Origin of the sequence: Rhodococcus sp. D-6, from assembly GCF_040256695.1 — a bacterium.
Lineage (GTDB): Bacteria > Actinomycetota > Actinomycetes > Mycobacteriales > Mycobacteriaceae > Rhodococcus > Rhodococcus pyridinivorans.
This window is the reverse complement of sequence record NZ_CP132970.1, coordinates 743446-974131: the sequence shown is the minus strand read 5'-3', so window position 1 is coordinate 974131 and position 230686 is coordinate 743446. Positions and strand designations below refer to the sequence as shown.

Here is a 230686-nt window from a genome sequence, read left to right as displayed (position 1 = left end):
GAGGTTCTCGGGGTTGTAGCAGATCTGCGCCTCGAGACCGCCTTCGAGACCTTCGGGCAGATCGCCGGCGCCGTGGGCCCGCATCGCGATGTCCTGGATCGTGACCGCCGCCGACGGGTCGCCCTTGACTCGGAAGGTGCCCTTCTCCCATTCGAGATCGGCGACGGAGACCTCGAGCATGCCCGATGCGATTATCTTCGCCTTGTCGCGCACCTTGCGGGCTACCAGCGCGGCGGCCGCGCCGGACACCGGTGTCGAGCGGCTTCCGTAGGTGCCGAGCCCGAAGGGGGTGTTGTCGGTGTCTCCGTGGACGACGTCGATGTCGTCGGGCGGGATGCCGATCTCCTCCGCGACGATCTGCGCGAAAGTCGTCTCGTGTCCTTGCCCCTGGGACTGCACCGACAATCTCACCACGGCCTTGCCGGTGGGATGGACACGCAGTTCGCAGCCGTCGGCCATGCCGAGACCGAGGATGTCCATGTCCTTGCGCGGACCGGCGCCGACGGCCTCGGTGAAGAACGACATGCCGATACCCATCAGCTCACCCCGTGCGCGGCGTTCGGCCTGCTCGCGGCGCAGCTCGTCGTAGCCGACGATGTCCATGGCCTTGCGCATGGTGGTCTCGTAGTCGCCCGAGTCGTACTTCCAGCCGGTCTTGCTCGTGTAGGGGAACTGATCAGGGCGCAGGAGGTTTTTCAGGCGCAGTTCCGCAGGGTCCATGTCGAGGTCGTAGGCGAGGCAGTCGACGAGCCGTTCGACGAAGTACACGGCCTCGGTGATGCGGAACGAGCAGGCGTAGGCGACGCCGCCGGGTGCCTTGTTGGTGTAGACCGCGGTCATGTGGGAGTAGGCGGCCTCGATGTCGTAACTGCCGGTGAACACACCGAAGAAGCCGGCCGGATATTTCACCGGGGCCGCGGTGGCGTTGAAGGCGCCGTGGTCGGCGAGGACACGGGACCTGATCGCGAGGATACGACCTTCCTTGGTCGCCGCGATCTCCCCGACCATGATGTAGTCGCGTGCGAAGCCGGTGCTCATGAGGTTCTCGCTGCGGTCCTCCATCCACTTCACCGGATGACCGGTGACCAGCGACGCGACGATCGCTCCGACGTAGCCGGGGTAGATGGGGACCTTATTGCCGAATCCCCCGCCGATGTCGGGTGAGATGACGCGGATCTTGTGCTCGGGCAGACCCGCCACCAGCGCGTACAGCGTGCGATGGGCGTGGGGGGCCTGTGTGGTGGACCAGAGCGTCAGCTTCCCGGAGATCCGGTCGTAATCGGCGACCGCACCGCAGGTCTCCATCGGCGCGGGATGCACGCGTGGATAGACGATCTCCTGCCGGGTGACGACGTCGGCCTTCGCGAAGACCGCGTCGGTGGCCGCGGCATCGCCGGTTTCCCAGTCAAAGCAGTGGTTGTCGGTCTTGCCGTCGAGATCGGTCCGGATCACCGGTGCCTCGGGCGACAGGGCCGTGCGCACGTCGACGACCGGGTCGAGCATCTCGTAGTCGACGTCGATCAGTTCGAGGGCGTCGCGCGCCGAGTAGTGGTCGTCGGCGACGACGAAGGCGACCTCCTGACCGTGGAAGCGCACCTTGTCGGTGGCCAGCACGGCCTGTACGTCGTTCGACAGCGTCGGCATCCAGGCGAGCCCCTTCTCTGCCAGATCGGCGCCCGTGATCACCGCCCGCACCTCCGGGTGCGCGAGGGCGGCGGACGTATCGATGCCGTTGATGCGCGCATGCGCAACCGGCGATCGGAGCACCGCGAGATGCAGCATGCCGGGCAGCCGGACGTCGTCGACGTAGTTGCCGCGGCCCCGCACGAACCGCGGGTCCTCCTTGCGCAGCATCCGGCCGTGTCCGCACGGCTTGCCATCGTTGTCCTGTTCCTCCGGGCGTGTGTCCGGTTCGACCGCGGTCATCACGACACCTCCGTGGGTTGCGCCTTCGAGGAGTGTTCGGCGGCCCACCGGACCGACCGGACGATGGTGGTGTAGCCGGTGCAGCGGCAGATCTGCCCGGAGATCGCCTCGCGGATCGTCGCCTCGTCGGGGTCGGGATCGCGGTCGAGCAGGGACCGCGCGGTGATCATCATTCCCGGGGTGCAGAAGCCGCACTGCAGTCCGTGGCAGCGCACGAAGCCTTCCTGCACGGGGTCGAGGACACCGTCGCGTTCGAGTCCCTCGACGGTGAGCACCTCGTGGCCGGCGGCCATGACCGCCAGCGTGGTGCACGACTTCACCGGCTCGCCGTCCACGGCGACGACACACGTACCGCAGTTGCTCGTGTCGCAACCCCAGTGGGTTCCGGTCAGACCGAGGTGGTCGCGCAGGAAGTGCACGAGCAGCGTCCGGGGTTCGACGTCGGCGGTGACACTCTCGCCGTTGACCGTCATCGAGATCTGCATCGGTTCACACCCTTTCGGTGACGCCGAGACGTTCGGCGGATTGGCGCAGGACCCGCACCGTCAACTCCGATGCGAGGTGACGCTTGTAGGCGGCGGTGCCGCGCTGATCGGTCTCGGGATCGCATGCCGACGCGGCCGCCGCTCCCGCCTCGCGGAAGAGTTCCTCCGAGGCCGGCGAGCCGCGCAACAGCTCGGACACCCTCGACAGCGCCGCCTCGTCGGCGCGCACCGCCGTCAGCCCGACACGCGCGTCGGTGATGCGTCCGTCGTCCGACATCCACAGCGCGGCGCCCGCGGCGGCCACCGCCCAGTCGCCGGTGCGACGCTCGACCTTCTCGTACGCACTGGCCCCGGTGCCCTTCCTCGGCAGCCGCACCTCGACGAGCAGTTCGTTCGGGGCGACCGCCGTCTCGTAGGGACCGAGATGGAAGTCGTGGAAATCGAGCTCGCGCACCCCGCCCGGTCCGCGTACGACACAGGTCGCGCCGAGCACTGCACACACGGTGGACAGATCCTCGGCAGGATCTGCCTGACACAACGACCCACCGAGCGTTCCACGATTGCGGACGACAGGATCGGCGATCACGCGCTCGGCATCGCGGAAGATCGGGAAGATCTCGGCGAGTTCGTCGGATTCGAGAAGCCGGCGGTGCCGGACCAGGGCACCGAGGCGCACGGACCCGGGTTCGAACACGATGTGATCGAGTTCGTCCGCGAGATCGTTGATGTCGATCAAATACTCCGGATTCGCGAGCCGAAGTTTCATCATCGGCAGCAGACTGTGCCCGCCGGCGACGACCCGGGCCCCCTCTCCGTGCCGGTCGAGCAACTCGACGGCGTGATCCACTCCGGTGGCACGCTCGTACTCGAATGGGCCAGGAACCTGCATGAAGAACTCCCGCCATCAGGTGGCGCGGACCGGTTTCCCCCACCAGCCGCCCACGATTCCCCCTTGGTGCGCTCATAGTAGACCCGGCTCGAGATCGATGCGACGAAACGGGCGAATCGGAATCGAATCGTTCCCTTGCGGTCGACGGTGTGTGCCGTAACGCCGCCGTCGTCCGGAGTCCTCGGCGGCGCGAGCGGATAGCGTGGAAGGAGCCGACCGGCGGACCCGACGGGAGCACCACACAGATCCATGGACGTGATCAACGAATTCATCATCGGCCAGGCCGCAGCCCTGTGGGTCTACCCGTTGCTCTTCGCCGTGTGCATCCTCGACGGCTTCTTCCCACCGGTGCCCAGCGAGACCGTCCTGGTGACCCTGTCGTCCCTCTCCGGCTCGACCGGGCGTCCTTACCTGTGGATCGTCATCGTGCTCGCGGCGCTCGGCGCGATCATCGGTGACAACATCGCGTACGCGATCGGACGGAAGGTCGGTACCGAACGGTTCCGGTGGATGCGCCGCCCGAAGGCACGAGCCGCTTTCGCGTGGGCGCGGCGCGGACTCGACAAGCGCGGCGCCGCAGTGATCCTCACGGCGCGATACATCCCGATCGGCCGGATCGCTGTGAACATGACGGCCGGAGCGACCCGCTACCCGCGGCAGAAGTTCGTGCCGCTCACGATCCTCGGTGGCACGACCTGGGCGCTGTACTCGGCGTTCGTGGGGCGCCTCGTCGGCGGTTGGTTCGAATCGCAGCCGCTGTTCGGCGCCGCGGTCGCCATCTGCGTCGCGGTGGTCCTGGGTGTCGGAATCGACCATCTCATCCAACGGTTCAAGACCGGTCGAGTGGACGTTCCGCGGGGCGAATCGAGCCCCGACGACGAACGGGGCAGCACGCTCGAGCGCTGACCCCGGCGGGTACGAGGGTGTGTGCGGCGACCTCGGGGAGCACCCGCTAAGATTCTGGCCGCGCCTCCGTAGCTCAGCTGGATAGAGCAAGAGCCTTCTAATCTCTAGGTCGCAGGTTCGAGTCCTGCCGGGGGCACCTCGACCGCCGGCGGACCACCCGTCGCGGGGCGGCACATCATACCGGTGAACTGGGCATTTCGCCCGGTAGACAGGCCGTTCGGATCGTGTGTTTCTCATCCCACCTTGCCGCAGGGTTAACACATGCTAAGGGCCACGTCCTATAGTTCTCGTCGTAAATCCCGTGTTACAGAATCCTCACAGAGTCAGGTAGGTGGGCGTGTCGACATCGGACCGCATCGAAGAGATCTACGAGCAGGTCAAGGCCCGCAACGCAGGTGAACCCGAATTCCACCAGGCTGCGGCCGAAGTGTTCGAGTCTCTGCATGTCGTGCTCGAGCGGCACCCCGGATACTTCGAATCCGGTCTGATCGAGCGCCTGTGCGAGCCGGAGCGGCAGATCATCTTCCGCGTCCCGTGGATCGATGATCAGGGTAACGTCCACGTCAACCGTGGCTTCCGCGTGCAGTACAACAGCGTTCTCGGCCCCTACAAGGGCGGGCTGCGCTTCCACCCGAGCGTCAACCTCGGCATCGTCAAGTTCCTCGGCTTCGAGCAGATCTTCAAGAACGCCCTCACCGGCCTGCCCATCGGCGGCGGCAAGGGCGGCTCGGACTTCGACCCCAAGGGTCGCTCCGAGCAGGAGATCATGCGCTTCTGCCAGTCGTTCATGACCGAGCTGCACCGCCACATCGGTGAGTACACCGACGTCCCGGCCGGTGACATCGGCGTCGGCGGCCGCGAGATCGGGTACCTGTTCGGCCAGTACAAGCGCCTCACCAACTCCTACGAGTCCGGCGTCCTTACCGGCAAGGGCCTGACCTGGGGTGGTTCGCAGGTGCGCAAGGAGGCCACCGGTTACGGCGCGGCCTACTTCGTCAACGAGATGGCCAAGACCGCCGGCACCTCGCTCGACGGCCGCACCGCCGTCGTCTCGGGTTCGGGCAACGTCGCGATCTACGCCATCGAGAAGATCCACCAGCTCGGCGGCACCGCGATCGCGTGCTCCGACTCCTCCGGCTACATCGTCGACCGCAAGGGCCTCGACGTCGCTCTCCTCAAGGAGATCAAGGAGGTCCGCCGCGGACGCATCTCCGAGTACGTCGACGAGCGCGGCGACGCCGAGTTCTTCCCCGGCGGCAACATCTGGAACGTGCCGTGCGACGTCGCACTGCCGTGCGCCACGCAGAACGAACTCGACGAGGACTCGGCGAAGACCCTCGTCAACAACGGCGTGAAGATCGTCGCCGAGGGCGCCAACATGCCCACCACCCCGGGCGGCATCAGTGTCTTCCGCGACGCCGGAGTCGCCTTCGCGCCCGGCAAGGCCGCCAACGCCGGTGGTGTGGCGACCTCGGCGCTGGAGATGCAGCAGAACGCCTCGCGCGACTCGTGGCACTTCGACTACACCGACGAGCGTCTCGCCGGGATCATGGCCGACATCCACGGCCGCTGCGTCGAGACCGCCGCCGAGTACGGCAAGCCGGGCGACTACATCCACGGCGCCAACATCGCCGGCTTCGTGAAGGTCGCCGACGCCATGTTCGCACTGGGCGTCATCTGACGACCGATTCTTCATGCGAAGTGCGGGTACCGACGAGTTCGGTACCTGCACTTCGCGTTTCGGGTGAAGGGTCGTCCCGCCGGAGAGTGCGGGGACGGCGACTCTAGCGGACGATCTCGCGGCGGTCGTCGGGGAGCCGGCGTGTGCGACCCGCCTTGTCGAGCCGGTCGAGCAACGGCAGGACCACCCGCCGTGTCGTTCCCAGGCGTTCGCGCGCGGCACTGGTCGTGAAGGGCTGGTCCAATTCGCCCAGCAGCTCCACGGCCGTGTCGGCGGCGTCGGGGAACAGGACGATGCCCGGGCCCGCCCGCCACAACCGTCCGCTGCGTTCGGCCGCGCCGAGGGCCCGGTCGTCGAGGCCGAGCTCGCGTAGGCGATCGGCGGTCGGGGCCGCGAACGGGGCGGCCGACAGGTCGCGGCGCACCTGCTCGACGGCTTTGCGGATCTTCGGCGGTAGACCGTCGGCGCCGGGAGCGATCACCCGCCCCCCGACCACTTCGAGCGGAGGTCGCACCAGCGCCCGGACGAGGTCCGGTGTGGGAAGACGCAGCTGCGACGCCAGCACCGTCAACGGCGCCGCCGGATCCAGTGGATGGGTGCGGGCATGGGCCTGCACGAGTGTGGGCAGCCGGTCGGCGACGGTCCTCGCGAGACCGGGTGCGACGAGCCACGGCCCGACCGTCAGGTGCTCTCCCCGTGCGAGTGGGATGCCCAACTGTCGCAACCGTTGCCGGTGCAGGAGTCCGCGGCGGGCGAGTTCGTCGGCCAGGTGCGGCGTCCCGTCGGCCCCTGCCAGTTGCAGCGCGCGGCGTGCCGCCGCGCCGCGACGCCGGAATCGGGGTGGATCGGGGTCGAGAACGTCGGCTCGCCAGATCATCCGGCGGCCCGGGTCGCGCAGCAACGCGCGGTCGCCGATCCGCAGGGGCAGCGGGCGGTCGAGGGTGAGCCGGACGAGATCGTCTGCCAGCGGACGGCACCGGACACCGACGTCCGCGGCTCCGATGTGCAGCACCGGAGCGACGGGCGGCCGGTCGTCGCCGCTGATCCGAACGTCGACGACGGTGGTGTGGTGCCACGCGCCGGGCGTGACGAGCACACTGCCCCGTCCCAGATCGTCGACCCGGCCGGTGAGATTGAGGGCGACCCTGGCCACGCCGCTCACCGCGCTCCGGTCGCGACCGAGTGCCTGCACGCTGCGGACCCGCAGCGGCGTGTCCCCCAGCACGAGGGTGTCCCCCACGCGCACCGTGCCCGCGGGAAGGGTTCCGGTGACGACGGTTCCGGATCCACGCACGGTGAACCGGCGGTCCACCCAGAGCCGGACGTCGGCCTGCGGATCGGGGTCCGGAAGCGAGGCGACCATCGTCGTCAGTGCGCTCCGGAGGTCGTCGAGGCCCATCCCGGTGCGCCCGCTCACGGCGACGACGGGCGCCCCCGCCAGACTCGTGCGGGCGACCTCCGCCGCGGCCCGCGCGGCCGCGGGTCCCGGATCGGCGAGATCGGCCCGGGTAACGGCGACGACCGCGTGGCGCACGCGGAGCGCGTCGAGTGCTGCGAGGTGTTCGGCCGCCTGCGGCATCCACGGATCGTCGGCGGCCACCACGAACAGCGCGGCCGGGACCGATCCCACTCCGGAGAGCATCGTCGTCAGGAATCGCTCGTGCCCGGGGACGTCGACGAAGGCGACCTCCCCCACCTCTGGCCAGGACGTCCAGCAGTAGCCGAGCTCGATGGTCAGTCCTCGTCGCCGTTCCTCGGCGAGCCGATCCGGGTTCGCACCGGTGAGCGCCTCGACCAGCGTCGACTTGCCGTGATCGACGTGACCGGCGGTCGCGACGACCTGCATCAGGATCCTTCGCGAGCGGCCACGCGCGTCACGGCGTCGATCAGCTCGCCGTCCTCGGCGGGGTCGACCGCGAGCAGGTCGAGCAGCAACCGGCCGCGTTCGACGCGGCCGACGACGGGGTGCTCACCGAGCCGCAACGGGAGTGCGAGATGTTCGGGCAGGGCGATCGCGACGCTCGGCAGGACGACGTCCGGGGCGCCACCGCCCCCGACGACGCCGTCGGAGTCGACCACCTCGGGTTGGCACTCCGAGGGCAGCGCCACGCAGATCGCCTGTGCGCGGGCGCGGAGATCTTCCGGGCGGGAGGCCAGCGCCGACGCCACGGGTGGCATCGGTCCCGTCAGGGTCGCTTCGAGAGCGGCCAGGGTGAGCTTGTCGACGCGCAGCGCCCGCGCGAACGGGTCGCGCCGCAGGCGTTCCACGAGTTCGGCCCGTCCGAGCAGCAGGCCGGCCTGCGGACCGCCGAGGAGCTTGTCGCCCGAGGCGGTCACCAGGTCGGCGCCGGCACGCAGCGCGGTGGTGGCGTCGGGTTCGTTCGACAGCCGCGGATGCGGCGCGAGCAGACCCGATCCGATGTCGACCACGACGGGCGGTCCGAGTCCGGAGAGTTCCCGGACCGACACCGACGACGTGAAGCCGCTGACGGTGAAGTTCGAGGGATGCACCTTGAGGACGAAGGCGGTGTCGTCGTCGACGGCCGCGGCGTAGTCGCTCAGGCGCACGCGGTTGGTGGTGCCGACCTCACGCAGCGTCGCGCCCACGGATTCCAGCAGTTCCGGGATCCGGAAGCCGTCACCGATCTCGACCAGTTCGCCCCGTGCGATCACGATCGAGCGACCACCGCGTGTGAGCACCCGGGTGACCAGGGCGAGAGCCGCGGCACCGTTGTTGACGACGTGGATGCCGCCGGCGTCGGGTACCTGTTCGGCGAGTGCTTCGAGGGCGCCGCGTCCTCGCCGTCCGCGCCGACCGGTGGCCAGGTCGAGTTCGACGTCGGTGGCGCCCGCCGCGGTGGACACCGCCTCGACCGCCGCTCGGGACAGCGGGGCGCGACCGAGATTGGTGTGCACCACCACGCCGGTCGCGTTGACGACGCGGCGCAGGGTGGTCGCCTGCTGCGGCAGCGACGCGACCGCGACGTCGGCGACGGCATCGGGCCCGATCTCGCCGTCGCGGCACCGTTGCTGGGCCGCGACGACGGTCTGCTTGACCAGTCGGGCGCCGAGCCGGTCGACGGCCTCGCGCAGGCGCGGATCGGCCAGGACCTGGTCGGTGCGGGGAACGTCCCGCCTCGGATCCGGCACGCGCTCCTCATCCCACGGTCGACGAAAACTTTTGGCGGAGGCGGACGGGAATCGAACCCGCCCAGCCCAGATACTGGGCCACAACGGTTTTGAAGACCGCGACCGTCACCAGACGAGAACCACCTCCGCGCTCACCCTAACCGAAGTCGGGCCCTCGGTTACGACTCGCCCGTATGTTTGGGTTCATGACCGCACACGTCGACTTTCCCGAGGGCGCCATCCGACTCACCCAGTACGCCGCCGGCGGCGGGTGCGCATGCAAGGTTCCGCCGGGTGAACTCGAGCGGGTGCTCGGCGGTCTGCAGGGTGGACGGGCCTCCGGCGAACTGTTGGTGGGTGTGGAGAACGGCGACGACGGAGCCGCGGTCCGGATCGATCCGGCGCCCGACGGGAGCGGCCGGGCCGTCATCGTGACGGCCGACTTCTTCACCCCGGTAGTCGACGACGCCTACGACTGGGGACGGATCGCCGCCACCAACGCCATGTCCGACGTCTACGCGATGGGTGGCACGCCGATCATCGCGGTCAACCTCCTGGGCTGGCCGCGCGAGCTCATCCCGTTCGAACTCGCCGCCGAAGTCATGCGCGGCGGCGCCGACGCGTGCGCCGAGGCGGGTGCCCATCTCGCCGGCGGGCACAGCATCGACGACCGGGAGCCGAAGTACGGACTGGCGGTCACCGGTCTGGGCGATCCGGATCGCCTGCTGCGCAACGACGCTGCCACGCCCGGCCTGCCGCTGACTCTCACCAAGCCGCTCGGTCTCGGCATCCTGAACAACCGTCACAAGGCCACCGGCGAGCGTTTCGAGGAAGCGGTCGCGGTGATGACGACACTCAACCGCGAGGCGGCACAACTTGCGCACGAGGCCGGTGTCCGCGCCGCCACCGACGTCACCGGTTTCGGTCTGCTCGGCCATCTGATGAAGATGATGCGGGCCAGCGGCACGACCGCCGTGATCGACTCCGCGGCCGTGCCGTACGTCGCGGGAGCGCGCGAGTCGCTCGCGGAGGGATTCGTGCCCGGCGGGAGCCGTCGCAATCTCGATTGGGTCCGCGAGCAGGTCGACTCCGAGGTGGACGACGACGAACTACTCCTGCTCGCCGACGCTCAGACGTCCGGCGGTCTCCTGGTCGTCGGGGAGCTCCCCGGCCATCCGGTCATCGGGGAGGTGGTCCCCGCGGGCGAACACGCGATCCGGGTGCGCTGACCCCGACGACCGCCGGACATGCCGGCACACCTGCACGGGATCCGGATTAACCGGCACGAAGCGCGGGCAGACGGTAACTTCGGAACGAGAGCGCAGGAAAGGAGCACCGATGGCGGAGAAGGACACGTCCCTCCCCTGGCCCGTCCTGCGCCAGTTCCTCGGTAAGGACCTGCTCGGACGCGGCAAGGCCGCACGGTCCCGTCGTACCGAGGAGATCGAACCGCGCACCTCCACCGCCGATCGTGTCGCCCGCAGCGTGTGCCCCTACTGCGCTGTCGGATGCGGACAGAAGATCTTCGTCAAGGACGAAAAGGTCGTCCAGATCGAAGGCGATTCCGACAGCCCCGTGAACCGCGGGCGCCTGTGCCCCAAGGGCTCGGCGAGCAAGAACCTCGTCACCAGCGAGCTACGCGAGACCCTGGTCCGCTACCGCCGGCCCTACGGCACCGAATGGGAAGACCTCGATCTCGACACGGCCATGGAGATGGTCGTCGACCGCGTGCTGAAGACCCGCCGCGAGACCTGGCAGGAATTCGACGACAAGGGCCACCGTGTCCGGCGCACGATGGGTATCGCCAGCCTCGGCGGTGCCACGCTGGACAACGAAGAGAACTACCTCATCAAGAAGCTGTTCACAGCGATGGGGGCGGTCCAGATCGAGAACCAGGCCCGCATATGACACTCCGCCACCGTCCCCGGTCTGGGGACCAGCTTCGGGCGCGGCGGCGCCACCGGCTACACAGCCGACCTGGCCAACGCTGACTGCATCATCATCCAGGGTTCCAACATGGCCGAAGCCCACCCGGTGGGCTTCCAGTGGGTCGTGGAGGCCCAGAAACGCGGTGCCCGCGTCATCCACATCGACCCGCGCTTCACCCGTACCAGCGCGGTGGCGGACAAGCACGTCCCGATCCGGGTCGGCAGCGACATCGCCTTCCTCGGCGGCATCGTCAACTACATCCTGAGCAACGGGCTGGACTTCCGCGAGTACGTCGTCAACTACACGAACGCCGCGGTGCTCGTCAGCGACAAGTTCGAGGACACCGACGATCTCGACGGGCTCTTCTCGGGCTTCGACCCCGAGAAGCGGACCTACGATCCGACGAGCTGGCAGTACGACGTGGAGGACGAATCCGGCGACCTGCACAAGTCGCAGGCCAACGGCTCCGACGAGCACGCCGAGCATCGGGACACGGCCGCGGGCCTGCAGAACGAGTCGCACGGCATGCAGACGGCGAGCCACCCGAGGCGCGACGAGACCCTACAGCACCCGCGGTGCGTCTACCAGGTGCTCAAGCGGCACTTCGCCCGCTACACCCCCGAGGTGGTCGAGCAGGTGTGCGGCGTCTCGCAGGAGGACTTCCTCGATGTCTGCCGCGCGTGGACCGAGAACTCCGGTCGGGAGCGGACGACGGCGCTCGTCTACAGCGTGGGCTGGACCCAGCACAGTGTCGGTGTGCAGTACATCCGCACCGGCGCGATCCTGCAGCTGCTGCTCGGCAACATGGGCCGCCCCGGCGGAGGCATCATGGCGCTGCGCGGTCATGCCAGCATCCAGGGCTCGACCGACATCCCGACGCTGTTCAACCTGTTGCCCGGCTACCTGCCGATGCCCGACGCGAACAAGCACCACTCGTTCACGGACTGGGTCGACAGCGTGCGCAACCCGGGCAGCAAGGGTTTCTGGTCGAAGGCCGACGCCTACGCGGTGAACCTGCTCAAGGCATACTGGGGCGACGCGGCGACCGCCGACAACGACTACTGCTTCGACTACATGCCGAAGATCACCGGCGACCACGGCACCTACCGTTCGGTGCTCGACATGATCGATGGAAAGGTCAAGGGCTACTTCCTCCTCGGGCAGAACCCGGCCGTCGGCTCAGCCCACGGGCGCGCGCAGCGGCTCGGGATGGCGAACCTCGACTGGCTCGTGGTGCGCGACCTGTTCGAGATCGAGAGCGCCAACTTCTGGAAGGACTCCCCGGAGATCGAGACCGGTGAGATCGTGACCGAGGAGTGCGCCACCGAGGTGTTCCTCTTCCCGGCGGCCTCCTACGCCGAGAAGGAAGGCACCTTCACGCAGACCCAGCGGATGCTGCAGTGGCGGGAGAAGGCCGTAGAGCCGCCCGAGGACTGCCGCTCGGAACTGTGGTTCTTCTACCACCTCGGCCGCATGATGCGGGAGCGTCTGGCCGAGTCGACCGACGAGCGCGACCGTCCGCTGCTCGACCTGGCATGGGACTACCCCGTGCACGGCGAGTACGACGAGCCGAGTGCCGACGCAGTGCTCATGGAGATCAACGGCTACGACGTCGCGACCCGTCTGCCACTGTCGTCGTTCACCGAGATGAAGAACGACGGCTCCACCCTCGGTGGCTGCTGGATCTACACCGGGGTCTACGCCGACGGCGTCAACCAGGCCAACCGGCGTAAGTCCCGGCACGAGCAGTCGTTCGTGGCTCCCGAGTGGGGCTGGGCGTGGCCGATGAACCGCCGCATCCTGTACAACCGGGCATCCGCCGACCCCGAGGGCAGGCCGTGGAGCGAACGCAAGGCCTACGTGTGGTGGGACGAGGACGCACAGCAGTGGACGGGTGCGGACGTGCCGGACTTCGAGAAGACGAAGCCGCCGAGCTACCGCTCCCCCGACGGCGCCGACGGTGTCGAGGCGCTCGAAGGGATCGATCCGTTCATCATGCAGGGCGACGGCAAGGGTGCCCTCTACGCCCCCCAGGGGCTCGTCGACGGTCCGATGCCGACGCACTACGAACCGGTGGAGTCGCCGTTCCGCAATCCGCTCTACGCGCAGCAGGCCAACCCGACGCGCATGGAGTACCGGCGTGACGACAATCCGATGAACCCCTCACCGCCGGAAGAACACAGCGACGTGTTCCCCTTCGTGTTCACGACGAGTCGTCTCACCGAGCACCACACCGCCGGCGGCATGAGCCGCTATCTCGAACATCTCGCCGAACTGCAACCGGAGATGTTCGTGGAGGTCTCCCCCGCCCTGGCGGCCGAACGCGGACTCGAGCACATGGGCTGGTGCCACGTCGTCACCGCCCGCTCTGCGATCGAGGGCCGGGTCCTGGTGACCGAGCGGTTGCGTCCGCTGAAGGTGGAGGGACGGACCGTCCACCAGGTGTGGATGCCCTATCACTGGGGCAGCGGCGGCATGGTGACCGGCGACTCGACCAACGATCTGTTCGGAATCACGTTGGACCCCAACGTGCTCATCCAGGAGACCAAGGTCGGTACGTGCGACGTCCGGGCAGGACGCCGACCGTCCGGAGCGGCACTGCGGGAGTACGTCGAGGGATATGCGCGGCGGGCCGGGGTAACCGATCACGTGTACCCACCCATCGTGACGGTCCCGGACGGCGATACGGCCTCGGACGACCCACGTGCCCCGGAGACCTCGGACGACCCACGTGCCCCGGAGGCCTCGGACGACCCACGTGCCCCGGAGACCTCGGACGACCCACGTGCCCCGGAGGAGGACGAGTGACGGGTCCCAACAGCTTCTTCGGACCGATCGACCCGGCACCCGATGCCGGGTACGAGGATCCGCCGGCTCGCAAGGGCTTCTTCACCGACACCAGTGTGTGCATCGGGTGCAAGGCCTGCGAGGTGGCCTGCAAGGAGTGGAACGATGTCCCCGAGAACGCCTTCGCGATGCTCGGCACCTCGTACGACAACAGTCATTCGCTCAACGCCAATCAGTGGCGGCACGTCGCCTTCATCGAGCGCCCTGCGGAGTCGAAACCGCCGGTCTCGCTGGGGATGCCGACCGTCGGCGCGACCCCGACGGAGCTTCCGGAGGAGGAGAAGCCGGACTTCCGCTGGTTGATGTCCTCGGACGTGTGCAAGCACTGCACCCACGCGGCGTGCCTCGACGTGTGCCCGACCGGGTCGCTGTTCCGCAGCGAGTTCGGCACGGTGGTCGTGCAGGACGACATCTGCAACGGCTGCGGATACTGCGTCGCTGCGTGCCCGTACGGCGTCATCGACCGTCGCAAGGGTCCAGAGGGCGACCCGAAGGTCGGTATCGCCCAGAAGTGCACGCTCTGTTACGACCGGCTCACCGACGGCCAGACCCCGTCCTGCGCGCAGGCGTGCCCCACGGAGTCGATCCAGTACGGCGACGTCGAGGAACTGCGCGCTCGCGCCGAGGAACGACTGGCCGCCCTGCACGAGCGCGGCGTGAGCGAGGCACGACTCTACGGCAACGATCCCGAGGACGGGGTCGGCGGGACCGGCGCCTTCTTCCTGCTCCTCGACGAACCGGAGGTCTACGGCCTGCCGCCGGATCCGGTGGTGACGACCAAGGATCTGCCGGAGATGTGGACCCGCGCCGCAGTGGCAGCGGTCGCGATGCTGGCGGGCGCCGCCGCGTCGTTCCTGAGGAGGCGCTGATGACCCAGGTGCAGCACGGCGGCAGCCCGGGCAACCCCCGCCGGTCCGGAGGTGGTCGCGGCGGCGACCGGGTGATGGTGCCGGAGGCCGACTTCGAGTCCTATTACGGACGCCAGATCGTGAAGCCGGCCCCGTGGGAACACGACATCGCGATCTATCTGTTCACCGGCGGCGTGGCCGCGGGCAGCTCGCTGCTCGCCGCGGGTGCCGATCTCACGGGGCGGCCCGCCCTGCGTCGCGTCGCCCGATTCGGTTCGCTCACATCGCTGCTCGTCAGTGTCGGTGCGCTGGTTCACGATCTCGGCAAACCGAGCCGCTTCCTCAACATGCTGCGAGTCGCCAAACCGACCTCCCCGATGTCGGTCGGTACGTGGATCCTGTCGCTGCACGGTCCGTTCGCGGGCGTCGCGGCGGTCGCGGAGATCGCCGCGATGCTCCCCGCCCGGTGGAAGCGCGGGCCGGTGCGCCTGCTGCTCGCCCTCGGCCGGCCCGCCGGGATCGTGGGTGCACTGACGGCACCGCCGGTCGCCGCCTATACCGGAGTCCTGTTGTCCGACACCGCAACCCCAGCCTGGCACTCCGCCTTCAAGGAAATCCCCTTCGTGTTCTGTGGGTCGGCAGCGGCCGCATCGGGTGGTCTCGGACTGCTGGGTGCGCCGGTCGCCGAGGCCGGGCCGGCACGCGCCTTCGCCGTCGGCGGTGCGCTCGTCGAACTCGCGACCGAGCAGCAGATGGAGAAGTCGATGGGCCTGTCGGCCGAGACGCTCCACCAGGGCCGCCCCGGGCGACTGATGAGGGCCAGCAAGGCATTGACGGTGGCCGGCGCGCTCGGCGCACTCGCCGGCCGCCGCAATCGCGTGGTATCGGCAGTGTCCGGTGCCGCTCTCATGGCCGGTTCGCTGTGCACGCGACTCGGCGTCTACGAGGCCGGCATCGCGTCGGCGAAGGATCCCAAGTACACCGTCGTTCCCCAGCGTGAACGAGTCGATCGCGGGGAACCCGTTCGTTACCGCAGCTGAGATCCGGCTCGCGGGCAGGACGAAGGAGAACGCATGGACTCCGGCAAGCCTACGCGCGAACCACACGGCGACGCCGCGACGGCTCAGCCTCCGGGCAGCTTCCGCTGGCTCCTCGTGGCCGGGGGTCTGTTGCTGCAGTTCTCGATCGGCGCGGTCTACGCGTGGTCGGTCTTCGGCGGAGCCCTCGAGAACGCCGACTCCTGGCAACTGAGCACGGTCCGGGCCTCACTGCCGTTCACCGTGACCATCGGCATGATCTTCATCGGCACCTATCTCGGTGGCCGACTGCAGGATCTGAAAGGTCCCCGAGTCGTCGCGTTGATCGGCGGCATCATCTATGCGCTCGGCATCCTCCTCGCCTCCTTCACCGACGGAGCCGAGGACTACTGGCTGCTCATCCTCGGGTACGGCATCATCAGCGGTTTCGGGCTGGGCTTCGCGTACATCGTCCCGATCGCCATGCTGCAGAAGTGGTTCCCCGACAAGACCGGTCTCATCACCGGACTCGCTGTGGGCGGTTTCGGGTTCGGCGCCGTGCTCACCTCGCCGGTCGCGCAGTGGCTCATCGACCGGAATCCGGACGACCCCACGAGCGCCTTCCTGCCTTTGGGTATCGCCTACCTCGTGATGTCGCTGGCCGGTGCGGCACTCTTCCGCAACCCGCCCGAGGGGTACACCGTGCCGGGCTTCGACCCCGTCGGCCGCGACGGCAGCGGAGCGGACCGCGGCAAGGAGTACACCCAGAACGAGGCCCTCCGCACGCCCCAGTGGTACCTCCTGACCGCCATCCTCACCCTGTGCGTGACCGCCGGCATCTCCCTGATCTCGCAGGCGAAGCCGAGTGCGTCCGACATCGCCGGTTTCAGCACCTCCGGCGCGGCGGCACTCGTGGGCGTGCTCGCGATCTTCAACGGCGCCGGCCGGATCGTGTGGGCGGCGATCTCCGACCATATCGGCCGGATGAAGACCTTCACCGCACTGCTCGTGCTGCAGGGCGTGTGCCTGATCGTGCTGCCGCATGCCACCGGCGTGGTGCTGTTCTCGGTCCTGGCCGCGATCATCTATCTCTGCTACGGCGGCGCATTCGGCACCATGCCCGCCACCGCCGGCGACTTCTTCGGGGTCCGCAACGCCGGCGCCATCTACGGCCTGATGCTCATCGGGTGGAGCATCGGCGGCATCATCGGCCCGATCATCGCGTCTACGCTCCTCGGCGACGACAAGGCGTACACCCTCGCCTACACCACCATCGGCATCATCGCGCTCGGATCGGTCGTGCTCACGATGATCACGAAGGTACCCGCGGCACGCCGGGAGTCGGCCTCGGCCCGGTCCTGATCCGGAGCGCCGCCCTGCTCAGGTGGGCGGCGTGGTGGCCGTGCGCACGATGCACCTGGGCCGCACGGAGGTAGAGGCCGATCGCCTCGGCCGTCGCCCCGCAGAACAGTGCGTGCAGAGCGCTCCAGTGCGCGACGAGGTGGCCGGGTTCGTCACCCCGCACCACCTCGAGCGTCCCCGCGCGGTAGGAACTCGATCCGCCCTTCCGATCCGCTACTCCGCGGGAGGGGCCGAGCGACGATCCGACGTCGCCGGCCCTTCTCCGCGTTCCTCGTCGTCGCGCGCGGCGCGGGCGGCCTCGCGCATCTCGATCGCGTCGGTGATCAACTCACCGATCTCGCGGGTGACGTCGCGGACCGCTCCGGTGATGATCCCCGCGATCGCGCCGACGTGGGTGGCCGCCGACTCGGTGACCTCCTGGATCGTGTCCTTGTTACGCTCGAATCTTCCCACCATGTTCGACCCCCTCGATCGTGTCGTCCGCGAGGGTACCCGCATCGTCGAGCGGGCGATCGGTGGAGCGGTGACGTTCGATGATCACCCGCGACTCGGGTTCGGGCGCGAACCAGCCGGGAGGGAGAGCAAGCGTGAAGATCTTCTTCCACACCGATGTCACCTGGGCGGTGAAGCCACCGGTGTTGTACGGAAGTCCGTGCTTCTCGCACAGTTCCCTGACCTTCGGCGCGAGTTCCGGATAGCGGTGCGCCGGCAGGTCGGGGAACAGGTGGTGCTCGATCTGGTGCGACAGGTTGCCCGACATGACGTGGAACAACGGCGACCCCGTGATGTTCGCGCTGCCCAGCATCTGCCGAACGTACCACTCACCACGGGTCTCCTCGGCGGTCTCCTCCTCCGTGAAGGACTGCACGCCGGACGGGAAGTGGCCGCAGAAGATGATCGAGTACGCCCACACGTTGCGCACCAGATTGGCGGTCGCGTTGCCGAGCAGCGTCGGGAAGAACATCGGTCCGCTCAGCAGCGGGAAGGCGATGTAGTCCTTGATCACCTGACGGCGCGCCTTGCGCCACCAGCCTTTCGCGATCGGGATCACGTCGCGCCACGAGCGTTTCCCGGCGACGATCCGGTCGACCTCCGCGTCGTGCATCATCACGCCCCACTCGAACAGCAGCATGAGGGCGGTCGCGTAGACCGGGTTGCCGAGATAGTAGGGATGCCACTTCTGGGCCGGGTCCATGCGCAGGATCCCGTATCCTATGTCGCGGTCCTGGCCGAGGATGTTGGTGTAGGTGTGGTGCACGTAGTTGTGCGAGTGCCGCCACTGGTCCGACGGGCACACCGTGTCCCATTCGAAGACACGGGAATTCAGCGACGGCTCGCGCATCCAGTCGTATTGACCGTGCATGACGTTGTGCCCGATCTCCATGTTGTCGAGGATCTTCGACACGCTCAGCGCCGCGACACCGGCGACCCATGCGGGCGGGAGGAATCCGACGAAGAGCAGACCGCGACCGGCGATCTCGAATCCGCGCTGCGCCCTGATGATCCGGTAGAGATACTCACGGTCCTCGTCACCGAGGGATGCGAGCGTCTGCTCCCGCAGTGCGTCGAGTTCGCGGCCGATCTCCTCGACACTGTCGTGGTCGAGGACGAGCGGTTCGTTCTCGACCGAAGAGCTGCGGCCGGACAGGAAGGGCAGGAAGGGAACGGTGGGTAGGGACAATCCGAACATGATGTCCTCCAATGATTTCGGTGGTGTCGCCGGACGGCCGGTTCAGAGTTCGACGGCGACGTCGCCGACCGGGGCGTTGACACAGATCTGGATTCGGCGGCCCGGTTCCGAATCGACGTCGCCGGTACGCACGTCGCGCGTGCACCCCGACAGCCGGACGGCGGTGCAGCTGTGGCAGATGCCCATGCGGCATCCGTGTTCGGGTGTGAGACCGGCCGCTTCGGCCTGTTCGAGCAGCGTCGACCCGGTGTTCTGGGCAACCACCCCGGATTCGGCGAAGGAGATCTCGCCGCCGGCATCGTCCGTCGACACGACCGGTGGTGCGAGGACGAATTCCTCGGTGTTCACCATCGTCTCGGCGCCCTGTTCGGCGTAGACCGCGCGGATGCCCGCGACCATCTCCGCCGGACCACACACGAAGGTGGGCGTGTCGGCGTACCAGGGTGCGACGGCCGCGAGGTGGCTGCGGTCGAACCGACCCTGCAGCAGCCCGTCGTCGGAGCGGGTGTGCGCGTGGACGATCTCGATGTTGGGTCGGTCGGCAAGAGCGTCGAGTTCGGCGCGGCGCGGAACATGCCCGGGGGTGCGGGTGTAGTAGAGCAGCACCGCGCACCCGTCGTACCCCTCGGTGACGAGACCGGACAGCATCGACAGCACGGGAGTCAGCCCGGAGCCCGCGGCGACGAACAGCAGACGTCGGGGGCGTGGGCTCGGCAGCACGAACTCGCCTGCGGGAGAACCGAGTTCGATGACGTCTCCGACCTGCGCTCGGTCGTGGAGGTGGCGTGAGACGGTACCCTCGGGATGCCTGCCGATGGTGAACCGCAGGTCGGGCCGGCGCTTCGACTCCGCTTCGACGAGCGTCGGCGAGTAGCAGCGCGTATGCCGCACACCGTCGACACGCACCGACACGGTCACGTACTGCCCGGGTAGGGGTCGGCACGGCCGCGCGGGGCGCACCGTGATCGTGAGCGAGTCGGTGGCGCTTCGGTCCACATCTGTAATCCGGGCATAGTTCGCCGACGTGACGAGAAGCGGGTCGGCGAGTTCCAGGTAGCGGTCCGGGTGATGCGGGTAGGACAGCACTCCAAGTGCCTCTACCAGCAATTTTCGCAACGAACCCGAGCGCCGGACGGGCGTCGGACGGGCGCGCACGATCATGTCTGTCCGCCTTTCGGTAGACCTCTGCGTGCTCAGTGAACGAATGTGCACTGAAATCAGTGTGGCAGCCGGCCACACCCGCCTGTCAACCCCGATGTGACTGCTGACACAGATGTACGGACTCCGCTGGGAACGTCATGCCTAGACTCAGGGGGTGTCCACCGCTTCCGCACCTCCGCCGACCACACGCGCCGAACGCAAGGAACGCACACGTCAGGCGCTTCTCGACGCCGCCCTCGACCTGTCCGCCGACCGGGGACTCGGCGGGCTGAGTCTGAGGGAGGTGGCCCGTCACGCGGGCATCGTGCCCACCGCGTTCTACCGGCACTTCTCGTCCATGGACGAGCTCGGCGTCACCCTTGCGGCGGACACGATGCGGGTACTTCGGCGCCTGCTGCGCGACGCGCGTCGCACGCCCGGTCCGGCAGGTGCGCGGCAATCGCTCGACGTGCTGGTCCAACAGGTACGGGCACACAAGGCGGCTTTCCGGTTCCTGGCACGCGAACGCCACGGCGGCGTTCCCGAGGTCGCCGCCGCGATCTCCGTCGAACTGCGCCTGCTGACCAGCGAGCTCGCCGCCGACCTGGGCCGCTCCCCGGGCCTCGAGGACTGGGAGTTCGACGATCTCGAGATGGCCGCCGATCTGCTGGTCACCGCGATGCTCGATTTCGTCCTCGACCTGCTCGCCGTCGAACGTCCCGGCAGTGCGCAGGAATCGGAGGTGGTCACGCGCGCGGAGAAACAGATGCGTCTGATCCTGCTGGGCGCGGCGGCGTGGCGGCCGCGACGGACGTCGAACGACCGGTGACGGGTCGGCGCGACGCCGGTTCGTCGAGGTGGCCAGGAAATCCTGTCGCAGACACTCCTCTTCCGTAACGTGGTTCCCATGGCATCGACCGAACCCGCCACCTACGACGACCTGACCTTCGACGTGCGCGTGGCGGGTCCGAGGGACGGCCCACCCGTCGTGCTCCTGCACGGCTTCCCCGAGACATCACGCAGCTGGACGCCGGTGGCGCGCCTGCTCGTCGAGCGCGGTTTCCGCGTGATCGCCCCCGACCAGCGCGGGTACTCCCCCGGTGCCCGGCCGAACGGCGTCGAGCACTACGCGGTGCCGGCGCTCGCCGGTGATGTCCTCGGCCTGCTCGACGAGTTCGGGCTCGATCGCGTCCACCTCGTCGGACACGACTGGGGCGCCGCTGTGGCGTGGTACTTCGCCGCCCACAATCCCGACCGCGTCTCGGCGTTGACCGCGGTCTCGGTCCCCCACCTCGCCGCCTACGGCTGGGCGTTGCGGGAGGACGCCGACCAGCGCGAACGCTCCTCCTACATCGGTCTCTTCCGCGAGGAAGGCAAGGCGGAGACCCTGCTCCTCGCCGACGACGCGCGGCGCCTGCGGGCGATGTTCACCTCCGCAGTCGACCACGACTCGGTCGACCACTACGTCTCCGCCCTGTCCGCGCCGGGCGCTCTCACCGCCGCCCTGAACTGGTATCGCGCCATGACGCGGGATCTCGATTCGACTCCCCCGGTCCGCGTCCCGACGACCTACATCTGGAGCACCGCCGACATCGCGATCGGCCGCGCCGGCGCCGAACGCTGCGGCGAATTCGTCGACGCCGAGTACGACTTCGTGGTCCTGCCCGACGTCTCGCACTGGATTCCGGAGGAAGCGCCGGCCGAGATCGCGAACGCAATCTCGCGGCGACGGAACGGCTGAGAGTCCACCGACCGTGGCTTCCGGCCGCCGGGAAAGTGGTGGTAGATCGAGCCGCGCGGCGCCCCGCTGTTCTCGAGCACGTCCCGGAACGACGTGGCCGCGACACCTCGTTCGCTCATCAGCGCGATCGCGCCGGCGATCATCGCCGCGCGCGGTCCGTCCCGCCGTTCTGCAGCGATCACCCGTTCCTCCGGCAGTGGTGGTTGTCCCCCATACTCTGTGTATGTTGTCGTACGGATCCGATCCTGCGCGACACCATCTTCCGAGGAGACCCTGCCATGACCGACGTCTCGGTGACCACTCACGTCTTCGACGCTGCCGTCGACCTGTTCGAGGTCCGGGACGATCGCACCGAAGGGCACACGCACCCCGCCTACGCGAACATGGTCGGCCCGTTCGGCGGTATCACCGCCGCGACTCTCCTCCGCGCGGTCGAACGACACCCGGACGTCCTCGGCATGCCGCTGTCCCTGACGATCAACTACGCCGGCCCCATCGCCGACGGACCGTTCGACATCGCGGTGCGCCCGGTGCGCACGAACCGGACCACCCAGCACTGGTCGATCGAACTGTCGCAGGGCGGCGAGGTCGCCACCACCGCAACGGCCGTCTTCGGACTCCGTCGCCCCACCTGGTCGTCGACCGAACTGCAGGCGCCGGCCGCCCCGGCACCCGACTCGCTCGAGCCGACACCGCTGCCCGACTTCATCGCGTGGGCACGCAACTACGAGATGCGGTACACCGCAGGAGTCGTTCCCGAGGAGGGCAGCGCGGAGGTCGCCGACTCCACGTCGACGCTGTGGGTCCGCGACGTCCCGTCGCGCCCGCTCGACTTCGCCTCGCTCACCGCGATGTGCGACATCTTCTACCCCCGGGCATTCCTGCGTCTGGGTCGGGTGCTGCCGGCCGGCACGGTCTCGATGACCGTCTACTTCCACGCGGACCCGGAGACCGTTGCCGCGCAATCCGACAGCCCCGTGCTCGCGACCGCACGTGCGAATCGGTTCGAACAGGGCTTCTTCGACCAGAGCGCACAACTGTGGGGTCGCGACGGCGTTCTGCTCGCGACCTCGCACCAGATCGTCTACTTCAAGGCATGAGCGGGACGGTCGGTATTCGATCGACCCGACCGGTCGGCGTTCGATCGACCCGACCGGTCGGCGTTCGGCGCCCGCTCCGGTCACCGGCACACCTGTAGCCTCGGAAACATCCACCCACCGGATTGCGAGGTCCACTGTGACGATGCCGAGACTTCTCCGACGATCGGGGGTCATCGCCTGCGCCGCAATCGCGTTCACGACCGTGGGCACGGTCGCCTGCGCCGACACGCAGGACATGCCCCCGGCTGCGGACTACGCGTCGTACGTCGCCCTGGGAGACTCGTTCACCTCCGGGCCCGGCATCCCGCCGCAGACCGACGGCGATCCGTGCGGGCGGTCGGCGAGCAACTACCCCACCCTCGTCGCGACCGATCTCGATATCGAGGACTTCGTCGACGCGTCATGCGGCGCCGCCACCTCACTCGACTTCGCGATGCCGCAGACCACCTTCCGCGGCGCGACGGTGCCACCGCAGTACGACGCGCTGCGCCCCGACACCGAACTCGTCACTGTGGGTATCGGCGGCAACGACATCGGTCTCGTCCAACTGGCGCTGGGATGCGTCAATCTCTCGGCGCCACCCGATGGCGCGTCGTGCGCGATCACGAACACCCCGGACGGCACCGACCGTGTCGACGCCGCCATCGACGCCTTCGCGCCCGTCTACACCACGGTGATCGACGAGATCCGCCGGCGTTCCCCGGAGGCACGCATCGTGCTCGTCGGCTATCCCACCGGAATCCGCGACGGCGGGTGCTTCCCCGAGCAGCGGATCTGGCCCGACGACGCGACCTACCTGCAGGAGAAGATCGACCGGTTGAACACCGTCATGCGCGAGCAGGCCGAGGCCGCGGACGTGGACTACGTCGATCTGCGCGATTCGAGCCGCGACCACGACGTGTGCGCCGATCCGGAGACCCGGTGGATGGCCGGCCTGCAGCCGGCCGCCGGATCGATCCCGCTGCATCCGAACGCGGCCGGACACCGCAACGCCGCCGACCAAGTGCTCGCCACGATCACCGACTGAGCCGGTTCACGCCTGCTCCGGCGTCTCGGGAGCCCGCACGGCGAGCAACGACACCAGGCCCGCGCCGAGCACGATCAGCAACCCCACGATCCCCGCTCGGTCGGTGCCGAACCACCACACGAAGAACCCGAACAGCGTCGGTGCCAGAAACGACACCGCACGTCCCGTCGTCGCGTAGAGACCGAACATCTGCCCCTCCCGTCCCGGCGGGGTCAGGCGCGCCAGGAAGGTCCGCGCCGACGACTGGGCCGGACCGACGAACAGACACAGCACCAGACCGAAGATCCAGAACATCGTCGGACCCGACACCACGAGCAGGACGATGCTGGTCGCGATCATCGCGGCCAGCGAGCCCACGATGACCGCCTTGGGCCCGACCCGGTCGTCGACGCGTCCGGCCACCAGTGCGCCCACCGCGGAGACGACGTTCGCGGCGACACCGAAGATCAGCACGTCGCCCGCTCCGATCCCGTAGACCGTGACGGCGAGGACCGCCCCGAAGGTGAAGACGCCGGCGAGACCGTCCCGGAACAACGCCGACGCCCCGAGGTACCAGATGGTGCGACGATCCGCCCGCCACAACTCCGTCAGGTCGCGCCACAGCACGCGGTAGGACTCGACGAAACCGGCGCGGCGGGCGACGTCGCCACGCGCGACCGGCTTCTCCGGGACGGCGAGCAGCACGGGCACAGCGAACACCGCGAACCACACGGCCGCGAACAGCGCGACGAGCCGGATGTTGGTGCCGCCCTCGGTGGGCACACCGAGGAAACCGCGGGTGTCGCCGTCGCCGGCGATGAACCCGGTGTAGCACAACAGCAGGAGCACGATGCCACCGAAATAGCCCATCGCCCAACCGAAGCCCGACACCCGTCCGATGTCGTCCGGCGTCGACACCTGGCGCAGCATCGAGTTGTACGGGACCTGCGCGAGCTCGGCCATCACGGATGCCACGCCGAGCAGGACCAGCCCGAGCCACAGATAGTGGTAGTCGTCGCGCACGAGGTACATCGCCGCCATCGCCGCGACGGTGACCCCGGTGAGGATGCCCAGCGACCATTTCCGTCGCCCGACTGCGTCGTACCGCTGGCCCGACACCGGCGCGGTCACGGCGATGACGAACCCGGCGATGCCGAGCGACCATCCGAGCCAGGTGCTCGCCGAGATCCCACCCGGCAGGTCGTCGCCGACCGCGTCGGTGAGATAGACGGAGAATACGAACGTCAGGATCACGGCGTTGAACGCCGCGGAACCCCAGTCCCACAGACCCCACGAGACGACCTGACGACGTGTCGTGGCCTCCCCGGCCCCGCTCGCCGTGTCCGTGAACGCATTCATGCCCCGGAGCCTAGGCTTCCGGAGCTGCGGTGGCATGGAACGACTCCGTCGCGCGGCACCGAACGACTCGGCCCCATGGCCGGGGCGGGCCCGGTCGCCGCTCCCGAGCCTGCCGCTACGCTGACCCACTGTGACTCTGCCGAATCCCCATCCCGATGCCCGTGCCGTCGTCACCGGAGCGTCCTCCGGCATCGGCGAGGCCCTCGCAACCGAACTCGCCACCCGCGGCCATTCGCTGATCCTGGTCGCCCGTCGCGGAGAGGTGATGGAGGTCCTCGCCGAGACCCTGCGCGCGAAGCACGGCGTGACCGTCGAGGTGCGCGCCTGCGATCTGTCGGACCGCGACGCACGGACACCACTCGCCGACGAACTCGGACGTAGGCGCATCAGCATCCTGTGCAACAACGCCGGTATCGCCACCTTCGGCGCGGTCGCCGAGCTCGACGCGGCCTACGAGCGGGCACAGGTCGAGCTCAACGCCGTCGCCGTCCACGACCTCACCCTCGCGGTGCTGCCGCAGATGGTCGAGCGGAACTCCGGCGCGATCCTCATGGTGGGTTCGGCCGCAGGCAACATGCCGATCCCGAACAACGCCACCTACGCCGCGACCAAGGCGTTCGTCAACACCTTCTCCGAGTCCCTGCGCGGTGAGCTCAAGGGCACCGGCGTGCATGTCACGCTGCTCGCCCCCGGCCCGGTGCGCACCGAGGAACCCGACCCGGCCGAGGCGTCGATCGTCGACAAGCTGGTCCCGGACTTCCTGTGGATCTCGAGCGAACACACCGCGAAGGTGTCGCTCGACGCGCTCGCCGCGAACCGGATGCGCATCGTGCCCGGTGTGATCAGCAAGGCCATGTCGGCTGCCGGTCAGTTCTCGCCGCGGTCCATCTCGGCCCCGATCGCCGGCGCGTTCTACAAGAAGCTCGGCGGCAGCTGACGGGCCACCGCCCAACGAATCGTTCCTTCACCGCCTTCGGCGGCGTCCTGTGCCGAATAGGCTCCGGCCGATCTCCCGGCCGGCTGCGGACGCCGCCGAGCGGATGAAGCTGCGCACGGCTGCGCTGCCGAGCACCTGCTCCACGACCGACGCCCCGGCATCGTCCGGCGCCTGCGACGGCATGTCCGGGATCGGTTCGATGTCGGTGGCCCCGACCACCGATGCGGTGAGCTTCTCGTAGGCCGATTCCCGGTCGATGGTGCGGCCGTACTTCCCGTAGAGCGGGTTCGCTTGCGCCGACGCACGCATCGCGCTCTCCCCCACTGTGCCCATCAGCGAGCGCGGCGGTCGCAGACGCGTCCAGGCGACGGGCGTGGGCGTGCCCAGTTCGGACAGGACCGTCACGATCGCCTCCCCGGTCGCCAGACCGGTCAGAGCGTCGGCGAGATCGTAGGCGTCGGTCTTCGGGAAGGTACGCACCACCTTCGCGAGCGCGGCCTCGTCCTCGGGGGTGAAGGCGCGCAACGCGTGCTGGATCCGCGCTCCCAGTTGTGAGAGCACGCTCCGGGAGATATCGGTGGGCGACTGCGTACAGAAGACCACACCGACGCCCTTGGACCGGATGAGCTTCACGGTCTGTTCGATCTGCTGCAGGAACGCCTTCGACGCATCGGTGAAGAGCAGATGCGCCTCGTCGAAGAAGAACACGAGCCGCGGCGTGTCGACGTCGCCGACCTCCGGTAGCGACTGGAACAGGTCGGCGAGCAACCACATCAGGAATGTCGAGAACAGCGCGGGTCGAGTGGCCTCGTCGCCGAACTCGAACAGGTTGATCGTGCCCTGACCGTCGATCACCCGCAGCAGGTCCTCGACCTCCAGTTCGGGTTCGCCGAAGAATCCGTCCCCACCCGCGTTCTCGAGGTTGACGACCGCGCGGAGGATGACGCCGGCGGTCGCGGGCGACACGGCACCGAGATCGTCGAGTGCACCGCGCCCTTCGTCGCTCGTCAGGTGGCGGATCACCTGCCGCAGGTCGGCGAGATCGAGCAGCGGCAGGCCGTTGCGGTCGGCCCAGTGGAAGATCAACCCGAGAGTGGACTCCTGAATGGCGTTGAGCCCCAGAACCTTCGAGAGCAGGATCGGCCCGAACGAGGTGACGGTGGCGCGGACGGGGATACCGACCCCGTCGGTACCGAGCGAGTAGAAGGCCACAGGGTGCCCCGTGGGCGTCCAGTCCTCGTCGCCGGTGTCGCCCGCGCGGTTGAGCACCGCATCGTCGGGCTCGCCGGCGGCCGACAGGCCCGACAGATCGGACTTCACGTCGGCCATCACCACCGGCACCCCCGCCGCCGACAGTTGTTCGGCCATGACCTGCAGCGTCTTGGTCTTGCCCGTGCCGGTCGCACCGGCGACCAGCGCGTGACGATTCAGAGTGGCGAGCGGGATGCGCACCGGCGCGTCGGGATCGGCGACGCCGTCGAGCACGACGGTGCCCAGTTCCAGCGCCTCGCCGATCACCTCGTACCCGGCCGCGATGGTCGCGGCGGTGATCTCCGGCTTGTCGGTCATGCTCGCCCCCTCCGGCCTCGACCTCGCCCACTGCGACGGTACCGGGCCGTCGAACCCACGGAAGAACCATTCCTATCGGATGCCGGAATTGTCGCATTACAGTGATTCCGATCACAACCGCAGCGGCACGGTTTCCCAGCTAGTACACCGCGTTGACCTGCACTTTCTCTACGAGAATCCGTTCCGTCGACGACGTGAGGATCGTTCGCAAAAACAACGACGTGTGCTAGCAACGAACTACGCGACATATTCCACGAACACAGGAGAAACACATTGACGCCCAAGATCGCCATTCTCGGAGCAGGTCCCAGTGGACTCGCACAGCTGCGCGCTTTCGAAGCAGCCCGAAAGGCCGGTCTGGAGCAGATCCCCGACATCGTCTGCTACGAGAAGCAGCCCGACTGGGGAGGAATGTGGAACTACACCTGGCGCACGGGACTCGACGAGCACGGTGAGCCCGTCCACGGGAGCATGTACCGCTACCTGTGGTCCAACGGCCCGAAGGAATGCCTCGAGTTCGCCGACTACTCCTTCGAGGAGCACTTCGGACGCCCCATCCCGTCGTACCCGCCGCGCGCCGTCCTGCTCGACTACATCATGGGTCGCGTCGAGAAGAGCGACGTGCGCAAGTACATCCGGTTCAACACTGCGGTGCGGTGGGTCGAGTGGTCCGACGAGACGCAGAAATTCACCGTGACGGTGATGAACCACGACCGGGGCGCGCTGGAGTCCGACGAGTTCGACCACGTCGTCGTCGCCACCGGACACTTCTCCACCCCGCAGGTCCCCCACTTCGACGGTCTCGACCGGTTCCCGGGACGTGTGCTGCACGCCCACGACTTCCGCGACGCCCGCGAGTTCACCGGCAAGCGACTGCTGCTCGTCGGCAGCAGCTACTCGGCCGAGGACATCGGAACGCAATGCATCAAGTACGGCGCCGAACAGGTCACCTTCAGCTACCGCAGCGCACCGATGGGTCACCACTGGCCCGAGCAGTTCTCCGAGGTGCCGTTGCTCACCCATGTCGACGGCAAGGTCGCCCACTTCCGTGACGGCAGCACCCGCGTGGTCGACGCCATCGTGCTGTGCACGGGGTACAAACACCACTACCCGTTCCTGCCCGACGAACTCGCACTGCGCACCGACAACCGGCTCTACCCGCGCGACATCTACAAGGGCATCTTCTTCCAGCGCAACCCGAAGCTGATGTACCTCGGCGCACAGGACCAGTACTTCACGTTCAACATGTTCGACGCCCAAGCCTGGTACGCACGCGACTTCATGCTCGGCCGCGTCGACCTGCCCGACTTCGACACCCGCGAGCAGGACATCGACCACTGGCGGGCACGCGAGGAGAAGCTGTCGTCGCCGGTGGAGGAAATCGACTTCCAGGCCGCGTACATCCGCGATCTCGTCGACCGCACCGACTACCCCGAGTTCCACGTCGAACGCCAGGGGGAGGTGTTCAAGCAGTGGAAACAGGACAAGAAGCGCGACATCATGGGCTACCGCAACAACAGCTACCCCTCGACGCTCACCGGCACCGTCGCTCCGCCGCTGCCGGCACCGTGGATGGAGATCCTCGACGACTCCCCCGAGTCCTTCCTTCGGCACGACTTCACCGCCCCGGAAGTGAGCACAGTGGGCCGGACCCTCGACCGGCAGTACACCCCGGCGGCACGTCGTTCCACCCGTCCGGCGGCGCCGCGCACGGCCTCCGTGAAGGCGTGAGGGTGCCCGTTTCCTACCGGACCGTCGACGCCGCGCCTCATGGGTGCGGCGTCGGTGGATAGTCTGTCTGTCGTGCAGGACAAACTGGTATGGATCGACTGTGAGATGACGGGGCTGCGTCTCGGCAGCGACAAACTGATCGAGATCGCGGCTCTGGTCACCGACAGTGATCTCAACGTGCTCGGCGAGGGCGTGGACATCGTGATCCACGCCGATGACGACGCCCTCGCCGACATGCCGGAAGTCGTGCAGCAGATGCACGAGCGGTCCGGCCTCACCGAAGAGGTGCGCCGCTCGACGGTCAGCCTCGCCGAAGCGGAGAAGCAGGTCCTCGCGTACATCCGGGAGCACGTCACCGAGGCGGGCACGGCGCCGCTGGCCGGCAACTCCATCGCGACCGACCGCGCGTTCATCACCCGCGACATGCCCGAGCTCGACAACTACCTGCACTACCGCATGGTGGACGTCAGCTCGATCAAGGAGCTGTGCCGGCGCTGGTATCCGCGCATCTACTTCGGTCAGCCGGAGAAGGGCCTGTCGCACCGGGCACTAGCGGACATCAAGGAGTCGATCCGCGAACTGCGCTACTACCGGCGCACGGCCTTCGTGGCGCCTCCCGGCCCCACTCCGGCCGATCTTGCAGCCGTCGTGAAGGACCTGGGACCGGCCTGACCAGCCGATTCGTCTTTTTCGTCTTCGTCAGGCTAGTATCTGTACCGCAGGCGCAAGCCACCGAAAGGTTGCCGGCGAATGCAATGGTGAGTGTAGTTCAGTTGGTAGAGCACCAGGTTGTGATCCTGGCTGTCGCGGGTTCGAGTCCCGTCACTCACCCCGAAGAGAACCCCCGATCGGATTTCCGATCGGGGGTTTTCTCGTTCCCGGAAGAATCCTCACGCACAGCGGTTCCTCACGCGCAGGCCGGTCTATTCGAACGAGCGCGTCACGAAGGCGTCGACGTCGGCCCGGGAGCGCTCCACCGTCGTGTAGTGCCCGGCCATATAGACGCGGTAGTCGACGTCCGCCCCTGCGACCTTCATATCGGCGGCGAGCGCCGCGGACAGCGGCAACGGGACCATCACGTCGTGGATGCCGTGCGCGAGGAAGACCGGCCGGTCGTAGCCGTCCACCGGGGCGGCGAGATAATCGGCCAGCAGCGACGGCATCGGACCCTCGGCCAGCGGGCGCGCGAGCAGATCCCCGACCGGGATGTCGCGCACCGACTCCTCGAGATCGTCGTAGCAGAGCTCTTCGGCGCGATCGACGACCTCACGGCCGATCGGGGTCAGGTAGCCCTCGACGTCGGCCTCGGGGTAGGCGTCGCGCAGCCCAGCGAAGATGTACCCGCTGAAGCTGACGAGGCCCCACAGTCCCGGATCGGGGAAGCCCGGGACGCCGATCGTGAAGGCCCGTTCGAGGTTCGCCGGAGCACCCGTCGCGACCGTTCCGCGGAAGTCGAGTTCGGGAGCGCGGGAGGTCGCGATCGCAGCGGTGTGCAGCGCCGCGTGTCCTCCCTGCGACTGCCCCATCACGATCCAGCGCTCCGACAGCGGCGCCCCACCGTCGCGGGCGGCCCGGACGATGTCGACGATGCTGTTCGCGGCGCTGGGGCCGTCGAGATAACGGTGGAGACCCTCGGAGCCCAGACCCGGGAAGTCGGCCGAGACGACCGCGTACCCGGAATCGAGCCAATGGTGCAGATAGGTCCGCTCGAGATCGGAACGCGGCGTGCGGGTCGTGAGCGCGCAGTCGTCGCCCACACCGGTCGTGCCGTGTGCCCACGCGATGACGGGCCAGCCACCCTCGGGGGCATCCCCCCCGGGCAGGAACAACGCGCCCGTGGCGACGGTCGGCTCCCCCGACCGCCACTCGGTGGCGTACTCGAGCTTGATGGCCGTCGCGGCACCGGGCACCGACAGTTCGTCGGGCAGCGGCTGTTGCGAGACCACCGAACCCGGTGCCGGAGCGGTCGACGACGCGACCGGCGAGGCCGCCGCCCCTGCCGGTGTCAGCGCCGCGAGCAGCACGGCACCGCAGCAGGCAGCGCTCCACCATCTCCCCCGAACGGCCATCGATCCCCCTTCACCCGTCACGCCGCAGCGTTGCCGGCTTTCCATGTCGACCACGGGATGTTCCAGTCACCGAGTCCGTCCGTTCCGGGGAGAGTGCCGCCCACGGTGTTGCGGACCACGACGATGTCGCCGCGCTTGGTGTTGTCGAAGATCCACTTGGCGTTGGCGGGGCTGAGGTTCAGGCAGCCGTGACTGACGTTGCGCACACCCTGGTCGCCGAGCGACCACGGGGCGGAGTGGAAGAAGATGCCGCTGTAGGACATCCGCGTCGCCCACTCGACCGGCGTGCGGTAACCCTGCGCCGAGTCGGAGGGGACGCCGTAGGTGGACGAGTCCATGATCATGGACTCGAACCGGTCGCCGATGATGTAGACGCCGTTGGGCGTGGGCGTGGAGTCCTTGCCGAAGGAGGTCGGCATCGTGATGACGTCGACGCCGTTGCGCGTGACAGTGACCTGCTTGGTCGCGTCGTCCGCCGTGATGACCACCGCATCGCCGATGGTGAAGGACGAGTGGACGTCGGACTGACCGAAGAGGCCGTCGCCGAGATCCTTGCCGTAGACGTTCACATCGACGGTGATGGCGGTGCCGGGCACCCAGTAGTTCTCCGGCCGCCACCGCACCTCGCGGTTGTTGACCCAGTAGAAGGCGCCCTCGACGGGCGGGTTCGTGGTGACGGTGATGGCCGCCTCGGCCGCGAGCCGATCCGGGATGTTCTCGTCGAACTGCACGGCGATCGGCTGGCCGATACCCACGATCGAACCCTCACCGGGCAACACGTAGGGCTGGGTGAGATTGGCCGGCGACGAGGTGGTGAAGGCCGCCGTCGACGTGGTCGCGCCGCCGAGTCCGTACGCGACGGTCTCGAGCGTGTAGGAGCGGTTGTAGCCGAGCGGTGCGGTGTTCACCCAGGTGAGTCCGTCGTCGGCGAGTTCGCCCTGCACCGGCTCCCCTGCAGGGTTGAGCAGGGTCACCGAGTCGAGCTTGCCGTTGACCACCGAGACCGTCACCGGGTCGATCGGCGAGAAGCCGACCGATCCGTCGGCGACACTCGACGACACCGTCGGCTTGATCAGCGCCGCCACGGGATTGGAATCGATGGGCACTTCTTCGGCGCCCGTTCCCGAACCGCCGGCGCATCCCGTGACGAACGCAACAACGCCGACGACGACCACTCCGAGGATTCCCCGTACCCGACGACCCCGGGGGTTCCCCGATCTCGACTCCGTCACTTCCATACTCCGATCCCGCCTCCCCCAAGGCACCGAAAACGCACGTCACAACACCGAACACGATGATGCCAGCTTCTCTTGCGGCCGACCCGACGCGACTCCCCCGTACGTCGGTAACGTTCGAATGACAATCGCTCCGACCGTCCGATCCGTTACCTCCACAACCTTACAGAAACATTCTGACCAGCCGATTTGGCGCGTCGCGCGACGGTGTGTAATGTTCTTCTCGTTGCTGGGACGGCATCCCGGGAACACATCGTCAAGCGCCATTAGCTCAATTGGCAGAGCAGCTGACTCTTAATCAGCGGGTTCGGGGTTCGAGTCCCTGATGGCGCACAACACGAAGGCCGGACACCCAGTGTCCGGCCTTCGTTCTGGCGGTGACACCGTCCTCCGCGTCGCCCGGCGACGACCGGGAGACACATCGCCACGCGCCATTAGCTCAATTGGCAGAGCAGCTGACTCTTAATCAGCGGGTTCGGGGTTCGAGTCCCTGATGGCGCACAACACGAAGGCCGGACACCGGAAACGGTGTCCGGCCTTCGTCGTTCGCGGCGGTTCGGCCCCGGAACGAGGAACACCCACGCCGGGTCGGCGTGGGTGTTCCTGTGTGCAGCCGGGGATCAGCGCAGGATTCTGCGCAGTACCAGCAATCCGACGACCGTGCCGGCCGCGATCGCCGCGTACTTCTTCACCTGCGGCTGGTTCACCTTCGCGAGGATGGTCTGCTTCGTGCTTGCCACCAGATTCTTCGGGTTGGCGCGGACGCTCAGTTCGTCGAGTGTGCTCGCGAGCTGATTGCGGGCCTTCTCGATCTCCCGCTCGATGTCCTCGGTGTCCCTAGCCACGTGTCCTCCAGAAGGTCGCTGCAGTGTGCTGCGACCACGGTAATGGACGCGCGCCGGGAATGGCTGCACGGTCCACTACTGTCGCCTCCATGACCGAGAACAGCAGACTCGCCCCCGGTGATCCCGCACCCGATTTCACCCTTCCCGATGCCGACGGCAACGAGGTGTCGCTGTCGGATTATCGCGGACGCAAGGTCATCGTGTACTTCTACCCCGCCGCGAGCACCCCGGGATGCACGAAGCAGGCGTGCGACTTCCGCGACAGTCTCGCCGAGCTGAACGAGGCGGGCCTCGAGGTGATCGGCATCTCGCCCGACAAGCCTGCCAAGCTCGCGAAGTTCCGCGACGCCGAACAGCTGACCTTCCCGCTGCTGTCGGATCCCGAGAAGATCACCCTCCAGGCATGGGGTGCCTTCGGCGAGAAGAAGATGTACGGCAAGACCGTCACCGGCGTCATCCGCTCGACCTTCCTCGTCGACGAGGACGGGAAGATCGAGGTCGCGCAGTACAACGTCCGCGCGACCGGGCACGTGGCGAAGCTGCGCCGCGACCTGTCCGTCTGACGCCCGGGTGCCCGGCCGGCAGCGTTACCGCGGCGCCAGCGAGGTCAGCAGCAGCGCCTCGGCTACGGCGAGATTCTCGATCTCGGTGGGGTCGACGCTCTCGTTCGGCGCGTGGATGACGCAGCGCGGTTCCTCGACGCCGATCAGGGCGATCTCGGCCCGCGGCACGGCGCGGTGCAGCGCGGTGCACAGCGGGATCGATCCGCCCTGCCCGGCGGTCCCGACCTCCCGGCCGTAGGCGGCCTCGAGCGCCGCGCGCAGTGCGGCGTAACCCGGACCGTCCGTCGCCGCCCGGAAGGGTTCGCCGAGGACGTCGCGGTCGATGCGCAGATGCGCTCCCCACGGCACGTGGGCCTCGAGATGGGCAACGAGCGCGTCCTGGGCGGTGCGGGCGTCGATGCCGGGCGGCACGCGCAGGTTCAGGCGTGCGGACGCGCGTGGCACGACCGCGGCGGCCGATCCGACCATCGGCGGAGCGTCGATCCCGAGGACGGTCAGTGCCGGTCGCGCCCACACCGCGTCGGCGACGGTTCCGGAGGTCGGGAGCGAGACACCGTCGAGCACGCCCGCGTCGGCGCGGAAACGGTCTTTGGGATAGGGCACACCGTCCCAGGTCGCGGTGCAGTCCAGTCCGTCGACGACGGTGTTGCCGTGCTCGTCGCGCAGGGTGCCGAGCAGATGGATCAGCGCGGCCAGCGCGTCGGGGGCCGCTCCCCCGTACATCCCGGAGTGGATCTCGCCCTTCAGCGTCTCGATGTGGACGTCGACGTTCGCGATGCCCCGCAGCGTCGTGGTGAGGGTGGGCCGGCCCACCTCGGCGTTGCCGCTGTCGCCGATGACGATGAGATCGGCGTCGAACATCTCGGGTCGTTCGGCGACGAGGTGGTCGAGGCCGGCGCCGCCCATCTCCTCCGAGCCCTCGACGACGATGCGGACACCGACGGGCAGTGGGCCGTCCGCACACAGCGCCCGCAGTGCGAGCAGGTGCATGACGACGTTGCCCTTGCAGTCGGCGGCGCCGCGGCCGTACCAGCGGCCGTCCCGTTCGGTGAGCGTGAAGGGCTCGCTGCGCCAGAGTGATTCGTCGCCGGGCGGCTGAACGTCGTAGTGGCTGTAGAGCAGAACCGTCGGGGCGCCGTCGGGGGCGGGCGTGTGTCCGAGTACGGCGAGCGAGCCGTCGGCGGTTTCGATCGTCTCGACGCTCTCGATTCCCGCCTCGCTGAAGGCATCCCGCACCCAGTTCGCTGCACCGACGCATTCCTCCACCGGGAACTGGCGCGGATCCGCGACGGAACGGAACGCGACGAGCCGCGCGAGATCGTCGCGCGCAGCCGGCATCGCCTCCCGGATCCGCTCGCGGATGCGCTGCGTCGCGTCGGTGTCTGTCGCTGTCATGATCCGTCCTCCGCACGTCGGATGAGTACGTCGATTCCGTCCAGCAATCGTTCGAGACCGAAACGGAAGTCCTGCTCGTGCCATACTGCCTCGTCGTCGGCGTCGCTCCCGTCGGGGTCGAACGCGCCGCCCTCGACCGCCGCCAGCACCGAGGGGTACTTCTCGGGATCGAGGATGCGCCGCAACATCGCCGGGGTGTCGGACGGGTCGTCCGCGACATCGGTTCCGAGTTCCCACGAGAAGCGTGCGCGACCGATGGCGTAGAGCGAGATCATCATCACCACCTGCACCTTCGCAGGTTCGTCGAGTGGGGTGGCGGACAGCGCGCCGAGTCCCGCGTCGAGCCAGAGCAGGTTGTTGGGATAGTACGGCGCCGTGCGGATCGGGTACTGCGTCAGCCACTTGTGCGCGCGCAGACTCCGGTACTCGGCCATCGCCCATGCCTCGAGCCGTTCCCGCCAGTCGCCTCCGACCGGTAGCTCGGGGGGCGACCCGATGGCGCGGTCCCACGCGAGTTCGACGAGCTGGTCCTTGTTGCTCACGTAGCGGTACAGCGACATGGTGGTGAAACCCAGTTGCTTGGCCACCCGGCTCATCGAGAGCGCTTCGAGCCCTTCGGCGCCCGCCACCTCGATCGCCGCATCGAGGACTTGTTCGAGCGTGAGTCCCCGTCGCGGACCCCGGGTGCCGGTATCGCTCAATCCCCATGCCAGCTGCACACTCTGCGGCAGCGGATCGTCGGGCTCGGGACTGCTCATGCTCCTCCAGAGTTCGGGTCTTGCCGCCATCCTAAAACTGCGTACGCTATACACATCGGTATATTGCATACACAGTTAGTGAGATGTCATGACTCGTTCCGTTCCCGCCATCGACGTCCGGGGCCTACGCAAGTCGTTCGGCCCGACCACCGTTCTCGACGGCGTCGACCTCCGGGTCGACACCGGATCCGTCTTCGCACTGCTCGGCGCGAACGGCGCCGGCAAGTCCACCACCGTCCGCATCCTGACCACCCTGTTGCGCCCCGACGCGGGCACCGTCACCGTGGCCGGCCTGCCCCTCCCCGGCCGCGCCCACGCCGTGCGCGAGAACATCGCACTCACCGGCCAGTACGCCGCGATCGACGACGTCCTCACCGGCACGGAGAACCTCCGTCTCGCAGCGCGCCTCGCGCACCTGCCGTCGGCCGCGATTCCCGGTCGCGTCCGTGACCTGATCGAACGTTTCGACTTCGCGCACGTCGCCGACCGGCGCGCCGGCACGTACTCCGGCGGCACGATGCGACGCCTCGACATCGCCATGAGTCTCGTCGCGTCCCCGCAGGTGTTGTTCCTCGACGAACCCACGACCGGGCTCGACCCGCGCAGCCGCCTCGTGATGTGGGAGGCGATCCGCGAACTCGCCGACGACGGCGTCACCATCTTCCTGACCACCCAATACCTCGAGGAGGCCGACCGACTCGCCGACCGCATCGCCGTCCTCGACGGCGGGCGGATCGTCGCCGAGGGCACACCCGACGAACTCAAGTCGCTTGTGCGCGGCGGCTATCTCGAACTGCGCTTCTCCACCGACGCCGACCTCACCCATGCCGCGTCGGTGCTCGACGGCGAGATCGACCGGGCAGCACTGACACTGCAGGTCCACACCAAGGGCGATCTGCCCCACGTCGCCGCCCTGCTCGACCGCCTCGCCGCCGAGGCGGTCCCCGTCGAGAAGTTCGGGCTGCACTCCCCCACCCTCGACGACGTCTTCCTCACCCTCACCGGCTCCACCGACGAAACAAAGGTCGTCCGATGACACTCCTCGCGCACCCCACCCCGCTCCGCTTCGCCGCGCGCGACCACGCCGCCGTGACCGGCAGGAACCTGCGGCGGATGCTTCGCAGCCCCGACGCGCTGCTGATGGGTCTCGCGCTGCCGGTCCTGCTGCTCGTGTTGTTCGTCTACGTCTTCGGTGGCGCGATCGACACCGGCACCGACTATCTCAACTACGTCGTGCCCGGCATCGTGCTGTTGTCGGCGTCCTTCGGGGCGGCACAGACGGCCGTCGCGGTCGCCTCCGACATGCACCGCGGCATCGTCGACCGGTTCAGGTCCATGCCCATCGCCCGCTCCGCCGTGCTCACCGCGCACGTCGTCGCGAGTCTGGTCCGCAATCTCGCCAGCACCGTCGTGGTGTTCGTGGTGGCCGCACTCATGGGATTCCGGCCCGACGCCCACCTCGTCGAATGGGTGGCCGCCACCGGTGTCATCGCGTTGTTCGTCCTGGCGATCTCCGCCGTCTCGGCCGCGCTCGGGATGCTCGCGGGCAATGACGAGGCCGCGAGCGGGTTCACCTTCCTCCTGCTCTTCCTCCCCTACGTGAGCAGCGCGTTCGTCCCGCCCGAGACGATGCCCGGATGGCTGCGCGGTTTCGCCGAACACCAGCCGGTCACCCCGGTGATCGAGACCGTCCGGGGACTGCTCACCGGCACCGGGATCGGGTCGTCCGCGATCGTCGCGATCGGGTGGTGCGCGGCGTTCACCGCAATCGGCCTGGTCGCCGCCACAGCACTGTTCCGACAGCGGACCGCACGCTGACCTGTTGCTGCCCGGTTTGTGACACTCTGACTCACAACAAGTATTCGGGAAAGCACGGACGTCCGGCTAGCCTGGGCGCGTGGAGTCAGCAACGAACGGCCGCCGCGCCCCGCGCCGGATCGATCCGGCGCTCGAGGTTCAGGCCGAGCCCCAGGAGCTCGTGCCGCGTCGGCGGCCCACCCAGGAACGGAGCCGCCGCAAGTTCGACGCCCTGTTGGCCGCCTCGCGTGAACTGCTCACCGAGGTCGGCTTCGAGTCGTTCACCTGTGAGGAGGTCGCGTCCCGCGCCGACGTCCCCATCGGCACGCTCTACCAGTTCTTCGCCAACAAGTACGTGATCGTGTGCGAGCTCAACCGGCAGGACCTCGTCGGCGTCCAGAGCGAACTCGCCCAGTTCAACGGCAAGATCCCGTCCGTCGACTGGTTGCGCTTCCTCAACAGCTTCGTCGACCACCTCGCCGGACTGTGGACCACCGATCCGTCCCGCCGCGAGGTGTGGCTCGCGATGCAGTCCACCCCGTCCACCCGGGCCACCGGCGCCATCCACGAACGCGAGTTCGCCGAGCAGGTCGCGCGGATGCTGGCACCGCTCACCCCGGACACCCCGCGACCGCGCCGGAAGCTCATGGCCGAGGTGCTCGTCCACATCGTGTACTCGATGCTCAACTTCTCGGTGCAGGACGACCAGACCCACGCCGACGCCGTCGTCGAACTCAAGCGCATCATGGTCGCCTACCTGCAGATCGCCGAACAGGACTCACGCGCTCAGGCCAAGCGACGCCAACGCCGCGAGGAACGCGAGGAATCCGCACGCGGACAGGCCGGCCGGCAGGACACCGAAACGGATCAGGCCGAGGAAGCCAGCGCTCACTCGGCCTGAGTCCCCACATCTACGTACGCCGGCCGTCGACCTCGTCGAGGACGACGAACGCGCCGGCCATGTCACCGTCGTGGGTCAACGACACATGGATCCGGACGCCGGTCAGCTTCTCGGCGACCTGCCGGTGCAGCCGGATGCTCGGGCGACCCCACGCGTCCGAGACCACTTCGATCTGCTGATGGATCGTCTCCGGTAGCACCGGTGGGCTGCCGAACAGCGACGCCGACCACGCCTTGATCACCGCCTCCTTCGCCGCCCACCGGGCGGCGAAGTGCCGGGCGGGATCGGAGCTGCGGGTGTTCGCGTCGCGACGCTCACCCGGTGTGAAGTTCGCCAGCATCGTCGTTCCCGTCCGACTCAGCTGTTCCGCGAACTCCGGCACCGACACGAGGTCGAACCCGACACCCGCAACTCCCATCCCGAGACCCGTGCCTACTTGCAGCCGGGCAGACCGGAGCGGTACACGTCGTCCTCACCGAGGCGAGCCTCCGGCGAGAGCAGCATGTCCGCCTCGAGCTGACGCGTGGCCGAAGCCGGCACGTGATCGTCACCGAGACGACGATCCGCGGGCCGCTGGTAGAGCGACGCTCCACCGGTCATCGCGTCCACCAGGCGACGCTTGCCGGCGACGGTGCGCTCGGCCGCCTTCGTCAGGTAGACCTCCCGGCGCTCCGCCGGGATCGCCTCGACGAACGCCTGCGGATGGACCACCGCGATCAGACCCGACACGTGCCCGAAGCCGAGGCTCGTGAGCAGACCCGCCTTGAGCGGGAGCTGCTCGCCGAACCGGATCGGCGTGCGCGGCCACACCAGGTGCTCGAACTCCGCCATCTTCTCGTCGACACAGTCGAGGCTGCGGTTCGGCGGAACCACACCCTGCGCGAGGACCTGGCACAGGCCGATCAGCTGGAAGGCGGCGGCGCCACCCTTGGCGTGACCGGTCAGCGACTTCTGCGAGACCACGAACATCGGGTTGCCCTCGCTGCGGCCCAGCGCACCGGCCAGACGCTCGTGCAGCTCGGCCTCGTTCGGGTCGTTCGCGGCGGTCGAGGTGTCGTGCTTGGAGATCACCGCGATGTCGTCGGCCGTGAGACCGAGCTTGCGCAGTTCCTTCGCGAGACCCGACTCGCGTCCACCGCGACCCGCACCGAGCGCACCGATGCCGGGCGCCGGGATCGAGGTGTGCACACCGTCGGCGAACGATCCGGCCCAGGCGACCACACCGAGCACCGGCAGGCCCATCTCGAGCGCGACATCGCCGCGGGCGAGCAGGATCGTGCCGCCACCGGCCGACTCGACGAATCCACCGCGACGACGGTCGTTGGCGCGGGAGAAGCGACGATCGCTGATGCCCTTGGCCTGCATGTCCTCCGACTTGGCGGTCGCGGACATGTCACCGAAGCCGACGATGCCCTCGATACCGAGATCGTCGAAGCCACCGGCGACGACCAGGTCGGCCTTGCCGAGCTTGATCTTGTCCACGCCCTCCTCGACGGAGACCGCAGCCGTGGCGCACGCCGCGACCGGGTGCACCATCGCGCCGTAGCCACCGACGTACGACTGGACGACGTGCGCGGCGATGACGTTCGGCAGGGCCTCCTGCAGGATGTCGTTCGCCCGCGACTCGCCGAGCAACGTGTCGATGTACAGCGACCGCATCGAGGACATGCCACCCATGCCGGTGCCCTGCGTGTTGGCGACCATCGACGGGTGTACCCAGCGCAGCAGCTCGGACGGGGTGAAGCCACCGGTGAGGAAGGCATCGACCGTGGTGACGATGTTCCACAGACCCACCCGGTCCACCGAGTCCGCCATGTCGGCGGGGATGCCCCACTTGGTGACGTCGAAGCCGGTCGGGATCTGGCCACCGACCGTGCGGGTCAGCTTCGCCTTGCGCGGCACGCGGATCTCGGTGCCGGCCTTGCGGGTGACCGTCCAGTCGCCCGACTCGGCGTCGACCGACGCGACCGTGTTCTCCGGATCGGAGTCGACGAACGCGCGGGCCTCGGCCTCGGAACCGACGACGAAGGACAGGTCCTTGTCGAGGAAGACCGAGGTCAGCAGCGGAGCCGTGTTGTCGATCATCGCACCGTCGTCGCCGTAGCGGCGGATGCCGCAACGCTCGACCACCGCGTCGTGGTAGCGGTCGGCAATCTCCGCCTCGGGCACCAGCTCACCGGTCTCGGTGTCGTAGAAGCCCGGCTTGGGATCGTTCTCCCAGCCGATCAGGCCCGTGACCCACGCCAGCTCGAGCACACCGGCGGCCGACAGTTCCTCGTCGACCTCCATCTCGAAGCGGGTGCGAGCGGAGCCGTAGGGGCCGAGCTCGCCGGCACCGACGATGACGACCGTGTCGGCGAGGTCGGCGGTGACCGTGCCCCACTCGGGGGTCGGCAGCTCCTCGGCGCGCGGAGGCTCGGGCAGCGCCGCGATGGTCGCGGTGCCGTCCTCGTCGGCCTCGACGGCGTCGGCCGCCTCCTGCGCCTGCTTCGCGAGCGCAGGCAGGTCGACGTCCACCTCGGACAGTCCACCGGTCAGGTCCGCGACGAGCGGAGCCTCGGCAGCGAGACGCGTGGCCTCCGGTCCGACCAGCTTCAGCAGCTCGTCGGCCATCTCGTCCGTCGACCAGGTGCGGACACCGGCAGCCTCGACAGCCTCGACCAGCGGGTCGTTGCCGCCCATCAGGCCCGTGCCGCGCACCCAGCCGATGAGGGCGTGGGCGAGGGTGACGCGCTCGGCCCAGGTGCGCTCGGCGCTCCAGCGGTTGATGACCGCGTCGAGTGCGGCCTTGGCCTCACCGTAGGCACCGTCGCCACCGAACTTGCCGCGGTTCGGCGAACCGGGCAGCACGACGTGCAGGTGGGTGTCGACGTCGCGGTCGTACCCGATCTTCGACAGTCCGGCGATCAGTCGCTCGACCGACCACAGCAGCACCCGCATCTCCATCTCGGCCCGCGCACCGGCGTCGGCGAGCGAGCCCGCCACGCGCGGCGCGGCGAACGGGAAGAGCAGCGTCGGGGTGAGCGCGTCCTTGATGAGCTTCTTCGCACCACCGGCGACCTCGACGGTCTCGGTGCCGATCCACTCGATCAGGGCGTCGACGTCGCTGTAGGACGCCATGTTCGCGGGAACCACCCACAGCGCGGCGCCGGCACGAGCGTTGCGTGCGTACAGCTCCTTGTAGAAGCCCAGGCGGCTGTCGTTCAGCGAGGACGTGGTGACGACGACCGTCGCACCGCCGGCGAGCAGCTTCGCGGCGACGGCTGCGCCGATACCGCCCTTGCTGGCGCCGGTGACCACGGCGACCTCGTCCGCGTACTCGGCACCCTCGGTGACGACGGCGATCTCGGCGATCGCGGCGTAGGTCTGCGCGAGCTCCGTACGGCCGGCCTCGGTGGCCTTGCGGCCCCAGAACTCGGCGTGCGCAGCCACGGTCCGACCCGCACCGATGAAGCGTTCGACGTCGAAGCTGTTCGAATCCCCCGTCGCTCCGCTCGCCCCTTCCCCGAGCCAGACGCGGGCCAGGTCCTCACGGGCGGTGGCCCAGCGGTCGTCGATCAGGACGGCCTTGCGCTCGTCGAAGGCCGGAGCGACCAGACGCGGCCAGTCGGAGCCGAGCTCCGCGGAGACCAGGTCGACGAGTTCGTCGTCGGCCTTGTCGGCCAGGCCCGAGACCTGCTCGGTGTGGCCGAGCTGCTCGAGCACGAGACGTGCGGCACTGGCGAGAACCCCGTCGCGGCCGGTGATCTGCTCGGCGAACTCGCCGAGGGCAGCGGCGTCGACCGTCGCTCCCCCGCCGCCACCGGCGGACGGCATCGACACGGCGATTCCGCGACGCGAGGCCACCGACTGCACGGCGGCGTCGATCAGCTTGTCGACCGAAGCGGCATCCGCGAGGGCACCATCGGTCAGGCCCCCCAGGTCGCCGCCGCGGACGGACGAACCGTCGCGGCTGCCGAGAGCAGCTTCGGCGGTGACGTGCGACGCCCAGCCCTCGCCCAGACCCCACACCTTGGCGACGCGGTCGGCGACGTAGGCGGGACGCTTGCCCGACGGACCGAACACCTTGCGCAGGTGATCGTTGATCGAGTCCGACAGCACCGGGCCGAAGGGGCGGTAGGTGCGGGCGAGACGGTCGACCGTGCCGGCGAGGGCACCCATGTCGGCGTCGGCGGCACCGTCGATCGCGCCGAGCGAGAGCTCGGAACCGAGGTCGACGAGCAGCTGGTTGCGACGCGAGGACACGCCGTCGCACAGCGCCTCGATCGTGTCGGCGGGGCCGATCTGATCCGGGCGCAGCTTCGTCCACAGGGCGATGAGCACCTTGGTGGCGTCGGCGGCCTTGAACGCGATGTCGTCCGGGGTCGGGCCACCGGCCGGCGCAGCGGGAGCCGCGGCGGGTGTCGGGGCCGCAGCAGCGGCGGGAGCGGACTCGGCAGCCGGTGCGACCGGCTCGTCGTCCTCGACCGGAGCGGGATCGGTGTCGGTCGAGTACACGATCGACGCCTCGCGCTCGATGTTGAGCACCTCGACGGGCTGACCGAAACGACCGGGCAGCTTCAGCGTCTGCGACGCGAGGTTCGCGACGGTGGGCGCGCCACCGAGGCCTACCTCAACGAACCGCTCGACACCGAGACCACCGTCGGTCTCGTCGGCGAACAGCAGATCCTGGGTCTCGATCCAGCGCACCGGCGACGCGAACTGCCAGGCCAGCAACTCGGCGAGCACCACGCGGGTGAGCTCGACCGGCTTGGCCGACCAGCTGTCGAAATCCGCGAGGACGTCGGCGAGCGGCTGCGACGGCACCAGGTCGGCGATCTCCTGGATGAACTCGCGACCCAGGTTGAACGGCTTGGGCACGAGGTTCGGGATGTACCGGCCGATGAGGATGTTCGGGTCGATCTCCTGCGGCAGCAGGGCGAGCAGACGTTCACGGAAGTCGTCGACACCGCCGCGCAGCACGGTCGAGTGGAACGGCACATCGATGCCCGGGACGAGGATGAACGCGCGCTTGCCACCGAACTCGGCGACCTTGCGCTCGATCACGGACTCGAGGGCTTCGAGGCCGGCGACCGTACCGGCGATCGCGTACTGCGAACCGCGCAGGTTGAGGTTGACGATCTCCAGGAATTCCCCGGTCTCCTCGGCGACACCGGCGACGAAGGCCTGCAAATCCGCGTCGTCCACACCGAACTGCGACGGCCGGATCGCGGCCATGCGGTAGTTCGAGCGGCCCTGCTCGTCGCGCGGCACGAGAGCGTGCATCGCGGAGCCACGCTGGAAGACGACCTCGAGGACGGCCTCGAGCGGCAGCACACCGGCGACGGCGGCGAGCGCGTTGTACTCGCCCACCGAGTGACCGGCCAGGAAGGCGTCGTCGACGAACGCGCCGGCCTCCTTCAGCTCGGCGATCTGCGCGACACCGAGGGTCGCCATCGCGACCTGCGTGAACTGGGTCAGGTGCAGCACGCCGTCGGGATGCTTGTGGGTGACACCGCGGGCCTTGAGGACCGTCGGGTTGTCGCGGACCACGGCCAGGATCGAGAAGCCGAGCGCCTCGCGGGTGTGCTTGTCGGCGCGCTCCCAGATCTCGCGGGCGGCCTTCGAGCGGGCACGGGCGTCGAGGCCCATGCCGGGACGCTGGATGCCCTGGCCCGGGAAGGCGTAGACGGTCTTCGGCGCGGCGATACGGCCGGTCGCGACCATCACCAGATCACCGTCGACGCGGCAGCCGACCTCGACGACCTCGGCACCACCGTCGGTGGCGATGCGGTCGACGCGCACGTCGATCTTCGCGCCCGGACGGACCATGCCCAGGAAGCGGGTGGTCCATGCCGTCAGGCGACGGACCGGCAGCTTCGCGTCCTGCTCGATCGCGGTGACGACCTGCTGGGCCGCGGCCGACAGCCACATGCCGTGGACGATCGGGCTTCCGAGACCGGCGAGCAGCGCGGCGTTGTCGGAGGTGTGGATCGGGTTGTGATCGCCGGAGACCTTCGCGAAGGCGCTCATGTCGGTCGGCGCGACGATCACGGCGTCGCGGCGGCGACGACGCGGCGTGTCGGTGACGGCCTCGGTGAGAGCACCACCGGCGCGAACCGGATCGGCGAGATCGGCGGTGCCGGTGCGGCCGCGGATCGCGAACCGCTCGGCCAGGGTGGCGACCACCCGGTCGCCCGAGCCGTCACCGCTGTCGGCGGTGATGACCACGTCGACCTCGACGACGCGACCCAGGTCGGTGTCGGAGACACCGGTGACCTCGGCCTTGACGCCCAGGAAGGCGGGATCGGTGGGCAGACCGTTCTTGACGTCGATCGCGTGGTCCAGGTGGACCAGGTCGAGCATGCCCTCGATGACCGACAGGTCGGTCTCGGTGCGGGCGGCGCCCAGCGCGGCGAAGACGGCCGGCCAGCAGGCACCCACGAGCACATCGGGCACACCGTTGCCGCTCGGCGTCAGGGTGGCGGGCAGACCCGAACCGGTGACACCGGCGTGGTCGGCGATCTTCTCCGGCAGCCAGCCGAGAGTGATACGGGCAGCTCCCTTCCTGACCTCGGGCAGTTCCTGACCGGCGGCGACACCGAGCAGAGCGGACATCGACGCATCGGCGTCGGCCTCGGTGACGACAGGCGCGCCACCGGAGACGACCGAGGCGGGCACGGTCAGGCGGATCTCGACGGCCTTGTCGCACACCAGCGGAACCCGCAGGCCGACGTGCTCGTCGTCGAGGATCGTCAGGGTCGCACCCGTCGGGGCGTGCGAGGCAGCGGTCTCCGACTCGACGGTCCACTCGTCCAGATCACCGAGACGGTGGATCGGGTTGCGGGTCTGGCGACCCGCCCACGAGACGTCCGGCGAGGACAGCACGGCGTCGAGCAGACCCGGCGCGATGTCGCGGTGACGACGCGCGGCGAGCTCCACCGGCTCCGCGCCCTCGGCGACGAGCTCGTCGGCCGTGGCCTTCTCGAAACGGTCGAGGAGTTCACCGACCGGCTCGTCGACACGGGTGATGCCGGCAACGGCGACGGTGCCGGGGATCACGCACACCTGGTCGGCGGAGTAACGCGGATCGTGGGCCTGCCACAGCGAATCCGAACGCCACCAGCGACGCACGTCCTGGTCGACGACCGGAACGAAGTTGACGGGCTTGCCGGGGGTACGGCACAGCGACACGAAGAACGGCACGTCGGCGGGATGCAGCACGACGTCACCCGCGTCGGGATACTGCGCGAGCAGCGACTTGATCGCGGCGTACGGGCGCTCGAGCACCGCGTCGTCGTCGAACAACGTCGGGATCGGGCCCCGGCAGACGGGATGCAGGCGGGCCTCGGCGCGCTGCAGCATGTCGCGGAAACGCTCACGCCACGACACGTCCAGCCACGGGCTGGTGTGCGCCTCGGCGAGGACGTCCGCCAGATCGGTGCCGCAATCGAACTCGGCACCGTTGTCCGCGCCGACGGCCAGCTCGAGGTAGCGCTCGAGCCACTGCAGGTAGGTCATGGTGTCGAGGTCACCGAAGTACGGCTTGGCCGTTCCGTTCAGGGCCTCGATGATCTCGTCGCGGCGCGCGGCCACGGCGTCGGCGTCACCGGCGACCTCGTCGAGCAGGCGACCCGTGCGCGAGGCGGCGTTGTCGATCTCGTGGATGTCGGCGCCGAGCTGGCTGCGGCCGGAAGCCATACCGCCGGTCGCGGTGCCGGCAGCGACCCAGTCGGGGGTGCCGGGGGTATCGACGAGCAGCTGCTTGACCTCGGGAGCCGTGGTGGCCTCGAGGGTCGCCATCGCGGCGGTGCCGACGAGGATGCCGTCGAGCGGCATCGCGGGGAAGCCGTAGACGGTCGACCAGCGACCGGTCAGGTACTCGGCGGCCTTCTCCGGCGTGCCGATGCCACCGCCGACGCACAGCACCAGGTTCGGGCGCGTGCGCAGCTCGGCGTAGGTGTCGAGGAGCAGGTCGTCGAGGTCCTCCCACGAGTGGTGACCACCGGCGCGGCCGCCCTCGATGTGGGCGATGACCGGATAGTCCGGGACCTCGTTGGCGATACGGATGACCGAGCGGATCTGCGCGACCGTGCCCGGCTTGAAGGCGACGTGCTCGATGCCGGCCTCACGCAGGTCGGAGATGATCTGCACGGCCTCGTCGAGCTCCGGGATACCGGCGGTGACGACGACACCGTCGAAGGGCGCACCGGCCGCGCGGGCCTTGGGCACGAGGCGCTTGCCACCGACGTGCAGCTTCCACAGGTAGGGGTCCAGGAACATCGAGTTGAACTGGACGGCGCGACCCGGCTCGAGCAGCTCGGTGAGCTCGGCGACGTGGTCGGCGAAGATCTGCTCGGTGACCTGGCCGCCACCGGCGAGCTCGGCCCAGTGGCCGGCGTTCGCGGCGGCGGCGACGATCTTCGGATCGACGGTCGTAGGGGTCATGCCCGCGAGCAGGATCGGCGAACGGCCCGTCAGGCGGGTGAAGGCCGTCTCGACGGCGACGCGGCCGTCGGGCAGCGCGACCGGCTTCGGAGCGAATTCCGACCAGGCACGCGGAACCTCGGGCTCGGCGCCCGGGGTGAGGAGGTTGCGCTGACCGCCGCGGGTCGCGGCGGCGATGATGCCGACGCCCTGACCGCGCAGGCCCGAGCTGGTCATGCGGGTGAGGAGCTCACCCGGACCGAGGTCGAGGATCCACGAGGCACCGGACGCGACGGCGGAGTCGACCTGCTCGACCCAGTCGATCGGGGCGACGAGGATGGCCTGCGCGAGGCTGCGCGCGAGCTCGGAGTCGAGCTCGCAGCGGGCGGCCCAGTCGGCGACCTGCTCCACGGCATCCGCGAAGGCGGGGTGATGGAAGCCGACCTCGGCCGCGACGGGCTCGAAGGTCGGGGAGAACACGGCGCCACCGCGCTTCTTGGCCTCGCGCTCACGGGTCTCCGCGGCGGAGATCTGCTCGCAGCGTTGCTGCACGCGCTCGAGAGCGGCGGGCGGGCCCGACAGCACGACGCGACGACGGGCGTTGCGGATCGCGACGACGGCGCTGCGCTCGGGGTCCTGGCCCTCGAAGACCTCGGCGACGATCGCGCGCAGGCGCTCGGGGTCGACGTTGGCGACGGCGAGCATCGGGTACTTGCCGGCGCCGGAGATCAGGCCGCGGCGGCGACCGACGAGGGTCGCGGCGGCACCGATGAGCTGGGCGATCGCGAGGATTTCGGCGTCCTTGCGGCCGGCGGCGGCGACGGACTCGACGGCGAGGACGCCCTGCGAGTGGCCGATGACCGCGCTCGGTGCGACGGAGTCGACGTCGAGGCCCTGGTTCGCGAGCGCGCGCAGCGCGGCGACCTGGGTGAGGAAGACGCCGGGCAGCGACACGGCGGCAGAGGTGAGAGCTGCTTCGGAGGGGCCGGCGGGCGCGTCGTCCTCGTCGGCGAGTTCGGCCTCGAGGATCCACGCGACGGGGTCGAAGCCCGTCGGGCGGACCACGACGAGGTCGCTCGCGACCGGGGCGAGGTGCGCGGTGGCGCGGTTGACCAGGTCGGTGAGGACCGGTTCGAGTCCGTTGTCGCGGCTGAGCTCCTCGAGCGAGGTGAGCCAGGGGGCACCCTGGCCGCCGAAGGCGAGCGCGTAGGGCTCACCCGCGAGGAGCTTGTCGACCAGGGCACGGGCCGGAGCGGCTGCCGTGGACCGATCGGTGGTGCGTCGTGATGCCTTCGAGTTCCGTCCGTTGTCGCCTGGTGTGGTCTCGTCGATCGTCACGCGTGTGGTTCCTCTCCTGAACACCCCGGCGTCGAGGCTTCGTGTGTCAGCGCTGCGCGCCGGTGTGCTGCTGGACTAGTGGTCCGCTGTTCGGGCACGCCCAGGTTCGCACAGAATCATGAGGGGTTCCTCATGTTTTGTTTCGCACAGTTTGCCCGACACCCCTCCCGCCAGTGATTTCGCTCACAAGTCGGGGCAAAAGTAACCGGTCGGTAACCCGAGTCATTCCTGGCTACGCCGATGTGTGGACGTCCATGAACCCGAGGAATCCCTCACGTTTTTCGTTATCAAATCGTTACCTATTGACGGGCGTCGCGGATCGTGCATCGCAAGATCGAAAACGTGTCGGCGCCCGCGGTTAGCCTTCGGCCGGATCGAACAGACATTCGAGATGGGGGCGAGATGGGGAAGCGGATCGAGTACACGAGGGAACTGCTGGAGGAAGCAGTGACCGCGTCGATCAGTACTGCAGGTGTTCTCCGCTACTTGGGGCTTCGAGCAGGCGGAGGTAGTTACGTCGTCGTGAAACGACGGATCGAGGCCTACGGAATCGACACATCACATTTCCGGGGCATGGCCCACCAGAAGGGACGACCGGCCCGGAACCGGCTGCACTGGTCGGACGTGCTCACGGTCGCACCGGCCGGCTCGAACCGGAAGGAGACCAGAGCGCTCAGGCGCGCACTCCTCGAACACGGTCGTGCACACGAGTGCGAGATGTGCGGCATCGGACCGGAGTGGCTCGAATCTCCGCTCGCGCTCCACATCGATCACGTCGACGGCAATCCGAACGACTCCCGCCCGCACAACCTTCGCTTCCTGTGCCCGAATTGCCACAGTCAGACGCCGACCTGGGCGGGCAGGAACGCACGTCGCGTTCTCGGCGAGCCCCCCGAGCGGACTCCCGGCCGGATCGGAGCGGAACCCGAAGAGGCGGCATGATGACGCGACCGGTCAAGTACACCGAAGAGATGCTGCAGGAAGCGGTTCGGAACTGCGTCAACTTCGCCGAGGTCATGCGGTACTTCGGCCTCAAACCCAATGGCGGGCACCACACGCATCTGAGCCGCCGGATCCGCGCCCTCGGCATCGACACGTCCCACTTCACCGGACGGCCCAGGACGACCGAGCGCAGACCGTACGTCCGTCACGAGTGGCAGGACCTCCTCATCGAGAAACCGCGCGGATCCAGACGCACGAAACCGGATCAGCTCCGACGGGCGCTCGTCGAGTACGGACGCCCCTACCGGTGCAGCCGATGCGGCACCGAGCCCGAGTGGAACGGGAGACCGCTCACCTTGCACGTCGACCACATCGACGGAAACCCTAACGACTCCCGCCCGGAGAACCTCCGCTTCCTGTGCCCCAACTGCCACAGTCAGACGCCCACCTGGGCCGGACGAAACGTACAACTCCGTATGGCGCCGGAGTGACGGCCATGCCGTATCCTGCTGAGGTCTGGCGCGAGTGGCGGAATTGGCAGACGCCCGGGTTTTAGGTACCCGTGTCTTAGGACGTGGGGGTTCGAGTCCCCCCTCGCGCACCACGTGACCTCACCCACGGTGCACCGACCGGTCTTGGCAGGTCGGTGCACCGTTCGGGTACCGTCGAGGGCGTGTCCGAGCATCGCCCTCCCCGCCGGTTGGCCCTGATCATCCTGGTCCTGGTGGCCGCGGCCGGATGCCTCGGTCTCGGCTACTGGCAGTGGGTCCGGTTCGAAGCGGTCGGCGGCACCTACCAGAATCTCGGCTACGCCCTCCAGTGGCCGGCCTTCGCCTTCTTCTGCGTCTACGCCTACCGGCGCTTCGTCCACCTCGAGGCCGAGGAGCAGGAGGCCGAGAGCACCGGCGGACGACGCCCCTCCGAGCCGGACGAGCCCACCGAGATTCCCGAGGATCTTCTTCCCACCCGTCCGCGCACGCTCGCCGAGGCACGCGAGCAGGAGGCCGCGGATCCCGACGCACAACAGATCAACGAGTACAACGAGTACCTCGCGCAGCTCGCGCGCAGGTCCGATAGGAGCGCTCAGTGAGCACGACCCCCGAGCAGGCGTCCGGCCAGGCCACCACGCCGCGCGTCGTCAGTGAGGCCGACCGCAAGAAGATCCGGTCCGCCCTGCTGCGTTACCGCGTGCTCGCCTACGCGACCGGTATCTGGCTGCTGATCCTCACCGGTGAGATGGTCGCCAAGTACATCATCGGTGTCGAGAACGTGCCGGCCTGGATCGCGATCGTGCACGGCTGGGTGTACGCGGTGTACCTGGTCCTCACCTTCGACCTGTCGATCAAGGTGCGCTGGCCGATCGCCCGGACGGTGTGGACGCTCCTGGCGGGCACCATCCCGTTCCTGTCCTTCTTCGTCGAGCACAAGCGCACCCAGCAGGTGAAGGCCGACTTCGGCGTCTGAGCCGGTAACCTCCACGAACACGAATCGGGCGGATCCTTTCGAAGGATCCGCCCGATTTCGTTGCGAACGAGCGCGCTCAGCGTCGCGGCAGGCGCACCACCTGCACGAAGAACTCGTCGATCTGGCGCACCGCGTGGATGAACTGATCGAGGTCGACCGGCTTCGTCACGTACGCGTTGGCGTGCAGCTTGTAGCTGCGGAGGATGTCCTCCTCCGCTGCCGAGGTCGTGAGGACGACGACGGGGATGTCGGTGAGGTCGGTGTCGGACTTGACCTGCTCGAGGACCTGCCGTCCGTCGTACTTGGGCAGGTTCAGGTCGAGGAGGATCAGGTCGGGCCGAGGGGCGCTCTCGTACTCTCCGCGCCGGTAGAGGAAGTCGAGTGCCTCCTCGCCGTCGCGGACCACGTGAAGGGTGTTTCCGATCTTGTTGTCCTCGAACGCTTCGCGCGTCATCAATTCGTCGCCGGGGTCGTCCTCGACGAGGAGGACGTCGATCGGCCGCCCGGAAACGCTCATGCAGATGCCCCTTTCAGAGCGACTTCGGTTGCAGACATGTCGTCGCCTGCCTTGGGAATCGTAAAGCAGAATCGACTGCCTTCCCGATACTGCGGGTCGAGCCAGATCTCTCCACCGTGGTATTCGACGATCTTGCGGCAGATGGCCAGGCCGATGCCGGTGCCGGTGTAGACGTCCCGGCCGTGCAGCCTCTGGAAGATCACGAAGACCTTGTCGGCGAACTCTTCGGCGATACCGATTCCGTTGTCCTGCACGGAAAATCGCCAGAACTCGTCGTCCCCGTCGACGATCTCCTCGCAGTCGACCCGGATCTCCACGGGCCTGTCCTCGTGGCGGAATTTGATCGCGTTGCCGATCAGGTTCTGCCACAACATGATCATCAGTGTGGGATCGCCCACGATCGTCGGCAGGGACTCGGGCCGGGTGATCTCCGCCCCGGATTCTTCGACCGCCTGGGAGATGTTCGTCAGAGCCGCGTCGAGGGTCACGTCCAGTTCGGTGCGGACGTGCGCGTCGCTGACGCGTCCGACGCGGGAGAAGGTCAGCAGGTCGTTGATGAGCACCTGCATACGCTTCGCGCCGTCGACCGCGAAGGCGATGTACTGGGTGCCGCGTTCGTCGAGCTTGTCGCCGTAACGCTTCTCGAGCAGCTGGCAGAAGGACGCGACCTTGCGCAGCGGCTCCTGCAGGTCGTGGGAGGCGACGTAGGCGAACTGTTCGAGTTCGGAGTTCGAGCGCCGCAGTTCCGTCGTCTGGTTCTCGAGTTGCTCCTCACGCTCGTGCGCGACCTGCAGTTCGCGCACGATCCGCTCGCGCATGTCCTCGACGTCGCGACCCAGCGCATAGATGTCGGCGGGGCCCTGCGGCTCGATCTCGCGCTCGAAGTTCTGGCCCGCGACGACGCTGCGCGATGCCTGTCGCAGACGCTGAATCGGACGGACCACGATCATCTGGAGCAGGACTGCCAGGCCCACGCCGGCGAGCAGGAAAACCACGACCATGCCGGCAAGGATGCGGTCGCGCGTGGTGCGGGTGTCCTCGAGAGTCGCGATGCCGTCCTCTCGGGCCTGCGTGAGATCGGCGTTCTGGACCTCGAACGCCGCCCGGAGCCGGTCGAACGCGACGCGGCCCGCATCGACGACGGCGGGATCCACGAACTGCGGTTCCCCCGGTACGACGGTGGAGATGAGCGGTTCGGCGTACACGCGTCGCCACTGCGCCGCGTGCGTTTCGATCGCGTCGAGGTCCGCCATCAGCTTCTCCTCGTCGCCGACGAGAGCGCGCAACTCGGCGGCGGCAGCCTCCTCCTCCCGCCGTCCCTCCTCGTAGGGCATGAGGAAATCGGGATCGGCGGCGAGAATGTAGCCCCGTGCGCCCGTCTCCTGGTTGATCAGCGCCGATTGCAACCGGTACGCCTCGACGCGGGCGGGCTGGATCCGGTCGCGCACGTAGTTGGAGTATTCGGTCGTCTCACGGAGGAAGTGGCTGCCGACCACGGTGCCGACGACCACCAACACACCCATCACGCCGAGTACGAGCAGGAACCATGCCTGGACCGTCATCCTGCGAGAGGGAGGGCGACGCACGTCCCCCGTCTCCGCCGTTGCGTCGCTGTTCGTCATGCGGTGATGATCACTTCCTGTTCCATTGCACGTGGACGACTGCCACGTCGTCGGACAGCCCTCCCCTACTGTCCGCGAGTTTCTCGGCACCGTCGATCAGCGAGTCGGTGAACTCGGCAGCCGGCAGATGGGCGCGTTCGCGCGCGAGCTCGAGGAGTCCTTCCTCACCGAGTCGTTCCGGGCCGTCGCCTCGATGACCCTCGAACAATCCGTCGGTGAACAACACGATCGCGCCGTCCTCGGGCAGATCCAACTCGTGGACGGGCCAGGTGGCCACTCCCGGCAGCAGGCCGAGAGCGGGACCACCGGGCGCTTCGATCCAGTCGATGGTTCCGCCGTGGCGGAGCAGCAGCCCGGGATGACCGGCCCGCATGACCTCGACGGTGCCGTGGTCGGCACACATCGTGAGGTTCGTCATCGACGCGAAGAAGCGACTCTCCGTGCGCTCGGCGACGAGCAGTTCCTCGAGTTGGTGCAAGCGGCGGGGACCGTCTACCCCGCTGAGCACGAGCGTGCGCCACGCGATGCGCAGGCCCACGCCGAGGGCGGCCTCGTCGGGGCCGTGACCGGAGACGTCGCCGATGAGGACGTGGACGGTGCCGTCGCCGGTCTGCACGACGTCGTAGAAGTCGCCGCCGAGAAGAGCAGACGACCGGCCGGGTCGGTAACGGGCGACGACGTCGAAGTCCTGCCCGTCGCGCAGGAGTGGGGACGGGAGCAGGCCGCGTTCGAGTCGGGCGTTCTCCTGCGCGTGAAGCTGGCTCGCCTGGAGTTCCGCCGCAGCGATCTCGGTCTGCTTTCGCTGGATGGCGTAGCGGACGGCGCGGCCGAACAGATCGGGTTCGACGCGTCCCTTGACGAGATAGTCCTGGGCGCCGACGGACAGCGCGGCGAGGCCGGTCTGTTCCTCCGCGAGGCCGGTGAGGACGACGATGGGGACGGAATCGGTGATTTCCTGGATGCGGGCGACGGCTTCGAGGCCGCTCGCATCGGGCAGGTGGAGGTCGAGAAGTACGCAGTCGGGAGCCGACGTGGCGAGTTCGTCGCGGGCCTGCGCAAGTGTCTGCACCCACACGACGGTCATCTCGGGGGCACTGTCGACGACGAGTTCCTCCACGATGAGCGCGTCGCCCGGATCGTCCTCGATGAGGAGCAACGACGGTGGTTCGACCGACTCGCTCTGCGCTCGGTGCATGTCCACTCGGCGCCCCTCCCTCCCTGCTCGAAAGGGAACATTACAGACTCGACGACAGCATGGTCACAGGGTGGTCACGGCGGGTCGCGGCCACGGCCGATGGACCGATATGTGCATCTATCGGCACGATCTTGCATGATGGCAAGGTGAACGATCCCATGACCGCGCATCCGCATATGACTGTTTCCACGACCCGTATCGGTTCCGTGGCCGTACTGTCCGTCAACGGCGAAGTCGACATGACGAGTGCCCCGCTCCTCGAGCAGGAAGCCCTCGCACTCCTCGACACCGACATCTCCGGACTTATCGTCGACCTCAGCGGGGTTGATTTCCTCGCTTCGATGGGTATCGCTCTGTTGGTCGAGTTGTCCAAGCGAGCCGGCGACAACACCGGTTTCGCCGTCGTGGCACATGGCAGCGCCACGGCACGCCCGCTCGAACTCCTCGGCCTCGGAGAGGTCCTGGCGATCCATCCGAAGCTCGACGACGCGCTCGTCGGCCTCGGTAACTCGCCGGAAGGCGTCTCCGAGTAGACCGCCGTACCCGACGAACCGAGGAGCCATGTCGTCTGCGCCCGAGGAGTCAGCTTTGCTTTTTCCCGACGAGATCCGTTCGTCGGGTGTGCGAGCCGACCCGACCGAGATTGCAGGCCTGCGGGTCGTCACGAGGCGGTGGCTGGCGAAGCTCCCCCTCAGCGAGGACCAACGACAGGACATACTGCTCGCGAGCTACGAAGCGCTCGCGAATGCCGTCGAGCACGCCTATGCGCCGGACGACGCGCACGGCACGCTCGACTACGAGGCGACGTATCTGCCCAACGAGGGTGAGGTGGTCGTGCGGGTCGTCGACCATGGCTCCTGGCACGACGCCGTCGACAGCGACGCCCGACGTTCACGCGGTCACGGGCTGACGCTGATCCGCAATCTGGCCAGCGACGTCCAGGTCTCGGCCGGCCCGAAGGGCACGGTCGTCGAGATGCGCTGGGTCCTCGAGGAGACGGACAGGGCAGAGAACGACAGGGTAGGGGACGACAGGGCAGGGGACGACAGGGCAGGGGACGAACTCTCGTCCCACGACGCGAGCTGATCTGCGCGGTAGGCGCGCGTCGCGAGTTCCCGATCGAAGCGGCCGCGGGAGGAGCACGATGCTCCTCCCGCGGCCGCTTTCGTCATACCTGCAGGGCACCCACGTCCGGCTTCGCGGGACCGAACTTCGGTGCCAGTTCGCGGCGTGCCGCACGGTCGCCGAGGTGTTCGAGCAACCGGCGCCCGGGAGCCGATCTCGTCAGGACCATGTGGCTGCGTTTCCATCTCCGCGGACGCGGTAGCCGCCCTGTGGAGGCGATCGCGTGGATCTTCGTGCGCACGGTCGAGAACGTGGCCGTCTCCTGTGTTCTCGACCGTCCCCCGGTGGATCGGGACGTCGTGGCCGACGAGCTCACCGCCATGGTCACGGCGTATCTGCGGGACATGTCGCTCCCCTGACGGGGCGAACCAGGTGTTCCTCGCTATCGTGGCGGGAACCCTGTGACCCTGACAGGGGTTTCCGCCGGACCCTTCGGTTCGAAGGGTCCGATGCGGGACGGTGAGTGAGGAGGCGGCGATGGCGCGTTGGAATCCACGGGTGGTACTGGACTGGTTGCGTGCGGGATATCCCGAGGGGATCCCGGCCAAGGATCACTTCGCGTTGCTTGCCGTGCTCGAGCGTCGGCTCACCGACGAGGAACTTCTCGAGGCGATCGAGACGGCGGCGGCGACCGCGTCCGAGCACCCGGAGCGGCAGGTCGACCACGACACCCTGCGGAAGATCGTGGCAGGGGTGATCCACGAGGAACCGGACCCGCAGGACGTCGAGCGCGTCCGTGAGCAGCTGGTCGCTGCGGGCTGGCCCGTTGTGGGCGGTGAACTCTCCCGCGGCGACGAGGCGGCCGAACCCGTCGAACCGGATACGCAACCGACGACCGGGACGACTGCGGCGCCGGCATCCGACGCTGTTGCTGCATCGGATACCGGCGCCGCGGAACCCGTGCGCGAGGAGCGTGGGACGCAGGCCGGCGCGCGTTAGCGATTCGCGGCGAGCCGCGAATCAGGCGCTTGCGGCGAGCGCAGCGAGGGCGGGCACGAGCTGGGCGAGTGCCCGTCCTCGATGCGACTGTGCGTCCTTCTCCTCCGCGGACAGTTCCGCGGCGGTGCGTTCCTCGCCTTCGGGGCGGAAGACCGGGTCGTAGCCGAAACCGTTCTCGCCGCGCGGCTCGCGCACGATGCTGCCGCGCCATTCGCCGCGCACGACGGTCGTGACGAATCCGTCGTCCGACGGCACCACGAGCGCGCACGCCGACACGAAGGCCGCGCCGCGACGCTCGTCCGGCACATCCTGCATCTGGCCGAGCAGCAGTGCGGTGTTCGCCTCGTCGTCGCCGTGGCGTCCGCTCCAGCGCGCCGAGAGCACGCCGGGCATGCCGCGCAGGGCGTCGACCTCGAGACCGGAGTCGTCGGCGACGCAGGGCATCCCTGTGGCGGCTGCGCCGTCGCGGGCCTTGGCTCCGGCGTTCGCTTCGAAGGTCTCCCCCGTCTCGGGTGCCTCCGGGTAGGGCGGGACGGTGTCGAGACCTACGAGTTCGATGCCGTCGATCCCGGCGCGGTCGAGCACGCGCTGCAGTTCGCGCAGCTTCTTCGCGTTGCGACTTGCGACCAGCACCCGCACGTCAGACTCCGAACTTCTTCTTGACGACCTCCGCCTCGACCGGCTCGGGCAGGGTGCCCAGGTACGGCTCGGCGAGCACCTCGCGCTGGATCCGGCACAGTTCCTCGATGCCGGCGAGCGAGGAGTCGAGCATCGCGTCGAGCGTGGAACGCGGGAAGGTCGCGCCTTCGCCGGTGCCCTGGACCTCGACGAGGGTGCCTGTCTCGGTGGCGACGACGTTCATGTCGACCTCGGCGCGCACGTCCTCCTCGTAGGGCAGGTCGAGACGGACACGTCCGTCGACCACGCCGACGCTGACGGCGGCGATCTGGCACGAGATGGGTTGCGGGTCGGCGAGGCTGCCCGCGGCACGCAGGTAGGTCACCGCGTCGCACAGTGCGACATAGGCGCCGGTGATCGCCGCGGTGCGGGTGCCTCCGTCGGCCTGCAGCACGTCGCAGTCGATCGCGATGGTGTTCTCGCCAAGGGCGGCGAGGTCGATGCATGCGCGCAGCGACCGGCCGACGAGCCGGCTGATCTCCTGGGTGCGGCCGCCGAGCTTGCCCTTGACCGATTCGCGTCCGCTGCGGGTGTGGGTGGCGGCGGGAAGCATCGCGTACTCGGCGGTGAGCCAGCCGAGACCGGAGCCCCTACGCCACCGCGGCACGCCTTCCTCGACGCTGGCGGTGCACATCACGCGGGTCTGTCCGAATTCGACGAGCACGGAGCCCGCCGGATGGTTGGTGAAACCCCGGGTGATGCGAATGCTCCGGAGTTCGTCGTCCGCTCTGCCGTCTTCTCGTGTCGTCACTCGTCCGAGCCTAGGCGATCCGGGGGCGGGCCTTTCAGATGCGGTACACGTCTCCGGCGGTGACCGCGTGGACCGGTCCGGAGTACTCGGCCTTGGCCTCGGCGATGACGTCCTCGCGGGAGGTCCACGGCGGGATGTGGGTCAGGAGGAGTTCGCCGACACCGGCGAGGGCCGCGACGCGACCGGCCTCGGTGCCCGAGAGGTGCACGCCCTCGGGGCGTTCCCCCGGCGCGTGGGTCCACGACGCCTCGGCGAGCAGCACGTGGGCGCCGCGGGCGAGTTCGACGACCGAATCGCACATGCCGGTGTCGCCGGTGTAGACGAGGGTGCGGCCGGAGTCGCTGGTGATGCGGAAGCCGTAGGCCTCCGGCGGGTGGTGGACGCGGCCGGGGCAGATGGTCAGGCTCCCGAACCGGATCTGCTCGCCGTCGCCGAGCATCCGGACGTCGAGGGTGTCGCTGACGTCGTCGACGTCGCCGGGGATCTCCGCGGACGCCACACCGATGCGGTGGGCGGTGCCGGCGGGACCGTAGGTGAGGACGCGGCCCTGCGGCGGGGACGGCGAGTAGCGGCGCCAGACCAGCAGACCGGGCAGGTCGAGGCAGTGATCGGCGTGCAGATGGGACAGGAGGATCGACACTTCGCCGGGGTCGGCGTGGCGCTGGAGCGCGCCGAGGACGCCGGGACCGAAGTCGATGACCAGGGGCGGGGTGTCCGGTGCCGTCAGCAGGTAGCCGGAGGCTGCGGAATCCGGCCCGGCCACACTGCCCGAGCACCCCAGAACGGTCATGCGCATATCAGCCATGCTGCCATGCCGAAGGTCCCTCGATGAAGCCAACGCGCGTATTGCGGCGCAGACTCACAGTGGCCGGGAAGGTGTGACGCGCGGATCGTTCGGCCACTTCGCGCGGCCGATCGGCGGGTTGTCGGCGCGGGTGGTCAGCGCGGCACGACCGAGGGGGTGGTGCGACGGGCGCGACGCGCGTCCGCGGACAGCGCCCACGCCGCGAGAACGCCGCCGACCGCACCGAAGAAGTGCCCTTCCCAGGAGATCCACGGTTCGCTCGGCAGCACCCCCCACAGCATGCCGCCGTAGAGGAACAGCACCACGACTCCCAGCAGGATCTGCCCGGCCTTGCGGGTGAACACTCCGCGCACGATCAAATAGGTGAGCCACCCGAAGATCAGGCTCGACGCTCCGATGTGGGTCTCGCCCGAGCCCGCGATCAGCCACGTCCCCACTCCTGCGACGACCCAGATGATCGCGGTCGCGGCCAGGCCGCGCCCGATGCCGGAGAGCAGCACCAGGAAGCCGAGGACGAGCGCGGGCACGGTGTTGGCGGTGAGGTGGGCCCAGTCGGCGTGCAGGATCGGCGCGAACAGCACGCCCCACAGCCCGTCGGCGGTGCGGGGTTCGACACCGGCCGCGTCGAGATCGGCGGGGAGCACCGCATCGACGGTCTCGATGCCGTAGAGCATCGCGACGAACCCGCCGATCCACAGTCCGGCACGTTGCCAGATCGGCCGGATGCGGGTGTCGGCGCCGGTGCCGCTGGGAATGGTCATGGCACCATTCTGCCGTCACGTACCGGTCAGTGGCCGAAGACAGAGGGCAGCACGTCGCGATAGGCGGGGATGTCGGCCACGGAGGTCGCGGACAGGATCGCATCGACGATCGCGCGTTCGACCACCACCGCGGCGGCCTCGCACACCGCGGCGAGGATCGGCAGTTCGGCGGCGAAGGCCAGGATCGACGGGGCGTCGCCCAGTGCGTCGGAGACGTCGGCGGTGCCGGTCGAGAGGGCGAAGATCGTGTCGCCGTCGAGCGGTGAGTGCGCGGGACGGATCGCGCGGCCGAGACCGTCGTGCCCGGTGACCGCGACGCGACGGCACGCCGCCTTCGACAGCGGTGCGTCGGTGGCGACCACACCGATCGTGGTGTTCAGGACGGTGCCCTTGTCGCCGAGCGCGCGGGCCGCGGCCAGATCCGCCGCGGAGGGCGACGACAGTCCGAGTTCTTCGGCTCGCGCGGCGTCGACGCCCCAGGGCAGTCCGGTCACGGGGTCGAACACCGAGCCGACGGGGTTGGCGACCATCAGTGCCGCCACGGTCACCCCGGTCGCGGGACCGTCCGTGATCCGCACGCTCGCCGAGCCGATACCGCCCTTGAGCGCCCCGGCGCGGGCACCGGTGCCGGCGCCGACGCTGCCGCGCTCGAGGTGCGTGGAGCTGGCGGTGGCCGCGGCGGTGCATCCGGAATCGGCGGTCGGGCGCGCGGACCACTGACCCACCGGCAGGTCGAAGATGACGGCGCCGGGGACGATCGGGACGACCGCGCCGGGCGCGCCCATCGGGATGCCCTTGCCGTTCTTCTCGAGATAGCGCATCACGCCGTCGGCGGCGGCCAGCCCGTATGCGCTGCCACCGGTGAGGAGGACCGCGTCGACACGCTGCACGGAATGACTCGGATCGAGCAGGTCGGTCTCCCGGGTGCCCGGTCCCCCGCCGCGCACGTCCACCGATGCGACGGCGGACGGGTCGGCGAGCACGACGGTGCATCCCGTGGCGGCGCCCGTACCGGGAATCTCGGGGGTGCCGACGGTGACCTCGGGATCGAGGCGCTGCCAGTGGCCGACACTCAGACCCGCCACGTCGAGCAGCGAATCGGTCGGCCCCGGCACGGTCACGGCTGAAGCGCCTGGACGAGGGAATCCTGCATCCATGTCAGCCAGTGGTAGACGTCGAGATGCGGGGCACGCGGATCGTCGTCGTCGAGGACGTCGGGGGTGTCGGCGTCGATGCCGAGGGTGGTGCCGAGCGCGAGCCGCACGTCGTTGAGCCCGTACAGCCAGGCTTCGGCCTGTTCGGGATTGAGCACCACCTTGCCGCCGCCTTCGGGCACGGTGCGCAGGATGACCGCGCCGGCGGCGAGCTTCGCATCGATGATGCTCGGTTCGTGCAGGCTCCGCATCGCACCGTTGAGGTCGGCGGCGTCGTCGCCGACATCGGCGACGGCATCGGCATCGGGGCGGTGGAAGTCGGGAAGGAGTCGTCGCAGCGCCGGGATCTCGGGCGGGGTGGCGTTACCGGTGCGCAGGCCGGTCAGCGCCGCGAGGTCGTCCTGCGGGGCCTGTCCGGCGCGTTCCTCGAGCATGCCCAGCACGGAGGACACGAGCGACCGCAGCACCGACGCTTCGTGGGCGTCCATCTCCGACCGGAGCTTGGGGCCGCTGAGCGAGTTCTTCCTGGTCCACTGCCGCACGTCGGTCGGGCCCTCCTGTGGGGATCATTCGTCGCGTTGCATCGTCGCCCACAGTCCGGCGGCGTGCAGACGCTGCACGTCGTGTTCCATCTTGTCACGCGAACCACTCGACACGACGGCCTTGCCCTCGTTGTGGACCTTGAGCATGAGCTCGGTGGCCTTGGCCTTGCTGTACCCGAACAGCTTCTGGAAGATGAACGTCACGTAGTGCATGAGGTTGACGGGGTCGTCCCAGACCACGGTCACCCATGGCCTGTCGACCGCTTCGATCTCCTCGACGATTTCGGCCTCGGCCGGAACGGCCTGTCCCGCCATGGCCTGAACGGCCTGGCCGGCCATGAATCGGACGTCGAGCGGAGTGGTCGTACTACACGGCGCCATGTTCCCAGGGTACGACTTCGGAGCACGGCGAAAAACCCGCCTCGGAGGCCGTGGCTCTACAGTGATCGGGTGCCCGAAGCCATTCACCGTGCCGGTCGTCCCGGCACCGCACTGTTCACGGACAAGTACGAGTTGACCATGCTCGAGGCTGCCCTGGCGGACGGCACGGGCGACCGCCCGTGCGTCTTCGAGGTCTTCGCCCGGCGTCTTCCCCCGGGCCGGCGGTACGGCGTCGTCGCAGGCACCGCGCGGTTGATCGAGGCACTCGGATCGTTCCGGTTCGACGAGGCCGAACTCGAACTCGCCGCCGGTTTTCTCGCTCCGCGCACCGTCGAGTGGCTGCGCGACTTCCGGTTCTCCGGCGACATCGACGGCTACCGCGAGGGCGACTTCTACTTCCCGGGTTCACCGATCCTGTCGGTGAGCGGCACCTTCGCCGAGTGTGTGCTACTCGAGACGCTGACGCTGTCGATCTTCAACCACGACAGTGCGATCGCCTCCGCGGCGGCGCGCATGGTGAGTGTGGCCGACGGCCGCGCGCTCATCGAGATGGGGTCGCGGCGTACCCACGAGGAAGCGGCGGTCGCCGCGGCGCGCGCGGCCTATCTCGCGGGCTTCGACTCGACGTCCAATCTGCAGGCCGCACAGCGGTACGGCATCCCCGCAGCGGGTACCGCCGCGCACGCGTTCACCCTGCTGCACACCACGACGGCTGGTCGCGACGAGGCGTCCGCCTTCCGCAGCCAGGTCGAGAGTCTCGGTGTGGGCACGACCCTGCTGGTGGACACCTACGACATCACCGAGGGCGTGAACACGGCGATCGCGGTGGCCGGCCCCGAACTCGGTGGCGTGCGGATCGATTCGGGCGATCTCGGTGTGCTCGCCCGCCAGGTGCGCGAACAACTCGACGGACTCGGCGCGACCCGCACGAAGATCGTGATGTCCGGTGATCTCGACGAATACGGGATCGCGGGTCTGCGCGCCGAACCGGTCGACGGCTACGGCGTCGGCACCTCGCTGGTGACCGGCTCGGGGGCTCCGACGGCGGGCATGGTCTTCAAGCTCGTGGAGGTCGACGGTCTCGCGGTCGAGAAGCGCAGTGCGTCGAAGGAGTCCCGAGGGGGCGCGAAGCGGGCCGTCCGGTACGCGCGGAGGACGGGCACGCTCGTCGAGGAGGTCGTGTACCCGGCCCGCGCCGAGCAGGTCCCGCCGGGCGAGGGTTCACAGGTCCACGAACTGATGATCCCGCTGGTCCGCGGCGGCGAGGCGGTCGGCGGTCTGCCTACCCTGGAGGAGAGCCGTGAGTACCTCCGGCAGGGCATGGTGCGTCTGCCGTGGGAGGGCCTGACGCTCTCGGCCGGGGATCCCGCCATCCCCACCCGCTTCGTCCGTGAGGGGTGAGTGCCATGCGCGCATTGCTGGTGGTCGACGTCCAGAACGACTTCTGCGAGGGCGGTTCGCTCGCCGTGGAGGGCGGCTCGCGGGTGGCGTCCGACATCACCCGGTTCCTGCAGGCGCACGGTGACGACTACGCGTACATCGCCGCAACCCGCGACCACCACGTCGATCCCGGAGACCATTTCTCTCCCGAACCCGATTTCGTCGACTCGTGGCCGCCGCACTGCCGGGCAGGGACGCCGGGCGCGGACTTCCACCCGGAACTGACTACGGACCGGTTCGAGGCCGTCTTCTCGAAGGGTGCCGACGACGCCGCCTATTCGGGCTTCGAAGGAATCGACGACGAGGGCACGACGTTGGCGTCGTGGTTGCGCGACCGCGGCGTGACGGACGTCGACATCGTCGGGATCGCCACCGACCACTGTGTGCGGGCCACCGCGCTCGACGCGATCGCGGAGGGTTTCGGCGCCCGGGTGCTGCTGCCGTACACCGCCGGGGTGTCGGAGACGACGATCCGCCCAGCCCTCGAGCGGATGCGCGAGGCCGGTGTCGAGCTGGTCACCGACCTTCCCGGCGTCACCGATATCACCGAAGTCACAGGTAGCTGGGCCGCAGACCGAAGGTGACGGTGGGGACCGATAGCCTGTGCCGGTGCCGGATCTCCCCGAAGTCCCAGAATTGCTGCGAACCGCGGTGCACGCGCTGGGCGGTAAGGAGCGGCGCAACCAGCTGACGATGGCCTCGGCCGTCGCGCACAGCATCGATACCGGCGAACACCTCGCCGTGCAGGCCGGTACGGGTACCGGCAAGTCGCTGGCCTATCTCGTGCCGAGCATCCGCTACGCGGTGAAGACGGGTCGCACCGTGGTGGTCTCCACCGCGACCATCGCGCTGCAGCGGCAGCTCGTCGAGCGCGACCTGCCGCGACTCGCCGACGCCCTCGCCGGTTCGCTCGGCCGTCGCCCGCGTTTCGCGATCCTCAAGGGTCGCGGAAACTACCTGTGCCTGAACAAGATCCATACCGGTCTCGCCGAGGAGACGCCCGACGCCGAACTGTTCGACGCGTTCGCCCTCTCGCGCATCGGCCGCGAAGTGCGGCGGGTGACGGAGTGGTCGTCCACCACCGAGACCGGCGACCGCGACGACCTGTCCCCCGGTGTCTCCGATCAGGCGTGGCGTCAGCTGTCCGTCACCGCCCGCGAGTGCCTCGGCAAGTCGCGGTGCCCGGTGGGAGAAGACTGCTTCGCCGAGATCGCGCGCGCCGAGGCCGCGCAGGTCGACGTGGTCGTCACCAACCACGCGCTGCTCGCGATCGATGCGATCACCGGCATCTCGATCCTGCCCGAGCACGATGTCGTGGTCGTCGACGAGGCCCATGAACTCGTCGATCGGATCACGAACGTCGCCACGGCCGAGTTGTCGCCGGGCACGGTGTCGGCGGCTGCGCGGCGCTGCGTCAAGCTCGTCGAGGACCAGGAGATCGACCGGCTCGACGGTGCCGCCGAGAACTGGGAGTCGTTCCTCGAAGAACTGCCGGCTGGGCGCTGGGACGAACTGCCCGAGGGCGCGGCGGCCGCGCTGGCCTCGATCCGCGATGCCGCCTGGGCCGTACACACGGCGATCGGACCGGCCAAGCCCGGCACCGATCCCGAGGTCGCCGCGGCCCGCAGTCAGGCGCTCGCGGAGATCGACGAGGTGCACGACTGCGCGGTCCGGGTGCTGACGACCTTCGAGCAGCGAGACCCTTCGCAGCGACCCGACGTCGTGTGGCTTGCCGCCGACGAGTTCCGCGGCAACGTGCGCCGCACCGTGCGGGTCGCGCCGCTGTCGGTCGGTGGGTTGTTGCGCAGCCGGTTGTTCGGTGAGTCCACCGTCGTCCTCACGTCCGCGACCCTCACGGTCGGCGGGTCGTTCGACGGCCTCGCGGTCAACTGGGGTCTGCCGCCGCAGTCGCCGGCCCGCAGCGACACCACCTCCGCGTCGGGTGCCGAACCTCCTTCCGACAAGGGCGATCTCGCGTGGAATGGGATCGACGTGGGGTCGCCCTTCGATCACGCGAAGGCGGGCATCCTCTACATCGCCAAGCATTTGACGCCACCCGGCCGCGACGGTCTGCCGCCCTCGCATCTCGACGAGATCGCCGAACTGGTCACCGCCGCCGAGGGGCGCACGCTCGGGTTGTTCTCCTCGATGCGCGCCGCGAAGGCCGCCACCGAGGCGCTGCGCGAGCGTCTCGACACGCCGATCCTGTGCCAGGGCGACGACGCGACCGGCGCGCTGGTCGAGAAGTTCGCAGCCGACGACGCGACGAGCCTGTTCGGCACCCTGTCGCTGTGGCAGGGCGTCGACGTTCCGGGCCCGTCGCTGTCGCTGGTGATCATCGACCGGATTCCGTTCCCCCGCCCCGACGATCCGCTGCTGGTCGCCCGGCAGCGCGCCGTGGAGGCTCGCGGCGGGAACGGGTTCATGGCGGTCGCCGCCAATCACGCCGCTCTGCTGTTGGCGCAGGGTGTCGGGCGACTGTTGCGCAGCACCGACGACCGGGGCGTGGTGGCGGTGCTCGACTCGCGCCTGGCGACCGCACGGTACGGCGGTTATCTGCGCGCGTCGCTGCCGCCGTTCTGGGAGACGGCCGATCCGGCGGTGGTCCGCCGGGCACTCACGCGTCTGCGCGGCTGAGCACCCGGCGGGTCCTGATCTCCTACGGGAGCGCGACCATGCCGAGTTCGGCGGGTGAGGCGAGCAGCCCGTGCCTGGGCAGCACCCGCACCGTGTAGCCGACGGCGCCGGCGAGCGGCAGCGGCACGGTCGCGGTGAACTCCTCTCCCAGCGGGTCGGTACCGATGTGCTGCATCGGCACGGTGACGGGGTCGCCGATCGTGTCGTCGGAGCCCACGCGCCCGACCACGGCCTGCACCTCGACATCTTCCGGGGTCAGGTCGCCGAGCTGGACGTGCGCGGTCAGCCCCAGCGGCAGGCCGATCTGCGGCACGTCCGGGATCGGCGTCGAATCGACCTGCGCGACACGCACTCCCGGCCACGCCGCCTCGATGCGGTGCCGGTAGTCGGCCAGCGCCCGCGCACCCGCGTAGTCGTCGGCGGTCACCTTCGAGGCTGCCGCGGCCGCGGGGATGTAGTAGTCGACGGCGTAATCGCGCACCATGCGCGAGGCGAGCACCTTCGGGCCGAGATCCTCGAGCGTGTGGCGCACCATCTCGATCCAGCGGGCCGGCACACCGTCGGAGTCGCGGTCGTAGAAGCGCGGCAGCACCGAACGTTCGAGCAACTCGTACAGCGCGGCGGCCTCGAGATCGTCGCGGCGGGTGTCGTCGACCCCGTCGGCGGTGGGGATGGCCCAGCCGTTCTCGCCGTCGAACATCTCGTCCCACCATCCGTCGCGGATGGACAGGTTGAGACCGCCGTTGAGAGCCGACTTCATGCCCGACGTACCGCACGCCTCGAGCGGGCGCAGCGGGTTGTTCAGCCACACATCGCAACCCCAGTACAGATAGCGGGCCATCGACATGTCGTAGTTGGGCAGGAAGACGATTCGGTGCCGCACGTCGTACTCGTCGGCGAACCGCACGACCTGCTGGATGAGCGCCTTGCCGGCGTCGTCGGCGGGGTGGCTCTTGCCGGCGACGACGAGCTGCACGGGCCGTTCGTCGTCGAGCAGCAGGGCGCGCAGCCGTTCGGGGTCGCGCAGCATCAGGGTGAGGCGCTTGTAGGTGGGCACGCGCCGCGCGAACCCGACGGTGAGGACGTTCGGATCGAAGACCGACTCGATCCAGCCCAGTTCGGCCTCGGTGGCGCCGCGTTCGAGCCACGACTCGCGCAGCCGGCGACGCACCTCGGCGACGAGCTGGGCGCGCAGCGCGTTCCGGGTGGACCACAGTTCCTTGCGGTCGATGGTCTGGAGCAGTTCCCAGCCGCGGGCCTCCTCGACGCGGTCGGGTCCGGCGAGGCGGTTGGCGAGCGCGATCCATTCGCGCGCGGCCCAGGTGGGGGCGTGCACACCGTTGGTGACCGAGCCGATGGGCACTTCGGCGGCGTCGAATCCGGGCCACAGTCCTTCGAACATGCCGCGGCTGACCTCGCCGTGCAGCTTCGACACACCGTTGCAGCGCTGGCCGAGGCGCAGACCGAGATGTGCCATGTTGAACACGTTCGGGTTGCTCTCGCGTCCGAGCGCGAGGATGCGGTCGACGGTGAGGCCGGGCAACAGTGCCGACTCGTTCTCGCCGTTGGTGCCCGAGAAGTAGTGGCGCACGAGATCGATCGGGAAGCGGTCGATACCCGCGGGCACGGGGGTGTGGGTGGTGAAGACCGTGCCGGCCCGCACGGCGGCCAGCGCTTCGTCGAAGTCGAGTCCGGCGCCGGTGACGAGTTCGCGGATGCGTTCGGCGCCGAGGAAGCCCGCGTGTCCCTCGTTCATGTGGAAGACATCGGGGTCGGGCAGGCCGTGGATGCGCGTGTAGGCGCGCACCGCGCGGACACCGCCGACGCCGGCGAGGATCTCCTGCTTGATGCGGTGGTCCTGGTCGCCGCCGTAGAGGCGGTCGGTGACCCCGCACAGCTCCTCGTCGTTGGACGGGATGTCGGAGTCGAGCAGCAGCAGCGGGACGCGCCCGACCTGGGCGATCCAGATTCGCGCGTCGAGTGTGCGCCCGCCCGGCACGGCGACCTGCACGAGCGCGGCGGTGCCGTCGGCCTCGGTGAGCAGTCGCAGCGGCAGGCCCTGCGGGTCGTAGGAGGGGTAGTGCTCCATCTGCCATCCGTCGGCGCTGAGCGACTGCCGGAAGTAGCCGGACCGGTAGAGCAGGCCGACGCCGATGAGCGGCAGGCCGAGATCGGAGGCGGCCTTGAGGTGGTCGCCGGCAAGGATTCCGAGGCCGCCGGAGTAGTTCGGCAGCACCTCGGTGACACCGAACTCCATGGAGAAGTAGGCGATGCCGGCGGGCAGTGTCGTGCCGCGCTCCTGCTGTTCCTGGAACCAGCGGGGGCGGGTGAGGTAGTGCTCGAGGTCGGCGGCAGCGGCGTCGAGCCGGGCGAGGAAGTCGCCGTCCTCGGCGAGCGCATCGAGTCGGGCCGGCGGCACCTCGCCGAGCAGTCGGACAGGGTCATTGCTGCACCGGCGCCACAGGTCCGGGTCGACCGATTCGAACAGGTCCTGGGTCTGCGGGTGCCACGACCATCTGAGGTTGGCCGTCAGGGCTCCCAGCGCAGCCAGCCGCTCGGGAAGATGGGCTCGTACGGTGAACCGGCGCAGTGCTTTCACGGGGTGCACACTACCGACCGACCGAGCTTCGTGACGGCCGGGCGGCGGATCTCATGTGCCCGGATCCATGCCGGTCGCGGACAGGATCGCCCGGCACCCGGAGAGGGCCACACCGCGGGGCCTTCTCTCCTGCGGCCGACCTCCCGTCGGCCGGTGGACTCAGAGTCCGCCGAGGAGCAGGTGCAGCAGGTCTCCGACGACTCCGATCAGCCCGGCAACCAGACCCATGTGTTCTTCCCTTCGTCGTGCCTCCGAGGAGGCTGTTGTCGTCTTGCAGAACAAACAGTAGGGAGCGGGGTGTTGCCGTCCGGTCAATTGAAGTGAACGGTGAGTTACAGATAATTTCGCCGCTGCAGAGGGGATCCTTCGCGGGTCCCGCCGCATGCACAGCCGCGGGGCGCGACCTCCATTACGGTGGTTCGAGACACGGTCGTTGCCCCCATCGGCCCTGCTCGTCCACCCGGACCCGCACGGAACGGAGCTAGCGTGACAGGTCGGCTCGCCATCGACGACGTACAACCCTCCATCGACGGAGGGCGTTATCCGACGAAGGCGGTCGTCGGGGAGGTGGTGCCGGTCTCCGCCGTGGTGTGGCGCGAGGGCCACGACGCGATCGCCGCGACACTCGCCGTTCGAGGACCGGCCGACGATCCCGAATCCGCCGGCAGGCTGGTGCGGATCCCGATGGTTCCGGGCACCGAACCCGACACCTTCCACGCCACCTTCTCCCCCACGAGCGTCGGTGCGTGGACCTACCGGGTCGAGGCGTGGAGCGACCCGGTGGCGACCTGGCGGCACGCGGTCACCGCGAAGACCGACGCCGGGCAGGACGCCGCCGAACTCGCGAACGACCTCGAGGTCGGCGCACGGATCTTCGAGAAGGCCGCGAAGGGCGCACCGCGCGGCAACCGTCCCGCTCTCCTCGCGGTCGCTGCGTCCCTGCGCTCCGACCGTCCGCTGGCCGAGCGCATCGCCCCGGCCTTCGCCCCCGACGTCACCGAGATCCTCCGCGCCCATCCGCTCCGCGAGCTGATCACGCGTGGAAAGGCGTTCACGGCGTTCGCCGATCGTCGCCGCGCGCTGTTCGGCTCCTGGTACGAGTTCTTTCCCCGGTCCACCGGAGGCTGGTACGAGGACGGAACCCCGCGGCACGGCACCTTCGCCACGGCCGCCGCAGATCTGCCGCGCATCGCGGCGATGGGCTTCGACGTCGTCTACCTCCCCCCGATCCATCCGATCGGCAAGGTCAACCGCAAGGGACCGAACAACACCCTCGTCGCCGGCCCGGACGACGTCGGGTCGCCCTGGGCGATCGGTTCCGACGAGGGCGGCCACGACGCCATCCACCCCGAACTCGGCACCGAGCAGGACTTCCGCGATTTCGTCGCCCGCGCGAAGGAACTCGAGCTCGAGGTCGCCCTCGATCTCGCCCTGCAGTGCGCCCCCGACCACCCGTGGGCGCGTGAGCATCCGGAATGGTTCACCGTGCTGCCCGACGGCACGATCGCGTATGCGGAGAACCCGCCCAAGAAGTACCAGGACATCTATCCGATCAACTTCGACGACGACCCCGAGGGCATCTACGCCGAGGTCCTGCGCGTGGTCCGGCACTGGATCCGGTTGGGCGTCGACATCTTCCGCGTCGACAATCCGCACACCAAGCCCCCGAACTTCTGGGAGCAGCTCATCGCCGAGATCAAGCGCACCGATCCCGACGTGCTGTTCCTGTCGGAGGCGTTCACCCGGCCCGCCCGCATGTATGGGCTCGCGCGCCGCGGATTCACGCAGTCCTACACGTATTTCACGTGGCGGGTCGCGAAATGGGAGCTCACCGAGTTCGGTACCGAGATCGCCGCGAAGGCCGACGAGGCCAGGCCGAACCTGTTCGTCAACACCCCCGACATCCTGCACGAGACCCTGCAGCACGGCGGACCGGGCATGTTCGCGCTGCGCGCGGCGCTCGCCGCCACCCTGGCTCCCTCGTGGGGCGTGTACTCGGGGTACGAACTGTTCGAGCACCTCGCGGTGCGGCCGGGCAGCGAGGAGTACCTCGACTCGGAGAAGTACCAGTTGCGGCCGCGCCGATACGACGAGGCACGCCGGCGCGGCGAGTCGCTCGAACCGTGGCTGACCACCCTCAACCGCATCCGGCGCGCGCATCCGGCGTTGCAGCAACTGCGCAACATCGCCTTCCACCACGTCGACAACGACGCGCTCATCGCCTACTCGAAGTTCGATCCGTCCACCGGGGACTGCGTCCTCACGGTGATCAACCTCAACCCCTATGGGGCCGAACAGGGCACGGTCTGGCTCGACATGCCGGCGATCGGGCACGACTGGCACGACCACTTCCCTGTTTACGACGAGGTGAGTGGGGAACAGTACTCGTGGGGACAGGCCAACTACGTGCGCCTCGAGCCGTGGCGGGCGGTGGCGCACATCCTGGTCCTGCCCCCGATCGGCATCCCCACCCGCACAACGCTCGCCTACAGGAGGCAGTCGTGACCGTGCCGCCCCAGACGCCGGGCGCCGATGTTCCGCGCCGGCGCCACAGCCCGCGACCGGAGGACCTCGACCTGCTCGCCGCCGGTGAGCACCACGATCCGCACGCGGTGCTCGGGGCCCATTCGCATCCGGAGGGGACGGTCATCCGGGCACTGCGCCCCGGGGCCGAGAAGGTCGCCGCCCGGATCGGTGGTCGCGACCATCCGCTCGAACCCGTGGGCGAGGACGTCTTCAGCGCCCTGATCCCGGTCTTCGATCTCGCCGACTACCGGCTCGTGGTGACCTACCCGTTCGATCACGTCGAGGTCGTCGCGGACGGTTACCGTTTCATGCCGACGCTGGGCGAGCTCGACCGTCACCTGCTGAGCGAGGGCCGGCACGAACGGCTGTGGGAGGTGCTCGGCGCCCATCCGCGGACCTATGAGACCCCGGACGGCCCGGTGACGGGCACGTCCTTCGCCGTGTGGGCACCGGGCGCACGCGGGGTCACCGTCGTCGGCGACTTCGACGGCTGGGGTGGACGCACCGCCCCGATGCGGGTGCTCGGCTCGAGCGGTGTCTGGGAGGTCTTCGTTCCCGGTGTCGAACCGGGCGCGCTGTACAAGTACCGGGTGCACGGCCGCGACGGATCCGTCCGCGACAAGGCCGACCCGATGGCGTTCGCCACCGAGGTGCCCCCCGCGACCGCGTCGAGGGTCACGGAGAGTCGCTACACCTGGAACGACGACGACTGGGTCGCGACCCGCGAGAAAGCGCAGCCCTGGCAGGAACCGATGGCGGTCTACGAGGTGCACCTCGGTTCGTGGCGCCCGGGCCTGAACTACGTCGAACTCGCCGATCAGCTCGCCGAGTACATCCTCGAGACCGGTTTCACGCACGTCGAGCTGCTGCCGGTCGCCGAGCATCCCTTCGGCGGGTCGTGGGGTTACCAGGTCACCTCCTACTACGCTCCCACCTCCCGGTTCGGCACTCCCGACGAGTTCCGCGCGTTCGTCGACCGTCTCCACGCCGCCGGGATCGGCGTGATCATGGACTGGGTGCCCGCCCACTTCCCGAAGGACGAGTGGGCGCTCGCGCGCTTCGACGGCAGCCCCCAGTACGAACATCCCGATCCGCGCCGCGGCGAACAGCTGGACTGGGGCACCTACGTCTTCGACTACGGCCGGCCCGAGGTGCGGAACTTCCTCGTTGCCAACGCCCTGTACTGGATCGAGGAGTTCCACATCGACGGTCTGCGCGTCGACGCCGTGGCCTCGATGTTGTACCTCGACTACTCGCGCCCCGAGGGCGGCTGGACGCCGAATATCTACGGCGGGCGCGAGAACCTCGAGGCCGTTGAGTTCCTGCAGGAACTCAACGCCACCGTCCACAAGCACTATCCGGGGATCGTGACGGTCGCGGAGGAGTCGACCTCCTGGCCGGGCGTGACCCGCTCGACGAACGTCGGTGGGCTCGGCTTCAGCATGAAGTGGAACATGGGCTGGATGCACGACACCCTCGGCTATCTCGGCCGCGATCCCGTGCACCGCACCTACCACCACCACGAGATCACGTTCTCGCTCGTGTACGCGTGGAGCGAGAACTTCGTACTCCCCATCAGCCACGACGAGGTCGTCCACGGCAAGGGCACGCTGTGGACGCGACTGCCGGGCGACGACGCCACGCGTGCAGCCGGCCTGCGGTCGATGCTCGCCTACATGTGGGCGCATCCCGGCAAGCAGTTGCTGTTCATGGGCCAGGAGTTCGGGCAGGTCGCCGAGTGGTCCGAGGAACGCGGCCTCGACTGGTGGCAGCTCGACGAACCGCTCCACGCCGGTATCCACCGCCTGGTGTGCGATCTCAACGGCATCTACCGCTCGCACCCGGCGCTCTACACGCTCGACACCACGCCCGGCGGATACTCGTGGATCGACGCCAACGATGCGCACAACAACGTCCTGTCGTTCCTGCGCTACGGCAGCGACGGCTCGGTGGTCGCGTGCCTGCACAACTTTTCGGGCACGACCTACGGCGACTATCGTGTCGGATTGCCCGAACCGGGCACGTGGGAGGAAGTGCTCAACACGGACGCGACCGCCTACCAGGGCAACGGAGCGGGCAACTTCGGGGCCGTGGAGGCCGACGAACATTCGTGGCACGGGCGTCCCGCCTCGGCTCGGGTGACCTTGCCTGCGCACGGTGCCATCTGGTTGTCGTTGCGGAGGTGACGCTGCCCGACGACAGGAGCACAACGACATGCGACGGACGCACCGGTTCGCGCGACTGGTGGTGCCCGCACTGACCGTCGTCCTGCTGGCGGGTTGCGCCCAGCGGATCGAAGGAACGGCGGTGTCGATCTACGACAACCCCTTCACCGTGGCGGGGCTGCCCGTCACCTCCGGGGCGTCGGGTCCGCGCAGCGGGGTGCCCGATGCGGACATCGAGATCGAGAACACCGACGGCGGTCCCGTCGACGTCCTGGCCGGCAACGCGATCGCCGACATCGAGGAGTACTGGCGTCAGGAGTTCGCGTCGGTCGCCCGGGGCACCTTCCGCCCGGTCGAGACGATCGTGTCGTGGGATCCGTCCGAGCGACGGGGCCCGCGTTTCTGCGGCAAACCCACCTACGACTTCATCAACGCGGCCTACTGCAGCGGTGGTGACGAGATCGGATGGGACCGCACCTACCTGATGCCGCAGCTCATCGACAGCTTCGGACCGATGGCCGCGGTGACGGTCCTCGCTCATGAATACGGGCACGCCGTCCAGCACACGGCGGGGCTGGTCGCCGAGGACGACCCCGGCATCGTGTTCGAGCAGCAGGCCGACTGTTTCGCCGGTGCGTTCATGCGGCACGTCGCGGAGGGCCGGTCGACGCACTTCCAGCTCGACACCTCCGACGGGCTGAACAACGTGCTCGCGTCGATGGTGCTCTTCCGCGACGCCGATCCGAACGACCCCGACTCGATCCACGGCTCGGCCTTCGAACGCGTGACGGCCGTGCAGATCGGATTCACCGACGGGGCCGGCTCATGTGCACGCATCGACGCCGCCGAGATCGAGTCGCGCCGCGCCGACCTGCCGCAGTACTACAACTCCGCAGACGACGGCGAACTGCCGGTCACCGACGAGTCGGTCGAGGCGATCTTCGAGTCGTTCCACCAGGTCTTCGACCTGGACGCCCTGCCGCAACTCGATCTGTCGGGCGCCGACCTCGGCTGCTCGGACGCCCGGGCCACCTCACCGGTGTCGTACTGCCCCGCGACGAACACCGTGGGCGTCGACATGGAGGCACTGAGCGAGCGCGGTACGGCCACCCCGCCGGGAAGCGGCTTCGATCCCGGTGTCCGCGGCGACTACAACGCCTACGTGCTCGTCGCCTCCCGCTACGCTCTCGCGGTGCAGAAGGAGGCCGGCCAGTCGCTCACCGAGCCGCGCACGGCGCTGCGGGCGGCGTGCCTGTCGGGGGTCATCAGTGCCGCGTTGAGTCCGGACAGCACCCTCGCCTCGAACGTCGACCCGAGCCAGGTGCTGGTGTGGCTGTCCCCCGGCGACCTCGACGAGGCGGTCTCGGGCCTGCTCACCGACGGTCTGGCCGCGAGCGACGTCAACGGCAACACGGTGCCGAGCGGGTTCGCGCGGGTGGATGCCTTCCGCACCGGCGTCCTCGGCGGCGAGGCGGGCTGCACCGGCCGTTACCGCTGAGACGACACCGGCCGCCCACCACGAGTGGTGAGCGGCCGGTCCGGCGGATCGGTACGGATCAGTAGAGGGCCATCGCGAGCTTGCGGCGCGACGACACCACGACCGGATCCGCGGCATCGAACAGTTCGAACAGTTCGAGGAGCCGGGTGCGTGCCGCGGTGCGTTCGTCCCCGGCGCTGCGACGCACGAACTCGATGAGACGACCGAAGGCCGCCTCCGGCTGCTGCGCGAACAGTTCGGCGTCGGCCGCGGTGAACTGGGCTTCGAGGTCGTTCGGAGCGGCATCGGCGCGCTCGATCGCATCCTCGGGAATCTTGCTCGCGCGGGCCAGGAAACGCACCTGGCGCAGCGCGGCCTGCGCCTCGGTGTTGTTCGGCTCGGAGTTCAGGACGAGCTGGTAGGCCGCCTCGGCGCCCTCGAAGTCGCCGTTCTCGAGTGCCTGCTCGGCAGCCTCGAAACGCGGGTCGGCGGGCTGTTCCTCCGGCTCGGCGCCGGGCGGGCCCGACAGCTTGCCTGCGACGGCGTTCCGGATGGCGTCGAGCCACTGACGCAGCGCGGGCTCGGGCTGCACGCCCTGGAAGTCGGCGAGCGGCTGGCCGGCCGCGATCGCGACGACCGTGGGCACCGACTGGACGCCGAAGGCCTGGGCGATCCGCGGGTTCGCGTCGACGTCGACCTTCGCAAGGACCCACGCACCGTTTGCCTCGTTCGCGAGCTTCTCGAGAACGGGTGAGAGCTGCTTGCACGGTTCGCACCAGGTCGCCCACAGGTCGACGATCACGGGCACCTGCATCGACCGCTGCAGCACCTCGGTCTCGAACGTCGCTTCGGTGACGTCCACGATCGGGGCGATGGCACCGGGTGCGGCGCCGTCGCCACCGGCCGGAGGCGGAGGCGGCGGCGCGGAGGCCCTCTCCTTGAGCGGTGAGAGATCCACCGCGCCGGACATCGCCGCGGCGACGGCGGCAGAACGTGCTGGACGGGAACCGGGTCGAGTCACGTCCACCAGTTTGTCACGAGTGGTCCGAATCGTGCTGCACGGACCGGGGGACGTCGCCGTGAGGTCAGACGGTCGCGGTGGCGTCCTCGCGGGTGGCGGGAGCGGACAGCTCTCCGAGGCGACCGGTGCGCACGGCCCAGCGCTCGAAGACGATCGTGCCGAACGGGGGCACGCTCGAGACGAGGGCGAGGAAGGTCGTCTTGAGATCCCACTTCAACGACCACGCCGTGAGGAGCGCGATGAGCACGAACGGGATGAAGCCGGCCACGCCGTGCACCATGCCCGGGATCGCGATGGCCTCTTCGTAGCCGAGCACCCACTTGAAGAACATGGCGATCAGGAGGGCGAGCCAGGTCACCGCTTCCCAGATCGCGATCAGCCGGAATCGTTTCGCAGGCGTGGACACGTCGAGGATGTTGGTCATGCGGCCATTGTGCCGAAAGGCCTACGACAAGCCGTAGTTCAGTGAGAGACATCACGGCCCCGGCATGCTTGCGCCGGGGCCGTGATCATGCTTTAGAGAAAGGGGTCAGTTCTCGGGCACCCGCACGATGAGCGCGTCGCCCTGGCCGCCACCACCGCACAGGGCGGCAGCGCCGACACCGCCGCCGCGGCGCTTCAGCTCGAGCGCCAGGTGCAGCACGATGCGCGCGCCCGACATGCCGAGCGGGTGGCCGAGCGCGATCGCACCGCCGTTGACGTTCACCTTCGCGGGATCGATGCCCAGCTCACGGGCTGAGACGATGCCGACGGCGGCGAACGCCTCGTTGATCTCGATCAGGTCGAGGTCCTTCGGGTCGACGCCCTCACGCTCGCAGGCCTTGGCGATCGCCCGTGCCGGCTGCGACTGCAGGGTCGAGTCCGGTCCGGCGACGACGCCGTGGCGGCCGATCTCGGCGATCCAGCTCAGCCCGAGCTCGGTGGCCTTGGCCTTGCTCATCACGACGACCGCGGCGGCACCGTCGGAGATCTGCGAGGCCGAACCTGCGGTGACGGTGCCGTCCTTCGAGAAGGCCGGACGCAGCGAGCCGAGCGACTCGGTGGTGGTCTCCGGGCGGATGCCCTCGTCGGCGGCGAAGACGATCGGGTCGCCCTTGCGCTGCTTGATCGACACCGGCACGACCTCGTCCTCGAACAGGCCGTCCTTCCAGGCGCGGGCGGCCCTCTGATGCGAGGCGGCGGCGAAGGCGTCCTGCTCCTCGCGGGAGACGAAGCGGTCGCCGGAGTTGGCCGACTCGGTGAGGTTGCCCATCGCCTGGTCGGTGAAGATGTCGTGCAGGCCGTCGTAGGCCATGTGGTCGCGCAGGGTCACGTCGCCGTACTTGAAGCCGGCGCGGGACTTCTCGAGCATGTGCGGGGCCTGGCTCATCGACTCCTGGCCGCCGGCGACGACGACGTCGAACTCGCCCGCGCGGATCAGCTGGTCGGCCATCGCGATCGCGTTGATGCCCGACAGACACACCTTGTTGATGGTCAGCGCCGGGACGTCCATCGGGATGCCGGCGGCGACGGCCGCCTGACGGGCCGGGATCTGGCCGGCGCCGGCGGTGAGCACCTGGCCCATGATGACGTATTCGACCTGCTCAGGAGCCAGACCGGCGCGCTCGAGCGCACCGGAGATCGCCACGCCACCGAGATCCGATCCGGAGAAATCCTTGAGCGAGCCCTGAAGACGCCCCATGGGCGTACGGGCTCCGGCGACGATGACAGAACTGCTCACGGGACATTCCTCCGAAAGATCGGCATGTGATCGGAAAACTCCACTCGGATATTCACCTGAATCCCGATAGGAGTGCACTCAACGGTACCGCTACCGTCTAGAGCATGACCGAGACCTCTCCCACATCCGCTCCGGCGGCGTCCGTTCTCGCTTCCGGACTCGTCACCGCCATCGATCACGTCGGCATCGCAGTGCCCGACCTCGATGCCGCTCTCACCTGGTACGCCGAGAACCTCGGTCTCGTGTCCACCCACGAGGAAGTCAACGAGGAGCAGGGCGTGCGCGAGGCGATGCTGGCCGTTCCGGGGACCCTCGAAGGGTCCACCATGATCCAGCTGCTCGCCCCGCTGAACGAGAAATCCACGATCGCGAAGTTCATCGACCGCAATGGCCCGGGTCTGCAGCAGCTTGCCTACCGCGTCTCCGACATCGATGCCGTCTCCACTGCGCTTCGTGAGCGCGGCGTCCGCTTGCTGTACGACGCACCCCGTCGCGGCACCGCCGATTCGCGCATCAACTTTTTGCATCCGAAGGACGCGGGCGGCGTCCTCGTCGAGCTCGTCGAGCCGGCTGCACATCCCGCTCACTGACGGCCGTTCCGGTGCGCTCCCGAAGACGGATGGGGCGGGAGCGCATCCGGGTCGTACCCGCAGGGACCGGGTAGATTGTCTCCATGGTCTTCGATCGTGATCGCGCACCCAGCCACCTGCCGTTCTCCATCGTGCGGAAGGGATTCGACCGCGACGAGGTGACCAACTACTTCGCCCGGTTCGAGGCCGAGCTGCGCGTGACTGCCACCGACCGCGACGCCGCCGCCGCGCAGGCCCGCGATCTGGCCCGTCAGCTCGAGAACGCCCGCAACGAGATCGACGAACTCCGCAAGGACGTCGACCGTCTGTCGGTGCCGCCCACCACCGCCGAGGGCATGAGCGACCGCATCTCCCGGATGCTGCGTCTCGCCTCCGACGAGGCCTCCGAGCTGCGGGCCCGCGCCGAGGCCGACGCCGCCGAGATGATCTCGCTGGCGGAGCAGGAGGGCATCCGCCTCCGGGGCGACTACGAGAAGAAGCTCGCCGAACTCGAGGACACCCGCGTCGCCTTCGCGGCCGAGCACGAGCGGACGATGACTGCGGCCCGCGCCGAGGCCGAGCGGATCGTGGCTGCTGCCCGCGCGGAGGCCGAGCGACTCGACGCCGAGGCCGAGGCCAAGCGCGAGCAGGTGCAGCAGGACTTCGAGATCACGATGTCCGAGCGTCGCACGAAGCTGCTCGGAGCCCTCGACGAACTCGAACGGACGAGTAAGGCCGAAGCCGAGCGCCGCATCGAGGAAGCCACGCAGGAAGCCGAACGACGGCTCGCCCGCGCCACCGAACAGTCCGAGCGGAAGGTTGCCAACGCGCGCGACCTCACCGAGGAGCTCCGCGTGCTGCGCGGACGCATCCTCGGCCAGCTCGACGCCGTTCGCGAGCAGCTCGACGACGTCCCCACGCTGCTCGCGGGCATCAACCGCGAGGGCGAACTGCTCGACCGGGAGATCTCCCTCGACGAGCCCCGCACGACCGTCCTCGGTACGGCGCGCGACAACAAGCAGGGGGGCGACAAGCAGAGTTCGGACGACGAGAGTCCGAAGGAGCCGGCATCCCCCGAGGCCGACGCGAAGGCGGACAAGACCGCGCCGCTGCCGCAGACCGACAAGACCACGCCCATGCCGCAGGCCGACCGGACGGCGCGGATCCCGAAGAGCGATGCCCCCGGCTCGGCCTCCGACCCGAACTCGGCCGCGCAGCCGAACAGCGGCGCACAGGGATCCCAGTCCACTCCACGCACGCCGAACCCCTCGGCACCGAATCGCTCCCCCTCGGTCGGTTCCGGTGTGCAGGGTCGCTCGCCCGCCGTGGCCAGCAAGGTCCGCAACTGACGGTCGCCGGCCGTCGGGCTTGACCTTCGAGTCGGTCGAAGCTCCATGATGGGCCGGTGACCGACCCGGAGATGATGTCGATCGGCGTGTTCGCCGAGCTCGTCGGACTGACCGCGAGCGCATTGCGGTTCTACGACGATGCCGGCCTGCTGCGTCCCGAGCAGGTCGATCCGTCGACGGGATACCGGTTCTACAGCCGCTCCCAGGTCCCGCGTGCGTGCCAGTTGCGGGAGATCGGGATGCCGCTGCCCGCCATCGGTGAGTTCTTCGCCGCCGACACGGACGAGGCCGCGCGACTGCTCGACGACCACGTCACCGGGATGACCACGGAGGCCGAGCGGCTCCGACGGGCCGCCGAGACCCTCGCGGCGTCCCTGCGTGCCGAATCGCGCCGCGTGATCTGCACGCTGCCGGGACCCGTCCTTGCCGGCGCCGTCGATCAGGTCTCCGCCTCCACCGGTCACGACCCCGACATCCCGGTACTGAACGGCGTGCACATGGAAACCGGATCCGGCTGCGTGAGGCTGACCGCCACCGACCGGTACCGGCTCGCCACCCGGACGCTCGTGCCCACCGATCCGACCTGCACGACGATCCCGCCGAGTCCCTGGTCTGGAATATCCGCTCCCTCGACGCTGCCGATGCCCTCACCGACGAGCGCGCACAGCGACACCACGACACCCTCCGGGTCGCAGGCTTCTATCCGAGCCTGCACCTGAACCTGGCCGACGACTCGGATCGTTCCGGGCGGCCGCGGATCATCTCGACCGCGCGCAGGACCACCTGTCCGCACTCCCCGACGATCCCTACCGCGACATCATCCGCACGGCCGTCCACGAGGTGCGTCGGGCGATCGCCGACCGCGACACCGCACCGCGAGCGTCCGCGCCGGGCACCGTCCGCTAACGGGTGCCCTCGGACCGGCGTGCAGCGACCGGTGAGGGTGGCTAGGACCAGCGTCGGGTCGGTCGGCGGGTCCCGCGTCCCGCCCAGCATCCGCTGTGCCAGTGCCGCCGGTCCTCCGCACCGCCGAGCGCATCGGTCGGCCACGCGACGACATGGGGTGTTCCCGGCGCGATCTCGTGATCGCATCCCGGGCACCGGTACGGCTTGGTGGCACGCGAACCCGGCACGGTGCGCACGGTGAAACGCTCACCTTCGGCCCCTGCGGGACCGTTCTCGGTGCGCACCGTCGCCCCGAAATAGGTCGGGGATTCGTCGGTCGCCCCACCGCGCTTGCGGCCGGTGCGGGATCTGTTGCGGCGCGGCACGATCAGAACAATCTGAACTCGGTGCTCTCGGTGCCCCGCAGCGCCTCGTAGTCGAGCACGAGGCAGCGGATGCCGCGGTCCGTGGCCAGCGTCCGTGCCTGCGGCTTGATCTGCTGAGCCGCGAACACGCCGCTGACGGGAGCAAGCAGCGGATCCCGGTTGAGCAGTTCGAGATACCGGGTGAGCTGCTCCACGCCGTCGATCTCGCCGCGACGCTTCACCTCCACGGCGACGGTCGCTCCGTCGGCATCGCGGCACAACAGGTCCACGGGTCCGATCGCCGTGGGGTACTCGCGCCGGATCAGGGTGAAGCCCGTCCCGAGGGTCTCGACGTGCTCGGCGAGAAGTTCCTGCAGGTGCGCCTCGACACCGTCCTTGATCAGACCGGGGTCGACACCGAGTTCGTGGCTCGAATCGTGGTCGATCTCTTCGAGAGTGATGCGCAGCTGCTCGCCTGCCTTGTTGGTGACCACCCACAGGGCCTCGGCGTCCTCGACGGACTCCTCCTCGAGCCAGCAGGGTGGGCTCATCCAGTTCAGGGGCTTGTAGGCACGGTCGTCGGCGTGGACACTCACCGAACCGTCGGATTTGACGAGGAGGAGACGTCGGGCCGTCGGCAGATGAGCCGTCAGGCGTCCGATGTAGTCCACACGGCAACGGGCAATCACAAGACGCACACAGCCACCCTAGAGGATCCACTCGACTAGTCTCGAACGACCATGCCCGCACGCAGTCACCGCACGGCCCCGCTCGGATCGGCCATCCTGGGAGAGCCTGCCGAACCGATCCGACGGCAACGCATCAGGATCCAGACCCTGTTGACGTTCTCCCTGATCGGTACGCATCTCGTCGGTGCCCTGATCGTGGCCGCTCTCATCAACGTCGTGATCCCGGGCCCGTCCGTACTGACCTCCGACTTCCTCGTCATCACCGCGATCCTCGCTCCTGTCTACGTGGTCTCGGCCGTCGTGGTCGGATCGGTGCTCGGTACCCGGGCGACCCTCCGCAGGCTGCGGTGGGCGCTGGAGAACCGGCCGCCCACCCCGCAGGAACAGCGGATCGCGTTGCGGATGCCCTGGCGTACCACCCTCCAGCAGGGAGCACTGTGGTTCATCGGGTTGATCCTGTTCACCGTCGGGTTCGGGGTCATCGACCCGCAGACGATCCCGAAGGTCGCGCTGACCATCACCCTGGCCGGTGTCACGGTGTGCGGATTCGCGTACATGTTCACCGATTTCGCGCTGCGCCCCATCGCGGCGCGCGCGCTCGAGGTCGGGACGCCTCGTCGCCCGCGCCTGGCCGGCACCACCGGACGCGTGATGCTCGCGTGGGCCCTGGGCAGCGCGGTGCCCGTTGTCGGTCTGCTGTTCATCGCGGTGTTCAGCTTCATCCGTCCCGTCACATCGACGCGCCTGGCGATCACGATCCTCGCCATCGGCGGACTCGGTCTGCTCACCGGCTCGCTGTTGATGTTCCTCACGATCCGGTCGACGATCGCGCCGATCGAATCGGTGCGCGCCGGGATGCAGCGCATCGCGTCGGGCGATTTCGATACCGCGGTCGTCGTCTACGACGGAACCGAATTGGGGCAGCTGCAGACGGGGTTCAACCGGATGGCCGAAGGCCTGCGCGAACGCGAGAAACTGCGCGACGTGTTCGGCCGCCATGTCGGACGGGAGGTCGCGGCTGCGGCGCTGGCCAATCCCGGTGTCCTCGGCGGTGAGGAGCGGGATGTCGCGGTGTTGTTCGTCGACATCGTCGGGTCCACCGCGTTGGCCGCGAGTCGCCCGCCGACCGAGGTGGTGGCGCTGCTCAACCGCTTCTTCGCGGTCGTCGTCGAAGAGGTCCACGCGGCCGAAGGATTCGTCAACAAGTTCGAGGGCGACGCGGCGCTCGCGATCTTCGGCGCGCCGGTCGCCCTCGACAACGCCGCCGGCTCCGCGCTCGGCGCCGCGAGAAGGATGGCGCGACGCCTCGCCGACGAAGTGCCGGAGTGTCGCGCGGGCATCGGGGTCACGGCAGGTCGCGCGGTCGCCGGGAACATCGGCGCGCAGGAACGCTTCGAGTACACCGTGATCGGCGATCCGGTCAACGAAGCAGCGAGGCTGTCGGATCTCGCGAAGACCGTTCCGGGTTACGTCGCGGCGTCGGCCCGCACCGTGCAGCTCGCCCCCGAGGACGAACGCGCACGGTGGGAACTGGGTGAGGAGATCACCCTGCGCGGTCGTTCCGAGCCGACGCGCCTGGCGATTCCGCGCGCGGACTGACGGCAGGCCTCACTCCCCCGCCAGCACCGCGTCGAGGAACTTGCGGGTGCGTTCCTCCCGGGGGCTGGTGAAGATGCGCTCGGGCGGCCCCTCCTCCACGATGCGACCCCGATCGAACATCAGCACTCGATCGGAGACGTCGCGGGCGAAGTGCATCTCGTGCGTCACGATCAGCATCGTGATGTCGGTCGTCTCGGCGATCGTCCGCAGCACGTCCAGCACATCGGCGACGAGTTCGGGGTCGAGGGCCGAGGTCACCTCGTCGAGCAGCAGGATCTCCGGATCCATCGCGAGGGCACGGGCGATCGCGACCCGCTGCTGCTGACCACCCGACAGTTGCGTGGGGTGGGCGGTCTCCTTGTCGGACAGACCGACCATCGCGAGCAGCTCCCGCGCACGGTCGCGTGCCTCGGCCTTACTGCGACCGAGGACGTGGACCGGAGCCTCGGTGAGGTTCTCCATCACGTTCATGTTGGGGAAGAGGTTGAACTGCTGGAAGACCATGCCGATGCTGCGGCGCATCGTCCTCAGGTAGCGCTCGGAGGCCGGGACGAGACGCGTCCCCTTGCGTTCGTGGCTGAGTGGTTCGCCCTTGACCCACACCACACCGTCGTCGATCTTCTCGAGGGTCATGAGCAGGCGCAGGATGGTCGTCTTGCCAGAACCGCTCGGACCGATCAACGTGACCCGTTCCCCCGGGGCGACGGTGAAGTCCAAGTGGTCGAGTACTACGTGGTCGCCGAATCTCTTGACCACGGAGTCGAAACGGATCATGGATCCATCGGAGCTGGCGGCGGGAAGCGAGTCGCCGTCGGCACCGGCTTCCTTGTGCATCTCAATAGGCAAGGCGACGCTCCAATCGGCGGACGAGCAACGACGTCGGGTAGCTGGCGATGAGGAAGATCAGGCCGGCCAGCGTGAGCGGCTCGAGGTACTGAAAGTTGCGCGCACCGAACTGCTGGGCTGCGGTCACCATCTCCACGACGGAGATCGTGAACAGGAACGGGGTGTCCTTGAACAGCGACACCGCGTAGTTGCCCAGCGCGGGCACGACACGGCGCACGGCCTGCGGCAGGATCACCGCACGCCACGTACGCATCGGCGACAACGACAGGGCGCGGCACGCCTCCCATTGTCCCTTCGGCACGGCGTCGATGCCCGCCCGGTACACCTCGGCCATGTAGGTCGAGTAGTGGATCCCCAGTACCGCGATGCCGATCTGCAGTGCACTGAACTGCGGGAGCAGGTAGTACACGAACAGGAGCTGCACCACGAGTGGTGTGAGTCGGATGAACTGGACGACGGCGGACAGCGCCGTCGCGAGCACCTTCGGCAACGAGCGGCGGGCGACGGCCACCACCAGCCCGAGCACCGCGGCGACCACGAATCCGAGGACCGTGGCCAGCAGGGTGATCCGGAATCCTTCGAGCAGTACCGGAAGCGCGTCGGCCGCGCGTTGCCAACTCCAGTCGACGGTCATGAGCGTGCCCCCACCGGCTGATCGAAGACCGGGGCGAGCCCGAAGATCTCACGGAGCGTCGGACCGGTCCCGAGTCGGCTCTTCGCACGCACCTCGAGCGCATTCATCAGCAGCGTCAGTAGATAGCCGAGCACGAAGTACAGCACCAACCCCACACCGAACGCGAAGATGGTATCGCCACTGCCTCTACGGAGCTGCTCGATCTGGAACGTGAGGTCCTGCAGGAGGATGTAACTCGCCAGTGCTGTTCCCTTGAGCAGCTGGATGAGCAGATTGGTCAACGGCGGGATCATCTCGGCCCAGGCCTGCGGGAAGACCACCCGTCGCATGCGTTGCCAGTAGCCGAAATTCAGCGCTGTCGCCGCCTCGAGTTGCGGCTTCGGCACCGAGGCGATCGCACCGCGCACCACCTCCGCTCCGTAGGCGCCGTAGTTGAGCGACAGCGCGAGGATCCCGCACACGATCGATTCGAGCCGGAACCCGAACAACGGAAGGACATAGAAGAACCAGAACAGTTGCACGAGAAGCGAAGTGCCGCGGAAGAACTCGATGAACACTCTCGCGCTGCCACGCAGGACGAGGTTCTTCGCGCCTGCCGCCAGCCCGAGGGCCACGGCGAGCAGGAACGCGAAGACCGCACTCCCCACGGTCAATTCGACGGTGACGAGCAGACCGTCGAACAGTTGGGGGAAGGAGTTCCACAGCAGTTCGATCTTCGAACCGAAATCCATTACGACGCAGCCGAGATCAGGAAACGCCCTCGCAGAGCATCTCGGTCGTCAGCCCCGGATCGGGCATCTCGGCCTCCGTGAACCCGAAGTCGCCGACGATCGAAAGGTACTTCTGCGGGTCGGACGTGATCTTCGCCAGTTCCTCGTTGTAGGCGTCGCGCAGTTCGGTGTCCTCCTTGCGGAAGGCCGTCCCGCCGGCGCCCACCTGAGGTACCCCGTCGATCTCCGCGACGAACGACTCGGTGACGTCGACGGGCGCACCCTCGTTGTTCTGCTTCATCCAGTTCAAGGAGATACCCGTCAGGGCGAAGACGTCGGCGCGTCCGTTGACGACGGCATCCATCCCGTCCTGGGGAGACGCCACCTGCATCGCGTCGATGCCGAGGGCAGACGCGTAGTCGGCTTCGATCGCGCCGGTCATGACGGCCATCCGGACGCCGCTCTCGGCGATCGACTGCATGTCGGCGAGTTGTTCCGGGTTGCCCTGCGGGACCATGAGTGCGGTGGTGTAGTTGAACTCCGGCTCGCTGAACAGTGCCTGTTCGCAACGTTGCGGGAGGATCGACATGCCGGCGCTGACGACGTCGAATCGTCCGGCCTGCAGGCCGGGAATGAGCGCACCGAAGTCGGTGGCCACACCTTCGACGTTGTCGATGCCGAGGTTCTTGAAGATCTCGCGGTGCAGAGCGACGGTGGCGCCGGTGAGTTCGCCGTCCTGCATGAAGCTGTAGGGTGCCTCGCCGGCGAACCCGACGGTGACGGTGCCTTCCTGCTGGAGCCGTTCGAGGGTCGAGCCCTCGGTGTCGGTGTCGACGCTCGTACATCCTGTGATGGCCGCGCCGATGAGTCCCAGTCCCGCGATCACCGCCGTGAACTTGCCGGCGGTACCCGTAGTCGATCGATTCGTCATCGTCTCGCCCCTCCTCGTCGTCGACGAGAACGCCCCCGACAGGCGCTCACACGCCGAACCCACACGAACCGTGCGATCGTGCATGAGCGGACGTTACCGACATAAGAAGGCACAGCCTGGAACAGGGCGTGTTTGTTACGAGGTCGTGATCGGCCGGGCGCCGGCGATGGAAAAGGGGCGCACCGTACCCGAGAACCGTTCGGAGCGTGAGTACTTTCCCGTGAGATGGGATCATCCGACGGTCCGGAGAGAGCCCGGAGAACACGAAAGGGGACCCACAGTGTGGGTCCCCTTTCGGAACGGGTGTTCGGCGGTGTCCTACTCTCCCACACCCTGTCGAGTGCAGTACCATCGGCGCAGACAGGCTTAGCTTCCGGGTTCGGAATGGGACCGGGCGTTTCCCTGTCGCTATGACCGCCGTAACTCTATGAAACAATAGTCCACGCAGATTCCTCGAATCACCTGCTGCTGCAGGATTTTCGGATCTGTGTGTGTTGTTTCAGATACCGCACAGTGGACGCGTAACATCTTCGTGGTAAGTCCTCGGCCTATTAGTACCGGTCACCTCCACCCATTGCTGGGCTTCCAGTTCCGGCCTATCAACCCGGTGGTCTGCCGGGGGCCTTACCCCCTCGAGGGGGTGAGAAACCTCATCTTGGAACAGGCTTCCCGCTTAGATGCTTTCAGCGGTTATCCCTTCCGAACGTAGCCAACCAGCCATGCCCCTGGCGGGACAACTGGCACACCAGAGGTTCGTCCGTCCCGGTCCTCTCGTACTAGGGACAGCCTTCCTCAAGTTTCTAACGCGCGCGGCGGATAGAGACCGAACTGTCTCACGACGTTCTAAACCCAGCTCGCGTGCCGCTTTAATGGGCGAACAGCCCAACCCTTGGGACCTACTCCAGCCCCAGGATGCGACGAGCCGACATCGAGGTGCCAAACCATCCCGTCGATATGGACTCTTGGGGAAGATCAGCCTGTTATCCCCGGGGTACCTTTTATCCGTTGAGCGACACCGCTTCCACATGCCGGTGCCGGATCACTAGTCCCGACTTTCGTCCCTGCTCGACCTGTCAGTCTCACAGTCAAGCTCCCTTGTGCACTTGCACTCGACACCTGATTGCCAACCAGGCTGAGGGAACCTTTGGGCGCCTCCGTTACATTTTGGGAGGCAACCGCCCCAGTTAAACTACCCACCAGGCACTGTCCCTGAACCAGATCATGGTCCGAGGTTAGAGGTCCAATACGATCAGAGTGGTATTTCAACAACGACTCCACCCATACTGGCGTATGAGCTTCACAGTCTCCCACCTATCCTACACAAACCGAACCGAACACCAATACCAAGCTATAGTGAAGGTCCCGGGGTCTTTTCGTCCTGCCGCGCGTAACGAGCATCTTTACTCGTAATGCAATTTCGCCGAGTCTGTGGTCGAGACAGCAGAGAAGTCGTTACGCCATTCGTGCAGGTCGGAACTTACCCGACAAGGAATTTCGCTACCTTAGGATGGTTATAGTTACCACCGCCGTTTACTGGGGCTTAAATTCTCAGCTTCGCGGAGTAAACCCCGCTAACCGGTCCTCTTAACCTTCCAGCACCGGGCAGGCGTCAGTCCGTATACATCGTCTTACGACTTCGCACGGACCTGTGTTTTTAGTAAACAGTCGCTTCTCTCTGGTCTCTGCGACCACCCCCAGCTCGGACCGCAAGGGCCGTCACCGGGCGTGGTCCCCCTTCTCCCGAAGTTACGGGGGCATTTTGCCGAGTTCCTTAACCACAGTTCTCTCGATCGCCTCGGTATTCTCTACCTGACCACCTGTGTCGGTTTGGGGTACGGGCCGTGTACCAACTCACTAGAGGCTTTTCTCGGCAGCATAGGATCACTGAATTCCCCTCAACGGGTACGCATCACCTCTCAGGCTGTGTGAATGGCGGATTTGCCTACCATTCGCCCTACCGGCTTACACCAGGTACTCCATCACCTGGCCCAGCTACCTTCCTGCGTCACCCCATCGCTTGACTACTACAATCAGGGTCCCGTGCAGCCATCCCCACAGTTCCCGAAGGAACAGCGGAAACTTTTGGACGGTTAGCACAACTGATTCGCCATTGGGCGCGGATACACGGGTACGGGAATATCAACCCGTTGTCCATCGACTACGCCTGTCGGCCTCGCCTTAGGTCCCGACTCACCCTGGGCGGATTAACCTGGCCCAGGAACCCTTGGTCATCCGGCGGACGAGTTTCTCACTCGTCTTTCGCTACTCATGCCTGCATTCTCACTCGCACAGCCTCCACACCTGGATCACTCCGGCGCTTCCACGGCTGCACGACGCTCCCCTACCCACCCACACCACTGCACACGTTCCCGCAGGAACGAATGGGTGTTGTGTGAGTGCCGCGGCTTCGGCGGTGTACTTGAGCCCCGCTACATTGTCGGCGCAGAACCACTTGACCAGTGAGCTATTACGCACTCTTTCAAGGGTGGCTGCTTCTAAGCCAACCTCCTGGTTGTCTCAGCGATCCCACATCCTTTTCCACTTAGTACACGCTTAGGGGCCTTAGCCGGCGATCTGGGCTGTTTCCCTCTCGACTACGAAGCTTATCCCCCGCAGTCTCACTGCCGCGCTCTCACTCACCGGCATTCGGAGTTTGGCTGATTTCGGTAAGCTTGTGGGCCCCCTAGACCATCCAGTAGCTCTACCTCCGGTGAGAAACACGCGACGCTGCACCTAAATGCATTTCGGGGAGAACCAGCTATCACGGAGTTTGATTGGCCTTTCACCCCTACCCACAACTCATCCCCTCAGTTTTCAACCTAAGTGGGTTCGGGCCTCCACGACGTCTTACCATCGCTTCACCCTGGCCATGGGTAGATCACTCCGCTTCGGGTCTAGAACATGCCACTCATGCGCCCTATTCGGACTCGCTTTCGCTACGACTACCCCACACGGGTTAACCTCGCGACATGCCACTAACTCGCAGGCTCATTCTTCAAAAGGCACGCCATCACCCACCACGAACTGAATCGTGCATCGGCTCTGACGGATTGTAAGCGCACGGTTTCAGGTACTATTTCACTCCCCTCCCGGGGTACTTTTCACCTTTCCCTCACGGTACTAGTCCGCTATCGGTCACCAGGGAGTATTCAGGCTTATCGGGTGGTCCCGACAGATTCACACCGGATTTCACGGGCCCGGTGCTACTCGGGTATTCGAATCGACAGTCATCGTGTTTTCGTCTACGGGATTCTCACCCTCTACGACAGGCCGTTCCAGACCACTTCGACTAACACGACGATTTCTCACTGTCGGCCGGCATGGCAGCGCCGACACAACGAACCCCACAACCCCGAATACACAACCCCTGCCAGGTATCACATGTACTCGGTTTAGCCTCATCCGCTTTCGCTCGCCACTACTCACGGAATCACATGTTGTTTTCTCTTCCTGTGGGTACTGAGATGTTTCACTTCCCCACGTTCCCTCCACACACCCTATATATTCAGATGCGGGTAACACGACATCACTCGTGCTGGGTTTCCCCATTCGGAAATCCTCGGATCACAGCTCGGTTGACAGCTCCCCGAGGCATATCGCAGCCTCCCACGTCCTTCATCGGCTCCTGGTGCCAAGGCATCCACCGTACGCTCATAAACACTTACAACAAAGATGCTCGCGTCCACTGTGCAGTTCTCAAACAACACACAACACCGAATACTCACCCCACCGAAGTGGACTTTTCTTCGACATCGTCGCTGATCAAACACATTGCGTGTTCTCTCAGGACCCAACAGTGCACCGATATAACTTTCTTCCTGCCGGCACTCGGGCCCGCAGTAGTGAAGAAAATGCTTGTCAGCGTTCCACCCATGAGCACCACCGGATTACCTGTGAATCCGTAATGGCTCTGCCTGCATGCGTTTACCGTCCCCGACTACTCGGGGTGCATGAGGAGTTGCTCCTTAGAAAGGAGGTGATCCAGCCGCACCTTCCGGTACGGCTACCTTGTTACGACTTCGTCCCAATCGCCGATCCCACCTTCGACGGCTCCCTCCCACAAGGGGTTAGGCCACCGGCTTCGGGTGTTACCGACTTTCATGACGTGACGGGCGGTGTGTACAAGGCCCGGGAACGTATTCACCGCAGCGTTGCTGATCTGCGATTACTAGCGACTCCGACTTCACGGGGTCGAGTTGCAGACCCCGATCCGAACTGAGACCGGCTTTAAGGGATTCGCTCCACCTCACGGTATCGCAGCCCTCTGTACCGACCATTGTAGCATGTGTGAAGCCCTGGACATAAGGGGCATGATGACTTGACGTCGTCCCCACCTTCCTCCGAGTTGACCCCGGCAGTCTCCTGCGAGTCCCCACCATCACGTGCTGGCAACACAGGACAAGGGTTGCGCTCGTTGCGGGACTTAACCCAACATCTCACGACACGAGCTGACGACAGCCATGCACCACCTGTCTACCGGCCACAAGGGAAACCACATCTCTGCAGTCGTCCGGTACATGTCAAACCCAGGTAAGGTTCTTCGCGTTGCATCGAATTAATCCACATGCTCCGCCGCTTGTGCGGGCCCCCGTCAATTCCTTTGAGTTTTAGCCTTGCGGCCGTACTCCCCAGGCGGGGCGCTTAATGCGTTGGCTACGGCACGGATCCCGTGGAAGGAAACCCACACCTAGCGCCCACCGTTTACGGCGTGGACTACCAGGGTATCTAATCCTGTTCGCTACCCACGCTTTCGCTCCTCAGCGTCAGTTACTGCCCAGAGACCCGCCTTCGCCACCGGTGTTCCTCCTGATATCTGCGCATTTCACCGCTACACCAGGAATTCCAGTCTCCCCTGCAGTACTCGAGTCTGCCCGTATCGCCTGCAAGCCCGCAGTTGAGCTGCGGGATTTCACAGACGACGCGACAAACCGCCTACGAGCTCTTTACGCCCAGTAATTCCGGACAACGCTCGCACCCTACGTATTACCGCGGCTGCTGGCACGTAGTTGGCCGGTGCTTCTTCTCCCACTACCGTCACTTGCGCTTCGTCATGGGTGAAAGAGGTTTACAACCCGAAGGCCGTCATCCCTCACGCGGCGTCGCTGCATCAGGCTTGCGCCCATTGTGCAATATTCCCCACTGCTGCCTCCCGTAGGAGTCTGGGCCGTGTCTCAGTCCCAGTGTGGCCGGTCGCCCTCTCAGGCCGGCTACCCGTCGTCGCCTTGGTAGGCCATTACCCCACCAACAAGCTGATAGGCCGCGGGCTCATCCTGCACCGAAAAACTTTCCACCCCAGAACATGCATCCCGAGGTCATATCCGGTATTAGACCCAGTTTCCCAGGCTTATCCCAGAGTGCAGGGCAGATCACCCACGTGTTACTCACCCGTTCGCCACTAATCCACCCAGCAAGCTGGGCTTCATCGTTCGACTTGCATGTGTTAAGCACGCCGCCAGCGTTCGTCCTGAGCCAGGATCAAACTCTCCGTTGAAGACTCACAATCACCCCCAAAAAAGGGGCAATCAGTCAAAGACAAAAGAGTCAAATCACTAGCATAAAAACTCAAACTAGCTCAAACACTGGACCACCGCAGACGGAAGAATGCGATGTCCAGCAACAACCACCGAACAAATTCGATGGTCGCACCAAATATTATTTGGCACTGACATTCATCGGCACACTGTTGAGTTCTCAAAGAACACGCACACACCATCGCTCCCGAACCTTCCGATTCGTTCACTCCGGGGTGATTGTCCATCAGGAGGTCTCTTCGACCTCCGGGGCCACCGACCTTACCAGAAGAATCGGGGGCTCGTAACCAAGTTCAGGCGCCTTCGTCCAACCTCGTTGTCCCGTTCCTCTCGGCCCGGGTCGGTGTCCGTGTCGCTCTGACCTGGAATAAGTTACGCGAGGATCAACTCCCTGCCAAATCGCCTGGTCAGAGGTGGTAGTCCTCGAGAAAAGCCCAGGTGAATGTCTCCGAGAGGCGCCGACCGGACCGAAATCGCTTCCGGTGACGCCGGACACAGGGCCCGAACAGGGTTTCCTCCCTAGTGAGACAGGAGTCGCCCTTCCTCGACACCCACCCGCTCGATGGTTCCGCCGAGCTCCTGGAGGATCTCGACGAACCGCGGATAACCACGGTCGATGTGGTAGACGTCGTGCACTTCCGTGACCCCGTCCGCACACAGGCCGGCGAGCACCAGACCTGCGCCCGCACGAATGTCCGATGCCCACACGGGAGCACTCGACAACTGCTCCACTCCCCGCACGACCGCGTGGTGGCCGTCGGTGCGGGCGTCCGCTCCGAGACGCACCATCTCCTCGACGAACCGGAACCGTGCTTCGAAGACGTTCTCGGTGATCATCGACGTCCCGTCGGCGATGGCCGCGAGACCGATGGCCATGGGCTGCAGGTCGGTGGGGAATCCCGGATACGGCAGCGTCGCGAAGTTGACGGCACGGGGCCGCTCCTTCTGCACGACGTGGAATCCGTCTGCCAACGGCATGACTTCGGCGCCGGCACTGCGCAACTTATCCAGCACCAACGCGAGATGCTTCGGATTGACGCCACGGACGGCGATATCGCCCCGCGTCATCACAGCTGCGATCCCCCACGTCGCCGCAACGATCCGGTCGCCGATGCACCGGTGCTCGGTGGGACGGAGGGACGAGACTCCCGAGACCCGCAGCGTCGTACTGCCCGCACCGGTGATCCGTGCCCCCATGCGGACGAGCATGTTGCACAGGTCGACGATCTCGGGTTCGCGGGCCGCGTTGTCGATGGTCGTGTCCCCCTTGGCGAGGACCGCGGCCATGAGGATGTTCTCTGTCGCTCCCACCGAAGGGAACGCCAGACGGATGGTGGCACCGTGCAGATCGTCCGCTTCCGCGACGACGCATCCGTGCTCGATCGACGAATGGGCGCCGAGGAGTCGCAGACCCGCCTGGTGCATGTCGAGCGGACGGGAGCCGATGGCGTCGCCGCCGGGCAGCGCCACGATCGCCTTGCGGCAGCGTGCAACCAGCGGGCCGAGTACACAGACCGACGCCCGGAACTGCCGCACTGCCGCGAAGTCTGCGCGGTACTCGGGTTCGGCAGGCGTCGTGATGCGTACGGCGTCGCCTTCGAGTTCGACCTCGCAGCCGAGTCCACGCAGGACGTCGGCCATCAGGGGCACGTCGAGGATGTCGGGGCAGTTGGTGATCGTGGTGGTGCCCTCGGCGAGCAGCGCCGCAGCCATCAACTTGAGGACGCTGTTCTTGGCACCCCCGACGACGACGTCGCCGGAAAGGCGGTTCCCACCTGTGACAAGAAAGCGTTCACTCACAACGACACAGCGTAACGGGCGTGTCCGCGGGAAGAGCAGAGCCGGTACCGTGACGCGCATGGCAGTCCACCTGACACGGATCTATACGCGCACCGGAGACGACGGAACAACGGGGCTCAGCGACTTCTCGCGCGTCTCGAAGAACGATCCTCGTCTGGTCGCCTACGCCGATTGCGACGAGACCAACGCGGCGATCGGTGTGGCCCTCGCACTGGGAGCGCTCCCGGAACGGCTCATCCCGGTACTCCGACAGATTCAGAACGATCTCTTCGATGCCGGCGCGGATCTGTCGACGCCCGTGGTCGAGAACCCGAAGTACCCGCCGCTGCGGATCACCCAGCAGTACATCGACCGGCTCGAGGGCTGGTGCGACGAATTCAACGAGGAGCTGGAACCGCTCAACTCGTTCATTCTTCCCGGCGGCACGCCGGGGGCGGCTCTGTTGCACACCGCCAGGACGGTGGCACGACGTGCGGAACGGTCGGCGTGGGCGGCGGTGGACGCGGCTCCGGACGACACGAACGTCCTGCCCGCGAAGTACCTGAACCGGCTCTCGGATCTGCTGTTCATCCTGGGCCGGATCGCGAACCCGGACGGCGACGTGCTGTGGAAGCCGGGAGCGGGCGCGTGAAGAAGTCCCTCTAGAGGGGGCGGCGGCGCTGCGACCGGCCGTCGGGCCTGGATTCGACCCAGGACATGAAGGCCATCAAAGCGCCGCTGTCGAGCGCGATCTCGTACAAGTCGTCGCGGTCGATCACATCGAGGATCACGATGTCCTCGGTCATGATGTCGAATTCACTGCCTTCCGGCTTCCGTCGCGAACGCACATCGATGCCCTGACGGGTCAGTCGTACGTCGGGTCCGGGCCGAAGGCTCGAAAGCTTGTAGAACGCGAGTGTCTCGTCGCCGTACCGAACGATTCCGTGCCTCCAGCCGGAACCCTCGTTCTGAGGCATCACTCGCAGAATGGCGGCGGTACCCCCGCCGCGCAGGGCGAAGAGGCGGTACAACAAAGCCGCGACGGAGACCGCGAGCAGCACCACAAGGATACTGAGAATCAGAAATCCAGGTGACACTGCTCGTCGGCTCCGTCGCGGCTTCTCGTTGTTCGACGATCAGGCTCGTTCGACAGCCCGCAGGCGGCCGCGGGCCGCTGCGATCTCCGACTCGTCACGATCTGCATCGTTCAGAGTCGACTTGGCTGCCTCGACGTCGATGTCCTCCACGCGGTCGGCGGCTTCGGCGAGCACCGTCACCGTCGTCGCGGTCACCGAGAGGAATCCGCCATGGACGGCCATGACGATCCGCTCACCGTCCGCGGTCCTGACGGACACGACGCCACCCTCGACGAGCTGGCCGAGCACGGGCTCGTGACCGGGCATGATGCCGATCTCGCCCTCGGTGGTCTGGGCGGTGACGAGAGTCGCCGATCCGGACCACACACGCTCCTCAACGGCAACGATGTCCACGCTCATCTCAGCCACGGTGGCCTACTTTCCGGCGATCTTCTTGGCTGCAGCCTCGACGTCGTCGAGTCCACCGCAGCTGTTGAACGCCTGCTCGGGCAGGTGGTCGAACTCGCCCTTGCACACGCGGTCGAAGGCCTCGATGGTGTCGGCGAGCGGCACGACCGAACCCGGCTGACCCGTGAACTTCTCGGCGACGATGAAGTTCTGGCCGAGGAACTTCTGGAGACGACGGGCACGGGCGACCGTGACCTTGTCTTCTTCGGAGAGCTCGTCCATACCGAGGATGGCGATGATGTCCTGCAGTTCCTTGTACTTCTGCAGGATGCGCTTGACCTCGTTGGCCACCCGGAAGTGGTCGGCACCGACGATGCCCGGCTCGAGGATTCGCGAGGTCGACGTCAGCGGGTCCACAGCGGGGTAGATACCCATCTGCGAGATCGGACGCGAGAGCTCGGTGGTCGCATCGAGGTGAGCGAACGTCGTGGCCGGCGCGGGGTCGGTGTAGTCGTCGGCGGGCACGTAGATCGCCTGCAGCGAGGTGATCGAGCGGCCACGCGTCGAGGTGATGCGCTCCTGGAGCTCACCCATCTCGTCCGCGAGCGTGGGCTGGTAACCCACGGCCGACGGCATACGGCCGAGGAGGGTCGAAACCTCCGAGCCGGCCTGCGTGAAGCGGAAGATGTTGTCGATGAACAGGAGCACGTCCTGTCCCTGGACGTCGCGGAAGTACTCCGCCATCGTCAGGGCCGACAGGGCGACGCGCATACGCGTGCCCGGCGGCTCGTCCATCTGGCCGAAGACGAGGGCGGTGTCCTGGAGGACGCCCATCTCTTCCATCTCGAGGTGGAGGTCGGTGCCCTCACGGGTGCGCTCACCGACGCCGGCGAACACCGACGTACCGGAGAACTCACGCGCGATACGGGTGATCATCTCCTGGATCAGAACGGTCTTGCCGACACCGGCACCACCGAACAGACCGATCTTGCCGCCCTTCACGTACGGGGTCAGCAGGTCGATGACCTTGATGCCGGTCTCGAGGATCTCGGTCTTGCCCTCGAGCTGGTCGAAGGCCGGGGGCTTGCGGTGGATGCCCCACTGCTCGCCGTCGCGTCCGGTGCCCGGCGCGTCGAGGCAGTCGCCCAGCGCGTTGAACACGTGGCCCTTGACGACGTCGCCGACGGGAACCGAGATCGGCTTGCCGGTGTCGCTGACGGGGGCGCCACGCACCAGGCCGTCGGTGGGCTGCATCGAGATCGTGCGGACCAGGTTGTCACCCAGGTGCTGCGCGACTTCGAGGGTCAGGGTCTTCGCCACGGACGGCAGAGTGACCTCTGCGTGCAGGGCGTTGAACAGCTCGGGCACGGCGCCACGCGGGAATTCCACGTCGACGACGGCGCCGATGACGCGGACGACGCGCCCGGCAAGGGCCGACGCCGCACCGGCGTTGTTGTCGGTTACTGCTGCGGTCATTGTGGTTCAGTCACTTCCTGCACTCGAGGCGAGCGCACCGGCACCGCCGACGATCTCGCTGATTTCCTGGGTGATCTGGGCCTGCCGGGCCTGGTTCGCCTGACGGCTGAGGGTGTTCACCAATTCCGTGGCATTGTCCGTCGCGGCCTTCATGGCGGTACGACGGGCTGCCGACTCGGAGGCCGCCGCGTCCAGCAGCGACGCGTAGATGCGCGTGCTGATGTACTTCGGCAGGAGAGCCTCGAGCAGAACTCCGGCCTCCGGCTCGAAGTTGTACACGGCCTGCGGTCCCTCGTTGTCCGTGGCGCGGCGTCCGTCGGTGAGCATGTCCTCGCCGAGGTCGATCTCGTCCTCGGTGATGCTCACTTCGAGCGGAGCCATTCTGCGAACCTGGGGGGTCTGGGTCAGCATCGACACGAAGCGGGTGTAGACGATGTGCAGTTCGTCGACGCCCTCGATGGTGCCCTCGCCGTTCGGTGCGGGCACCTCGGTGCCCGAACCCGCCATGAACAGCTCGACCAGGTGACGGCTCGCCTTCGCGACGTCCGTGTAACGGGGGTCCTGCGAGAAGCCCGTCCAGGCAGCGGCCACTTCACGCTCACGGAACGTGTAGTAGCCGAGGCCCTTACCGCCCATCACGTACAGCACAGGCTCCTTGCCCTCGCTGAGGAGCAGCTGACGCAGCTCCTCGGCTTCCTTGAGGACGTTGGAGTTGTAACCGCCGGCCATACCGCGGTCGCTGGTCACGACCAGCACTGCGGCACGCTTGGGGTTCTCGCGCTCGTTGAGCAGGGGGTGATCCAACGAGGCCGACGCACTCGCCAGCTCGGAGAGCACCTTGGTGATCTCCTCGGCGTACGGCTTGGACGCTGCCACTCGGGCCTGGGCCTTCGTGATACGCGACGTCGCGATCAGTTCCTGCGCCTTGGTGATCTTCTTGGTCGAGTTGACCGACTTGATCCGCGAGCGCAGTTCGCGCAAGTTCGCCATTCGTCGATCACACTCCCTTCACTGGACGCTGGGTCATGGACTCCCCGCTCACTTGCGAACGGTGGTGCGCTTGACGGAGACCTGCTCCTGCTGGATCTCGTCGGCACCGAGGGCCTCGGCCTCTGCCTCGTTCACGACACGGCTGCCGTCGGAGGCGATGAAGCCCTCCTTGAACTTGGCGGTCGCGGCGCGGAGGGCCTCGATCGACTCGTCGGACAGGGCCTTGCCACCGGCGATCTGCTCGTAGACGCCTGCGGCGTTGCGGTGCAGATCCTCGAGGAGCTCGGTCTCGAAGCGACGCACGTCCTCGACCGGAACCGAGTCGAAGACACCTTCGCCGGCGAGGTAGATCGACACGATCTGATCCTCGACTGCGATGGGCGCGTACTGGTCCTGCTTGAGGAGCTCGACGAGACGCTGACCGCGCTCGAGCTGAGCCTTCGACGCGGCGTCGAGGTCGGAGGCGAAGGCGGCGAAGCCTTCGAGCTCACGGAACTGCGCGAGCTCGAGACGCAGCGAACCGGAAACCTTCTTCATGCCCTTGGTCTGGGCGGCGCCACCGACTCGGGAAACCGAGATACCGACGTTGATGGCGGGGCGGACACCCTTGTTGAACAGGTCGGACTCGAGGAAGACCTGGCCGTCGGTGATGGAGATGACGTTGGTCGGGATGTAGGCCGACACGTCGTTCGCCTTGGTCTCGATGATCGGCAGGGCCGTCAGCGAGCCGCCACCGAGCTCGTCGGAGAGCTTGGCGGAGCGCTCCAGCAGACGCGAGTGCAGGTAGAAGACGTCGCCGGGGTATGCCTCGCGGCCCGGCGGGCGACGCAGCAGCAGCGAGATGGCGCGGTAGGCCTCGGCCTGCTTGGTCAGGTCGTCGAACACGATGAGGACGTGCTTGCCCTGGTACATCCAGTGCTGGCCGAGGGCCGAACCGGTGTAGGGGGCGAGCCACTTGAAGCCGGCGGAGTCGGAGGCCGGAGCCGCGACGATGGTGGTGTACTCCATCGCGCCGTTCTCCTCGAGTGCCTGCTTGACACCCGCGATGGTCGAGCCCTTCTGGCCGATCGCGACGTAGATGCAGCGGACCTGCTGTTTCGGGTCGCCGGTCTCCCAGTTCGCCTTCTGATTCAGGATCGCGTCGATGCAGACGGCGGTCTTGCCCGTCTTGCGGTCGCCGATCACGAGCTGACGCTGGCCACGGCCGATCGGGGTCATCGCGTCGATGGCCTTGATGCCGGTCTGCAGCGGCTCCTCGACCGGCTGGCGCTCCAGCACGGTCGCGGCCTGCAGCTCGAGGGCGCGGGTCTCATCGGCTTCGATATCGCCGAGGCCGTCGATCGGCTGACCGAGCGGGTTCACGACGCGACCGAGGAAGTTGTCGCTCACCGGCACCGACAGAACGTCGCCGGTCCGCTTGACTTCCTGGCCTTCCTCGATGGTCTGGAAGTCGCCCAGGATAACGGCACCGATCTCGGTGGCCTCGAGGTTGAGGGCCACGCCGAGGACGCCACCGGGGAACTCCAGCAGCTCGTTGGCCATCGCCGACGGCAGACCGCTGATGTGCGCGATGCCGTCACTGGTGTCGACGACCACGCCGACCTCCTCGCGGGAGGCCTCCGGGGAGTAGCTCGCGGTGTAATTGTCAATCGCGCTACGGATCTCGTCGGAGGAGATCGTCAGCTCCGCCATGTTCTTCCTGCTCTCGGTATCTGGTCTTCGAAAAGATCTATGTGTGTGTTCGGTAGTGGACTACGTGAGGCTCTTGCGCACTGCAGCGAGTCGACCCGCGGCACTACCGTCGATGACCTCGTCGCCCACCCGGACGACCAATCCACTGAGAAGCTCGGGATCGACCTCGACGTGAACCGTCACAGGCTTCCCGTAGATGCGGGTCAGGGTCGCGGTGAGCCGCTCCTCCTGCTTCGCATCGAGCGGTGCCGCGCTGCGGACGTGCGCGACGGCACGGTCCCGCTGGGCCGCGGCGAGCGCCGACAACTCGTCGAACGTCTCGGCCGGCGACTTGCTCAGCCGACCGACCGCGTGGACCGCCAGCGCCTCGGTGACTGCGGTGACCTTGCCGTACAGCAGGCGCGTCAGCAGATCACGCTTGGCCGAAGCCGGGGTGCTGCGATCCGAGAGCGTCTGCTCGAGCTCCGGGTCGCCTGCCACGATGCGACCGAGGCGGAACAGTTCGTCCTCGACGGTGTCGAGCTGGTCCTGGTCCGCTGCGGCCTTCAGCAGTGCCTCACGGCCGAGCTGGACGAGCGAGTCGGTCAGGTCGGACTGTGCCGACCAGTCCTGCCCCGCTGCGGCCTTGACGGTCGCGAGGGTCTGGGCCGAAACCTTGCCGCCGAAGACCTGCTCGGCCAGCCGCTCGCGAACGGCAGCCGGGGCCGAGGCGTCGGCCAGCGCGGTCCGGAGGGCGCGCTGGCTGTCGAGCGCCTCGACCACCGAGAAGAGTTCGGAACCGGCCTGAGCCGCAGCGGCAGTCGCGGCACCCGAGCCCAGGGCGGACTGCAACGCGGAACGCGTATGAGCGAGTGCCTCACGGCTTGCTGCGTACATGGTGCTCACTTTCCGGATGCAGAGTCAGCGCTGAGGGAGTCGAGTTCGTCGAGGAACCGATCGATCGAGCCGGCACGCTTCACGTCGTCCGCGAGCGCTTCGCCGAGGATCTTCTCGGCGAGATCCACGGAGCTGCGTCCGAGATCGCTACGCAGCTCGGCCACGATCTGCTGGCGCTGGGCCTGCAGCTGGTTGTGACCGGCGGCGACGATACGGTCGCTCTCCTCTTGGGCCTGCGCCTTCATGTCGGCGATGATCTGCTGGCCCTGTGCACGGGCTTCTTCACGGATCTGCGCCGCCTCGGTGCGAGCCTCGGCGAGCTGGCTACGGTACTGCTCGAGCGCGGCCGCAGCCTCCGCCTGAGCTTCCTCTGCCTTCTTGATGCCGCCTTCGATCAGCTCCGAACGCTCGTCGAGCACCTTCTGGAACATCGGAAGCACGAACTTCCAGAAGACGAATCCGACGAGGATCAGGGCGACCAGCGACCAGACGATGTCGTATGTCGCGGGGAGAAGGGGATTGGGAGTCTCCCCTTCCTCTGCCGCGAGGATCAGGATGCTGTCAGCCATTGTGATCGTCGGATCAGAAGATGAAGCCGGCGACGATGCCGATCAGCGCGAGGGCCTCGGTGAAGGCGATACCGAGGAACATCGTGGTGCGCAGCTGGCCAGCCATCTCGGGCTGACGAGCCATGCCCTCGATCGCCTTGCCGACGACGATGCCGATGCCGATGCCGGGGCCGATGGCGGCGAGGCCGTAGCCGATGGCGCCTGCACCCGAGATCGTGGTCTCCTGGGCGAGGACGTCTGCTGCCTGAAGCGCAACGCTCATTGGTGTTCCATTCCCTTTCTTGTGGCTCGGCCCCGGGAGTCGGCAACCGAGTCAGTCTTTGTGTAGATGTGGGTCGTGCCGTTCGTCGAGCTAGTGCTCTTCGGCGTGCAGGGCCAGGTCGATGTACACCGCGGTGAGCAGCGCGAAGATGTAGGCCTGCAGGACGATCACCAGGAGCTCGAAGAAGGTGAACGCGATTCCGCCGATGAGAGAACCGATGCCGAACACCTTCATGAAGCCGTCGGAATCGAAGAAGAAGAACTGCGTGGCACTGAAGAACAGCACGAGCATGATGTGACCGGCCAGCATGTTGGCCATGAGACGAATGGTCAGCGTGAACGGCCGCAGAATGAACGTCGAGACGAACTCGATCGGGATCACCAGCACGTGGAGAGCGGGCGGCAGGTTCGGGATGACGATGCTGCTCTTGACGTAGCGGAAGAATCCGTACTTCTTGATGCCCACATAGTTGAAGACGATGTAGGCGAGTGCCGCGAGCACGATCGGCATACCGATTCGTGCGTTGGACGAGATGTTGAGGAACGGGATGACCGATGTCAGGTTCAGACCGACCACCAGGAAGAAGATGGTGACGATCACCGGGAGGAACCGGCGTCCCTGTTCCTTACCGAGGATGTCCTCGGCGATGTGGATCCGGACGAAGTCGAGCATGATCTCGGCGACGTTCTGCACGCCCCGCGGCACGATCTTCGGACTCCGCAACGCGAAGAAGAAGAACAGCGCGACGATCAGGGCGACGGCGACGCGGATGAGCATCAACCGGTCCATCTCGAAGGGGGTTCCTTCGAACAGGACTGCCGGTGGGAAAAAATCAGCTAGTGACGGCGCGTGGAATTCTCCGGCTGCCAAGGTGGTGACGCTCAGCGCTCTCTCCCGTAGTCGGCCGCAGGCATGCCGTCTGCGGTTCGATCGGACATTGACGATCCAGAAGTCGACCAGGTCGGCTCGCGTATTCGCCAGTGGTCCGAACCGCGTGAACGGTCCCGCTTCCTGCCGGTGTCGGCGACTCTCGTCGACTCGGCGGCCATTTGAACACGACCGCCTACGAAGTCACAACTGCGCACCCTCTTCGAACCCGATGCGGGCAGCGTCACTCTCGTAGAACTCACCCTACCAACTGCTCTACGACAGTGCGTAGGTGGGTTCCTACGTGGGGGGTTATGGACAAGCGGTGCTACTACCGATCGTCGTTGTCGGATCCGGACGACGCCTGGGGATCGACGTACAGGGCACGTTGCGAGAGCACCCCGTAGGTCTCGGCTCCCAGAACGATGACCAGGGCGAACACGATGGTGAGGACGAGCGCGTTGCGGTTGTAGAAGTCGAGCGAGTCGAGCGAGCCCATCACGACGATGGCGAGGATCAGCTTCAGCAGCCAGGTGCCGAGAAGTACGGCTCCGGCGGTCATCGCCGGCATCTTCGACGTCAGGAGAACGCCGAGTGCGGTGAAGAGGATGAACCCTCCGCCGACGGCCGCTCCGATGAGTGCACCCCACAGACCGGGCATCCCGGCGACGAGCACCGAGATCACCGACGCCACGACGGCGAGCGCGAGAAGACCGAGGGCGCCGTACCGCACGGCCGCGCGCATCGGCGCGATCGGATCGGGCAGCGAGGGCAGGCCGTGGTCGGGTTCGGGATGATCCGGGTTCGTCACGATATCCGAGCCTAACCGACCTCTCGGGAGTGCTCCGGCGGCGTCTCCCCCGACTCGTCGTGCCGCCGCAGCGACGGCACAGCGGTCACGACGAGGGCGAACACGAGACCGCCCGCGAGGATCAACACCACCGCCCGCCGGTCGAGCAGCGAGGAACCGACAGCCCCGAAGGCCAGGATTCCGACCCACAGGTAGAGCAGCAGCACCACGCGACGGTGCGAGTGCCCGATCTGCAGCAGGCGGTGGTGGAGGTGCATCTTGTCGGGGCTGAAGGGGCTCACGCCGGCCCGGGTGCGCCGCACGATCGCGAGGAGCAGGTCGAGGATCGGGATGAACATCACGGCACCGACCAGGATCAGCGGCGAGAGCAGACCGAGCAGGTCGCGCGAACCGTAGGCGCTGAGCGGGATGAGGCCCGAGGCGCTTGTGGAGATTGCGGCGAGCATGAGACCGATGAGCATGGACCCGGAGTCGCCCATGAAGATCTTGGCGGGCTGGAAGTTGTGCGGCAGGAAGCCGAGGCAGGCGCCGGCGAGGGCCGCGGCCATGAGGGCCGGCGGGTAGGCGGAGACGTCGCCGCCCTGATCGAGCAGCAGACCCACGGAGAACGCGCAGATCGCGAGTGCGGCGATGAGACCCAGTCCGGCCGCGAGTCCGTCGAGCCCGTCGACGAAGTTCATCGCGTTGATCGTCACCGCGGCGACGGCGACGGTGATGAGACCGCCCTGGAGCTGGTCGAGTACGAGTGTCGAGGCACTGAACGGGTCGTAGATGACGATCCAGCTCACGCCCATGATCACGAGCACGCCGGCCGCGGTGACCTGGCCGACGAACTTGGTGAGCGCGTCGAGTCCCCACCGGTCGTCGACGATGCCGACGACGACGATGATCGAGGCCGCGGCGAGCGCCGCCCCCATATCCGGGGTGAATTCGAAACCCCTTGTCAGGGCAGGCAATTGCTGAGCGAAGACGATTCCCGCGACGAGGCCGATGTACATGCCGACCCCACCCATCCGCGGGGTCGGGGTCACGTGCACGTCGCGGTCGCGGGGAACGGCGACCGCTCCGAACTTCAGCGCGAGGATCCGCACCACACCGGTCGCGAGGAAGGTCACCACCGCGGCGGTGAGCAGGACGAGGAGAAGCTCCCGGATGGGAACGCCGGCGCCGCGCCCGGCCTGGGCGAGCAGTACGGCGGTGGTGTCGGCTGCAGTCACGTGCTCCGTTCCTCCGCCGCTACTCCCCGCCGGACCGAAGGCGCTCGGGATCGTCACCGAGCACCTCCGCGAGTGCTTCGGCCGTCACCGCACCCTCGCGCAGGATGCGCGGGCGGTCGCCCGTGAGGTCGACGATCGTCGATGCGACCCCGTGCTCTGCCGGGCCACCGTCGAGATAGACACTCGCCGATGCTCCGAGTTGCTCGCGCGCCTCGGTGACGTTCGTGGCGGGGGGCCGACCGGAGACGTTGGCGCTGGAGACCGCGAGCGGACCGACCTCGCGCAGCAGTTCCAGGATGACGGGGTGCAGCGGCATGCGGAGCATGACGGTGCCGCGGGTGTCGCCGAGATCCCAGGCCAGGGACGGTGCCTGGTGCACCACGAGGCTGAGTCCGCCCGGCCAGAACGCGCGGATCAACTCCCGCGCCTCGGGACGCACCGAGGCGACGAGACCGTCGATGGTCGTCCAGGAGCCGACGAGGACCGGCACCGGCATGTCGCGGCCGCGCCCCTTCGCGCGCAGGAGCGCCGTTACGGCGTCGGAGTCGAAGGCGTCGGCAGCGATGCCGTACACCGTGTCGGTGGGTACGACGACGAGTCGTCCGGCCTTGAGTGCGCCGCGCGCCGCGTTGAGTCCGGCGGCGCGCGAAGCTTCGTTGTTGCAGTCGTACACGGTGCTCACGCGCTCATCCTTCCACTTCGGCCGCAATCGGCACCGGACGGGTCCTGCCCGTCAGCCGTCCGCCGCAGACCGTACCGACTTCATGCGGTCGGCCTCCACTGCCGTGGGAACACGGTGCGCGGTCACGAAGCGGGCCTTCCCGGCGAGGTCGGGGTGCCGCACGACGTCGCCGAACACCCGACGCTGCTCGAACAGTTCGGCGACCAGCAGGCTGTGCGTGTCGTCGTGCTCGACCGCTGCCGCTCCCCCGATCCGCAGCCACCGCGCAATGTTGGAAACCATGGGCCGGATGACGGACAGTCCGTCCGCTCCCCCGAAGAGCGCCGAGTGCGGATCGTGTTCGACCACCTCGGGTTCGAGGTCGGCTCCTTCCGGGATGTAGGGCGGGTTGGCGACCACCAGGTCGACACTGCCTTCGAGGTTGGTGAGCAGCATGCGGTCGGTGACATCGCCCTGGTACAGCCGGATCGGGGTGTCCCCTTCCTCCGCGCGGGTCTCGGCGTTCCGACGCGCCCAGGCGAGAGCCTTCGCTTCGAGTTCGACGGCGTGGACCTCGGCGTCGGGACGCGCATGCGCGATCGCCAGCGCCAGCGCGCCGGATCCGGTGCACAGGTCGAGGACGACCGGGTTGCGGCTGCCGTGGCGTTCGAGGAAGGCCAGCGCCCAGCCGAGCAGCAGTTCCGTCTCGGGTCGCGGGACGAACACCCCCGGCCCCACTGCCAGGTCGATCTCCCCCATCGGCGAGGTGCCGGTGATGTACTGCAGAGGAATCCGCTTCGCCCGCTGTTCGACCATCGAGCGGTAGGCGTCGATGGTCGTCGCCTCGACGAGCGGGACCAGACCGAGTCGCCCGCGCTCGATGCCGAGCAGGTGCGCTGCGAGAAGTTCGGCGTCGACCCGGGGACTCGGGACTCCGGCTTCCTCGAGGACCGATGCCGCTTCGATGATGGCCAGGCGCAGAGGTTGACGGCTCACGCCTTACAGCGTGCCACGACCTCGTACCTGCACTACGCCGAGGTAGCCCTCGCATTGCACGCAGAACACCCGGACCGGACATCGAGGGTGTTTCCGACAACGTGATTGACGGCACGGCGGGATGGGCACCCGAACGAGGACCGATACCTTCCGGTCGGTTTCATCGACAGAAAGGGATTGCTCCATGAAGACGCGGACTGTGCGTGGAATCACCGTCCTTGCCGCTGCGGGTGCGACCGCCTTCGCGGCCCCTGCTCTCGCGAGTGCCGAGCCCATCGACTTCCAGCCGATCCCCATCGGATGCCCGGCGGGTATCGGCGTGGTCGACACGGAGACCGCTCTCGCCGAGGAGGACGCGGAGCCCGGCCAGATCGAGTACGAGATCGAGCAGGAGGGCAGCGGAGGAGGCCAGATCAGCTGGGTGAACCTGAGGACGCTCCAGCTGGGCGGTGGTGTCCTTCCGGACGCAATCGACGAGGAGGAACCTGCCGTCGCTCTCCAGACCGGTGACGGACTCGTCGTCAGCGCAGTCTGGGGCGCCCATCAGAACGCCGGCGGCGAGGGCTGCTTCCTGCTGCCGGGCGTCGATCTCACGAACGTTCCACCGGCGGCGGTAGAGGACGGCGAGGCCGGTCAGGGCGCCGACACTCCTGCCTGATCCCCTGGCGACGAGCCCGGTTCGCGGTTACTCCGCCGCGAGCCGGGCCTCTCTGTCTGCGGCGCCCAGGGCGTCGAGCAGTGCGTCGAGTTCGCCGTCGAGCACCGCGTCGAGGTTGTGGGACTTGAAGCCGATGCGGTGATCGGTGATCCGGTTCTCCGGGAAGTTGTAGGTGCGGATGCGCTCCGACCGGTCGACGGTCCGGACCTGGCTGGCGCGACCCGCTGACGCCTCGGCCTCGGCAGCTTCTTCGGCCGCTGCCTGCAGGCGCGCCGCGAGGACCTGCATCGCGCGGGCCTTGTTCTGCAGCTGCGAGCGTTCGTTCTGGCAGGTCACCACGATGCCGGTGGGAAGGTGCGTGATGCGCACGGCAGAGTCGGTGGTGTTGACACCCTGACCACCCTTGCCGGACGACCGGTAGACGTCGATGCGCAGGTCGCTCTCGTCGATCTGCACCTGCTCGACCTCGTCGGGCTCGGGGTAGACGAAGACGCCGGCCGCGGAGGTGTGCACGCGTCCCTGCGACTCGGTGACGGGCACACGCTGGACGCGGTGCACGCCACCCTCGAACTTCAGGCGGGACCACACGCCGTCGCGCACATCGGTCCGCGACTTGATCGACAGCGTGACGTCCTTGTAGCCGCCGAGATCGGAGTAGGTGGCACCGAGGACCTCGACGCGCCAACCGGCACGTTCGGCGTAGCGCGTGTACATCCGGGTGAGATCGCCGGCGAACAGGGCGGATTCCTCGCCGCCCTCACCGGACTTGACCTCGAGGACCACGTCGTCGCTGTCGTGCGGGTCGCGCGGGGCGAGCAGGTCGGTGAGCGAGCGGTCGAGCTCGGCGACCTGCGCCTCGAGGTCGTCGACCTCGGATGCGAAAGTCGCGTCGTCGGCGGCGAGTTCGCGCGCCGCCTCGAGGTCCTCGCGGGCCTGCTTCAGAGCGTTGTAGGTCGACATCACGGGGGCGAGTTCGGCGAACCGCTTGCCCACCCGACGCGCTGCCGCAGGATCGTCGTGCAGCGACGGGTCGGACAGCTGCTGCTCCAGACCCGCGTATTCGGCCAGGATGTCGTCGATGGCCGACGGCTTGGTCTGCCCCGCCATGAGTGTGCTCCGCTCTGATTTCGGTCTTGCAATGAAAAAGCCGACGCCCGGCCTGCACGAGGGCAGTACCGGGCGTCGGCGTGACAGCTAGCTGTCGGAAGCGGCCTTCTTCGGCGCACGCTTGCCGTAGCGAGCCTCGAAACGCGCGACGCGTCCACCGGTATCGAGGATCTTCTGCTTGCCGGTGTAGAACGGGTGGCAGTTGGAGCAGACTTCGACGTTGATACGTCCCGACTCCTTGGTGCTGCGCGTCTCGAACGTGTTACCGCAACCGCAGACGACGGTCGTCGTCACGTAGTTGGGGTGGATTCCTGCCTTCATGGTGTCCCTTTCATGGCCGCCGGGTCGCCTTCGCGGGTCGAAGACGTGAACCGGAGCCGGACTGAGCCTGCCGATTATGCCAAACGTAGGGCCCCGGGAGGAAATTCCCCGGGGCGCCGACGTCAGTCGTCGAGTGCCCCCGGTGCGGTCTTCGCCACATTCATGAGGAACTCGATGTTCGTCTTGGACTTCTTGAGCCGGTCGATGAGCAGATCGATCGCCTGGTGCGAATCGAGGCCCGAAAGCACGCGGCGGAGCTTGTGCACCACGGCGAACTCGTCGGGGCTCATGAGCAGCTCGTCCTTGCGGGTACCGGACGGGTTGACGTCGACCGCCGGGAACACGCGCCGCTCGGCGATCTTCCGGTCGAGCTTGAGCTCGGCGTTACCCGTGCCCTTGAACTCCTCGAAGATCACTGTGTCGCCGGTGGAACCGGTCTCGACCATCGCGGTGGCGATGATCGTGAGCGATCCGCCGTTCTCGATGTTGCGGGCGGCACCGAGGAAACGCTTCGGCGGGTACAGCGCGGTCGAGTCGACACCACCGGAGAGGATGCGTCCGGATGCCGGCGACGAGTTGTTGTACGCGCGGCCGAGACGGGTGATGGAGTCGAGGAGCACCACGACGTCCTGGCCCATCTCCACGAGACGCTTCGCACGCTCGATGGCGAGCTCGGCGACCGAGGTGTGATCCGACGGCGGCCGGTCGAAGGTCGAGGCGATGACCTCACCCTTCACCGAACGCTGCATGTCGGTGACCTCTTCGGGACGCTCGTCGACGAGCACGACCATCAGGTAGCACTCGGGGTTGTTGACGGCGATCGCGTTCGCGATGTCCTGGAGGACGGTGGTCTTACCGGCCTTCGGCGGCGACACGATGAGTGCACGTTGACCCTTACCGATCGGCATGACCAGGTCGATCACGCGCGTGGTGAGGATGTTCGGCTGGGTCTCGAGGCGCAGTCGCTGGTTGGGGTACAGCGGCGTGAGCTTGTTGAACTCGGGGCGGCGCTTGGCCGAGTCGACCTCGCGCCCGTTGACGGTGTCGAGACGAACCAGCGGGTTGAACTTCTGACGCTGGTTGCCTTGCTCGCCCTCACGGGGGACCCGCACGGCGCCGGTGATGGCGTCGCCGCGGCGCAGGCCGTTCTTGCGCACCATGTTCATCGACACGTACACGTCGTTCGGGCCGGCGAGGTAGCCGGAAGTGCGGACGAACGCGTAGTTGTCGAGGACGTCGAGGATGCCGGCGACCGGCTGCAGGACGTCGTCCTCGCGGATCTCGGGCTCGCGCGAGTCCGAACCGCTCTCGCCGCGGTCGCGTCCACGACGACGCTCACGGAAGCGACGACCCCGGCGACCGCGGCCACCTTCCTCGTCGTCTCCCCCACGGTTGTCCTGGCCCTGGCGCGGACCCTGGTTACCGCCGTCGCGATCGCCGGCGTCCTGGTTGCGGTCGCCCTGGTTACGGTCGCCCTGGTTACGGTCGCGGCGCGAGGAGCCGTCGCCGGAGTTACGGTCCTGGCCACGCTCGCGGTGCGAGTCGCGATCCTGGCGACCGTCCTCGGACGCGTCGGCACCCTCGGTCTGCTGGTTCTGGTCGGCGTTGTCGCCACCGCGGCGTCCGCGACGGCCACGGCCGCGGCGGTTACCGTCGGATTCGTTGTCGCCACTGGGGGTCTGGCCGCCCTGCAGCTTCTCCTGCGAGCCTTCTTCACCGTGCTTCACGTCGGCCTTCTGCTCGGCCTGTTCGGCGTCGGCCTTCTGCTCGGCCGGTGCGGCGTCGGCCTTCTGCTCGGGCGCGGCGGTCTCGTCGGTGGCGGCACGGCCACGGCGACCGCGGGTGCCACGCGAGGGTGCTCCCTCGGGCTTGTCGGCAGTCTCGGGCTTCCCCGCCGTCTCGGTCTTCGCTGCCGCGTCGGTCTTCGCTGCCGCGTCGGTCTTCGCTGCCGCGTCGGTCTTCGCTGCCGCGTCGGTCTTCTCGGGGGCAGCGGTCTTCTCGGCTGCAGGCTGCTCGGCAGGTGCGGCGGCGCCGCCTCCCTGCTTCTCCTTGATCGCAGCGATGAGATCACCCTTGCGCATCCCGGAGGTGCCCTTGATTCCGAGCTCGGCGGCAAGAGTCCGCAACTCGGCAAGCACCATGCCCGAAAGGCCTGCTCCGCGGCGACCGCGCGTGGTCGTCCGGCTACCGGCCTCGGGAATGTCGAGAGCAGGTGTAGTGATCAGGTCCGTATCTGTCACGGAGATCCTTCCTTCCCTCGCTCGCTCATGCGCAGCAGAGGGTTCGTCCCGCAGATCAGTTCGTCCACTGAGCTGGGATTTGCCGTACGAGTTCAGGGAAAACGAACGGTCGGCACGTCCGCCACCACACCGAAATCCGGTAGGTGCGGTCTGTCCCCCTCCCGGATCCGGGAGCAGGTGAGGATCGATCCAGGCTCGACGCCCCGATGGAGCTGGAGTGATTACCCTGGAGAATCCGGCGACTGATACGCACGACGTGCGGACACCCCACAGAATAGCGACGATCTGTACGTAGAGCAAGAATCGCCGTGCCGGATGGGACGTGTGTGTTGCACCACCCGTCGACCTCCATCCGGCACCATCCGTCGGTCCCCCAGCACTGCGCGTCTACTCAGTCGACCTGGACGCCCTCGGCGATCTCGAGTTCGAGCACCGCCAGTTCGTCGGCCTCGGCGGCGGCCCGCAGTTCGTCGGGCAGCGCGGAGGTCGTGAGCGCGAGCACGGTCGGCCCGGCACCCGAGACGACGGCGGGGATGCCCGCCTCGCGCAGTGCGGCCACCCATTTGGTGGTGAGCGGGAGTGCGGGTGCCCGCTGGGCCTGGTGGAGCAGATCCTGCGTTGCCGGCATCAGCAGCTCGGGCCGCTCGGTGAGCGCGACGACCGCGAGAGCCGCTCGGCTGACGTTGAACGCCGCGTCCCGATGTGGGACGAGTTCGGGCAGCAGGCCCCGGGTGTGGGCCGTCGACGAACGGACCGACGGGACGAAGGCGTACGCCTTGATGTCCGGGTGCACACGCAGGCTCACCGCGCGGTAGGTCCGCTGTTCGGAGTCGACTTCGACCTCGGTCCACGACACCACTGCCCCACCGAGGACGCTCGCGGAGGCGTTATCGGGATGGCCCTCGAACTCGGAGGCGAGCTGCACGAGCTGCTCGTCGTCGAGGACGCGCTCGGGAGCGATCTTGCGGACGAGCCCGTTGGCCGCTGCCAGCCCTCCCACCGCCGCCGAGGCGGACGATCCCAGGCCACGCGAGTGCGGGATGACGTTGTGGCACACGACGTCCAGTCCGTCCGCCCACACACCGGCGGCCTCGAGTCCCCGCTCGACGGCACGGACCACGAGATGGGAGGGTCCCCACGGAACCTCCTGGGCGCCTTCCCCCTCCACCTTCACGTCGAGCCCGGAAGCCGTTGTCGTGACGGTGATCTCGTCGTACAGACCGAGGGCGAGACCCAGACAATCGAAGCCGGGACCGAGATTCGCGCTCGAAGCGGGAACCCGTGCCGTCACCGAAAGCCCCACGGGCAACGTCTGCGTCATGTCCTGATTCCCAACGGAGGAAGGCGTGGCGGTCAACTCAGGCCAACTCGAGCGCGGAGGCGACCGCGACCGGGTCGACCGGGATGGGCTCGACCACGGGCACGTCGCGCAGGGCCGTATCGGGGTCCTTGAGACCGTTGCCGGTCACGGTGCACACGATCTTCAGGCCGCGCTCGAGCCAGCCTTCCTTGCTCGCGGCGAGCAGACCTGCGATGGAGGCGGCCGAGGCCGGCTCGACGAAGATCGACTCGGACTTCGCGAGCAGCCGGTACGCCTCGAGGATCTCCTCGTCGGTCGCCGCACGGAATGCGCCGTTCGACTCCTCCTTGGCGGCGACCGCGCCGTTCCACGATGCGGGAGCGCCGATGCGGATGGCGGTCGCGATGGTCTCGGGATCCTTCACCGGATGGCCGAGGACGAGCGGCGCGGCACCAGCGGCCTGGACGCCGAGCATGCGCGGGCGGCGCGTGCTGAGGCCGTCGGCGGCGTACTCGCTGTAGCCCTTCCAGTAGGCGGTGATGTTGCCGGCATTGCCGACGGGCAGCACATGCACGTCGGGGGCGTCGCCGAGCCCGTCGACGATCTCGAAGGCGGCAGTCTTCTGGCCCTCGATACGCACCGGGTTCACGGAGTTGACCAGACCGATGGTGGAGAACTCCGCGGTGGTCTTGCGTGCCAGTTCCAGACAGTCGTCGAAGTTACCCTCGACCTGCACGATCTTCGCGCCGTGCATGACGGCCTGGGCGAGCTTGCCCATCGCGATCTTGCCCTGCGGGACGAGAACCGCGCAGCCGATGCCGGCGCGCGCGGCGTAGGCGGCGGCCGAGGCCGAGGTGTTGCCGGTGGACGCGCACAGCACCGCCTGCTTGCCGGTCGCGAGGGCCTCGGTGACCGCCATGGTCATACCGCGGTCCTTGAACGAGCCGGTGGGGTTGAGACCCTCGACCTTGACATGCACCTCGCAGCCGGTGATCTCCGACAGGCGCGGAGCCGGGAGCAGCGGCGTGCCACCCTCGCGCAGCGTGACCGTCTTCCAGTCGTCACCGATCGGCAGGCGCGAACGGTACGCCTCGATCAGGCCCGGCCACGGCGTGTGTACGGGGGTGGTGTTCTTCTCGGCCGCGCTCATTCGGCGGATCCCTCCAGTCTCAGGACGCTGGTCACAGCGATCACGGATTCGAGTTTGTCGAGCGCTGCGACGGTATCCGCCAGCGCACGGTCGGTGGCTTGATGGGTGAGTACCACCAGACGGGCAGCGTCGCCCGCGCCTTCCTGGCGGACCGCTGCGATGCTCACGCCCCGCGTGGCGAACTCGGCGGCGACCGCGGAGAGCACGCCGGCGCGGTCGGCGACCTTCAGATTGACGTAGTAGCGGGTGAGGATGTCACTCATGGGCGCGATTTCCAGCTGCGCGTACTTCGATTCACGCGGACCACGACCGCCCTGCACCCGATTGCGGGCGGCCATCACGAGGTCGCCCATCACGGCGGAGGCGGTGGGGGCGCCACCGGCACCCTGGCCGTAGAACATGAGCCGACCCGAGGACTCCGCTTCGACGACGACGGCGTTGAACGCACCGTTGACCGAGGCCAGCGGGTGCTCGCGGGGCACGAGGGCCGGGTAGACCCGGGCGGACACGCGGTCCTTGCCGTCGACGGACGGGACGCGCTCGCACAGCGCGAGCAGCTTGATCGTGCAGTTGAGCGCGCGCGCCGAGGTGAGGTCGGCGGCGGTGATCGAGGAGATGCCCTCGCGGTAGACGTCGGCGGCCGTCACGCGGGTGTGGAAGGCGATCGACGCGAGGATCGCCGCCTTCGAGGCGGCGTCGAAGCCTTCGACGTCGGCGGTGGGATCGGCCTCGGCGTATCCGAGGCGGCCCGCCTCGGCGAGCGTCTCGCCGTAGTCGGCGCCCGTCTCGTCCATGGCCGAGAGGATGTAGTTCGTGGTGCCGTTGACGATGCCGACGACCCGGTTGACCTTGTCGCCCGCGAGCGACTGGGTAAGCGGGCGGATCACCGGGATCGCGCCGGCCACGGACGCCTCGAAGTACAGGTCGACGTTGCGGGCCTCGGCCACCTCGGCCAGTTCGCCGGTGTAGGCGGCGAGCAGTGCCTTGTTGGCGGTGACGACGGACTTGCCGGCGTCGAGCGCCGTGCGCACGAGCTTGCGGGGCAGTTCGATGCCACCGATGAGCTCGACGACGATGTCGACGTCGTCGCGGCGGATCAGCGCCTCGGCGTTCGTCGTGACCAGTTCCGCGGGAAGACCCCGGTCGCGGGCGGCGTCGCGCACGGCGACGCCCCTCAGCTCGAGGGGGGCACCGATGCGCGCCTCGAGATCCGCGGCGTCCTCGCGGATGATCCGCGCGACCTCGGCACCGACGGTGCCATGTCCGAGAACCGCCACACCCACCGGACGCCGGCCCGAAGCATCGGTCGCCGTTACACTGGTCACTCCGAAACCTCCAAGTTGAGCAGATCTTCGAGGGTCTCGCGGCGCAGCAGAACGCGCGAGACGCCGTCCTTGACCGCCACGACGGCGGGGCGAGGAAGCAGGTTGTACCTGCTCGACATCGAGTAGCAGTATGCACCCGTCGCCGCGACCGCCAGTAAATCACCGGCTGCGACGTCTGCGGGCATCCAAGCGTCGCGGATGACGATGTCGCCGCTCTCGCAGTGCTTGCCGACGACGCGCGAGACCACCGGCTCGGCGTCGCTCACGCGGGAGACGAGGCGCGACTCGTACTCCGCCTGGTACAGCGATGTGCGGATGTTGTCGCTCATGCCGCCGTCGACGCTGATGTAGCGGCGGACGTGCCCGGAACCGACCTCGACGTCCTTGAGGGTTCCCACCTCGTAGAGCGTCACTGTGCCCGGTCCGGCGATGGCGCGGCCCGGTTCGACCGCGAGGGTCGGGGCCGGCAGCCCGGCGAGCGCGGACTCGGTGCGGACGATGTCGCCCAGTTTCGCCGCGAGGTCGGCGACCGGCGGCGGGTCGTCGCTCGGCACGTACGAGATGCCCAGACCACCGCCGAGATCGACGATGTTCATCTGCGAGGTCTTGTCGACACCGAACTCGGCGACGATGTCGCGCAGCAGGCCGATGACGCGGTGGGCGGCCAGTTCGAAGCCGTCGACATCGAAGATCTGCGAGCCGATGTGGCTGTGCAGGCCGACGAGGCGGAGATTGTCGGCCGCGAAGACGCGGCGCACGGCCTGCATGGCGTTGCCACCGGCGAGCGAGAGCCCGAACTTCTGGTCCTCGTGCGCGGTGGAGATGAACTCGTGGGTGTGGGCCTCGACGCCCACGGTCACGCGGATGAGCACGTCCTGGACGACACCGGCCTCACCGGCGACCGCGTCGAGCCGGTCGATCTCGGCGAGCGAGTCGAGCACGATGTGCCCGACCCCGGCGGTCACGGCGGCCTGCAGTTCGCGGACGGACTTGTTGTTGCCGTGCATCGCGATCTTCCCGGCGGGGAATCCGGCGTGCAGGGCCACGGCGAGCTCACCGCCGGACGCGACGTCGAGCGAGAGCCCTTCCTGATGAACCCACCGTGCGATCTCGCTGCACAGGAACGCCTTCGACGCGTAGTGCACCTTCGCCGACGGGCCGAAGGCCTCGGCGATCTCCCGGCAGCGGGAGCGGAAGTCGTCTTCGTCGACGACGAACAGCGGGGTGCCGTACTTCTCGGCGAGCTCGGTCACCGGGATACCGGCGATGCGCATGACGCCGTCCTCGCCGCGCGCGGCATTGCGGGGCCACACGTGCGGGGCCAGCGCGTTGAGCGCCGCGGTGTCGGCCGGGCGCTCGGGCAGGTTGGGGGCGTGCGGGATCTGGGCGTGACGCGGTCCCGCGGGGTGCGCGTTCACATCCGCTCCGGGGCGGTGACGCCGAGCAGGCCGAGGCCGTTGGCGAGGACCTGGCGTGCGGCCGCGCACAACGCGAGTCGCGCGGTGTGCAGCGGTCCGGCCTCCTCGTCGCCCTGCGGCAGGATCCGGCAGGCGTCGTAGAAGCGGTGGTAGGTGCCCGCGAGTTCCTCGAGATAGCGGGCGACGCGGTGCGGTTCGCGCAGTTCGGCCGCCTTTGCCAGCACCCGGGGGTACTCGCCGAGGGTGCGGATGAGGTCGCCCTCGCGTTCGTGGGTGAGTAGCGAGAAGTCGGCGCCCTCGGCGGTCAGGCCGAGATCGGCGGCGTTGCGCGCGATCGACGACAGTCGTGCGTGGGCGTACTGGACGTAGTAGACCGGGTTCTCGTTCGTGGTGCTCGCCCACAGCTCGAGGTCGATGTCGATGCTCTGGTCCACCGAGGAACGCACGAGCGAGTAGCGGGCGGCGTCGACGCCGATCGCCTCGACGAGGTCGTCGAGGGTGATCACGGTGCCGGCCCGCTTGCTCATCCTCACGGCCTCGCCGCCACGGACGAGGTTGACCATCTGGCCGATCATCACCTCGACGGTGTCGGGGTCGTCGCCGAACGCCGCCGCGGCGGCCTTCAGACGCGCGATGTAGCCGTGGTGGTCGGCACCGAGCATGTAGATGCACAGGTCGAAGCCGCGCGAGCGCTTGTCCTGGAAGTAGGCGATGTCGCCGGCGATGTAGGCGGCGTTGCCGTCGGACTTGATGACGACACGGTCCTTGTCGTCGCCGTAATCGGTGCTCTTGAGCCACCACGCGCCGTCGTCGAAGTACAGATTGCCCGACGCCTTCAGGGTCTCGACGGCCTTCTCGACGGCTCCGCTCTCGAAGAGGGAGTTCTCGTGGAAGTACACGTCGAAGTCGACGCCGAACTCGTGGAGGGTGCGCTTGATGTGCGCGAACATCAGGTCCACGCCGATCGAGCGGAACGTCTCGTGCCGCTCGTCCTCGGGGAGCTCGAGGGCGTCGGGGCGCTGCTCGAGCACGGAGGAGGCGATGTCGACGATGTACGCGCCGGCGTAGCCGTCCTCGGGGGCGGGCTGTCCGAGTGCGGAGGCGATGAGCGACCGGGTGAAGCGGTCGATCTGCGCGCCGTGGTCGTTGAAGTAGTACTCGCGGGTGACCTCGCCACCCTGGGCGGTGAGGATGCGTCCGAGCGCGTCGCCGACCGCGGCCCAGCGGGTGCCACCGAGGTGGATCGGGCCGGTGGGGTTGGCGGAGACGAACTCGAGGTTGATCCTCGTGTTCGCGAGGTCGCTGCCGGTGCCGTAGGCGGCGCCCTCGGCGAGCACCTTCGCCACGATCGCTCCCTGGGCGTCGGCGGCGAGCCGGATGTTGAGGAAGCCGGGGCCCGCGACCTCGGCGGAGTCGATGCCGTCGGCGGCGGTCAAGGCTTCGGCGAGCCAGGTGGCGAGTTCGCGGGGATTGACGCCGACCTTCTTCGCAACCTGCATCGCGACGTTGGTCGCGTAGTCGCCGTGCTCCGGATTGCGCGGGCGCTCGACGGTGAGGGTCTCGGGAAGAACGGACGCGTCGAGACCACGGTCGGTGAGGACACCGGCGGCGGTTCCGCGGAGCAGCTGAGCAAGGTCGGAGGGAGTCACAGGTGTCCATCCTATTGGCTGGTCGATCGCGGCGCCGACGCTCCCCCTACCGGCAGGTCCGGGCACCGCGCGAGAGCACGCCCGTAGAGTTGTAGGTGTTTGTGCGCCCGATGGGCGCGCGTCCGCCTGTCCACCCGTCGAAAGAGCACACAGCGATGCCCAGCGGTTCGGTTAGTGGCGGCTCCGGTAACAAGAAGACCGGAGCCAAGTCGTCGAAGGCCATTCAGGCCGCCAAGAAGAAGAGCGGCGGCGCTCCCGGGGTCTCCGCGCAGCGCCAGATCCCGTGGTTGACGATCGGCGGCGTGGCCCTGGTCGTCGTGCTGGTCGCCGTGATTGCTGTGAGCCTGATCCCGAAGTATCAGAACCAGCAGGAGATGTCGGCGTGGACGCCGTCGGAGTCCAACCAGGACCCGTCGGACGACATCGAGGGCGTGCTGAAGATCGAGTACCCGGCCGGTGTGCACGTCGCGCCGGGCCAGCGCGTCGCGTACGACCAGTCGCCGCCGTTCGGTGGCCCTCACGACTCCGTCTGGGCGACCTGCACCGGAACGGTCTACGAGCAGCCTGTGCGGAACGAGAACATGGTGCATTCGCTCGAGCACGGCGCCGTGTGGGTGGCATACAACCCCGATCTGCTCGACGACGCCGCGGTCGACACGCTCCGCGCGAAGGTCGACGGCCGCACCTACATGGTGATGTCACCGTATCCGGGACTCGAGGCTCCCGTCTCACTGCAGTCGTGGGGTCACCGGCTCGAGGTCGACAGCGTCGACGACGAGCGCATCGACCAGTTCATCAGCGCGCTGCGCCTGAACCAGTACACCTACCCCGAGGTGGGTGCGAGCTGCTCGACGATCCCCGGTTCGTTCGATCCCGCGAACCCGCCGGCCTTCGACGCCTCCGAGCCCGGCCCCGACGCGGTGCCGATGAACGCGGAGACCGCGGGCGACATGCAGCAGGCACCGGCCGGGAGCTGACGATGAGCGAGACCTCCTCGGACATCTCCACCCCCGAGCGTGGTGGGCACAACCGGCTGCTGCTGGTGCTGCTCACCGTCGCTGCGGTCACCGTCGGTTTCCTCGCGGGGTTCCTGTCCCGGATCCCCTTCGAGGACTCCGCGCAGGCGGCGCCGGAGGCCGGCTCGGTGGACGTCGGATTCGCGCAGGACATGATCGTGCACCACGACCAGGGCGTCGAGATGGCCGCCGTGGTGGTCTCCAACTCGGAGGACGATCGGATCCGCAACATCGCGTACGACATCCTCACCACCCAGCAGAACCAGATCGGTCAGATGCAGGGCTGGTTGTCACTGTGGGGACAGCCGGCGCTGCCGACGGGCGAGTACATGGAGTGGATGACCGAGACGGAGACGGGTCACGGACACGGTGATCACGGTGCGACCGCCGAGTCCGAGGATTCGGACGGCTCGCACCTGATGCCGGGGATGGCGACCTCCGAGGATCTCGCGAATCTCCGGGCCGCTCGCGGTCCCGAACTGGACGTGCTCTTCCTTCAGCTGATGCTGCGCCACCACGAGGGTGGTCTGCCGATGATGGAGTACGGCGAGCAGTACGCGAGCACCTCGGCAGTGCGCAATCTGGCGGGCACGATGGTCGCGACGCAGCAGGGTGAGTCGGACCTGATGAGGTCGCTGCTCGCCGAGCGCGGCGCCGAACCGCTGCCCCTCAACTGAGTCTTCGCGCGGGCGAACCGCGACTTCGGGCCGAAAACCGGCTCTGACCTGGCGATGTGGAGTTGAGCGTTCGATGCGCTAGGCTAACTCCCGCACCTCCGGTCATCCGGTGGTCCGGATGCCCTCGTAGCTCAGGGGATAGAGCGCTTGCCTCCGGAGCAAGAAGTCGCAGGTTCGAATCCTGCCGAGGGCACCACGAAGGCTCCGCTTCTCATGAAGCGGGGCCTTCAGGTGTTCCAGGGCCTTCGGTGTCCCAGAGGCCGGTCAGTTTCCGGTGGTGAAGGGTGTGGGATCGAAGTAGTCGCGGCAGGCCGCGATCTTACCGTCGACGATCTCGAAGACGCCTGTGACGGGCAGCTCGATCGTCCGGCCGTTCATCGTGAACACATCGGTGCGTTCATTGAGCACGACGTTGCCGGAGACCGCCTGGTGGTGGATGCGGTAGTCGATGGCCCCGAAGGACGTCACGAAGCCCACGATGTACTTCTCGATCGCCGCGCGGCCGCGGATCGGTTCCATCGGGATGTTGTGGAAGACCGCATCCTCGGCGAAGAAGGCCGCGAGCTCGGCAGGATCGGGATCGGCCCAGCGACGGCAGAACTCGGTGACCAGCTCGTCGGGGCTCATCGGGTCTGCACGCGCGCGAAGCGGGCGGGTTCCGTACCGGGCACGCGACGGACCCGTCCCCGCTCGATGAGCTGCCGGACGTGCGCCGAGCCCTCTGCGAGCGCCATCCGCTTGCCGTGCAAGGGAGTCTCGTCCCACGGCCGGTACCAGCGCATGCGGGCGGTGGCCTCCCACAGCGTGAGTTCCTCGTCGCCGAACGCGTCGTAGAGATCGTCGAGGCGCTGGTCGTGATGGGCGATCAATTCGCCGACGCGGTGCGGCAGGTCGTCGATCTGCTGCCGGTGCGCTGGCAGTGCGCGTCGCACGGACAGGCCGGCGACCGCGCGCAGCGAGTCGAGGTACTCCCCCAGCGCGTCGCGTTGCGGCAGAGGGAAATCGAACTCGCCGACGTGCGGGGTCGTGGTCGCGAGGACGTGGTCGCCGCTGAACAGCACGCCGTGTTTCTCGAGCAGGAAACACGCGTGACCGGCGGTGTGGCCGGGGGTCAGCACGGTGCGCAGGGATCGTCCCGTCAGCGGGATCGTCTCGTCGGCACCGAGTTTGCGGTCGGGCAGCGCGTCGGGACGGCCGACCGCCGGTACGAGGGTGGCCAGCGACTCCTCGATCGCGTCCTCGGGTGCCCCTGCGCGGCGCAGCAGTTCGGCTTCCTGGGGACGGCGATCGTCGTCGGAGAGCATGACCTCGAGGTGGGCGAAGTCGGCCTCGTTCATCGCGACCCAGCACCCGGAGGCCTCCCGGATGCGTCCGGTGAGCCCGACGTGGTCGGGATGGAAGTGGGTGACCACCACGCCCTCGACGTCGGTGACCGACAGGCCCGCGGTGGCCAGGCCGTCCTGCAGCGCCGCCCACGACCGGTCGTCGTTCCAGCCGACGTCGACGAGAACGACGCCACGCGGGGATTCCATCACGTAGACCTGGGTGTCGCCGACCGGCAGGTCCGCCACCGGGACGGGAACGACGTGGATGCCGTCCCCGATATCACGCGCTTCGGCCATGGTGATGCCTCTCGATCATGGTGACTTTCGTTCGAAAGCTACAACAATGAATTCAACTATTACCCTGCGCGGGCTCGATGATCGCCACGATCGATCGGATCTCCCCCGCCGGGATGTCGAAGTGCTCGGTCACCGCGACCGACGTCTCGGCGCCCGGACCTGCTGCGATGTCCAGGACGAACCGCGCGACGACACTGTGGTGCCATTCGCGGAACTGCAGGTCGCGGACGCGGCGGATGGGCCGGTATTCCGGGCCGTTCTCGAGGCGGTCGCGGATCTCGATGCCGCTGTCGCCGGTGCGTTCCCCGTTCTCGACCCGCCAGGCGTCCTCGGCGAGCCGGACGTGGGACGCGTCGTGGCTGACCAGGGATCGGATGTATGCGCGTGCCATCGCGGCGCGGGGGCTGTCGGTCGGCCCGGTGGCGTGCGCGGCCAGCGCGGACATCACCTCCGGTGCCCAGTCTGCGCGGCAGATCACGAGGTCGGGCAGATACGGGTGCGGCCGGTTGTATTCGAGTTCGCTGCCGTCGATCCGCGCGCAGTGCAGACCCGCAGCGCGCGCGACCGCGACCGGCGCCGCCGAATCCCACTCCCACTGACCTCCGGCGTGGATATAGGCGTCGGCCTCCCCGCGGACCACCGCCATGGCCTTGGCACCGGCCGACCCCATCCGGATCAGATCGGCACCGAGATCGCGGGCCAGATCGAAGACGAAGGCGGGCGGCCTGCTCCCGCTGATGACGATGCGGGGGCGACGGCGGGCCGGCCGCGGCGCCGGGACCGGATCTGCGGTGCTGTGGACGACGCCGATCGCCGGTTGCGCGACCGCGGCGGCGGTGAGCCCTCGTCCTGCCTCCCAGAGCGCGATGTGGACCGCCCAGTCGACATGGTCGGGCATCCCGTACTCCTTCGACCCGTCGAGCGGGTCGATGATCCAGACGCGGTCGGCGCCGACCCGGGCCGGATCGTCCGCGGATTCCTCCGAGAGCACCGCGTCGCCGGGCCGCGCGGTCGCCAGCCGTTCGAGGATGTAGGTGTTGGCGGCGTGGTCGCCGCGCCGGCCCAGCTCGCGCCCGGTAAGGGCATCCGATTCGATGGCGCGGACCGTGAGCAGCAGTTCACCTGCGCCGGAAGCCGTCTCGGCCGCGAGCCGAGCGTCGTCGCTGTTGTCGTGCGTCATGGCCTCAACAATTCCACGACGAGGCCCGCCTGCACGGCAGGCGTGCCGTCGTGGGGGCGCACGACCAGCTCGGGATCGGACGGTGGTTCGTAGGGATCATCGACGCCGGTGAAACCGGTGATCTCACCGGCACGTGCCCGCGCGTACATGCCCTTCGGGTCGCGGGCCTCGCAGTCGGCGAGCGGCGTATCGACGAAGACCTCGACGAACCGGATCCCGGACTCCTCGTGCTGCCGGCGGATGCGGTCGCGGTCCTGACGGTAGGGACTGATGAGCGCGCAGATCGCGACGAGTCCGGCGTCGGCCATCAGCTGTGCGACCGCACCGACGCGGCGGACGTTCTCCGCGCGGTCCTCCGGACCGAAGCCGAGGTCGGCGTTGAGGCCGTGCCGGAGGTTGTCGCCGTCGAGGCGGTAGGCGGGGATGCCCTCGGCGAGCAGTCGTCGTTCGAGTTCGACGGCGAGGGTGGACTTGCCGGAGGCGGACAGCCCGGTGAGCCATACCGTCGCCCCGGCCCTCCCCCGTTCGGGCCGTGAGACCGCCGCCGAGTGCCAGACCACCGCCGTGTCGGCGAGTGTCGGGCCGGTGATCGTTCCGGCCGCGACGGTGTCGCCGGTACGTTCATCGACGAGCACGAAGCTTCCGGTGGTGCGGTTGCGCCGGTAGGGGTCGAACAGCAGCGGCTGTTGCGTCCACAATTGCACGCGGCCGATCTCGTTGAGACCGAGCGTCGTCGCGGCCTCGTCGCGGTGCAGGCTGTTGACGTCGAGGCGGTAGTCCAGCCGCGCGACCCGCGCGGTGGTCGAGCGCGTGGTGTGCAGCAGGGCGTAGCGGGCGTCCGGATCGAGGGCGGAGCGTTCGTCGAACCAGCACACCATGGCGTCGATCTCGTGGCCGACGAGCGGACGATTGTTGGGGCGGCACAGCATGTCGCCGCGTCCGACGTCGAGGTCGTCCTCGAGTTCGACGCACACCGCCGCACCGGCGAAGGCGTGCTCGAGTTCCGTCCCGCCCGGCCCCCACAACGTTCGCACCCGCGTTCCGAAACCGGAAGGGAGAACGACCACCTCATCGCCGGGCGCGAATCCGCCGGCGGCGACCGTCCCGGCGTAGCCGCGGAAGTCGCGGTGCTCACCCTCGCCCGGCCGGATGACGTACTGCACGGGCAGTCGGGCATCGATGAGGTTGGTGTCCGACGCGATGTGGACCTGTTCGAGATGGTGCAGCAGCGAAGTCCCCTCGTACCACGGCATGTTCGCGGTGCGGGAGACGACGTTGTCGCCGTGCAGGGCGGAGACGGGAACGAAGGCGAGGTCGGGCATGTCGAGCTTCGCCGCGAGATTCCGGAACTCGTCGCAGATCTCGTCGAACCGGCTCTGCGACCAGTCCACCAGGTCCATCTTGTTGATGCACAGCACCACGTGCCGCACCCCGAGCAGCGACGCGAGGAAGGCGTGCCGGCGGGTCTGCTCGACGATGCCGTTGCGGGCGTCGACGAGGACGAGTGCCAGGTCTGCGGTGGACGCCCCGGTGACCATGTTGCGCGTGTACTGCTCGTGACCGGGAGTGTCGGCGATGACGAATGTTCTGTGCGCCGTGGCGAAATAGCGATAGGCGACGTCGATCGTGATGCCCTGTTCGCGTTCGGCGCGCAGGCCGTCGGTGAGCAGCGCGAGATCGGCGCGGTCGGCGCCGCGGTCGAGGCTCGTGCGGGTCACCGCCTCGAGTTGGTCCTCGAAGACGGCCTTCGAGTCGAACAGCAATCGGCCGATGAGCGTGGACTTGCCGTCGTCGACGCTGCCGGCGGTGGCGATGCGCAGCAGGTGGGACATCAGAAATAGCCTTCCCTCTTGCGGTCTTCCATTCCGGCGTCGGAGATCCGGTCGTCCGCCCGCGTGGCGCCGCGTTCGGTGACCCTGCTGGCGGAGACCTCGGTGACCACCTCGTCCGCGGTGGTGGCGGCGGATTCGACGCAGCCGGTGCACGTCGCGTCACCGACGGTGCGGAACCGGACGAGGCTCTCGCGCGGAGTCTCCCCGGGGAGGAGGGTAAGAAAACGGTTGTGCGCGAGCAGCATTCCGTCGCGCTCGATCACCGGTCGCCGGTGGGCGTAGTACAGGGACGGCAGGTCGACGCCCTCGTCGCGGATGTAGCGCCAGATGTCGAGTTCGGTCCAGTTGGACAGCGGGAAGACCCGCATGTGTTCGCCGCGGCGGTGCCGGCCGTTGTACAGCTGCCACAGTTCGGGTCGCTGCGCCTTCGGGTCCCACTGCCCGAACTCGTCGCGCAGGCTGAAGACGCGTTCCTTCGCGCGGGCCTTCTCCTCGTCGCGACGAGCACCCCCGAAGACGGCGTCGAATCCCCCTTCCCGCAACGCGCGCAGTAGGGTTCCGGTCTGCAGCCGGTTGCGGGTCGCGTGCGGTCCGTCGTCCTCGACGGCACGCCCGGCATCGATGTCGTCCTGCACCGAGGCGACGATCGACCGGATCCCCAGGCGCTCGACGGTGCGGTCGCGGAAGTCGATCACCTCGTCGAAGTTGCGCCCGGTGTCGATGTGCAGGACGGGGAACGGCAGCGGCGCCGGCCAGAACGCCTTGGCCGCGAGGTGGAGCATCACCGCGGAGTCCTTACCACCCGAGAACAGCAGGACGGGACGGGAGAAGGTCGCGGCGACCTCGCGGAAGATGTGCACGGACTCGGCTTCGAGCGCACCGAGCAGCGAAAGTTCGTAGGTCGGTGGTCGTTGCGGTGGCACCGTGGTCACTCGTGCCCCTCTCACCCGGCTCGGTACACATGTGTACCGATGCGGTCGAAGATTACTCCGCAACAGTAGAACGAGTTTCAATTCCAGGTCAACGGGTGGTCTCCGCAGCCCTCCGTCAGCGCGGTGGCCGGTGTCCGCCGAGATCTGCGGTGATCGCATCCGCGACCGCCACGAGCGCCGCGCCGTACCGTTCGATCCCGGCGGCGTCCACCTCCCGCTCGAGGTGCAGCGTGAGCACAAGCGACTGGTGGCCGTCGGGATCGTAGGCCGGGGCGGCCACGAGATTGACCGCCCGCTTCTCCCCCGCGGCGAAGGCGTCGGGCAGCAGCACGCGCTCGCCGGGGCTGGCCACGAGTTCCGCCAGCATCTCCCTCATCTCGGGCGCGAGGTCGTGCGAGACCACTCCCGCCATGAGCGCGTACAGGCGACGGCCGCCGGGAGTGAGGGACTCCGCCAGATAACCTGTCCGGCGACATTCGGTGACGATCCGCCACAGCTCGTCGCGGTCGACGGTCACGGGCAGGGTCGGCTCTCGCCGCAGCCACTGTTCGATGCGCTCGTCGGTGTCCCACAGCACGTACATCAGCCCCACCGGGGGCGCGAAGGGGTACACCTCCCCCACGCGTGCCGCCGCGGCCGTGCCGTGGCCACCGATGACGTCGAGCACCGCGATCCGGTCGCCGACGACCGCCGACGCAGAGCACATCACGGCGAACTCCTCGGAGAGGGCGGCGAGATGCCGGTGGGCGACCGGCCCGGACGCGAAGCCGCGCTGGGCTGCGCGTCCCGCGACGATCAGTGCCGGCCCGAGACCGTAGGTCTTGTCGACGGGGTCGCGGATCAGATAACCCACGTCGGCGAGCACGGTGAGGATGCCCAAGCAGGTGGGCTTGCTCAGATCGAGTTCGCGCGCCAGTTCCGACAGTCCGAACCGGACGCCGGGTCGCGCGACGAGGTGGTCGAGGACCTGCACGACGCGTTCCGTGGGCGGCGACCGGCGGGCGGCTCCCGCCCCGGCGGTCGGCTTCCCGAGTGTCTCGGTCTCGCGACGAGCCATTGACCCTCCCTGGAACACGTTCTACTCTCGGCGCAACGGAAGACTACCGCAGCGGTACATATTTGGACCAGAGGAGATCGTAGTGCTCACCGATCCGCTCACCGCGGCGATAGCCGAGGCCGAGAAGCTCGTCGCCACAGCCCCGCACATCCGCACCGAACAGGACCTCGTCGAGGGATACGGATATCTGGCGGGCGGGATCTCGGCGTGCATCCACGCCACCTTCGCGTACAGCCGATCCCATCCGGTCTTCGTCACCGGCACCGGCCCCTACGCGAAGATGGGCCTCGACAATCCCGACACCCTGTACTGGGGCGCATCGATCCGCGACGACGCCGAGTACGTCGTCGCCGGGCGCCGCGGCACGACCTGCGATCTCAGTTTCCAGGTGCTGGCCGGCAACTACACCGACGCCGAGGTGCCCGGCAACGTCACGGCCTTCGACGACCGCGCGTTGACCATCGCCGACGACGGCACCTTCCAGGTGCGGTTCGGACCCGGCCGACGAGACCCGGAACGTAACTACTTCCCGCTCGCGTCCGGCTCGTCGCAGCTCGTGGTCCGCGAGGTCTACAGCGACTGGACGCAGCGCCGCGGCATGCTGAGCATCCACCGGCTCGACAGTCTGGGCACCCCGGCACCCGAACCCACCCACCAGGACGCGGTCACCCGTTACGAACGCGCCGGTCGCGCACTGGTCTCGCGGGTGAAGACCTGGCTGCAATTCCCCGAGTGGTTCTACCTGAAGCTGCCGGTGAACACGGTCACCGAGCCGCGCCGCACCCCAGGTGGTCTCGACACGCAGTACTCATCCGTCGGGCACTACGAACTCGGCGACGACGAGGCGATGGTCCTGACCCTCCCGGCGAGCGACGCGCCCTATCTGGGCTTCCAGATCGGCAGCCTCTGGTACATCTCCCTGGACTACATCCACCACCAGACCTCCCTGAACAACAGTCAGGCGCAGGTCGATCCCGACGGGATGGTCCGGATCGTGGTCTCGGCCCGCGATCCGGGGCTGACCAATTGGGTCGAGACCCTCGGCCGCAGCCGCGGGATCCTGCAGTTCCGCTGGCAGCGCCTCGATCGCGAACTCACCGCAGCCGACGGCCCGACCGCCGAGGTGGTGCCGTTCGACCGGCTCTCCGAGGTCCTGCCCTTCCACGATTCGAACCGCATCACTCCCGAGGCCTGGGCGCAGCGCATCGCGGACCGTCAGCGGGGCGTCGCCGATCGGATGCTCGCATGAGCGCGGCAGCGGGACTGCTCCGCGACCGCGTCGTCGTGATCTCCGGTGTCGGCCCGGGGCTGGGGCGCACCCTCGCGCTGCGGTGCGCCGAACACGGCGCCGACGTGGTGCTCGCCGCCCGGACCCGGGAGCGGCTCGAGAAGGTTGCAGCGGAAGTCGAGAGCACGGGCCGCCGGGCCCTGGTCGTGCCCACCGACATCACCGACGACGAGTCCGCCGCCGCCCTTGTCGAGTCTGCGGTCTCGGAGTTCGGTGGTGTCGACGTGCTCGTCAACAACGCGTTCTCCGTTCCGTCGATGAAACTGTTGGCGCGCACCGACTTCCAGCAGATCCGGGACAGCGTGGAGCTCACCGTCCTCGGCGCGCTGCGGCTCACGCAGTTGTTCACCCCCGCCCTCGCCGAGTCGGCCGGCGCGGTGGTCAACATCAATTCGATGGTGCTGCGGCACTCCCAGGAACGTTACGGCAGTTACAAACTCGCGAAGTCGGCGTTGCTGGCGATGTCGCAGTCCCTGGCGACGGAACTCGGACCGCAGGGAATCCGGGTGAACTCCGTTGCACCGGGGTACATCTGGGGGCCGATCCTGCAGGGGTACTTCGAACACCAGGCGGGAAAGTACGGCACCACCGTCGAACAGATCTACGAGCACACCGCCGCCACCTCCGATCTGAAGCGTCTCCCGACAACCGAGGAAATCGCGGATGCGGTGATCTTCCTGGCCTCGCCGATGGCGTCGGCGATCACCGGCCAGTGCCTCGACGTCAACTGCGGCGAATACCACCACTGAACGGGAAAGCACATGAGCGAACGCACCACCGTCGGCAGCGTCGAGGATCTGCACGCTTCCGCGACCCGCCTGACGGGCCTGACCGATTTCGGCGACGACGACTACCGTGACGGGCTCGAGGTCCTGCTCGAGTCGTATGCGCGGGACGAGAAGCTCACCCCGCTCGGCAGCAAGATGTCACGGGTCTTCCTGCGCGGCGCCCTCGTGGCGCGGTTGCTGTCGGAATCTGCCTGGTCTGCCCATCCCGAGCACGCGGACGTCCCGGTCACCCGGCCGATCTTCGTCACCGGCCTGCCCCGTACCGGCACGACGGCACTGCACCGCCTACTCGCCGCGGATCCCGCCCATCAGGGGCTCGAGATGTGGCTGACCGAGATGCCGCAACCGCGACCTCCTCGCGAGACCTGGGCGGAGAATCCCGTCTTCGCCGGGATCGAGGCCGGATTCGCACAGCACCACGTCGAGCATCCCGAATTCATGGGTGTGCACTACATGTCGGCCGCCGAGGTCGAGGAATGCTGGCAGTTGCTGCGCCAGTCGTTCCGCTCGATCTCCTACGAGTGCCTGGCCCACCTGCCCACCTATTCGCAGTGGCTCGCGGAGCAGGACTGGACCGCGGCCTATGCCCGGCACCGGAGGAATCTGCAGCTCATCGGACTGCCGGACGCCGAGAAGCGGTGGGTGCTCAAGAATCCCAGTCATCTGTTCGCACTGGACGAACTGCTCACGGTGTATCCGGACGCGCTCGTCGTCGTCACCCATCGAGATCCGCGCACCGTGATCCCGTCGGTGTGCAGCCTCGCGGCGCAGGCCACAGAGGGATGGTCCGACGCGTTCGTCGGTGAGACGATCGGGCGCAGCCAGCTCGACCTCTGGGCACGGGGTTTCGATCATTTCACCGAGGTGCGCCGCCGGCACGATCCCGCCCGTTTCGTCGACGTGGACTACCGGGATTTCGTCGCCGATCCGCTCGGCACCGTCGGCGGCCTGTACGACCGGTTCGGTCTGCCGTTCACCGCGGAGGCCGAACGCGCGATGGCCGACCTGCACGAAGAAAGCCGCAGCGGGGCAAGGAAACCCGCGCACCGGTACACGCTCGAGGAGTTCGGGCTGAGTGTGGGCGAGGTCGACGAACGTTTCCGCGACTACGCGTACCGCTGAACCCGGCAGGAAAGGCACCGGAAACCGGTGTGCCCTGGCTACCTGCGCGTTCGTCCGTGGGATGATGGAGGCATGCCCGCACCACTCCCCCTCGACCCCATCGCCGAAGCCCACCGCCAGTGGACCGCCCACGGCTGGGGCGAAGTCGCGGACGGCATGGCCGCGGTCACCTCGGTGATGCGGGCACAGCAGATCATGATGGCGCGGGTCGAGGAGGTGCTCAAGCCCTTCGGCCTGACCTTCGCCCGCTACGAACTGCTCACGCTGCTGCATTTCACCAGGTCGGGAGCATTGCCGATGGCGAAGGCCAGCGCGCGCCTGCAGGTGCACCCCACCAGCGTCACCAATGCCGTCGACCGGCTCGAGAAGGCCGGACTGGTCCGGCGTACCCCGCATCCGAGCGATCGACGGGCCACACTCATCGAACTCACCGACGAGGGACGGGCATTGGCGATCCAGGCGACGGAGAAGCTCAACACGGAGGTCTTCGCCCGGCCCGGCATTCCGGAGGAGCACATCGACACACTGCTGCGCATCATCGCGACGATGCGGCACGACGCCGGCGACTTCGACACCGGCGGTGCGCCTTCCAAGTGGTGAGGCGCGAGAGATTGCCGAGAAACGAGGAGGGCCGCCCCGTTCGGGGCGGCCCTTCGTCGTGTACGGGTGGTGCGGATCAGGCGTGCTTGAACTCCGGCGCGCGCTTCTCGACGAAGGCCGCCATGCCTTCCTTCTGGTCGGCGGTGGCGAACGTCGAATGGAACACGCGGCGCTCGAACTTCACGCCCTCGGCCAGCGTCGTCTCGAAGGACCGGTTGACGGCCTCCTTCGCCATGATCGCAACCGGCAGCGACATCGACGCGATGGTCGTCGCCGTCTCGAGCGCCACGTCGAACAGTTCGGCGGCGGGAACGATGCGCGAGACGAGTCCGGCGCGCTCGGCCTCCTCGGCGTCCATGTTGCGGCCGGTCAGGCACATGTCCATGGCCTTGGCCTTGCCCACGGCGCGGGTGAGACGCTGCGATCCGCCGATGCCCGGGATGACGCCGAGCTTGATCTCGGGCTGACCGAACTTGGCGGTGTCGGACGCGATGATGAAGTCGCACAGCATCGCCAGCTCGCAACCGCCACCGAGCGCGTAGCCCGACACCGCAGCGACGATCGGCTTGCGGACGGACGAGAGCCGATCCCACTGCGAGAACAGGTCTTCCGCGTAGACCTCGGCGAAGGTCTTCGGAGCCATCTCCTTGATGTCGGCGCCGGCGGCGAACGCCTTCTCCGAGCCGGTGAGCAGGATCGCACCGATCTCGTCGTCCGCGTCGAGTTCCTCGACGGCGGCGACGACCTCACGCATCAACTGGCTGTTGAGGGCGTTGAGCGCCTTCGGCCGGTTGAGGGTGACGATGCCGACGCGGCCTTTGCGGTCGAGCAGGATGGTCTCGAAATCGGTCACTGGCTGTCCTTCACGGTCGAGCGGTCTCGGATGTCGGTGATGATGGCGGAGAAGTCGAGTCCTCCACCACCCTCGGTGTTGAAACGATGGTAGAGCTCGGCTGCACGCAGTCCGAGTTCGGCCTCGACACCGTTGGCGCGCACCGCGTTCGCGGCCAGTCCGAGATCCTTGTCCATGAGCGCGGCCGCGAAGCCCGGCGTGTAGTCGTTGTTCGCGGGGGTGGTCGGGACGGGGCCCGGCACCGGGCAGTTGCTCGTCAGCGCCCAGCACTGACCGGACGCGTTGGACGCGACGTCGAACAGTGCCTGGTTGTCGAGGCCCAGCTTCTCACCGAGGACGAACGCCTCGCTGATGGCGATCATCGAGATGCCCAGGATCATGTTGTTGCAGATCTTCGCGGCTTGGCCGTTGCCCGACCCGCCGCAGTGGACGATCTTACGTCCCATGGCCTCGAGCAGCGGCTTCGCGGTGGCGAAGTCGTCCTCGCCGCCGCCGACCATGAACGCGAGGGTGCCTGCGGCGGCACCGGCGACACCGCCGGAGACCGGGGCGTCGACGGCACGGTGACCGGCCTTGCGTGCCTTCTCCGCCGCCGCGCGGGCATCGGCGACGTCGATGGTCGAGCTGTCGACGAACAACGTGTTCGCCTCGGCCGCAGGCAGGATCTCGTCGTACAGGTCGAGGACGAGCTTGCCGTTGGGCAGCATGGTGATCACGACCTGGGCGCCGCGCATCGCGTCGGTCGCGGCCTCGGCGACGGTGATGCCGTTCTTCGTGGCCTCTTCCTGCGCAGCGGGAACCGGGTCGTAACCGTTGACTGTGTACCCGGCGCGGACGAGGTTCGCGGCCATCGGCCCACCCATGTGTCCGAGGCCGAGGAAGGCGACGGTGGGAAGTTCACTCATCGGTCGTTCTCCTTGGGAGCGGCGAGCCCGAGTTCGAGATCGCCGAGCGGCTGGAAGTAGGCGTCGACGTCGGCCTCGGTGACATCGGCGAGGGTCGCCGGCGACCACTGCGGGTTGCGGTCCTTGTCGACGACCTGTGCGCGGATGCCCTCGACGAGGTCGTGCGACTTCAGCGAGGCGGTCGAGACCCGGAACTCCTTGTTCAGCACCTCTTCGAGGCTGCCGAGCTGCCGGGCGTGACGCAGCGAGCGGAGGGTCACCTTCAGCGCGACAGGCGATTTCGCGAGCACCTGGCCGGCGGTCTCCCGTGCCTCCGGAACATCGGAAGCCCGAAGGCGTTCGACGATCTCCTCGACGGTGTCGGCGGAGTACGCCGCGTCGATCCATTCGCGCTGCCCGAGCAGCGCCGATTCCGGTGCGGGCTGCGAGTATTCGGCGAGCGCGTCCTCGAGCGGGCCGGATTCGAGTGCGGCGACGAACTTGTCGAGCGAATCGGACGGCAGGTAGTGGTCGGCGAAGCCCAGGATGACGGCGTCGCCGGCCTTCATCCGTCCGGTGGTCAGCGCGATGTGCGTGCCGATCTCGCCGGGGGTGCGCGAGAGCAGGTAGGTGCCGCCGACGTCGGGAACGAATCCGATTCCGGTCTCGGGCATCGCGATGCTCGAGCGTTCGGTGACGATCCGGACGTTGCCGTGCGCCGAGATCCCGACGCCGCCGCCCATGACGATGCCGTCCATGATCGCGATGTACGGCTTCGGGTAACGACCGATGGCGGCGTTGAGGATGTACTCGTCGCGCCAGAAGTCCTGCGATCCCGTGCCGCCGTCCTTGGCGTCGTGGTAGATCGAGACGATGTCGCCGCCGGCGCACAGGCCGCGCTCACCGGCACCGCGCACCAGCACGGCACGCACCGAATCGTCGTTCTCCCACGCGCTCAGGGCCTTCGACATCTCGAGGACCATGGCGTGGTTGAGGGCGTTGATGGCCTTGGGCCGGTTGAGCGTGATACGGCCGATGCCGTCCTTCACGTCGATGAGGATCTCGGGTTCCTGCCCGGTCATGCCGCTCCGTTCTGCGCTGCGGCCACCACGCTCCGCGCGACGACCACCCGCATGATCTCGTTGGTTCCTTCCAGGATCTGATGCACGCGCAGGTCGCGGACGATCTTCTCGATCCCGTACTCGGCAAGGTAACCGTATCCGCCGTGCAACTGCAGCGCCTCGTTCGCGACCTCGAAACCGGTGTCGGTGGCGAAGCGCTTGGCCATCGCGCACAGCTCCACGACGTCGTCGGCGCCACGGTCGAGAGCGTCGGCGGCACGCCACAGCATCGTGCGTGCGGCCTCGAGTTCGATCCGCATGTCGGCGAGGCGGAACTGCAGCGCCTGCGAGTCGAGCAGCCGCTCGCCGAATGCCTTGCGCTCGGCGAGGTAGGCGACCGCCCGGTCGAGGGCGGTCTGGCCGCCGCCCACCGAGCACGCGGCGATGTTGATGCGGCCGCCGTTGAGGCCGTGCATGGCGATCCGGAAGCCGCCGCCCTCGGTGCCGAGGAGGTTCTCGGCGGGCACGCGGGCGCCGTCGAGGATGACCTGGCGGGTGGGCTGCGCGTTCCAGCCCATCTTCTTCTCGTTGGCGCCGAAGGACAGCCCGGTGGTGTCCTTCGGGACGATGAACGCCGAAATACCGCGGGCGCCGGTATCGCCGGTGCGGGCCATGACCACGTAGACGTCGGACGTACCGGCCCCGGAGATGAACTGCTTGACTCCGGTGAGCACGTACTCGTCGCCGTCACGAACGGCCTTGGTGCTCAGGGCCGCCGCATCGGATCCGGCGCCCGGTTCGGTGAGGCAGTAGCTCGCGAGGTGCTCCATCGTGCAGAGCTTCGGGATCCACTGCTTGCGCTGGTCGTCGTTGCCGAACTTGTCGATCATCCACGTGACCATGTTGTGGATGGAGATGTAGGCGGCGATGGACGGGCAGCCCTTCGCGAGCTCCTCGAAGATGCGGACGGAGTCGAGGCGTCGCAGCCCCGATCCGCCCACGTCCTCGCGGACGTAGATCCCGCCCATGCCCAGTTCGGCGGCCTTGCGCAGCACGTCCACGGGGAAGTGCTTGCTCTGGTCCCATTCGACCGCGTTCGGGACCAGATATTCGGTGGCGAAGTCCCGGGCGGTGTCGCGGATCGCCCGGTCGTCGTCGGTGAGAACGAACATCGATGGACCGCCTAGTTCATCGTCGGGATGACGAAGTGGTCGGTGTCGGCCACGTGCGCACCCTCGATGTCGCCTTCCTTGACACCGGACGGCCAACGCTGCGTGACCGTCTTGGTCTTGGTGTAGAAGCGGAAGGCGTCGGGGCCGTGCTGGTTGAGGTCGCCGAAGCCGGAGGCCTTCCAGCCGCCGAAGGTGTAGTACGCGATCGGGACGGGGATGGGGACGTTGATGCCGACCATGCCGACCTCGACGCGGGCCGCGAAGTCGCGGGCGGTGTCGCCGTCGCGGGTGAAGATCGCGACGCCGTTGCCGTACTCGTGCTCGGTGGGCAGGCGCAGGGCGTCCTCGTAGTCGCGCGCACGCACCACGGTGAGCACGGGGCCGAAGATCTCCTCCTTGTAGATGGACATCTCGGGGGTGACCTTGTCGAACAGGGTGGCGCCCGAGAAGAAGCCGTTCTCGTGGCCCTCGAGGACGAAGTCGCGGCCGTCGACGACCAGCTCGGCGCCTTCTTCGACGCCCTGGGCGATGTAGCCGTGCACGCGGTCGCGGGCGGCGGCGGTCACGAGCGGACCGAAGTCGGCCTTCTCGTCGAAGCTGGTGCCGATACGCAGTTCGGCGATGCGCTCGGTGAGCTTGGCGACGAGACGATCCGCGGTCTCCTCGCCCACGGGGACGGCGACGGACAGCGCCATGCAGCGCTCACCGGCCGAGCCGTAGGCGGCGCCGACGAGTGCGTCCGCGACCTGGTCGAGGTCGGCGTCGGGCATGACGATCGCGTGGTTCTTCGCACCACCGAAGCACTGTGCGCGCTTGCCGTTCTTCGCGGCCGTCTCGTAGATGTACTGCGCGATGGGGGTCGAGCCGACGAAGCCGATCGCCTTGATGCGCGGGTCGTCGAGCAGGTAGTCGACGGCGCTCTTGTCGCCGTTGACGACGTTGAACACACCGGCGGGCAGGCCGGCCTCGAGGAACAGCTCGGCCAGGCGGAGCGGCACCGAGGGGTCGCGCTCGGAAGGCTTGAGCACGAACGCGTTTCCGGCGGCGAGCGCCGGGCCGGCCTTCCACAGCGGGATCATGGCCGGGAAGTTGAACGGGGTGATACCGGCGACGACGCCGAGGGGCTGACGCATCGAGTACACGTCGATTCCGCCGCCTGCGGACTCGGTGTACTCACCCTTGAGGAGGTGCGGGGCGCCGATCGCGACCTCGATCACCTCGAGGCCGCGCTGGATGTCGCCCTTCGCGTCGGGGACGGTCTTGCCGTGCTCGCTCGACAGCAGGTGGGCGAGCTCGTCCATGTTCTCCTGCACGAGGTACACGAACTTCATGAGGACGCGCACGCGCTTCTGCGGATTCCAGGACGCCCACACCTTCTGCGCCTCGGTGGCGTTGGCGATGACGGCGTCTACCTCGGAGTCGGCCGCGAGCGGCACGCGGGCCTGGACCTCTCCGGTGTTGGGGGCGAAGACGTCGGCGAAGCGGCCGGAGGTGCCGGCGACGTGCTGCCCGCCGACGAAGTGGGTCAATTCTCGAACGCTCATGTCCGATCCCGTCCTTTACTGGTGTGCGATGACGTGGGGTGTGCGATTTCGGCACGAACGGGCTCAGGCCCGAAGTCTTCGCTCATCCTATAGTTGGAAGTCCACGTATGTCTACCGTCACACCGGACCGGATCGGCCGGCACCCTCACGCACGGTCGATGCGCGAGGGGCCGATGCTCGAGGGGCCGATATCAGCCCTCGGCGATCTGCTGCGCCTTCGCGTACGCCAGGTGCAGGAAGTCGGCTCCGGTCAGCGCCGCGAACGAACCCGCCACCAGACGCGTGAGATTCGGAGCGTAGACGCGGCCGAAGACCATCGCCGTCACCGTCCACAGGTCGAGGCAGAAGGGGCAGGCCAGCAGTTCCCCGACGGCGTGACGGACCCGCGACGACTTGCGGGGCTGCTCCATCACCTCGGCCGGACCACCGGGGCCGTCGAACTTCGTGAACGGTGCGCGGACGGGACTGGTCACCGCCGCCTTGCTCACGATCCGGGAGACCTTGTGGCTCGCGAGCGCGGTCACCACGAGATCGCCGGCATCGGGCTTCGGCATCGGCCGCCCGCGCTTTGCCGCGACGGCGCCGAGCGTGCCGACAGTGGTGAGGTACACGGACATGAGCACCGCATATCCACCGAGGGGCCGATCCTCCCCGTTCCGATAGGTGTCGGCCTCCTGCTGGACCGCATCGACCGCACGTTCGGCGTTCTCCCGCGCTGTCGACGATGCTTCCGGAGTCCGCATGAATCCTCCACTCGTGGCCTGTGCTGTCGGTGGCGCGACCGGAGCCGTCACCTTCACGGGCGGCATACCCCGGGGACGGACGACACAACCACCGGCGACCGATCGAGGTCAACGCATGCGGCGGTAGAGATCCTCGAGGTCGATGATCCCCCGGATCACCACGGCTTCGTCGGTTCCGCCGGCCCGCAACGCGCGGCGCAGCAGCATCGGATCGAGGTCCTCGAGCGCGGGACGGAACCGTTCCGTGGGCAGCTCGGACAACTCGGTGTCGTCGCCGTAGAAGTCCCGCGCCGCGGCCACCTCTTCGTCGGCGTCCGCATCGTCGACGCCGCCGATCAGCGTCGCGAGGTCCACCCCGCGCAGGGTCAGGACCGCGAACGGTTGGTCGTCGACGTGTTCTGCGAGCAGGTAGGCGACGGCCGCGGCGTGCTTGCAGGGCCACCCGTCGTCGGGGCAGGTGCAGTCGAAGTCGAGTTCACCCGCGCGTCGCGGGAGGAGGGCCGATCCGAGTTCCTCGGGAAGGATGCCCGCCGCAAGTCGCGCCAGCATGCCCGGCGACGAGCGGACGAGCGAGACGAGGTCTCCCACCGCCTCCTCGTCGAGCGTGCGCACCCGCACCGCCGAGGTGAACGGGGTGAGTTGACTGCCCTGCACGTCGCCGACGGCCGCTCCGGGTTCGAGCCGCATGGAGATCACCTGGCCGGCGCGTGCATACGCACGGCCCCGCGTCAGTCGCCCCTTCTCGGCGACCTCCTCCATCGCCGAGATCAGTTCCTTCGACCACCAGCTGCGGCCGATCGAGCCCCGCTTGGTGCGCGCCTCGATGCCGCCGTCGATCCGGCGGGCCGTGCCGTAGCGGCGTACGTTGCTCCGTGCCATCTAGTCCCCCACCGCGTCGTCGCCGAGGGTGAGCAGGGAGTGCAGCTGATCGGTGGACAGCTCGGTGATCCAGTTCTCCCCTGCCCCGACCACAATCTCGGCCAGTTCCTGCTTGCCGGTGAGCATCTCGTCGATACGCTCCTCCACCGTTCCCACACAGACGAGCTTGCGGACCTGGACGTCGCGACGCTGCCCGATCCGGAACGCACGGTCGGTGGCCTGGTTCTCCACCGCCGGATTCCACCACCGGTCGAGATGCACGACGTGGTTGGCGGCGGTGAGGTTCAGTCCGGTGCCGCCCGCCTTGAGCGAGAGCACCATGATCGGCGGTCCGCCCTCGCTCTGGAAGCCGTCGACCATCGCGTCGCGCCGGCCCTTGGACACTCCCCCGTGCAGGAAGGGCACCGTCGTGGCGAACCGCTCCTCGAGATAGGGCACGACGAGCTCACCGAACTCACGGAACTGCGTGAACAGCAACACCTTCTCGCCGTCGGCCAGCACCGACTCGACAATGTCCTCGACCAGGCCGAGTTTGCCCGAGCGGTGCCGTCCGCGACGCAGGACGGGCGAGCCGTCGCCCAGATAGTGCGCGGGGTGGTTGCACACCTGCTTGAGCCGGGTCAGCGCCGCGAGCACCGCGCCCTTGCGGGCCATGCCCTCCTTGTCCCGGATCCGGCGCATCATGTCGTCCACGACGGCCCGATACAGGGCGGCCTGCTCGGCCGTGAGGTTGGCGCGCACGGTCTGCTCGAACTTCTCGGGCAGATCGGAGATCACGTCGGGGTCGGTCTTGACGCGGCGCATCACGAACGGTGCGGACAGTGCCCGCAACCGTGCCGCGGCGACGGCGTCGTGGTCGCGCTCGATCGGCACCGCGAACCGGGCACGGAAGGACGCCGCGCTGCCGAGCAGGGACGGATTCGCGAAGTCCAGGATCGCGCGCAGTTCCTCGAGCCGGTTCTCCACCGGTGTGCCGGTGAGCGCGATCCGGTGCGCCGCGGGCACGGCGCGCGTGGCGCGGGACTGCGCGGTCGCGGTGTTCTTCACGTGCTGGGCCTCGTCGAGGACCACGCGTTGCCAGGTCAGCGTCGCAAGCTGCGCGACGTCGCGGGCGGCGATGGCGTAGGTCGTCACCACGAGGTCGTGGTCGGCGGCAGCGGCGGCGAGCGCCGGTCCGCTCAGCCGCTGGGCGCCGTGGTGGACGTGCACCCGCAGGTCGGGCACGAACCGTTCGGCCTCACGCTGCCAGTTGCCCACCACCGACATCGGGCAGACCAGCAGGGTCGGGGCGTTCCGCAGGCCCGACTCTCGTTCGTGGGCGAGCAGCGCGAGCACCTGGATGGTCTTGCCCAGGCCCATGTCGTCGGCGAGCACGGCGCCGAGACCGAGCCGGCTCATGAACGCGAGCCAGTCGAGGCCGCGCTGCTGGTAGGGACGCAGTTCGGCGTTCAGTCCCGCCGGCACGGGGACGGGCTCGGGGTGCGCCTGCCCGTCGAGCAGCATCTCGACCCAGCCGGAGGCGGAGATCTCGGTGACCTCCGCGGGCGGAGCATCGTCGCCGGTGAACTGGGCGAACAACGACCCGAGGGTCGCATCCTCGGCGGAATGCGCGGTGACGTACCGGGCCGCGCGGGCCAGCGCCTCGGCATCTGCCCGCACCCATTTGCCGCGCAGTTTGACCAGGTCGCTGTTGGCCGCGACGAGCTCTTCCATCTCCGACGGGGTGAGCAGCATGTCGCCGACGGCGAGCTGCCATTCGTACGAGACGATCGCGCTCATCCCGACGACGCTGTCGTCGGCGCTCACGGGGGCGACGGGTGACTCGACCTGCAGACGCAGGGACGGATCGACCCGGGTCCAGGCGCGCGGCAGCAGCACCGCGATGCCCGCGGCGTCGAGCTCCCGGGCGCCGTGCTCGACGAGATCGACGACGACCGGGGTGGGCAGCAGCAGGTCGAGACTGTCGGGATCGCGGGGCACGTCCTGCAGGCGAGGATAGGCCTGGAGCGCGATCCCGAGCTTGCGCACGCCGATCTGGAGCAGGTGCGGGTCGGTGTCCTCGACGGGCAGCGGCGTCGGGGACTGTCCCTCCGGACGCAGGCACACCTCGAGCCGCCAGATGGAGTCGGCTCCGACCCCGTCGTCGACGTCGTCCGGTTCGACGAGGCGCAGCACGAGGTCGGGTTCGTATCCGGCGAGGCTGGCGCGCCATTCCTCGAGCGCATCGGCCATGCGCTGGGTCCCGCGGGGATGGGGACTGCCCTCGGCCAGTGCAGCGACGAGGGGGTGCAGCGAGGTCGACGAGCCGTGGAGGGTGCGCACGATGGGGTCGGTCAGTTCGCGGCACAGATCGTCGAGGAGATCGACGGGCCGTCCGAGCTGTCGTTGCGCGGGAGACATCGCGGCCGCGAGTTCGGCGGACCAGGCCCGCGTCTTCTCGCCGCCGAGCAGGCGCCACCGCGCCCACCACTGCTTCTCGACACGCACGAGCTCCGGTGCGACCCGGCCGGCCTGCGCCCACCTCTCGATGCCACGGGCGACGTGCGCGAGATATCGCAGATCGCCGCCGACACCCCCGGGACGCCGCGGCATGTCCAGCAGAAGCTCGGCTGCGTCCGCCGGTGCGACCGCGACGGCGGGCAGCGTGCTCGGCTCGGTCTCCGTGGGGAAGGTGAGGGTGACGCGATGGCGGAACGGGCGGTCGATCCACCGGCGCAGCGCAGACGGCAGCGCGTCGGGATCGGGCTCTGCGGCGGGGTCCCACCACAGCATCAGGCCGGATCCCGGTGACCACAGCCCGTGCAACATGCCCACTATCGTGCCAGCCGCACCCGACCCCGATGGCAGGCTGGGTCCCATGGCACGCGCATACGGCTTCGTGGAGTACGGCGGTCCGGAGACACAGCAGCTGTTCGACACCCCCGTCCCATCGCCCGGTCCGGGGCAACTCCTCGTGGCAGTCCGGGCCGCGGGCGTGAATCCCGCCGACTGGAAGGTGCGGTCCGGACGGCGCACAGGCAGCGTCACGGTGCACTTCCCGGCGGTCCTCGGCCGGGAGGTCGCCGGTGTGGTGGAGGCCGCCGGTCCGGACACCGGCTTCCGGCCGGGCGACGCCGTCTTCGGGGCCACCGCGGAGGGCTACGGCGGCTACGCCGAGTACACCCTCGTCGACGCGCGGGCTGCCGCGCTCGTGCCCGAGTCGGTGCCGTTCGAGGTGGCGGCGACCCTCCCGGTCGCGGCCGGAACGGCCTTCGACATCGTCGAGCACCTCGAGATCGTCGATGCGGACACCGTCCTCGTCCTGGGTGCCGGTGGTGGCGTCGGGTCGGCGACGACGCGGCTCGCGCACGCCGCAGGTGCCGCTGTGCTCGGCGTGACGAGCGCGGGGAAACGGGAGCTCGTCGAATCGTGCGGCGGAAGGTGGATCGAGTCCGGCGACGGGTTCGACGCGCGAGTCGCGGCCACCGCGGAACGGTGCGGGGCGGTGACCGCGGTCGTCGACCTCGTCGGCGGCGACGTACTCGAGCGGGCGGTCGCGCTGACGCGGGCGCCGGAACGGGTCGTGAGTGTCGCCGACCCTGCACGCGCGGAGGAGCTGGGCGGTTCGGGAATCACGCGGCGACGGACCCGGGAGGTGTTCGAACATGTCGCGGCGCTCGTCGAGCGTGGTGTCCTGACGCCGCGCGTCGAGCGGACCTTCCCGCTCACCGAGGCCGGGGCTGCGCTGGAACTCGTCGAGTCCGGGCACGCCGGCGGGAAGATCGTCGTCACCGTGCCCTGAAGATCCTGTCGGCAGGGCGTGCCAGGATCGCCGCGTGCGTGGGGGGAACGCGACGTGGTGGGTGGCGGCAGTGGTGGTCGCGGTGGTGGTGTCCTGGCTGTGGGACCGCACCGCGCCGGGGTCCGTGACGGTGCCGGGCAGCCCCACCCGAGCCGAGGTGCATGCCCTGCTCGAGCAGGTGACGGTGGTCGATCAGCGCCGAAAGGTGCCCGGCTATCAGCGGGGCTGCGGACCGGGCGAGCGATGCGTGTTCGGTCCGGCCTGGTCCGACGACCACCCCGGTGCCGGCGGGCACGACGGCTGCGACACCCGCAACAACGTCCTCGCGCGCGACCTCGCCTCCCCCACCTTCCGAGCCGGTAGCGACGACTGTGTCGTGACGAGTGGGGTCCTGAACGATCCGTACACCGGTGCGCGCGTGGAGTTCCGGCGTGCCGAGGCGAACGCCGTGCACATCGATCACATCTATCCGCTCGCCGCGGCCTGGGATCTCGGTGCCGCCGCATGGCCCGCCGAACGTCGACTCCGGTTCGCGAACGACATCACCTACAACCTCGTCGCTGTCGACGGGCAGGCCAACCTCGACAAGCGCGACGGCACGCCGGCCCAGTGGCTGCCACCGGCTCCCGGTTACCGCTGCTGGTTCGCCGGCCGGTACCTGACCGTGGCGGTGCGCTACGCGTTGCCGATCACGGTCGACGACCACCGTGCCTTGGTGGGCGCGGCGGAGTCGTGCCCGTGACATCATCGCGACCAGCAGTCTCCCCGCCTGGCAGATGCCGTTGACGGCGGAGATGACGAGGGCGGCGAGGTCGGGATCGGAATCGACCAGTCGCACCGCACGTTCGGGTCCGCAGTACATCGCCGGGGTGAACGCGTTGCGCGCTGCGGGCCGGTCGATGATGCACCAGACGATCGCGCCTTCCCGTTCGAATCTCAGTCCTCCTGCACCCAGATCGTCTCCCTTGCATCGGACAGTATCTTGTTCTTTGTTGTGGGAACAACGTGCTCTCCTGAGAAAATCGCTGTTTCCGAACATGTAGGGTCTACGGTGAGCAAATGCTCGAGCGCATCTCCAAGGACACCCGGCTGTGCATCTCGATGTCCGGCCGTCCCAGCAACATCGGCACCCGGTTCCACAACCATCTCTACGAGGAACTCGGCCTCGACTTCGTCTACAAGGCGTTCGCGCCCGTGAACATCGAGGATGCCGTGGCGGGGATACGCGGCCTGGGCATCCGCGGCGCCGGGGTGTCGATGCCGTTCAAGGAAGCCGTGCTGCCCCTCGTCGACGTGCTGCACGATTCGGCGCGGGCCATCGAGTCCGTGAACACGATCGTCAACGACGACGGCGTCCTGCACGCTTACAACACCGACTACCAGGCGGTGAGCGATCTGCTCGTCGAGCACGGCGTCGATTCCGCCCTGCCCGTCACGGTGGTGGGCAGCGGCGGCATGGCGAAGGCGGTGACAGCGGCGCTGCGCCACAACGGATTCACCGACGGAACGATCGTCGCGCGCAACGAGGACACCGGACGGCCGCTCGCGCGCAAGTACGGCTACGAATGGCGCGCCGACACGAGCGACGTCGCACCCGGGCTGATCGTCAACGCCACTCCGATCGGGATGGCGGGCGGTGCCGAATCGGTCGACCTGCCGCTGCCCCACGACTTCGTCGCCGCAGCGTCGACGGTCTTCGACGTCGTGGCCGTGCCGCCGGACACCCCGCTCGTCCGATTCGCCCGCGAGCACGACATCCCGGTGATCACGGGCGACGAGGTCATCGCGCTGCAGGCGGCACTGCAGTTCGAGCTCTACACGGGGGTGACCCCGACGCGCGAGCAGGTGCGCCGCGCGTCGGAGTACTCCCGCTCCTGAACGGTCGGGACCGGGGAGGACTCGGCCGTCAGACGATCCGGCCCTGTTCGAGACCGTCGAGCACCACGGTGGCGGCATCGACCGCGACGTTCATCTCGACGCGGGTGATGTCGTGCGTGGCGGGGTTCTGCAGACCGAAGTTGTTGACCCATGCGGCCGTTCGCGCCGACTGGAACACGAACGTGGTGGTCTCGGTGTCGCCCCCCAGGTCGCCGACGAACCAGCCGGTGAAGAACGGGCCGAGGTCGACGCCGTAGGTCGCCTCGCACTCGCCGGCGATCACCGGTGCGGCCTCGACGAGGTGGGCGACGATCGCTCCGAGCAGGGTCGCCAGGACTGCAGCACCTACCGTGGCAGCCGTACGACCTCGGGCGAAATGTTTCATTTGCGTTAATTTGCCGGCCGTTTCTCCGGGATACTCCGCGAGTCCCATTCACGACCGGTGGTCCCGCCTCCGGAGTGCAGTTCTCGTCGGCGATGTTACGAATTGTCGACGAGAACTGCGCATCGGCCGGCGGATCGCCGCTCAACTGCCGGTGGCGACCTCCCGCTTCGGATCCGCCGACCACTGCGACCACGAACCCGGATACAGCGCGGCGTCGATGCCCGCGATCTCGAGCGCGGCGATCTCGTGTGCGGCGTTGATTCCCGATCCGCAGTACACGGCGACGTCGGTGCGCTTCACGCCCAGCGTCGAGAAGCGGTGCGCGATCTGATCCGCGGGCAGGAACGACCCGTCCTGACGGAGGTTCTCGGTGGTCGGCGCGCTGACTGCGCCGGGGATGTGGCCCGCCCGGCGATCCACCGGCTCCTCGTCGCCGCGGTACCGCGCGTGGGCGCGCGCATCGAGCAGAACTCCGTGGGTGGCGTAGGTCGCGGCCTCGTCGGGACCGATGGTGGGCATGTGGCCGGGGCTCAACGTCACGTTGCCGGGCTTCTTCTCGCCGCCCGGTCCTGCGGCGAGAGGGTGCCCGCCGGCGATCCACGCCTGCAGTCCGCCGTCGAGCAATCGCACCTCGGAGTGCCCCGCCCAGCGCAACAGCCACCACGCGCGGGCCGCGGCGAGATCGCCGCTGTCGTCGTATGCGACGACGAGAGCACCGTCGTCGATCCCCCACCGGCGTGCGATGGCCTGGAAACGGTCGATGTCGGGCAGCGGATGACGACCGAGCTCGGGTGCGGGCGGATCGGCGAGATCCTCGTCCAGGTCGACGTAGACCGCTCCGCTGATGTGCCCCTCGTGGAATCGGTCCCGTCCGTGTCTGTCGCCGAGTGCCCAGCGGACGTCGAGTATCACCGGCGACCGGCCCTGCTCGATCATCTCGGCGAGTTCGACGGTGGAGAGAAGAACGGGGGTATCGGACATGACCCGATCCTGACACGAACGGCACACGCCGTTCCGGCTTTGGGGCGACACGCCGTGCGTGCCGGGACGACCCCGGCGGGCGGACACGCCCTGTGCACGTCCGATTCGGGGGTTTTGCGTCTCGGTTCGGGATTGGCGTGGGGGTTGGTCTGATTTGACGTGCGGAGAGCACTATCGTCGAGACGTGAGCAACCGCCAACCGACGAGCCCAGCCGCCCCGCCTGAGCCGGAGCAGTTCCCGGTGTTGTGGCCCATGCAGACGCGTTGGGCCGACAACGACCATTACGGCCACGTCAACAACGTCACGTACTACTCGTACTTCGACTCGGCGGTCAACGGGTGGCTCATCTCCACCACCGGTGTCGACATCCGCGAACTCGACGCGATCGGGGTCGTGGCCGAGACCTCCTGCCGCTATCTCGCCGAGCTGTCCTTCCCCGACCGCCTGCAGGTCGGACTGGCGGTCGAACGTCTGGGCACACAGTCGATCACCTATTCGCTCGCAATCTTCCGGGAGGCCGACGACACCCTGATCCCGGCGGCGACCGGCCGGTTCGTCCACGTCTACGTCGATCCGCAGACGCGCCGCCCCGTCCCGATCCCCGATCAGATCCGCAAGGCCGCCGCCCAGTTGGCCACCCCGAACGCGGGCCGCTGACGCCCTACGTCGCCTCGTCTCCGCTGCGCCCGGCCGCCCGGTTCAGCAGCGGAGCTGTGCGCTGCGGGACGAGGTCCTGCATGACCAGCGACATGTCCGTGCGCTCGACGCCGCGGATCTTCAGGATCCGGCCCGCGAGCCGATAGAGGTCGTCGGCGTCACGGGCGACCACCTTCACCGACAGGTCGATCTGCCCGGTCAGCCCGTAGACCTCGGTGACCTCGGGGATCTGTGCGAGTTCGTCGACGACCTCGTCGAGACGGTGCTGATCGACCCGGGTCGCCACGTAGGCGGCGAGCGGATAACCCAGGCTGACGGGATCCACCCGCCGGTCGAACGAGGCGAGCACGCCCTCGGCCTCCCATCGGGCAAGGCGCGCCTGGACGGTGTTGCGGGACAACCCGAGACGCTGCGCCAGCTCGACTCCCGTGGCCCGTGGTGTGCGCGTGAGTTCGAGCAGCAGACGCGCATCGGTGGCATCCAGACTGGTCATTTTCCGCAGTCTGCCAGCTAGGAGCACCCCGAAACCGTGCTTTCTGCACGGTTGGGAGCGGATCGATTGCGCACGCGCGAATTGCCCGGATGATGTGATGTACGGCACACATCATCCGGTCGGGCCTCACGAGGGCACGCTGGATCCGCACCGACGAGGTGATCCGATGGTTGTACCGACCGCTTATCCGGTCCAGTTGATCCAACCCGACGGGCGACGCGTCCTCGACACCGAGTACGGCGCACTCGTCGCCGACGTCGGCCCCGACGAACTGCGCGGGCTCTACCTCGACATGGTCGTCGCGCGACGCGTCGACGCGGAAGCCACGGCGCTCCAACGGCAGGGTGAGCTCGGCCTCTGGGCGCCGCTCCAGGGCCAGGAGGCCGCGCAGGTCGGCTCGGCCCGGGCACTCGCGCCCGACGACTACGTCTTCACCAGCTACCGCGAGCACGCCGTCGCGTTGTGCCGCGGGGTCGACCCCGCCGACATGACCCGCCTGTGGCGTGGGTGCGGCCTGTCCGGATGGGATCCGCAGACGGTCGCCACCACCAACCCGGCCATCGTCGTCGGAGCCCAGGGCCTGCACGCCACCGGTTACGCGATGGGCGCGAAGCTCGACGGAGCCGAGATCGCCACCGTCGTGTACTTCGGCGACGGCGCCACGAGCCAGGGCGCCCTCTCGGAGGCCATGGTCTTCTCGGTCAGCTGGGGTGTCGGCGTGGTGTTCATCTGCCAGAACAACCACTGGGCGATCAGCGTGCCCACCCACGTGCAGAGTCCGGTCCCCCTCGCCCGGCGCGCCGCCGGATTCGGGATGCCGGCCGTGCAGGTCGACGGCAACGACGTCCTCGCAGTCCTGGCGGTGACCCGGCGTGCCGTCCGGCATGCCCGCGAGGGTGCCGGTCCGTTCTTCATCGAGGCACTCACCTACCGCATGGGCCCGCACACGACCTCCGACGACCCCACCCGCTACCGCACACCCGCCGATCTCGAGGAGTGGCAGGCACGCGACCCCATCGATCGGCTGCGACGACTGCTCGAACGCGAAGGGCACGCCGACGACGACTTCTTCGACGAGGTCCGGACCACTGCCGACGATGCCGCGATGCGGCTCCGGCGCGGCACGCTCGGGATGCCCGACCCCGAACCCGCTGCCCTGTTCGACCACGTCTACGCCACCGAGCATCCGCTCGTCGAACAGGAACGTGCGGACTACGCCGAGTATCTGGCGAGTTTCGGCCCCACGGAGGAGGCGCGACGATGACCACCACGACGATGACCCTCGGCGGTGCCCTCAACGCCGGACTCCGCCGCGCACTCGAACGCGACCCCAAGGTCGTCATCATGGGGGAGGACGTCGGCACCCTCGGCGGCGTCTTCCGCATCACCGACACCCTGCAGAAGGATTTCGGTGAGGGTCGCGTGATCGACACTCCCCTCGCCGAATCCGGGATCGTGGGAACGGCCTTCGGGATGGCGCTGCGCGGCTACCGACCCGTGTGCGAGATCCAGTTCGACGGCTTCGTCTATCCAGCCTTCGACCAGATCGTCTCGCAGGTCGCGAAGATCCACTACCGCACGGCCGGTGCCGTGGTGGCCCCGCTCACCGTTCGAATCCCCTACGGCGGCGGCATCGGTGCGGTCGAACATCATTCGGAATCACCGGAGGTGTACTTCACCCACACCGCAGGTCTGCGTGTCGTGAGCCCGAGCACCCCGCCCGATGCGTACTGGATGATCCAGCAGGCCGTCGCGCTCGACGACCCGGTGATCTTCCTCGAACCGAAGCACCGCTACTGGGAACGCGGTGAGATCGACACGGAAACCGCACCCGACCTGCCGCTCACGTCCGCGCGGGTCGTCCGGTCCGGTTCGGACGCGACGATCGTGACCTTCGGTGCGCTGGTCGCCACCGCGCTACGCGCAGCCGAGATCGCCGAAGCGGAAGGACATTCGCTCGAGATCGTCGATCTGAGGTCGCTGTCCCCTATCGACTTCGACACGATCGAGGCGTCGGTGCGGCGGACCGGCCGGCTCGTCGTCGTGCAGGAGGCGCCGGTCTTCTGCGGCATCGGCGCGGAGATCGCCGCCCGCACGACCGAGCGGTGCTTCTACCAGCTCGAGGCACCGGTCCTGCGGGTCGGCGGATTCGACATCCCCTATCCCCCGGCCAAACTCGAATCCCACCACCGTCCCGACCCGGATCGCATCCTCGACGCGGTCGACCGCGCACTCGCAGCGTGAGGCGCACCGATGACGAATCCCACACGCGCAGTAGAGGAATTCCGTCTTCCCGATCTCGGTGAGGGACTCACCGAAGCGGACTGGGTGCACTGGGTCGTCGCGGTCGGCGATCGTGTCGAACTCAACCAGGTCATCGGGGAGGTCGAAACCGCCAAGGCCACGGTGGAACTGCCGTCGCCCTATGGCGGCACGGTCGAGGAACTGCTGGTCGAGCCGGGACAGACGGTGCCGGTCGGGGCACCCCTGCTGCGGATCGCGACCGAGGACGGACCCGCCGAACCGGCCGGTGACAGCGACGGCCCGTCCCGACCGTCGGTGCTCGTCGGATACGGACCCGGCGACGCCCCGCAGAGCAGACGTGCGACCCGCCGTGCCTCGGCGGACGCCGGTCGTGCCCGCGACGGTGATCCCCCTCCCGCACGACCCGACGCGAAGCCCGGCGCACGCAAACTCGCGGCTCTCCTCGAGGTCGATCTGGACACGGTGACGGGCACCGGCCGCGGCGGTGTGATCACGCGCGACGACGTGCGGCGCACCGCCGGACACGGCGACGAACCTACCGCAGGCCACGGCGAAGAACCCACCGCCGAACGACCACACTCACCCGCCCCTGAGCCGTCCCCCGAACGGACCACGCGGATACCCGTCGGAGGGGTGCGCAAGCGGACCGCCGAGGCCGTCTCCCGCAGCGCCTTCACCGCCCCGCACGCGAGCGTCTTCCTCACGTGCGACGCGACCGCCACCGTCGACCTGGTGTCGACCCTGCGCGCGTCGCCGGCCTTCGAAGGCGTCCGTCCGACGGCGCTGAGCATCGTCACCCGCGCGCTGTTGCACGCGATCGCTGACGAGCCGTCGCTCAATGCGCACTGGGACGACGACACGGGCGAGATCGTGCTCCACCACGACGTGCATCTCGGGATCGCCACTGCGACCTCCGACGGCCTGAAGGTCCCCGTGGTCCGGGAGGCCCAGCGCCTGTCGTTGCCGCGTCTGGCCCGGTCGATCGCCGAGGTCGCCGACCGCGCGCGGACGGGCCGCTCCACGCCGTCCGAGCTGACGGGTTCGACGGTCTCGGTGACGAACGTCGGGGTGTTCGGGGTGGACGGGGGAACACCGATCCTCAATCCCGGCGAGTCGGCGATCCTCGCCGTCGGAGCGATCTCCGACCGCCCGTGGGTCGTGGACGGTGCTCTCGCGATCCGGAAGGTGGTCACGTTGTCGCTGTCGTTCGACCATCGGCTCGTCGACGGGGAGCAGGCGGGACGGGCACTCGCGACGATCGGTGCGTTCCTCGGCGATCCCGTGCCCATGCTGCTCGCCGATACGTAGGGGCCGCGAACGCTCGGTAGCGTGCCTCCACGTGGTGGATTCGCAACGGACGACGGACCGGCTCACGCACGCCCGGGCGGCGGTGTTCGCGATCTTCGGGCTCAACGGCTTCCTGCTCGCCCTGTGGGTCGTCCACATCCCGGCGATCCGGGAACGGGTGGGCATCGATCACGCGGCACTCGGATCGTTGCTGTTGCTGCTCGCCCTCGGGGCGCTCGGCGGGATGCACGTGACGGGTCGGCTCGCCGACCGGATCGGTAGCCACCGCACGACGATCGTCTTCGTTCTGATGCTGTCTCTGACGGTGGTCGGGCCGGGCCTGGCCGCGGCGCCGTGGCAGCTCGGACTCGCTCTCGCAGTGTTCGGTTTCGCGAACGGCGCGCTGGACGTGTCGATGAACTCCCAGGCGGTCGTGGTCGAACAGCGGTACCGGCGACCGATCATGTCGGCCTTCCACGGGTTGTTCTCCGCGGGCGGGATCACCGGGTCGCTGGTGGGCGCGGCCGCCCTGGCCGCCGGGGTTCGCCCCGCGCTCACGCTCGCGGTCGCCGGGGTCGTCGCGGCCGCGGTGGTGGGCCGGGCGGGGCCGCGCCTCGTCCGGACGGAGCCGCCGATCCGATCGTCGTCACCGGGGCCCCGGGCCGGTTACTCGCGCCGCGTGGTGCTGCTCGGAGGTGTGGCGTTCGCGCTGATGCTGTGCGAGGGGGTCGCGAACGACTGGAGCGCGCTGCAGGTGCAGGAACGGCTCGGCAGTCCGGAGTCGGTGGCCGCGCTCGCGTTCGGTGCGTTCTCGGCGACCATGACGATCGGGCGCTTCGTCGCCGACCGGGTCACCGCCCGGTTCGGCAGCGCCGCCGTCATCCGGTACGGAACGCTGGTCGCCGCGGTCGGGATCGGCGCCGTGGCACTGTCGCCGTGGCTGGTCCTCACACTCGCCGGATGGGCATTGTTCGGCCTGGGGTTGTCCGGTGCCCTCCCGCAGCTGTTCAGCGCCGCGGGCAATCTCGATTCGGGATCCCCCGGCGCGAACATGTCCCGCGTCGTCGGTCTGGGTTATCTGGGTTTCCTGGCCGGCCCTGCGTGCATCGGATGGATCGCCGAGGCGACCTCCCTCACGACGGCGATGGTCGTACCGCTCGCATGCGTGCTCCTCGCCGCACTGCTGGCTCCCGTACTGACGCCGACGGCGCCCACGCGGTGATCCGCGTGGGCGCCGTGACGGAGCAGCGACAGGTCCGGAAGGCCTACAGGGCCTTCAGTTCCTCGGTGACCTCCGAGACCATCTTCTTCGCGTCACCGAACAGCATCGAGGTGTTGTCGGCGGTGAACAGCGGGTTGTCGATACCGGCGTAACCGGAGCTCATCGAGCGCTTGAGCACGATGACCGACTTCGACTGGTCGACGTTGAGGATCGGCATGCCGTAGATCGGGCTCGTCGAGTCCAGGCGGGCAGCCGGGTTGGTGACGTCGTTCGCGCCGATGACGATGGTGACATCGGTGCGGCCGAACTCGCCGTTGATGTCGTCCATCTCCTTCATCGCGTCGTATTCGACGTCGGCCTCGGCGAGCAGGACGTTCATGTGGCCGGGCATACGACCGGCGACCGGGTGGATCGCGTACTTGACCTCGACACCGCGGTCCTCGAGCAGCGCTGCCATCTCCTTGACGGCGTGCTGCGCCTGGGCGACGGCCAGACCGTAGCCGGGGACGACGATGACCTGGTTGGCGTACGCCATCTGGATGGCGGCGTCCGAGGCCGAGGTGGCCTTGACCGTGCCACCGGAGGCCGAGGCCACGCCAGCCGCCGCCTCGCCGCCACCGAAGGCGCCGAAGACGATCGCGGGGATCGACCGGTTCATGGCCTTGGCCATGAGGTTGGTCAGGATCGTGCCCGAAGCACCGACGATCATGCCCGCGACGATCATGGCCTGGTTGTTCAGCGCGAGACCGGCAGCTGCTGCCGACAGACCCGTCAGGGCGTTGAGCAGCGAGATGACGACCGGCATGTCGGCGCCACCGATCGGCAGCACGACGAACAGACCCATCAGACCGGCGGCAATGAGCAGCGCCAGGATCCACCACGAGGCCAGCGGGTCACCGTCGGCGCTGATGCCGATGTAGACGGCGATGGCGATCGACGCGAGGACGAGCACGATGTTGGCGAGCTGGAACAGCTTCGCCGACGCGACGAGCTTGCGCTCGAGATTCTTGTTCAGCAGTTCCTGCAGCTTCGCGAAGGCGACGAGCGAACCCCAGAACGAGATCGAGCCGATGATCGCGGCGAACAGTGAACCGACGATCATGACCACGGTCGGGTCGTCGTCCAACGTCGTGAAGCTGGTGGACTCGAGATATTCGGCCCACGCGATGAGTGCGACGGTGCCACCACCGACGCCGTTGAACAGCGCGACCAGCTGCGGCATTGCCGTCATCTTGGTCTTCAGTGCCGGCGGGACGCCGAGGATGATGCCGACAGCCAGACCGCCGATGATCAGACCCCAGTTCTCCGTGTCACGGATGTCGATGAGCACCGCGACGACCGCGATGAACATACCGACGGCGGCGATGTAGTTGCCGCGGACTGCGGTCTTCGGGCCCGTCAGACCCGACAGACCGTAGATGAACATCGCGAAGGCGATGATGTACAGGACCGAGACGAGGTAGCCCATCAGGCGTCAGCCCCCTTCTTCTGTGCAGCCGGGGAGTCCTTGCGCTGCTTGAACATCCCGAGCATGCGGTCGGTGACGACGAAGCCACCGACGACGTTCAGGGTGCCGAAGACCAGAGCGACGAACAGGATGATCTTGATGCCCCAGTGGGCATCACCGGGGAGATGACCGAGCACGACGAGAGCGCCGAGCACGACGATGCCGTGGATCGCGTTGGTGCCCGACATCAGCGGCGTGTGCAGCGTGTTCGGCACCTTGGAGATGACGGCGAAACCGACGAATCCGGCCAGGACCAGAATCGCGATGTTCGCGAGTAGTTCGTTGTACATCTAGGAGTTCTCCTTCGAACGCGTCACGCAGGCGGCCTCGAGGATCTCGTCGGAGAAGTCCGGGGCCAGGGCACCCGACTCGTCGAGGAGCAGCTCGATCAGCGCGTACACGTTCTTCGAGTAGAGCTCGGAGGCATGCTCCGGCATCGTCGCGGGCAGGTTGAGCGGCGAGCAGATGGTCACGTCGTGCTTGACGACGGTCTGCCCCGGCTCAGTGAGTTCGCAGTTGCCGCCGGTCTCGCCGGCGAGGTCGACGATGACCGAACCCGGCTTCATCCCCTCGACCGCGGCGGCGGTCACCAGGCGCGGCGCCGGGCGGCCCGGCACGAGCGCTGTGGTGATGACGACGTCGAAGCCCTTGATGGCGTCTTCGAGCGCCTGCTGCTGCTGGGCCCGCTCGGCCTCGGTGAGCTCGCGTGCGTAGCCGCCCTCACCCGCGGCGTCGATGCCGAGGTCGAGCCACTGGGCACCGACCGACCGGACCTGGTCGGCGACCTCGGGACGCACGTCGTAACCGGTGGTGCGGCCACCGAGACGCTTCGCCGTGGCCAGCGCCTGCAGACCCGCGACGCCCACCCCGAGCACCAGCACGGTCGCCGGCTTCACGGTGCCGGCGGCGGTGGTGAGCATCGGGAAGAAGCGGGTGGATTCGCTCGCCGCGACCAGCACGGCCTTGTAGCCGGCGACGTTCGCCTGCGACGACAGGGCATCCATGACCTGCGCGCGGGAGATACGCGGAATGGCCTCGACGGCGTACGCCTCGACTCCGGCCTGCGTGAGGGCGCCGATCTGGTTGTCTGCGTTGCGCGGGGCGAGGAAGCCGATCAGGCGCTGGCCGGACTTCAGGTGGGCGATCTCGGCGTCGCTCGGCGGAGCGACCTTGACGACGATGTCGGCGGACCAGGCGTCGCCGACGGTCGCGCCGGCTTCCTTGTAGGCCGCATCCGGAATCAGCGCGCCCTGGCCGGCACCGGACTCGACGACGACGTCGAGACCCTTGCCGATCAAGGAGGGCACGATCTTCGGCACGAGCGCGACCCGCCGTTCCCCGTCGTTCGTCTCACGAACCACGCCGACGGTCGGACGGCGGTGCGCTCCGCTCCCCGTGTTCGATCCTTCGGTACTCAATTCTTGACTCCTGCGTCGATGAAAGTGCGCGTCGTGCCGCGATCGGCGGCGAAAGATGCGTTATCGAAGGCCATGTGACGGCCTGTCATGCACTGAAAGGCTTAAGCAGACCTACCGTGCCCTCCCGTGACCTCGCAACCTGGTCAGATCATCTGAATCGAGTCCGAACAGCAAGACGGCGCAAGTTTGTGAGGCAGCTCACCTCACAAATGCCATTTTCCTCCGGTGAGCAAGACCGTGCAGGACGATCGGAATCGGTCCCGAAAACGGCCCGGGAGCGGCCCCCGATGCGAAAGAAGGCGGAGTGCAAACAGATTCGTTCCGTGTGTACCGAACGGCGGTGTGTACCGATTCAGAACACTTCGGAATCGATTCAGATACTCGGTCACCGGACCCGGCCTTTGCGCTCGTCCGGCAGCCCGCGTAGGGGGGTGTCCGTGACACACGAACCTCGGAAGGACCCCGCGAACGACACGCCCGCCGACTTCACGGTCGACGACGACCCCGGCACGGCCGACCTCGGCGGCGACCCGGTCTGCTGGCTCCATCTCCTCTGCCCCGACTGCGGGGCGATGCTCACCTCCGAGGAGGAACCGTGCCCGCGATGCGGCAGGGAGCACCCGATCCCGGATCCCTCCTGACCCGAGCACCTAACCTGGCCCCATGAACGTGCCGGAACCCGTCCTCGACCTCGCCCGCTCGGCCCGCCGCGTCGCCGTCCTCACCGGCGCCGGGATGTCCGCCGAGAGCGGTGTCCCCACCTTCCGCGATGCGCAGACCGGACTGTGGGAGAACTTCGACGCCACTGCCCTCGCCACACCAGCGGCGTGGGCGGACGATCCCGCGACGGTCTGGGCCTGGTATCAGTGGCGGGTCGCGCTCGTCCGGCGTGTACAGCCCAATGCCGGACACCGGGCCCTCACCGACTGGGCACGGGCGGCCCACGTGCAGATCGTGACGCAGAACGTCGACGACCTCCACGAGCGGGCCGGAAGCCACGAGGTCACCCATCTGCACGGGAGCCTGTTCGCCCCGCGGTGCAGCCGGTGCGAGCGTGCCGTCGACCTCCCCGATCCGCCGGAGGATCCCGTCGCCCGTCTCGATCCGCCGTCGTGCCCCGCATGCGGAGGCGACGGCCGGCCGGGCGTCGTGTGGTTCGGCGAGATGCTGCCGCAGGACCCGTGGGAGACCGCGACCGAGTCCCTGCGCGAGGCCGACCTGCTGCTGGTCGTCGGCACCTCGGGCGTCGTCTACCCGGCGGCCGGCCTGCCGTCGCTCGCGCGCAGTCACGGCGTGCCGGTGGTACAGATCGATCCGCGCGAGACCGATCTGAGCGATCAGGTCGACCACGCCTGGCGCACCACGGCCGCCGTGGGTCTTCCCGCCCTCGTCGACGCGCTGAGGATCGGGACCGACACACCGCGTTAAGGTGACCCGGTGAGTTCCTGTGTGTTCTGCGCCATAGCCGACGGCAGCGGTACGGCGACACGGGTGTACGAGGACGACGAGGTCGTGGCCTTCCTCGACATCCGGCCGATCGCGCGCGGGCACACCCTCGTGATCCCGCGCGTGCACGCCGCACGCCTCGAGGACCTCGATCCGGCGTCGGGCGCGGCCGTCTTCCGCGCCGGACAGCGGATCGCCCGGGCGATGACCCGTTCCGAACTCGCCACCGACGGAACCAATCTCGTCCTGAACGACGGACGGGCAGCCTTCCAGACCGTCTTCCACACTCATCTGCACGTCCTGCCCCGCTGGAACGGCGATCGTGTCCGGATGGGTATCGGTCTGGTCCGCCGTCGACCCCACGACCCCGAGACCACCGCGGCACTCATCCGCGCCGGTCTCGAACGTCTCACCGCCGAGGAGCACCAGTGACATCGCAGCCCGACACCACCCCCGATACCTCCGCTGCCGAGTTCCCGATCGACACGATCCGGCCGCTGCTGCTCGAGCAGTTCGCCGTGCTCGACGATCTGCTCTCGGGACCGACCGAGGACGAGTGGACCACCGCCACCTGCCTACCGGGATGGACGGTCAAGGACATCACTGCGCATCTCATCGGCACCGAGTCGATGCTCGCGGGCATCGAAGCGCCGCGCATCGAACGCGACGTGCGCTCGTTCGACCACGTCCGCAACGACATCGCGGCCTTCAACGAACTGTGGGTGGAGTCGCTGCGTCCCGTTCCCGGCCCGGACGTGCTCGAGCGCTACCGGGAGATCGTCGCCCTACGCACGGAGCAACTCGGCGCGATGACCCAGGCGGACTTCGGGAAGCAGTCGAACACTCCCGTCGGGCCGGCGCCCTACGGACGCTTCATGCGGATCCGCGTGTTCGACTGCTGGCTCCACGAACTCGACATCTGCGACGCTCTCGGCAGGACGGGCAGCGAGGGCGGCCCGCGTGCCGAACTCGGATCCGCGGAGGTCTTCGGTGCGGTTCCGTTCATTGTGGGCAAGCGCGGCAAGGCCCCCGAGGGAGCACGCATCACGATCGAGCTCTCCGGTCCCCTCGCACGCACCGTCCACGTCGAGGTGCACGGACGGGCCACCGAGGTCCCGGCCCACTCCGAACCGGCCACCACGACGATCGCGATGGACTCGGGACTGTTCGTTCGGCTCGCCGGAGGACGCGTGCGCGCCGAGGACCGAATCGACGAGATCACCCTCGGCGGCGACACCGAGGTCGGGCGCCGCATCGTCGACAACCTCGCGTTCACGATCTGACGTCGTGCGGCTGTTCCTGGCCTCCTACCGGTTCGGCGCCGACCCGGACACCTTCGTCCGTCTGGCGGCGCCGGGCCGGATCGCGGTGATCGCCAACGCCGCCGACGCGTGGCCGGCCTCCGCCCGCGCGGCGGCGGTCACGAGCGAGATGGGCCCGCTGCGGTCGCTCGGCTTCGCTCCGGAGGAGGTGGATCTGCGCGATCACCTCGACGATCCCGACTCGCTGCGGCAGCGACTGTCGGGCTTCACGTCCGTGTGGGTGCGCGGCGGCAACACCTTCGTCCTGCGAGCGCAATTGGCCCGCAGTGGAGGCGACGCCGTGCTCACGGATCTGGTGCGCAGCAACCGTCTCGTGTACGGGGGATACAGCGCCGGGGCCTGTGTCGCGACACCGTCGCTGCGCGGCATCGAGTTCTCCGACGACCCCGACGAGGTCGCCGCGACCTGCGGTATCCCGGTGGTGTGGGACGGACTCGGCTGGGTCGAGCACGCGATCGTGCCGCACGCCGGCGACTCGCTGCTGGCCGACGACGGGATACAGCGGACCCTGCTGTACCTGCGCGAGCACGGCGTCGAGCACGTGGCGTTGACCGACGACGACGCGATCGTCGTCGACACTCCTCCAGAGCACGCCCCGAGTACGGTGACATCATGACGCAGAACATCGACGGCACCGAACCCCGGATCGAGCACGACGCCGACAAGGCCCGCTTCGCGCTCTATCTCGGCGACGACCTCGCGGCCTACGCCGACTACACGCAGCACGGCGACCTGCGGGACTTCGACCACACCGTCACCGACCCGCAGTTCCGCGGTAAGGGCCTCGCCGGGATCGTGGTGAAGCACGCCCTCGACGAGACCAAGAAGCAGGGACTGAAGATCGGTACGTCCTGCTCGTACGTCGAGAAGTTCGTCTCCGAACATCCCGAATACCGCAACTGATCCGTCACACCTGCACGTCGCGGCGGCGGAAACCCACGATCGCCGCTGCGACGAGCAGCACCGCCGCGACCGCCTGGATGATCAGCGGCATCGCCGTCGCATTCTCTGCGGGCACCAGCGGGATGTGCGAGAACGGAGACAGTGCGACGAGTTCGTCGGGTAGGTCGAGCATCTCGCCGAGCCACGCGACGAACACCGTCCACACCACCAGCACCCACACCAGCCCGGTCGCGCGCGGCACGCAGCCCAGCAGCGCGAACGCCACGGCGACGACGAGGATCGCCGCCGGCGCGTAGGCCAGGGACGCCGCGATCATCCGCAGCACCCACGCCCAGTCGCCCACCGCGAATGCGACCCCCAGTCCGGTCGCGGCGCCGGAGACGAGCAGCGCCACGACCGTCTGGACGACGATCACACCGAGTGCCGCGGACAGCCATGCGCTGCGCCCGGTTCCGGTGATGATCACGAGACCGGACCGTCCGCCGTCCTCCTCGCTGCGCATTCGCACCACCGCGGACACACCGAAGGCGGTGGCGCCGAGGGCGAGGAACATCAGCATCATCCCGGCGAAGGAGGCGGTGAGGGCGTCGGGATCCACGCCGACCATGTCCAGCACCTGAGGCATCTCGTCGATGAGATCCTCCACGGAACTGGCGAGGGCGCCCATCGCGACACCGAACAGCACCAGTCCCGTCAGCCATCCCACGAACGCTCCGCGCAGCAGGCGCCGGATCAACCCCACCGGACCGAGCAACGCGGAATCGGCCTCGGCGGGGCCTGGTTTCGGCGCCCGTAGACCGGCTCCGAGGTCGCGGCGCCGCGACAGCGCAACGGCGACGGTGAGCAGCACGACCGTCGTGGCGACGGACAACAGCAGCGGCCACCACCGCTCGTCGACGTAGAGCCGGGTCTGCTGGGCCCAGGCGATCGGCGAGAGCCACGACAGCCACGACCCGGTGGCCTCGATGATGTCGCCGGCTCCGCGGACGAAGAAGGCCGCGGCGAGCACTGCGAGCGCGGTGCCCGTGGCCGAGCGGGAGTGCTCGCCGAACTGGGCGGTCACCGCGGCGACTGCGCCGAAGAGCACCCCGGTGACGGCGGAGGCCACACCGAAGGCGATCGAGCCGACGACATCGAGTCCGCCGGCGATGAGCGCGACGGTGATGCCGGTACCCACCACGAGATTCGCGACCGAGACCAACAGCAGGGCGGCCGCCGGCGGGGCGTAGGCCCCGACGGGCAGAGCCCGCAGGAGTTCGAGCCGGCCGGATTCCTCCTGCGCTCGGGTATGCCTGACGACGAGCAGGATGCTCATGATCGCCGTCGCGACGAAGACGGTCAGACTCAGCTCGTTCGCAGTCATCGCCCCGAGCGTGTAGTTGTCGATCCCGTAGGCCGGTCCCGTCATGAGCACGGCTGCCGGATTCTCCAGCAGGGCCGCGCGGGCCTGCCGGGAGGCCTCGTCGGGATAGACCGCGGCCAGGCTGAGGACGGTCGACCACACCGTGAGGGCGAGCGCGAGGGTCCAGACGGTGATCCGCACGCGGTCCAACCGCAGGTAGAACCGCAGCAGTGTGCCGAGCCCGGTGAACGGTGCCGCGGACGTCGCGGAGGTAGCGCTCGGGGTCGGCACTGCTGTCGGTGTCGTCGTGGTCATCGTGAGGACACCTCCTCCACGGCACCGGCACCGTTCCCGTCACCGGTGTCGAAGGTGTCGCCGTAGTGCCGCATGAACAGCTCTTCGAGCGACGGGGGTGTGATGGTGAGGTTCTCGACGCCGAGTCCGGCGAGTTCCTGCAGGACCGGTGCGAGGGCGGTGTTGTCGACGTCGAACGCGAGCCTGCCGTCGTCGGTGGAGAGGTCGTGGACTCCGGAGAGCCCGGCCAGTCGCTCGGCAGGGGCGGCGGTCGTGGCCCGCACGGACGAGCGGGTCAGGTGCCGCAGTTGTGCGAGGGTGCCGGTCTCGACGTCGCGTCCGGCCCGGATGATCGTCACCGTGTCGCAGAGCTTCTCGACCTCGGCGAGGATGTGGCTGGACAGCAGCACGGTCGCGCCGCGGTCGCGGAGCCCTCGCACCTCGTCGGTGAAGACCGCCTCCATGAGCGGGTCGAGACCCGAGGTGGGTTCGTCGAGCAGGTAGAGCTCGGCGTCCGATGCGAGGGCGGCGACGAGTGCGACCTTCTGCCGGTTGCCTTTCGAGTAGGTGCGGGCCTTCTTCGTCGGGTCGAGTTCGAACCGTTCGAGGAGTTCGGCGCGACGACGCGTGCGCGCCTCTCCCCCGCGGATGCGGGTGAGGACGTCGATGATCTCGCCCCCGGTGAGGGTGGGCCACAGATTCGTGTCGCCGGGCACGTACGCGAGTCGGCGGTGGATCGCGACGGCGTCGGTCCACGGGTCGAATCCGAGGACACGGGCGGTGCCGGAATCGGCACGCAGCATTCCGAGCAGCACGCGGATCGCCGTGGACTTGCCGGCGCCGTTCGGTCCGAGGAATCCCGCGACGGTGCCGCGTTCGACGGTCATCGAGAACCCGTCGAGAGCTCTGGTGGTTCCGAATGTCTTGACGATGTCGCGGATTTCGATAAGAGCGGTGTCCATCTCTCCTCCGTCAGGAGTCGGGGGGTGCCTCACGCGCTGCCAGACAGGCGTCGAGAAGGGTCGAGTCCGTCAGCAACGGCTCGGTGTAGAGCTCGAGCATCGGCAGCGCGAGGCGTTCGGTGTAGGCGCGCAGCCTGGCAGGAAAGGTTTCGAGGTCGAGGTATTCGTCGGGACCGGGAAGGTCCATGAGCACGGCGCCGACGCTGAACGAGATGAGGGCACGTGCTCGTTCGGAGGGGAACCGGCTGGGCCGCACGGTTCCGGCGGCCACAGCCTCCTCGAGATAGGCCTCGGTGTCGGCGACGAGCCGGTCGAGGAAGTCGGCGGCGGGGGCGCCGCCGGTCCGGAGGGTGCGGAAGAGGTAGGCGACCGTGGTCGCGTAGTTCTCGATGTGTTCCATCTGGTCGTTCAGCGCGGCCGGTCCGACCTTCGGGTCGAGGACGGCACTCTTCGCCTGCCGGATCCCGTCGAGCACGTACCGGTCGCAGTGTTCCTTCAATCCGGCGCGGGATCCGAAATGGTGCACGATCAGCGAGGCGCTGACGCCGCACTCGGCGGCGATGGTCCGCAGCGGCACGCCGACCCCGTACGCGGCGATGCACCGGATGGCAGCGTCGCGGATCCGTGCACGGGTGGTGAGGTCGTCACCGGCGGCGGTTGAATGCACGTTTCAAGGATTGCACACGTGTTCAACCCGGTCAACGCACCGTATGTGTCATCTCACGGCATGTGCCATCGGAGCACGTGCCGCACCGGTGCGCGGGCGCGCTCAGGTGAAGGCCATGACCTCGGTACCCCAGACCCGGCGCATCTCGCCGTCCGGATCCGACTCGACCCTGTCCGTGGAGTCGATGAGCAGGGTCGAGCGTTCCTCCGCCTCGTACTGCGGCCAGTGCTTCGAGCCGTCCAGTGCCGCCGGCACACCGTGGTGCGCGAACGCGAACCAGCGCCGCCGCACGCGACCGGAGACCTCACCGGCGGCCTTGCGGCCGCCGAGCCAGAAGGACGGATCCCGGCCGAGAGTGCCGAAATTTCCGAAGACATATGGCAATTCGGTCGCGTGCCCGGCTCCGATCCGGGCGGCCTTGAGCATCGGGGTGGCGTGGTCGAAGCGGTACACCCAGGTCGGCGAATGCGCGCTGTGTGCTTCGGCGACCCACAGCACCGGCATGCGGAAACCGGCGTCGCGCGAGAGCGCCATCGCCCCGATGGGTTTGGGCAGGTCGGGATACGCCGCGACGATCTCGGCGAGTCGCTCGGCAGGCAGATCCGTCCGGTCGTCGGCCAACGCCGCCAACATGGCCTGCACCGCCGTGTCGTCGACGGGCATCAGCGGGGACTTCATGAAGCGGAAGATGGACGGCTCGTCCTTGTTCGAGCCGATGATCAGCGGGATCCGGTGCGACAGCCCCTTCTGGAAGGCCGCGACCGGATATTTCGGCACCAGGCCGCGGTCGACGACCGGTGTCATGGCGAGCGTCCCCGGCACCTTCGTCGGAGTCTCGGCGACGAGCACCTCCGACGCCTCGACCAGCGTGTCGGTCGACATCGTGAGTAGTTCGGCGGCCCGGGACGGCGACAGGTCGAGGATCTCGAGGAAGCGCTGTGCAACGGTCGCGGCACGGTCGCTGCCGTACACCGAGGTGGCGGGCGGCGACTGGGCGATCGCACGATGGAAGAGGCCCTTGGCCTTCGGGACCGTCATGAGCGTGGTGATCGACCCCGCACCCGACGATTCGCCGAAGAGCGTCACGCAGTCCGGATCGCCACCGAAGTCGGCGATGCAGTCGCGCACCCATTCGAGGGCGGCGATCTGGTCCCGGAGGCCGACGTTGGATTCGAAGGTGGTCCCGGGCGTGGAGAAGGACGACAGGTCGAGGAAGCCGAGCGCGCCGAGCCGGTAGTTGATCGTGACGATCACGACATCGCCGCTCTCGCACAGGTTTCGGCCGTCGTAGATCTTCTGACCGGAGTAACCGAGCACGTAGGCGCCACCGTGGATCCAGACCATGACGGGGCGTCGGCGTCCGTCGGGCGAGGGCGCCCAGATGTTGAGCGAGAGACAGTCCTCGCTCAACGTCATCTCGGGGTCGATCCCGATCGGGCTCTGTCGGCTCTGCGGAGCTATCGGTCCGAACCGTGCGCCGTCAAGGACGCCGTCCCACGGTTCCGGCGGTAGCGGCGCCCGAAACCGCCGGGAACCGGTCGGGGCCGCGTACGGGATGCCCTTCCAGACGTAGACCTCGCCGTCGCGATACCCCCGGACTTCGCCGTACTTGCAGGCGACGGTGAGCGTGTCGTCGTCCATGTGACCTCCCACCCGAACCGGTACTGTCGTGCAGCACCGATCACTTCGTTCGTCGACCTACCGATTCAATGATGGTGGATACCGGGCGGTTCGTCAGCCGGCCGCGGAAAGAGGCGCGGGGGCCACGCAGTCGACGAGGTCGATCACGAGTGCGTCGAGCACGTTGCGCAGGTCGCCGCGCGCCGAGTCGGCCAGCGCCGGGAAGACGGTGGCGAGCGCGATGGGCACGAGCGAGGCCTGTCCCAGCAGGATCCCCATGGCCGCATCGAGCTTGACGACCTCATCGTGCAAGCGGGCGTAGGTGGTGGTGTCCATGCCGTGCGCCACGGCGATCCGGTCGGGCTCGCATGCCGCGGCGTCCGCCACCATCCGGGGCAGGTCCGCCGCGGTGATCTGGTCGGCACTCATGCTTGCAACGTCGAATTTACGCAACATCTCGCCTTCGTTCGTCCCCCAGGAGCGACGCCGGGCCGCGCGCCGCAGTCGAAACATACAGTCAGTGTGGCCCGAAAAGTACGGGATGTGTAGAAGGTCCGGAAAACTTTTTGCACTGCCGGTACCTGACAGAAGGTACATCGCCGAGAACCCGCCTCCGCCCGGAATCGTCACTCTGAGACCAGGACCACAACGATTGCTCAGCAAACCCTCGCGACCTGGATGAACGGGCGTATCCTCGTAAATCCGAAGTTCGTGCAGCCACCCCGACCGGGTCCGACCACGACTCCGGGCAGACCGAGGAGGTGCCGGTCATGAGCGTCGCCCGCACCGAGTTGCTCCCTCTGCCCACGCACCACGCGACCACGCGCGAGTTCGCGGGGGTGAGCACTCGGTCCCGTGTCTTGTCCTTCTCGGTGCGCCGTACCGTGCGGCCGTTCATCGAGGCATGGTCGTACGCCCCGACCCTCCCCTGGCCGGCGTCGGCGATAGACCACCTCGCGTTCCCTCTCGTGCCCGTGCCCGGCACACACCGCCGGCGAGTCGACCTACCGATGTGCCCGGCGGAACTGCTCTGGGCGCCGGGTGCCGCACCCCCGGCCGCGCAGGTCGATATGGACGGCACCGCCGCGCAGGTCGGTATGGACGGCACCGCCGTCGGCGGCGGTATGGACGGCACCGCCGTCCTGTACCTGCACGGCGGCGCGTTCCTGTGCTGCGGCCTCACCACGCACCGCCATCTGGTCTCCCGCATCTCCGCCACCACCGGCGCGCCGGTCCTGGCCGTCGGTTACCGCATGTTGCCCCGCCATCCGATCCGGCGCGCGGTCGAGGACGGCCTCGACGGATTGCGCTGGTTCGTGGCGCACGGCCACCCGGCCGAGCGTGTCGTGATCGCCGGGGATTCCGCCGGCGGCTTCCTCACCTTCGCCGTCGCCCACGAAGCCGTACGACTCGGCATCGGCCGCCCGGCCGGCACCGTCGCGCTGTCGCCCCTCACCGATCTCGACCCGCGGGGCAAACTCGACCATCCCAACTCGCACCGGTGTGCCGTCTTCCCGCGACGCGCCGTCGCTGTGCTGTCCACCCTCGTCGAACGCGCCGAACGCCTCGGCGGCGAAGGCGCCGAACCGGTCGCCTCCCCCGTCGATCTCGATCTGTCGGAGATGCCTCCCGCACTCATCCAGACCGGATCCGAGGAGATGACCTACGTCGACGCCGAGCTGATGGCCCGGCGACTGCAACTCGCCGGGGTCTCCGCCGAACTCCAGGTGTGGGAGAAACAGGTGCACGCCTTCCAGGCCGCGGCGGGGGTCGTCCCGGAGAGCGGCCGCGCGATCGCCGAGATCGGCCGCTTCGTGCGTGAACTGCGGTGAACCCGCTCCCCGGGTGCCGCTGCCCTCAGGCCCGGCCCGTGAACAGGTCGTTGCGGTCCTCACGGGCACCGGCTCGTCGTCCCCGACCCCATCCGACGACGGCGCGGTAGCGCCCGAGCGCACCGGACTCCGTGAGCGCATCGACGTCCCGGTGTGGCGAATCCTCGCTCACCGCAGCCGAATAGGGTGCGACGTAGAGAGCGTCGGCGGGGCAGTTGACCTCGCACATGAAGCAGGTCTGGCAGTCCTCCTGGTGCGCGACAACGGGAAGCCCGTCGGGTGCACGCTCGAAGACGTCGGTCGGGCACACCGCGATGCAGATGTCGCACGAGATGCACCGCTCCGCGACGATCACCTCGATCATCGGTTCGCTCCTCGTCGCACGAGGTGTCCTTCGGAACGGACGTCCACGCGGTCCAGACCGCTCGTCACGAGGCGGTACTGCAGGTCGGGGTCGGTGTCCGGGTGGTCGGTGCGCACGTGCATGCCCCTCGTCTCCGTACGCGCGAGGGCGGTGCGGCTCACCCACCGGGCGACGGCGAGGAGCGCGGCACCGGACCGGGCTCGTACCAGCTCCCGCCCTCGTCCGCCGAGCACGACGGGCGCCGCGGTCCACGCGTCGTCGAGTGCGGCGATGCTGTCCTCGAGACTGCGGGCCGTCCGCCGGAAACTACGTCGGAGCGGGAGCGTGTGCTCCTGCACCAGGCCGATGATCGCGCGGGTCGCGGCGCGGTCCGGGTCACCCTCGAGGCCGACCCCGCCGATCGGTCTCGCCACGTCCGGGACACCGCGGTTCCGGGCGAACTCTGCGGCGGCCGCCCCGGACCACGAACCCGACGACATCGCCCAGGCCCCGTTGTGACTGCCTCCACCGCTGCGGCCCCCGGTGATCAGCTCGCGCGTGGCGACGTCGCCGGCGGCGAACAGACCAGGGACCGTCGTGCTGCAGTCCGTCCCGGTGATCCGTAGGCCACCGGTACCGCGCACCGTTCCCTCGAGGACCGCCCGCACCGGGTACATCTCGGTGAACGGGTCGATCCCGGCCTTGTCCAGAGGCAGGAAGTAGTTGGGCTGGGAACGACGCATCGCTTCGCGGTGGTCGGGATGTGCCCGGTCGAGACGGGCGTGGACCGGGATACCGTCGAGCAGGTACCGCATGGCGGTCGCGCGGTCGTCGCCGAGCCGCACACGGGCGTCGTCGTAGAACGTCGCGAACTGCATGAACAGTCCCTTCGTGTGCCCACTCCAGGAAGGCGCGAGCGCGTAGGCCGAGGAGAACTCCATCCCGGAGAACTCGGCACCGGCCTCGGCGGCCATGAGGTGACCGTCGCCGGTGTCGACGTCGGTACCGAAGCTGCCGGAGAGGAAGGCACAGCCTCCCGTGGCGAGGACGACCGCACCGGCACGCGCCGTCCACGGCTCGTACCCCTGCCGGCGGTGGACACCGGTCGCGCCGGCCACCGCACCGTCGGTGTCGACGAGCAGCTGCAGAGCGGGCGACTGATCCAGGATGCGCACGCCGGCGCGGTGGACGAGGCGGCGCATCCGCCGCATGTACTCGGGTCCCTGCAAGCTGCTGCCCCGGCGACGTCCGGTCTCCGGGTCCACGCCGAAGGGATAACGGCCGTGGACGGCGAGGTCGTCGACGCGTCGATAGGTCTCGTCGAGCACCCGGTGCATCCAGGCGGGATCGGAGAGCAGTCCCCCTTCGATGTGGCGGCGGTCGACGGCCGCGGCGCGCTCGGGTCCGGGCGGCAGGTACCAGAGGTTGTTGCCGCCGGACGCGGTCGGGCCGCTCGTCCCGCAGTAGCCCTTGTCGGCGAGGACCACGCGACTCCCGGCCCGGGCGGCCGCGAGCGCTGCCCAGGTACCGGCCGGTCCCCCGCCGAGCACGAGGACGTCGGTGTCGATCTCCGTCCCGTCGCTGACGGTCATATCGACACGCGGATCGCGTAGTCCGCCACGGCATCTGCGGTGCATTCGGCCACCCCGGCCGATATGGCGGCGATCCCCACGAACGGATCTGCCGACTGTACTGCGGGGATGCGGGCCGGCAGCGTCCGGACGAGACGGATGATGGCGTCGATCATGCGTCGATGGTCGACCATCTCCGGACGGATCGACACGGTTTCGCTCGCCGGGATCGGAACACTCCGGCGGGCCGTCGGCGGCCGAGAACCGTGCGCTCGCGCGGGCCGCCGGCGACCGCGCACCGTGCGCTCCCGCGAGCTGTCACTCGTGCGACCGAGCGGAGGAAGGCCTGTCGGTACCGGCGACTAGTCTTTCTCTCGGCTCGACCGCACAGAGAAGGGGGTCCGATCATGGCCGACGCGCAGACCCGGTTCGACCAGGACGTCGATGCGGCCTGGCGCGAGTTCCGCACGCGCCTGGCCGACCATGTCGCGGCCATGAGCGACGGCGACGGCCTGGTCCTCGAACCCTTCACCGACGAGGCCGGCGGCCCGGCGGGGCCGTGCGTGCAGTTCTACGCGTGGGGAGACCGGCTCGTCCGCTGCGAGGTCCCGTCCAACGCCCACCTCGCCCCCGACCGGCACCTCACGCCGGTCGACGAGCAGATGCTCCTCGAACTCGGGCTGAAGGCGCCCTCCCGCGGACCGGACGATCCGGAGGACGACGGATCCCCGGCGTTCTGGATCGATCGTCCGGGCAGCTGGGCCGATCAGCTCGCCGTCATCGCCGTGCGTGCCCTGCGCTCGGTGTGGGGCGTTCCCCATCCCCTCTTCCTGCGGGCCGAGACATTCGGGACGGAGCGCTCGGTCGCCGAGCTCACCTCGTTCCTCGTGCCCGAGACGCCGCAGGCCGGTCGCACGCAGGCCCCGGAGGTGCCGCTCGCGGTCGTCCCCAGCGGCGACGACCACGTGCGCGAACTGATCGAATCCACCCTGCACGAGCGGATCGACGATCTGCCCGCCTGGGACGAGGACGGCGATCTCGTCCTGCGGATCGCCGGGGTCCTGGTGTTCGTCGGTGTCGGCCCCGGAGGCGGCACCGTCGACCTGTTCGCACCGATCGTCCATTCCATCACCGGACGCACGCGGGCCGCCGAGATCTGCGTCGACCTCAACCGCCGGTGGCCGCACCTGAAGTTCGTGCTGGTCGACGACCGCCTCGCGATCGTCGACCACGTTCCGGCCGCGCCGTTCGCTCCGGCGCACCTGCTCGGATCGCTCGAGACCATCACTCGGTTCCTCGACACCGTCGACAGTTCGTTCGCCACCCATATCGGTGGCTCGCTGCTGCGCGATCAGGGATTCGACGGGGCGACGGGTGGTGCGGCCGATCCGCCCTGGGGCGACGTCTCGCAGTTACCCGACGCCGAGGACGATCTGCCGGTGGCCCTGCTCGCGGTGCGCGACTTCCATCTCGACGGCGCGACCGATGTCGCCGCGAGCACCGTCGCGGCGATCGGCGATCGCAATCCCGAGCAGTTGCGGCGGTTCCTCACCATCAGCACCGAACTGCAGGTGTGGTGGGACGGCGAGTCGCAGACCCGCGAGGCGGCGCTCAACACCGACGGTGCTCGCGAGGCACGGGCGCGGGCACTCGAATGGGAGGCGACGAGCCGCTCGCTCGCGGAGGCCCTGCAGTTCCTCGAACAGGGCGAGGGCACCGATTCGGCCGGCTCACGCGCGTCGAAGCCGAGCGCCGGCCGTGAGTCGGCGCCCGAGCAGCCCGCACTGTTCGACAACCCCGACGAACCGACCCTCTTCGACGGCTTCGGCGATTACTCCTGAGCCGATCCCGCCCGGGACACGGCGCGACGGAGCGCGTCGACAGCGGCGTTGTCGAAGCCGACGAGTACGACGGTCTCCACGCCCGTCTGTGTCTCCCGGATGGTGGTGACGGCCTGCAGGGCGGCGTCGTCGAGCGGCCAGCCGTAGACGCCGGCCGAGACGAGCGGGAACGACACCGTACGGGCACCGAGATCGTGCGCGACGAGCAGACTGTTGTGGTACGCCGAACGCAGGATCCCGGATCGGTCCTCGTGCGCCGACCACACCGGGCCCACGGTGTGGATCACCCATCGCGCCGGGAGACGCCCCGCGGTTGTCGCCACTGCACGGCCCGGTTCGAGTCCGTCGGGTAGCGAGGTCGCGCGGAGTTCGCGGCAGGCCGCGAGGATCTCCGGGCCTCCGGCCCGGTGGATCGCACCGTCCACTCCCCCGCCACCGAGCAGGGAGGAGTTCGCGGCGTTGACGATCGCATCCACCGCGATGGTGGTGATGTCGCCGTGCGCGATGTCGAGAGCGGTCACCCTGTCGACCCTATGTTCCGCACGCTGCCCCCGAGTCGTTTTGCTGGCATGATTCAGGACCGTGACGTCCTCGGCGAAGCTGCGCGAACTGGCCGGAAAGCACGGCATCACCACCACCTACACGGGATGGGGGGGACGCGACCACGATGTCTCCGACGAGACATTGCGGCGCGTACTCGCCGCGCTCGACGTCCCGGCCGGGACGGACGACGAGGTCGTGGCATCGCTCGCCGACTTCGACGACCGCCCGTGGCGCTGCATGCTCCCGCCCGCGCTCGTGGTCGTCGAGGGCGACGACCGGACGTTCCCGGTGCATGTGCCGCACGGCGACCCGGTGTCGGTGTGGGTCGTCGCCGAGGACGGGGCGGAGGTCGATGTCGAGCAACTCGACGTGTGGGTGGACCCGCGTACGGTCGACGGCCGGCTCGTGGGCCGCGCGACCTTCGCCGTTCCGCGGCTGTCCCTCGGCTGGCATGTCGTGCACGCCCGCAGCAACGACATCGAGACCACCGCGGTCCTGGTCGTGACCCCGCGCCGGTTGTCGACCGCCGACCGGCTGCTCGAGAAGAAGCGCTGGGGCCTTGCGGCCCAGATCTATTCGGTACGCAGCCGCAGGTCGTGGGGCATCGGTGATTTCGCCGACCTGGCCGATCTGGCGGCGATCACGGCCGGTTACGGCGGCGACTTCGTCCTGATCAACCCCGTGCACGCGGCCGAGCCCGTGCCCCCGCACGAACCGTCGCCCTATCTGCCGTCGTCGCGGCGTTTCGTCGACCCGCTGTACCTGCGGATCGAGGATATCCCGGAGGTGGCCTACCTCCCCGCGAAACACCGCAAGGAACTCGACGAGCACGCGCAGCGCGCGGCGAAGGCGAACCGGAAGGCGCGGCGTCTCGACCGGGACGCGACTTTCCGCGCGAAACTCGACGTCCTCGAGCGCGTGTACCGGGTGCCGCTCGGCCCGGCCCGCCGCGCACGGTACGAGGCGTTCTGCGCCGAGGGCGGGCAGGCGCTCGACGACTTCGCGCTGTGGTGCGCGCTGTACGAGAAGTTCGGCGACCGCGCCGACCGGTGGGCGTCACGCGCTCCGAGCCCCGACGACCCGAAGGTCACCCGGTTGCGCGAGCGACTGGCCTCGCGGATCGACTTCCACCGCCGGCTGCAGTGGTTGTGCGACGAGCAGCTCGCGAACGCTCAGACTGCTTCGCTTGCAGCAGGTTCCGATATCGGAATCCTGCACGACCTCGCAGTGGGTGTCGGTCCGCACGGCGCCGACGCCTGGACGCTGGGCGACGCGCTGGCGTCGGGCGTCACGGTGGGCGCCCCCGCCGACGACTTCAACCGCAACGGCCAGAACTGGAATCAGCCGCCGTGGCGGCCGGATCGTCTCGCGGAGCTGGGATACATCCCCTTCCGCGATGTGGTGCGCTCGGCGTTGCGGCACGCGGGTGGTGTCCGGGCCGATCACATCCTGGGACTGTTCCGCACCTGGTGGGTACCGGAGGGGATGTCGCCCGCCGACGGCGCGTACGTCCGCAGCGACCACGAGGCACTCGTCGGCATCCTGGCGCTCGAGGCGCATCGCGCCGGCGCCGTGGTCGTTGGTGAGGACCTCGGGGTCTTCGAGGAGTGGGTGCAGGAGTATCTCGCCGAGCGGGGGATCGCCGGGACGTCGATCCTGTGGTTCGAACGCGACGAGGACTCCCCACGCGGGCCGGAAACCTACCGCACCCTGTGCCTGACCTCGGTGACCACACACGACCTCGCGCCCACCGCGGGATACCTTGCGGGCGACCACATCCGGCTGCGGTCGGAGCTCGGCCTGCTCGAAGGCGACCTCGACGCCGAACTCACCGATGCGGCGGCCGAACGCGACTCGGTTCTGGCGCTCGCGGTCGAACGGGGTCTGCTCGACGAAGGCGAGACCGACGTCGATCGCCAGGTCGAGGCGCTGCACCGGCTGATCGCGGCGAGTCCGTCTGCGCTGGTGGGCGTTTCGCTGTCAGATGTGACCGGCGAGCGTCGCAGCCAGAACCAGCCGGGCACCGTCGACGAGTATCCGAACTGGCGGGTTCCGCTCGCCGATGCCCGCGGCAAGGTCGTGCTCGTCGAGGATCTCGTCGACCACGACGGATTCGCGCGACTGGCCCGGGCGGTCTCCGGAGACACCTCCCCGGTGGAGTGACACCACACGAACACTGCGACCGCCGATCCGGATGCCGGATCGGCGGCCGCTGCTCGGGTACGCGCCCCTAAAGCATCACTTCGCGTACAGAGCGTCGATCTCGTGGGCGAAATGCTCGGTGACGACGTTGCGCTTGATCTTCAGCGTCGGTGTGAGCTCACCGGACTCCTCGGTGAGATCGCGGTCGAGAATGGCGAACTTCTTGATCGCCTCGCTGTGCGAGACGAGGGTGTTGGCGTCGTCCACGATGGTCTGCATCGCGTCCCGCAGCGTGGCGTCGTGGCGCAGGTCCGCGATCGTCGCACCGCTGGGCTTGCCGTTCTCGGTCTTCCAGTTCTCGAAGACGTCCGGGTCGACGGTCACCAGAGCGGTGACGAAGCTGCGTCCGTCGCCGACGACGACGGCCTGGGAGACGAGGGTGTGCGACCGCATGCGGTCCTCGATCGGCCCGGGTGAGACGTTCTTGCCGCCGGCGGTGATGATGAGGTCCTTCTTGCGCCCGGTGATGGACAGGTAGCCGTCCTCGTCGAGCGAGCCGAGGTCGCCGGTACGGAACCAGCCGTCGTGGAAGGCACCGGCAGTGGCCTCGTCGTTTCGCCAGTAGCCGTCGAAGACGACCATGCCGCGCAGCTCGATCTCGCCGTCATCCGCGATGCGCGCCGAGTTCCCGCCCATGGGACGCCCGACGGTGCCGATCTTCTGCGCGCCGGGCGTGTTCACGCTGTGTGCGGCCGTGGTCTCGGTGAGGCCGTAGCCCTCGTAGATCGGCACGCCGACGCCGCGGAAGAAGTGACCGAGACGGGCACTCAGGGCACCGCCGCCGGAGATCGCGTACCAGCACTCGTTGCCCATGGCCTCGCGCAGCTTGGAGTAGACCAGCTTGTCGGCGAGGGCGCGCTTGGCCTTCAACGTGAAGGTGGGGCCGCCGTGGTCGAGCGATTCGCTGTAGGCGATGGCGGTGCGCTCGGCGAAATCGAAGATCGCCGCTTTGACCGGTCCGCCGGCCGCCGCCTTGCCCGCTGCCGCGTCACGCACCTTCTCGAAGACGCGCGGCACACCGAGGATGATGTTCGGCGCGTACCGGGCAAACTGCGCGGAGACGGTCGAGAAGTCCGCCCAGTGAGCCTGCGCCGTGCCTGCTTCGAAGAGCGCGAGCGACACCGCGCGCGCCAGCACGTGCGCGAGGGGCAGGAAGGTCAGGCCGCGGTTGCCGGGCTTGGCGACGATACCGATGTCCGAGGTGAGGATGGACCGGACCTCGGCGAGGAAGTTGCGGTGGGTGAGCATGCAGCCCTTGGGTCGCCCGGTGGTTCCCGAGGTGTAGACGAGGGAAGCCAGGCCGCCGGAACGGATTCCGGCCAGACGCGTGGTGATCTCGGCGTCGTCGACCTCGGCACCGTCGGCCGCGAGCGTGTTCACCGCGCCGTCCTCGATCTGCAGGATGCGACGGAGGGTGTCGGGCATGTCGACGAAGAGCTTCTCGTGCCGCGCGGTTTCGACGACGGCGAGGACGGCCCCGGAGTCCTGGAGGATCCAGCGAATCTGCTCGGTGGACGAGGAGTCGTAGATCGGTACCGACACCGCGCCGGCCGTCCAGATCGCGTAGTCGAACAGCGACCACTCGTAGCGGGTGGCCGAGAGCAGCCCGACACGATCGCCGGGCTGCACACCGTTGGCGATCAGGCCCTTTGCGACGGCCTTCACTTGGTCGGCGAACTGCTGCGCAGTGACCGCGACCCAGTCGTCACCCTGCGGCCGGGAGTACATCACGCGGTGCGGAGTCTTCTCCGCATGGGTGAACACCGTGTGGACGACCGATTCGTCGTCACCGATGGTGAACGGGGCCGGGGTCGAGTACTCACGCACTGCAATCTCCATCGTTCTGGTCGGGAGTCCGGTCGTCGGAATCGATTCCTGCGCGGAAGCGGCGCAGGAGATCCACGAAGCGTTCGAGTTCGTTCTCGTCCCAGCCCTCGAGGCCGGCGCGGACGTCGTCGAGACGACGCACGACCGCACCTTCGAGAACTGTCGCTCCGTGGTCGGTGAGCCGGAGCGGATGTCCGGCACGTGCCGGACCCGTCCCCGCCTCGACCCAGCCCGCATCGACGGCGTGACGCAGTTGGCGCGACACGGTCGAGCGGTGGACACCGAAGACCTCGGATATGTCGGTGGCGCGGCAGCCCGGATTTCGGGAGATGAAGCCGAGAAGCGAATGCTGGACCAGCGAGAGTCCGCTGTCCTGCGTTCGTGCTCCGGACGTCAGGAAGCGCACGAGAAGCACGAACTCCTCGTATACGCGGGCAACGCCGTCCGTAGACGGCCGCCGGGCCTGCCGATTGTGTTGCACAGGGCAACTATAAACGCGAGTGAGGCACGGCACGAATCCGCGCGGTGTCCTGCCGATTTCCGGCCTGCCTCTCCACAGCCCGTGCGCGCACCCGGTGAACTCGTCCGCCCCGCTCGGCGTTCACCGGGCTAGCCTGTCTGTCCGTACGGCGTCAGCACTCGGGAGAAGGGGTCGGATGGGCGAACACATCGGTCGCGACCTGTTCCGTCATCTCGTCGCCGACGAAGCGGACGAGTACCTCGCGGTGATGGACTGCTTCACCGACCTCCTGCTCGCCGATCTGTCCGCCGACGATATCGCGGTCTCGTGTGCGCGGCGCGGGGTGGCGCTCGACATCGCGGTCGTCGATGCCCGGTGTCGCAGCCTGGTCCGGTGGGGCAATCTCGCACTCACCAGCGGCGGAACCGACGGTGGCGGCTCCCACCGGCGGAGCGCTCCCGAGACCGCCTCGACCGAGGTCCGTGCCCGATACCGGCCGACACCGGCCGGGCTGCGGGTGCACCGCGAGACCGGCAGGCTTCTCTCCACCTCCGACGACGTGCGCGGCGTGGCACGCGTGTCGCTCCGTTGTGTCGCGGACGGGCTCGCCCGCATCGAGGAGCTGCTGGTGGACGACGGGAACGTGCCCGATCGGGACGAGCTGGCCGCCCACGTCACCGCCCTGTTCGCGCACCACCGGATGTTCACCGACAGCGTCGCCGATTTCTATTCGCACCTCGCCGAGATCCTGAGCCGTCTCGAGCACTCCGGCCGTCCCGAACACTCATCCGATCGCGAACGCGCCGGGGCGGTCGACGATTACGCAGAGACCAAGAACCTGCTCCTCGACTACGTCGACGTCATCGGTTCGGACGTCGAGCGCCTCGCCCCTCTCGTCGCCGGCAGGCTCGACCGGATCAGGCCGCGTCTGGACTCCCTGCTCGCCGCGTTGCGCGAGTCCGGCCTGCCGAACACCGTGCCCGGGTCCCCCGGTCGCCGTCGCACCGACTGGGACGAACTGGCGCAGTGGTACGCCGAGGACGCCGGCCCGCGCCGCATGCGCGAGGCAGCGGCGGAGGCGCTGAACCGCCTGCTCGTGCGCACTCGGCGGATCATGGCGAGCACACCGGGCTTCTCGCACCGCGCAGATCTCCTGCGCCTGGCCCGGTGGTTCACCGAGTCCTCCGACGAGCAGGGCCACCGGTTGTTCGCCGCGACCTTCGGTGCCTTCCCGAGCCGGCACCTGCTGCTCGGCCCCGACGAGACCGACCCGCGAGTGGGTGCAGGCACGTCGTGGTGGCGGGCCGATCCCGTCGTCGTGCCCGTGTCGTTGCGCGAACGCGGCGACCACACGTCCCTCGGGGCCGTCGGCCGACTCCCCGATTCGATGCCCGGCCGGGTCCGGGCCGACGAACTCGCCCGGCGAGAGTCGCGCCGCCGCTCCGACGCCGTCGCCGAACTGAGTGCGGCGGGCGATCTGCACGGAGCGGACCTGTCGGCGGAGGCGCGCGACGTCCTGCTCGACGTCCTCGCCGCCGCGCTCGCGGGCCACCTCACCACCGACGGTCCGGTGCAGGTGGACGATCCCGATGTCGGGTTGTCGCTGACGGCGGAGCCCGGCGCCGACACCGTGGTGCACTCCCCCGACGGCGATCTCACCGTGCACGGTTTCTCGTTGCGCACGTCGGTCACGGCATCGCTCGATCACAGTGCGGCGGCGCCATGAGCACCTCGTACGCGAGCACGGTGTCCGGGGACGTCTCCGGTCGGCGGGACGCGGCGCGGGCGCTACTGCAACAGCCGATCGTCACCGCCGCGAGCGAACGGGAGACCTTCGACCTCGTTCGGCGCCACGCCCCGGCCCTGAAGTCGATGTTCGCCGACCGCCTCGGATACCGGCTCGTCGTCGAACCGACCTTCGCCCGTCTGATCAAGGCACCGCTCGGGCCCACCTCACCGCACCGGGCGCTCCGCCACGCCGACGGCACCGAGTTCGGCGCGATCACCTACGCGTGTCTCGCGCTGGTGTGCGCGGCACTGCTCGAACCCGGGACCGGCGAGAGGGTGTCCGTCGACGACCTGCTCGAGCAGGTGCGCGCCGATGCGCGCGAGAACGGGATCGTGTTCGGCGACCCGGTGTCCGAGGAGCGGAACTTCGCTGCGGCCCTGCGCGTCCTCGAGGAATGGGGCGTGATCGCCGAGTCCGGTCACGGGGACGAGGTGAGCGGCGACGAGGTGAGGGGCGACGGGCCGCATCTCGACGTCCACCGCGACCTGCTCTCCCAGCTGCTCGACACTCCCCTCCATGGGATGCCTGGTCCCGCAGCGGCACTCGCACGTCACGAGCACGAACCCGCCGCTCTCCGCCTGTACCGCAGGCTCGTCGAGGACCCGTTCGTCGCGCGCGACGAACTGGACGACGAGTCGGCGACGATCCTCGCCCGCGACCGGCACGAGCTCGCCCGGATGCTGGAGGACGACTTCGGCCTCGTGCTCGAGGTGCGTGCCGAGGGTGCGCTCGCGTACGACCCGGCCGGCGTGCTCACCGACGAGGCGTTCCCGGGGTCGGGCACCCTGAAGCACGCCAGCCTGCTGCTCCTGGCCGAACTCACCGAACGGTTCGGCGACTCGGCGGCGACCACATTGCACGTCGACGCGCACACCCTCGACTCGGTTCTCGCCGATCTCGCCGCCGCGCGTTCCCGCACCTGGAAGAGCATCTATGTCCGCGATTTCGCGCTCCTGCGCCGGGACGTCGTCGCTCTGCTCTTCCGGCTCGGGCTGGCGCGCCCGCACGAGAACGGAATCGAACTGACCGCACCCGCCGCCCGCTACCGCCCCGTCCCCGCCGAAAGCAAGTGTCGATGACCCACTCGTCCGACCCGTCCGCCCTCGACGAGAACTCTCCACCCCGTTTCCCGGATCGCTGGCGTCTCCACCGCGCCGGCATCGTGAACGTGTGGCACTACCTGGACGTCGAGTTCGTCCTGTCCGGTGGGCGGATGATCCTGCGCGGCACCAACGGATCGGGGAAGTCCCGCGCCCTCGAGATGTTGCTGCCCTTCCTGCTCGACGCCGACCGCAGGCGCATGGACGCGACGGGCGCCGCGAAGGTCGATCTCGACGAACTCATGCGTACCGGGGCCTCGGACACCACCGACCGTGTCGGCTATCTCTGGCTCGAACTGGCGCGCCCCAGCGGACATTTCACCGTCGGGGCGCAGGTCCGGCACCGCGCCGACGCCCGTCGCAGCGACGTGCACTTCTTCACGACACCTTTGCGTGTCGGCACCGAGTTGCACCTCATCGATGACGCCCGCATCCCGCTCTCGCGGGAGCGACTCGCCGAACTCGTCGGTGCCGACAACCTCACCCGTGATCCGGAGCGGCATCGCGAGACCGTGCGGAAGTCGGTGTTCGGCCTGCACGCGGAGACGGGACGCGAACGCTACGACGGCTTGTTGCAACTGCTGCACACCCTGCGCTCACCCGATGTCGGCCACCGCATCGACGAGGGACGCCTCCCTCAGATCCTGTCGGATGCGCTGCCACCGCTGACGGAGAACATGCTCGCCGAAGCGGGAGGTCGCCTCGACCTGCTCGGTGACACCCGCCAGGAACAGGTCCGTCTCGAAGCGGCGCACGCACACGTGCTGCGGTTCCACGAGGTGTACCGGCAGTACGCTGCGGATCTGCTGCGCGCCGGCGCCGAGACCGCGCGCGACCTCGCGCAGCGGGTCGTCGAGACGCGACGCGCACTCACCGTCGCGGAAGCCGAGGCGGCCGACCTCGACGCGCAGGCCGCCGCCGTGGACACCCGCCTGAAGGAGCGCCGCGACCAGGTCGCCGAACTCGACCGCGCGATCCGCGGACTGGAGACCCACGAGATGTTCCGGTCCGCGGACGATCTCGCGCAGCGCCAGCTCGCCGTCGATGCGCTCCGCCGCGCCGCCGAGCACGCGACCGCCGCCGCCGATCGCAGCCGCCTGCAGGAACGGCGCCACACCGACCACGCGGCCCGCCTCCTCGACGAACTGACCTGCTCGGTCACGCGTGCCGCGAGACGGCTTGCGACGGTAGGTCGCGACCTGCTGTCGGTGGGTCTTCCGCACGACACCGCGCCGACCACGCTGCACTTCTCCGCCGACCGTCCACCCGCTGTGCTCGAGCCCGTGCGCACCGGCATCGACGACACCACCGAGCAGGTGGTGCGGCCGGTGGTCGCGACGGTCTCCCTCGACGCCGGGCACGTCGACGAGGTCCGGGGCGCGATCCTGCGTGCCGCCGAGGCGACCCGTCGTCGGCGGGACCAGGCGGGTCGGCGACTGCTCGAGGCGCGTCGACTCGACGCCGCCGCGCATGCGGTCCGGGAAGCCGAGGCGGCGGCCGACCGCGCGGCCCGCGACGCCGAGCAGCGTGCCGTCGAGGCCGCCGAGACGGATGCCGGTGTCGGTGCGGCCGCCGCCGGTCTGCAGCACCGGTGGCGCGAGTGGATCACCGCCGACCGCACGACGGCTCTGCTGCCGGAACTCGATCGGGATCGGGTCATCCTGATGCGCCGACTGTCCACGCGACTCGACGCACTGATCGACTCGTCCCCCACCGACGCCGGCGACACGGACTCCGAGGACGTCGACGTCGATTCGGCACTCGCCGAGCTGGATTCGCTGCCCGCGGCTGCCGCTCGGTCCGCTCTGAGCGACCTCGTCGGTGCCCTGGCCGATCGCGAGCGCCGCGAACGTGAGGCGCGGACCGCGCGCGAGGACCTCGTCCGGGAACAGGCGGCACTCGACGCGATCGGCGAGGGACCGGAACAGGCACCCTGGCACGTGCGCACCGACGGTGTCCCGCTGTGGCGGGCGGTCGAGTTCGTCGACACCCTCGGGGACGACGATCGCGCCGGAATCGAGGCGGCGTTGCTCTCCGCGGGTTTCCTCACCGCCACGGTCGACGGCGAGGGCCGCTTGCGTGCACTGGGCGGCCAGGTCCTCGTCTCGCCGCGCGGTGAACCACCGGCGCAGCCCCTGTCGACGGTCCTGCGTCCCGACCCCGAGGCCGACGTGCCGCGCCCGGCGGTCGAGGCGGTCCTCAACACGATCGGATTCGAGGACGCCACCGCGGTGGCCTCCGTCTCGCGGGACGGCCGCTGGCACAACGGCGTTCTGCGTGGGCGCCACACCGCCGAGACCCCGGGCTGCATCGGCAGGCCGGCCCGGGAGGCCGCGACCGCGGCACGGCGGGTGCGTCTCGACGAGATCCGCGCCGAACTCACCCGGATCGACCTGGCGGTGGAACAGCTGCGCGTCGACTATCCCGACGCGGCGCACCGGCGGGCGAAGATCGACGCGCACCTGTCGACCGCGCCGACCTCGCACGCCCTGCGCTCCGCGCTCGAACGACGTCGGCACGCGTACGCGCATGTGCGGTCCGCAGCGAACACCGCGGTGGAACTGCGTGAGCGGGCGACGACACTGCGTGCTCGCTGGACCGCCGAGCTCGACGCCCACCGCACGGCGTGCGAGTACTTCGGCGTGCCCGGCGATGTTCCGGAACTCGAGGCACTGGTCGCCGGATGCGCCTCCGCAGAGACACTGTGCACCGAGCTGGCACGCGATCTCGGTGACGTCCTTGCTGCCCACGTCCGGTTCACGGATGCCGCCGAACGGTGCGTGCAGGCCACCGCCGAGCGGATCGACTCGGAGGAGATCGCCGAATCGTGCCGCTACGAATGGCACGCGAAGGCCGCGGTGGTCGCTGCCCAGACCGCCGCTGTCGACGTCGACGCCGCCGACCTGGCGCAGGAACTGCGTGACTCGGAGGCCGAACGGGCACGCGCCGACGAACAGTTCCGGCGCACGGTCGCCCATCGCGACCATCTCGGCCGTGCCGTCGCCGAGGTGCTGCAGCGATGTGCTGCCGCACGCGAACGGCTCGACCGCGACCGTCGCGAACTCGCCGCGGCCGCCGAACTGCTCGCCGCTCACCTGCAGCTGCCCGAACTACGCGGCGCACTCGAGGAGGATCCGGAGTCGGACTCCGCCTCTGCCCGGACGGTTCTGCCTCCCGTCCACCTCGAGGATCCGGATCACGTGCTCTCCGTGGCCCGCACCCTGCTGGCCACGTTGCCGCCACGCACGGGAGTCGACGAGAACGCGATGCTCGTCGCGCTGCAACAGTTCGACCGCGACCTCACGGCCCGGTTCGACATCGAGCACACGGTGACGCACGGCGCCCATCGCGTCCGGATCGCCGGGGCGGGTGACGACACCACGCCCGCGGGTCTCTCAGCCACCCTGACCCGGCAGGTCGAGGACGGCCGGCGGGCACTGTCGCAACGCGAACACGACGTGTTCACGGGATTCGTGCTCGGCGGTGTGGCCGACGAACTGCGCCGGCGGATCGAGCGGGCACGACAGGTGATCGCCGCGATGAACGACAGTCTCGCCGACAGCCGCACGACGCACGGGATCGGCGTGAGGATCGAGTGGCGCCCCGGTGGCGAGGACGCCGACGCGGCGCGGCTGACGCAGCTGCTCACCGCCACCGAGCGGTCACCCGAGGATGCGTCCGAACTGGTCGGGATGCTGCGGCGCCGGGTGGAATCCGCCCACACCGCCGATCCGTCCGCCGGCTACGCGCAGCACCTGTCGCAGGCACTGGACTACCGGCGCTGGCACGAGGTCGAGGTGACCATCCTCGGCCCCGAACCGGACCGGGAGAGGCGGATCTCCGCGCGCGCCAAGATATCCCAGGGTGAGACCCGATTCGTGTCGTACGTGGCGCTGTTCGCGGCGGCGGACGGCTATCTCTCGGGCCTACCCGACACCGGCACCGCACTGCGGCTCGTGCTGCTCGACGACGCGTTCGCCAAGATCGACGACCCGACGATCGGTGAACTCATGGGTCTGCTCGTACGGCAGGATATCGACTTCGTCATGACCGGGCACGCACTGTGGGGTTGTGTGCCGGAGGTGCCCGAGCTCGACGTCTACGAGGTCCGGCGACTCGCCGACGGCGCGGCCGTGACGACCCGCGTGCACTGGGACGGGCGCGTCCGGCAACTCCGACCGCTCACCGAGCTGCAGACATGACAGTGGTGGGAGCGATACGTATCGCTCCCACCACTGTCGGTCCTTCGAAACCTGCCCGGATCAGGATACGCGGCGCAGCAGCGCGGCGAGTGCCTGTCCGCCACCGATGCACATGGTGACGACGCCGAGTTCGAGATCGCGACGGATCAGGTCCTTGGCGACGCGCAGCGTCAGGATCGCGCCGGTCGCGCCGACCGGGTGGCCCAGGGCGATGGCACCGCCGTAGGGGTTGGTCTTCTCCGGGTCGAGCTTGGCGTCGCGCGCCACCGCCACGGCCTGCGAGGCGAAGGCCTCGTTGAGCTCGACGGTGTCGATGTCGGCCGGGGTCAGGCCGTTCTGCTCGAACAGCTTCACCAGGGCGAGGGTCGGGGCGTAGCCCATCAGCTCGGGCTCCATCGCCGAGGTGACGACCGACTCGAGCACGACAGAGGCACCGAGACCGCGTTCACGGGCGACCGACTCGCGGGCCAGGACGAGCGCGGCAGCGCCGTCGTTGATCCCGGAGGCATTACCGGCGGTGACGGTGCCGTCCTTGATGAACGCCGAGCGCAGCTTGCCGAGCACCTCGAGGGTGGTGTCGGGCTTGGGGTGCTCGTCCTCGGTGACGGTGACGGGCTTGCGGCCACCGATCTCGACCGGGGTGATCTCCTCGGCGAAGGCGGCCTTCGCGGCGTCGGTGGCGGCGCGGCGCTGCGATTCGAGGGCGAACTCGTCCTGCTGCTCGCGGCTGACGCCGTACTCGCGGGCGACGTTCTCGGCCGTGACGCCCATGTGCAGTCCGCTGAACGGATCGGTGAGCATGCCGACGGTGCCGTCGACGAGCTCGCGGTTGCCGAGCTTGTAACCGTTGCGGGCACCGAAGTCGTAGAACGGCATGCGCGACATGCTCTCGTCGCCACCGGCGACGGTGATCTCCGCGGCACCCCAACGGATCTCCTGGGCTGCGGACCACACGGCCTGCAGACCCGAGCCGCACAGGCGGTTGACGGTGAGGGCCGGGGTGGAGACGGGAAGTCCGGCGGCGAGGGTGACGCGACGGGCGTTGTAGGCGTCGGCACCGACCTGGCCGATGCAACCCATGACAACCTCGTCGATGTCCTCACCTGCGACACCCGCGCGCTGCAGCGCCTCGCGGACCGCGGTGGCGCCGAGTTCGTGCGCGGGTACGTCCTTGAGTGCGCCGCCGAAGCTGCCGACGGGGGTGCGTGCGCCGTCGACGATGACGATGCGTTCCGGAGCGGTCATTTCTCGTCCAATCTGGTCGAACACCTGGGGTCCACGCGCCGGCACCGCCGAGCGCACAGATCTTCGGGAAGGCGTCCTCCCGAAGCGTCTGACTCGATGCTACGGCACCGAGTGCCGCACTTGTGAAGGTCCGAACACGAGTTGCAGGAACGGGAACGGAAACGCCATTCTGCAATACGGACTACGTTATTTTCACTCGTCGTCGACGGTGAACGGAGGGCCCTCCGCGAGACGTTCCGCAGCCGCCGGTGTGCCCAGTTCACGGCGGTGGCGAGGGTGCTCCACGTAGAACTCGAGGAAACGGTACAACTGCACCGGATCGACGGCCAGATGCCGTGAGTCCACCTCGATCCGGGGCTCGGACGGCAGGCGCTCGAAGGGGAACACCCGACTCGTGCGCCGACGCGCCCACGCCGCCGACCCGTGCCCCTCGATCCAGATTTCCGGGAACCCCCGGTCGACCGCACGAAGACCCCGCACCGACACCCACGGCAGATAGGACTCCACGAACCAGCCGCGCAGCCTGATCCCGTCCGGCCCGAGAACCAGCGAACCGGCCCGGATGCGCCCGAGTGCCACCTCCACGAGGAAGGCCAGACACACCCCGGCGACGAGCGCCAGCACCAGCGCCACGAGAGGTAGACCCTCGTTCCCGACCACGATCTCCACGGCTGCGCCGAGCGAGAGGAACGTCCCGCACAGCACCATCGCGAGCAGCAGACCGAAGACGGGGCGACGGCCCGCGATCTCGGTACTGCCGCGATCGGCCGTCTCGACGTACCGGAACCGCGGTGTGCGGCTCGGAGGCCACGACGACGGTCGCCGGGCCCCAGATCCGGCAGGCCACCAAAAGGTGGCGCCGAAGGCCGCCGTCAGCAGCATCAGCACCGCCAGGATCGAATAGAAGCGGTCGGCGCCCACCGAATCGGTGCCCCACGCGCTCGCTCCGCGGGCCGCGGCGAAAATCGCCACGAGCACCGCCGCACCGGCCGCTGCGTACACGTGCAGATTGCGCGTGCCGTGCTGCCATTCGCTCGGCGGTTCGATGTGGGATGTCGGTTCGGCACCGAAAGTCGGTTCGGTACCGGAAGTCGGTTCGGTACCGGAAGTCGCAGCCTCCGTGCCGCGCCCACCCCACGGGACAACAGGTCGTCGCATCGGTCTCCCCTCCAGGTGTACCGAGGAGCCCCGACGTCCTCGGCCCTGCCGGTCGGTCGGAACGCTACCTCGAGCGGCGGACCCGATGCGGACCCTTCGGGCGCGACGTCACCGACGGACACACGAGTTGGCACCGGTCGGTGTGACAATTAACATACCCCCCGGCCATCAGGGTGTTGAACCAGGTCACGGCCGTTTATGAAGGAACAGGACGCGCATGGGAGAATCTCGCGAGAATTTTTCCCTACGTGTCGGTAACACCTATAGGTGTAAGCACGACACAATCTGTGACGATTCAGACGAGACCGGAGGAGTCTGCATGACTGTCCAGCTTGATTCGCCTGGCCTTGCGTCCGTCGGCGAAGCTTCGTCGGCCGAGGCAGAGCTCGGGGAGCTGTTCGAGCAGATCAAGGAGCTCGACGCTCAGCTGCTCGCGGTGATCAAGCGGCGTTCGGAGCTCGTTCAGCGCGCCGGAGCATCCGCGAAGGGCACCGACGCGAGCCGCGAAGCACAGGCCGAGGAAATGGCCGTCATGGGACGCTTCGCCGAACTCGGCACCGACGGCAGCACGCTCGCGATGACGCTGCTGCGCCTCGGCCGCACCCGCAAGGCCTGAGACCTACCACCGACGGCCCCCGCACCACATGGTGCGGGGGCCGTCGCCGTAGCCGTCCACCGCTTCGCATCACGCCGGTCGCAAATGTGGCCGCCCGCTCCCCTGTCGGCATACCGTCGGGACATCCCCGAAGAACGGACAAGGGCAGCATGGATCTCGGACTCACTGCGAAGAGGGCCATCGTCACCGGCGGTAGCCGCGGCATCGGCTACGCCATCGCGCGGGCACTGGCCACCGAAGGTGCCGACGTGGTGATCGCGGCCCGTACCGCGGCCGATCTCGACATCGCGGCGAAGACCCTCTCGGAGGAGACCGGGCGACGAATCGTTCCCGTGCCCACCGACACCAGCGACCAGGCCTCGGTCGACGCACTCGTCGCGCGGGCCGTCGCCGAACTCGGTGGCGTCGACATCCTCGTCAACTCCGCCGCCACACCCTGGACCGCCGACAAGCCGACGAGTTTCGCCGCGACCACCGACGACATCGTGCGCAACGAAGTCGAGATCAAGATCCTCGGCTGTCTGCGCACCGCACGCGCCGTCGCCCCCTACCTGATCGAGCAGGGCTGGGGCCGGATCAGCAACATCAGCGGGCTCGGCGCGCGCAGCGCGAACTCCATCGCCCAGACGGTCCGGAACGTCAGCGTTGCAGCCGTGACGAAGAACCTCGCCGACGAACTCGGCCCGCACGGCATCAACGTCACCGTGGTCCACCCCGGCCGCACCCGCACCGAACGGCTGGCGGCGCGACTGGCCGAGGAGTCCGCCGAGACGGGCACGCCGATAGCCGAACTGGAACAGCAGATCGCGAAGAACTCCGTGAACCGCCTCATCGACGCGAGCGAGGTCGCCGACGTCGTCGCGTTCCTCGCGAGCCCGCGCAGCATCGGCATCACCGGCGATGCGATCGCCGTGGGCGGCGGCGTACCCGGCGCGGTCTACTACTGACCGGTCCGACGAAACGATACGGCACCGCCGTCAGCGCAAGATTCGACGGCACCGCCGTCAGCGCAAGATCGTTTTGATCTCCAGGAACTCCTCGAGCCCGAAGACACCGGCCTCGCGTCCGATACCCGACTGCTTGTAACCACCGAAAGGTGCGTCGGTGTTGAAGGCGCCGCCGTTGATGTAGACCTGACCGGTGCGCATACGGCGGGCCACGGCCTCCGCTCGCGCTGGGTCGGCCGACCAGACCCCACCGGACAGGCCGTACTCGCTGTCGTTGGCAATGCGCACCGCATCGTCCTCGTCCTGGTATCCGATGATCGACAGCACCGGCCCGAAGATCTCCTCGCGGGCGATCGTCATCTCCGGCGCGACGTTCGTGAACACGGTCGGGCCGACGAAGTAGCCGGTGGTGAACTCGGTTTCGCGTCCGTCGAGCACCAGTTCGGCCCCCTCCTCGACGCCCTTGTCGATGTACGCCTTCACGCGTGCCTGCTGCGTGCCGCTGACGAGCGGGCCCAGCTTCGACGACGGATCGTCGGGCAGCCCGACGGTGTAGGCCCGCGCGACCCACTCGGCGACGGCGGTGGCCTCCTGCAGACGGTCGGCGGGGACGAGCATGCGGGTCAGGGCGGTGCAGGTCTGGCCGGAGTTGAGGAAGCACTTGCCGACACCCTCGGTGACGGCGGCGGTGAGATCGGCATCGTCGAGGATGATGTTGGCCGACTTGCCGCCGAGTTCGAGCGCGACCTTCTTCACCGTCTCCGCAGCGACGACCGAGACGCGCTTGCCGGCACGCGTCGAGCCCGTGAACGACACCATGTCGACGTCGGGGTGTGCGGCGATGGCCTCGCCGACGACCGGTCCGTAACCGCTGACGAGGTTGAACACGCCCGGCGGCAGGCCGGCCTCGTCGACGATGTCGACGAGCGCGTAGGTCACCAGCGGCGCGACCTCGGTGGGCTTGAGCACCACGGTGCACCCGGCGGCGAGCGCGGCGAACACCTTGAGCACCACCTGGTGCAGCGGGTAGTTCCACGGGGTGATCGCCCCGACGACCCCGATGGGTTCGCGTACGACCAGGGCGTTGCCGATCTCCTGGTCGTCGAAGTCGTACGTTCCGGCCAGCGACGCATAGGCGGCAATGTTCTTCAGCGGCATCCCGACCTGGATGGCACGCGCGAAGTGAGCGGGCATCCCCATGTCCTGGGAGACGACGCTCGTGAGTTCGTCGGCACGCTCGTTCGCCAGCGAGGAGACCTTCTCCAGGTAGGCGGCGCGCGACGCACCACTGAGCGCGGACCAGGCCGGGAAGGCCGCCTTCGCTGCGGCGACCGCCCGATCGACATCGGAGGCGGCACCCTCGGCGACCGCGGCGACGACCTCTTCGGTCGTCGGGTTCACGACCTCGATGCGGTCGGCGCCGTCGGAGTCCACCCACTGCCCGTCGATGTAGATCTTCGTGCGGTCGAGAATGTCGGTCATATCGCTCTCCCTGCTCGTAGTCCGGCCTGTCGACGCCGTTGGGCGCGAGCGTAGCGAAGACCCTCCCGCAATAGAGCGTTTACTCCCGGCGGGTTGTGATGTATCCCGCCGTCACCGGAGTTAACACGTGCGCTACACTTGCCATTGCTGCTCGCGCGCTCCACCGTCGCAACGCACGGCGCATTCGGACAAAGACGTCTGCATTCACACACATCGTCTCCGGCACACGTCTATGCACCTCAGGAGCTGCGCCTTCCCACGCGTTCCCCTTCTTCGCATCGTCACTGCCGGTCGACGCCGAATTCGATGCACCGAGGAGGACGTCCGTGACGCACGCCAGTGACACCGGCCTGTACGACAGCACGCTGGACAAGAGCAGTTGTGGTGTCGGTTTCATCACCCGCAAGGACGGCGTGCAGACCCACGACGTGCTCACCCGCGGTCACGAGGCCCTGTGCGTCGTGCCGCACCGCGGTGGCATGTCCGCCGAGGGTGTCGGCGACGGAGCCGGCATCAACGTGGACCTGTCGGTCGCCTTCTTCTCCGAGATCACCGGAAAACCCTTGCAGGAAGGGCACTTCGGTGTCGGAAACTTCTTCCTCCCCACCGATCCCGCGGCGCATGCCGATGCCGAGGAACTCGTCTCGTCGGCACTCGCCGGAGCCGGGGTCACCGTGCTCACGATGCGCGACGTCCCCGTCGACGACAGCGTGTTGCGTCCTGCCGCAACGAAATACCAGCTGCCCATCCGTCAGTGGATCTTCACGCGGCCCGACGCGTGCGACTCCGTCGACGAGTTCGACCGACTGCTGCACGGCGTGCTCCTCGAGGTCGAGGCCCGCGCCTACACCGAGCCGGAACTGGGCGGGCTGTACCCGCTCTCGCTCAGTGCGCGCACGCAGGTTCTCAAGAACCGCTTGAACTCTCACGAGGTCATCCCGTACTTCCGCGATCTCACCGATCCGCGGCACGCGGTGCACACCCTGTTCTTCCACACCCGGTTCTCGACGAACACCGATCCGCATCCGACGATGGCGCAGCCGTTCCGCCTCATGGCGCACAACGGTGAGCTGAACACCGATCGCAAGAACCGGCTGTTCGAGGGCGCTCTCGCCCGCGCGATGGGCCGTGACATCATTCGCCCGCCGGGACAGTCCGACAGCTGCCGCTTCGACCAGACCCTGGCCTCGCGTATCGCCCACAACGAACTCGACCTCGTCACCGCCGTCGTGCAGATGATGCCGCCTGCCTGGGAGAACGACACCGAGCTGTCGCCACAGGTCCGCGCGATGCTCGAGTTCTTCTCCCTGTACGAGGAGAAGAACGACGGCCCCGCGGCGCTGGTCTTCGGCAACGGCACCGTCGTCGGCGCGCGCCTCGACCGCCTCGGCCTGCGTCCGCTGCGCACCGTGGAGACCGAAGAGTACCTCGCCGTCACCTCCGAGGCCGGCCAGTTCGACTTCGCGCCCGAGACCGTGCTGCGTCGCGGCCGCATCGAGGCCGGTGGCATGCTGTACTTCGATCACCGCACGCGCCGCTCCTACGGAGCGGATGAGGCGCTCGAACTTCTTGCTGCCCGGCAGAATTACGCGTCGCTCGTCGACGAGGCCCGCCGCAATCTCGATGCCCTGCCCGAGGTTCCCGCCGAGAAGGCCGGTTCCCCGCTGCGCTACAACGGCGATCTCGAGCGTTACCAGCGCTACGTGTCCTACAGCATCAACCAGGAATCCTTCCGGTTCATGCTCGACCCGATGCTCGCGTCGGGTCAGGAGCGCATCTCCGCGATGGGTTACGGCAACGCCATCAACGCGCTGTCGGATCAGGAAGGCGGTGTGGCCAAGTACTTCTCGCAGCGCTTCGCCCAGGTCACCAACCCGTCGCTGGACTCGATCCGCGAAGCGGACGGCATGACCCTGCGCGTCGCGCTCGGTGCTCGCCCCGGTAGCGGTGCTCCCGTCTCGTCCGCGACCCAGATCGTGGTGCCCACCCCGATCCTCACGCACCTCGACATGCTGCGTATCCGCGAGCAGTCCGACACCCCGGTGCGGCGTTTCGAGATGCTGTACTCCCCCGTCTTCGACGACGCCAAGGCGAACGCGGCCGCGCTCGCCGCCGCGATCGACGGTACGGCCGAGGCCATTGCCGATTTCGCCCGCGAATCCGGTGGCATCGCCGTGCTCACCGACCGCCACGTCTCCACCGACCGCGCCGGACTGCCGATGGTGCTCACCGTCGCGGCGGTCAACCAGCGCCTGATCGACGAGGGATTGCGTCTGCGCGTGTCCGTCATCGTCGAATCCGGACAGCTGTTCTCGTCGCATCACATCGCGGCGACCCTCGGTTTCGGTGCCGCTGCGGTGTATCCGCTCACGGTGCAGATGCGCGCCGAGGAGAAGTTCGGCGACGATGCCGACGCCGCGTTCCTGAAGTTCCGCAAGGCGGCCGAGAAGTCGCTCATGAAGACGATGGGACGCGTCGGCCTGTGCACCGTCGAGTCGTACATCGGCGGTGAGTTCTTCGAGCCGAGCTATCTCGACACGAGTGACGAGGTGCTCGCGCGCTGGTTCCCGAACGTGAAGTCCCCGGTCGGCGGTGTCGGTTTCACCACCCTCGCGCAGGCCGTCGCCGACTGGCACCGTCGCGCTCTCACCGTGGAGACGGAGAAGGACGTCCCGCTGCTGGGTCTGTTCAAGGAGCGCGCCGAGGGCGCCGGTCACTCGTTCGGCACGACCGCCGTGCGCGGCTTCGTGGACATGACCGAGGAGCCCTTCGCGCTGCCCGTGGAGAAGGAGGCCGAGCCGGATCTGACCGACGCGCTGCGTCTGCTGCCGCTGCACCGGCTCTCCGACGCGCACGGTCTCGACGACGCGTCGTACCGCTACGGCGGCTTCCGCGCCCTGACACCCGCCGAGATCGATGCCTTCGAGATCACCCCGGGTTACCGCGCGTTCGCCCGCACGATGGCCGACGAGCGCACACAGCGTCCCGCGGCGCTGCGCGACGTGCTCGCCCTGCCCGCCGACGTCACCTACGCCGTCACCGCCGAGGACTTCACCAAGGAGATGGGCCGCTTCGCGCGGTTCGGCAACAACTCGATGCTCGTGCGCGGGATCTCCGCGGCGCGGGTCGGTGAGAGCGAATTCGTCCTGCGTCTGACCGGTCCGCTCGCAGACGACCACCGTCGTCCCGATGCGCTCGCGGCCTCGCTCGTCGCGCGCTTCGGTGACGGCATCGTCTCGCACCGTTGCTACGGCGACACCCTGACCGTGCACGCGATCGGTGACGCCGCGCGCTATCTCGAGCAGGTCCGCCAGGCCCCGCTGAGCGTGCGGCTCGACCGGGTGCAGCCGGCGCACGAGATCACCCCGGCGCTCGCGTCGGGTGCGATGAGCCATGGCGCGCTCAACTCCAACGCCCACGAGGCCGTCGCCCACGGCACCAACATGGTCGGCGGCATGTCGAACTGCGGTGAGGGCGGCGAGCACATCTCCCGCTACGGCACCATCCGCGGGTCGCGCATCAAGCAGTTCGCGTCCGGCCGCTTCGGTGTGTGGGCCGGTTATCTCGCCGATCCGATGCTCGAGGAGATCGAGATCAAGATCGCGCAGGGCGCGAAGCCCGGTGAGGGCGGCCAGTTGCCCGCCAAGAAGGTCACGGTGGAGATCGCCGCGGCGCGCGGTGCGACCCCGGGCGTCGAGCTGGTCTCGCCGCCGCCGCACCACGACACCTACTCCATCGAGGACCTCGCCCAGCTCATCCACGACGCCAAGGCGGCGCGGGTGCGGGTGATCGTCAAGCTCGTCTCCTCGGAGGGCATCGGCACGATCGCCGTGGGTGTCGCGAAGGCCGGCGCCGACGTCATCAACGTCGCCGGCAACACCGGCGGCACGGGTGCCGCCTCGGTGACCTCGCTGAAGTACGCGGGCCGGTCCGCGGAGATCGGTGTGGCCGAGGTCCACCAGGCCCTCACGGCCAACGGTCTGCGCGACAAGGTCGTGCTGCGCTGCTCGGGTGCGCACCAGACGGCGTCGGACGTCATCGTCTCCGCGCTGCTCGGCGCCGACAGCTTCGAGTTCGGCACCACCGCGCTGATGATGCTCGGCTGCGTCATGGCGAAGAACTGCAACGTCAAGTGCCCGGCAGGTCTGACCACGAATCCCGAAGTGTTCAACGGCGATCCGCGGGCGATGGCCCAGTACCTGCTCAACGTCGCGCACGAGACCCGAGAGCTGCTCGCCCGCCTGGGTCTGCGGTCGCTGCGCGACGCGCGTGGCCGCGCCGACCTGCTGCACCTGCTCGACCACCCGTCGAGCGTGGGCCGGCTGGACCTGCGGGCGATGCTCGCGGTGCTGCCCGAGGTGCACATCGACAATCCGGTCTACATGGAGAAGGACTACTCGCTCGACGAGGCGTGGGTGGCCCGGCTGCGCGAGGCCCTCGTCGATGCGAAGGAGCTCACCGTCTCGCTCGGCGACGGCGTGCAGCTGACGAACAACAACAAGAGCGTCGGCGCGCAGCTGGCGATCGACATCGAGCGCATGCTCAACCACGAGGATCTCGGCGCCCTGCCGGCCGTGCTCGACGACGAGCGCGGACGCCGCTGGCTACGCGACGGCACCGTCACCATCACCACCTCCGGTTCGGCGGGCCTGTCCTTCGGGGCGTTCTGCAACGACGGCATGCACATCGAGCACACCGGTACCGCCAACGACGGCGTCGGCAAGGGCCAGTGCGGCGGGCAGATCGTGCTGCACTCCCCCGGCGGCGGCAGCGACCGACGCGGCGGCAACGTGCTCATCGGCAACTTCGCGCTCTTCGGTGCGACCGGTGGTCGCCTGTTCGTCGAGGGTGAGGCCGGCGACCGCTTCGCGGTGCGCAACTCCGGCGCCACCGCAGTCGTCGAGGGTGTCGGCGAGTTCGCCTGCGAGTACATGACCAACGGCGCGGTGCTCAACATCGGCGAGTTCGGCAAGGGCTTCGGCAACGGCATGTCGGGCGGGTTCGTCTACCAGTACGACCCCGAGGGCCTGCTCCCCCGCAAGGCCAGCGCCGACTCGATCGTCCTCGGGTCGATCACCGGTGACGACCCGCAGGCCGCGATCCACAACGCCGCCGTGCTGCAGCTGCTGCACCTGCACATCGAGGCGACCGGCTCGGTGAAGGCCCGCTTCCTGATCGACAACTGGCAGGTCGAGCAGCACCGCTTCGCGTACGGCATGCCGCGCGCGCTGCTGCAGTACCAGGACCTCGACGAAATCCTCGCCGCAGCGTCGCGCAAGGACCTCGCCGCCGAGGTCGCCACGGCGCTGGTCGCGCACCAGGTGCGCAAGTTCAAGGAGAACTACCGCTCGGGTGTTCCCGTCGCCGGTGGTGTCACCCCGGACGCGACCGACACCGAGGCCATGTACGCGCTGCTCAACAACTACACGGTGCTCGCCGCCGCGCAGGAGATGGCGCTGCAGAAGGTCCCCGGCGCCACCGACGTGTCGGATCCGGCGGTGCAGAAGGCCGCTCGCAATCTGCTGCTCACGGAGGACTTCTTCCTCGTCGCGAAGCTCGAGCGCTACGCCCTCGCGGCGATCGCCGATCACACCGACGAGCAGCTCGCGGCGCTGGTCGCCGACAAGCGCCTGAACGACTACAAGCAGGCCCTGGCCCTGCGCAACGTCCGCTCGGTCGATGCGCCGGGTACCTACGGCTGGATCCACTTGCAGAGCCGCAAGAATCTCGACGCCGCAGGTCGCCTACCCGGTTACGAGGAACTGTTCGCACGCAACGCCGTCCCGAACGTCCTCACCTCCACGATGGGAGTCTCCGCGTGACCACCACCGGCCCGTTCATTCCCCTCGACGCTCCGTTCACCGCCGATCAGCGGTCGTGGCTCTCCGGCTTCGTCGCCGGGATGCAGACCCGCCTGTTCTCCGGTGGTCCCGCCGCCGATGCCGGGACCGTCGGCTCGGCGCCTGCTCTGCACGTGCTCTACGGCTCGCAGACCGGCAATGCCGAAGCCGTCGCCGAGGACGCCGCGGCTGCAGCGCGCACCCAGGGCTTCGCGCCCGTCGTGTGCGCTCTCGACGACATGGACCTCGACCGGTTCGCCGGTCTGGGCCAGGTCCTGATCGTCACATCCACCTACGGCGAGGGCGAGATGCCCGACAACGCCGAGCTGTTCTGGGAGGCACTGTCGGCCGAGAGCGCGCCGCGCCTCGACGGCATGAACTTCGCGGTGCTCGCCCTCGGCGACACCGGTTACGACGGGTTCTGCCAGGCCGGCAAGCTCATCGACATGCGTCTCGAGCAGCTCGGTGCGCAGCGCATCGTGCCGCGGGTGGACTGCGACGTCGAGTTCGAGGAGCTCGCCGCGACGTGGATCGCGGAGACGCTGCCGCTCGTCGCGGCCGTCGAGGGCATCGTGGGCGATGACGCTCCCGCCCCCGCGGCGCCGGCCCGGGCGAAGTCGCAGTGGACCCGCAAGAATCCCTATCCGGCGGTGCTGACGTCGAACGTGCTCCTGTCCGGGGAGGACTCGGCCAAGGAGATTCGGCACTACGAGTTCGCGCTCGCCGATTCCGGTCTCGAATACGAAGCGGGCGACGCGCTGAACGTGGTGCCCGTCAACGACACCGAACTCGTGCACGCGATCCTCGGTCGGCTCGGTCTCGACGGCGCGACCGTCCCCGAGGGTCACGACGACACGCTCGAGCACCTCCTCACCTACAACTACGAGATCACCGCTCCGTCCGTCGATCTCCTCGAGGAGATCGAGAAACACACGGGTAACGAGGAACTCACCTATGTGCTGCGGCACGGCGACAAGGCCGCGCTCGACGAATGGTTGTGGGGCCGCGACATTCTCGACGTGCTCCTGCTCGATCCCGCGCCCGAGCTGTCGGCCGAGCAGTTCCTGGCGCTGCTGCGTCCGCTGCAGCACCGGGCGTACTCGATCTCTTCGAGCCCGAACGCGTGCGACGGTTCGGTGCACCTGACGGTCGCGGCGGTGCGCTACGGCACCGACGGCCGCGAGCGTCGCGGCGTGTGTTCGACCTTCCTCGCCGATCGTGTCGGTGAAGGCAAGGTCGGCATCTTCGTGTCGAAGAACAAGGCCTTCCGCGTGCCCGCCGACGACACCGCACCGATGATCATGGTCGGTCCGGGCACCGGCATCGCACCCTTCCGCGGCTTCCTGCAGGAACGTCGCGCACGGGGTGCGACGGGGAAGAACTGGCTGTTCTTCGGCGACCAGAAGCGCGGCTGCGACTACATCTACGAACAGGAGTTGGCCGAGTTCGCCGACTCGGGTGTGCTCACGCGCCTGGACCTGGCGTTCTCCCGCGATCAGGCCGAGAAGATCTACGTGCAGACCCGCATGAAGGAGCACGGCGCGGAACTGTTCGCGTGGCTCGAGGAGGGTGGACACTTCTACATCTGCGGCGACGCGTCGCGGATGGCGAAGGACGTCGACCGTGCGCTGCACGAGATCGTCGCCGAGCACGGCGGCATGAACGACGAGCAGGCCGCGGAGTACGTCACCACCCTCAAGCGCGAGAAGCGGTACGTGCGCGACGTGTACTGAGCAGGCCGGGGGTACGCACCGCCGCCGCGAGGCTCGCAACACCATCGGTCACCGGTGGCGTTGCGAGCCCCGAGCGCGTGTTGCGAACCTCCCCGGAGGCACCATCGGAATGGCTTAGACTGTGCTGCAGGTCACACGAGGGAGTAGTTCGATGCCCGATCGCTCCGCAGCACGCAGCCGGCAGGCACCGACCGCCGACAGTCCCGACCGGATCCGCAACGTTGCCCTGGTGGGGTGCAGCGGCTCCGGGAAAACCACCCTCACCGAATCCCTCGCCGTCGCAGCGGGCGCCGTCGGGCGCGCCGGGCGCGTGGCAGAGGGCACCACGGTGTCCGACTACGAGGGGATCGAGCAGCGCCACCGCAGGTCGGTGCAGCTGTCCGTCGTCCCCCTCGAATGGAACGACATCAAGATCAACCTGATCGACACGCCGGGACACCCCGACTTCGACGCCGAGGTCCGCGCAGCCCTGCACGCGGCCGACGCGGCGATCTTCGTCGTCTCCGCCACCGATCCCATCAGCGCAGCGACCCGCGCGCTCTGGCGCGAATGCGACGACGAGGCGATCCCCCGCGCGATCGTGGTGAACAAACTCGATGTCGCCCGGCACAGCTTCGACGACATGCTCACCGACTGTCACGTCGCCTTCGGATTGGGACCGGACACCCTGAGGGCCATGTTCTATCCCGTCTACGACGGCGACCGCCCGATCGGGTCGATGGGTCTGCTGACGGGCCGCAGCTACGGCGAACCCGGTCCGTGCCCGGTGTCCACCGAAGCGCGCGAGAGCCTCGTGGAGGCCATCTCCGGCCAGGACGACACGCTCATGGAGCGGTTCATCGCCGGCGAGCAACTCGACACGGCCTCCCTGCAGGAAGGACTCACCCGCGAGATCCTGGCGTGCACCCTGCACCCGGCCGTTCCCGCCGACGAGACGGGGATCGGTGCCGTCGAACTGCTCGAATTGATCACCACCGGATTCCCCGCACCGACGCAGCGCGGTCGTGGTGCACCGCCGTGCGATCCGGACGGTCCGCTCGCCGCGCAGGTCGTGCGCGTGGCCGGCGACTCCTATGTCGGGCGGATCAGCCTGGTGCGCGTGTACTCCGGCACGCTGCGACCCGACACGATCGTCGCGCTGGCCGACGGCGACCGCGACAGCCGCGAACGCATTCCCGCCCTGACGAGCCCGTTCGGCAAGCAACAGCGCCCGGTCGGTGAAGCCGTGGCGGGAGACATCGCCTCCGTCGGGAAGCTCGCGACGGCACAACCCGGTGACGTCCTGTACGACCCCGACCATCCGGTCCCGCTCGACCGGTGGCCCACCCCGACTCCCCTGCTCCCCGTCGCGATCGAGGCACACACCCGCACCGACGACGACAAGCTGTCCCAGGCCCTGTCGCGCCTCGCCTCCGAGGATCCCGCGCTGCGCGTCGAGCAGAATCCCGAGACCCATCAGCTCGTGCTGTGGTGCACGGGTGAAGCGCACGCCGAACTGGTCCTCGAACGGTTGCGCACCCGGCACGGTGTCCAGGTCGACACGGTCGAGCATCGGGTGCCGCTCGAGGAGACCTTCGCCGGCCCCGCGAAAGGCCACGGCAGGCTCGTCAAACAATCCGGCGGGCACGGTCAGTACGCGGTCGTCGACGTCGAGGTCGAACCACTGCCGGTGGGCAGCGGGGTGGTGTTCGCCGAGAAGGTGGTGGGCGGTGCGGTTCCGCGCCAGTTCATCCCGTCCGTGGAGAAGGGCGTGTACGCGCAGGCCGAGAAGGGCGTGACGACGGGATATCCGCTCGTCGACGTGCAGGTCACCCTGGTCGACGGCAAGGCCCACTCGGTGGATTCGTCCGACGCGGCCTTCCAGGCCGCCGCCGGGCTGGCCCTGCGGGATGCGGCCTCACACAGCACCGTTCGCGTACTCGAACCGGTCGCCGCCGTGCGGGTGATCGTGCCGGAGGAGCATCTCGGCGCGGTCCTCGGCGATCTGTCGGCCCGGCGCGGACGGGTGCTCGGCACCGAATCCCCCGAGCCGGGTGTCGCCCTGTTGCGCGCGGCGGTTCCCGAGCTCGAACTCGGCCGCTATCCGGTGGAACTGCGGGCCATCACGCAGGGCACCGCCGATTTCGCCCGCCAGTATCTGCGGCACGAACCGATGCCCGAGAATCTCGCGGCCCGATACGGCGAGTCGGACTGACCGCTGCACCGCACGAGCAGCGTGTCAGCATGAACGCCATGAGCGTTCTGCTGTGCTTTCACGCACACCCCGACGACGAGGTGTTCCTCACCGGTGGCGTGATGCGCCGAGCCGCCGACGCCGGGCATCGCGTCGTCCTCGTCGTCGCCACCGACGGTGCCCGCGGCGAGTATCCCGACGGTTTGCTCGCGCCCGGCGAATCCCTCGCCGCCCGGCGCGCGAAGGAGCTGGAGGAATCCGCCCGGGCGCTGGGTGCGGCGAGGGTGGTGCCCTTCGGCTACGGCGATTCGGGGATGGCCGGCACCGCCGGCAACCACGACCCGAATGCCTTCGCCAACGCCGATCCGAGCGAGGTGGGAGCCAGACTGGCCGCCGTGATCGAGCAGGAACGCGCCGATGTCGTCACGATCTACGACGAGCACGGCGGCTACGGCCATCCCGATCACGTCCAGGTCCACCGGGCCGGGATCCATGCCGAACGGATCACCGGACACGACGCCGTCTACGAGGCATCGAGCAACCGGGACCACCTGATGCGGCTGCTCTCGGCGCTGCCGGACACCCCCGACGACGTGCGCCCACCGGACCTCGAGACGTTCGGCCTACCGGAATCGGAACTGACCACCGCGGTGGACGTGTCGACGGCGCTGGCCGCCAAACGCGCTGCCATGATCGGCTATGAGTCGCAGATCGGAGACTTCGGGCCGATGCTGAACATGCCCGAGGAACACCTGCGGGCCGCCTTCGGTGTCGAATGGTTCCGGCGCCGCGGTGTTCCGCCCGGGCTGCAGGAGACCGAGCTCCCGCTCTGACCCGAACGATCACGAGGAGAGAAGTGGAACAACGCATCGAGGTCTCGCGCAACATCGCCGCACCACCATCCGCGGTGTGGCGGGTGCTCACCGCGCTGGACGAGGCGCCCACCACCCTGCGTGCGGTGAAGGCCGTGGAACGACTGGACGGCACCGGCTACGAGGTGGGCACACGGTGGCGAGAGACCCGCGTGATGTTCGGGCAGTCGGCGACCGAGGAGATGCAGGTCGCCGAGGCGGATCCGGAGCGGCGCACCGTCGTCGTCGCCGAATCCCGCGGCGCCCGCTACCGGACCGTCTTCGATCTGACCCCCTCGGCGGGCGGCACGGATCTGTCCGTGAAGTTCTCCGGCGAGAGCGGACCCCTCGGCGCCTTCGCGCAGCTTGCGATGACCCTGTTCGCGCCGCTCGCGAAACGCGCGACCCGCAAGGCCCTCGAACAGGACCTCGCCGACATCGCCGCCGCAGCCGAGCGGGCGGGATGAGCTAGGCGGCGGGAACGGTCTCATCGAGCTTGCCGGTGGTGATCGGTGTGAGCAGAACCGTTGCCCGTTTGACCGTTCCGGCACTCGGGTACCGCTCCCCTGCACCCTACGAACGAAGGACGGACGTCGATGGACAACGCCCCCAAGCACGGTTCGGGCCGCCCAGAGGACAACGACGACCTCACCGGGCAGAAGATCAAGCATCTCGTCGACAAGCTCGAGCAGAAGGTCGAGAAGGAACGCGAGGAGGAGGGTGCGCCCGGCAACGTCGCGGACCGGGTGAGGACGGAGAAGGTCGAGCCCGACGATCAGGCTCCCGAATGAGCCGGCCTCAGGCGTAGATCCGCCCGTAGAGATCGCGGATCTCCTCGGCCGTCGGGATCCTCGGGTTGTTGTTCGGGGATCCCGACGCCAGCGCCTGCTCGGCCATGACCGGGAGCCTCTCGTCCCAGGTCTGCTTGTCGATGCCGTACGACTTCGGTGTCGGCACCTCCACGTCGCGGCACAGTTCCTTCAGCGCGACGACCAGGTCTGCGGCGGCGGTCGCATCCGAGGCGTCCGTCGAGGCCGCGCCGAGCGCGCGGGCGCAGTCGGCATAGCGGGGCTCGGCGGCATCCACCGAGAACTCGGTGACCGCCGGGAACAGCATCGCGTTCGACAGCCCGTGCGCAACATGGAAGTGCGCCCCGATCGGACGGCTCATGCCGTGCACGAGCGCGACGCTGGAGTTGGAGAACGCGATGCCCGCCTGCGTGGCGGCCAGCATCATCCGCTCGCGCGCCTCGGCGTCCTGCCCGTCCGCGTAGACGCGCCGCAGTACCTGTCCGATGGTGTCGATCGCGACGAGCGCGAGGCTGTCGGAGAACGGGTTCGCCTTCCTGCTGACATAGGCCTCGATGGCATGGGTGAGTGCATCCACGCCGGTGTCCGCCGTCAGGCGCGGAGGCATCGTCATGGTGAGCCGATAGTCGACGATCGCAGCGACCGGCAGGAATGCCTGACCCGTGCACAGCATCTTCTCGTCGGACTCGCTGTCGCTGATGATCGTGAACTGGGTTGCCTCCGAGCCGCTTCCCGCCGTGGTCGGCACGGCGATCACCGGTAGCGCCGGGCCGATGTTGTCGCGCGGCACCTTGTAGTCGCGCATGTGACCGCCCTTCCGGGCGAGCAGGCCGAGGGCCTTGGCCGTGTCCATCGGGCTTCCTCCACCGAACCCGATCACACAGTCGGCGTCGTGCTCGGCGACCGCTGCGACACCCGCGTCGAGCGAGGCGGTGGTGGGGTCGGGAACGGTCTCGGCGAAGACGGCCGGCCGCAGTCCGGCGGCCTCGAGCTGCGCGACCATCCGATCCACCGCACCGGTGCCGACCAGGAACTTGTCGGTCACCACCAGGGGCCGGGCGAGTCCGAGCCCGGCGACTACCTCACCGATCTCCTCGACGGCGCCCCCGCCGACGCGCATGATGCGTGGAAGTGCGATGGAAGCCACGTGCGATCCCTCCTCGAGTATCCGTCGGACGGGTCGTGTCTACCGCATCACAACCGCGAGTGGAGACATCCGGCGGATCTCGGGGAGTCTCAGCTCTGGACGACCCGTAGTACATCCCCGCCTGCCCCGGAGCCCTTCCGCGCGGTGAGCAGCCCGAGGCGCTCGAGGTCGTCCGCGCGGTAACCGGGCCATCCGTGCAGCATGCGACGCCACCGTTCCGGCACCGCGGACGCACCCCACCGGGCGCCGAGCAGTCCGCCCGCGATGGCCGCGACCGTGTCGGTGTCGTTGCCTGCGCGCACGGCCAGTTCGAGCGCCTCCGGCAGGTGTCCGGGGCCGTCGGTGCGGGCGTGCGTGATCGCCCACCACGCCGCCTGCAGGGCGTGGACGACCCAGCCGTTGTTGTCGAACACGCGCGGACTCGGCGCGGTCTCCGCCTCGTCCAGCAGCGCCGTCCACCGCTGTGCGGCGGGCTGGGACAGGCAGGACAGGGCGACCCGCACCCCGTCGAAGGTGCCGTGGAGGACGGCGTGACGGATCGCGAACGACCACAGTCGGCATGCCTCGGATGCCTGCTCGTCCGCGTGGGTGAGGCTGCTGATCGCATGCGCCGTGGACAGGCACCGCTCGGCGTCGTCGAGGTAGGCGAGCCCGACGGGTGCGGTGCGCATGAGCGATCCGTTGCCACCGGTGCGTCCGGGGAGGCTGCGGGCGCGCGCCGTCATGGTGACGGCGGTGGGGCCCGCCTCGCGCAGGACGGCACGCGTCTGGTTGCCGATGTCCTTGGGGTTCGTGGCGTACCAGCGGAGGAACTGCGCCGCGACCGCGTCGAGTCCGGCGCCCTCACCGATGTCGACGCCGGTCGCCGAGACCTCGGCGATCGCGAGGGCCATGGAGGTGTCGTCGGTCCACTCACCGGGCGCGAACGGCCCGAGTCCGCCGCCGATCATGTCGATGGGCGTGGTGTCCGTCGGATACGTGAATTCGTATCCGGCCCCGAGTGCGTCGCCTGCTGCGGTGGCGAGCAGGACTCCGGCTGCCCGGTCGTTCTGTGCTGCGGTTGTTTCCATGAACCCCTCTATTCGATCAAGTCTGCGCTAAAGTTAGCGCATCAATGATTGAATGTCCATCATGGGCACACCGACCGACTCGACCGGCAGGTCGCTCACCGACTACCCGCGCCCCTCGGTGGCCGTGGACGTCGCCGTCCTCACCATCGACGAAGTACTGAAGGTACTGGTCGTCGAACGTCCCGACGGCACCTTCGCCCTGCCGGGCACCTTCCTGCACCCCGGTGAGCGACTCGCCGAGGCCGCCGAACGCGCCCTGCGCGACAAGGCCGGACTCACGGGTGTCGACTTCCACCAGCTGGCCATGCTCGACGATCCCGAGCGCGACGACCGCGGGTGGGTGCTGTCGATGGCCCACGGCGCCGCGGTGCCGGTCGCCGAGATCCCCGCCGAGGCGTATCTCGTGCCGACCACCGAGACCTCCGACCTCGCCTTCGACCATGCCGAGATCGTCGACCTGGCCGTCGCCGACCTGCGACGCCGGTACTCCGCCGAGGTCGACCCCGGCAACTTCCTCGGCGAGCAGTTCACCGTGCTCGACCTGCGGCTGCTGTACGAGACCGTCTATGCCCGCAGCTATCCCAAGGACACCTTCCGCCGGCACCTGCTGCACGGCCTCGAACCCACCGGCGAACTGCACAGGGAGGGCACGGGCCGGCCCGCCGAGATCTACCGCCGGCGCGGCACTCCCCTGCCGTCGTCCACCGCCGCCTTCCTCCTGCAGTGAGAAATCAGGCCGTCGGCCTGCAATGAAGAATCAGGACGCCAGCGCGTGCGCGATCTCCGCGGCGACCGCGACGTTCCCGCGATAGACCGCGACATTCGTCTCGAGCGAGTGCCCCTCGGTGGCCCGGTGCATGTGTTCGAGCAGGAACGGGGTGATCGCCTTGCCGCGTGTCCCGGCCTCGGCTGCGGCGTGTTCGGCCTCGGCGAGCACGCGATCGTGCAGTTCCGGATCGATCTGAGCCTCGGCCGCCACCGGATTCCCGACGAGCACCGCCGCCCGCAGACCCAGCCCGTCCCGCGCCCGCGCCACCGCCGCGGCCTGCTCCGCCGACTCCACCTCGTCGACATCGCAGCCGCTGTCGCGCACATAGAAGCCGGGAAAACGCGTGGTCCGATAGCCGACCACGACCACCCCGAGCGTCTCGAGCCGTTCGAGTGTGGCAGGGATGTCGAGGACGGATTTGACGCCGCCGCTCACCACGAGGATCGGAAGTGTCGCCAGCGCAACGAGATCCGCGCTCTCGTCGAAGGTCGACGAAGCCCCCCGATGCACGCCGCCCAGGCCGCCGGTGGCGAATACGTCGATCCCGGCGCGATGCGCGAGCAGCGCCGTCGCCGACACCGTGGTCCCCCCGTGCAATCCCTTCGCCGCCGCGACCGGCAGGTCGCGGATACCGAGCTTGACGACCGGGACGTCCTCGGCACCGAGCATGCGGATCTGCTGTTCCGACAAACCGACCGTCGGCGTGCCGTCGACAACCCCGATGGTCGCGGGCAGCACCCCGGAATCGCGCAGACGTTTCTCGGCCTCGAGGGCGACCTCGACGTTGCGTGGCCGGGTGAGGCCGTGTGTGAAGATCGTCGATTCGAGCGCCACGACCGGCCGTCCGGCCGCGATCGCTTCGCGCACGTAGTCCGCGACGCGGATCGTTTCGCTCATACGACCGACGATAACGCGGCCTAACCGATCGACGCGGCCGTGCGACGTCCCATCTTCGCGAGGATCCGGGCCGTGCGGTCTGCGTCCTCGGGAACCGGCACCGCCGGAGCACAGACACCGTCCATGTAGAGCGCGTCGCCGAAACTGTCGGCGCCGGCTTCCATCCGGTCGAGTTCGGCGTCCGAGAAGGTCACATCGACCCCCGCGCTGCGTGCGATGTCCCAGCGATGCACGAGCATGTCCCAGAGGTAGAACTGTTCGAAGGTCGCACCCACCGTGGTCGGCCCGAAGTATCCGTCGTATGTCGTCGAGACGAACGAGTCGTCCGCGAGGATCTCGGCGATCCGTGCCGTGTGCGTCCTCCACGCCTCGACAGGACGGTCGGTCTCGGGCCGCGCCCCCATCTCGACGCCGCGTCCAGCGAAGAAGTCCCGCTGCGTGTCGATGACGTGGGCCAGGACGTCGCGCGCCGTCCACCCCTCACACGGCGATTGCGCATCCCAGTCGGTGCCGCGGAGCGACGAGATCACGTCGGTGAGCGGCTTGTCGGCCTCTGCGTGTCGCAGTGCTGTTGTATTCATGACTCGATACTGACGACCGGCGAGCGTGAGGTATTGATGAAACCCGACGGCGGCGACCCCCTCGGCGGTCGCGACGGCACCGACCGCGTCGGCGGTCGCGACGACATCGAACGCGCCCACCTGAAGGATCCGCGCGATGCCTCGCACACCATCCACCGTTATCCCGCCGCGTCCGATCTCACGGATCTGATGCAGCGGTACTGGATTCCCGTGTGGTCGGTGCCGGCCGGGCGGGAGGCACCCCAGCGGGTGCTGCGCTATCCGGTCTGCCAACTGGTGGTTGCGCACGATTACGCGCGCTTCTACGGTGTCGAACACGGACTGTCCACGGTCACCCTCACCGGCGAGGGCTGGGCGGTCGGGTCCATGCTCAGCCCGGCGGCCGGGGCACTGATCACGGGCACCTCGCTCGCGGCGTTCACCGACCGGGCCGTCGACCTCACCGATGTCCTCGGCGATGCCGGCGCGCGTCTGATCGCACGGGTTCGGGAGGCGATGGCGCACGGCCCGGACTCTTCGGAGTCGCACCGCGCCGCGACGGAGGCGTTCGACGACGTGCTGCGCGCCCATCTGCCGATCGATGAGGAGGGGCGACTGGTCAACCGGGTGGTGGCGTTCGTCGAGGAGAACTCCGACGTCCTGCGGGTCGAGCAGGTGCGCGCGGAGTTCGGTCTCGGCGAGCGCGCGCTGCAACGCCTCGTCCAGCGACGGATCGGGCTGACCCCGAAGTGGCTGATCCAGCGGCGGCGACTGCAGGAGGCCGCCGGTCGCCTGCGCGAGAAACCCGGTTCGTTGTCGGAGGTCGCCGCGGTCCTCGGTTACGCCGACCAGCCGCATTTCGTACGTGATTTCGCGAGGGTCGTGGGCATGACGCCGGGCGCGTTCGCGGCTCGCTACGGCGGTGGATGATCGCCCTTGTCGGACAGGTCCGTCGGATTCGGGCGGGTGTACCACATAGTGGAAGGTCCTAAACCTGCGACGCTTCTCGATCAGGTGAATGTAACGAAGCGCACAGTGAAGACGACCTACCTGTCGAAGCACGAGAAAGAACGAAGGGGTTCATCGTGGGACACGACCGCCTACTTTTCATCGGACGTCCGGATGCGGACGAGGTCGCGCACTGGAGCACTCTGCGCGAACTCGCTCCTCAGCGAGGATGGAAGCCCACCCGGACGTTCGAGCCCGGCGAAGTCGCCTGGGCCGTGGCCGCCGGTAGCGCCTTCGAGCAGTCCGGACCGATCGCCGAGGTGTTCCATTCGCTGCAGGAAGCTCATATTCCCTGCACCAGCGCACTCGACGCGATCCGCCACGCGTACTCGGCCTCGCGCCTGTCGGTCTGACTCGCAGGCGGGTGGCCGCGCCTCAACGTCGCGGTGCGGCCACCCGCTGTGCGTTCTGCCTTCGGGCTACCCGAAGGGACTGACGTCGAGCCAGGACGCCAGGAACCCGGAGTCGCCGAAGACCTCCACGTCGGCTGCGCCCACAGCGCGCCGACGATAGAGCACCAACAGCAGTTCCGTCAGCGGGCCGCGTACCGCCACGGCACTCTTCTCGTGGGCATGCCGCCACGCGAAGTCCTCGCCGGACAGGTCCACGACCCATTCCGCCGACGTGTCCGTCGCGTGGAAATGCAGCGTCCGGTCGGGTCCGTGCAACGCGCGGTGCCGTTCGACATCGAGTCGTGGCCAGGTGACGACCGCCAGGTCGAGCCATTCGTCCACGCAGTCCACCGCAAGATCGTGGGCCGGCTCGAAGTCCGCTCCCAGTGCGAGTGCAGCGTCGGCGCGATGCACCACGGTCTCGTGGGCGAAGCGCCTGGCGAAGAACTCCGGGGTCTTCTTGCCGCCCGGGATCGGTGTCCACACCCGCATGTTCGGACCGACCTCCCGCAGCGCGGCCTCGAATTGGTGCGCTCCTTCCCGTAACCAGGGAATCAGCTCGTCCGGATCCTCGTCGACGTAGTCCGCCAACTCCCGCATCGCGCGGTCGGTGCGCGGCATCGCCCCTTCACCGCGGACCGCCTCGCTCGCCCAGCGGTGGCCGTAGCCGATGTGCCGGGCGAGCTGACCGAGGTTCCATCCCGGGCACGACGGCACCGGTGTGGTCATGTCCTGCCCGGCCAGTGAGTCCACCAGCAGTTCCGTCTGTTCGACGATCTCTCCGCAGTAACGCGCGTAGTCCAGCATGCCTACCCTTCGTGCTCGGCCCGATACCCGCCCCGATTCTGCACGGTCGGCCGTAGTCTGGGCGCCATGCCGGCCGACGAGAGCGCACTCGAAGCCCTGTTCCCTCCCACCGGTGTCGCTGTGCTCGCGACGATCAAGCGCGACGGGCGACCCCAGTTGTCGAACGTCACCTACCGGTACGAGCCCGCGACCCGCACGTTCTCCGTCTCCATCACCGACGACCGGGCAAAGACCCGGAACGTGCGCCGCGACCCGCGTGTGAGCCTGTTCGTCGACTCCGACGACAAGTGGTCCTACGCCGTCGCGGAGGGCGAGGCCGAACTGTCCCCGGTAGCGGCCGATCCTCACGACGACACCGTCGAGCAGCTCGTCGAGTTGTATCGAGCGGTGCAGGGCGAGCATCCGGACTGGGACGACTTCCGGGCCGCGATGGTCGCCGATCGCAGGTTGCTGCTGCGTGTACGGGTCTCCCGCTTCTACGGCGCCGCCCGCTGATCCGGGCTTTTGTTGTCCTCGAACGATTCTGGTGGTTTCGACGTCGCTGAGCGCGGTCGGGAACACCGAAGTTCGGGGTCAGGATTGCTTGCGGAACAGAATCGCGGAAGTCGGACGGCGCGGCGTCGCCGCATCCGGACCCGGTCCCGCGCGTACACCGACCCGGATCATCACTTGCGGCACGCCCTCGATGCGGGCCGTTTCCCGCAGGAACGCACGTGAGGATTCGGATTCCGTCAGGTGCGTGACGGAGCAGGTGGCCAGTCCACGGGCGGTGCACGCGAGGAGCACGGCCGATAGGGCTTCACCGCTCCGCAGCCAGTCGAGCCGCGTGTCCGTCGTGGTCGACAGGAGAAGTATCGCGGCTCGGTCCTCCGCCTTTGCCGACTCGCCGGTCGCGTTGCCGGGAGGGAACTCCCGCTCCGTCGCTACCGTGCGCCGTCCCGGTGGGAGTGCGTCCGGAGGTATTCCGTCCGGGTACATCCCGTGCCCGGCCCACCAGGAAAGTTCCGTCTGGTAGGCCGCATCGGAGCGACGCTCACCGCCGATGCGACGGGACAACTCTTCCAGTGCAGGTCGCTCGTGTTCGGCGATGGCACTCAGGCGGACACCCGCGGGTTCGGCGAACATCTGCAGAGCGCTCTCGGTCCGAGCCCACTCCTGCGGAGCCCCCATCGGTAACCGCTCGGTACGTCGGCGGCCGATCGCCTCTGCCATCCGGAGGTCGGTGTCGGTCACCGCGTCAACTCGGCGGAAGCGCAGCGTCGCGAGACAACGACGATTCGTCGCGTCCGGCATCCGTTCGACCACCGTGGCCCAGTGCCGGGCGGTGAGCGCCACCCGCAGATGGTGCAGCACTGCTCCACAGGACAACACCATCTGACGACCGGACGGATCGGTGGCCGGAAGGATGCGATCACTGTCGCTGAACAGCGCAAGCTCGTCCGCGTCCAGAGTCCACCGCCACGGCTGGCTGTTGTGAAGCGACGGCGCGCGACTCGCGAGCGCAACTGCCGACTCGAGAGTCCGACGGTCCGGCATCGTCTCCACTGCTGCCTCCGGGTTTCGGAAACGTCACCTTCCAGTGTCACGTACAGCCGTCGGATTTCGACGAGATTCTCGCGGGACGACCGTAAGCTGAACGGGTGTACTCGTACAAGGTGATCGAGATCCGCGAGGGCATGCTCGGCGGGAAGATGTCCGGCGGCAAGCTCGAGAAGATCCTCAACGATCATGCCCGAGATGGGTGGCGCCTGAAGGCGATCACCTCCGCCGACATCAAGGGACGGATCGGTCCCGGTGGCGTCGAGGGAATGCTCGTGACGTTCGAACGCGAAGAATAGAAGTCATGTCGCAGCGGATGCCGGTGCCCACCGGTAGCGGCAGTAGCTCCTGTCGGCCGTTGCCGGCGACCTGAGCCGAAGGACGGACAGGTGTCGTCGCAGCCGGAGGTCCGCTCGGGTTCGACACTGGTACTCGCAGTGCTGGCGTCGGGCCAGTTCCTGATGACGCTCGACAGCTCGGTGATGAACGTGTCGATGGCGACCGTCGCGCAGGACGTCGGCACCACGATCACCGGCATCCAGACCGCGATCACCCTCTACACCCTGGTGATGGCGTCCTTGATGATCACCGGCGGGAAGGTCGGCACGATCCTCGGTCGACGTCGCGCGTTCGGTATCGGACTGGTCATCTACGGCATCGGCTCGTTCACCACCGGACTCGCCCCGAACCTCGCGGTCCTACTGGTGGGCTGGTCGTTGCTCGAAGGCATCGGCGCGGCCCTGATCATGCCGGCGATCGTCTCGCTCGTCGCGGCCAACTTCGCTCCCGAGCGACGTTCCGCAGCGTACGGTCTGGTGGCGGCGGCCGGTGCGTCGGCCGTGGCTGTGGGGCCGTTGCTGGGCGGGGCCGTCACGACGTTCGCGTCGTGGCGCTACGTCTTCTTCGGTGAGGTCGTCCTGGTAGTGCTGATCCTGCTGGTGCTGCGCCGCATCGAGGACGTTCCCCCTCATCGCGTCCACCTCGACCTCGTGGGATCCGCACTGTCTGTGCTCGGTCTGGGATCCGTCGTCTACGGCGTCCTGCGCTCGAGCGAGTGGGGCTGGGTGCGGGCCGAGCCGGGCGCACCCGCCGTACTGGGCCTGTCCCCGGTCATCTGGCTTCTCGTTGCGGGCTCGCTGGTGCTCTACGCATTCGTGCGATGGCAGAGCGCTCTCATGAGCAAGGGCCGCGACCCGCTGGTCGATCCGGGGCTGTTCGCCAACCGACAGCTCGTCGGTGGTCTGACGATGTTCTTCGCGCAGTTCGCGGTGCAGGCCGGAGTCTTCTTCTCCGTCCCTCTCTTCCTGTCGGTCGTACTCGAACTCAGCGCAGTCGAGACAGGTGTCCGAATCCTGCCGTTGTCGATCGCGCTGGTGCTGGCCGCAACGGTGATTCCGAAGGTGCGGCCCCACGCCGATCCCCGACGTGTGGTGCGCCTGGGCCTGGGCTCGATGATCCTGGGGATCCTGATCCTCGTTGCCGGTATGGACCCGGGTGCCGATGCGTCCGTCGTGTCGATACCCATGTTGTTGATGGGTCTCGGCCTGGGGGCGCTGGCTTCCCAGCTCGGCGCGGTCACGGTCTCGTCGGTACCGGATTCCCAGAGCGCCGAGGTCGGCGGTTTGCAGAACACCGCAACGAATCTCGGGGCGTCGCTGGGCACCGCGCTGATCGGATCGATTCTGATCGCGACCCTCACCACGTCGGTCGTCGCCGGAATCGAGAACAACCCCGGCGTCCCGCCGTCGGTACAGCAGCAGGCGACCACCGAGTTGGCCACCGGTGTGCCGTTCCTGTCCACGACCCAGTTGCGGACCGGGCTCGACGAGGCGGGTGTCGACCCGTCCACAACGGAAGCACTCGTCGCGGTCAACGCCGATGCGCGACTCGACGCGCTGCGCACCGCGTTCGCTGTGACAGCACTGCTCGCGATCGCGGCGCTGTTCGGAACCGGACGGCTGCCGCGACGATCGGTCGGAACACCACCGCCCTAGAGAACTTCGGTGGTTCCACCCGCGCTGAGCGGGGGTGGAACCACCGAAATCGATCGTATGCAGGTCAGGACGCGAGCAGTCGACGGAACGAACTGCGGTGGAACACGATGGGTTCGACATCGGCGTCGGTGAGCAGTTCGTTGATGCGCAGTACGACGATCGCGTGGTCGCCCGCCGGAACCTCCTGTTGCACGGTCACGTCCATGCGCACGCTCGTGCCCGAGACGAACAGCGCGCCGCCTTCGCGGCTCTCGATGTCGATCCCGGCGAAGCGATCGCCGTTCTTCGCGGCGAGCACCCGCGCGGCACCGTCGTGCTCCTCGCTCAGCACGCTGATGCCGAGATGCGGGAGCGACGCCAGACGCGGCCATGTGGTCGAGGTATTCTGCACGCAGAACGAGACGAGCGGCGGATCGAGCGACACCGGCACGAAAGTGCTCGCCGCCATCCCGATCCGCTCTCCGTCCATCTCCGCGCAGATCGCGACGACACCCGAAGGGACGTGCGCGAAGGCCTGACGCAGAGACTGTCCGTCGAGAGTGGTCATGAGGCGGCCTCGTTTCGAAGTGCGGCGGACAGCACCGACGACCAGCGTTCGGCGTAGTCCGCGATACGGATCTCGGTTGTGTAGGTCGAATCGTGAAGATACAGGCCGGGGGCCGGGCATAGCGCCCCAGTTCTACCACCGAGTGTGATCACATCCACAACGTGATCGGGCTCTCGTCCGGTGAGGGCCGTGGCGAGGCGGGCTCCGGCGTCGAGGGTGCGGGACGCGGGCTTCGGGTTGCCCGCGACGACAACGATCGTCACTGGAGTTCACCTTCCGGATCGGCCCTCGGGGTGGAGAGCGACATTCGCCGCCATCCTTCTCGCCGATCGAGCAGACCGGAACTGTTTCGATCCGTACGAGCGGAAACCTCGACGACCCCTCGGTAGGGTCGGGTGGATGAGTGTCGCGGATTCACAGTCAGCCCCCACGGACGGTCTCGCAGGATGGGCGCTCGAGTTGATGGATCGCCTCGGCGGTGTCGGCGCCGGCATCGCGATCGCTCTCGAGAACTTCTTTCCGCCGCTTCCCAGCGAGGTCATCCTGCCGCTCGCCGGGTTCGCCGCGAGCCTGGGAAGTTTCACCCTCTTCGGTGCGCTGTTCTGGACGACCCTCGGTTCCGTGGTCGGTGCTCTCGGTCTGTATTCGATCGGCCGTTGGGTGGGTGAGGACCGGATCCGCGCGGTCGTGCGAAAGCTGCCGCTCGTCGACGTCGAGGACCTCGACCGTTCGACGGCCTGGTTCGAGCGGCACGGACGCAAAGCTGTCTTCTTCGGCCGGATGGTGCCCGTCTTCCGGAGTCTCATCTCCATACCCGCCGGTGTCACGCGGATGCCGATCTGGCAGTTCCTCGCCTTCACCACCGCGGGCAGCCTCATCTGGAACGCGATCTTCGTGCTGGCCGGTTATCAGCTCGGCGAGAACTGGAGCGCCGTCGAACCGTACGCCGAAGCCCTGCAGTACGTGGTGATCGCCGTCGTCGTCGCGGTGATCGGCTACGGGCTCGTCCGGCGCATCCGCTCGCGGTCGAAGGACACCGCTTCGGACAACCGAAACTGATGGTCAGCCCCACACGGTGATCGCCGTGCACGCACCCGCCACGACCAGCACGGTGACGACGTCCCCGAGCCGCAGTCGCAGCGGCCGGCGGGTCGCCGATCGAGGACCCCGGCGGGTCGCCGATCGAGGACCCCGCACCGACAGCGCATCGCCGAGATCGCGGACCTGCCGCATCGACACCGACACCACCGCGCCGACGGCGTCGATCACCTCATGCCACCATCCCGCCGGATTGCGGAAGCCGGGCCGGCCGCGCACCTTGCGGGCGGCGAACAGCACGCGCATCTCGGCACGCACGGTCGGCAGCATGCGCAGCGCCAGCGCGCACACCGTCACCCATTCGTCGACGGGCAGCCGCAACAACCGCAGCGGAGCGAACAGGACCGGTAGGGCGTCGACGAGATCGGACAGCCGTGTCGTCCACCCGACCAGCGACGCGAGGACCAGCAGACCCACGCCGAGCAGGATCGTCCGGACGTAGGCGGTGAGTCCGCCGCCCGCGGCGTTGAGGACCAGGCCGACGGCGAGGACCGCGAACACCCACCACGGAATCGTGGGGACCACCCCGCGGGGGATCCGCGCGACGAGCACGCCCACGACCAGCACGGCGAGCAGGATTCCGAGCCCGGTCCAGCTCGGCGCGAAACTCACCGCCACCGACAGCGCCGCTGCCGACAGCACCTTCGTTCCGGCCCACACCCGGTGCAGGGGTGTCTCCCGCGGCACGGGCCGCAGCAGGATGACGGGTCGGCGCTGCCGCGTACGTGTGCGACTCATGCGATCACCGCTCCCGTCTGCTCCACGATGCGTCCGTCCTCGAGTACCACGGTGCGTGAACACACCTCTTCCATTCCGTGCAGGTCGTGGGAGATGACGACGACGGTGACGTGCTCGACCGCGCGTAGATGAGCGAGGATCGACACGACCTCGCGGCGGCCCTGCAGGTCCAGGCCGGCCAGCGGTTCGTCGAGCACGAGCACCCGCGGTGTGCGGGCGAGTTGGGCCGCGATCGCGACCCGCCGCATCTCGCCTCCGCTGAGCCGGTCGATCGGCCGGTCGATCAGTTCGGGACGCAGACCCACCCGGTGCAGGACGGCGGCGACGTAGCCGCGGTCGGTGTGCGGAAGCCCGGCCACCTCGGATATCTCCTGGGCGACGGTCGGTCGTTGCAATTGCAGCCGTGCCTGCTGGAAGACCATGCCCACTTCTCCGTGCAGATCTGCCGTCGGGGTGTCGTGCAGTACGGCCGTTCCGTGGGTGGGACGCATCAGGCCGGCGACGATCCACGCGAGCGTGGACTTTCCCGAACCGTTCTCCCCGACCACCAGCACCCCTTCGCCGCGGCAGATCGTCAGCGACACATCGCGCAGGGCGGTGTGCGCCCAGGGTGTGCCGGCCGCGTAGACGTGCGTGACGTCGCGTAGTTCGAGAACCGGCTGCGGGAAGGACGGGGCGGTCGCCGGGACCGGCGACGGCAGTGGCTGCGGCGCAACCCGCGGGACGATCCGGCCGTCGGCGATGTGCACGACGCGGTCTGCGGCGCGGGCCTCGTCGTCGAGGTGGGTGACGAGCACGACCGCGGTGCCGTCGTGCGCGACGTCCGCGAGCAGGCGGATCAGGTCCGCGCGACTGTCCGCGTCGACCATCGCGGTGATCTCGTCGGCGATGAGCAGTGCGGGTCGCCGGGCAAGAGCGCCCGCCAGTGCCAGTCGCTGCAGTTGCCCGCCGGACAGATCCTCCGTGGCGCGATCCTCCATCCCGACCAGGCCGACGCGGGCGAGCAGATCCTCGACGTCGACGTCGTCGATCCCCCACCGCAGGTCCTCGGCGACCGTGCGACCGAGCACCTGACTCTCGGGATGCTGGAAGATCATCGCGGTGCCACCGGGGCGTCCCGGCCCGACGGATCCGGGACGGTCGACCAGGCCGACGGTCGGCTCGAGTCCCGCGAGCAGCCGCACGAGTGTCGACTTGCCCGAGCCGTTGCCGCCGACGATCGCGACGAACTCCCCCGGTCCGATCGTGAGGTCGATGTCCGACAGGGCGTCGCGGTCGGTTCCCGGATACCGGTAGCCGACGAGCCGCAGGGCGACGGGCAGCGGAGCCGGGTCGGCGGCGGGGTCCTGCTCGGGCCAGTCGACCGACCGGGTCGCCCACGTACTGCGCAGGGCCACCACGCGGAAGATCCCGAAGCACAGCAGTGCGGTGCCCACGGTCCCGATGAGCACTGCGCCACCGATCCACACCCACCACAGCCGCACCATGATCTCGAGGGTCCGGTCCCAGGTGTCGACGAACTGCTGGCCGGCCCCCGCTGCCTCGAACGCCCGGATCGTGCCGCGCATGGATGCTTCGAGGGCCTCGAGCAGCAGCACCCGGGTCCGGTCGAACAGCAACAGCAGACCACAGGCGGCGGCCGCGAGCAGCAACCCCGCCGGGACGGATCCGGCCAGCACCGCGAGCACCGCCGCGTGACCCCACCGACGGTGCGCGAACCCGACGAGCGTTCCGATACCGGACAGGACGACGACCGCGGCGACGGCGAACGGCCCACCGGCCACGAGCGCAACGACCCCGGCGGCGACCGTCGCAGCGACGATCGCGCGCAGGCGGCCGGTGGCGGCGAGGAAGGCGACGGGGAGCGCGACGAGCACCTGGGCGACTCCGACGGGTATCAGTCCCGCGACGACCGACAGCACAGCCGTCAACGTCCCGAAGACCGCCGCTGCGGCGGCCTCCGGTGGTCGTAGAGGTCCCCGTGTCCTGGTCACCGATCGCACCGGGTCCAGTCTGCCAGCCGCTAGTGCGACCGCACGTTCCCGCGTCGGGGATCTTGCGCACGGCGACCCGCAGTGGCATCCCCGATCCCACCCCGTGCTCGCGCGCCTCGTAGGAGGCGGTGGAGACCACTCCGCGCGCGGTGGGATCGCCGCGACCGCCGACCACCACCGGCCGGCCCGCCAATTCCGGATTGCGCAGAACCTCGACCGCGGCGATGAACTGGTCGAGGTCGACGTGAAGGACCCACTGGTCGATGCCGGGCGTGCCCATGCCGACAACCGTAGGACGCTCGCCACGGGTGCGGGCCCGGATTCCGGGTGAGCGGTGCGGTTCGACCGGACAGTCCTTGCCTCGAGCATTCGCTACCGCTCTTGCCGTCCGCTATGGCAATTGCCGTAGCGGACGACCAATGGTGTAGCGGATGGACGATCACATGATGTGGTGCCGACCCACCGGCAGCACCAGCGGCTTGCCGGAGACCGGATCGGAGATCACGCGACTGTCCAGACCGAAGACCGCCTTCACGGTCTCCCCGGTGAGCACCTCGGAGGGATCCCCCGACGCATAGATGCTGCCGTCGGCCATCGCGACGAGGTGGTCGGCGTAGCGCGCGGCGAGGTTGAGGTCGTGCAGCACCATGACGATGGTCGTCCCGCGGTCGCGGTTGAGGTCGGTGAGCAGGTCGAGCACCTCCACCTGGTGGCTGACGTCGAGGAAGGTGGTGGGTTCGTCGAGTAGCAGCAGGTCGGTCTGCTGCGCGAGCACCATCGCGATCCACACGCGCTGCCGCTGACCGCCCGACAGTTCGTCCACGGAACGCTCGGCGAGTTCGGTGGTGTGGGTGGCGGCGAGCGCATCGGCCACTGCCGCGTCGTCCTCCCGGCTCCAGCGCGAGAGCACCCGCTGGTGCGGATGCCGGCCGCGGCCCACCAGATCGGCGACGACGATGCCCTCGGGGGCGATCGGCGACTGCGGCAGCAGCCCGAGCGTGCGGGCGAGCTTCTTGGCGGGCAAGCGGTGGACGTCCTTGCCGTCGAGCAGGACGTGGCCGCCGCGCGGCGACAACAGTCGCGACATCGACCGCAGCAGCGTCGATTTCCCGCACGCGTTGGCGCCGACGATGCACGTGATCCGCCCCGGCGGCACCTGCAGGTCGAGGTTCTCGACGACGGTGCGGTTGCCGTAGCCGAGTTCGAGGTTCTCGGCGATCAGGGCGTGCGTTGCGGTCACAGCGAGCCTCCCGCGCGGTTGGAGCGAATGATGAGGTAGACGAGATAGGGCGCGCCGAGCGCACCCGTCACCACCCCCACCGGGTAGCGCGTGCCGAAGGCGTATTGGCCGACGAAATCCGCGACCAGCACGAGCAGCGCCCCGACGAGTGCCGCCGGGACGAACAGCGACGTGCCCCGCCCCACGATCCGCGCGGCGATCGGGCCGGACAGGAAGGCGACGAATGCGATGGGTCCGGCCGCGGCGGTCGCGAACGCGATGAGTCCGACCGCGGAGACGATCGCGAACACGCGTGTGCGTTCGACCCGCACGCCGAGTGCCTGCGCGGCATCGTCGCCGAGCTGGACCATCGACAGGTTGCGTGTCTGCACGAGCAGCACGGGCCCGAGCACCAGGAGGGCGGCGACGACGGGCACCGCCGCACCCCACGTCGCACCGTTGAGGCTGCCGGTGAGCCAGCGCATCGTCTCCTGCAGATCCCAGGTCGCCGCGGTGCTCAGCAGGTAGGAGGTGACGCTGTCGAGCATGGCGGCGATACCGATGCCGATGAGGATCAGGCGTGTGCCCGCCACCCCGCCGCGATAGGACAGTCCGTAGATCAGGAGAGCCACGGCGAGACCGGCGACGATCGCGACGACCGACACCCCGGTGCCACCGAGTCCGAGCACGATGATGGCGAAGGCCGCCGCGGCGCTCGCGCCGGAGCTGATACCGATGATGTCGGGGCTCGCGAGCGGGTTGCGCAGCATCGTCTGGAAGGTGATGCCGCCGAGCCCGAAACAGATGCCGGCGACCACCGCGAGGACCGCGCGGGGAAGCCTCAGGCGGCCGACCGTGAAGTTCGCGCCGGCCACGTCCTGTCCGAGGACGACGCGCAGCACGTCCGCGGGCGGATAGAACGTCCGGCCGAACATCAGACTCGCCGCGAAGGCCGCGACCACGAGGGTTGCGAGCACGGCGATGACGAGACGGCGTCGGCGTCCGCGCCGTATCCGGCTCGCGGCGAGGTCGTCGATGCCGGTGTCGATGGTCTCGAGTGTGGCGGTCACAGTTCGCGCAGTTTCTGCCGTCGGACGATGTACACGAAGAAGGGCGCTCCGATGAGCGCGGTGATGATGCCGACGTCGATTTCGGCGGGTCGCGCCACGATGCGGCCGACGACATCGGCGGCGGTGAGCAATCCCGCGCCGACGAGAGCCGAAAACGGCAGCAACCACCGGTTGTCGATGCCGATGAGCAACCGGCACAGGTGCGGCACGACGAGGCCGACGAACGCGATGGGACCGGCGATGGCGGTCGCCGCCCCGCACAACAGCACCGCACCGAGCGAGGCGACGCCACGGGCGAGAGCGACACGCTCGCCGAGACCGGCGGCCATGTCGTCGCCGAGCGCGAGCGAATTGAGGCTGCGCGCCGACAGCAGGCAGATGGCGAAGCCGACGACGAAGAACGGCAGCGCCTGGGAGATGGCGTCGAAGTTCGCTCCGCCCACGCCACCGATCTGCCACGACCGCACGCTGCCGGCGATGTCGCCGCGCGGCAGGATCACGGCGGTGACGAACGACGCGAGCGCCGCCGAGGTGGCGGCACCGGCGAGGGCGAGTTTGAGGGGTGTCGCTCCCCCGCGCCCGAGCGACCCGATCGTGTAGACGAACACCGCAGCGGCGGCGGCACCGATGATCGCGACCCAGATCATCGACGTCTGCGTCCACAATCCGAACCATGCCATGCCGATCACGACGGCGAGCGAGGCACCCATGTTGACGCCGAGAATGCCCGGGTCCGCCAAGGGATTACGGGTCACCCCCTGCATCACTGCGCCGGCGAGACCGAGCGCCGCGCCGACCAGCATCGCGAGCACCGTGCGCGGGATGCGTTTGGCGATCGCGCCCTGACCGATGTTGTCGGTGGCGCCGCCGAGGGCCGCGACGATGTCGGCCCAGTCGACGTTGCGCGAACCGATCGTGATCGATGCGATCACCAGCAGGACGAGCACACCGAGCAGAACGAGAAGCCAGACGGAATTGCCGATGGCCGAGCTCTCCTTCTCGGAGGCGCTCGGCATCGACTCGTCGTGTAGTGCGGTCACTCCGCGTTCGTCTTGGCGGCTGCGTCGGAGAGCAGCTGGACGTAGTCGGACAGAACCCAGGAGATCGCCAGCGGCGTCGGGTTCGCTGCGGTGCCGAGCGGGCCGGAGCCGTCGAGGAAGACGATCGAGCCGTTGCGGACGGCGGGCATCTGCGACAGCAGCGGGTCGGCCTCGAGCGCGTCGACGAGCGCCTGGTCGCCGTAGGTGACGATGATCTGCACGTCGTCGAAGACGTCGACCTGCTCGGCGCTGACCTTCTTGGAGAAGGCGTCGTCGGTGGAGGCGTCCGCGACGCTCTTCGGGGTGGCCAGTCCGAGGTCCTCGAAGAAGGCGGCGCGGGTGTCGTTGGCGGTGTAGAAGCTGACCTGGCTCAGGTCGGCGGTGTCGACGTGGGTGAGGAACATCGTCGCCTTGCCCTCGAGTTCGGGGTGGGCGGCGGCCGCGTCGGCGATCTCCTGTTCGAGGCTCGCGACGAGCTCCTCGCCCTCCTCGGCCATGCCCAGGCCGGCGCTGTTGAGCTCGATCATGTCGCGCCACGAGGTGGCCCAGGGAGCCTCCGGGTACGCGACGACGGGAGCGATCTCGCTGAGGGTCTCGTAGTCCTCCTGCGTCAGACCGGAGTAGGCGGCGAGGATGACGTCGGGGTTCGTGTCGGACACGGCCTCGAAGTCGATGCCGTCGGTCTCGTCGAACAGCACGGGGGTCTCGGCGCCGAGTTCCTCGAGACGTTCCTCGACCCACGGCAGCATGCCGTTGCCGTCGTCGTCACCGAAGTTGGCGGCTGCCATACCCACGGGTACGACGCCGAGCGCAAGCGGCACCTCGTGGTTGGCCCAGTTGACCGTGGCGACGCGTTCGGGTTTCTCGTCGAGGGTCACGGTGCCGAGCGCGTGCTCGATGGTGATCGGGTACTCGCCCGAACCGGCGGAGCCGGAGTCGGCGGTGTCCGAGGAGTCGGAGGATCCACAGGCGGTGAGACCGAGGGCGACCGCGACGGATGCGGCGGCGATCGTCAGGAGGCGCTTCGAACGCATGGAGGCAGAACTCACTCTCGTACGGGGTGCGGGCTCGGCCTCACTACCGGCGGCAGTTAGGCGAGGTTTGCCTAAACCGTAATGTTCGCCCGGATCCTGCGCAATCGCTCGATCGGGACAGCCCCTGTAGCGATCGGGACATCAGCCCACGCGGAACACCCCGGGCGTCGTGCCGGTGACCCTGCGGAAGGCCGCCCCGAACGCGCTCGCCGATCGGTAGCCCACCTGTTCGGCGACGTCGTCGACATCTGTGCCGTGGCCGAGCAGCATCACCGCCCGCTGCGCACGGACCGCCGCGACCCAGCGTCCGAGACTCAGGCCGGTCTCCGCCCGGAAGGTGCGGGTGATGGTGCGGGTGCTCACCCCGAGTTCGGCCGCCCAGTCCGAGAGCGTCCGCGGATCGCTCGGGTCCTCGGCGATCGCCTCGACGATCGGTCGCACGACCGTCGACGACGGCACCTGCACCATCAGTTCGTGCTCGGCGGGGGTGAGCACGTCGAGCACCATGCGCTCGGTCAACGACCGCGACTCGTCGCCGAGACGATCGTCCGCCAGCCGGTCGAGCAGCAGTCGCAGCAGGGACGTCATCTCCACCGCCACCGGACCGTCGGACAGCGAGGGAGCGGAGTCGATCCCGAAATGCGCGGTGCGGTACCAGGTTCCGGCGGGCAGGACACCCCAGTGCAGCAGGCCCGCCGGAATCCACAGTCCCATCGTCGAGGTGATGGTCCATGTGCGCGACCCGATGGTCGCGCTGGACGCGCCCCGGTCGTTCCACAGCAGCTCGTGCGTCGGGTGCGAATGCGGCTCGAAGCGGGTCTCGCGGGAGACGAGTTCGTCCATGCCTGCGATGACGAACGGCACGTCGATCTCGCCGGCCTCGTAGACCGGCAACGTCCTGCTCTCCGCCGCCTCGACACTCTTCACTCGGCCTCCTCCGCTGCACGACGACGACAATCCTCACACGTCGCGCTGCCGAGGCGCCGGTCAGGACAGGATCTCGACGTACCCTTCCGTGCCGTGCACGCGGATGCGCTGTCCGTCGCGGATGATGCGGGTCGCGTCCTCGACACCCACGACGGCCGGCAGCCCGTACTCGCGCGCGATGACCGCGCCGTGGGTCATCACCCCGCCGACCTCCGTGACCAGCGCGCTGACGGTGACGAACGCCGGGGTCCAGCTGGGGTCGGTGAACGTGGTGACCAGGATGTCACCGGGTTCGAGATCGGCCCGGTCCAGGTCGGTGACCACGCGGGCGCGGCCCTCCACGACACCGGTGGACACCGCGATACCGGGTAGCGCCCCGTCGGGCAGGCCGTCACGGCTGTACGCACCGGTGAGCGTCTCACCTGTCGACAGCAGCACCCGAGGCGGCGTGAGCGTGGCGAACGATGCGAACTCCCGCTTCCGCTCTGCAACGAGGTCACCGACCGGTTGTGGCGCGCGAACCACGTCCTCGAGTTCGTCGAACCGCAGGAAGAAAATGTCCTCCTCGTCGTCGATCACCCCGGCTCGGACGAGACGTTCCGCCTCCCGCAACAATGCCTGCTTGTAGACGAAGTAGCGGCCGATCATGCCGTACTTCGGATACTCCCGATATCCCGCGAAAGCGCGGACCCGGTCGACGAGCCTCTCGATCTCCCGCTCCTTCTGCTCTCCGTCGGGCAGACCCCGCACACGTTCGAGGAGTTCGCCCTTCTTCTCCTCCGCCTGGCGGCGACCATCGTCGAAACGCTGTGCCGCGGCACCGGTTTCGAAGTTGTCGAGATTGCTCACGATCATCGGGACCAGCATCGTGGGGCGCTCACCCCATCTGGGCCGGGTGATGTCGATTTCCCCGACACACCGTCTGCCGTACTTGTCGAGGAAGTCCTCGAGTGCCGCTCGTACCTGCGGTCCGCCCTTACGCGCGCCGAGTTCGTCGAGGAAGCGTGCGTCGTCGAAGCCCTCCTCGTCGACTTGCCGCAGGAACGCCACGACGTCCGGGTACGGGCGTGCGGCATCGGCGACGTCGAGCAGCGCCAACCCCATCTCCGAAGTGACGTTGTAGGGCACCGAGCGCGAGACGACGTCCGCAACGTTCTTCTCCCCCAGCCATTCCTGCCCCACCTCGTTGAGACGCTCGGCCGCTTGCATACCGGCGGCGAGCACCTCTCCGACCTGTTTACCGAACAACGACTCTTGCAGCTCGCGGATGTCGGCGCGGATGAAATCGAGCAGTGCCGAACCGGTTTCGTTCTCGATGCGACGCGCCGATTCGGCGATCGCGGCCTCGTTGCGCGCGACGAGTTCGGGCACGACGGCCGGATCGATCTCGTCCGGAACAGGCGGCAGACCGACCGGTGCGGCAGCCGGGTCGTCCGGGCGCGTCGGGACGAATCCTCGATCGAGCACGGTTCGCAGCGCGTCGCCGAAGAGCGGGTCGGAACTGCCGATCATGTCCACGATGCCCGGTCCCTGGGTGGGTGAGGCCAGCATGGGCGTGACGTCGACGAACAGCCGCCCACCCGCGTGTCGCATGGGCGCACGGCTGGTCAACTGCCACACGGAGATTCCCAACGGTTTCAGCGGATCGGTCATCATCTGCTGATGTCCGACGGACAGGTACACGTGATTGTCGTCGTCGCCGGCCTCCGGGACGGGGAACAGCGTGGTGATCGGTCGACTCTGCACGATGCGGAAGACGCCGTCGGCCAGGCACCATTCGATGTCCTGGGGTCGCCCGAAGTGCGCTTCGAGGCGCCTGCCCAACCCGACGAGTTCGACGAGGTGCGTGTCGCTCAGCACCGGTGTCTCCTGCCGTTGCGTCCGGTCCACGACCTCGTCGGCACGCACCGCGTACGCGTCGGCGTTCACCAGGCCCGACACCAGGTCGTCACCGAGTCCGGCGACCGCATCCACCCGGGACACCGTGCGGTCCGAAGTGACGGGATCGGCGGTGAACAGCACACCCGATGCCTGCGGGAACACCATCCTCTGCACGACCACGGCCATGTACACCTTCCGGTGGCCGAAACCGTTGTTCACCCGGTAGGCGACGGCACGCTCGGTGAACAACGAGGCCCAGCACCTGCTCACGTGCCGGAGAACGTCCTCGACTCCCCGGATGTCCAGGTAGCTGTCCTGTTGCCCGGCGAACGACACCGTCGGCAGGTCCTCGGCGGTCGCGCTCGAGCGCACCGCGACGGGCACGTCCTCACCGAGTTCGCGAACGTGCGCGGCGATCTCCTCCGCGATGTCACCGGGGATCGTGCACTCTTCGATCGCCGTACGGATCTGCGTGCTCAGCGCTGCGATGTCGTCGGGTTCGGCCTTCGCGAGTCGCTCGAGCAGGTCGTCGACACACGGTAGCTCGGAGAGCACCGTTCGATAGGCGTCCGTCGTCACGCAGAACCCGTCGGGCACGTCGACGTCGTCGAGGCGCCACAACTCCCCCAGGCTCGCTCCCTTGCCACCCACGATCGACACCGCCGTACGGTCGGTCTCCCGAAAATTCTGTATGTAACCCATTCCAGCTCCCCACCTGCGGCTTCAATGCTGTGTGGGCGAGTATGAACCCACTTTTCGATCCTCATGAGGGCCAAGGATCCGGTATAACGTGAGAAGGGGAAGACGAATTTCGACGCTACAGCGGCGCGCCGAACTGCGAGCCCAGCCGCAATGCCTGGTCCGCCACCAGTTCCGCCAGGTCGACCCGCTCCTCGAGACTGCCGGTGAGCATCACCCACGAGCGTCCCGTGGCAGTGAGCGCGTCGACGAACCACTCCGTCATCTCCGCGCGGATGTGTTCGCCGTCCCGGATGCCGTCCTGCACGAACGGAACCCCGTGGTGATCGGTGAGCAGGTACAACGCTCGCCGGCCGCGGACGCCGCGCCAGGCCCGTTCGCTGCTGCCGAGATAGCGTCGCTCCCACACGGTGGTTGCGAACGCGTCGGTGTCGCAGACGAGCAGCGGAGACCCTTCCCGTGCTGCCTGTTCCTCGAGTCGCGTCTGCTCGACGGCGATGTTCTTGAAATCGTCGCCGGTCCAGATGATGTCGCTCACTTCTCCGGTGCGGAGCTTGTCGTAGGTGACCTGTCGTCCGTATTCCGGCACCCAGCCGGTCCGTTCCCACACACCACCGCGATTTCGGAATCGACGCACCAACTCTCGGCTCACGGTGGTGGTGCCCGTGGATTCGGAGCCGAGGACGACGATGCGGGTCGTGAGGCCGGCACGGGCCGGTGCGTCGAGATCGTCCCAGCGCCCGGCGAGATCATTACGGCAGGCTGTGCCGGAGGCGGGATGCGCGACACGGAGCGGGTCGACGCATACGTGCGTGGCCGAGAAGCGTCGCGCGAGCTCGTCGCCGTACTTCTCGCTGGAGACCACCGCATCGACCGGAACATCGGTGACGGTGCGCGCGGCTGCTTTCATACAGGCGACCTGCGCGGCCCATACGGTGTCCGATTCCAGGTCCATCGGTGCGTCGCACGGAATTCCCGTCACGGTGACCGTCGTGTCGACGGCGTGTGATTCGCGCATCCACGACACGCGGTCACCCAGCGGAGTCGTCTCTGCTGCAGAGGACATGACGACGATGGTGACGCGTTCGGCGATTTCCGCAGCGCGCCGGACGAGGTGATGGTGACCGATGTGAGGTGGATAGAACTTCCCGATGACGAGTGCGTGCCGATACATCACTGCACCTCCACCAGTTGCCGCTCGACCGCCATGGAGCGTCGCCAGGCAACCAGGCCCCGAACGCACAGGAGCAGGAAACCTGCGTAGAGCAACGCCGTGAGCGTCAGTCCCTTGTGCAGGTAGAGCGGGATGTAGATCAGGTCGGCGACGATCCAGAGCAGCCACGACTCCCACCGCTTCTTCGCCTGCCCCCACGTCGCGAGCAACGACAGCACGGTGGTGGTCGCGTCCCAGAACGCGACGGTCGAGTTCGTCGCGACCTCCAGCAACGCTGTCAGCCCGATCACCGCAGCGACACCGACGACCGCGAGCACGCTCCACTCGGTCGTGTTCGTGCCCGTCACCGGCAGGGCATCCCCGTCCCTGCCCCGCGCCCAGTTGCTCCAACCCCACACGGCGAGCACGATGTACACGACCTGCAGTCCGGAATCGGCGTAGAGCCCGGCGGTCGCGAAGAGCAGGATCCACACGAGGTTGTTGGCGATCCCGATCGGCCAGTTGAGGATCGACTGCCGTCCCACCAGATACACGCACCACGCGCCGCTGACGAAGCCGAACACTTCGGCCCAGGTGGTGGGCGTACCGAGTGCGGTGAATGCCGTCGAGTTCAGAAATGCGATCATCATCGCCGCCTTTCGCTTGTGGCAGCGATTAGATCATGTTTGCTCTAACTGATGCAACGGTGAAACCGACTTCGGTGTTCTCGACGGCGCTATACGACGTCGAGAACACCGAAGTTTCGGAGGATCAGCGGGGGTCGGGGCCCTCCACGAGCGGCAGGGATTCGTCGGCGGTCCACGCGTTGAGCGAACCGTCGTACACCGCAACGTCCGACCGACCTGCAGCTGCGAGCGCGTGCGCAAGTCCGGAGGCCGCGATGCCGCCGCCACAGTAGGTCACCGGCTTGACGTCCGGATTCAGGGCACCCGCCTTGTCGAAGATCTCGCGCAGTTCCGCCGCCGGCTTCAAGCGTCCGGTCGACGGGTCGACGAGGTCGCCGAAGGGGATGTTGATGCTGCCGGGGATGTGTCCGCGCCGCGGGTAGGACGGGCTCTCGCCGCGGTAGGTCGCAGGATCCAGGGCGTTGATGACCAGCGTGTTCGGGTCGTCGAGCGACGCCGCGATCTCCTCCGTCGACCGCACGAGCTCGGGCCGATGCTGCGAGGTGAAGGTCGCGCCGTGCGGGACCACCTGCTCGTCGGAGAGCGGATAGCCGGCAGCCTTCCAGGCGGGCAGTCCGCCGTCGAGCACGGCGGCGTCGTCGAAGCCTTCGAGCCGCAGCTGCCACCACAGTCGCGCGGCCCAGATGCCGTTCTTCTGGTCGTACAGCACCACGCGGCGGCCTTCACCGATGCCGACCGCACCGGCGGCGGTGGCGAACCGTTCCGACGACGCCGCGGTGAACGGTTGCGGCGCTTCGTGATCGGAGAAGTCCGTGAACAGGTCGGCGTAGACCGCGCCGGGAATGTGCTCTTCCAGGTAGGTCGCCAACCCGGGTTCGATGTGCACGGACCCGTCCGGCGGCGTGCTGAGGTGCACGGTGGCGTCGACGATGACGAGGTCCTCGTCCCCCAACTGCTCGTACAGCCACTCCGCGGAGACGGTGTTCGGCTTCGTGTCGCTCATCGAGGTCCTCCTCTGCTCTCGGAATCTCCTTCCAGTAGAGCAGCCATATGACTTGGGTGGGTTCGTCCCCGCTGAGCGGTGTCTAACCCACCGAGATCGGGCGGGTGTTCCAGCTGTCCTCGACCACCCGCGGCTTGCAGGCCTGATAGGCGCCGGCCACCAGTACCGCGACGGCGACCGTCATGAAGGCGAACGAGGCCGCCCAGCCCGAGGTGAGGTCGTGGAAGACACCGAACAGCAGCGGGCCCAGGCACGCCACGGTGTAGCCGACACCCTGGGTGAATCCCGACAGGGCTGCGGATCCGGCGTGGCTGCGGGAGCGCAGATTGATGAGGGTCAGGGCCATCGGGAACGTGCTCGGCCCGAGTCCGAGCAGCACGATCCACAGGATCGGTGCGCTCATCGGCGCGATCCACAGGCCTGCGAAGGCGACGAGGAAGCACGACGCGCACGCCACGACCACGGGGAACGGATTCGTCATCCGCGCGCACAGCGACGGAGCGCCGAATGCGGAGACCAGTCCGAGCAGGGCGAACAGCCCCACCATCGCGCCTCCGAAAGCGGGGCTGGCACCGGCGTCGGCAAGGATGTCCGGGATCCACGTGAACATCGAATAGGTGACGAGCGACGTCATGCCGAACATGCCGACCATCCCCCAACCCACCGGCGACCGCCAGACCCTGCCGTCGACGTTCCGGTCGACGGGAGCCACTTCCCCGGCATCGGCATTCCGATGACGCAGCAGCACCCACACCCACGGAACGGCCGCAGCGAATCCGACGAGCGCCCACACTCCGAGCGAGACGCGCCAGCCGAAGGCGTCGGCGAGAGGAACCGCGACGAAGGCGGGCACGATTGTGCTCAGCTGCACGCCGACGATGTACACCGAGCTGACGGGTGCCAGCGTGTCGGAGAAGTAGCGCTTGACCAGAGGAGGGATGACGACGTTGCCGATGCCCATCCCACCGAGCGCGAGCCCCGACAGGAGCAGCAGCGACCAGGTGTCGGTCATGAGCGCGCGGGTCGCCATGCCCACGCCGGCCATGAGCATGGCGATCAGCGCGGTGCGTTCGAGTCCCCATCGTCGGCCGAGCGCCGGGGTGGCGAGGCCGAAGGCCGCGAACATCGCGGTCGGGATCATGCCGAAGACACCGACGACCGTGGACGAGAAGCCGATCTCCTCACTGATCTGCGCGGCGAGCGGGCTGAACGAGGTGACCGCAACTCTCAGCACGAGGGCCGACATCGCGATCGCACAGAACACCAGCAGCCGGCCACGCAGAAGACTCACACCGGAAATCATAGGATGATGGGATGACTTCGGGAAAACCTGTTCAGCGAACGAACCTGATCGAGCAGGTCACCGAGCAGTTGCGCAGTGAGATCTGCAGCGGTCGCTGGAAGGTCGGTGAGAAGATCCCCACCGAACCGCACCTGTGCGAATTCACCGGCACCGGCCGCAACACCGTCCGCGAAGCCGTGCAGGTCCTCGTCCACACCGGCATGCTCGAACGTCGCCAGGGCTCGGGCACCTACGTCCTCGCGACCTCCGACGTCACCGGCACCCTCGGCAAGTATTTCGCCACGGCCCACGAACGCGACGTGCTCGAACTGCGGCAGGCCCTCGACGTCACCGCCGCCGTCCTGGCCGCGCGCCGGCGCACCCCCGACGACGTGGCCCGGCTCGAACAGTTGCTCGCCGAGCGCAACCGATTGTTCGCCGGATCCGACATCGACGCCGCGGTGGCCGCCGACGTCGCCCTGCACCGCGGCATCGTCGAGGCCAGCCACAACGCGGTGTACCTCGAGTTCTACGACTCGCTGCTTCCGTCGATCCGCCGCACCATCGACCGGCACGTCCGCGTCACGGGCCTGGGTTTCGAACCCGAACACACCACCTTGGTCGCCGCAGTCATCGCCGGCGACGAGGACGCCACCGTGGAGGCGGCGCAGGGGCTCTTCGCGGAACTCACCGACTGACGCCGCCGCTCATCGAACCCCGGCCGAACGCAGGCCGTCCGCGAGGGTGTACGCCTCCGGAGAGCTCAGGAGAAGTTCGTCGAACTCGACGCCCGGGCCGCCCAGCGCGACGCGCAGCACCGGATGGCCTCGCTTCATGACGACCAGGCGTTTGATGCCGCGCGGGTGCCGGAAGGTGCCCACCTTCAAGAAGCCGGAGATCACCATGCCCGATCTGATGCCGAGGATCTCGGACGTCCATCCCGGAAGGACCTCCACGCCGGTGATCGCCGAGATCGGCACCTCCATCGCGGTTCGGCGGACCATGAAGGCTTCCCACCGAGAGAAGGACAGGTGGAGGGTTGCGTTGTCGTATGTCGTTTGGGCCATGACGTCGGACCTTCCGTCGACGGTAAACTGACTACAGCACTGAGAACATTATCACGGTGATAACAATGATGGGTAGGTACCGATGGCGAAGACGTCCCCGATCGCGGAAGTCGTGCTGCACCCGGTTCGACTGCGGATCGTGCAGCAACTCGGAGGACGGCAGCTGACCACGAGCGAACTCCGGTCGGCACTCCCCGACGTCACCCAGGCCACGCTCTACCGACACGTCGCAGCATTGATCGACGCCGAGATCGTCACCGTCGTCGACGAACGTCGCGTGCGCGGAACCGTCGAACGCACCCTCGCGCTCGGCGACCGCATGGCACACATCGGCCACGACGACCTCGCCGCGATGAGCGACGCCGAACTGCGCAATGCCTTCGTCACCTTCCTGGGTGCGCTCGGCGAGAGCTTCGACAAGTTCATCGGGGACGACGACCGGAGCCTGCGGGACTATCTGGGTTTCGGGACCACCCCGCTCTACGTCACGACCGACGATCTCGCGGATATCCAGAACAGGCTCGCCGACATCCTCGCCCCGTATCGCACGGATACCGGTGACGACCGGATGCGCATCACCCTGACGACCGCGGTGATACCGGTTCCTCCTGGCACCGCGTCCGAAGAGGGGTAGGGCTCGGCAGAGGAACAGACCTCAGCGGAACTCGTCGACGTGCGCGTCGGCCCACTGCGCGAAGATCGTCGTGGGCCGGCCGAAGTCGAACCGATGTCGGACGGTTACGCCTTCCCGTACCGTGTCTGCGGGAGGTAGACATGACAGTTTCCGGTACGTTGTTCCGTCTCGCAGGCCCCTTCAACTCCATGGTCATGGCAGCCGCCGGTCTACCCGTCATCGGTAGCCGGATCCGCAGCTATGTCGCACCGATCAGGTACACGGGTCGAAAATCCGGCAGGACGATCACGTTGCCGATCAGTTACCGACGTTCGGGCGACTCCGTGACGATCGGCGTCGCGATGCCCGACGAGAAGTCCTGGTGGCGCAACTTTCTCGGCGCCGGTGCTCCCATGAGCATCCAACTCGACGACGAGGAACGCACCGGCCACGCCGTCGCGACACGCGACGAACGCGGTCGCGTCGAGGTTGTGCTGCAACTCGATCCCGCCTGATCCGGTCATCCGAGACGAGCGGGGCACTCAGCGGCACAACGCGGCATATCATTCCGGTGAACAACGCGCGTAACAGAATTCGGCGGCGGTAACCTGAGCGGTACACGACATCATCACGATGCCGTTGGACACCATCCGGAAAATTTCGCTGGGATCCTCTCGGAGGCCGACGTGCGTGGATTCGGTATCGATCTCGGAACAGCCAACACCGTAGTCGGAACGCCCGACGAGGGCATAGTGCTCAACGAACCGTCGCTGATGATCGTGCGGACGAAGGAACCGCGCCGAGCGCTCGCGATCGGCAAGGAGGCGAGTGACCTCGTCGACCGCACACCCGGTGGGATCACTCCCGTCCACCCCATACGCGACGGGGTGATCGTGGATCTCGAAACGGCACGGACATTCGTCACGGCCGTGCTCGCCCAGCTCGCGCCCCGACGTCGCTACGGCATCCGGCCCGTGGGCGTCATCGCGGCTCCCGCCGGGGCCACGCCGCTCGAGCGTCGTGCGCTGCTCGAGGTGGGGCACGAGGCCGGTCTGCGGAAGGTCGGATTGATTCCCGAGCCGGTCGCCGGTGCCATCGGGTGCGGGATCGACCCGCTCGAGCCCCGAACCCATCTCGTCGTCGACATCGGCGGCGGCACTGCGGAAGTCACCGCTCTCTGCTACGGCGGTGTCCTGTCGCACCGCAGTTGCCGCATCGCCGGGGACGACCTGACGAGCGCGATCCTCCGGTATCTCCGCGCCGAACACCAGATCATCGTCGGCGAACTCACTGCCGAGCGCGCCAAGGTGGGTGCGCCCGAGACCGCCGACGAACGGTCGCTCGTGGTGGAAGGTCGCGACGCCGCGACCGGCCGCGCGCGTCTGGTGACACTCGAGACCGAAGAGATCATGGATGCGGTCCGGCCCACGACGACGAGCATCGTGCAGACGCTGTCGAGCTGCCTGGACGACCTGCCGCCGCGCGCGATCAGCGACGTGATGGCCGAAGGCATCCTGGCGATCGGCGGCGGATCGATGCTGCGCGGCGTGCCGCAACTGCTCGAGGAGGCCTTCGGCCTGCCGGTGAAGACCGCCGAGCGTCCGCTCACCTGCGTCGCCGAGGGCGCGACCTCGTGCATCGAGCACGCCGACGTGATCGCCGCCTACGCCGCCTGACCTGTCAGGGATTCGGCGTCCGGAGCTGCGCGAGGTAACGCTCGAGCAGACCTTTGACGACCGGTCCCGAGGTGGCCGATCCGAAACCGCCACCGCGCACCAGCGCTGTCACCACGACCTCCGGCGACTCGGCGGGCACGACCGCGGAGAACCAGGCGTTGAGCCCCTTGCCCGGTGCCGAGGGATCCTCTGCCGTGCCGGTCTTGGCGGCGGCCGTGACCGGCAGGCTCGCGAGCTGACCAGCAGTGCCGGCCGAGGCCGACGCCCGCATGCCGGCGCGCACCGGTTCGAGTTTGTCGGCGAACGACAACGGCCGAGGTTGCTCGGTGGGAATCGGGACCGCGTCGCCGGGTCCGTAGGCGGCAGCGAGCTTCGGGGTCACCATCTGACCCGACGCGATACCCGCCGTCCACCGCGCGACCTGGATCGGCGTGGCCGTGACGGTGCCCTGGCCGATACCCATGAGCAGGGTCGAACCCGGATACCAGGCACCTCCGATGCTCTCGACGTTGTCCGGGGTACCGAGGAAGCCTGCGGACTCGGCCGGCAGATCGATCCCCGAGGGGGCACCCGCGCCGAGCTCGGAAGCGATCTGCGCGATGCGGTAGGGACCGAGAAGGTCGGCCAGTTGGTAGAAGTAGACGTTGTCGGACCACTGGATCGCCCCGAGCAGGTTGTTCGGGCCCATCGGCTGCCAATTGGCGAAGGTGTGACCGCCGTAGGTGTAGGCCGCGCCGCCCGCCAGGAAGGCATCCGGGGACAGCACGTCGAACGCCGCGTTCGTCGACGCTGTGACGATCTTGAACGTCGACCCCGGTGGCGCTGCCGTCTGCACCGCATGGTTGAGCATGCGGCCCGGACCCGATGCCGCGGTCTGCGCCGCGATCGCGGCGAGGTCGGCCGGGGGTCCGTAGACGTTGTTGTCGTAGCCGGGAACGCTGGCCAGCGCCAGCACCGCGCCGGTGCGGGCGTCCATCACGACCGCGGCGCCGAGGTCGCCTCCGCTGGTGCGCACCGTCTGGGCGAGCGCGTCGGTCGCGGCCCGCTGCATGCCGACATCGAGATGCAACCGCAGGTCGTGGCCGCGGATCGGATCCACCCGCTCCCCCGTGCCCACCGGACGTCCTGACGGATCGACGTACACGCACTGCTTGCCGTCGACGCCGCGCAGCAACGCGTCGTACTGCCGCTCGAGCCCGGCCTTGCCGACCCGTGATCCGAGCGCGAGGGTCGGCCAGAGTTCCATGTCCTGCTCGTCCGCGATCCCGACGTACCCGAGGAGCGACGCCAGCATCTCCCCGTGCGGGTACTGTCTGCGGCCCGTCGGGTAGACGAGCACCCAGGGCAGCCGAGCGTCCACGATCGCCCGGGCCTGTTCGGGCCCGACGCGTCCGAGCACGACCTGGATGTCCCCGCCGGTACTGCTCCGCAGTTCCTCGTCGAGCTTCTCCGGGGGCATGCCGAGCAGCGCGGCGAGCTCGTAGCGCGCCGACGGGGCACCTTCGGCGAACATCCGGGCGACCACGGCGACGGTGTACTCGGCGACGTTGGTCGCGACGGGAACGCCGGTCCGGTCGAGGATCTGGCCGCGCTCGGCGGGCAGACGGATGCAGCGGAGCATCTGGGTATCGCTCGTCGCGCGGAACTCGGTGCCGTGCGCGGTCTGCATCTGCCACGCGAACACCGACATCGCGGCGAGCGAGGCCGTCAGCGTCAGCGCACCCACCGACACTCCGCGCGGCAGACGCCGCTTCTTGGGCTCGGTCACCCACAGCGGCCGGGTCACCCCGTCGCGGCGCACCGCGAGCACCAAGCCGATCGAGACGAACCCGATGATCGAGGCGGTGCCTCCGTAGCTGAAAATCGGGATCGGCATGCCGGTGTGCGGCAGCAGCGACAGGCTCTGGGCCACCGACACCACGGTGTGCAGCCCGAACACACCACCGATACCCGCTGCGACGAGCGCTGCCTCCCGAGTGCGTGCGACGCGGGCGGCGACCACGGAACGCCACACGATGATCACGACGGCCGCCACGACGGCGATGCCGGCCACCAGGCCCCACCCGTACACGAGACTCGCGAAGGCGAGGTCGTGTTCCGATTCGGGGAGATATTGCGCCCGCAGGTCGTAGTCCGGTTCGCGGCCGAGGCCCCACCACCCCGCACTGCCGATCGCGATGTCCGCCTGCCATGCGGCCCAACCCGATCCCTGCGGGTCGGCGTCGTTCGACAGGAAGACGTGGATCCGCTCGAGCTGATACGGACGCAGGAACAGTACGGCCATCGGCAGCGACGCGAGCCCGAGCGCGAACAGCGGGAACAGCGACCGCAATGGGACTCTCGCCAGGATCAGCATGAGCAGCACGGTCGCCACGAGCACCACGGCGGTCGAAAGGTCGGGTTGCAGCGCCACCAGGGCGATCGGCACCGCCGACACGATCAGGACACCGACGAACCTGCCGAGCGTGTATCCGCCGGCCAGTATCGCGGCGGGAACCATGACCAGCGCGAGCTTGGCGATCTCGGAGGGCTGCAGGGTGAACACGCCGAGATCGAGCCAGCGCTGTGCGCCCTTGGTCGCGATACCCACCAGCGGCACCGCCGCGAGCAGGACCACCGAGGCGGTGAACAGCGCCCACCCGAAACGGCTCAGAGCGGCGATCCGCATGCGCGAGGTCATCCACATCGCACCGAGCCCCACGGCGGCGAGCACGGCGTGACGCACTGCGAGCGACGACATGCCCGTCGAGATCATGTTGAGCATGCCGAGAGCGACCAGAGCGACGGACGCCGCGACGAGCCAGGGATCGGATGGGTGCCTATCCGCCGTCACGAGAGCCCCCGGGCACACAGGCGGCATTCTCGGTGGGAACGTACACCGGCTCGGACGCGGCCTCTGCAGGAACGGTGGTGGCCGCGGCGACGGCGAGCGCCGACCCGGGTGGCAGGTCGACGCTTCCGATGCCGTAGGCCTCCGGGCTTCCCGCCGGCACCGGCAGGGTGATCGCCCCGCCCGGCAGTGTCACGCCCGTACATCGGTCGTAGACGGTCAGATTCCACGTGACCGCACCGATATTCGCCGCAGGGTCGAGCCCGACGTCGACGCGGACGGTGCACGATCGTCCCGGCTCGCACGGACCGTTCGCGAAGCTCGCGGCGACCTGCGTGATCGGTCCGGCGTTCGCGGGAAGACCGGTGTCGACGGGACCCGGCACGCCCGCCTCCGGTGCCGCTTCGGGCACCGGTGGCGGTGGTGAGACCGGATCGATCCGGTCGTCCATCGACGAGTCCACCGGGTCGAGAAGGGTGTGCCAGCCCCGATTCAGCTCCGACCACGCTGCGGGAGCTACCCACGCCAGCCCGACGAGCGCGATGATCGCGACCAGCGCGATGACCGTCCGGCGTCGCGGCAGCCGTCGCTTCTTGCGATGCCACACCGTCCCGGCCGGCGGGCGACGTCGATTCGGGACGAAGGTCCTCTCTTCCGTCACGCGCGGCACGTCTGCCCGTTCCGCCGTACCGTCCACCGGACGAGCATGCCCCTTCACCACCGAGACGAGCGCGGCGATCTGCGATCGTTTCCTTCCTACCTCGGTTTCGTCGAATTCGGTTGCGGCAGCATAACGAACGCGTCTCGCCAGGCCGACGAGATCCGACGACTCGGCGATCGCCGCGTCCACCCTCTCCTCGAGCGCTTCGTTGCGGCAGTTCGTCACGATTCGGCGAAGAAGTCCGGCCGTCGCGACGCGCACCTCGTCCCAGGAGCCCGCCTTCTTGACGCAGTCGATGGTGAGCTGACCATCCTCGGACACCATCACGGCGTCGCCTCGGAGGCGGATCGGATGGTGGCCCCGGGTGTGCGCGAGTTCGAGTTGATCGACCGTATCGGTGACGAGCAGCGCGGCCTGCGCAGGCGTCAAAGTCGCTACGGCAAGCAGTCTTCCGAGTTCTACTCCGCCCCCTGCGTCGTCGTCCGTCCGTGTGGGCGGGACGGATCGAACCTCGACGGGCTCGTAGTCTCTCGCATGGATTCCCAAGACTGCTTCGATCATCGCGCATCCCGAAAACGCCAGGCCTCCCGCAGGTGTCAGCAGACCGGAGCGGGCAGGTGAATTGACCTTGAATTGCCTTTCCCACTTGACGACTCGTTACCGAAATCCATTGTGTGTCATTTGCGCAAGAGTTGCCTCGACTTTCGAACGAAACCTTGCGGCACTTCTGCCCCAGAGGCTGTTACCGCCGGGAACACCCACCGATCACTCGCCGTCCGCATACACCGTGTCGGGACGTGCCGGGTGGTGGCGCCGGGCGTCGTACGGTTCGAGCCAGACCTGCACCGTCGCGAACAATCCCCGCTGCGGGAGCCGGAAGTCGCCGAAGCGGTCCTGCTGGGTCAGTGGACCTTCCGGTCCGAGATCCACTCCACGGACGACGGCACGCTCGGTGTGCGCGGCCCACAGTTGCCGCGGGTTGGCCCGGAACCACTGCCCGTTCGGCAGGTGCCCACCGAGTCGCATCCGGCCGGCGCCGAGCACCGGTCCGGCGACGCGACCCATCGCGGCCAGCACCGTCGGACTGTGCCAGAGGGAGTCGGGCATCAGACTGCCCGCCGCGTTCATGACGGTGGTCGCCGGCGAGGTGGTCATCCGGAGGTCCCACTCCAGTTCGGTACCGACGGTCACGTGCAGGTCGGCCGGGCCGGTCCACTCGGCGCGCACGTCGGTCTGCTCGGTCCGGCTCAGCGCGCGACCGAGATAGCGCGGGCAGCTCAGTTCGGCGGGCACGTCGCTGTACACCGTCCATGTGCCGTCCGGGTCGCGGTGCCACACGGATGTGAAGCCGTCGCCGATGCTGTTGGTCGGGAATCTGCGCAGCGCGAGATAGTGGCCGCTCGCGAACGGCGCGCCGATCACGGCGTAGCCGGCGAAACGCTCTCCGGAAACCCGGGGCAGTTCGCAGGACTGCTGGGCGGCTGCGTGCGGGGTGATGGTCATGTCGTCCTCCTCGATTGCGGGTACTTCGATCCTGTGCTCGCGGCGTCCGCACGTCATGAGGCCGCTGCCTCATCTTTCGGACCGGGCATCGTGCGAGGACACTGAGTCCATGACGTCCACGGGTGACGGTCCGCGACGGGCGGAACTGGTCGCCGCGCTGTCCCTCGCCATCGATCTGGGTCTCGGTCAGCCGATGGAGCACATGCTGCGCTCGGCAGTGATCGCCACGCGCATCGCCGACCGGATGGGACTGAGCGCCGACCAGCGGGACGTCGTCTTCTACGCCAACCTGGTGGCCTGGATCGGATGCCACGCGGACTCCCACGAACTGGCTCGGATGTTCGGCGACGACATCGCGTTCCGCGCCGATACCTACGCGGTGGACATGACGGGACTCCCCTTCTTCCGCATGCTGATGGGGCACGGCGGGCGGGGACTGCCGTACGCGGAGCGTTTCCTCCACGCCACGGCCTTCCTGTTCACCGCGCGCCGGCAGGTGTCCGATCTCATCCGGTCCCACTGCGGGTCCGCAAGTGTTCTCTCCGATCGCGTCGGGCTGGACCCTCGGGTGAGCGCGATGCTGACCTTCACCTTCGAGCGCTGGGACGGTGCGGGGCTACCTTCTGGCGTTCGCGGTGACGAGATTCCTGTCGAGATGCAGATCGTGCAGTTGGCCGACGTCGCCGAGGTGTATGTGCGTCTCGGTGGGTCCGCGCAGGCGGTCGCTGTCGCTCGTGCGCGAAGCGGAACCCAGTTCGGCCCGCGCGTGGCGCAGGTGTTCGTCGACGACGTCGACGCGATCACGGCGGGTGTGCTCGAACAGGACGCGTGGTCTACGGCGCTCGCGCAGGCATCCGATCACGACTACACCCTGAGCAGACCCGAGCTGGACGAGATGTTGCGTGCGATGTCGGATTTCGTCGACCTCAAATGTCCTTATCTGTTGGGACATTCGAGACGCGTGGCGGATCTAGCAGCGGCCGCGGGCCGGCATCGCGGACTTCCGGTCGCGGAGGTCGAACTCCTCTACCGCGCGGGCCTCGTGCACGGGCTGGGACGGATAGGTGTGCCCAACCAGATCTGGGAGAAGGTCGGTCCGCTCACCACCGCGGAATGGGAGCGGGTCCGCTTGTATCCGTATCTGACCGGACGGATCCTCAGCCGCGTCGGCGGGCTGGAGCCGGTCGTCGCCGTCGCTGTGACGCACCGCGAGCGCCTCGACGGTTCCGGATATCCCGGCGGACTCCGGGCCGCCGACCTGGGCGTGACGGCGCGGATCCTCGCCGCCGCGGAGACCTATCAGCGACTACGAGAGCTTCGACCGCACCGCAAGGCACTGACGGCCGAGGCCGCGGCGGCCAGGATGTGCCGCGACGCGCAAGCAGGCCGACTCGACCCGGAAGCGGTCGAGGCCGTGCTGCTCGCAGCCGGGCACCCGACGAAGCGACGCGCGCCCTGGCCCGCGGGACTGACGGGTCGCGAAGTGGAGATCCTCAGACTCGTCGCGCTGGGGTATTCGAACCGGCAGATCGCCGACGAGCTGGGCATCGCACACAAGACG

General features: G+C 68.4%; 200 protein-coding genes, 7 tRNA genes, 3 rRNA genes and 6 pseudogenes (2 of these 216 running past the window's edge). 91 read left to right on the top strand and 125 right to left on the bottom strand.

Translation table 11 applies throughout. The features are described 5' to 3' along the window. The 3 genes in view from RBB84_RS04640 to RBB84_RS04630 are tightly spaced (at most 4 nt apart) and all read right to left on the bottom strand, a layout consistent with a single transcriptional unit that may run on beyond the window. On the bottom strand, positions 1–1926 hold the 5' portion of the coding sequence (locus RBB84_RS04640; RefSeq protein WP_064256400.1) for an aerobic carbon-monoxide dehydrogenase large subunit. The gene continues 468 nt to the left of window position 1, outside the view; 1926 of the gene's 2394 nt are visible here — the first part of the coding sequence; the start codon lies at positions 1924–1926; its stop codon lies off the left edge, out of view. Continuing rightward, the gene (locus RBB84_RS04635; RefSeq protein ID WP_019289024.1) at positions 1926–2411 is read right to left on the bottom strand and encodes a (2Fe-2S)-binding protein; all 486 of its coding nucleotides are present in this window, start codon (positions 2409–2411) and stop codon (positions 1926–1928) included. Before RBB84_RS04635 ends, RBB84_RS04640 begins: the two co-directional genes overlap by 1 nt. Before the next feature lie 4 nt (positions 2412–2415). After that, entirely contained in the window at positions 2416–3300 is an 885-nt protein-coding gene (locus tag RBB84_RS04630) for a xanthine dehydrogenase family protein subunit M (protein ID WP_064256401.1), read from the bottom strand. Between the two features lie 249 nt (positions 3301–3549). Between RBB84_RS04630 and RBB84_RS04625 the strand changes: the two genes are divergently transcribed. From RBB84_RS04625 to gdhA, 3 genes are all read left to right on the top strand, one after another. Continuing rightward, on the top strand, positions 3550–4206 hold the full coding sequence (locus RBB84_RS04625) for a DedA family protein (protein ID WP_024100551.1): 657 nt from the start codon (positions 3550–3552) through the stop codon (positions 4204–4206). A gap of 62 nt (positions 4207–4268) precedes the next feature. Next, a tRNA-Arg gene (locus tag RBB84_RS04620) sits at positions 4269–4342 on the top strand. Between the two features lie 201 nt (positions 4343–4543). After that, complete coding sequence (gdhA, locus tag RBB84_RS04615) at positions 4544–5887, top strand: NADP-specific glutamate dehydrogenase (RefSeq protein WP_019289021.1); 1344 nt, start codon at positions 4544–4546, stop codon at positions 5885–5887. Positions 5888–5990: 103 nt separating this feature from the next. On the opposite strand, the gene selB is transcribed toward gdhA, so the two are convergent. From selB to RBB84_RS04600, 3 genes are all read right to left on the bottom strand, one after another. Next, a complete protein-coding gene (selB, locus tag RBB84_RS04610) occupies positions 5991–7733 on the bottom strand; it encodes a selenocysteine-specific translation elongation factor (protein ID WP_064256402.1) in 1743 nt (580 codons plus the stop codon). Next, positions 7733–9037: an L-seryl-tRNA(Sec) selenium transferase gene (gene selA, locus RBB84_RS04605; protein WP_064060701.1), complete on the bottom strand. Its 1305-nt coding sequence runs from the start codon at positions 9035–9037 to the stop codon at positions 7733–7735. The genes selB and selA overlap by 1 nt, the downstream gene beginning before the upstream one ends. 32 nt (positions 9038–9069) lie before the next feature. Then, a tRNA-Sec gene (locus RBB84_RS04600) sits at positions 9070–9164 on the bottom strand. Between the two features lie 58 nt (positions 9165–9222). Here RBB84_RS04600 and selD point away from each other — a divergent pair. The 5 genes from selD to RBB84_RS04575 all read left to right on the top strand — a co-directional run bounded on the left by selD (position 9223) and on the right by RBB84_RS04575 (position 17018). Continuing rightward, a complete protein-coding gene (gene selD, locus RBB84_RS04595) occupies positions 9223–10245 on the top strand; it encodes a selenide, water dikinase SelD (RefSeq protein WP_024100547.1) in 1023 nt (340 codons plus the stop codon). A 109-nt stretch (positions 10246–10354) separates the two neighbouring features. Beyond that, positions 10355–13753: a formate dehydrogenase gene (fdh, locus tag RBB84_RS04590; protein WP_350247226.1), complete on the top strand. Its 3399-nt coding sequence runs from the start codon at positions 10355–10357 to the stop codon at positions 13751–13753. Next, positions 13750–14661, top strand: a complete 912-nt coding sequence (locus tag RBB84_RS04585) for a 4Fe-4S dicluster domain-containing protein (RefSeq protein WP_024100544.1) — start codon at positions 13750–13752, stop codon at positions 14659–14661. The genes fdh and RBB84_RS04585 overlap by 4 nt, the downstream gene beginning before the upstream one ends. Next, positions 14661–15680 carry an NrfD/PsrC family molybdoenzyme membrane anchor subunit gene (gene nrfD, locus RBB84_RS04580; RefSeq protein ID WP_064256404.1) on the top strand — a complete coding sequence of 340 codons (1020 nt, stop codon included), beginning with the start codon at positions 14661–14663 and terminating at the stop codon, positions 15678–15680. Before RBB84_RS04585 ends, nrfD begins: the two co-directional genes overlap by 1 nt. A gap of 33 nt (positions 15681–15713) precedes the next feature. Further along, on the top strand, positions 15714–17018 hold the full coding sequence (locus RBB84_RS04575; RefSeq protein WP_064256405.1) for an OFA family MFS transporter: 1305 nt from the start codon (positions 15714–15716) through the stop codon (positions 17016–17018). 213 nt (positions 17019–17231) lie between these two features. Here RBB84_RS04575 and RBB84_RS04570 read toward each other — a convergent pair whose 3' ends face one another. Genes RBB84_RS04570 through RBB84_RS04560 form a run of 3 tightly spaced genes read right to left on the bottom strand, consistent with a single transcriptional unit; the run spans position 17232 to position 19794 of the window. Continuing rightward, positions 17232–17474, bottom strand: a complete 243-nt coding sequence (locus tag RBB84_RS04570; RefSeq protein ID WP_006554382.1) for a hypothetical protein — start codon at positions 17472–17474, stop codon at positions 17232–17234. Then, positions 17452–18708 (bottom strand): acyl-CoA desaturase, encoded by a 1257-nt coding sequence (locus RBB84_RS04565; RefSeq protein WP_064256418.1) that lies wholly within the window; start codon positions 18706–18708, stop codon positions 17452–17454. The genes RBB84_RS04570 and RBB84_RS04565 overlap by 23 nt, the downstream gene beginning before the upstream one ends. 42 nt (positions 18709–18750) lie before the next feature. Next, the gene (locus RBB84_RS04560; RefSeq protein WP_350247222.1) at positions 18751–19794 is read right to left on the bottom strand and encodes a ferredoxin reductase; all 1044 of its coding nucleotides are present in this window, start codon (positions 19792–19794) and stop codon (positions 18751–18753) included. Between the two features lie 229 nt (positions 19795–20023). On the opposite strand from RBB84_RS04560, the gene RBB84_RS04555 reads away from it, so the two are divergent. After that, entirely contained in the window at positions 20024–20677 is a 654-nt protein-coding gene (locus RBB84_RS04555; protein WP_006554379.1) for a TetR family transcriptional regulator, read from the top strand. A 78-nt stretch (positions 20678–20755) separates the two neighbouring features. Further along, on the top strand, positions 20756–21589 hold the full coding sequence (locus RBB84_RS04550) for an alpha/beta hydrolase (RefSeq protein ID WP_024100537.1): 834 nt from the start codon (positions 20756–20758) through the stop codon (positions 21587–21589). 20 nt (positions 21590–21609) lie between these two features. Here the strand turns inward: RBB84_RS04550 and RBB84_RS04545 are convergent. Beyond that, a pseudogene (locus RBB84_RS04545) lies at positions 21610–21732 on the bottom strand (TetR family transcriptional regulator); the annotation flags it as partial. Between the two features lie 135 nt (positions 21733–21867). Here RBB84_RS04545 and RBB84_RS04540 point away from each other — a divergent pair. Both RBB84_RS04540 and RBB84_RS04535 read left to right on the top strand, forming a co-directional pair. Continuing rightward, positions 21868–22689 (top strand): thioesterase family protein, encoded by an 822-nt coding sequence (locus RBB84_RS04540; protein ID WP_019289008.1) that lies wholly within the window; start codon positions 21868–21870, stop codon positions 22687–22689. A gap of 142 nt (positions 22690–22831) precedes the next feature. Further along, the gene (locus RBB84_RS04535) at positions 22832–23716 is read left to right on the top strand and encodes an SGNH/GDSL hydrolase family protein (protein WP_231912022.1); all 885 of its coding nucleotides are present in this window, start codon (positions 22832–22834) and stop codon (positions 23714–23716) included. Positions 23717–23722: 6 nt separating this feature from the next. Here RBB84_RS04535 and RBB84_RS04530 read toward each other — a convergent pair whose 3' ends face one another. Further along, positions 23723–25054, bottom strand: a complete 1332-nt coding sequence (locus RBB84_RS04530; RefSeq protein WP_064256408.1) for an MFS transporter — start codon at positions 25052–25054, stop codon at positions 23723–23725. Positions 25055–25184: 130 nt separating this feature from the next. Here RBB84_RS04530 and cmrA point away from each other — a divergent pair, with 130 nt between their 5' ends. Beyond that, positions 25185–25991: a mycolate reductase gene (gene cmrA / locus RBB84_RS04525; RefSeq protein ID WP_006554373.1), complete on the top strand. Its 807-nt coding sequence runs from the start codon at positions 25185–25187 to the stop codon at positions 25989–25991. Positions 25992–26018: 27 nt separating this feature from the next. Here the strand turns inward: cmrA and RBB84_RS04520 are convergent, their stop codons facing one another. After that, positions 26019–27560: a helicase HerA-like domain-containing protein gene (locus RBB84_RS04520; protein ID WP_019289005.1), complete on the bottom strand. Its 1542-nt coding sequence runs from the start codon at positions 27558–27560 to the stop codon at positions 26019–26021. Between the two features lie 273 nt (positions 27561–27833). Here RBB84_RS04520 and RBB84_RS04515 point away from each other — a divergent pair, with 273 nt between their 5' ends. The 3 genes from RBB84_RS04515 (at position 27834) to RBB84_RS04505 (ending at position 30122) form a co-directional block, all read left to right on the top strand. Further along, on the top strand, positions 27834–29291 hold the full coding sequence (locus RBB84_RS04515; protein WP_064060693.1) for an NAD(P)/FAD-dependent oxidoreductase: 1458 nt from the start codon (positions 27834–27836) through the stop codon (positions 29289–29291). Between the two features lie 72 nt (positions 29292–29363). Beyond that, a complete protein-coding gene (gene orn / locus RBB84_RS04510; RefSeq protein ID WP_024100533.1) occupies positions 29364–29963 on the top strand; it encodes an oligoribonuclease in 600 nt (199 codons plus the stop codon). 86 nt (positions 29964–30049) lie between these two features. Continuing rightward, positions 30050–30122, top strand: a tRNA-His gene (locus RBB84_RS04505). 92 nt (positions 30123–30214) lie between these two features. Here RBB84_RS04505 and RBB84_RS04500 read toward each other — a convergent pair. Next, a complete protein-coding gene (locus tag RBB84_RS04500; protein WP_064256419.1) occupies positions 30215–31360 on the bottom strand; it encodes a lipase family protein in 1146 nt (381 codons plus the stop codon). A 17-nt stretch (positions 31361–31377) separates the two neighbouring features. Further along, positions 31378–32598, bottom strand: coding sequence for an Ig-like domain-containing protein (locus RBB84_RS04495; protein WP_197481845.1), 1221 nt, complete (start codon positions 32596–32598; stop codon positions 31378–31380). A 257-nt stretch (positions 32599–32855) separates the two neighbouring features. Here RBB84_RS04495 and RBB84_RS04490 point away from each other — a divergent pair. Further along, a tRNA-Lys gene (locus tag RBB84_RS04490) sits at positions 32856–32928 on the top strand. Between the two features lie 95 nt (positions 32929–33023). Further along, positions 33024–33096 (top strand) — tRNA-Lys (locus RBB84_RS04485). Between the two features lie 119 nt (positions 33097–33215). Here RBB84_RS04485 and RBB84_RS04480 read toward each other — a convergent pair. Continuing rightward, positions 33216–33440 carry a DUF3618 domain-containing protein gene (locus RBB84_RS04480; RefSeq protein ID WP_006554762.1) on the bottom strand — a complete coding sequence of 75 codons (225 nt, stop codon included), beginning with the start codon at positions 33438–33440 and terminating at the stop codon, positions 33216–33218. A gap of 89 nt (positions 33441–33529) precedes the next feature. Here RBB84_RS04480 and bcp point away from each other — a divergent pair, with 89 nt between their 5' ends. Then, positions 33530–34003 carry a thioredoxin-dependent thiol peroxidase gene (bcp, locus tag RBB84_RS04475; protein WP_006554761.1) on the top strand — a complete coding sequence of 158 codons (474 nt, stop codon included), beginning with the start codon at positions 33530–33532 and terminating at the stop codon, positions 34001–34003. 24 nt (positions 34004–34027) lie between these two features. On the opposite strand, the gene RBB84_RS04470 is transcribed toward bcp, so the two are convergent. Next, the gene (locus RBB84_RS04470; protein ID WP_064257048.1) at positions 34028–35398 is read right to left on the bottom strand and encodes a dipeptidase; all 1371 of its coding nucleotides are present in this window, start codon (positions 35396–35398) and stop codon (positions 34028–34030) included. After that, positions 35395–36156, bottom strand: a complete 762-nt coding sequence (locus tag RBB84_RS04465; RefSeq protein WP_019289000.1) for a TetR/AcrR family transcriptional regulator — start codon at positions 36154–36156, stop codon at positions 35395–35397. Before RBB84_RS04465 ends, RBB84_RS04470 begins: the two co-directional genes overlap by 4 nt. Before the next feature lie 88 nt (positions 36157–36244). On the opposite strand from RBB84_RS04465, the gene RBB84_RS04460 reads away from it, so the two are divergent. The 3 genes from RBB84_RS04460 to RBB84_RS04450 all read left to right on the top strand — a co-directional run bounded on the left by RBB84_RS04460 (position 36245) and on the right by RBB84_RS04450 (position 38854). Further along, entirely contained in the window at positions 36245–37192 is a 948-nt protein-coding gene (locus RBB84_RS04460) for an ATP-binding cassette domain-containing protein (protein WP_019288999.1), read from the top strand. Further along, on the top strand, positions 37189–37974 hold the full coding sequence (locus RBB84_RS04455) for an ABC transporter permease (RefSeq protein ID WP_019288998.1): 786 nt from the start codon (positions 37189–37191) through the stop codon (positions 37972–37974). Before RBB84_RS04460 ends, RBB84_RS04455 begins: the two co-directional genes overlap by 4 nt. 118 nt (positions 37975–38092) lie before the next feature. Beyond that, the gene (locus RBB84_RS04450) at positions 38093–38854 is read left to right on the top strand and encodes a TetR/AcrR family transcriptional regulator (protein ID WP_331712470.1); all 762 of its coding nucleotides are present in this window, start codon (positions 38093–38095) and stop codon (positions 38852–38854) included. A 10-nt stretch (positions 38855–38864) separates the two neighbouring features. On the opposite strand, the gene RBB84_RS04445 is transcribed toward RBB84_RS04450, so the two are convergent. Next, positions 38865–39272 carry a holo-ACP synthase gene (locus tag RBB84_RS04445; RefSeq protein WP_019288997.1) on the bottom strand — a complete coding sequence of 136 codons (408 nt, stop codon included), beginning with the start codon at positions 39270–39272 and terminating at the stop codon, positions 38865–38867. A gap of 14 nt (positions 39273–39286) precedes the next feature. Further along, entirely contained in the window at positions 39287–48598 is a 9312-nt protein-coding gene (locus RBB84_RS04440) for a type I polyketide synthase (protein ID WP_064257050.1), read from the bottom strand. 522 nt (positions 48599–49120) lie between these two features. Here RBB84_RS04440 and RBB84_RS04435 point away from each other — a divergent pair. From RBB84_RS04435 to RBB84_RS04415, 5 genes are all read left to right on the top strand, one after another. Further along, positions 49121–49540 (top strand): HNH endonuclease signature motif containing protein, encoded by a 420-nt coding sequence (locus tag RBB84_RS04435; RefSeq protein WP_332260663.1) that lies wholly within the window; start codon positions 49121–49123, stop codon positions 49538–49540. After that, entirely contained in the window at positions 49540–50031 is a 492-nt protein-coding gene (locus tag RBB84_RS04430) for an HNH endonuclease (RefSeq protein ID WP_064257052.1), read from the top strand. Before RBB84_RS04435 ends, RBB84_RS04430 begins: the two co-directional genes overlap by 1 nt. A gap of 28 nt (positions 50032–50059) precedes the next feature. Beyond that, positions 50060–50144 (top strand) — tRNA-Leu (locus RBB84_RS04425). A 69-nt stretch (positions 50145–50213) separates the two neighbouring features. After that, the gene (locus tag RBB84_RS04420) at positions 50214–50630 is read left to right on the top strand and encodes a hypothetical protein (RefSeq protein ID WP_064257062.1); all 417 of its coding nucleotides are present in this window, start codon (positions 50214–50216) and stop codon (positions 50628–50630) included. Continuing rightward, positions 50627–51004 carry a DUF3817 domain-containing protein gene (locus tag RBB84_RS04415; protein WP_006554752.1) on the top strand — a complete coding sequence of 126 codons (378 nt, stop codon included), beginning with the start codon at positions 50627–50629 and terminating at the stop codon, positions 51002–51004. The genes RBB84_RS04420 and RBB84_RS04415 overlap by 4 nt, the downstream gene beginning before the upstream one ends. Positions 51005–51080: 76 nt before the next feature. Here the strand turns inward: RBB84_RS04415 and RBB84_RS04410 are convergent, their stop codons facing one another. The 3 genes from RBB84_RS04410 to RBB84_RS04400 form a co-directional block, all read right to left on the bottom strand. Further along, a complete protein-coding gene (locus RBB84_RS04410) occupies positions 51081–51521 on the bottom strand; it encodes a response regulator (RefSeq protein WP_006554751.1) in 441 nt (146 codons plus the stop codon). Then, on the bottom strand, positions 51518–53083 hold the full coding sequence (locus RBB84_RS04405; protein ID WP_064257053.1) for a sensor histidine kinase: 1566 nt from the start codon (positions 53081–53083) through the stop codon (positions 51518–51520). The genes RBB84_RS04410 and RBB84_RS04405 overlap by 4 nt, the downstream gene beginning before the upstream one ends. Positions 53084–53153: 70 nt before the next feature. Then, positions 53154–54338: a fused response regulator/phosphatase gene (locus RBB84_RS04400; RefSeq protein WP_228045111.1), complete on the bottom strand. Its 1185-nt coding sequence runs from the start codon at positions 54336–54338 to the stop codon at positions 53154–53156. A 176-nt stretch (positions 54339–54514) separates the two neighbouring features. Between RBB84_RS04400 and RBB84_RS04395 the strand changes: the two genes are divergently transcribed. Continuing rightward, positions 54515–54871 (top strand): STAS domain-containing protein, encoded by a 357-nt coding sequence (locus RBB84_RS04395; RefSeq protein WP_019288992.1) that lies wholly within the window; start codon positions 54515–54517, stop codon positions 54869–54871. A 55-nt stretch (positions 54872–54926) separates the two neighbouring features. Then, complete coding sequence (locus RBB84_RS04390) at positions 54927–55424, top strand: ATP-binding protein (protein ID WP_019288991.1); 498 nt, start codon at positions 54927–54929, stop codon at positions 55422–55424. Between the two features lie 82 nt (positions 55425–55506). On the opposite strand, the gene RBB84_RS04385 is transcribed toward RBB84_RS04390, so the two are convergent. Beyond that, positions 55507–55632, bottom strand: a complete 126-nt coding sequence (locus RBB84_RS04385; protein WP_019288990.1) for a hypothetical protein — start codon at positions 55630–55632, stop codon at positions 55507–55509. Between RBB84_RS04385 and RBB84_RS04380 the strand changes: the two genes are divergently transcribed. Together RBB84_RS04380 and RBB84_RS04375 are read left to right on the top strand one after the other, a co-directional pair. After that, entirely contained in the window at positions 55631–55822 is a 192-nt protein-coding gene (locus RBB84_RS04380; protein ID WP_024100517.1) for a hypothetical protein, read from the top strand. The two genes, RBB84_RS04385 and RBB84_RS04380, sit on opposite strands and share 2 nt — an antisense overlap. Before the next feature lie 118 nt (positions 55823–55940). Then, positions 55941–56234, top strand: a pseudogene (locus RBB84_RS04375) (DUF3349 domain-containing protein); the annotation flags it as partial. A gap of 189 nt (positions 56235–56423) precedes the next feature. Here RBB84_RS04375 and rdgB read toward each other — a convergent pair. From rdgB to clpS, 7 genes are all read right to left on the bottom strand, one after another. After that, positions 56424–57035, bottom strand: coding sequence for an RdgB/HAM1 family non-canonical purine NTP pyrophosphatase (gene rdgB, locus RBB84_RS04370; protein ID WP_006554745.1), 612 nt, complete (start codon positions 57033–57035; stop codon positions 56424–56426). 7 nt (positions 57036–57042) lie between these two features. Next, a complete protein-coding gene (rph, locus tag RBB84_RS04365; RefSeq protein ID WP_006554744.1) occupies positions 57043–57831 on the bottom strand; it encodes a ribonuclease PH in 789 nt (262 codons plus the stop codon). A 34-nt stretch (positions 57832–57865) separates the two neighbouring features. Then, positions 57866–58627 carry a cyclic nucleotide-degrading phosphodiesterase gene (locus tag RBB84_RS04360; protein ID WP_064257054.1) on the bottom strand — a complete coding sequence of 254 codons (762 nt, stop codon included), beginning with the start codon at positions 58625–58627 and terminating at the stop codon, positions 57866–57868. 143 nt (positions 58628–58770) lie between these two features. Continuing rightward, entirely contained in the window at positions 58771–59397 is a 627-nt protein-coding gene (locus RBB84_RS04355; RefSeq protein ID WP_006554742.1) for a rhomboid family intramembrane serine protease, read from the bottom strand. 26 nt (positions 59398–59423) lie between these two features. After that, positions 59424–60554 carry a P1 family peptidase gene (locus tag RBB84_RS04350; RefSeq protein WP_064257055.1) on the bottom strand — a complete coding sequence of 377 codons (1131 nt, stop codon included), beginning with the start codon at positions 60552–60554 and terminating at the stop codon, positions 59424–59426. Further along, positions 60515–61093: a DUF2017 domain-containing protein gene (locus tag RBB84_RS04345; protein ID WP_024100511.1), complete on the bottom strand. Its 579-nt coding sequence runs from the start codon at positions 61091–61093 to the stop codon at positions 60515–60517. Before RBB84_RS04345 ends, RBB84_RS04350 begins: the two co-directional genes overlap by 40 nt. A gap of 24 nt (positions 61094–61117) precedes the next feature. Further along, positions 61118–61432: an ATP-dependent Clp protease adapter ClpS gene (gene clpS / locus RBB84_RS04340; protein WP_095092016.1), complete on the bottom strand. Its 315-nt coding sequence runs from the start codon at positions 61430–61432 to the stop codon at positions 61118–61120. A 111-nt stretch (positions 61433–61543) separates the two neighbouring features. Here clpS and RBB84_RS04335 point away from each other — a divergent pair, with 111 nt between their 5' ends. Genes RBB84_RS04335 through RBB84_RS04325 form a run of 3 tightly spaced genes read left to right on the top strand, consistent with a single transcriptional unit; the run spans position 61544 to position 65551 of the window. Continuing rightward, positions 61544–62875 carry a nicotinate phosphoribosyltransferase gene (locus RBB84_RS04335; RefSeq protein ID WP_064257056.1) on the top strand — a complete coding sequence of 444 codons (1332 nt, stop codon included), beginning with the start codon at positions 61544–61546 and terminating at the stop codon, positions 62873–62875. A 5-nt stretch (positions 62876–62880) separates the two neighbouring features. Further along, on the top strand, positions 62881–63498 hold the full coding sequence (locus tag RBB84_RS04330; RefSeq protein WP_006554737.1) for a nicotinamidase: 618 nt from the start codon (positions 62881–62883) through the stop codon (positions 63496–63498). Between the two features lie 25 nt (positions 63499–63523). Beyond that, a complete protein-coding gene (locus tag RBB84_RS04325; protein ID WP_024100508.1) occupies positions 63524–65551 on the top strand; it encodes an ATP-dependent DNA helicase in 2028 nt (675 codons plus the stop codon). A gap of 22 nt (positions 65552–65573) precedes the next feature. Here RBB84_RS04325 and glgP read toward each other — a convergent pair whose 3' ends face one another. After that, positions 65574–68150, bottom strand: coding sequence for an alpha-glucan family phosphorylase (glgP, locus tag RBB84_RS04320; RefSeq protein ID WP_024100507.1), 2577 nt, complete (start codon positions 68148–68150; stop codon positions 65574–65576). 486 nt (positions 68151–68636) lie between these two features. Here glgP and RBB84_RS04315 point away from each other — a divergent pair, with 486 nt between their 5' ends. Genes RBB84_RS04315 through RBB84_RS04305 form a run of 3 tightly spaced genes read left to right on the top strand, consistent with a single transcriptional unit; the run spans position 68637 to position 74339 of the window. Further along, positions 68637–70655 carry a maltotransferase domain-containing protein gene (locus RBB84_RS04315; protein WP_024100506.1) on the top strand — a complete coding sequence of 673 codons (2019 nt, stop codon included), beginning with the start codon at positions 68637–68639 and terminating at the stop codon, positions 70653–70655. Positions 70656–70657: 2 nt separating this feature from the next. Then, the gene (glgB, locus tag RBB84_RS04310; protein WP_051121699.1) at positions 70658–72862 is read left to right on the top strand and encodes a 1,4-alpha-glucan branching protein GlgB; all 2205 of its coding nucleotides are present in this window, start codon (positions 70658–70660) and stop codon (positions 72860–72862) included. 28 nt (positions 72863–72890) lie between these two features. Beyond that, positions 72891–74339: a neutral zinc metallopeptidase gene (locus RBB84_RS04305; protein WP_064257057.1), complete on the top strand. Its 1449-nt coding sequence runs from the start codon at positions 72891–72893 to the stop codon at positions 74337–74339. Positions 74340–74397: 58 nt separating this feature from the next. Here the strand turns inward: RBB84_RS04305 and RBB84_RS04300 are convergent, their stop codons facing one another. From RBB84_RS04300 to RBB84_RS04290, 3 genes are all read right to left on the bottom strand, one after another. Beyond that, positions 74398–75288, bottom strand: a complete 891-nt coding sequence (locus tag RBB84_RS04300; protein ID WP_064257063.1) for a tetratricopeptide repeat protein — start codon at positions 75286–75288, stop codon at positions 74398–74400. A gap of 115 nt (positions 75289–75403) precedes the next feature. Continuing rightward, positions 75404–75763, bottom strand: a complete 360-nt coding sequence (locus tag RBB84_RS04295; RefSeq protein ID WP_006554730.1) for a DUF3817 domain-containing protein — start codon at positions 75761–75763, stop codon at positions 75404–75406. Positions 75764–75868: 105 nt separating this feature from the next. Then, positions 75869–77059: an acetyl-CoA C-acetyltransferase gene (locus RBB84_RS04290; protein WP_064257058.1), complete on the bottom strand. Its 1191-nt coding sequence runs from the start codon at positions 77057–77059 to the stop codon at positions 75869–75871. 104 nt (positions 77060–77163) lie between these two features. Here RBB84_RS04290 and mce point away from each other — a divergent pair, with 104 nt between their 5' ends. From mce to RBB84_RS04270, 4 genes and pseudogenes are all read left to right on the top strand, one after another. Then, positions 77164–77649, top strand: coding sequence for a methylmalonyl-CoA epimerase (gene mce, locus RBB84_RS04285; protein ID WP_006554728.1), 486 nt, complete (start codon positions 77164–77166; stop codon positions 77647–77649). Between the two features lie 83 nt (positions 77650–77732). Beyond that, the gene (locus tag RBB84_RS04280; RefSeq protein ID WP_064257059.1) at positions 77733–78977 is read left to right on the top strand and encodes a hypothetical protein; all 1245 of its coding nucleotides are present in this window, start codon (positions 77733–77735) and stop codon (positions 78975–78977) included. Between the two features lie 71 nt (positions 78978–79048). Continuing rightward, positions 79049–79483 (top strand): annotated as a pseudogene (locus tag RBB84_RS04275) (MerR family transcriptional regulator); the annotation flags it as partial. A gap of 71 nt (positions 79484–79554) precedes the next feature. After that, positions 79555–79883, top strand: a pseudogene (locus RBB84_RS04270) (hypothetical protein); the annotation flags it as partial. Positions 79884–79924: 41 nt separating this feature from the next. Here the strand turns inward: RBB84_RS04270 and RBB84_RS04265 are convergent. After that, a complete protein-coding gene (locus RBB84_RS04265) occupies positions 79925–80248 on the bottom strand; it encodes a hypothetical protein (RefSeq protein ID WP_006554724.1) in 324 nt (107 codons plus the stop codon). 2 nt (positions 80249–80250) lie between these two features. Further along, the gene (gene nucS / locus RBB84_RS04260) at positions 80251–80925 is read right to left on the bottom strand and encodes an endonuclease NucS (RefSeq protein WP_006554723.1); all 675 of its coding nucleotides are present in this window, start codon (positions 80923–80925) and stop codon (positions 80251–80253) included. A gap of 42 nt (positions 80926–80967) precedes the next feature. Here nucS and RBB84_RS04255 point away from each other — a divergent pair, with 42 nt between their 5' ends. Next, entirely contained in the window at positions 80968–82515 is a 1548-nt protein-coding gene (locus tag RBB84_RS04255) for an adenylate/guanylate cyclase domain-containing protein (protein WP_064257060.1), read from the top strand. A gap of 9 nt (positions 82516–82524) precedes the next feature. On the opposite strand, the gene ehuA is transcribed toward RBB84_RS04255, so the two are convergent. The 8 genes from ehuA to murA all read right to left on the bottom strand — a co-directional run bounded on the left by ehuA (position 82525) and on the right by murA (position 92967). Next, positions 82525–83289, bottom strand: a complete 765-nt coding sequence (gene ehuA / locus RBB84_RS04250; protein WP_024100498.1) for an ectoine/hydroxyectoine ABC transporter ATP-binding protein EhuA — start codon at positions 83287–83289, stop codon at positions 82525–82527. Positions 83290–83350: 61 nt separating this feature from the next. Next, complete coding sequence (gene ehuD / locus RBB84_RS04245; protein WP_006554720.1) at positions 83351–83995, bottom strand: ectoine/hydroxyectoine ABC transporter permease subunit EhuD; 645 nt, start codon at positions 83993–83995, stop codon at positions 83351–83353. Then, on the bottom strand, positions 83992–84726 hold the full coding sequence (ehuC, locus tag RBB84_RS04240) for an ectoine/hydroxyectoine ABC transporter permease subunit EhuC (RefSeq protein WP_064257061.1): 735 nt from the start codon (positions 84724–84726) through the stop codon (positions 83992–83994). The genes ehuD and ehuC overlap by 4 nt, the downstream gene beginning before the upstream one ends. A gap of 16 nt (positions 84727–84742) precedes the next feature. Continuing rightward, the gene (gene ehuB / locus RBB84_RS04235; RefSeq protein WP_350247209.1) at positions 84743–85636 is read right to left on the bottom strand and encodes an ectoine/hydroxyectoine ABC transporter substrate-binding protein EhuB; all 894 of its coding nucleotides are present in this window, start codon (positions 85634–85636) and stop codon (positions 84743–84745) included. Positions 85637–85941: 305 nt separating this feature from the next. Then, positions 85942–86058, bottom strand: a 5S ribosomal RNA gene (rrf, locus tag RBB84_RS04230). A gap of 109 nt (positions 86059–86167) precedes the next feature. Beyond that, positions 86168–89303: ribosomal RNA gene (locus RBB84_RS04225) — 23S ribosomal RNA — on the bottom strand. A 302-nt stretch (positions 89304–89605) separates the two neighbouring features. Further along, a 16S ribosomal RNA gene (locus RBB84_RS04220) occupies positions 89606–91127 on the bottom strand. The 16S, 23S and 5S rRNA genes sit together here, the layout of an rRNA operon. A 559-nt stretch (positions 91128–91686) precedes the next feature. Further along, positions 91687–92967: a UDP-N-acetylglucosamine 1-carboxyvinyltransferase gene (gene murA / locus RBB84_RS04215; RefSeq protein ID WP_019288974.1), complete on the bottom strand. Its 1281-nt coding sequence runs from the start codon at positions 92965–92967 to the stop codon at positions 91687–91689. Between the two features lie 58 nt (positions 92968–93025). Between murA and RBB84_RS04210 the strand changes: the two genes are divergently transcribed. After that, positions 93026–93598 (top strand): cob(I)yrinic acid a,c-diamide adenosyltransferase, encoded by a 573-nt coding sequence (locus RBB84_RS04210; protein WP_064062109.1) that lies wholly within the window; start codon positions 93026–93028, stop codon positions 93596–93598. 10 nt (positions 93599–93608) lie between these two features. Here the strand turns inward: RBB84_RS04210 and RBB84_RS04205 are convergent, their stop codons facing one another. From RBB84_RS04205 to prmC, 13 genes are all read right to left on the bottom strand, one after another. Further along, positions 93609–94043, bottom strand: coding sequence for a DUF2550 domain-containing protein (locus tag RBB84_RS04205; protein ID WP_350247207.1), 435 nt, complete (start codon positions 94041–94043; stop codon positions 93609–93611). A gap of 39 nt (positions 94044–94082) precedes the next feature. Next, on the bottom strand, positions 94083–94451 hold the full coding sequence (locus RBB84_RS04200; RefSeq protein ID WP_006552597.1) for a F0F1 ATP synthase subunit epsilon: 369 nt from the start codon (positions 94449–94451) through the stop codon (positions 94083–94085). Positions 94452–94457: 6 nt separating this feature from the next. After that, a complete protein-coding gene (gene atpD / locus RBB84_RS04195; RefSeq protein ID WP_016692470.1) occupies positions 94458–95906 on the bottom strand; it encodes a F0F1 ATP synthase subunit beta in 1449 nt (482 codons plus the stop codon). A 6-nt stretch (positions 95907–95912) separates the two neighbouring features. Continuing rightward, the gene (locus tag RBB84_RS04190; protein WP_064256594.1) at positions 95913–96896 is read right to left on the bottom strand and encodes a F0F1 ATP synthase subunit gamma; all 984 of its coding nucleotides are present in this window, start codon (positions 96894–96896) and stop codon (positions 95913–95915) included. 48 nt (positions 96897–96944) lie between these two features. After that, entirely contained in the window at positions 96945–98588 is a 1644-nt protein-coding gene (gene atpA / locus RBB84_RS04185) for a F0F1 ATP synthase subunit alpha (protein ID WP_006552594.1), read from the bottom strand. A 60-nt stretch (positions 98589–98648) separates the two neighbouring features. Next, positions 98649–99464, bottom strand: a complete 816-nt coding sequence (locus RBB84_RS04180) for a F0F1 ATP synthase subunit delta (RefSeq protein WP_024103705.1) — start codon at positions 99462–99464, stop codon at positions 98649–98651. Positions 99465–99469: 5 nt separating this feature from the next. Further along, entirely contained in the window at positions 99470–100033 is a 564-nt protein-coding gene (locus tag RBB84_RS04175) for a F0F1 ATP synthase subunit B (protein WP_006552592.1), read from the bottom strand. Positions 100034–100046: 13 nt separating this feature from the next. Continuing rightward, positions 100047–100295: an ATP synthase F0 subunit C gene (locus RBB84_RS04170; protein ID WP_006552591.1), complete on the bottom strand. Its 249-nt coding sequence runs from the start codon at positions 100293–100295 to the stop codon at positions 100047–100049. Between the two features lie 90 nt (positions 100296–100385). Next, the gene (gene atpB / locus RBB84_RS04165; RefSeq protein WP_006552590.1) at positions 100386–101084 is read right to left on the bottom strand and encodes a F0F1 ATP synthase subunit A; all 699 of its coding nucleotides are present in this window, start codon (positions 101082–101084) and stop codon (positions 100386–100388) included. Positions 101085–101493: 409 nt separating this feature from the next. Then, on the bottom strand, positions 101494–101973 hold the full coding sequence (locus tag RBB84_RS04160) for a hypothetical protein (protein ID WP_006552589.1): 480 nt from the start codon (positions 101971–101973) through the stop codon (positions 101494–101496). 11 nt (positions 101974–101984) lie between these two features. After that, complete coding sequence (locus tag RBB84_RS04155; RefSeq protein WP_006552588.1) at positions 101985–103190, bottom strand: MraY family glycosyltransferase; 1206 nt, start codon at positions 103188–103190, stop codon at positions 101985–101987. A 19-nt stretch (positions 103191–103209) separates the two neighbouring features. After that, positions 103210–103872, bottom strand: a complete 663-nt coding sequence (locus RBB84_RS04150) for an L-threonylcarbamoyladenylate synthase (RefSeq protein WP_024103704.1) — start codon at positions 103870–103872, stop codon at positions 103210–103212. A gap of 51 nt (positions 103873–103923) precedes the next feature. Next, positions 103924–104847 carry a peptide chain release factor N(5)-glutamine methyltransferase gene (gene prmC, locus RBB84_RS04145; RefSeq protein ID WP_006552586.1) on the bottom strand — a complete coding sequence of 308 codons (924 nt, stop codon included), beginning with the start codon at positions 104845–104847 and terminating at the stop codon, positions 103924–103926. Between the two features lie 184 nt (positions 104848–105031). On the opposite strand from prmC, the gene RBB84_RS04140 reads away from it, so the two are divergent. After that, positions 105032–105505: a hypothetical protein gene (locus RBB84_RS04140; RefSeq protein ID WP_064256595.1), complete on the top strand. Its 474-nt coding sequence runs from the start codon at positions 105032–105034 to the stop codon at positions 105503–105505. A 27-nt stretch (positions 105506–105532) separates the two neighbouring features. Here the strand turns inward: RBB84_RS04140 and prfA are convergent, their stop codons facing one another. The 8 genes from prfA to argS form a co-directional block, all read right to left on the bottom strand. After that, a complete protein-coding gene (gene prfA, locus RBB84_RS04135) occupies positions 105533–106612 on the bottom strand; it encodes a peptide chain release factor 1 (RefSeq protein WP_024103702.1) in 1080 nt (359 codons plus the stop codon). Positions 106613–106699: 87 nt separating this feature from the next. Next, on the bottom strand, positions 106700–106933 hold the full coding sequence (rpmE, locus tag RBB84_RS04130) for a 50S ribosomal protein L31 (RefSeq protein WP_006552583.1): 234 nt from the start codon (positions 106931–106933) through the stop codon (positions 106700–106702). Positions 106934–107055: 122 nt separating this feature from the next. Beyond that, complete coding sequence (gene rho, locus RBB84_RS04125) at positions 107056–109074, bottom strand: transcription termination factor Rho (RefSeq protein WP_064256596.1); 2019 nt, start codon at positions 109072–109074, stop codon at positions 107056–107058. Between the two features lie 490 nt (positions 109075–109564). Next, complete coding sequence (gene thrB / locus RBB84_RS04120; RefSeq protein WP_064256597.1) at positions 109565–110494, bottom strand: homoserine kinase; 930 nt, start codon at positions 110492–110494, stop codon at positions 109565–109567. Positions 110495–110531: 37 nt separating this feature from the next. After that, positions 110532–111623 (bottom strand): threonine synthase, encoded by a 1092-nt coding sequence (gene thrC / locus RBB84_RS04115; RefSeq protein ID WP_064256598.1) that lies wholly within the window; start codon positions 111621–111623, stop codon positions 110532–110534. Continuing rightward, positions 111620–112906, bottom strand: a complete 1287-nt coding sequence (locus RBB84_RS04110; protein WP_006552579.1) for a homoserine dehydrogenase — start codon at positions 112904–112906, stop codon at positions 111620–111622. The genes thrC and RBB84_RS04110 overlap by 4 nt, the downstream gene beginning before the upstream one ends. Before the next feature lie 38 nt (positions 112907–112944). Next, positions 112945–114366, bottom strand: a complete 1422-nt coding sequence (gene lysA, locus RBB84_RS04105) for a diaminopimelate decarboxylase (protein WP_024103697.1) — start codon at positions 114364–114366, stop codon at positions 112945–112947. Further along, positions 114363–116015, bottom strand: coding sequence for an arginine--tRNA ligase (gene argS, locus RBB84_RS04100; RefSeq protein ID WP_006552577.1), 1653 nt, complete (start codon positions 116013–116015; stop codon positions 114363–114365). The genes lysA and argS overlap by 4 nt, the downstream gene beginning before the upstream one ends. A gap of 155 nt (positions 116016–116170) precedes the next feature. On the opposite strand from argS, the gene RBB84_RS04095 reads away from it, so the two are divergent. The 3 genes from RBB84_RS04095 to RBB84_RS04085 all read left to right on the top strand — a co-directional run bounded on the left by RBB84_RS04095 (position 116171) and on the right by RBB84_RS04085 (position 117904). Beyond that, positions 116171–116992 (top strand): DUF3105 domain-containing protein, encoded by an 822-nt coding sequence (locus tag RBB84_RS04095; RefSeq protein WP_024103695.1) that lies wholly within the window; start codon positions 116171–116173, stop codon positions 116990–116992. 2 nt (positions 116993–116994) lie between these two features. Next, positions 116995–117708 carry a DUF305 domain-containing protein gene (locus RBB84_RS04090; RefSeq protein WP_006552575.1) on the top strand — a complete coding sequence of 238 codons (714 nt, stop codon included), beginning with the start codon at positions 116995–116997 and terminating at the stop codon, positions 117706–117708. A 120-nt stretch (positions 117709–117828) separates the two neighbouring features. Next, positions 117829–117904: transfer RNA gene (locus tag RBB84_RS04085), tRNA-Arg, on the top strand. Positions 117905–117972: 68 nt separating this feature from the next. Here the strand turns inward: RBB84_RS04085 and RBB84_RS04080 are convergent. The 6 genes from RBB84_RS04080 to RBB84_RS04055 form a co-directional block, all read right to left on the bottom strand. Then, the gene (locus RBB84_RS04080) at positions 117973–118335 is read right to left on the bottom strand and encodes a limonene-1,2-epoxide hydrolase family protein (RefSeq protein WP_006552574.1); all 363 of its coding nucleotides are present in this window, start codon (positions 118333–118335) and stop codon (positions 117973–117975) included. Next, positions 118332–119330 carry an MBL fold metallo-hydrolase gene (locus RBB84_RS04075; RefSeq protein WP_064256599.1) on the bottom strand — a complete coding sequence of 333 codons (999 nt, stop codon included), beginning with the start codon at positions 119328–119330 and terminating at the stop codon, positions 118332–118334. The genes RBB84_RS04080 and RBB84_RS04075 overlap by 4 nt, the downstream gene beginning before the upstream one ends. 52 nt (positions 119331–119382) lie before the next feature. After that, positions 119383–120510, bottom strand: coding sequence for a 3'(2'),5'-bisphosphate nucleotidase CysQ (locus tag RBB84_RS04070; protein WP_006552572.1), 1128 nt, complete (start codon positions 120508–120510; stop codon positions 119383–119385). Continuing rightward, entirely contained in the window at positions 120507–122342 is a 1836-nt protein-coding gene (cysC, locus tag RBB84_RS04065) for an adenylyl-sulfate kinase (protein WP_064256600.1), read from the bottom strand. The genes RBB84_RS04070 and cysC overlap by 4 nt, the downstream gene beginning before the upstream one ends. Further along, positions 122342–123274 (bottom strand): sulfate adenylyltransferase subunit CysD, encoded by a 933-nt coding sequence (gene cysD / locus RBB84_RS04060; protein ID WP_064256601.1) that lies wholly within the window; start codon positions 123272–123274, stop codon positions 122342–122344. Before cysD ends, cysC begins: the two co-directional genes overlap by 1 nt. Before the next feature lie 115 nt (positions 123275–123389). Further along, entirely contained in the window at positions 123390–124331 is a 942-nt protein-coding gene (locus tag RBB84_RS04055; protein ID WP_350247199.1) for a helix-turn-helix domain-containing protein, read from the bottom strand. 82 nt (positions 124332–124413) lie between these two features. On the opposite strand from RBB84_RS04055, the gene RBB84_RS04050 reads away from it, so the two are divergent. From RBB84_RS04050 to RBB84_RS04035, 4 genes are all read left to right on the top strand, one after another. Then, entirely contained in the window at positions 124414–125580 is a 1167-nt protein-coding gene (locus tag RBB84_RS04050; RefSeq protein ID WP_064256602.1) for a hypothetical protein, read from the top strand. After that, positions 125577–126368, top strand: a complete 792-nt coding sequence (locus tag RBB84_RS04045; protein WP_064061223.1) for an SDR family oxidoreductase — start codon at positions 125577–125579, stop codon at positions 126366–126368. Before RBB84_RS04050 ends, RBB84_RS04045 begins: the two co-directional genes overlap by 4 nt. A gap of 12 nt (positions 126369–126380) precedes the next feature. Beyond that, positions 126381–127529 carry a sulfotransferase gene (locus tag RBB84_RS04040; protein ID WP_064256603.1) on the top strand — a complete coding sequence of 383 codons (1149 nt, stop codon included), beginning with the start codon at positions 126381–126383 and terminating at the stop codon, positions 127527–127529. A gap of 72 nt (positions 127530–127601) precedes the next feature. After that, a complete protein-coding gene (locus RBB84_RS04035; RefSeq protein WP_006552564.1) occupies positions 127602–128129 on the top strand; it encodes a MarR family transcriptional regulator in 528 nt (175 codons plus the stop codon). A 76-nt stretch (positions 128130–128205) separates the two neighbouring features. On the opposite strand, the gene RBB84_RS04030 is transcribed toward RBB84_RS04035, so the two are convergent. The 8 genes from RBB84_RS04030 to RBB84_RS03995 form a co-directional block, all read right to left on the bottom strand. Beyond that, a complete protein-coding gene (locus RBB84_RS04030) occupies positions 128206–128982 on the bottom strand; it encodes an enoyl-CoA hydratase (protein ID WP_006552563.1) in 777 nt (258 codons plus the stop codon). Next, a complete protein-coding gene (mmsB, locus tag RBB84_RS04025) occupies positions 128979–129887 on the bottom strand; it encodes a 3-hydroxyisobutyrate dehydrogenase (RefSeq protein ID WP_064256604.1) in 909 nt (302 codons plus the stop codon). The genes RBB84_RS04030 and mmsB overlap by 4 nt, the downstream gene beginning before the upstream one ends. Next, a complete protein-coding gene (locus tag RBB84_RS04020) occupies positions 129884–130948 on the bottom strand; it encodes an enoyl-CoA hydratase/isomerase family protein (protein ID WP_064256605.1) in 1065 nt (354 codons plus the stop codon). Before RBB84_RS04020 ends, mmsB begins: the two co-directional genes overlap by 4 nt. After that, a complete protein-coding gene (locus RBB84_RS04015) occupies positions 130945–132099 on the bottom strand; it encodes an acyl-CoA dehydrogenase family protein (RefSeq protein ID WP_064256606.1) in 1155 nt (384 codons plus the stop codon). The genes RBB84_RS04020 and RBB84_RS04015 overlap by 4 nt, the downstream gene beginning before the upstream one ends. An 11-nt stretch (positions 132100–132110) precedes the next feature. Beyond that, a complete protein-coding gene (locus RBB84_RS04010) occupies positions 132111–133643 on the bottom strand; it encodes a CoA-acylating methylmalonate-semialdehyde dehydrogenase (protein WP_064256607.1) in 1533 nt (510 codons plus the stop codon). 191 nt (positions 133644–133834) lie between these two features. Next, positions 133835–134386, bottom strand: a complete 552-nt coding sequence (locus RBB84_RS04005) for a DUF1360 domain-containing protein (protein ID WP_006552558.1) — start codon at positions 134384–134386, stop codon at positions 133835–133837. 108 nt (positions 134387–134494) lie between these two features. Further along, positions 134495–135265 carry an SWIM zinc finger family protein gene (locus tag RBB84_RS04000; protein WP_064256608.1) on the bottom strand — a complete coding sequence of 257 codons (771 nt, stop codon included), beginning with the start codon at positions 135263–135265 and terminating at the stop codon, positions 134495–134497. Continuing rightward, on the bottom strand, positions 135266–138073 hold the full coding sequence (locus RBB84_RS03995) for a DEAD/DEAH box helicase (RefSeq protein WP_064256665.1): 2808 nt from the start codon (positions 138071–138073) through the stop codon (positions 135266–135268). A 49-nt stretch (positions 138074–138122) separates the two neighbouring features. Here RBB84_RS03995 and RBB84_RS03990 point away from each other — a divergent pair, with 49 nt between their 5' ends. Next, positions 138123–139046, top strand: a complete 924-nt coding sequence (locus tag RBB84_RS03990) for an NADP-dependent oxidoreductase (RefSeq protein WP_064256609.1) — start codon at positions 138123–138125, stop codon at positions 139044–139046. A 70-nt stretch (positions 139047–139116) separates the two neighbouring features. Beyond that, complete coding sequence (locus tag RBB84_RS03985; RefSeq protein WP_064256610.1) at positions 139117–139788, top strand: HNH endonuclease family protein; 672 nt, start codon at positions 139117–139119, stop codon at positions 139786–139788. Here the strand turns inward: RBB84_RS03985 and RBB84_RS03980 are convergent. Beyond that, a pseudogene (locus RBB84_RS03980) lies at positions 139786–140001 on the bottom strand (enoyl-CoA hydratase/isomerase family protein); the annotation flags it as partial. The gene RBB84_RS03985 and the pseudogene RBB84_RS03980 sit on opposite strands and share 3 nt — an antisense overlap. Before the next feature lie 104 nt (positions 140002–140105). Between RBB84_RS03980 and RBB84_RS03975 the strand changes: the two are divergent. Next, positions 140106–140924: a shikimate 5-dehydrogenase gene (locus RBB84_RS03975; protein WP_024103681.1), complete on the top strand. Its 819-nt coding sequence runs from the start codon at positions 140106–140108 to the stop codon at positions 140922–140924. 28 nt (positions 140925–140952) lie between these two features. Here RBB84_RS03975 and RBB84_RS03970 read toward each other — a convergent pair whose 3' ends face one another. Both RBB84_RS03970 and RBB84_RS03965 read right to left on the bottom strand, forming a co-directional pair. Beyond that, entirely contained in the window at positions 140953–141309 is a 357-nt protein-coding gene (locus RBB84_RS03970) for a hypothetical protein (protein WP_064256611.1), read from the bottom strand. A gap of 141 nt (positions 141310–141450) precedes the next feature. Beyond that, positions 141451–142290: a sulfurtransferase gene (locus RBB84_RS03965; RefSeq protein ID WP_006552551.1), complete on the bottom strand. Its 840-nt coding sequence runs from the start codon at positions 142288–142290 to the stop codon at positions 141451–141453. 184 nt (positions 142291–142474) lie between these two features. Here RBB84_RS03965 and RBB84_RS03960 point away from each other — a divergent pair, with 184 nt between their 5' ends. Further along, on the top strand, positions 142475–142948 hold the full coding sequence (locus tag RBB84_RS03960) for a thioesterase family protein (protein ID WP_024103679.1): 474 nt from the start codon (positions 142475–142477) through the stop codon (positions 142946–142948). A gap of 4 nt (positions 142949–142952) precedes the next feature. Here the strand turns inward: RBB84_RS03960 and RBB84_RS03955 are convergent, their stop codons facing one another. Next, positions 142953–143441 (bottom strand): Lrp/AsnC ligand binding domain-containing protein, encoded by a 489-nt coding sequence (locus RBB84_RS03955; RefSeq protein WP_019288945.1) that lies wholly within the window; start codon positions 143439–143441, stop codon positions 142953–142955. Positions 143442–143607: 166 nt separating this feature from the next. Here RBB84_RS03955 and pdhA point away from each other — a divergent pair, with 166 nt between their 5' ends. From pdhA to RBB84_RS03935, 4 genes are read left to right on the top strand one after another with little or no spacing between them, the layout of a single operon-like run. Continuing rightward, the gene (gene pdhA, locus RBB84_RS03950) at positions 143608–144705 is read left to right on the top strand and encodes a pyruvate dehydrogenase (acetyl-transferring) E1 component subunit alpha (protein ID WP_064256666.1); all 1098 of its coding nucleotides are present in this window, start codon (positions 143608–143610) and stop codon (positions 144703–144705) included. Then, positions 144702–145685 carry an alpha-ketoacid dehydrogenase subunit beta gene (locus tag RBB84_RS03945; RefSeq protein WP_254584092.1) on the top strand — a complete coding sequence of 328 codons (984 nt, stop codon included), beginning with the start codon at positions 144702–144704 and terminating at the stop codon, positions 145683–145685. Before pdhA ends, RBB84_RS03945 begins: the two co-directional genes overlap by 4 nt. 9 nt (positions 145686–145694) lie before the next feature. After that, positions 145695–147014, top strand: a complete 1320-nt coding sequence (locus RBB84_RS03940; RefSeq protein WP_064256613.1) for a dihydrolipoamide acetyltransferase family protein — start codon at positions 145695–145697, stop codon at positions 147012–147014. Positions 147015–147045: 31 nt separating this feature from the next. Continuing rightward, complete coding sequence (locus RBB84_RS03935) at positions 147046–148215, top strand: MFS transporter (RefSeq protein ID WP_082921056.1); 1170 nt, start codon at positions 147046–147048, stop codon at positions 148213–148215. Between the two features lie 43 nt (positions 148216–148258). On the opposite strand, the gene RBB84_RS03930 is transcribed toward RBB84_RS03935, so the two are convergent. Genes RBB84_RS03930 through RBB84_RS03920 form a run of 3 tightly spaced genes read right to left on the bottom strand, consistent with a single transcriptional unit; the run spans position 148259 to position 151140 of the window. Next, complete coding sequence (locus RBB84_RS03930; protein WP_064256614.1) at positions 148259–149683, bottom strand: NAD(P)(+) transhydrogenase (Re/Si-specific) subunit beta; 1425 nt, start codon at positions 149681–149683, stop codon at positions 148259–148261. After that, the gene (locus RBB84_RS03925; RefSeq protein WP_006552916.1) at positions 149683–150012 is read right to left on the bottom strand and encodes an NAD(P) transhydrogenase subunit alpha; all 330 of its coding nucleotides are present in this window, start codon (positions 150010–150012) and stop codon (positions 149683–149685) included. The genes RBB84_RS03930 and RBB84_RS03925 overlap by 1 nt, the downstream gene beginning before the upstream one ends. Further along, the gene (locus RBB84_RS03920) at positions 150013–151140 is read right to left on the bottom strand and encodes a Re/Si-specific NAD(P)(+) transhydrogenase subunit alpha (protein ID WP_006552915.1); all 1128 of its coding nucleotides are present in this window, start codon (positions 151138–151140) and stop codon (positions 150013–150015) included. Positions 151141–151577: 437 nt separating this feature from the next. Between RBB84_RS03920 and RBB84_RS03915 the strand changes: the two genes are divergently transcribed. Genes RBB84_RS03915 through RBB84_RS03890 form a run of 6 tightly spaced genes read left to right on the top strand, consistent with a single transcriptional unit; the run spans position 151578 to position 154811 of the window. Further along, positions 151578–151781 (top strand): hypothetical protein, encoded by a 204-nt coding sequence (locus tag RBB84_RS03915; protein ID WP_006552914.1) that lies wholly within the window; start codon positions 151578–151580, stop codon positions 151779–151781. Between the two features lie 22 nt (positions 151782–151803). Further along, positions 151804–152568: an NAD-dependent deacylase gene (locus RBB84_RS03910; protein ID WP_064256615.1), complete on the top strand. Its 765-nt coding sequence runs from the start codon at positions 151804–151806 to the stop codon at positions 152566–152568. A gap of 9 nt (positions 152569–152577) precedes the next feature. Continuing rightward, positions 152578–153018, top strand: a complete 441-nt coding sequence (locus RBB84_RS03905) for an HIT family protein (protein ID WP_024103671.1) — start codon at positions 152578–152580, stop codon at positions 153016–153018. Then, a complete protein-coding gene (locus RBB84_RS03900; RefSeq protein WP_041803646.1) occupies positions 153015–153869 on the top strand; it encodes a maleylpyruvate isomerase family mycothiol-dependent enzyme in 855 nt (284 codons plus the stop codon). Before RBB84_RS03905 ends, RBB84_RS03900 begins: the two co-directional genes overlap by 4 nt. 4 nt (positions 153870–153873) lie before the next feature. Continuing rightward, positions 153874–154524, top strand: a complete 651-nt coding sequence (locus tag RBB84_RS03895) for a Type 1 glutamine amidotransferase-like domain-containing protein (RefSeq protein ID WP_064256616.1) — start codon at positions 153874–153876, stop codon at positions 154522–154524. Continuing rightward, positions 154521–154811 (top strand): GNAT family N-acetyltransferase, encoded by a 291-nt coding sequence (locus RBB84_RS03890; protein ID WP_006552909.1) that lies wholly within the window; start codon positions 154521–154523, stop codon positions 154809–154811. The genes RBB84_RS03895 and RBB84_RS03890 overlap by 4 nt, the downstream gene beginning before the upstream one ends. A gap of 4 nt (positions 154812–154815) precedes the next feature. Here the strand turns inward: RBB84_RS03890 and RBB84_RS03885 are convergent, their stop codons facing one another. The 5 genes from RBB84_RS03885 to RBB84_RS03865 all read right to left on the bottom strand — a co-directional run bounded on the left by RBB84_RS03885 (position 154816) and on the right by RBB84_RS03865 (position 160125). Then, positions 154816–156468 (bottom strand): hypothetical protein, encoded by a 1653-nt coding sequence (locus RBB84_RS03885; protein ID WP_064256617.1) that lies wholly within the window; start codon positions 156466–156468, stop codon positions 154816–154818. Further along, positions 156465–157409: an ABC transporter ATP-binding protein gene (locus RBB84_RS03880; RefSeq protein WP_064256618.1), complete on the bottom strand. Its 945-nt coding sequence runs from the start codon at positions 157407–157409 to the stop codon at positions 156465–156467. Before RBB84_RS03880 ends, RBB84_RS03885 begins: the two co-directional genes overlap by 4 nt. Positions 157410–157419: 10 nt before the next feature. After that, positions 157420–158076 (bottom strand): TetR family transcriptional regulator, encoded by a 657-nt coding sequence (locus RBB84_RS03875; protein ID WP_006552906.1) that lies wholly within the window; start codon positions 158074–158076, stop codon positions 157420–157422. 102 nt (positions 158077–158178) lie between these two features. Continuing rightward, positions 158179–159717 carry a carboxylesterase/lipase family protein gene (locus tag RBB84_RS03870; protein WP_064256619.1) on the bottom strand — a complete coding sequence of 513 codons (1539 nt, stop codon included), beginning with the start codon at positions 159715–159717 and terminating at the stop codon, positions 158179–158181. Positions 159718–159810: 93 nt separating this feature from the next. Next, the gene (locus RBB84_RS03865) at positions 159811–160125 is read right to left on the bottom strand and encodes a non-ribosomal peptide synthetase (protein ID WP_231912042.1); all 315 of its coding nucleotides are present in this window, start codon (positions 160123–160125) and stop codon (positions 159811–159813) included. Between the two features lie 341 nt (positions 160126–160466). Here RBB84_RS03865 and RBB84_RS03860 point away from each other — a divergent pair, with 341 nt between their 5' ends. Then, a complete protein-coding gene (locus tag RBB84_RS03860) occupies positions 160467–161528 on the top strand; it encodes an alpha/beta hydrolase (RefSeq protein ID WP_064256668.1) in 1062 nt (353 codons plus the stop codon). A gap of 25 nt (positions 161529–161553) precedes the next feature. Here RBB84_RS03860 and RBB84_RS03855 read toward each other — a convergent pair whose 3' ends face one another. Genes RBB84_RS03855 through RBB84_RS03845 form a run of 3 tightly spaced genes read right to left on the bottom strand, consistent with a single transcriptional unit; the run spans position 161554 to position 163618 of the window. Continuing rightward, positions 161554–161892, bottom strand: coding sequence for a ferredoxin family protein (locus RBB84_RS03855; RefSeq protein ID WP_006552903.1), 339 nt, complete (start codon positions 161890–161892; stop codon positions 161554–161556). Beyond that, positions 161889–163463 (bottom strand): FAD-binding protein, encoded by a 1575-nt coding sequence (locus RBB84_RS03850; protein WP_064256621.1) that lies wholly within the window; start codon positions 163461–163463, stop codon positions 161889–161891. The genes RBB84_RS03855 and RBB84_RS03850 overlap by 4 nt, the downstream gene beginning before the upstream one ends. Beyond that, positions 163460–163618 carry a hypothetical protein gene (locus tag RBB84_RS03845; RefSeq protein WP_231912043.1) on the bottom strand — a complete coding sequence of 53 codons (159 nt, stop codon included), beginning with the start codon at positions 163616–163618 and terminating at the stop codon, positions 163460–163462. Before RBB84_RS03845 ends, RBB84_RS03850 begins: the two co-directional genes overlap by 4 nt. A 231-nt stretch (positions 163619–163849) precedes the next feature. Between RBB84_RS03845 and RBB84_RS03840 the strand changes: the two genes are divergently transcribed. Then, entirely contained in the window at positions 163850–165283 is a 1434-nt protein-coding gene (locus RBB84_RS03840) for a hypothetical protein (RefSeq protein WP_006552899.1), read from the top strand. On the opposite strand, the gene RBB84_RS03835 is transcribed toward RBB84_RS03840, so the two are convergent. Beyond that, positions 165274–165804: an O-acetyl-ADP-ribose deacetylase gene (locus RBB84_RS03835; RefSeq protein ID WP_006552898.1), complete on the bottom strand. Its 531-nt coding sequence runs from the start codon at positions 165802–165804 to the stop codon at positions 165274–165276. The two genes, RBB84_RS03840 and RBB84_RS03835, sit on opposite strands and share 10 nt — an antisense overlap. Positions 165805–165865: 61 nt before the next feature. On the opposite strand from RBB84_RS03835, the gene malQ reads away from it, so the two are divergent. Continuing rightward, a complete protein-coding gene (gene malQ, locus RBB84_RS03830; RefSeq protein ID WP_064256623.1) occupies positions 165866–167989 on the top strand; it encodes a 4-alpha-glucanotransferase in 2124 nt (707 codons plus the stop codon). Between the two features lie 75 nt (positions 167990–168064). Here malQ and RBB84_RS03825 read toward each other — a convergent pair whose 3' ends face one another. Both RBB84_RS03825 and RBB84_RS03820 read right to left on the bottom strand, forming a co-directional pair. Beyond that, positions 168065–169855: a long-chain fatty acid--CoA ligase gene (locus RBB84_RS03825; RefSeq protein ID WP_064256624.1), complete on the bottom strand. Its 1791-nt coding sequence runs from the start codon at positions 169853–169855 to the stop codon at positions 168065–168067. Then, positions 169848–170336, bottom strand: a complete 489-nt coding sequence (locus tag RBB84_RS03820) for a MarR family winged helix-turn-helix transcriptional regulator (protein ID WP_024103658.1) — start codon at positions 170334–170336, stop codon at positions 169848–169850. Before RBB84_RS03820 ends, RBB84_RS03825 begins: the two co-directional genes overlap by 8 nt. Positions 170337–170511: 175 nt before the next feature. Between RBB84_RS03820 and RBB84_RS03815 the strand changes: the two genes are divergently transcribed. The 3 genes from RBB84_RS03815 to RBB84_RS03805 are packed head-to-tail and all read left to right on the top strand — an operon-like array spanning position 170512 to position 177406. Next, positions 170512–172041: a DUF2397 domain-containing protein gene (locus RBB84_RS03815; protein ID WP_064256625.1), complete on the top strand. Its 1530-nt coding sequence runs from the start codon at positions 170512–170514 to the stop codon at positions 172039–172041. Further along, positions 172038–173183 (top strand): TIGR02678 family protein, encoded by a 1146-nt coding sequence (locus RBB84_RS03810; RefSeq protein WP_064256626.1) that lies wholly within the window; start codon positions 172038–172040, stop codon positions 173181–173183. Before RBB84_RS03815 ends, RBB84_RS03810 begins: the two co-directional genes overlap by 4 nt. Next, positions 173180–177406 carry a TIGR02680 family protein gene (locus RBB84_RS03805; protein ID WP_064256627.1) on the top strand — a complete coding sequence of 1409 codons (4227 nt, stop codon included), beginning with the start codon at positions 173180–173182 and terminating at the stop codon, positions 177404–177406. Before RBB84_RS03810 ends, RBB84_RS03805 begins: the two co-directional genes overlap by 4 nt. A 60-nt stretch (positions 177407–177466) precedes the next feature. Here RBB84_RS03805 and RBB84_RS03800 read toward each other — a convergent pair whose 3' ends face one another. Beyond that, entirely contained in the window at positions 177467–178651 is a 1185-nt protein-coding gene (locus RBB84_RS03800; protein ID WP_006552890.1) for a thiolase family protein, read from the bottom strand. Between the two features lie 192 nt (positions 178652–178843). Next, the gene (locus RBB84_RS03795; protein WP_082921057.1) at positions 178844–179809 is read right to left on the bottom strand and encodes a hypothetical protein; all 966 of its coding nucleotides are present in this window, start codon (positions 179807–179809) and stop codon (positions 178844–178846) included. Between the two features lie 319 nt (positions 179810–180128). On the opposite strand from RBB84_RS03795, the gene RBB84_RS03790 reads away from it, so the two are divergent. Both RBB84_RS03790 and RBB84_RS03785 read left to right on the top strand, forming a co-directional pair. Next, positions 180129–180425, top strand: a complete 297-nt coding sequence (locus RBB84_RS03790; RefSeq protein ID WP_019288919.1) for a chorismate mutase — start codon at positions 180129–180131, stop codon at positions 180423–180425. A gap of 149 nt (positions 180426–180574) precedes the next feature. Further along, positions 180575–181372, top strand: coding sequence for an SDR family oxidoreductase (locus RBB84_RS03785; protein ID WP_064256628.1), 798 nt, complete (start codon positions 180575–180577; stop codon positions 181370–181372). Positions 181373–181429: 57 nt separating this feature from the next. Here RBB84_RS03785 and RBB84_RS03780 read toward each other — a convergent pair whose 3' ends face one another. After that, positions 181430–182854 (bottom strand): aldehyde dehydrogenase family protein, encoded by a 1425-nt coding sequence (locus tag RBB84_RS03780; RefSeq protein ID WP_064256629.1) that lies wholly within the window; start codon positions 182852–182854, stop codon positions 181430–181432. 326 nt (positions 182855–183180) lie between these two features. Here RBB84_RS03780 and RBB84_RS03775 point away from each other — a divergent pair, with 326 nt between their 5' ends. From RBB84_RS03775 to RBB84_RS03750, 6 genes are all read left to right on the top strand, one after another. After that, a complete protein-coding gene (locus tag RBB84_RS03775) occupies positions 183181–188676 on the top strand; it encodes a glutamate synthase-related protein (protein WP_064256630.1) in 5496 nt (1831 codons plus the stop codon). Then, positions 188673–190427, top strand: a complete 1755-nt coding sequence (locus tag RBB84_RS03770) for a sulfite reductase subunit alpha (RefSeq protein ID WP_064256631.1) — start codon at positions 188673–188675, stop codon at positions 190425–190427. The genes RBB84_RS03775 and RBB84_RS03770 overlap by 4 nt, the downstream gene beginning before the upstream one ends. 151 nt (positions 190428–190578) lie before the next feature. Then, positions 190579–192621: an elongation factor G-like protein EF-G2 gene (locus RBB84_RS03765; protein WP_350247189.1), complete on the top strand. Its 2043-nt coding sequence runs from the start codon at positions 190579–190581 to the stop codon at positions 192619–192621. A gap of 38 nt (positions 192622–192659) precedes the next feature. Then, on the top strand, positions 192660–193433 hold the full coding sequence (locus RBB84_RS03760; RefSeq protein ID WP_064256669.1) for a PIG-L family deacetylase: 774 nt from the start codon (positions 192660–192662) through the stop codon (positions 193431–193433). 23 nt (positions 193434–193456) lie between these two features. Then, positions 193457–193918: an SRPBCC family protein gene (locus tag RBB84_RS03755; protein WP_064256633.1), complete on the top strand. Its 462-nt coding sequence runs from the start codon at positions 193457–193459 to the stop codon at positions 193916–193918. Positions 193919–194047: 129 nt separating this feature from the next. Next, positions 194048–194242: a hypothetical protein gene (locus tag RBB84_RS03750; RefSeq protein WP_006552878.1), complete on the top strand. Its 195-nt coding sequence runs from the start codon at positions 194048–194050 to the stop codon at positions 194240–194242. A 7-nt stretch (positions 194243–194249) separates the two neighbouring features. Here RBB84_RS03750 and RBB84_RS03745 read toward each other — a convergent pair whose 3' ends face one another. Then, positions 194250–195380, bottom strand: coding sequence for an iron-containing alcohol dehydrogenase (locus RBB84_RS03745; RefSeq protein ID WP_064256670.1), 1131 nt, complete (start codon positions 195378–195380; stop codon positions 194250–194252). Positions 195381–195496: 116 nt separating this feature from the next. Further along, positions 195497–196477: an ADP-ribosylglycohydrolase family protein gene (locus tag RBB84_RS03740; protein ID WP_006552877.1), complete on the bottom strand. Its 981-nt coding sequence runs from the start codon at positions 196475–196477 to the stop codon at positions 195497–195499. A 61-nt stretch (positions 196478–196538) separates the two neighbouring features. On the opposite strand from RBB84_RS03740, the gene RBB84_RS03735 reads away from it, so the two are divergent. Then, the gene (locus tag RBB84_RS03735) at positions 196539–197204 is read left to right on the top strand and encodes an NUDIX domain-containing protein (protein ID WP_024103645.1); all 666 of its coding nucleotides are present in this window, start codon (positions 196539–196541) and stop codon (positions 197202–197204) included. Between the two features lie 30 nt (positions 197205–197234). Here RBB84_RS03735 and RBB84_RS03730 read toward each other — a convergent pair whose 3' ends face one another. Together RBB84_RS03730 and RBB84_RS03725 are read right to left on the bottom strand one after the other, a co-directional pair. After that, entirely contained in the window at positions 197235–198143 is a 909-nt protein-coding gene (locus tag RBB84_RS03730) for a pseudouridine-5'-phosphate glycosidase (RefSeq protein WP_033098016.1), read from the bottom strand. Positions 198144–198163: 20 nt separating this feature from the next. Next, positions 198164–198724: a TIGR03086 family metal-binding protein gene (locus tag RBB84_RS03725; protein ID WP_064256634.1), complete on the bottom strand. Its 561-nt coding sequence runs from the start codon at positions 198722–198724 to the stop codon at positions 198164–198166. Between the two features lie 36 nt (positions 198725–198760). Here RBB84_RS03725 and RBB84_RS03720 point away from each other — a divergent pair, with 36 nt between their 5' ends. Continuing rightward, positions 198761–199633 (top strand): AraC family transcriptional regulator, encoded by an 873-nt coding sequence (locus tag RBB84_RS03720; protein ID WP_064256635.1) that lies wholly within the window; start codon positions 198761–198763, stop codon positions 199631–199633. 155 nt (positions 199634–199788) lie between these two features. Further along, positions 199789–200064, top strand: a complete 276-nt coding sequence (locus RBB84_RS03715; protein WP_064256636.1) for a hypothetical protein — start codon at positions 199789–199791, stop codon at positions 200062–200064. 66 nt (positions 200065–200130) lie between these two features. Here the strand turns inward: RBB84_RS03715 and RBB84_RS03710 are convergent, their stop codons facing one another. Further along, positions 200131–200910, bottom strand: a complete 780-nt coding sequence (locus RBB84_RS03710; protein WP_064256637.1) for a maleylpyruvate isomerase family mycothiol-dependent enzyme — start codon at positions 200908–200910, stop codon at positions 200131–200133. 66 nt (positions 200911–200976) lie between these two features. Here RBB84_RS03710 and RBB84_RS03705 point away from each other — a divergent pair, with 66 nt between their 5' ends. Further along, a complete protein-coding gene (locus tag RBB84_RS03705; RefSeq protein WP_064256638.1) occupies positions 200977–201405 on the top strand; it encodes a PPOX class F420-dependent oxidoreductase in 429 nt (142 codons plus the stop codon). A 78-nt stretch (positions 201406–201483) separates the two neighbouring features. On the opposite strand, the gene RBB84_RS03700 is transcribed toward RBB84_RS03705, so the two are convergent. Continuing rightward, positions 201484–202446, bottom strand: a complete 963-nt coding sequence (locus RBB84_RS03700; protein ID WP_064256671.1) for a nitroreductase family protein — start codon at positions 202444–202446, stop codon at positions 201484–201486. Between the two features lie 104 nt (positions 202447–202550). On the opposite strand from RBB84_RS03700, the gene RBB84_RS03695 reads away from it, so the two are divergent. Together RBB84_RS03695 and RBB84_RS03690 are read left to right on the top strand one after the other, a co-directional pair. Further along, on the top strand, positions 202551–202748 hold the full coding sequence (locus RBB84_RS03695) for a DUF4177 domain-containing protein (protein WP_006552868.1): 198 nt from the start codon (positions 202551–202553) through the stop codon (positions 202746–202748). A gap of 90 nt (positions 202749–202838) precedes the next feature. Beyond that, positions 202839–204443: an MFS transporter gene (locus tag RBB84_RS03690; RefSeq protein WP_064256639.1), complete on the top strand. Its 1605-nt coding sequence runs from the start codon at positions 202839–202841 to the stop codon at positions 204441–204443. Between the two features lie 64 nt (positions 204444–204507). Here RBB84_RS03690 and RBB84_RS03685 read toward each other — a convergent pair whose 3' ends face one another. Beyond that, positions 204508–204990: a flavin reductase family protein gene (locus tag RBB84_RS03685; RefSeq protein WP_064256640.1), complete on the bottom strand. Its 483-nt coding sequence runs from the start codon at positions 204988–204990 to the stop codon at positions 204508–204510. After that, the gene (locus RBB84_RS03680) at positions 204987–205253 is read right to left on the bottom strand and encodes a hypothetical protein (RefSeq protein WP_006552865.1); all 267 of its coding nucleotides are present in this window, start codon (positions 205251–205253) and stop codon (positions 204987–204989) included. The genes RBB84_RS03685 and RBB84_RS03680 overlap by 4 nt, the downstream gene beginning before the upstream one ends. A gap of 136 nt (positions 205254–205389) precedes the next feature. Here RBB84_RS03680 and RBB84_RS03675 point away from each other — a divergent pair, with 136 nt between their 5' ends. Then, entirely contained in the window at positions 205390–206049 is a 660-nt protein-coding gene (locus RBB84_RS03675; RefSeq protein ID WP_064256641.1) for a DedA family protein, read from the top strand. 3 nt (positions 206050–206052) lie between these two features. On the opposite strand, the gene RBB84_RS03670 is transcribed toward RBB84_RS03675, so the two are convergent. The 13 genes and pseudogenes from RBB84_RS03670 to RBB84_RS03610 all read right to left on the bottom strand — a co-directional run bounded on the left by RBB84_RS03670 (position 206053) and on the right by RBB84_RS03610 (position 220796). Beyond that, positions 206053–206826: an energy-coupling factor transporter transmembrane protein EcfT gene (locus RBB84_RS03670; protein WP_064256642.1), complete on the bottom strand. Its 774-nt coding sequence runs from the start codon at positions 206824–206826 to the stop codon at positions 206053–206055. Next, positions 206823–208820, bottom strand: coding sequence for a DUF2232 domain-containing protein (locus RBB84_RS03665; protein ID WP_197481861.1), 1998 nt, complete (start codon positions 208818–208820; stop codon positions 206823–206825). The genes RBB84_RS03670 and RBB84_RS03665 overlap by 4 nt, the downstream gene beginning before the upstream one ends. 109 nt (positions 208821–208929) lie before the next feature. Then, positions 208930–209100 (bottom strand): annotated as a pseudogene (locus RBB84_RS03660) (DNA polymerase IV); the annotation flags it as partial. A 159-nt stretch (positions 209101–209259) separates the two neighbouring features. Beyond that, complete coding sequence (locus tag RBB84_RS03655; RefSeq protein ID WP_033098034.1) at positions 209260–210060, bottom strand: ABC transporter ATP-binding protein; 801 nt, start codon at positions 210058–210060, stop codon at positions 209260–209262. Beyond that, positions 210057–211076 carry an iron chelate uptake ABC transporter family permease subunit gene (locus RBB84_RS03650; protein ID WP_197481863.1) on the bottom strand — a complete coding sequence of 340 codons (1020 nt, stop codon included), beginning with the start codon at positions 211074–211076 and terminating at the stop codon, positions 210057–210059. Before RBB84_RS03650 ends, RBB84_RS03655 begins: the two co-directional genes overlap by 4 nt. 29 nt (positions 211077–211105) lie before the next feature. Further along, the gene (locus RBB84_RS03645) at positions 211106–212125 is read right to left on the bottom strand and encodes an iron ABC transporter permease (protein WP_064256672.1); all 1020 of its coding nucleotides are present in this window, start codon (positions 212123–212125) and stop codon (positions 211106–211108) included. Positions 212126–212145: 20 nt separating this feature from the next. Then, positions 212146–213183, bottom strand: coding sequence for an iron-siderophore ABC transporter substrate-binding protein (locus tag RBB84_RS03640; RefSeq protein ID WP_024103629.1), 1038 nt, complete (start codon positions 213181–213183; stop codon positions 212146–212148). Positions 213184–213324: 141 nt separating this feature from the next. Beyond that, positions 213325–214110, bottom strand: coding sequence for an AraC family transcriptional regulator (locus tag RBB84_RS03635; RefSeq protein ID WP_064256645.1), 786 nt, complete (start codon positions 214108–214110; stop codon positions 213325–213327). 60 nt (positions 214111–214170) lie between these two features. Beyond that, positions 214171–216693 (bottom strand): phosphoenolpyruvate synthase, encoded by a 2523-nt coding sequence (locus RBB84_RS03630; RefSeq protein WP_350247183.1) that lies wholly within the window; start codon positions 216691–216693, stop codon positions 214171–214173. 115 nt (positions 216694–216808) lie between these two features. After that, entirely contained in the window at positions 216809–217864 is a 1056-nt protein-coding gene (locus tag RBB84_RS03625; RefSeq protein ID WP_064256647.1) for an AAA family ATPase, read from the bottom strand. Then, positions 217864–218493, bottom strand: coding sequence for a nicotinamide riboside transporter PnuC (gene pnuC / locus RBB84_RS03620; RefSeq protein ID WP_064256648.1), 630 nt, complete (start codon positions 218491–218493; stop codon positions 217864–217866). The genes RBB84_RS03625 and pnuC overlap by 1 nt, the downstream gene beginning before the upstream one ends. Positions 218494–218614: 121 nt before the next feature. Further along, positions 218615–219493: a sulfurtransferase gene (locus RBB84_RS03615; protein ID WP_064256649.1), complete on the bottom strand. Its 879-nt coding sequence runs from the start codon at positions 219491–219493 to the stop codon at positions 218615–218617. A gap of 82 nt (positions 219494–219575) precedes the next feature. Further along, the gene (locus tag RBB84_RS03610; protein WP_350247180.1) at positions 219576–220796 is read right to left on the bottom strand and encodes an MFS transporter; all 1221 of its coding nucleotides are present in this window, start codon (positions 220794–220796) and stop codon (positions 219576–219578) included. An 11-nt stretch (positions 220797–220807) separates the two neighbouring features. Between RBB84_RS03610 and RBB84_RS03605 the strand changes: the two genes are divergently transcribed. Beyond that, positions 220808–221473 (top strand): FCD domain-containing protein, encoded by a 666-nt coding sequence (locus RBB84_RS03605; protein ID WP_350247178.1) that lies wholly within the window; start codon positions 220808–220810, stop codon positions 221471–221473. A gap of 9 nt (positions 221474–221482) precedes the next feature. Here the strand turns inward: RBB84_RS03605 and RBB84_RS03600 are convergent, their stop codons facing one another. After that, a complete protein-coding gene (locus tag RBB84_RS03600) occupies positions 221483–221842 on the bottom strand; it encodes a hypothetical protein (protein WP_064256650.1) in 360 nt (119 codons plus the stop codon). Between the two features lie 82 nt (positions 221843–221924). Between RBB84_RS03600 and RBB84_RS03595 the strand changes: the two genes are divergently transcribed. The 3 genes from RBB84_RS03595 to RBB84_RS03585 all read left to right on the top strand — a co-directional run bounded on the left by RBB84_RS03595 (position 221925) and on the right by RBB84_RS03585 (position 224131). Then, on the top strand, positions 221925–222476 hold the full coding sequence (locus RBB84_RS03595) for a helix-turn-helix domain-containing protein (protein ID WP_064256651.1): 552 nt from the start codon (positions 221925–221927) through the stop codon (positions 222474–222476). A 140-nt stretch (positions 222477–222616) separates the two neighbouring features. Continuing rightward, entirely contained in the window at positions 222617–222970 is a 354-nt protein-coding gene (locus tag RBB84_RS03590) for a hypothetical protein (RefSeq protein ID WP_064256652.1), read from the top strand. A gap of 171 nt (positions 222971–223141) precedes the next feature. After that, on the top strand, positions 223142–224131 hold the full coding sequence (locus tag RBB84_RS03585; RefSeq protein ID WP_064256653.1) for a rod shape-determining protein: 990 nt from the start codon (positions 223142–223144) through the stop codon (positions 224129–224131). A gap of 4 nt (positions 224132–224135) precedes the next feature. Here the strand turns inward: RBB84_RS03585 and RBB84_RS03580 are convergent, their stop codons facing one another. The 3 genes from RBB84_RS03580 to RBB84_RS03570 all read right to left on the bottom strand — a co-directional run bounded on the left by RBB84_RS03580 (position 224136) and on the right by RBB84_RS03570 (position 229125). Beyond that, positions 224136–226991, bottom strand: coding sequence for an FtsW/RodA/SpoVE family cell cycle protein (locus RBB84_RS03580; RefSeq protein WP_197481862.1), 2856 nt, complete (start codon positions 226989–226991; stop codon positions 224136–224138). Next, positions 226951–228051: a hypothetical protein gene (locus RBB84_RS03575; protein ID WP_064256655.1), complete on the bottom strand. Its 1101-nt coding sequence runs from the start codon at positions 228049–228051 to the stop codon at positions 226951–226953. Before RBB84_RS03575 ends, RBB84_RS03580 begins: the two co-directional genes overlap by 41 nt. 336 nt (positions 228052–228387) lie before the next feature. After that, complete coding sequence (locus RBB84_RS03570; RefSeq protein WP_231912045.1) at positions 228388–229125, bottom strand: hypothetical protein; 738 nt, start codon at positions 229123–229125, stop codon at positions 228388–228390. 109 nt (positions 229126–229234) lie between these two features. Between RBB84_RS03570 and RBB84_RS03565 the strand changes: the two genes are divergently transcribed. After that, a protein-coding gene (locus RBB84_RS03565; protein ID WP_064256657.1) for an HD domain-containing phosphohydrolase crosses the window boundary here: on the top strand, positions 229235–230686 show its 5' portion. 93 nt of this gene lie beyond the right edge of the window; the window shows 1452 of its 1545 coding nt (coding positions 1–1452); its start codon is at positions 229235–229237; its stop codon lies off the right edge, out of view.

Excerpts from the sequence above, each read along its gene's own strand:
- RBB84_RS04635 (WP_019289024.1), bottom strand. The coding sequence starts at position 2,411 with ATGCAGATCTCGATGACGGTCAACGGCGAGAGTGTCACCGCCGACGTC.
- RBB84_RS04630 (WP_064256401.1), bottom strand. The coding sequence starts at position 3,300 with ATGCAGGTTCCTGGCCCATTCGAGTACGAGCGTGCCACCGGAGTGGAT.
- RBB84_RS04625 (WP_024100551.1), top strand. The coding sequence starts at position 3,550 with ATGGACGTGATCAACGAATTCATCATCGGCCAGGCCGCAGCCCTGTGG.
- selB (WP_064256402.1), bottom strand. The coding sequence starts at position 7,733 with ATGCAGGTCGTCGCGACCGCCGGTCACGTCGATCACGGCAAGTCGACG.
- selD (WP_024100547.1), top strand. The coding sequence starts at position 9,223 with ATGACCGCACACGTCGACTTTCCCGAGGGCGCCATCCGACTCACCCAG.
- nrfD (WP_064256404.1), top strand. The coding sequence starts at position 14,661 with ATGACCCAGGTGCAGCACGGCGGCAGCCCGGGCAACCCCCGCCGGTCC.
- RBB84_RS04575 (WP_064256405.1), top strand. The coding sequence starts at position 15,714 with ATGGACTCCGGCAAGCCTACGCGCGAACCACACGGCGACGCCGCGACG.
- RBB84_RS04570 (WP_006554382.1), bottom strand. The coding sequence starts at position 17,474 with ATGGTGGGAAGATTCGAGCGTAACAAGGACACGATCCAGGAGGTCACC.
- RBB84_RS04565 (WP_064256418.1), bottom strand. The coding sequence starts at position 18,708 with ATGTTCGGATTGTCCCTACCCACCGTTCCCTTCCTGCCCTTCCTGTCC.
- RBB84_RS04550 (WP_024100537.1), top strand. The coding sequence starts at position 20,756 with ATGGCATCGACCGAACCCGCCACCTACGACGACCTGACCTTCGACGTG.
- RBB84_RS04540 (WP_019289008.1), top strand. The coding sequence starts at position 21,868 with ATGACCGACGTCTCGGTGACCACTCACGTCTTCGACGCTGCCGTCGAC.
- RBB84_RS04535 (WP_231912022.1), top strand. The coding sequence starts at position 22,832 with ATGCCGAGACTTCTCCGACGATCGGGGGTCATCGCCTGCGCCGCAATC.
- RBB84_RS04530 (WP_064256408.1), bottom strand. The coding sequence starts at position 25,054 with ATGAATGCGTTCACGGACACGGCGAGCGGGGCCGGGGAGGCCACGACA.
- RBB84_RS04520 (WP_019289005.1), bottom strand. The coding sequence starts at position 27,560 with ATGACCGACAAGCCGGAGATCACCGCCGCGACCATCGCGGCCGGGTAC.
- RBB84_RS04500 (WP_064256419.1), bottom strand. The coding sequence starts at position 31,360 with ATGGCCGTTCGGGGGAGATGGTGGAGCGCTGCCTGCTGCGGTGCCGTG.
- RBB84_RS04495 (WP_197481845.1), bottom strand. The coding sequence starts at position 32,598 with ATGGAAGTGACGGAGTCGAGATCGGGGAACCCCCGGGGTCGTCGGGTA.
- bcp (WP_006554761.1), top strand. The coding sequence starts at position 33,530 with ATGACCGAGAACAGCAGACTCGCCCCCGGTGATCCCGCACCCGATTTC.
- RBB84_RS04470 (WP_064257048.1), bottom strand. The coding sequence starts at position 35,398 with ATGACAGCGACAGACACCGACGCGACGCAGCGCATCCGCGAGCGGATC.
- RBB84_RS04465 (WP_019289000.1), bottom strand. The coding sequence starts at position 36,156 with ATGAGCAGTCCCGAGCCCGACGATCCGCTGCCGCAGAGTGTGCAGCTG.
- RBB84_RS04460 (WP_019288999.1), top strand. The coding sequence starts at position 36,245 with ATGACTCGTTCCGTTCCCGCCATCGACGTCCGGGGCCTACGCAAGTCG.
- RBB84_RS04455 (WP_019288998.1), top strand. The coding sequence starts at position 37,189 with ATGACACTCCTCGCGCACCCCACCCCGCTCCGCTTCGCCGCGCGCGAC.
- RBB84_RS04445 (WP_019288997.1), bottom strand. The coding sequence starts at position 39,272 with ATGGGAGTTGCGGGTGTCGGGTTCGACCTCGTGTCGGTGCCGGAGTTC.
- RBB84_RS04430 (WP_064257052.1), top strand. The coding sequence starts at position 49,540 with ATGACGCGACCGGTCAAGTACACCGAAGAGATGCTGCAGGAAGCGGTT.
- RBB84_RS04410 (WP_006554751.1), bottom strand. The coding sequence starts at position 51,521 with ATGAGCGTTTCCGGGCGGCCGATCGACGTCCTCCTCGTCGAGGACGAC.
- RBB84_RS04405 (WP_064257053.1), bottom strand. The coding sequence starts at position 53,083 with ATGACGGTCCAGGCATGGTTCCTGCTCGTACTCGGCGTGATGGGTGTG.
- RBB84_RS04400 (WP_228045111.1), bottom strand. The coding sequence starts at position 54,338 with ATGCACCGAGCGCAGAGCGAGTCGGTCGAACCACCGTCGTTGCTCCTC.
- RBB84_RS04395 (WP_019288992.1), top strand. The coding sequence starts at position 54,515 with ATGACTGTTTCCACGACCCGTATCGGTTCCGTGGCCGTACTGTCCGTC.
- RBB84_RS04380 (WP_024100517.1), top strand. The coding sequence starts at position 55,631 with ATGTGGCTGCGTTTCCATCTCCGCGGACGCGGTAGCCGCCCTGTGGAG.
- RBB84_RS04385 (WP_019288990.1), bottom strand. The coding sequence starts at position 55,632 with ATGGTCCTGACGAGATCGGCTCCCGGGCGCCGGTTGCTCGAACACCTC.
- RBB84_RS04360 (WP_064257054.1), bottom strand. The coding sequence starts at position 58,627 with ATGCGCATGACCGTTCTGGGGTGCTCGGGCAGTGTGGCCGGGCCGGAT.
- RBB84_RS04355 (WP_006554742.1), bottom strand. The coding sequence starts at position 59,397 with ATGACCATTCCCAGCGGCACCGGCGCCGACACCCGCATCCGGCCGATC.
- RBB84_RS04350 (WP_064257055.1), bottom strand. The coding sequence starts at position 60,554 with ATGGATGCAGGATTCCCTCGTCCAGGCGCTTCAGCCGTGACCGTGCCG.
- clpS (WP_095092016.1), bottom strand. The coding sequence starts at position 61,432 with ATGGCCGGCCAGGCCGTTCAGGCCATGGCGGGACAGGCCGTTCCGGCC.
- RBB84_RS04330 (WP_006554737.1), top strand. The coding sequence starts at position 62,881 with ATGCGCGCATTGCTGGTGGTCGACGTCCAGAACGACTTCTGCGAGGGC.
- RBB84_RS04305 (WP_064257057.1), top strand. The coding sequence starts at position 72,891 with ATGCGACGGACGCACCGGTTCGCGCGACTGGTGGTGCCCGCACTGACC.
- RBB84_RS04300 (WP_064257063.1), bottom strand. The coding sequence starts at position 75,288 with ATGTCCGGCGCGGTGGATCTCTCACCGCTCAAGGAGAGGGCCTCCGCG.
- RBB84_RS04295 (WP_006554730.1), bottom strand. The coding sequence starts at position 75,763 with ATGACCAACATCCTCGACGTGTCCACGCCTGCGAAACGATTCCGGCTG.
- mce (WP_006554728.1), top strand. The coding sequence starts at position 77,164 with ATGACCGAGACCTCTCCCACATCCGCTCCGGCGGCGTCCGTTCTCGCT.
- RBB84_RS04280 (WP_064257059.1), top strand. The coding sequence starts at position 77,733 with ATGGTCTTCGATCGTGATCGCGCACCCAGCCACCTGCCGTTCTCCATC.
- RBB84_RS04255 (WP_064257060.1), top strand. The coding sequence starts at position 80,968 with ATGCCCGCACGCAGTCACCGCACGGCCCCGCTCGGATCGGCCATCCTG.
- ehuA (WP_024100498.1), bottom strand. The coding sequence starts at position 83,289 with ATGATCCGTTTCGACTCCGTGGTCAAGAGATTCGGCGACCACGTAGTA.
- ehuD (WP_006554720.1), bottom strand. The coding sequence starts at position 83,995 with ATGACCGTCGACTGGAGTTGGCAACGCGCGGCCGACGCGCTTCCGGTA.
- ehuC (WP_064257061.1), bottom strand. The coding sequence starts at position 84,726 with ATGGATTTCGGTTCGAAGATCGAACTGCTGTGGAACTCCTTCCCCCAA.
- ehuB (WP_350247209.1), bottom strand. The coding sequence starts at position 85,636 with ATGACGAATCGATCGACTACGGGTACCGCCGGCAAGTTCACGGCGGTG.
- RBB84_RS04210 (WP_064062109.1), top strand. The coding sequence starts at position 93,026 with ATGGCAGTCCACCTGACACGGATCTATACGCGCACCGGAGACGACGGA.
- atpD (WP_016692470.1), bottom strand. The coding sequence starts at position 95,906 with ATGACCGCAGCAGTAACCGACAACAACGCCGGTGCGGCGTCGGCCCTT.
- RBB84_RS04190 (WP_064256594.1), bottom strand. The coding sequence starts at position 96,896 with ATGGCGAACTTGCGCGAACTGCGCTCGCGGATCAAGTCGGTCAACTCG.
- atpA (WP_006552594.1), bottom strand. The coding sequence starts at position 98,588 with ATGGCGGAGCTGACGATCTCCTCCGACGAGATCCGTAGCGCGATTGAC.
- RBB84_RS04180 (WP_024103705.1), bottom strand. The coding sequence starts at position 99,464 with ATGTACGCAGCAAGCCGTGAGGCACTCGCTCATACGCGTTCCGCGTTG.
- RBB84_RS04175 (WP_006552592.1), bottom strand. The coding sequence starts at position 100,033 with ATGGCTGACAGCATCCTGATCCTCGCGGCAGAGGAAGGGGAGACTCCC.
- RBB84_RS04170 (WP_006552591.1), bottom strand. The coding sequence starts at position 100,295 with ATGAGCGTTGCGCTTCAGGCAGCAGACGTCCTCGCCCAGGAGACCACG.
- atpB (WP_006552590.1), bottom strand. The coding sequence starts at position 101,084 with ATGGACCGGTTGATGCTCATCCGCGTCGCCGTCGCCCTGATCGTCGCG.
- RBB84_RS04140 (WP_064256595.1), top strand. The coding sequence starts at position 105,032 with ATGAAGACGCGGACTGTGCGTGGAATCACCGTCCTTGCCGCTGCGGGT.
- prfA (WP_024103702.1), bottom strand. The coding sequence starts at position 106,612 with ATGGCGGGGCAGACCAAGCCGTCGGCCATCGACGACATCCTGGCCGAA.
- rpmE (WP_006552583.1), bottom strand. The coding sequence starts at position 106,933 with ATGAAGGCAGGAATCCACCCCAACTACGTGACGACGACCGTCGTCTGC.
- rho (WP_064256596.1), bottom strand. The coding sequence starts at position 109,074 with ATGGTGCTTGCCGAGTTGCGGACTCTTGCCGCCGAGCTCGGAATCAAG.
- thrB (WP_064256597.1), bottom strand. The coding sequence starts at position 110,494 with ATGACGCAGACGTTGCCCGTGGGGCTTTCGGTGACGGCACGGGTTCCC.
- thrC (WP_064256598.1), bottom strand. The coding sequence starts at position 111,623 with ATGAGCGCGGCCGAGAAGAACACCACCCCCGTACACACGCCGTGGCCG.
- RBB84_RS04095 (WP_024103695.1), top strand. The coding sequence starts at position 116,171 with ATGCCCAGCGGTTCGGTTAGTGGCGGCTCCGGTAACAAGAAGACCGGA.
- RBB84_RS04090 (WP_006552575.1), top strand. The coding sequence starts at position 116,995 with ATGAGCGAGACCTCCTCGGACATCTCCACCCCCGAGCGTGGTGGGCAC.
- RBB84_RS04080 (WP_006552574.1), bottom strand. The coding sequence starts at position 118,335 with ATGAGCCCCGACGAGCTGGTCACCGAGTTCTGCCGTCGCTGGGCCGAT.
- RBB84_RS04075 (WP_064256599.1), bottom strand. The coding sequence starts at position 119,330 with ATGGCCGAAGCGCGTGATATCGGGGACGGCATCCACGTCGTTCCCGTC.
- RBB84_RS04070 (WP_006552572.1), bottom strand. The coding sequence starts at position 120,510 with ATGACGCACGACAACAGCGACGACGCTCGGCTCGCGGCCGAGACGGCT.
- cysC (WP_064256600.1), bottom strand. The coding sequence starts at position 122,342 with ATGTCCCACCTGCTGCGCATCGCCACCGCCGGCAGCGTCGACGACGGC.
- RBB84_RS04055 (WP_350247199.1), bottom strand. The coding sequence starts at position 124,331 with ATGGCTCGTCGCGAGACCGAGACACTCGGGAAGCCGACCGCCGGGGCG.
- RBB84_RS04045 (WP_064061223.1), top strand. The coding sequence starts at position 125,577 with ATGAGCGCGGCAGCGGGACTGCTCCGCGACCGCGTCGTCGTGATCTCC.
- RBB84_RS04040 (WP_064256603.1), top strand. The coding sequence starts at position 126,381 with ATGAGCGAACGCACCACCGTCGGCAGCGTCGAGGATCTGCACGCTTCC.
- RBB84_RS04035 (WP_006552564.1), top strand. The coding sequence starts at position 127,602 with ATGCCCGCACCACTCCCCCTCGACCCCATCGCCGAAGCCCACCGCCAG.
- mmsB (WP_064256604.1), bottom strand. The coding sequence starts at position 129,887 with ATGAGTGAACTTCCCACCGTCGCCTTCCTCGGCCTCGGACACATGGGT.
- RBB84_RS04020 (WP_064256605.1), bottom strand. The coding sequence starts at position 130,948 with ATGACCGGGCAGGAACCCGAGATCCTCATCGACGTGAAGGACGGCATC.
- RBB84_RS04015 (WP_064256606.1), bottom strand. The coding sequence starts at position 132,099 with ATGTTCGTTCTCACCGACGACGACCGGGCGATCCGCGACACCGCCCGG.
- RBB84_RS04010 (WP_064256607.1), bottom strand. The coding sequence starts at position 133,643 with ATGAGCGTTCGAGAATTGACCCACTTCGTCGGCGGGCAGCACGTCGCC.
- RBB84_RS04005 (WP_006552558.1), bottom strand. The coding sequence starts at position 134,386 with ATGCGGACTCCGGAAGCATCGTCGACAGCGCGGGAGAACGCCGAACGT.
- RBB84_RS04000 (WP_064256608.1), bottom strand. The coding sequence starts at position 135,265 with ATGGCACGGAGCAACGTACGCCGCTACGGCACGGCCCGCCGGATCGAC.
- RBB84_RS03995 (WP_064256665.1), bottom strand. The coding sequence starts at position 138,073 with ATGTTGCACGGGCTGTGGTCACCGGGATCCGGCCTGATGCTGTGGTGG.
- RBB84_RS03990 (WP_064256609.1), top strand. The coding sequence starts at position 138,123 with ATGGCACGCGCATACGGCTTCGTGGAGTACGGCGGTCCGGAGACACAG.
- RBB84_RS03975 (WP_024103681.1), top strand. The coding sequence starts at position 140,106 with ATGCTCGAGCGCATCTCCAAGGACACCCGGCTGTGCATCTCGATGTCC.
- RBB84_RS03970 (WP_064256611.1), bottom strand. The coding sequence starts at position 141,309 with ATGAAACATTTCGCCCGAGGTCGTACGGCTGCCACGGTAGGTGCTGCA.
- RBB84_RS03965 (WP_006552551.1), bottom strand. The coding sequence starts at position 142,290 with ATGTCCGATACCCCCGTTCTTCTCTCCACCGTCGAACTCGCCGAGATG.
- RBB84_RS03955 (WP_019288945.1), bottom strand. The coding sequence starts at position 143,441 with ATGACCAGTCTGGATGCCACCGATGCGCGTCTGCTGCTCGAACTCACG.
- pdhA (WP_064256666.1), top strand. The coding sequence starts at position 143,608 with ATGGTTGTACCGACCGCTTATCCGGTCCAGTTGATCCAACCCGACGGG.
- RBB84_RS03945 (WP_254584092.1), top strand. The coding sequence starts at position 144,702 with ATGACCACCACGACGATGACCCTCGGCGGTGCCCTCAACGCCGGACTC.
- RBB84_RS03940 (WP_064256613.1), top strand. The coding sequence starts at position 145,695 with ATGACGAATCCCACACGCGCAGTAGAGGAATTCCGTCTTCCCGATCTC.
- RBB84_RS03930 (WP_064256614.1), bottom strand. The coding sequence starts at position 149,683 with ATGGGCTACCTCGTCTCGGTCCTGTACATCATCGCCTTCGCGATGTTC.
- RBB84_RS03925 (WP_006552916.1), bottom strand. The coding sequence starts at position 150,012 with ATGTACAACGAACTACTCGCGAACATCGCGATTCTGGTCCTGGCCGGA.
- RBB84_RS03910 (WP_064256615.1), top strand. The coding sequence starts at position 151,804 with ATGAACGTGCCGGAACCCGTCCTCGACCTCGCCCGCTCGGCCCGCCGC.
- RBB84_RS03890 (WP_006552909.1), top strand. The coding sequence starts at position 154,521 with ATGACGCAGAACATCGACGGCACCGAACCCCGGATCGAGCACGACGCC.
- RBB84_RS03885 (WP_064256617.1), bottom strand. The coding sequence starts at position 156,468 with ATGACCACGACGACACCGACAGCAGTGCCGACCCCGAGCGCTACCTCC.
- RBB84_RS03880 (WP_064256618.1), bottom strand. The coding sequence starts at position 157,409 with ATGGACACCGCTCTTATCGAAATCCGCGACATCGTCAAGACATTCGGA.
- RBB84_RS03870 (WP_064256619.1), bottom strand. The coding sequence starts at position 159,717 with ATGGACGACGACACGCTCACCGTCGCCTGCAAGTACGGCGAAGTCCGG.
- RBB84_RS03865 (WP_231912042.1), bottom strand. The coding sequence starts at position 160,125 with ATGAGTGCCGACCAGATCACCGCGGCGGACCTGCCCCGGATGGTGGCG.
- RBB84_RS03860 (WP_064256668.1), top strand. The coding sequence starts at position 160,467 with ATGAGCGTCGCCCGCACCGAGTTGCTCCCTCTGCCCACGCACCACGCG.
- RBB84_RS03855 (WP_006552903.1), bottom strand. The coding sequence starts at position 161,892 with ATGATCGAGGTGATCGTCGCGGAGCGGTGCATCTCGTGCGACATCTGC.
- RBB84_RS03850 (WP_064256621.1), bottom strand. The coding sequence starts at position 163,463 with ATGACCGTCAGCGACGGGACGGAGATCGACACCGACGTCCTCGTGCTC.
- RBB84_RS03845 (WP_231912043.1), bottom strand. The coding sequence starts at position 163,618 with ATGATCGACGCCATCATCCGTCTCGTCCGGACGCTGCCGGCCCGCATC.
- RBB84_RS03840 (WP_006552899.1), top strand. The coding sequence starts at position 163,850 with ATGGCCGACGCGCAGACCCGGTTCGACCAGGACGTCGATGCGGCCTGG.
- RBB84_RS03815 (WP_064256625.1), top strand. The coding sequence starts at position 170,512 with ATGGGCGAACACATCGGTCGCGACCTGTTCCGTCATCTCGTCGCCGAC.
- RBB84_RS03810 (WP_064256626.1), top strand. The coding sequence starts at position 172,038 with ATGAGCACCTCGTACGCGAGCACGGTGTCCGGGGACGTCTCCGGTCGG.
- RBB84_RS03805 (WP_064256627.1), top strand. The coding sequence starts at position 173,180 with ATGACCCACTCGTCCGACCCGTCCGCCCTCGACGAGAACTCTCCACCC.
- RBB84_RS03800 (WP_006552890.1), bottom strand. The coding sequence starts at position 178,651 with ATGACCGCTCCGGAACGCATCGTCATCGTCGACGGCGCACGCACCCCC.
- RBB84_RS03795 (WP_082921057.1), bottom strand. The coding sequence starts at position 179,809 with ATGCGACGACCTGTTGTCCCGTGGGGTGGGCGCGGCACGGAGGCTGCG.
- RBB84_RS03790 (WP_019288919.1), top strand. The coding sequence starts at position 180,129 with ATGACTGTCCAGCTTGATTCGCCTGGCCTTGCGTCCGTCGGCGAAGCT.
- RBB84_RS03785 (WP_064256628.1), top strand. The coding sequence starts at position 180,575 with ATGGATCTCGGACTCACTGCGAAGAGGGCCATCGTCACCGGCGGTAGC.
- RBB84_RS03780 (WP_064256629.1), bottom strand. The coding sequence starts at position 182,854 with ATGACCGACATTCTCGACCGCACGAAGATCTACATCGACGGGCAGTGG.
- RBB84_RS03765 (WP_350247189.1), top strand. The coding sequence starts at position 190,579 with ATGCCCGATCGCTCCGCAGCACGCAGCCGGCAGGCACCGACCGCCGAC.
- RBB84_RS03760 (WP_064256669.1), top strand. The coding sequence starts at position 192,660 with ATGAGCGTTCTGCTGTGCTTTCACGCACACCCCGACGACGAGGTGTTC.
- RBB84_RS03750 (WP_006552878.1), top strand. The coding sequence starts at position 194,048 with ATGGACAACGCCCCCAAGCACGGTTCGGGCCGCCCAGAGGACAACGAC.
- RBB84_RS03745 (WP_064256670.1), bottom strand. The coding sequence starts at position 195,380 with ATGCGCGTCGGCGGGGGCGCCGTCGAGGAGATCGGTGAGGTAGTCGCC.
- RBB84_RS03740 (WP_006552877.1), bottom strand. The coding sequence starts at position 196,477 with ATGGAAACAACCGCAGCACAGAACGACCGGGCAGCCGGAGTCCTGCTC.
- RBB84_RS03735 (WP_024103645.1), top strand. The coding sequence starts at position 196,539 with ATGGGCACACCGACCGACTCGACCGGCAGGTCGCTCACCGACTACCCG.
- RBB84_RS03730 (WP_033098016.1), bottom strand. The coding sequence starts at position 198,143 with ATGAGCGAAACGATCCGCGTCGCGGACTACGTGCGCGAAGCGATCGCG.
- RBB84_RS03725 (WP_064256634.1), bottom strand. The coding sequence starts at position 198,724 with ATGAATACAACAGCACTGCGACACGCAGAGGCCGACAAGCCGCTCACC.
- RBB84_RS03720 (WP_064256635.1), top strand. The coding sequence starts at position 198,761 with ATGAAACCCGACGGCGGCGACCCCCTCGGCGGTCGCGACGGCACCGAC.
- RBB84_RS03710 (WP_064256637.1), bottom strand. The coding sequence starts at position 200,910 with ATGCTGGACTACGCGCGTTACTGCGGAGAGATCGTCGAACAGACGGAA.
- RBB84_RS03705 (WP_064256638.1), top strand. The coding sequence starts at position 200,977 with ATGCCGGCCGACGAGAGCGCACTCGAAGCCCTGTTCCCTCCCACCGGT.
- RBB84_RS03700 (WP_064256671.1), bottom strand. The coding sequence starts at position 202,446 with ATGCCGGACCGTCGGACTCTCGAGTCGGCAGTTGCGCTCGCGAGTCGC.
- RBB84_RS03685 (WP_064256640.1), bottom strand. The coding sequence starts at position 204,990 with ATGACCACTCTCGACGGACAGTCTCTGCGTCAGGCCTTCGCGCACGTC.
- RBB84_RS03675 (WP_064256641.1), top strand. The coding sequence starts at position 205,390 with ATGAGTGTCGCGGATTCACAGTCAGCCCCCACGGACGGTCTCGCAGGA.
- RBB84_RS03670 (WP_064256642.1), bottom strand. The coding sequence starts at position 206,826 with ATGAGTCGCACACGTACGCGGCAGCGCCGACCCGTCATCCTGCTGCGG.
- RBB84_RS03645 (WP_064256672.1), bottom strand. The coding sequence starts at position 212,125 with ATGCCGAGCGCCTCCGAGAAGGAGAGCTCGGCCATCGGCAATTCCGTC.
- RBB84_RS03640 (WP_024103629.1), bottom strand. The coding sequence starts at position 213,183 with ATGCGTTCGAAGCGCCTCCTGACGATCGCCGCCGCATCCGTCGCGGTC.
- RBB84_RS03630 (WP_350247183.1), bottom strand. The coding sequence starts at position 216,693 with ATGGGTTACATACAGAATTTTCGGGAGACCGACCGTACGGCGGTGTCG.
- RBB84_RS03625 (WP_064256647.1), bottom strand. The coding sequence starts at position 217,864 with ATGTATCGGCACGCACTCGTCATCGGGAAGTTCTATCCACCTCACATC.
- pnuC (WP_064256648.1), bottom strand. The coding sequence starts at position 218,493 with ATGATGATCGCATTTCTGAACTCGACGGCATTCACCGCACTCGGTACG.
- RBB84_RS03615 (WP_064256649.1), bottom strand. The coding sequence starts at position 219,493 with ATGAGCGACACGAAGCCGAACACCGTCTCCGCGGAGTGGCTGTACGAG.
- RBB84_RS03610 (WP_350247180.1), bottom strand. The coding sequence starts at position 220,796 with ATGATTTCCGGTGTGAGTCTTCTGCGTGGCCGGCTGCTGGTGTTCTGT.
- RBB84_RS03605 (WP_350247178.1), top strand. The coding sequence starts at position 220,808 with ATGACTTCGGGAAAACCTGTTCAGCGAACGAACCTGATCGAGCAGGTC.
- RBB84_RS03600 (WP_064256650.1), bottom strand. The coding sequence starts at position 221,842 with ATGGCCCAAACGACATACGACAACGCAACCCTCCACCTGTCCTTCTCT.
- RBB84_RS03595 (WP_064256651.1), top strand. The coding sequence starts at position 221,925 with ATGGCGAAGACGTCCCCGATCGCGGAAGTCGTGCTGCACCCGGTTCGA.
- RBB84_RS03590 (WP_064256652.1), top strand. The coding sequence starts at position 222,617 with ATGACAGTTTCCGGTACGTTGTTCCGTCTCGCAGGCCCCTTCAACTCC.
- RBB84_RS03580 (WP_197481862.1), bottom strand. The coding sequence starts at position 226,991 with ATGCCGCCTGTGTGCCCGGGGGCTCTCGTGACGGCGGATAGGCACCCA.
- RBB84_RS03570 (WP_231912045.1), bottom strand. The coding sequence starts at position 229,125 with ATGACCATCACCCCGCACGCAGCCGCCCAGCAGTCCTGCGAACTGCCC.